Consider the following 230,686-nt stretch of genomic DNA (forward strand, 5'->3'; position numbering starts at 1 on the left):
ATTCTATATCGCTATTCTTTCGTTTAGCGGGTGCAAAAGTAAGCATTTCTTTTTACCAAACAAGCTTTTTTGAAAATATTTTTTAAAATTATTTTTAATAATCTCCTGTCAGTAAAAATATCAATGAACTCCCTATTGCGGGGTGCAAATATAAAAACTATTTATCCCCTAATCCAAATATTTTTTAACCTTTTTTTTGCCTTTTTCTTAAGTGGTTGATTATATGTTTTTTGAAAATGAAAATGGAAGCTATAAAGTATCCAAAAGATATAAAAAATCAATTTCATTGACAAAAACACGAATTGTCCTAGTCAAATCTAATTGATTTTGAAGGTGAAATTTTAGTAATAAGATAAGCAGGAATTAATAAAACAAGTACTATTATAGTAATTGTACTCATGTTTAATAAAAAAATATGCCATAAATTTATATCAATAGGAACATTTTTTACATAATAACTTTCTGGATTCAATTGTACAATACCAAAATACTTTTGAATTAATAAGAATAAAAAAGCAATTACATTTCCATAAAACAATCCTTTTAAAATTAAATAAAAAGCATTGTAAAGAAAAATTTTTCTTATTGACCAGTTATTTGCTCCTAACGATTTCAATATTCCTATCATTTGGGTTCTCTCTAAAATCAGTATTAAAAGAGCAACAACCATATTAATGATTGAAACAACAATCATAACAACAAGTATAACAATGATATTAAAATCAAAAAGCTTAAGCCATTCAAAAATATAATAATACTTCTCAACTATAGTTATAGAGTCTAAAGTGGACGAGGTTTCATCATAAACCTCTTGTCCTTTTTCATCTATTTTAGAAAAATCATCAACAAAAATCTCAAAAGAACCTATTTCATTGGGTTTCCATTTATTTATTCTTTGAATATGGCGAATATCACCAATGACAAAACTCGAATCAAACTCTTGAAATCCTGAATTATAAATTCCAACAATCTTAAAATTTCTCAAATTATAACCTTGACTATCTTCTTTCATAAAGTAGGTTATAAACTTATCACCTAATTTTAATCCTAATCTATCAGTTAAATATTGAGAAATTATTATTTCTTCATTTAAATTAGATTTTAAATTTGGCAATCTTCCTTCAACTAAATATTCTTTTAAATTATCAAACTGATAATCTTTACCAATTCCTTTAAAAATAATTCCTTCAACTGCAGTTTCGCTTCTTATCATTCCAGCTTTGCTTGCAACGGCTTGAACATGATTAATACCCTCAACATTTTTAAAACTTGGATAAAAATCTTGATGTATTGATATAGGCTTCGTACTTACATCAGATTGGTTATCATTATAACTGGAAATTAATATGTGTCCATTGAAAGCAGAAATTTTTTGGCGTATTTTTTGTTGTAATCCAATACCTGTAGACACTGAAACAATCATCATAATCATTCCTAATGCTACTGCAGTTATTGCGATTTTTATTATTGGTGCAGAAATACTACTTTTATACTCTTTAGTAGTAATCAATCGTTTTGCTATAAAATATTCTAATTTCAAATGTATGAATTCAAATTTGGTGCTCAAAAATACAGTTTTATTCTCGATTTTACTAATGCTTTCTTGCGGTGCTTCTCAAAAACCAGAAGTGAGAAACTTGGCGCAAAAAGCCAAAAACCAAAATCAAAATAACACTAAGCAAAATCTAGAAATAAAAACTGGAGCTGACAATTTAGGCAAATATCTTCCACTACTAAAAGATAAAAAAGTTGGAATCGTTACTAATCAAACTGGAATACTTTCAGACAAATCACATTTAGTTGATTTTCTTTTGGAGAAAAAAATAAACATCCAAAAAATCTACGCTCCTGAACATGGTTTTCGTGGTACAGCTGATGCAGGCGAATTAATTAAAGATGGCAAAGACACTAAAACTAACCTCCCAATTATTTCTTTATATGGAAATAATAAAAAACCAAAACCAGAACAATTAGCAGGAATTGAAATCATGGTTTTTGATCTACAAGATGTTGGCGCACGATTTTATACCTACATTTCATCTTTACATTATATTATGGAAGCTTGTGCTGAAAATAATATTCCATTAATTGTTTTAGATAGACCAAATCCAAATGGGAGTATAGTTGACGGACCAATTTTAGAAAAAGAACATTCTAGTTTTGTTGGAATGCATCAAATTCCACTATTGCACGGAATGACGATTGGTGAATATGCCAAAATGATAAATGGTGAAAAATGGCTGAAAGACCAAATACAATGCCAACTAACTATTATTCCTTGCCTCAATTACAATCGTGAAATGGAATACAGTTTGCCTGTTAAACCTTCACCCAATTTACCAAATGATCAATCAATAAATCTGTATGCTAGTTTGTGCTTATTTGAAGGCACCAATGTTAGCGTTGGTCGCGGAACTGAAATGCAATTCCAAATTTACGGCTCACCTTTTTTACCTAAAAGCAATTTTAGCTTTACACCAATTCCAAATTTTGGTGCAAAAGACCCAACACATAAAAACCAATTATGCTTTGGTGAAGATTTAACAAAAATTCAAAAAGTAAAACAATTGGAACTAAAATGGCTCATCAAAGCGTATAACACAACTTCAGATAAAAGTAAATTTTTTAATGATTTTTTTACCAAATTAGCTGGAACAAAAAAACTTCAACAACAAATTGAAGTTGGAATTTCTGAAGCACAAATTAGAAATTCATGGAAAAATGGACTGAATGAATTTAAAAGTTTGAGAAAAAAGTATTTAATCTACTAATTGTTCACTATTAGAAATACTTTTGAAAACTCTAAAAAGAAAATACAAAGCAGAAAAAGAAATGAAAAGAAATCCAAAAACAAGAAGAGACATCATAAAAACTTCGAACATTTCATAGACAAAAGCATTTTTACTTTCCTCGGCATCTACAATGTAACCCAAAAAAGAAATACTCAAAGAAATAATGTAAATAACCAGCAAATAAAAATGGAGCTTTTTCATAATATCATGTTTTCTAATATAACGAAAAAGTTTGTTTTTTATTATGTGACAACTTCAATATTTGGATTAATTTTTAAAAGTTCTTGTATAAATTCCTCTCTTTCTCTTGGAGAAATTAAAACTTCATCATACGTATTATAGACTACTGCAATTCTATCCAAAGACAATGCAGGTGAACTCAACGGATTATTTGTTCTGTAAATTTTTCTAATTGAATGAATGCTTATTTTAGTATTCCATATAATTAGATTTTCGCTGTCTATTTTGTATCGAATGGTTTTCGACAAAAAATAAAACACGACCAAAATCAATCCAAAAACTAATGATAAAACATATTCTTTACTAAGAATTCCATCAATAATTGGATATCCAAAAATAACCAAAACTAACACAACCAACCACCAATCTATCTTTGATTTAAAAACTTTCATCTTATAAAGGTATTTTTTTCTTCATTTCTTCAACAATATTATACGCTGCTGGACAAATAGCAACATTCTTCAAAGTCAAATCTGAAATTTGTTGGAACTTTTTTCTGTCTGTATGTGGAAATTCACGACATGCTTTAGGGCGAACATCATAAATCATGCAATAATTTTCAGTATCCAAAAAAGTACAAGGAACACTTTTCAAAACATAATCTTTATCTTCATCAATCTGCAAATAAGTATCGATAAATTGCTGTGGTTTTTGGCGAAAATGCTTTGCTATCCTTTCTATATCTGCCAAAGTAAAAAGTGGTCCAGTGGTTTTGCAACAATTAGCACAGTCTAAACAATTTGTTTTTTTAAATTCTTTTTCGTGTAATTCTTGCATAACATAATCCAAATTTTTTGGTGTTTTCTTTTTTAGCTTATCAAAATACTTTTTATTTTCGATATGCGTATCTTTGGCTAACTTTTGAATATTGTTTAAAATTTGTTTCACGTTTCTGGTTTCACTTTTGATACTACAAAGTTAACAACTTTAAAACTTGAAACCTTAAACCACAAACTTAAATTAATGAAAGACCTTTTTGGAAAAGCCATACTCGATTTTCAAACCAATAATTCACCCGAAAATTTAATCACAGAAACTACTATTTCTGAAGCCGATGAAATGGAAGTTGCTTATCTTTTTCGTTCTTTTGACCAAATGCCAAAACTTGAAAAGAAAGCACTTCTACTTTCAAGAGGAAAAATTCTAGATGTAGGATGTGGCGCAGGAAGTCATAGTTTGTATCTTCAAGAAAATGGTTTTGATGTTACTGCTATAGACATTTCTAAAAATGCAATTGAAGCGTGCCAACTTCGTGGTTTGAAAAATGCAAAAGTTCTAAATGTTTTAGATCTTGCTTCCGATTTACAACAAAATGAAAAGTTTGATACCATTATTTTATTGATGAATGGCACTGGAATTTTTGGAACACTTGCTGCGACATCTAAATATCTTCAAAAAATAAAAGCATTACTCCAACCAAACGGGCAAGTTCTCATAGATAGTTCGGATATTATCTATATGTTTGACCAAGAAGACGATGGAAGTTATTTGGTTCCGACCAATCAATATTATGGTGAATTGACTTTTACTATTTCGTATAAAAATGAAACCGAAATTGCTTTTCCTTGGTTGTATTTGGATTATAATACACTACAAAATGTTGCCCATGCTAATGGCTTTGACTGCGAATTGGTTTTAGAAGGTAAGCATTTTGACTATTTAGCAAAACTGACTATTTTATAAAATAAAAAATCCCAAACATAACGCTTGAGATTTTTTTATTTTTTTTATGATTGAGAATTATTGCTGAACGTATTTCATCATCATTCCTTGCAAACCTTGTCCCCATTCTTGACCAGCAGCTTGAGATTTTTCTAGCATAACTCCTGCTTTTTCATTGATTTTTTTCCCTACTGGACTTTCATAAAAAGCCAACATCGCTTTGATGTCTTCTTTTGTATATTCTTCCATATAAATAGTTGCCAGTTTATCATACAATGCTGGTAATGTAGCATCAAATTCTAAAATGAATGCAGCTTGTTTATCTTTTGGAACCATCTGTAAAATTTGATCCTTCGCTGATTTCATTTGATTAGCTGAACCACTTAATTCAATTACTTTCAGAACTTCTTTTTTGAATGCATCATCTTGAGCAAAACCTACTTGTGAAACGAATGCAAATGCTACTGCGATTAAAATTTTTTTCATTTTGTTTTTTGTTTATTTATTTTATAAAAATAGTATTTTTTTGTAAAAAGACGAAATAATGTTTTTAATTACAATAATTTTTACTACGTTTTGATTTTAATTGGTAAGCTATACTGGCATCTTACTGGAATATTATTTTGAGACGCTGGTATCCATTTTGGACATATTTTCAAAACTCTAATAGCTTCTTTACCTGTTCCATAACCCAAATCTTTTATGACCTTTATATCGATTAAACTACCATCAACATCTACTGTAAATGTAACTAAAACTTCCCCTTTCAATCCTTCCTCGTCTGGAGTTTTGTAATTTTGAGCAATGAATTTATAAAAACCTACCAAACCGCCACCAAACTCAGGTATCTTTTGTACGTCATTAATTCCATATACTTTTTTTTCTATCTCAGTTTGATTATTAGGATTACTTTTATCTTCTAAATTTTTTATATCGTTAGTTTTTTCTCTAAAAACCATTGGATATTTTATCTCAACACTAATTGGTTTGCCTCCTTTTTTTGCTGGCATCCATTTAGGACATTTTTTTAAAACCCTAATAATTTCTGTTGCCGATTCCATATCAAGAATTTCAACAATTTTTATATTCTTTACACTTCCTTGTTCATCAATTGTAAAAGCAAAAACCATTTTTCCAGGCTTGGTAACTTTACTATAATCAAATTCGGAATTAATAAATTCACCAAATTTCACCATAGTATCATCACCTCTGAATGTTGCTTCTATTCTATCTCCACCAAGATAAACTTCGTCTTCGCCACCAATTTGTGCAACACAAAGTAATGGTGAAAATAATAACATAAAATATAAAATGAAAGCTTTCATCTTTAAGGTATGTTTAAATATTTATGTGTTTGCAAAGAAACTCTCCATTTTGGATTATTCATAACATAGTCTACAATTAAAGGAGTCATTTCTTCTTTTTTACTCCATTCAGGTTGTAAAAAAAGTATCGCTTTTGAATTTACTTTTGCGGCTTGTTCTTCGGCAAATTGAAAGTCATGTTTATTATAAATAATAACTTTTAGTTCATCAGCAATTTCATAAGCAGAATTAACTGGTAGTTTATTTTTTTTAGGAGAAAGACAAAACCAATCCCATGTTCCTGAAACGGGATAAGCACCGGAAGTTTCAATATGAACTCTTAAATTTTTACTTTTTAATTTTTGAGTAAGTAGTGTCATATCCCAAGTTAATGGTTCGCCACCAGTTACTACAACAGTATCCGCATATTTGGCTGCATTTTCTACTATCAAATCTGTAGCTGTTGGTGGATGTAAATCGGCATTCCAACTTTCTTTAACGTCACACCAATGACAACCCACATCACAACCTCCAATTCTAATAAAATAAGCTGCTGTTCCTGTGTGAAAACCTTCTCCTTGTATAGTGTAAAACTCTTCCATCAACGGTAGCATTTCGCCTTTATCAACCGCTAATTGTATTTCTTTTGCAATCATTTTTTATAAACTTGTCGGCAAAGATACTCAATTTGAATAGTAGTAAATTTGAAAATTAAAAAATGCTTCTGATTATTTTACTCAAAGTTCAACTAAATAAAAAAACCGTCCAATAAATTGAACGGTTTATATATTTAAACTTTAAACTGTTATTTCAAAAGCTTTAATGATTCAATAGCATAGTTATTTGCAGGATCAATAGTTAATGTTTTTGCAAGTAATTCTTTTGCTTTTGCTTTATCAGAGTTAGCATAGTGTGATGCCATATTGTTATACGACTCAATAATTTTAGCTTTATTTTTTCCAATATCATCTGGAGATTTAACAAGCACTAAATCAAGAAATTTTTGATAATTAGTAGCCATCAACTCATCTTTACCAAGCGAATTATTTAAACGAGCGTTATATAAATAAGCTTCTTGATATTCTGGACTTCTAACAACTAAGTTATCCAAAGCTTTTGAAGCGTTTTCTAAACTAACTGTATCTAGCGCAGCACCTTCTTTTCCTCTATTATCAGTATATACACAAATTGCGTAATACATACTATCATCTAAAACTGTTTTAGATTCTGGGTTTGAAAGTGCAATTTCAAAATATTTCGATGCAATTCCATACTGTTTTTGAGAAAAATATCCTTTACCAACATCACTAAAATCAGCAGCTAATAATGGTTCAATTTCAATTGCTTTTTTGATATCAGCGAAACCTTCATTCAATAAAGTTGCATCGCTAACAACACCATCAACTCCAATTGCTTTTTTAATTTTTGCCATTCCAAGGTATTGATAATCTCTACCAATAACTTTGTTAGCAGGATTATTAATGAATTGGTTCATTGCCGTTAAAGCTGCATCTGCATTACCATTTTCGTAGGCTGAATATCCTAAGTATCTCATAATTCTTGGATTTACTCCATCCAATTCTTTCATTTTATTTGCTTCAGCTTCCAAAGCTTTATAGTCTTTGTTCTTAACCAAAAAGTCTGCATAACGCATACGTGACGTCATCGAATAATCTGTTAACGACATGTATTTTGTATAATTTTCAAGTGCTATCTTTTGATATTCAACGCTTTTTGAAGGTTTGAAAGCTGCCCATTTGTTATATGTTTCTGCCAATTCTCTATAAACTGGACCATAATTTGGGTCTATTCCTTTTACTTCATTAAAAGCCTTGATTGATTCTTCAAAACTACTTGAACCTTTCAACAAAACTCCTAGTTGCATTTTTGCTCTTATTAATGATGGATCAGTTTGATACGCATTTCTGTAAGCAACATACGATTCGCTTTGTTTTTTATCACCATATAAAGCATCTCCAAGCGCCAATTGCACTTGCGAGTCAGTTGGATTTACTGCTTTTGCCTTGTTTAATAACTCAATAGCTTTTTTGAAATCAGGCTTTTCAGCATTCATGTAGGCTCTTGCTATAAAAACATATTCTTCAATATCTTTCTTTTTAAGATCTTTGATTACCAAATCAAATTTTGCTTGAGCAGCAGCATTATCATTTGCATCCAAATCCATTTGTGCCAAACCAATATTGTTTATTTTTCCGCCATCACCTGTTAATCCTTTTTGAAAGTAGATTTTAGCAGAATCAGCTATGTTTTGTTTTAAATATACGTTTCCTAATAAAAACGAAGCTTTACCACTAGTTGGTTTAGATTGTATAATCGTTTTTAATAATCCTTTTGCTTTTTCGAATTGTTCTGCATCGATAGCTTTTTTTGCTGGCTCTAAATCTTGTGCTTGAGCAACAAAAGTTGAAGCTATAATTGCAAAACCTAAAATTTTACTCTTTTTCATCTTTCTTTATTTAATTTTTATCTTTTGTAATTGTGTTTCTTACCTTAATTTTTCTGCTAGGATAACGAACTGGAACTAATCCTGATTTCAAAACTATTCGCTGTCCGCGTTCACCGCCTAGAAAGGAAGCAAATCCCATTCCTAGTCCAGAATATCCTTGACAATTGATAATATACAAATCACGTGCCAAAGGATAATTTCCTTGTGCAAGATTATCTTGACTTGGAAAAACATATTCATTTTTATTTGGAGCTTTCACACTCAAAATTGTTGTTTTATCAACAACAGCTTGCATTTCTAATGGTGGTTGAAAAAGCCAATCAATTCCAACAACGCCAATCATTCCATTATTTTCAGCCACATATTTAATTACTTCTGCATTGGTCTTAAAAGAATAAATATTCTTTTGCGTTGGAATTTTAACTCCTGAAACTTCTGAAAGTAATCGAACTGTACTTGAATTTGGATTATCAAAAACCAATCCTTTTATTCCTTCAACAGTATTTCCGTTCATAAAACTGATAACATCTTGCATAGCAATTAAGGTATCGTTTGATGATTTGTTTCTGATAAAAACAACAGCATCTTTTGCGAATGGAGTTATTTTAGGATTAATTTTTTTTGAGTTAAATGCTTTCAACTCTGGATTGCTTAACTTTCTTGGTAAAACTGCAATCTTAACTGTGTCATTAAGCAAACCATTTATGATTTCAGCCTCAGATTTGGTAATCAGCTTTAACTTTGCGTCATATTCCGTTTCAAAAACCGCTTGTTGATCTTCAACAATTGGGAAAATAGACTCGTCAACATATAGGGTTGCTTTTCCCTTAATGATTGTTTCTTCATTATCATTCTTTTTTTGACATGCAAAAACAAACAACAATGTTAAAAGCAAAAATCCGACTATTGTTTTAACTAATTTATTCATCATCTATAGTATTCAATCTCTTTATCTGAGTTATAAAACGTAAAAAACCGAATAAAAGTATCAGACAACCTGCAATTATTTGCAAATTGTTAGGCAAATTTAAATTTAACTTGTCCCAAAACAATAATAATAAGCCCAAGCAAGTAAAGGCAATGAAATTCAATAAGCTAATAACGAGAAGAAATCGCTCTTTTAGCGATTTCTTCTTGAAATTTTCTATAAATTTTGTCACCATTTAGTCAGCTGATTGGATAGTAATTGGTAAAGAATATTGAACTCTCACTCTTTTTCCATTTTGCTCACCAGGATTCCATTTTGGACAAGATTTCAAAACTCTAATAGCTTCTTTTCCTGTTCCATATCCGATATCTCTAATAACTTTAATATCAGTTAAAGAACCATCTTTTTCAACTACAAAAGTTACAAATACTTTTCCTTTCAAACCTTCTTCATCTGGTGGTGTAAAGTTTTTACCAATAAATTTGTAAAACTTATCCATTCCGCCTGGGAATTCAGGTTGTACTTGAATACCAGCAGTATTATAAATACTGTTGTCTTCTTCAACTACTTCGCTAGGACCATTTCCAACTGGTTCAACTGTTAATGGTGCATCTGGATCTCCTTTAATAGTTTCATCACCCAGCTTTTTATCTTTTATTTCCTCAACCTTTGGCGGTTCTTCAACAATTTCTTCTGTTTTCGCAACCACTGGCTTAACAAATTTCACCTGATCTACTTTTGGTGGTGGCGGTGGCGGTGGCGGAAGATCTTTTGGTTGTTCTTCTTTTGGTGGTAATTTAATCGTTACAATTTTTTTATCCAAATTAGCATCTTCATCAGAGCTATCTGGAATTAAAGATATAATCAATGGAGAAGCAACAGCAAAACCAAAAATTAAAGCTCCTATTATAAATGCACGAACATTAGTTTTCGAATTTTCTTGACGAAGTTCATAAGCACCATATGCTTTGTTACGCCCTTCAAAAACGATGTCTATCCACTGTCTTTTAAACAAGTCTAATTTCATTTTTCTAGTATTTAAAGATTAGCACAAGACATTACTTGTTCATTTCGTCAATTAGTTTTTGTTCCTCAGGAGTGATGTCGTTTACAATTGCATAAGTAGGTACATCACATATTGCCATTTCATCCAAAACATCAACTAAATTTCTGTAAGTTGATTTTTTTGAAGGTTTAATAATGACAATCATCCCTTTGTCTTTGTCTCCTGTAACTTGTGGAATAGAAACAACTCTTTTTAGAATTTCTTTTCTTAGCCCATTTTTGCCATACACAGCATCAGTTGGTGCGCCACCTGGTTCTGGAGCTTCTAATAAACCATGAAACCATTTAATTTTGTTGTCTTTCCCCATAAGTATAGTCATGGTTCTTCTTTGATCAACTTTTATATCTTTCTCTGGTTCTTTTTTATCTTCTTTATCTGGCAAACCTAAATCCATCGATTGAGGTTTTGATAACGATGTGGTTAACATAAAAAATGTAATCAATAAGAATGCCAAATCCACCATAGCAGTTAAATCTACCTTTGAATTGGATTTTTTACTTCTTACTTTTTTACTGCCTTTTTTGCCACCGCCATCGCCGGTATTTAATTCAGCCATTATATTTTATTATTAAAATTAATAATCTTTTCCTCTTAGACCAGTAACTAAATTAAAGCTATTGATTTTTTGATCTTGAAGAATATCCATCACTTTTTTAATTTGAGGATAAAATTCTTTAGCATCACCTTTAATTGCAAAATCTAGTTCCTTAGTTCCTCCATTTTCAATATTGGCTTTTCTTGCCGCTTGTATCCAATCTTGTAATTGGTTATTGATTGAGTCACAAGGAACACCTGATTGTACTCCTTTTTTAACTCTTTCAGAAGATTTCATGCTCAATAATTGTTTTAAACCTTCAATTGGTACTCCAAATTCGTCCACTAATGCAAATTCAGCTTTCTCTTTATCAGTAAATTCAATTTTATATTTTTGAGCCATATAGTCTAGAGCACCCGAACGGATAGCTCTGTCTTTCATACCATAAAATACCTGCTCTTTACCATCGCTTTTTCCAACTGTTAACATCACCAATCCTGTTTCAGGTAATTTGGTTTGTGTTGTAGATGAAGGTGTGTCAACAGGCAATGCTTCTGGAGCTTTTGCTGTTGCTGTTAAGATAAAGAAGGTAAGTAAAAGGAAAGCCACATCACACATCGCTGTCATATCGATGGAAGTTGCTTTTTTAGACATTTTTACTTTAGCCATTTATTTATTTTATTAAAATAATTAGAATTCTAATTATTAATTATGATTTTAAACTTCCTCTGAATTTTCTGTACGTGTTCACAATTGTAGAACCAGCTTCATCAATAGAGTAAGTTAATGTGTCAATTTTAGAAGTAAAGAAATTGTAAGTTACAATCGCTAATGCTGATGTAGCAATACCTGTAGCGGTATTGATAAGTGCTTCAGAAATACCATTTGCTAATGCAGCTTGGTCTGGTGATCCAGCAGTTGCCAATGCACCAAACGCTTTAATCATACCCGTTACAGTTCCTAATAATCCTGCAAGAGTTCCAAGAGCTACAAGTGTTGATAATATAGTCATGTTTTTCTCTAACATTGGCATCTCTAATGATGTAGCTTCTTCTATTTCTTTATGAATAGTTTCAGACGCTTCTTCACTTGTAAATCCTTCTTTTTTAACTTCTTGATATTTGATTAATGCCGATTTAATTGCATTAGCTACAGAACCTTGTTGTTTGTCACAAGCGCTGATTGCATCATCAATATTTCCACCTTTAATACTAGTTTGTACATTTTTCATAAATGTATCAAGGTTTCCTTTTCCTCCAGCTTTAGAGATAACGAAGAAACGCTCGAAAGAAAACACAATTACCATTAAAAACAATCCCATCAAAACTGGTACAATTGGACCACCTTTATAAACCATTGCTAAATAATTTCCTGGTAGCGGATGACCTGTATTAACTCCACCTTCAAAATTTGAACCTGCACCCATTATAAATTGCCATATCAACCATCCAACAAAAACACATGCTACAATGATGATTCCTGACATCATACCTAAACCATTTGAACTAGATTCTTTTTTACCGTTTGCCATTTTTTTAAAATTTTAATAGTTTTTAATAAATTATAAGTTTTAGTTGTTTTATAAACTTGATTGGGAACAAATTTAATTTTTTACTTCTAATAAAAAAACTTTTTTTGTTTTATGTAACATTAACTTTCAATATTTTTAAACTTCACTAAAACGATTTCTTATTTTTTATTCGAAAAAAACCAAAAACTAGTTTTATTTTAAACGTTTTAAAAGAAACTATTTATTATAACGTAAAAAGGACTGAGAATATTATAATTTACTACAAAAAGTTTTAGAATTATAAAGTTATACCATATTTTTAACACTTGGTTATCAATTAACTTTTTCTTTGGTCAATTTATATTAAATTGCGATATAGAAAACAATAATAAACTCTACATTACATATACATTATGTCAAAACAAAATGATTTTAGCGAACATATCCGCAACGGTTATACTACAAAAGGTGAATCTATAATTCTTGGCGGAGCAATTCTTGACGGAGATGCTATTCCAGATACGCATATAAAGATTCCACTAAAAACTTTAAATCGCCACGGATTAATTGCTGGAGCAACTGGAACGGGAAAAACAAAAACCATTCAAGTTTTATCAGAGCAATTATCTTCCTTTGGAATTCCCGTTTTGATGATGGATATAAAAGGAGATTTTTCGGGAATTGCTGCTGTTGGCGAAGAAAAACCATTTATTACAGAACGCCATGCTAAAATCACATTACCATTTGAACCTCAAAGTTTTCCTGTCGAATTAATGACACTATCAGCTCAAGATGGTGTTCGAATGAGAGCAACGGTTTCAGAATTTGGACCAGTTTTATTTTCCAGAATATTAGATTTGAACGATACGCAAGCTGGAGTTGTATCGATAATTTTCAAATATTGTGACGACAAAAAGATGCCTTTATTAGATTTAAAAGATATCAAGAAAGTCCTTAATTATATAACTGAAGAAGGAAAAGACGAAATTTCGCAAGAATATGGAAAAATTTCTACCGCAACAACTGGAACAATTCTGAGAAAAATAATCGAATTGGAACAACAAGGTGGCGATATTTTCTTTGGTGAAAAATCATTTGAAATTGATGATTTGATGCGAATTGACGAAAACGGAAAAGGATATGTCAATATATTACGCCTAACAGATATTCAGGATAAACCAAAATTATTCTCTACGTTTATGTTGAGTTTAATGGCAGAAATTTATCAGCAAATGCCCGAAAAAGGCGATGCAGATCAACCTGAATTGGTTGTTTTTATTGATGAAGCACATCTTATATTTGACCAAGCAAGCAAAGCATTGTTAGATCAAATTGAGACGATTATCAAACTTATTCGCTCCAAAGGTATTGGAATTTACTTTGTAACCCAAAATCCAATGGATGTTCCAGCGAGTGTTTTGGCACAATTGGGTTTAAAAATTCAACATGCGTTACGAGCGTTTACTGCAAAAGACAGACAAGCGATTAAACAAACGGCTGATAATTATCCAACATCAGATTATTATAAAACCGATGAAGTTTTAACATCACTTGGAATTGGAGAAGCTTTTGTTACAGCATTAAACGAAAAAGGAATTCCTACGCCATTGGCAGCAACAATGATGCGCGCTCCAATGAGTAGAATGGATGTTTTGACCGAAAGCGAAATTTCGGAAATCAATACAAAATCAAAATTGGTAAAAAAATATGCTGAAGAAATTGACCGCGAAAGTGCTTATGAAATTTTGAATAAAAAAATAGAAGAAGCCAACCAAGCTGCTGAGGAGGTTGAACCTGTTGAAGAAAAAAGAAAGTCGAACGAACCTTCAACCGCTGAAGTAATTGGAAAATCCGTAACCAAAGTAGTAACGAGCGCGAGTTTTATTCGAGGCGTTTTTGGGATTTTGACTAAATTGTTTAAGAAATAGTTGGAAGACTGAAGATGGAAGATGGAAGTTCTCTCAAAAAACTTTTAAACTTATAAACTCATAAACTTTTAAACTAATAAATGAAAGGATTTATAACCATCGGACTTTTGATATTATCCAATGTTTTTATGACATTGGCTTGGTACGGACATTTAAAATTTAAAGAACTGAAATGGTTTGAAAATGCTGGATTGATTACCATAGTTTTAATAAGTTGGGGTTTGGCATTATTCGAATATTGTTTTCAAGTTCCTGCAAATAAAATTGGTTTTCAAGGAAATGGCGGACCATTTTCGCTAATGCAGTTAAAAGTCATTCAAGAAGTCATCACCTTAGTCATCTTTGTGATTTTCTCTTTATTGTTTTTTAAAAATGAAACTTTTAGATGGAATCACGCTGTTGGTTTTTGCTTTTTAATTTTGGCGGTTTACTTTATATTTAAGAAATAGCACTTCGACTGCGCTCAGTGTGACAAAAATAGTAATTAAATGAAAAAATATTTTATCCAAAAAACACCATTTGTAGTTCCGACTACTGATGGGAAAATAATTGAAGAACATCACGGAAAAGTGGCAACAGCTAATGAAGAAATTTCGATTGCACACATGATTGCACCACCAAAATGGAGCGAACCGTTTCAAACACCAGAATTTGAAGAATACACTTATATCATTTCGGGTAAAAAGCAATTTATTATAGAAGATGAAACAGTAATTCTTGAAGCTGGACAATCCATCAAAATTGAGAAAAACACTCGAGTTCAATATTCCAATCCGTTTGATGAACCTTGTGAGTATATCGCTATTTGCAAACCATCATTTGATTTTACAAAAGTACATCGGGAAGAGAATTAGTATTCAGTCGCAGTTTTCAGTGGTCAGTTTTTAATTTTGTAAAAATAAAATTTTCAACTTCTTCTGAATTCCATTTTTCATGAATGTTATCCATTTGCATCACTTCCTCCATAATTTTATTTTGAAAGTCGCCAATGGCTAATGCTTCTGAATAAGGTTGCAAACTAAAAGTTACTCGACTGTATAGCGGCATCCATTTTTCAGGATATTTGTCTGAAAACCATTTTTCAATTTTCTTTTGAAGAAGGAATTTTTCATCAGCGGTTTTCGAACTCATTTCCATAAAATTTCGATAGGAAAGTTCGGCAATAGCATCTGCATTTGGTTTTCTCGAGTTTTCATAGTCGTTTAGCAAATTCGCCCAATCATCGCCATATTGTTCAATCATTTGATTTAAAACGGTAATGTCTTCAAATCCAGCGTTCATTCCATGACCATAAAATGGAACTATTGCATGGCAAGCATCGCCAATAAGTGCTACTTTATTACTGTATGTCCATGGAAAACATTTCATTGTGACCAAATAACTTGTAGGATTTTTAAAGAAATCTTCCACAAGATTTGGAATTACTTCTTTTGTGTCTGGAAAATGTTTCGCGAAAAAAGCAACCAGTTGTTCTGTTGTTTTTAATTCTTCAAAAGAATTTTCGCCATCATGTGGCATAAACAAGGTACAGGTGAAACTCCCATTTGGATTAGCTAACGCCATGAGCATGAAATTTCCTCTTGGCCAAATGTGTAAGGCGTTTTTATTTAGTTTGTGCGTTCCATCTGGATTTGCAGGAATATTTAATTCTTTATACCCAATATTTAAAAATTCTTGCGAATAATTAAACATACTTTGACGTTGCATTCTGTGTCTAATTCTGGAGAAAGCGCCATCAGCACCAAATGTCAAGTCGTAGTCTTTTGTAGTCCATTCGCCTCTTTCGGTTTCACCGATTGATATTGTTGCTGTTGTTAAATCGACATCCCAAACTTTTTGTTCAAAGAAAAACTCAACTCCAGCTTGTTCGGCTAAATCGACCATTTTTTTATTCAACAAACCTCTAGAAAGCGAGTAAATTACTTCGCCATCTTTGCCATAAAATTGCTCGTTTACAGTATCAATACCCGTGTGGATTGCTCTTTTTTCAACAGGAATTCCAATACCAAGAACTTCGTCTTCTAATCCAACATCTTTGAGTGCTTTTATTCCTCTGTCAGACAATACAAGATTGATGGAACGACCTGAGAAATTAATTTTTCTAATATCAGGACTTCTATCGTAAACGTGAACCGTGTGACCTAATTTTTTAAGATATATTGCCAATAAAGTTCCAACTAATCCAGAACCTACAACGGCTATTTTTTTGGGAGTTTGCATTATAATTGTATAAGCGGTTTTGCAAATTTATTGTTTTTTCTCCGTTTTGTCATTCTGACGAAGGAAGAATCTCAATTATCTTTTTTTAGTAAAAATCAATTTAGTCGAAGTTTCTAAAATCTCTTTCCTATTCATTTTCATTTTCCTGAACTGACCTTTATTGTACATTTCGGTTTGGTCGCTGTAGTGTTTACTCATAGGATTACCAGAATTTCCAGTTGGCAAAATGGATACTGAATTTTCAACATCAGAGAAATCAATAATTCTTCGGGTTGATGGTCCAGCTTTTACGATATGCTCTTGATTATCTGTATAGGTAAATGCTAGATTATTAATGACTTCATTGCTTCCTGCGATGTCAAATTTTCCCACATTGAAAAAGGAACGAAATAATTTTACTTGACCAATTGGGTGAACATGTTCAAGTTTATGAACTTTGTCCCAAGTCCATGAATTTATGTCTTTACCTAATTGATTTTCAAGTGAAAAAATTGCTTCTTCTAATGATTTTGTCAAGATAGTTGAACGATTTTCTTTTTTGTCTTTTGTAGCAATATTATCCCACCAAATGGAATTCTCGTTAGCCATTTGCGGTTCAATAATTTGTTTCACAATATGTGTAGCGAGCAAAGCTTCGAAGTCTTTTTTACCTAATTCATCTTCAAAAGTGTTTTTCAAATAATGATAAATGAATTTATTATAAATGGTTGGTGCAATATCATTTTCGTTGTTTGAACCATTCCAATTGGATAAAATCGAAAAAGCAATTTGAGTGTTTTTACTTTTATTTTTTAAATTTATTTGCGGAAGAACAGTCGAAACGACAAACGAACTTCGGGAAGAAGTATTGTCAACAATCATTTTTTCGACATCCGTTTTTGTCCAATTATTTTTTGGCGCAAGTAAATTGTCAATTCGTTCGGCTCTGTCTTTTGGCAAATAATAACCTGGATACAAATAACCATCAATTACTTCTGTTTGATTGTTTGCCGAATACAAATAATTCCAGCTTGGGTTCAAAGCCGAAGGATTTTTAGCAAAAGGCAAAAACTCTTTTTGATCGTCAATTCCATTCGAACCATTTAGTATGAAATTGGGATTGATGGATTTGTTTAATTTATATAATTTCCCCGAAGCTGTCCATGAAATATTGTTTTTTGCATCTCCATACATAATATTCAAACCTGGCGCATGAACGAGTTTGATACTTTTTCTAAAATCGTCAACATTTTTGGAATGCGAAAGATGATACACAGCATCTAAAATTTCATTTTTTTCTTGTGTATAAATCCAAGACATCGCAATTGGTTTTTCGGAAGAAATGGTGTTCATCACATCATTCATAATTGGTCCGTGAATGCTTTCTTTAACTTTCAAAATAATGTCTGAACTGTCTTTAACTTTTATTGTTTTTTTACGAACTGTATAATTTTTATACTCGTTTTTATACTTATACTGATTTGGGTTTTTTGGGTTATTTTCTTCCTGAAATAAGTCAATATCATCGTTTTCAAACATGGTTAAACCATAAGCATAATCGCGGTTATGACCTAAAAGCGGAAATGGTGTTCCAGCAAGATAATAACCATAGATTTCGTAGTTTGGTGTGGCAATATGCGCTTCAAACCAAGTACAAGGTTGGGCAAAACTAATATGTGGATCATTTGCAAAAATCACTTTGCCGTTTTTGGTTTTTTGAGAACCAATAATCCAACTATTACTCCCAATGAATGGCTGAACGGTTGCATTATCAAGTAAGGCATTGACTGTTCGTGAAATTTCGGCATAATCGCTGGGTTTTCCATCATAACTTTTTAATTGAACTGTTCCAAAAGAACCATCTAATCCAAAATCTTTCAGATATTCTGAACCAAGATTATTGCGAATATCAGTCATTAACGGATCGGTTTTTTGCGCCATTGCGAAACTAAAAGACATAAACCCGAAAATATTGTAAACATCTTTGAGTGTAAATGGTTTTTTCTCTAATCCTAATAAAGTGAATTCAACGGGTGTTTTCCCGTTTTCTAAATACTGATTAATACCGTCGAGATAAGCCAATGTCAGTTTGTAGGTTTCGGAGTTTTTATCAATTTGTGTGATAGTTTTTTCGGAGTTTTCATCGATGCCAAGTCCAGCAAAAAACATATCGGTTTTGGAAACTTTATTGCCAAAAAGTTCGGCTAATCTTCCCGGAGCAATTCGACGGAGCAATTCCATTTGCCATAATCTGTCTTGCGCATGAACATAACCTAAAACGGTCATCGCATCTTTTTCGGAATTAGCATAAATATGCGGAATACCATAATCGTCAAAATAGACTTCGGTTGTAGTGGAAATATTTTTGATGGCAACTTCACCTTCGTATTGTGGCTTGGTTGAAAGAAGATAAAAGTAAATGCCTAAAGCTATAATTAGTAATAATGAAAATAAGACGAGGAGTATTTTTTTGATTTTTTTCATGGGAAATAGGTATGAAAATCAAATGTAGAAAATAAACCATTAAGAAATTAAGAAAAGTTAAGAGTAAAACTTAATGAAACTTAATTTCTTAATGGTTTTAAAAATCATTTTCTAGGAAATTCAATTCTTTTTCCAGTATTCAAGCCGTTGTTTTTTGCTAAAACGCCACACATGTGGAACAACATTCGAGCACCAACATTTCCGTCCCAATCGTCGGTTTCGCCTGGCGCAACTTCAACCAAGTCAAATCCGATGATTTCTTTGCCACTTTCGGCTAATTTGTTGAATAAATAGGTGGCTTGTTCAAAGGAAAATCCACCTGGAACTGGCGTTCCGGTATTTGGACAATACCATGGATACATTCCGTCGATGTCGAAAGAAATACATACTTTTTGTGGCAATGAAGCAATAATTACATCGCATTGTTCTGCCCAAGTTTTACCTTCAAAAGTTTCTTTTTTTAAATCAGCATCGGTGTTTAGTAAAACTCTTCCGTTTTGAGATTTTACAACATCTACTTCTTGTTCACAGAAATCACGAATTCCAACCTGAACTAGTTTTGAAATTTGTGGAAGTTGCAGCGCATTATACATTATCGAAGCGTGAGAATAGGTAAAACCTTCGTAGGCAATGCGCAAATCCATGTGAGCATCGAGATGTAAAATCCCAAAATTATCGTGAATGCTTGCCAAAGCTTCGTAGTAACCCAACGGCGTTGAATGATCACCACCAAGAAGCACAACTTTTTTGCCTTGTTTCATCCAATGCAACACTTTTTCTTTTACTTCGGTGTGCAATTCGCGGCATACTTTGTTGATTTTGTCCAAATCGGCTTGCAATGCAGGATAGGTTTCAATGGCTTCGCCACTTTCGAGCATTTCGATAATTGGTTGTGCCAATTCTTTGTATTTATCAGAATTGGTTTTCCAATGTGATGGTGCTTCGTCGAGATAAATTCCCAATTTCCATAGTTCTGGAAAATCTTGATGATTTAAATCGACTTGAAATGATGCGTCTAAAATGGCATTTGGACCTTCTGAAGCTCCAGCTCCATAACTTACGGTAACTTCCCATGGCACAGGAATTACAATAATTTCACTTTGTTCGGCTGAAAAGGGTAATCCGAAAACGGTTGCATCGGCTAATCCTGGTTGTGAAGGATCGAAATTGGCAATAATTTGTTCTTTTGTCATGTCATTGCGAGGAACGAAGCAATCGCATCGTTCTTTGGTTTAATTATTTATGTAATGATTGTATTCCTTGTTTTAATCTTTGTCCAAATTCATACATGTCTTCATAGGAAGTATATAATGGAACTGGTGCAAGACGTATTACGTTTGGTTCGCGCCAATCGGTAATTACGCCGTTGCTCATTAAATAGTCAAACAAACTTCTGCCTTCGCCATGAAGAAATACTGATAATTGACAAGCTCTTTCATCTTGGTTTGAAGGTGTGATTATTTCAAAAGTGCTATCAACTTCTTTGTCTATTTCGTGAAGAATGAATTCCAGATAAGCTGTGATTTGATTTCTTTTAGCGATAAGTTTTTCCATTCCAACTTCGGCAAACATCTCTACTGATGCGAGATATGGCGCAAGTGATAAAACTGGTAAATTGGAAACTTGCCAACCATCAGCGCTTTCGATTGGATCAAAAATAGGTTCCATTTTGAAACGCTTTTCTTTTTTTTGCGACCACCAACCGGCAAATCTTGGCAGATTGGATTGATGGTGTTTTTCGTGAACGAAACAGCCTGAAGCATTTCCTGGTCCAGAATTCATATATTTATATGAACACCAAGCGGCGAAATCTACGTTCCAATCGTGGAGTTCTAGTTCTATATTTCCTGTTGCGTGAGCCAAATCAAAACCTACGTTTGCTCCAACTTTGTGTCCAGCTTCGGTAATGGTTTTCATGTCGAAAACTTGTCCAGTATAGTAGTTTACTCCGCCAAAAAGTACTAATGCTAACTCATCGCCAACTTCTTCAATTTTGGCTAAAATGTCTTCTAAGCGAATGTTATGTTCGCCTTTGCGTCTTTTAATTTCGACAATGGCATCTTCAGGATTAAATCCGTGATGATTGACTTGCGATTGAAACATATATTGGTCTGATGGAAATGCTTTTTCTTCGCAAATGATTTTGTAGCGTGTTTTAGTAGGTCGATAAAAAGAGACCATCAATAGGTGAAGATTTACCGTTAAGGTGTTCATCACGGTAATTTCGGATGGTTTTGCACCAACGATTTTACTAAGTGGTTCGGCAAAACGCTCGTGATAATCCCACCAAGGTTTTTCGGCATAGAAATGTCCTTCGACTGCTAGATTTGCCCAATCGTTCATTACTTCATCGACATATTTTTTTGCTGATTTTGGTTGTAAGCCAAGAGAGTTTCCTGTGAAATAAATTACGTTTTTGCCTTGATGTTGTGGAAAAATGAATTCGTTTCTATAGTTTTTCAGTTCGTCTTGAGAGTCTAATTGTTGAGCGAATTCGCGGGTATTTTGAAATTTCATTATTGTTCGTTGTTTGGATGGTAAAAATAGAGAAAAGTGAAAAGAGAAAAGAAAAAAGTGTAAAGAAATTTAAATGGTTTGTTTTTTAGCCCTGATAGTAGTGGAAATCCTTTTTTGAATTGTTTTTTCAATTCAAAAAAGATTGTAACGAATAGCAGGAAAATGGTTTATAAAGTGCCTAGTGTTTGGCTTCAAAAAAAAAAATCTCACCATTGCTGATGAGATTTAATATTTTAAAAAAGGAATGTCGATTATAAAATCAACATTGCGTCGCCATAAGAATAAAACTTATATTTTTCTTTGATGGCTTCTTCGTATGCTTTTTTCATTAAATCATGTCCACAAAATGCGGAAACCATCATTAATAATGTAGATTTTGGTGTATGGAAATTGGTTACCATAGCATCTGCAATACTAAAATCATAAGGTGGAAAAATGAATTTATTTGTCCAACCATCAAATGGGTTTAGTGTTCTTTGTGACGATACTGAACTTTCAATAGCTCTCATGGATGTTGTTCCGATGCAGCAGATTTTTTTCTTTTTTGCTTTGGCATCGTTAACGATATCACATGCTTCTTGAGTGATTTTTAGTTCTTCTGAGTCCATTTTGTGTTTTGACAAATCTTCAACTTCTACTGGATTGAATGTTCCAAGTCCAACGTGAAGTGTTACTTCGGCAAAGTCTATTCCTTTAATTTCTAAACGTTTTAATAAGTGTTTAGAGAAGTGCAAACCAGCAGTTGGTGCCGCAACTGCGCCTTCTTCTTTTGCATAAATAGTTTGATAACGTTCCGCATCTTCATCAGTTACTTCACGATTGATGTATTTTGGAATTGGTGTTTCTCCTAATTCTAATAATTTTATTCTGAAATCTTCATAGGAACCGTCGTAAAGGAAACGTAATGTTCTTCCGCGAGAAGTTGTATTATCAATTACTTCTGCTACTAATGAATCGTCATCGCCAAAATATAATTTATTTCCTATACGGATTTTACGCGCTGGATCAACTAAAACATCCCAAAGACGTTGCTCTGCATTTAATTCTCTTAATAAGAAAACTTCAATTCTTGCTCCGGTTTTTTCTTTGTTTCCATACATACGCGCAGGAAAAACTTTGGTATTGTTTAAAATCATTACATCTCCATCATCAAAATAGTCGATGATGTCTTTGAATAATTTGTGTTCTATTTGTCCTGTTTTTCTGTGTACAACCATTAAACGTGATTCGTCACGATTTTCTGCTGGATATTCGGCAAGTAATTCCGTTGGGAGATTAAAATTAAAATGAGATAATTTCATATAAAGTTATTAGTGAATAGTAATTAGTGAATAGATTTCACTACTTCTAATTTTCTGGTTGCAAATATACTATTGTCAAAGAGCCTTTGTCAAGTGTTTTGATGTTTATTTTGAAAAGATTATCAGATTGTTGGATTATAAGTGAGATGCAATAGTAAATCCTACACTTTTTAAATCATCCCAAAACGTTGGATAGGATTTTGAAACTACTTCGGCTTCATCAATAATAATTGGAACTTTTAATACCAATGGTGCAAAAGCCATCGCCATTCGATGGTCTTGATAGGTTTTGATGCTGATGCTTTCGTTGATTATTTCTGATGGTTCTAAAGTCAAGCTGTCATTGGTAACAGAAATGGTTGCTCCAAGTTTTGTTAGTTCGTTTTTCAACGCTTCCAATCTATCGGTTTCTTTGATTTTCAAGGTATGTAATCCTGTTAGATGACAGCCAATTCCTAATCCGAAACAGGTTACAGCAATGGTTTGAGCGATGTCGGGTGATGATTGAAGATTGAAGAGTAACGATTTTTGATTTTTGAAATTGATTTTTGAAATTGAAATTGAATTATCATTATTGAAAACAGTTTCAACGCCAAAGTTTTTATAGATTTCAACCAAAGCTGCATCGCCTTGCAAACTATTTTGTTTGTAGCTTGACAGTGTAATTTGGGTTCCAATTTCGGATAAAGCAACGATGGAAAACCAATAAGAAGCGGAAGACCAATCCGATTCAATTGTGAGTTGTGAATTGTGAATTGTGAATTGTGGTTTGACTATAATTTTATCTTCAATAAATGAAGTTTCTATTCCAATTTCATTGAGCAAAGCCAAGGTCATCTTGATGTATGGAATTGATGTAATTTCGCCTTCGAGGGTTAGTTCTAAGCCATTTTCTAGCTTTGGTGCAATTAATAAAAGTGCTGAAATATATTGACTGCTTACGTTTGCTGGAAGTGAAACTTTGTTATTTGTCAATTTTTTTCCTATGATTTTTATTGGTGGAAATCCTTCTTTTTCTTCATAAGTAATTTCGGCTCCGAGTTGCTGCAAGGCTTCAACCAAAATTTTTATTGGTCGTTCTTTCATTCGTGGTGAACCAGTTAAAACAAAGTCTTTCCCTTCCTGAATGGCAAAATAGGCCGTAAGAAAACGCATGGCAGTTCCAGCGTGGTGAACATCTATTAATTGTAAATGGTCAGTGGTGAATTGTGAATTTAATGCTTTCAACATTACGTCGCTATCATCAGAATTGGAAGTGTTTTCTAAAGTAATATTTGGATATAAGGCTTGTAGCAATAGTAATCGGTTGGTTTCTGACTTGCTTCCAGTGATTTTGACGATTGACTTTTGACTTTTGACTTTTGACTTTTGAAGATGTATATTCATTATTTTGAAACGACTTTTAGTCCGATGATTGAGATTATTAATGTGCTTATGAAGAAAACACGCCAAAATGTAGCTGGTTCTTTAAATACCAATATGCCGACAAGTACACTTCCCACGGCGCCAATTCCTGTCCAAACGGCATAGGCAGTTCCGATGGGTAATTCTTTAGTTACTTTTACTAATAGCACCATACTAATAGTTAGGCAGATTAGAAAACCAGCATACCAAAGCCACATGGTTGTTCCAGTCGTTTCTTTGGCTTTGCCTAAGCAAGTTGCAAAAGCGACTTCGAATAATCCTGCTATTATTAATAGTATCCAGTTCATTTTTTTAATTGTGATTTGTGAATTATGAATGGTGAATTATAGAATTTACAATTCACCATTATTTCAGCTTCTCGTTATTATGATGTCTGTCGTGGTCGCGGTTGGTTTTTAAATCCATTTTTTTGTCGAAAGCCGCTTGAAGGTCAATACCGGTTTGATTGGCGAGACACAACACTACAAAAACTACATCGGCAAGTTCTTCGCCAAGGTCTTTGTTTTTATCGCTTTCTTTTTCGGATTGTTCTCCATAACGACGTGCAATGATGCGAGCCACTTCGCCAACTTCTTCCGTGAGTTGTGCCATGTTGGTCAATTCATTAAAATAGCGAACACCGTGGTTTTTTATCCAGTTATCTACTTCGAGTTGGGAGTTTTTTATATCCATAATTTTGAATTGTGAATGGTGAGTTGTGAATTGTGATTTTACTATTTACTCCTTTAAAAACCCATATTCATATACTTTGGGTTTTATTTTATCTGCTAAAACTGCCAGTTTGTTTCTTAACTCAGCAATTAGTTGTGTATAAGTTGCATCATCACTTTTTGAATTCATTCTGCCTTTATCGTTTCTTCCTTGAAAATATTCTCTGATGTCATATAGAGAAGCGTTCACATTTACGTCTTTTTGTGCGTGGTAGTATTTCCATAGTTCGCGACCAGCATCAAAAACGGCTGTGGCTTCTTCTGAAAATTGCAATGGTTGATTAACTTTATGTGATTGCTTCGCCAGTTCGCTATCGCTCGTGTCCTCCTGCGTCGGAATGACAAAAAGGTCGTTAGTTGTAATTTCTTGCTTTATCTTGCCTTTTATAAAATCGGTCATGAAATTACTTTCAAACTTGGCTTGGGCATTGACTTCATATTCTGTAAATGGTATCCAATGGTTGGTGCCTTCAGAACTTGTAATTCTATTTTGACCGTGAAAAAGCGTGTAAGCTAAACAATCGTTTTGAAATTCAATATCATTTTGCCAACCGTCATTTGGAAATAAATATTGGTCTCTATCATTAATCCAAATTGCATCTATACAATTTCGAATTGAAAAGTAGATTGAACCTACAATTAAATTATTCTTATTGAAATTGAAAAAATTAAAATGCTCAATGCCTTTATTAATAGACAAATACAATTGACTATCATGTTGAAAATCAGGTGATGGATTTCCCATAAATGAGATGCCATTTTGTGTTTTCTCATCAAAAAGTTTTATCCATTTGTTAATATTGTTTGGTAATTCTCCGTAAAAATTTTTAGTAGAATTATAATTTCCTTTTCTGTCGAAAACATCGGTAGAAATAGTATTTATTTTAGATTTATTGGCTGTATTCCAGATGGTAAACCCAATAGGAAATTTGCCTTTTACATTATCAAAAGTATCGCCGGGAACAATAAACCCACTTACATAGTCTGCTAAAAAGTAATCTTTAAATTTCTTGAAATTTGAACCATTTATGAATTTCATTTTTGAAAATTGACCTAAAATACATCCTGGTATTTTTTCATAAATATTCGCCATGAATAATGCAAAAATCTCATTAGAAGCGTTACCTATTTTGGGTTTTAAAATTTCATTTATTTTAAAGTTTGTAGTTACTCCACTTTTATTTTCTCCTGTTCCTGACACGGTTTTTGAAGAAGTTGCTTCCGCATAAGGCGGATTAATATAAATTACCAACTTTTTTCGCTTTTCTTCATTATTAATAATGTCTTGCAAACTTTGTGGTAGCTTGGAAAAATCATCATTTAAAAAATCAAATTGAAACACATTGTTTTTAAGCAAGTTGGCACCGTGGTCGATGCGCTCGTGCATTACGTTTACATCGGCTTGGTCTAGTGTGCTGGCGTAAATGTTGTATTTGTTGGTTAGACCAGCTAAAAGGTTTCCTGTACCAGCGGCACAATCCCATATATAATAATCGTCTTGCCAGTTTTCACCCAAATAATCAGTCAAATATTTTTGTGATAATTCTACCCAAATACGTGGTGTAAAAAATGCTCCTTTGCGCTCTCTGATGTCTTGCGGCACTAGTAAATCTCGGCGTTCTATTATGTAATCTTGAAATTCTTTAAGCGGTGGTCGTTTGTAGCGTTTCCAAAAATGCAAATAGGTGTCTTTGTTTTTTAGCGTAATGGTGGCGTCAAACATTTGCTTGATGTTTTCTTTGGCTATTTTATACCCTTCATTTTGAAACATTACAAACAAATTTTCACGAATAGATAAATCGTCTCCAATAGTTTGGGTGTCTTTGTCATCTACAAATAAATCGGCAAGATAAAAATCGCTGTCTAGTATATTGGCTTTTTTTAAATCGTCCCAATTGACACCAATGATGGGTTTTATTATTTCTAACCATCTTAAATAAATAGGGATAAAGTTGTTTTTATCAATCTTTAATTTGCTAGCTGTTGTGGCTTTGGCAACATTATTTTTTATAAACGCTTGGAGTTCTTTTTCGTCTTTTTCATAATCATAAACATACGTATCTCGTTTTAGAGTTGCCTCAACACGTTGTTTAATCAACTGAAATTCTTTAGTTTCGTGATTACTTGGTGTAACGTTCCAATTGAAATCGTTTAGGTAAAAAATATCTTGTATATTGATGTAGGGAACAAACGCTATTTTTTTGAAATCAAATGCTCCCAAAAAAGCAGGTGGCATGGTTTTATCAAACGTTCGTGCTTTGCCAATGGTTAAAATTAACTGCACAAACATAGTAGCTACATCAAAATTACCCGTTTTGGCTTCTGCCCAAAGCAACGGTGTGCGTCCAAATAAATTATCTTGTTGTGGAAAAACAGTAAAATCGATGTTGCCAAGAATTTCGGTAGTATCAAATTGCTTGAACCAATCGGCTCCTACTTTATTCTTTAGTTCTTCTTCGCGAATGTTTTTATATTTCATTTTGAAATTTTAGTTCCTAAAAACAAATATAACTAGAAATATGGATTGAAAATAGTGGATTGAAAATGATTTTATGCAAAAAACGTCAACGATGGCGTTGTTTACGTCAAGTTTGACGTCCGCGATGTCAAATTTGGCGTCCGTGACGTCAACGATGGCGTCCGTGACGTCAAATTTGACGTCATGTAACGTATAATTTGACGTTGTTGATGTCAAAAATGGCGTCGGCGACGTCAAATTTGGCGTCCGTGACGTCAAATTTGACGTTTTTGAGTGTTTTTCTAAAATAAAAACCCCTTTCAGATAATCTGAAAGGGGAAGTTATCATTTTGTCTTCTTGACAAAGGAAACATCTGATATAGTATTGACGTTTTATTTTCTTGTGTGATTCTTCGTGCCTCAGAATGACAAAACAGAAAATCTAGGTTGCAGGTGGAACATCCGTTGTAGTTGGTGTGGTTCCTGTTCTGTTGAAAAACTGTGCCATTTCGTTTATCTTGGTTTCAAAACCTGCGGCTTTTGTTCCTGCTTTGTATTGGCTATAACCATAATCGGTTAATGCCGCTTGATAGTTGTCATAATCATGAAGGATTTTGTTGTTGTTTAATCCATCAATTAAGTTTTGCAACCTCGAAATGGCTGCATTGATAAACATACGCGAGTCGTAGTCGTTTTGAAATTCGTCCCAATCTACATCGTTGCTGCTCAAGCTTGGCTGACTGGTACGGTAATCATGCGCTTTGTTTACAATGAGTTTGTTTTGCTCGTTGATGCTTCCATACTTTTTTCGTTCTTCTGCCGAAAGGTTCTTGAACTTAGCGGATAATGTTTCCTCTAGTGCTGAAATGGTTTCAAATACTGAGGCTTTTTCCTCAGTAGAATAATGGTTGTTGTTTAAATTTTCAAATGGCATACTGTAATTTTTTAAGTTAATATTATTTGAATTCATCAAACTTAACTATCAGTATGGATTTGTTTTGTACATTATCATATAATGATATGTAAAACTATTTCTACATTATTCTTTATTTTTACTATCAATAATAATTGTAACTGGACCATCGTTTAAGAGTGCAACTTTCATGTCGGCACCAAATTGACCGGTTTGTACTTTTTTGCCTAATTCGGTTTCCATTTTAGAAATGAATGTTTCATATAATGGAATGGCAATTTCGGGTTTAGCGGCTTTTATATACGACGGACGATTTCCTTTTTTAGTCAATGCGTGAAGGGTAAATTGGCTAACGATAATCATTTCGCCATCTATGTCTTTTAGTGATAAATTCATCACCTGATTTTCATCGCCAAAAATTCTGAGGTTAACAATTTTGGAGGTTAACCAATCAATATCTTCTTGATTATCGGCTTCTTCAATTCCGAGTAAAACCAATAATCCGCTGTTGATTTCGGCAACGATTTTGTTGTTAATGGTTACGGATGCTTTCGATACACGTTGTAGAACTACTTTCATTTGGATTAACGATTGAAGATTAACCGTTTTTGATTTATAAATTTTTAAATCTGAATACTAAAAACTGAATACTGAACATTATTTCCTCGTTTCATCGCTCGCAATTCTATCATCGTTGTAAACATCTTGTCGGTAATGTTCGTCATCGCCTTCGAGGATTTTTAAATAGCTGTTATATCTAGACCATGCTATTTTATTGTTTTCTAAAGCGTCTTTCACGGCGCAATGTGGTTCATCTTTGTGAAGACAATTATTGAATTTGCATTGTTCTTTTAGTTTAAAAAACTCTGGAAAATAATCGCTGATTTCTGCTGATTCCATATCAACAATTCCAAATCCTTTAATACCTGGCGTGTCAATAATTTTGGCATCAAAGGACAAATCATACATTTCGGCAAAAGTTGTGGTATGTTGACCTTGCTTACTTTGTTCGGAAATGTGTTTGGTTTTAAGGTTCAAATTGGGTTCCAATGCGTTAACCAAAGTTGATTTCCCAACACCTGAATGTCCTGAAAACATACTGGTTTTTCCAATCATCATTTCTTTGAGTTGGTCTAGTCCTTTTTTCTCTGTCGAGGATATCTTTAAACATTTATAACCAATTTGAGAATAGACATATTGAAGGTATAACTGTTCATCAATCATCGCCTCATCATGAGTGTCTATTTTATTAAAAATCAAAACGGCTTCAATGCCATAAGCTTCAGCAGTGACAAGAAATCTATCAATAAAACTGGTTGTTGTTGGTGGATTATTGATGGTAATCAACAAAAAAACTACGTCAATATTCGACGCAATGATGTGAGTTTGCTTAGAAAGATTAACTGATTTTCTAACAATGTAATTCTTTCTCGGGTGAATGTTATGAATTTGCCCAACGGTTTCATCGGTAGTTTCATCAAGTTCAAAATCTACCACATCGCCAACCGCAATTGGGTTGGTACTTTTGATGCCTTTCATACGGAATTTTCCTTTGATACGGCATTCAAAGAACTCGTTATCATCTGTTTTTACGGTATAAAAACTTCCGGTAGATTTATAAACTGTTCCTGTCATTCTTTAATTATGTGTTGTGAATTGTGAATTGTGAACTTCGCAAAGGTAAAAAAATGTATTTGGTTATGGTTTAAAGTTATGGCAAATAAAAAAGGTTGCCAATTTTGACAACCTTTTTTATTTATAATTCTAAACTTGAATTAGTATTTGTAAGCAACACCTGTTTTGATTGCTTGTGAACCACCAAGTGCGTTAGAGTTTGCTCCAACAGTAGTTTTATCAGCAGTCAACAAAACGAAAGGACAACCTTGTTTTGCAGCATCCATTTTCAATTTCTTTTGTGCTTTTTTATCTCCAGTGTTTCCTGTTTGAAAATTAATCAAACCTGTTTTTCCACGAACTTCACCTACTTTTTTCAAACCTGCGATGTATGACTTATCTTCAAGGATTACTACTTTTTCCCAATCATCTTCACCATTGATAACGATTTTTTCTGTTACTTGTTCAACTCTTTTTGTTTTACCATATACAATTTTTTCAACAGCATATTTTCCAATTGTATTTTCTGCATCTTCACCATCATACTTAAAAACAACTGTGTATTCGTCTAGTCTAATAACTTTCCCTTCCACTGTTTCTCCACTGTGTTTTGTGATTACATCAACTTGAGCATTTGCTATTCCAAAGCCAAATACTAAGGCAAGAACTAAAATAATTTTTTTCATTTGGTATAAAATTTTGTGTTAATACTATTATTTCGCAATGATACAAAAAATAATGTAAATATTTAATACGTAAAATGACGTATTTATTTTTGATTAAAAATTTTCTCTTGGTGCGTAATACTCTCTTGGTGAATAGCTTTGAAAAACTGAATGATAAATTCTTCACTCAATCCTTTTTGGCTACCATCGTTAACCATTTTATCTAGAATTTCGTTCCAACGCTTGTTTTGTAAAACGGCTACATTCTTCTCTTTTTTCAGAGCTCCAATATCTTCTGCTACTTTCATTCTTTTGCCAATAACATCCAATAATTTAGCATCAAATTCATCTATTTTACTTCTCAGTTTTGCTAACTTGATTTGATATTCATCGGCATCATCGGTTTCTTTTCTGATGGTTAAATCAAAAATGATTTGTTTCAATCGCTCAGGAGTTACTTGTTGTGCAGCATCACTCCAAGCGTTGTCAGGATCGATATGGGTTTCGATAATCATTCCGTCATAATTCAAATCCAATGCTTCTTGCGTTACTTGAAAAATCATGTCGCGATTTCCTGTAATGTGCGACGGATCAATAATTAATGGAATATCTGGGAATCGATTTTGAAAATCAATTGCAATTTGCCATTCAGGATTGTTACGGTATTTTGTTTTTTCATAAGTCGAAAACCCTCTGTGAATCACTCCAAGATTTTTGATATTGGCATTATACAAACGTTCCACACCACCAATCCACAAAGCCAAATCTGGATTTACGGGATTTTTTACTAACACAATTTTTTCTGTATTTTGCAAAGCATCAGCAATTTCTTGAACTGCAAACGGATTTACAGTTGTTCGTGCTCCAATCCACAAAATATCAATATCGTGTTCTAAAGCTAATTTCACGTGAGCTGCTGTTGCCACTTCAATTGCCATTTTCAAACCTGTTTCGGCTTTGGCTTTTTGTAACCATTTCAACCCTATTTCACCGACACCTTCAAATCCGCCTGGACGTGTTCTTGGTTTCCAAATTCCTGCTCTAAAAATCGATACTTTTGAATCTTTCAATTCACGAGCAATTTTCAATACTTGTTCTTCTGTTTCTGCACTACAAGGTCCAGCGATTACTAGCGGATGTGGTAAATTAAAATTGTTTAACCACGTTCTCATTTCTTTGTTGTTTTCCATTTTTTTTAATTTGAGAGAAAAGAAGCAAGAATAAAGAGAAAAGACTAAACAATTAATCTTGCATCTTTCTTCTTGTCTCTATTATCTATTTCAATATTTCTTTAATTCTATTCGTATTCTGCATTTCATTATAAACTTCGTCATAATTATCTTCTTCTAATAATTTCTTGAAGTTTGATAAATTCTGAATGTATTCTTCAAGTGATTTTACAACTTGCTTTTTATTTTGTTTAAAAATCGGTGTCCACATAGCTGGTGAACTCTTGGCTAAACGAACTGTGCTTTCAAATCCAGAACCTGCCATGTCAAAAATATCCTGTTCGTCTTTTTCCTTTTCTATCACTGTTTTTCCAAGCATAAACGAACTTATATGCGACAAATGTGATACATAAGCAATGTGTTTGTCATGCGATTTTGGATCCATATATCGAATGCGCATGCCCAGTTTTTTAAATAAATCCATCGCTGTTTCCTGCAACTTAAAAGTCGTTTTTTCGACTTCGCAAATGATGTTTGTCTTGTCTTCATACAATCCTTTGATGGCTGCTTTTGGACCTGAAAATTCGGTTCCAGCAATAGGATGGCAAGCTAAAAAATTTCTCCTTCTTGGATGATTTTGTATGGCTTCACATATTGGATTTTTAGTTGAACCAACATCAAAAACTAAGGTTTGCTCTCCAATTTTATTTAAAATCTCGGGCAAAATTACTAAAGCAACATCAACTGGAACAGCAACAATTACTAAATCTGCGTTAATTAAATCATTTTCGGTTGCTTTTTGGTCGATGATTCCGAGTCTTATTGCTTCTTCAAGATGGTTTTCGTTGGCATCTATCCCGAATATCTTTGCCTCATCATAAATTGATTTTATGTCTAATGCCATTGAACCGCCGATTAATCCTGTTCCTATTATAAATACTTTCATAACTTAAATCTTTTTATTGCTTCCAAAATGTTTTCTTCTTTCACACATAATGAAAAACGAATATAACCTTCACCATTGCTACCAAAAATGGTTCCTGGAGTTAGGAAAATATGTTTTTCATATAACAAATCATCTATGAATTCTTCAGATTGAATTCCGGTTGGTAATTTTGCCCAAACGAACATTCCGACAGCGTTTTTATCGAAGGTACAGTTCATTTTTTCTGCTAATTCAAATATCAAATTTCTTCTTTTGGTATAAATTTCATTCTGACTTTTGAACCAATCTTTTCCTAATTTTAAAGCGGCAATTGCTCCTTTTTGAATTCCGTAGAACATTCCCGAATCCATGTTGCTTTTTACTTTTAAAATCGCATCGATTAAAGTGGCATTTCCCGAAACCATTCCGACGCGCCAACCTGCCATATTGAATGTTTTACTTAGTGAATTTAATTCTAACGCTATTTCTTTTGAACCTTCTATCTGAAAAATAGACAACGGATTTTCGTTTAAAACAAAACTATACGGATTGTCATTCACAATTAAAATGTTGTGCTTTTTTCCAAAATCGATTAGTTTTTGATACAATTCTAAAGTGGCATTGGCACCAGTTGGCATGTGTGGATAAGAAACCCACATCAATTTCACTTTTGATATATCTTGTTGTTCTATTTTTTCAAAGTCAGGTTGCCAATTATTATTTTCTTTTAAATCATAATAAACCGCTTTCGCTTGAACCAATTCGGTTACAGAAGCATACGTTGGATAACCTGGATTTGGAATTAAAACTTCGTCGCCTTTATTTAAAAAAGCCAATGAAATATGCATAATTCCTTCTTTCGAACCCATTAATGGCAAAATTTCATTTGTCGAATTTAATTCAACCTTGAAATTAGTAGCATAGAAGTCGGCGAAACCTTGACGTAATTCTGGCAAACCCTGATAACTTTGATATTCGTGGGCTTTTTCATCAAACATTGCCTTTTGAATGGCTTCAATTACAGACGATTGTGGAGCCAAATCTGGACTTCCAATTCCCATATTAATGATAGGTTTTCCATCGGACATGAGTTGTCTTACTTCTTTTAATTTTCTGGAGAAGTAGTATTCTTGAACGGTTTCTAGTCTTTTTGCTGTTTTTATCATTTTATTTTGCCACAGATTTAACGGATTATACTGATTTTTAAAGTTGTTATTGCTATTGCTTTTTGCTTTTGTATTCTCCCAAAACCTTGAAATGATTGGTCATTATTTCTAAAATCTTGACGGCTTTTTCATAATGTTTGTATTTCTCAAAAACCACATCAACAAAAAAAGAATATTGAAAAGGAGTTTCAATTATAGGCATCGATTGGATTTTGGTTAGATTTAATTTGCAATTCGTCATTACGTTTAATACTGTTGCCAAACTTCCTGGCGTGTCTTCTAATTCAAATTTTATAGATGCTTTGTTGATTTCTTCTTTATTTATCTGATTGGTTTCTTTACTTATGATAAAAAAACGTGTCATGTTGTTATTTACCGTTTGGATTTCTGGAGCGATTATGTTTAAATCATATAATTCTGCCGCGACTTTACTTCCAATGGCTGCAATTCCTTTAATTTGATTTTGATGAATACGTCGCGCAGTTTCGGCAGTATCCTTATCTTCAACTAATTTAATATTTGGATGTTTTTTCAAGAAATCCATACATTGCAATAACGCCATTGGATGGGAATGAACTTCCTGAATTTCATCTAGTTTCTGCCCATTTAGAACCATCAAATTTTGAATGATATCCAAATAATATTCACCGATAATGTGGAAATTATTTTTATCAATTAAGGCGTAATTTGGAATAATCGAACCAGCGATAGAATTTTCAATTGCCATTACAGCCAGTTGCGCTTGATTTTTCAGCAAACTATCAGCAAGTGCTTCAAATGATAAACACTCATCAACCTGAACATTTTCTTGAAAATATTCTAGAGCAACTTGATGATGGAATGATCCTCTTATTCCTTGTATGGCTATTTTTTCTTTCATTTTAGTCAAAAAAAAATCCCGATTTTCATCGGGATTGTACTTTATATTTGTTTCAAATTTACTTTTTAACATATAGTAATACTAATCCCTTTTTCTGTCCAAAGAAGAAATAAAAGAAATAGTTATAATATGTTGTGAAATTTGTATTCATTTTGTTTTTATGTTTTGCTAATGTAGGAAAAAAAGTTGTACGATAATCAAAAAAATAAAAAAAGTTACGTAAACGTTTTCGTAGTTATCATAAAATCGGGAATTTTTCGTTATACTTTTATTAATTACTACATTTGCGTTAAATAGTCTTATTATGTCAATAGAAGTTCAAAATATTTCAAAAAGTTATGGTGCTCAAAAAGCACTAGACAATGTTTCATTTTCTGTAAAAAAAGGTGAAATTGTTGGTTTCCTTGGTCCGAATGGTGCTGGAAAATCTACGTTGATGAAAATTTTGACTACTTATATTAATTCGGATGAAGGAAAAGCTTCCGTAAATGGTAATGATGTAACCGATAATCAGAAAGCGGTGCAACAATCGGTTGGCTATTTACCAGAACACAATCCGTTGTATTTGGATTTGTATGTTCGTGAGTATTTAGAATTCAATGCTGATGTATATAAAGTAGCTAAATCGAGAATTGAAGAAGTAATTCAATTAACTGGTTTAACGGCTGAAAGTCATAAAAAAATTGGTCAATTATCTAAAGGTTATCGTCAGCGTGTTGGATTAGCAACGGCTTTATTACACAATCCTGATGTTTTGATTTTGGACGAACCAACAACAGGACTTGACCCAAATCAATTGGTTGAAATTAGAAATGTGATTAAAAACGTTGGTAAAAACAAGACGGTTTTTCTTTCTACACATATTATGCAAGAGGTTGAAGCTATTTGCGACCGAGTTATCATTATCAATAACGGAAAAATAGTTACGGATAAAAAGTTAGACAAATTGGTTTCGGATATTGTGGAACAAGTGATTGAAGTTGAGTTTGATAGAGCGATAGACGAAGCTTTATTTTCAAAATTATCTGATTTAAAAACGTTCAAGAATACTCATGATAATGTTTGGGAATTGATTTTTGAAACGGAAGAAGACAAACGTCCTTCTGTATTTGATTTTGCTCAAGAAAATGGTTTGCGTGCACTGCAATTGTCTTTGAAAAATAAAAACTTGGAGCAGATTTTTAGAGAGAAAACGAGTAAAAAAAGTTAGAAGTACAATTTACGAAGTACGAGATTTAGCCCTGATAGTAGTGGAAAGCTTTTTGAAACGGGAAGCTATTTTTGTTGCTAGAAAAAAGCGACCAAAGGAAGCTCTTTTTTTAGCGTACAAAAATAGCTTAACGTGAAAAAACTTGAAACGGATAGCAGGATTAGCTTCTAATTATACAGCACATTTCCTTGATATAACTCTTGAACCTCAACTATTGGTGGAATATTTTTTAGAATAATATTTCCTGTGCTGTTCATTATTCCTGTGATTTTTTCGATTGGATGAACAATCATATCGTTGGAACCGCGGTGATAGACTTTAATTTCTTTGGCTAAAAAATCCTCAGCTTCTATGCGTCCGTCACCAAAATAGAAGTTGAATTCGGCTATTTCGGTTTGTCCAGTAAGATAAAATCGAGACACATTATTGTTGGCAATAGTCAAAGCGGTATTGTCGATGTTTAGGATAAAATCGCCTGTTCCTGCGCCGCTTTCGCCATCGGCATCTTTGTCTAACGAGAGAAAATATAGATTTGGAAAAGTCAATACGCCATTGGAACTGATTTTTCTATCGGTTTTTGAATAGACTTCTTCAAGTGTTGGCGTGGTAACTAAAATTTTGGTTTGACCATAATCACGAACCCAATTGCAACTCGTATTGTCTTTGAAAATAAGTTGGTCACCATTTTGTTTTACTTCAATATTATCGATAAAATTTTTGCCAGCAACTATTTGAACTTTGTATTCTGTTCCTTGCGTAATAATCACTTCGATGCCACGATATACTTTTATCCTTTTAAAGTTAGTAACTTGAATTTCTTTGGTTATGATGGTTCCAGAACTTTCGATACAATCGCTTGGTTTTTCACAGGAGTTGAAAATAAAGAATACAAATAGTACTAAAGATAACTTTTTCATGAGTATAGTTTTAAAGTCTGTAACCAATGCCAAATTCTAAAGCTTCTGCTAAAAAAAGGTGTGTTTTGATTGTAAATCCACCAAAAATTTTATTGGTAAAATAATATTTTATACCAACTCTATCATAAACTGGAATGTCTTTTTTGAAAGGTTGATAGACGTAAAAACCAAGCTGTGCTTCGAGTGAAATTCGGTTAATTAATAACTCGTGACCAACAAAAACGCCGACTCTTTTATAGTCTGTGTTGGCGTCAATATTTTGGTCTGGATAAGCAACCGAATAATATTTTATGTATTCTTTAATGGATTCTGTCAAAAACAATTCGGCTCCAAATTGTAGTGCGGTTTTTCTATTCAATCTTTTGTCAGCATAAAAACCGATATGGTAAAACGGAAATTGTCCGCTATTGACAATAGGATTTTCATTGACACCTGTTCTAAAAATAAAGTTATACTTTATTGGTTCTTTATATGATTTTTTGACTTGAGTTGTATCTGCAATTCGGTTAAAATCTTTCGAAAAATTATAATTTACACCTACATTTAATAGATAAGTGTTTATTCCGCTATTTGGCGATTTTACTCTTCCGTTAGAATAATGTGTGAATAAAATTCCGGCGTGAAATCCAATATTTTTGAAAAGTGTTTGATTATCATAGGTAAATCCGAAATTAGTATTTCCCATTAATTTACTTCCAAATGCTTTGTTTTTGCTGTTATCCACTTTGTCATAAGGATTGGTTGTCATTGCAATTCCCTGAGAAAGTTTGAATTGAAGTTGTCTTTTCCAAAAATAAAAATTATAAAAAGCACCTACAGCATAATTTTGTCCCAAAGGCTGACTTTTAAAGTCTTGATATAAAAAATAACCTCCATATTCAGGATAATTATACGCCTGATGCCATTCTTTTGAACCGTCTGTTTTTTTGCCAAAATTGATCATTATTCCATCCGGATGACCATTTACTAAATGATACATATCTTCAGTATGCGGCAAAGCATTTCCTCTCAACAGCGATACATCCAGCGTGAATGGACTCTTATTTTGCCCAAAAATAGAAAAAGAAGAAAACAAAAAAAGAAGGTAAAACTTCCTCATCCTAAAAATTTAAGTCACAAATATAACAGATTATATTAAGAATTGATATCTAAAAAACCTGTAAAGCAATAACTTTGAGATTTACTTGTTTTCGATTTTGTAATAGTGTATAATCGAAATTACTGATAGAAAATGAGTCCATTTAAACGAATTATAAGGATTATTTTTATATAAAAATTAATCCTTACTTAACTTTTTTTTTGATTTAATTAATCGTTTTAGTAACATTTTTTAAGTTTTTCAATTATTCTTTTATTACTTTCTTAAACACATTTGAACCATCTTCTTTAAGAATTTTAACTATATAAACGCCGTTAGGATAATTTGAAAAGTTGATTTTTTCAACATTAGCATGAGTTGCTATAGCTTTACCTTGTATGTTTAATATCGTAGTTTTTGTTGCAACAAACCCAAGGTTAAGAAACTCTTTGGTTGGGTTAGGATAAACAGTAATAGTTTTTTCTTCAAAATCATCAACAGTCAAAACGCTAAAATTTATATACTTGAACAAGGTTGAACCCACTAAAACTGATAATTTTCCATCGTTTTGAACATGCAAAGCTCTTGCCCAATCAAATGCTACAATATCATTAAGATAAACCCCGTTTGTCATAAAAGTATTGTCCCTAGTAGCATCAGCATTTAATCGAACAATACTATAATTATAAAGATTACCCGTTCTTACTGTCGCTAAGATTATATATTTGCCATCTGGCAATTTGTCAATATGTTTGGCACCAATTCCTGGATAACTTGCAGCACCAACAGATTCGTGGTTCGGAACGGTTATTACGCTTATATTTTTTCCGTCGGTGCTAAACGTGGTATCTAAAATTCCATTTTCGGTTAATTTGGCAAAAGCTACACCCGATGATAATCGCTGTCCGGTAAGCATCATTGAGTTATCAGATTCAAAAAAAATCTTCATTGCCGAGGTATTTCCTCCAAAATCGACTGTTGCACTTCCGTTTGTACCAAATGATGTATCTAAAACACCATTGCTGTCTATTTTTGTAACCAGCAATTGAGAATTTGATGGACTTGTTGACCCAAAAAGTAATAATGAATTATTTGTTGATTGATATACACTCGAAAAAAGATCAACACCAGTTACAGACAGTTGAAAAATTCCGTTGTTGGCAAAAGTTGTATCTAATGTTCCATTTTCTAAAAATCTAATTGCCGTGGCTGCACCATCATATAAATTTACACCAATGTCCCAATATATATAACCAACAGCTATTACTCTATTTTGACTATCAATAATTACGTCAAACAACCTTTCATCGTTAGTATCGGCACTATTTTCATAATAAAGGTTGCTAATAAAAAATCCATTGTTGGCAAAAGTGTTATCTTTTGTACCATTGGCATTAAGTCGGCACACAAAAACTTCATAATCACGGCTAAAAACACCGATAGTATATTTTCTACCAACTAATATTATTCTGCCATTGGCATCAGTGTTTACTCCATAAACTTCAAATCTGTCTCTGTAAAAATTACTTTGAATTAGTGCTGTACCGTCTGTACCAAAAGTACTGTCCAAAGTGCCATTTTCTAAATATTTTCTTATGCCAATTGTAGGTGCTAAATTTACAGATTGTGTGCTATAATACGGATTTAATGTATAAGGCACCAATATTGAGTTGTCTGCCATAAAAAATGGCGAATTAGAAATTCCTAATCCACCACCAGTGTAGGTATTGTAACTTTGTAATCCTGTATTATTTATTCCTTCATTCGCATATGTCGTATCTAAACTTAATTGAGGATGGACACAAAAAGGCAATAGCACACATAAACAACATAAAAAAAATCTCATAACTTATTGATTTATAATTTAAAACGTATTTTTTGGTACAAATAAAAGGAAAAAAATGAACAAAACTATAATAGTCACACAAATTAGATTATTAAAATACTTCTTTAGCAATCGCTTTGATATTCTCCGCTTTTCCCATAGAATAATAATGTAAAACCGGAATTCCAGCTGCAACTAATTCTTTACTTTGAGCAATACACCATTCAATTCCTATTTGTTTTACAGCGTCGTTATCTTTTGCTTTTACAACTTCCATAATTAAATCGTCTGGAATTTCAAGTGAAAAACGATGAGGAATTAAATTCAGTTGTTTCTTAGTAGCTAGAGGTTTCAAACCTGGAATAATTGGAACTGTAATTCCTGCTGCACGGCATTTGGCAACGTAATCAAAATATTTTTTATTGTCAAAAAACATCTGTGTAATAATATAATCGGCACCATTTTTTATTTTTTGTTTCAAGAAATGAATGTCACTGTCTAAACTTGGTGCTTCCATGTGTTTTTCTGGATAACCTGCAACTCCAATACAAAAATTGGTTTCAGCTGAGTTTTTCAAGTCTTCGTCTAAATAAATTCCTTTATTCAAATTATTGATTTGCAAAACTAAATCGGTCGCATATTCATTTCCTTCTTTCTCAGGCTTAAAATAGGTTTCATTTTTCAATGCATCACCACGAAGTGCTACAACATTATCAATTCCTAAGAAATCCAAATCAATTAATAAATTCTCGGTATCTTCTTTTGTAAATCCACCACAAAGAATGTGAGGAATAGCATCTACTTCGTATTTATTTTGAATTCCGGCGCAAATACCAACCGTTCCTGGACGTTTTTTTACAATTTTCTTTTGCAACAAACCGCTTGGCAATTCCTTAAATTCGTATTCCTCACGATGATACGTCACGTCAATAAATGGCGGATTGAATTCCATCAACGGATCAATACTGTCAAAAATTGACTGAATGTTTTGTCCTTTCAATGGCGGAAGAATTTCAAAAGAAAATAATGGTTTTCCGTCGGCGTTTTCTATGTGCTGTGTTACTTTCATAATTTTTAGTTGTCTGTTGTCCGTTATCTGTTATCTGTTTCCAAAAGAACTGAAAACTGAGAACTGAGAACTGACAACTGTTTTTAATCTGCTATATTCGGCGAAAGCCATTTGGTTGCCATTTCAGTAGAAATTCCTCTACGCTTGGCGTAATCTATTACCTGATCTTCTTTAATTTTCCCGAGTCCAAAATACTTGCTTTGTGGATTGGCAAAATAATATCCCGAAACGGAACTTGCTGGCCACATTGCCATGCTTTCGGTAAGCTTCACTCCTATTTCTTGTTCTACATTTAGTAATTTCCAAATAGTTGGTTTTTCTAAATGGTCTGGACAAGCCGGATAACCTGGCGCAGGACGAATTCCAATATATTCCTCAGAGATTAAATCCTGATTAGTTAAATTTTCATCTGAAGCGTAACCCCAAATTTCTTTACGAACTTTTAAATGCAAATATTCAGCAAAGGCTTCCGCAAATCGATCTCCGAGTGCTTTAATTAAAATCGAATTATAATCGTCTAATTGTTTTTCGAATTCGGCTGCTTTTTCATCTACACCAAAACCTGTTGTTACACAAAAACATCCTATGTAATCTTGTTTACCGCTATCTTTTGGAGCAATAAAATCGGCTAATGCTATATTTGGTGCGCCAGCTGTCTTTTGGGATTGTTGTCTTAAAGTTAAAAAAGTTATTGGTTGTCGGTTATCGGTTATCAGTTCGATATCATCATCATTGATGGCATTTGCTGGAAAAATTCCGAGAATTCCTTTGGCAGTTAACCATTTTTCTGAAACAATTTTTTGCAACATTTCTTGCGCGTCGGCAAATAAGTTGGTGGCTTGTTCGCCTACAATTTCATCGGTTAATATTGCAGGATATTTTCCGTACAATTCCCATGAGTTAAAAAATGGTGTCCAATCGATAAAATCGACCAATTCAGAAAGTTCAACTTCAACGGTTTTTGTTCCTATGAAATTTGGTTTTACTGGTGTGGAATTATCCCAATCTAATTTTAATTTGTTCTTTCTAGCTTCTTCAATCGAATGGAAATTTTTATCACGACTTCTGTTCAAATAACCATCACGCAACTTGTCGTATTCTTCACGAATGGCTTTTACGTAACCTTCTTTGGTTTCGGATTGCAATAAATTACTTGCTACCGTTACGGCACGCGAAGCATCGTTTACGTGAACTACAGTTTCTTTATATTCTGGTGCAATTTTCACGGCTGTGTGTGCACGAGAAGTTGTTGCGCCTCCAATCATAATTGGAATTTTGATGTTTAATTTGTCTAATTCTTTTGCCAAATAAACCATTTCGTCTAATGATGGAGTGATTAATCCGCTTAGTCCTATAATATCTACGTTATGCTCAATTGCTGCTTGAATAATTTTTTCTGGCGGAACCATAACTCCCAAATCGATGATTTCGAAATTATTACAACCCAAAACTACAGCTACAATATTTTTACCAATATCATGAACATCGCCTTTTACGGTTGCCATCAATACTTTCCCTGCCGATGATGATTTTCCTTGTTTTTGAGCTTCGATAAATGGTAAAAGATACGCCACTGCTTTTTTCATGACACGAGCTGACTTCACCACTTGTGGCAAAAACATTTTTCCGCTTCCGAATAAATCGCCAACGACATTCATTCCTGCCATTAAGTTTACTTCTATAACTTCTATGGCTTTCGCCGAATTTACTCTCGCTTCTTCGACATCAATTTCGATAAATTCGTCAATTCCTTTTACTAATGAATGTGTCAATCGTTCTTGAACCGAACCGTTTCGCCATTCGGCAATTGCTTTTTCGTTTACTTTATAATCGCCTTTGAAGGTTTCTGCTAAATCCAAAAGTCGTTCGGTTGCATCTTCTCTCCTATTTAAAAGTACATCTTCAACGTGTTCTAAAAGTGTTTTGTCAATTTCATCATAAATCTCAAGCATTTCAGGATTTACAATTCCCATAGTCATTCCGTTTTGAATGGCATGGTATAAAAACGCCGAATGCATCGCTTCACGAACGGTATCATTTCCTCGAAACGAAAACGAAACGTTACTTACACCACCAGAAATATTGGCATAAGGAAGATTTTCACGTATCCATTTTGTGGCTCTAAAAAAATCTAAAGCGTTTAATTTGTGTTCGTCCATTCCGGTTGCTACTGGAAAGATATTTGGATCAAAAATGATATCTTGAGCTGGAAAACCCACTTCGTTTACAAGAATATCATAACTTCTTTTGCAAATTTCAATTCGTCTTTCATAGGTATCGGCTTGACCATCTTCATCGAATGCCATCACGATTACTGCAGCGCCATATCGTTTAATTAATTTGGCATGATGGATAAAAGCATCTTTTCCTTCTTTTAGTGAAATGGAATTGACAACGGCTTTTCCTTGCACAACTTTCAACCCAGCTTCGATGATTTCCCATTTGGAACTATCAATCATTACTGGAACTCGAGCAATATCGGGTTCGGCAGCAATTAGGTTTAGGAATTTGGTCATGGCATACACACCGTCGAGCATTCCTTCGTCCATATTGACGTCTATTATTTGTGCGCCGCCTTCGACTTGATTTCTAGCGATTTCAAGTGCTTCTTCGTATTTCTCTTCTTTAATTAATCGAAGAAATTTACGCGAACCAGTAACATTGGTACGTTCGCCAACATTCACGAAAATAGATTGTTCGGTGATGAAAAGTGGTTCTAGACCTGAAAGTTGTAAATTTATTTTGTTTGTTCTTGACATTATTTTATGCTGACTTAATTCAGTATCATTTATTTTTTTAACCGCTAATTTCACAAATTTTCACAAATTTTAAATTGCTGCTGATTCTGATTTTCTTGGTTTGAATTGTGCTGCGACTTCTGCAATTGCTTTGATGTGTTCTGGTGTTGTGCCACAACAACCACCAATTATATTGATTAAATTATCTCGCAAATACTCTTTTATTAAAACTTGCATTTCTGCTGGCGTTTGGTCGTATTGACCGAATGCATTTGGCAATCCTGCATTTGGATGCGCCGAAATATTTAGTTGTGTATTGTGTGCTAATCTTTTTAAATAGGGTTTTAATTGGTCAGCTCCAAGTGCACAATTAAATCCAATACTTAATAATGGAATGTGTTGAATTGAAATTAAAAACGCTTCTACCGTTTGTCCAGAAAGTGTTCTTCCTGAAGCATCCGTAATTGTTCCAGAAACCATCACAGGAATATCTAAATTTCGTTCTTCTTTTACTTCTTCGATAGCGAAAAGTGCTGCTTTGGCATTTAAAGTATCAAATATTGTTTCTACTAAAAGCACATCGCAACCTCCATCAATTAAGGCTTCGACTTGTTGTCTGTAGGCAATTCGTAATTCGTCAAACGTTACTGCGCGGAAACCTGGATCGTTTACATCTGGTGACATTGACGCTGTTCGGTTTGTTGGTCCAATTGAACCAGCAACAAAACGTGGTTTGTCTGTGAATTCGTCGGCAACTTCTCGAGCGATTTTGGCTGATTCGTAGTTGAGTTCATAAACCAAATCTTCAAGATGATAATCTGCCATTCCGATGGTTGTTCCAGAAAAGGTATTGGTTTCTACAATATCGGCTCCAGCTTGAAAATACAAACGGTGAACTTGTTTTACGGCTTCGGGTTGTGTGATGGAAAGCAAATCGTTGTTTCCTTTTAATGGATGTGGAAAATCTTTGAAACGCTCGCCACGGAAATCTTCTTCGGAGAAATTATTGCGTTGCAGCATTGTTCCCATTGCTCCATCTAGAACTAATATACGATTTTGAATTGCTTCTTGAATAATCGACATAATTTTTGTAAATTTTTAAATTATGTTATCAAGAAAATAGAAAAATTTCTCTTGGTTATCTGTTCTTTATTAATCTGCTTTAACAGATGCTGAAAAAAATTCAGCATAAAGATAGAATGTAGCACCTTTTCTAGTTGATAGGTTGCTAAGCTTTCGTTGAGTCTAATCTCTCCAGCTTTCGTGATAACAATCAATATGTTTATGAACAGTGCAAAGTAATGGTATAGAAATTTATTTTGCAAGTGTTTGTGAAAAATAAAAACCTACAACGATATAGTGTTGCAGGTTTTTGTGGTTGGAGTTGGTCATGAAATTATTGAAATACAGTTTCTTTTATTTTTATTTTGTCAGTAATTTTTAGAATATCGGTCAGCACGCCTCGAGCAGTTACTTCTTTTCCTGCACCTGCACCTTGAACAACAATTGGGATTTCACCATAGGATTTTGTATAGATTTCGATTAAATTATCGGCTCCTTTTAGCTGACCTAAAGCGGTTGATTTTGGCACAGAAACGAGTTTGACTTCAAGTTTTTGGGTTATTACATCGAGTTCTCCAACATAGCGAAGAACGTGATTTTCGGCTTGTGTGATTTTGGCAATATTAAATGGTTTATCGAACAGCGTTTTGTTGATTGCGTATTGTGCTTTGGAATGTTTTTCATTTAATTCTAGCAGCAAAAGTGTGGCGATTTTGATGTCGGAAAACTCGAATTTTTGTTCGATTTCTCGTGCTAGAATTAATAATTTTCGAGCTACATCGTTTCCTGATAAGTCTTCGCGCGAGTCGGGTTCGGTGTATCCATTTTTTTCGGCATCGATTAAAATTTTTGAAAAAGGCGTTTGCTCGGAAGAAAATCTGTTAAAGATATAACTTAATGAACCTGAGAAAACACCACGAATTTTGGTGATTTTTTCTCCTGAAAAATGCAAATCTTTAATGGTTTGAACTACTGGCAAACCTGCTCCAACATTGGTTTCGTATAGAAATGTTTTGTCGAAGTTTTTTAGATTTCTTCTTAATTCGTTGTAAAAATCGAGGTGTAATGTGTTGGCTTTTTTGTTGGCAGCAACAATATTAAATCCGTTTTGAATTAACGGAATGTAGCTTTTTATTATTTCGGAACTTGCTGTAGCATCCACAGCGATTAGGTTTTCGAGATTTTGCTCTTGCACATAATCAATAATATCTTCTATTCTGAACGGAATTGCCGATTGGGCAAAGTTGGCTTCCCATTGATTTTTTACGCCTTCTTTTTCGAAGAAAGCTAGTGTTGAATTAGTAATTATTGGGAAACGCAAATCGATATTTCTTTTTTCTAGGAAGAATTTTTGGCTTTCTATGACTTGGTTTATTAAAGTGCTTCCGACATTTCCGATGCCGAAAAGGATGACATTTATTCTAAGCGTTGACATAATTTTGTTGTTTTTGTTTGTTAAAAATAGGTTCTAAAATTTGGGCTAATTGATTGAATTCAATTAAAAATGCATCGTGACCATGAATGGAATTTATTTCGCTGTAAAAAACATTTTCCTTGACTGATTTTAAATTTTGATAGGTTTCTCGGTTTTCGTCAGCAGTGAAAAAATAATCGGTATTGACCGAAACGATTTGAATATTGGTTGGAATTTCCTTGATTATAGACAAAAAATCTTTTCTGCCGCGAGTAATGTCATTGGTTTTTAGCAAATGGTTCATCAGTTTGTAAGCCGATAATCTAAAACGATTTTTGAGTTTGATGCCGTGATTGATTAACCAATTTTCTATGTGAAAAATCTCGTTTGTTTTTTTTCTTTGAAATCGCAGATTGATGGATTTTGGCGTTCGATATAACAGCATTGCGTGTAATCGTGCATCGGCAATAGGATCATCGGAATTATTTAGAATTTGATCTTGAATTAAGACATTGGCAATAACCCAATCGGTGGCTTTCCAATCGGTGGCAATTGGAATTAGATTTTGAATTTTGTTTGGTTCTAAAATCGTCATTTCCCAAGCAATTGCACCGCCAAGACTTCCGCCGATTACGGCAAAGACATTTGAAATTTGAAGAAAATCTAAACCTTTCCAGAAGATTTTGGCCATATCACGAAGGGTGAAATAACGATAATCTGAAATTAGATTTCCAAAGTTTTCATCATATCCGTTTCCTGGAATGTTGAAAGCAAGAATGGTAAAATGATTGGTGTCGATGATTTTATTTTCGCCAATCAAATCGTTCCACCAACCGTTTTCTCCCGTAACATTAGAATTTCCTGTCAAAGCATGATTTACAACCACAACTGGAGCAGTTCCAATAGGTTGACCGAAAGTTTGATAGAACAACGGAAGGTAAGGTTTCTGTTTTCCGATTTCTAAATCAAAATTAAAGAGGTCGATTTTTTCTAACTTTTTCATTTTTTTTATTTTTAAGCAATTCTTCCCTTTTTTTTAAAAGATTGCCTTCAACCAGATGATTGAAGACAATCTTAAACAAACAAACAAAACCTAAATCAATAACTTTTATACGATAACCTGAGGTGATTTTACTTTTGAAAATGCCGCTTTCAAATCGGTTTTCAAATCGTCGATGTCTTCTAAACCAACTGAAAGACGGATTAAATCTTTGGAAACTCCTGTTGTTTCTTGTTCTACATCTGATAATTGTTGGTGTGTGGTACTTGCTGGATGAATTATCAATGATTTTGTATCACCAATATTGGCTAAAAGCGAGAATAATTTGGTTTCATCAGCTACTTTTTTCGCCGCATCAAAACCGCCTTTTAATCCAAAAGTTACAATGCCGCTTTTTCCTTGTGGCAAATATTTATCAGCTAAATCTTTGTATTTCGAAGTTGCTAAACCGGGATAATTTACCCAAGCCACTTCTTCTTGAGATTGCAACCATTGCGCTAAAGCCAAAGCATTTTCGGAATGTTTTTTAATTCTGATTTCTAAAGTTTCCAATCCTTGAATAGTTTGAAAAGCGTTAAACGGACTTAAAGCTGCACCAAAATCGCGCAAACCTTCAATTCTTACTTTGGCAATAAATGATGCTGCGCCAAGTGCTTCGTAGTATTTCAAGCCATGATATCCAGCTGAAGGTTCTGTGAATTCTGGGAATTTTCCATTGCTCCAGTCGAAGTTTCCAGCGTCGATGATAACGCCACCAAGTGATGTTCCGTTTCCTGTGATGTACTTGGTAAGTGAGTGAATAACGATGTCTGCACCATAATTAATTGGGTTTAACAAATAAGGCGTTGCCACAGTATTGTCTACAATAAAAGGTACTTTAAACGCTTTTGCTTCTTTAGAAATGGCTTCTAAATCGAGTACGTCAAGTTTTGGATTTCCTAGACTTTCTACAAAATACGCTCTTGTATTTTCTTGCGATGCTTTTGTGAAATTTTCAGGATTTAAAGGATCAACAAATGTTGTTGTGATGCCTAATCGTGGTAAAGTTACTTTTAGTAAATTGTATGTTCCGCCATACAAACTGTTAGATGCAACGATGTGATCGCCAGCTTTTAATAAAGTTAAAAATGTGGTTGCAATGGCAGCTGTTCCTGATGCGGTAACGACTGCGCCAATTCCACCTTCTAACTTTGCTAGACGTTGTTCTAGAATGTCGTTGGTTGGATTGTTTAATCTTGTGTAGATAAATCCAGCTTCGGCAAGTCCAAAAAGATTGGCTGCGTGGTCTGAATTGTTAAAAACATACGATGATGTTTGATAAATTGGGACAGCTCTAGTTCCTGCGTTTTTAGTAACATCGTGTCCTGCGTGAAGTGCGTTTGTTGAAAATTTTTGTGTACTCATTTTTTTAGAATTTTAGATTATTATTATTTTTTTAATAAACACTTCGACTTTAGTTTATATTGAGCTTAGTCGAAATACCAGTGTGACAAACATTATTGAATAAAAAAAGTCCTTTTGGATGGCTACCAAAAGGACTTTTAAAATATAGATATAACTACGATTAAGTCTTATGCTTTTGGCAACAGGGAATATAAATGCAACACATCATCATGCGCATCATTTTGTTCATCATCATATTTTTCCCTACTGTTATCATTTTTATATTTTTAAAGTAAAGTATGTTTTTACTAGTATTTAATTTTTTGAGCTTTATCTAAAATTTGGAATAAAAAAACCTCTGCGTTTTGCAGAGGTTTCATTTGGATATATTTTAAAAATTTAAAATTATGCAATAGAAGTTCTCTGCGGAAGTTTCCACATCATACAACACATATTGCAAATCGTTAAAATCATTTTTTCTTTGTTTTTGATGAAGCAAACTTCTGAACTATTTTTGAATTAACCAAATCGAAAATGAAAATTTAACATTTAAAAATTTTGATTATATATTTAAATACTACGTATTTAGATTTTTGAAAATAGCGTTAAAAAAATAAAAAAAGTAAAATTGATTTTTCTATTCGAAATAGTCTTTATACATTTGCACCCGAAATAAGAGGAAAAATTTGAACTGATTGCAACCTCGTTAAAAAATGCTAAAGCAGAAATTCTTCTTTAGTATTTTCTTTCGATTTTCGTTTTCCTCCCAAAATTTAATTTTAAAAATAAATTATAACTATGGCTTATTTATTTACATCAGAGTCTGTGAGTGAAGGACATCCTGATAAAGTAGCAGATCAAATTTCAGACGCGTTAATTGATAATTTTTTAGCATTTGATGCAGAATCAAAAGTTGCTTGCGAAACTTTAGTTACAACCGGTCAAGTAATTTTGGCTGGTGAAGTAAAATCAAACACCTATCTTGATGTTCAATCAATTGCTAGAGAAGTAATTAGAAAAATTGGTTACACAAAAAGCGAATACATGTTTGAAGCTAACTCATGTGGTGTTTTATCTGCTATTCACGAACAATCTGCTGATATTAATCAAGGTGTTGATAGAGCAAGCAAAGAAGAACAAGGTGCTGGAGATCAAGGAATGATGTTTGGTTATGCAACAAATGAAACTGAAAATTATATGCCTTTGGCATTGGATTTATCTCATGCTTTGTTAATTGAATTAGCAAACTTAAGAAGAGAGAATTCTGAAATTACTTATTTACGTCCAGATGCAAAATCGCAAGTAACTTTAGAGTATTCTGACGATAACAAACCTCAACGAATTGATGCCATTGTAATTTCTACTCAACATGATGATTTTGCTCCAGAAGCAGAAATGTTGGCTAAAATCAAATCGGATTTGGTTGGAATTTTAATTCCTAGAATTAAAGCAAAATATCCACAATACGCTCATTTATTTAATGACCAAATTACATATCACATTAACCCGACAGGGAAGTTTGTAATTGGTGGACCACACGGAGATACTGGTTTAACTGGTAGAAAAATTATTGTGGATACTTATGGTGGAAAAGGCGCTCATGGTGGTGGTGCATTTTCTGGAAAAGATCCAAGTAAAGTGGATCGTTCAGCAGCATATGCAACACGCCATATTGCTAAAAACTTAGTTGCAGCAGGTTTATGTGATGAAATTTTAGTTCAGGTTTCGTATGCTATTGGAGTTGCAAAACCAACTTCAATTAATGTTGTTACTTATGGAACTTCAAAAGTAAACTTAACTGACGGAGAAATCAGCAAAAAAGTAGAAGCTATCTTCGATATGCGTCCTTATTTTATAGAACAACGTTTAAAATTGAGAAATCCAATTTACAGCGAAACTGCTGCCTATGGACATATGGGAAGAAAGCCAGAAACGGTTACAAAAACTTTCAATTCACCAAATGGAGAAAATAAAACAGTAACTGTTGAATTATTTACTTGGGAAAAATTAGATTATGTTGACCAAGTAAAAGCAGCATTTGGAATTTAAATTTATACTTTTTTCAAAAAAGCATCTACAAAAAACCACTCTTAGAAGTGGTTTTTTTTATTACTTTAGTTTAAAATTTGACAAATGACATTTATAAAAAAACTTGAAGAAAGTTTAAAATTAAATCAAAACTATTTGTTTTTACTCGCAATTTTTAATGGTACCATTGTGATGAATTTTCACAAATTGATTTATAAAAACCCATTAATCATGTTGGGTTTGTTGACTTTTTTAATCATTACTATTATTGATTATAAAAAATGGTGGTCAGTCATTTTTAATTCTTTTATCGCCATTTCATCACTTGTCCTTGTGTTTCCTAGAATAGGCAATCATTCTACATTTTTATTGGTAATTTCTATTTTATTAGTCAGTTGGATTTTTTTAAAATGGATTAAATTCAAAGTAAAAATTGAAGCCAATTTTATTTCTTATTTATTCCGAATTGCAACCTTTAGTATTTATTTCTATTCAGGATTTCATAAACTCAATACCGATTTTTTTAACCCTTGTGTTAGTTGTGTTAATGAAATTAATGAATATACGATTTCAAATATTTTAAACTCTGACTTTAAAATTAGTAGTTCACTTTCTCGAACTTTTCAGTTTATTGCCATTATTTTAGAAATGATTGTTCCGTTTGGACTTCTTTCTGTCAAGACAAGAAAATATACTGTTCTAGCACTTTTACTATTTCATGGCTATTTATCGCTTTCCGTTTTTGCAGATTTTAGTGCTTTGGCTTTATTTTTATTGATAGGTTGTATTCATGATTTTGAGGGAAAAGAAATTCCAAAACAAGTGATTAACTATTTAAAATTCTATTTGACATTTCTAATTTTAGCTGTGCTTTGTCTTGGTTTATTGAAATATTCAGCTATCATCGTTTACAAACATCGTTTTATTCAAGGAGTCATTTTTGCAATTGGTTACCTTACGTTTGGATTGATTTATTTAAAAAACAATAAACCCAAAGAATTTTTGTTCAAAAAAAACTATACAATTCCGTTAATCATTACTTTTTTACTACTCAGTTTTTGGACATTGAAAACCTACATTGGATTAGGAAATGCTGGAAACCTGACTATGTTCAGTAATTTAGTGACGGAAAAAGAACTCAACAATCACTACTTAATTGACACCAAAAAAACCAAGCTTTTTGATTTTGAAGAAGACTACGTTTATATCATCTCTATGAATAATCCATTCGTTAGAGAAAAATATGATGGTTATAAAATTCCAGTAGCTGAATTTCGTTTTCTAGTGAATTATTGGGCAAAAAAATTTGACAAACCTATTGCTTGTAAGCTTATTTATAAAGGTAAACAATATAATTTTGACGACCTTAGAACTTCAGAATTTAAGAATTCAAAAAAATACTATAAGTATTTAAATTTTAGAAAAATACAAACAAAATCACCCAACGAATGTAGATGGTAATCAAACAAAAAGCCAGTTCAATTGAACTGGCTTTTTTTATTATAAATTATATTTCAAACTAAAAATAATATACCTCGGCTGAACTCTATATTGCGAATTCCTAGTGGAAAATTGCGAAAAGCTATCATCATTAAGCGATGTAGTGTTGAGCAAGTTAGTTGCGGCAATTTTATATTCCCAATGACTTGCTTTTGTTTTTTGATACGTCAAACTTGCTGATAAAAAGTCATATTCTTGGTCAACGGTTTTTGCTTTGTTATAGTAATGAAAAAATTCATATTCTGCTAGGAATGAAAAACTTTTCAAAAAGAAATAATCCAGTTTTACCGATGGACTATCGGTATAAAAATTATCGTTCGGATATTGATTTACACTATAGGAATATCCCAACTCAATGTTTGGCATATTTTTAAAATTTGTGGAAGCACTTAAGCGATAATTCTGTGAAAAACTTTCGGTATCGACAACATCTTCGGCAGCATTTAATGGATTTACTTGAATGTTATAAAACTTACTCCAATTGACATTTGCACTAAAATTAGCTTTGTAATACTTCAAAAAAGAACGACCATATCTTCCACTTGCTGAAAAATTCTCGTCACCAAATGGCGAATTAATTGGCGAACCAATTTGATTTACTCCTTCAAATAATGCTCTAGTTTTAATAGCATCAACTGTTTTCGTATAACTGATATTGGCACCAAAGTTCTCGAAATTGAACATATTAAACTTTTGATAATTCAAAGAATGACTTTGTATCACTGAATTATTCAAATCTCTATTTCCAGAAAACAAACTGCTATAACTATTAAAAATTGTTCCTACAGCATAGTTGTTAATATTGGTAAAATTATTGGTCAATCCGAAATTATAATTTAGCGTTTCCGATTTTTTAATTTGATAAATCATCTGAAAATCGGGTAATAAACGATACATTTCTTGATTTACATCTGTTCCCAATTGCGTATTAGTTAAATTAAATCGATGCAACGTAATTCCTGGTGTGAAAGTAAATTTACCCGTTAACCATTTGAAATGAAATCCAAAATAAGTGTCATTAAAGCGATAACTAACATCATTATTGTTTTCAGTAGCATTCAAATTGTTGACAGTTCCATTATCCAATCGCTGAAAAATAGACGAGTTTAAACTTTGATATACATAAGAGTTTGCCAAGGTAAAATTCAAGTTTGTTTTTGGTGTCAACACATAATAATAATCCAATCTACTGTCCAATTTATTGGTTTTAATGAAACGACTTTGCGTAATATCATTTCTATTTTGCGTTTGGTTATATCCCAAAAAATCAAAGGGTTGAAACTCTAAATTAGCATTATACAACGGATCTTCATTTTGGTATAAATGCTGACTTTCGAAAGCAAAAATATGTTTATCTGTTGGCGTGTAATAAAAACTCAAATTCTGATTGATGTTGATTGGATCTTGTTTTTTAGAAGTCAAAATACTTTCATCCGTATTTATTCCAGAAACATAATTAAACACTTGACGGTAAAGTTCGTTGTTTTCTCTTTGTGCCGAAATTCGGGTTAAGATATCATAATCCAATTGAAATTTAGCCGATGGTTTATACGTTGTACTCAACTTAAATAATCCTAAATTATTTTTTTGACTTCCGGCATCGTCTCTAACTTCAGTTGAAGATACATCGGTTGTATTAGGTTGTAAAATATTAACTGTTGATGCCGTTTCTGTATCTACCAAGGTAGAAGTTGCTATAGCAAATCCGCTCAAACTCCAGCTTTTTGATGGATTGTATGAAAAATTGGTTGCACCAAAATGCGATTCGATTTCCTTAACTCTATTGTCTTGAAAAAAGCTAATTCCAAGTGAATTGCTACCTACATTAATACTTCCGCCACCTTTTCCCATGATATTTCTGAAACCGCCGCTAAACCTGAAATAGTCTTGAATAGTAAACGCTTGTTGACCTACATTATTACTATTTCCCATAATATTAAGACTGTATTTTGGACTATAGTAAAACGCTTTTGGCGCTACAACATAACGTGTATCGTCGTGTCCAACACCAATTCCTGCTGTCATATCACCAAACCAAAAGTTCTTCTTTCCTTCTTTAAGTTTGATGTTCATTGCTAAATTGTCTTGGTTGTTTTCAACGCCTTTCATGATGGAATTTTCGTTGTAATTACGAAGCACTTGAACTTTATCAATTGCATCGGCAGGAATATTTTTCACGCCCAATTTGGTATCGCCATCAAAAAAATCTTTGCCTTCTACCATTAACTTCGTTACTGCTTTTCCTTCCACTTTTACTTGACCATCGGCATCAACTTCAACTCCTGGAAGTTTTTTTAGAACATCTTCTAATTTTCTTTCCGTTCCCGTTGTAAACGAATCGGAATTATAAACAATCGTATCGCCTTTTATCGAAACTGGCATTTCACGAACAATTTCAACACCTTGAAGTTCAATTCCACCACTTTCCATAGTGATGTTTTGAGTAATATTTTCTCCTTGTGTTGTAATGGTGATTTCTTTGTTTTGCATTCCCAAATAACTCAACTTAATAGTATAAGTCGAATTGGATTTTAGATTTAGTAAAAACTTTCCTTTTTCATTGGTAATGGCATACGCATCCATGGCTTTTGTCGTTTGATTCATTGCCATCACGTTTGCCATTTCTAGCGGTGCTTTGCTATCGTCTTGAATAATACCCTCAAAACGAACCGTTTGAGAAAAAGAAATTGTTGAAATTAATAGAAATAAAAATAGGATTGATTTTTTCATGTTTTTGGCTTAGAAAATAATTTGATTAATGTTCGAAAATAATAACACCATCTTCATTTGCCATGCTTGCCGTTTTTTTCTTTAGGATTTCATCAAACTTCTTTTGAGTTGTTTTTTCTCCGTTATTTGGTGCTTTGATTTTGGCTTTTTCTTTGTTACTCAAAACTACTTTCGAACAAAGAAGCATATTTTCACCATCATTTACTTCTAAAATCAATCCTGGCAAACCCCAATAATTATCAGGACCAAAACTAACTGGGATTTCTGGAGAATACCAAGCGGTAACTACTTTATCTTCTGGCTTTTCCATCTTGAAAAGCGCAGGCTTTTTTTCTTCTTTTTTCAAGAACTCTTCATAATCTTTTTTTTGCTTTTCACTCACTGGAATAAGCAATTCAGCTTTAAAACAATTGTAATCGCCAATTTTTTTTGTTTCATCAATAAGTTTCCATTCTGGTTGTACTATTGGCTCAACGACTAAAAACTCTTTTCCAAAAATGTTGTCTTCCACAATACTATTTTTGTCTTTTACATTAAGATACTTTTTTCCTGCACTTGAAAAACTAATAGATATAGACATTCCATCATTTGCTTCAGGTTTGTCTAATTTTTGTTGTTCTTCATAAAGGCATTCTGTTTTGTTAAAAGTAAGAACGAATTGTTTCTCGGAAGCTCTTTTCATTGCTTCCTCAACCGCTTTTTGAAGTTCAGGATCGAGAGGCTCATCTTTTTGAGCTACAATTTTCTCCGCATTTTTCTTCATAATTCTTTTCGAAAAATACTCGGCTTTTCCTTGAAACTCTTGTGCTTTTGCCAAAAAACCCATTAGCAAAAACGATGAAATAAGTACAACTTTTGTCATGATATAATTGATTGATGAATATTAAATTTACCTTGTACTTCTCATTTGAAAACCACCGCGTCCACCCATTTCGCTCATTTCTTCCATTTTCTTGGTTACAGTTTCGTCATACTCTTTTTGAGAAACTTCTTTCCCTGTAGTTGGTGCTTTGATGTCGGCTTTATCTTTTGGATTTAAAACTACTTTAGAACAAAGTATGGTCGTTTTTCCATCGTTCACTTCAAGAATTAAACCTGGCAAACCCCAATAACCTTCTGGACCTTGACTTACTGGAATTTCTGGCGTGTACCAAGCCGTAATAGTGATTTCTTTTGGCAAATCTATCTCGTCAAAAAAACTGGTTTTTTTAGCTTCTTCTTTAGGCTTTTCGTCTTTTTTATCGTCATTTCGCTTTGGACGGAAATTTCTAAAATCAGTTTTACTAGCTGGAATTACGGCTGTTGCTTTAAAACAATTATAACCGCCAATTACTCTAGTTTCACCACTCATCTGCCAATTATAAGTTGTTAAAGAATCTTTTACCAAAAATTCTTTTCCCATAAATTCTTTATCAACTTTATACATTTTTTCCTTTACATTTTTATAATGCGTTCCGCCGCCACCCATAAACGACGACATCATTCGCATTCCACCTTGTCCTTGTCCAGGAGCATCAAGTCGTTCTTCTTCCTTGTATATAGAAGCTGATTTATCGAAATTCAAAATGAATGTTTTTTCAAACATTTTCTTCATTCGTTCTTCAATCATTTTTTGCATATCTGGAGTGATTTCTTTGTTTCCTTCAAATCGAGATTTGAAATCTGCAGTACTTGTTTTGGATTCGTAAACCGCCATTCCTTGAAAATCTTTTTGAGCAAATGAAACTGTTGTAGCTAAAACAGTTACTAGGAAGAAGAACTTTTTCATTTTAGATTGTTTATTATTTTATCGATAACAAATATGACGAATGTTTGTATAAAGTGTTACCAAAGTTTTGTTAAAAATTATTAGACCACTTCAAATTGATTTAGTTTAATTAAATTAGCACAATGATGAAAAACATAATTTATTTTATTTTACTATCCGTTTCTATAAGCGATCATTGCCAATCGCAACGATTAAAAACAGCTTTAGAGTCTGAAAAAGCAATCGACTGTGATTATTTTATTGGTTTTGATAACTTTAGAAATCTGTATTACCAAAAAAATAATGTTTTTGTCAAGCAATCCGAAAATCAAACTTGGGAATACAAAAATGTGACACTTGGTAAAATAACTTCGGTTGACATCATCAATCCGTTACAAATTGTATTATTCTACGAACAATTCAATTCGGTTATTATTCTTGATAATCAACTCAATGAAATTCAAAGAATAAATTTTTCAGACATCGACACTTCATTAATTGTATCCAAAATGGGACTTTCAGGTCAAAATCAATTTTGGCTCTATAATTCCATTTCTCAAAAGTTATTGCTTTATGATTATATAAAAAACAACATAAAAGAATTGCCTATTCCTATTGAACATAAATTAAAATTTTCACAAACAAATTTTAATACTTTCTATTGGATAGACGAAAACAATGATTTCTTTTCGTGTGATATTTTTGGAAAGAAAACTCTTTTATCCAGTTTGCCCTCTTTTGAGTTCATTCAAATTATTGATGCAGAGAAAATACTTTTTTCAAAAGGAGAACAATTATTTTTATTAAATAGTACAACCAAGTCCATCATTGAAATTGAAATTGTTGAGAAATCGTTTCAAAATTTTTATTACAAAGACCAAATTTTAGCTATTTTTACCAACCAACAAATTAAGAATTTTAAAATAAAACTACCATAATGCACATAGCAGTAGCAGGAAACATAGGCGCAGGAAAAACTACTTTGACACGATCTTTAGCTAAACATTTTAAATGGGAACCACATTTTGAAGATGTAGTTGACAATCCATATTTGGATGATTTTTATCATCAAATGGAACGTTGGAGTTTCAATTTGCAGATTTATTTCCTTAACAGTAGATTTCGTCAAGTTTTACAAATTCGCGAAAGCGGAAAAAACATTATTCAAGACCGAACCATCTATGAAGACGCGCATATTTTCGCTCCAAATTTACACGCTATGGGATTGATGACGAATCGCGATTTTCAAAACTATACTTCGCTTTTTGAATTAATGGAAGGTTTGGTTGGTTCTCCCGATTTATTAATTTATTTGAGAAGTTCTATCCCTAATTTAGTTGGCCAAATTCATAAACGTGGTCGTGATTATGAAAACACCATTTCAATTGATTATTTAAGTCGTTTGAACGAGCGATATGAAGCTTGGATTACAACTTACGATAAAGGAAAATTATTAATCATTGATGTAGATGATATCGATTTTGTAAACAATCCTGAGGATTTAGGAATGATCATCAATCGAATTGATGCGGAATTGAATGGGTTGTTTTAGATTATCTTCTAACTATTGATTTTTCTTTAGAAGCGAATCACTTGCGCTGTCATTGCGAGCTTGCGTGGCAATCCCTTCCTTTTTCCCGCTGTTCGTTGCAATGTCTGCGAGGATTTCCACTTCCATCGTGGCTAATTGATAAACTAGTTGAATTCTTGGTATCATTTTATTTAAATTTTAAAGCCCAAAAATAAAAAGGATGAGTACGATACTCATCCTTTTAAAATATTTTTTATTAAACAAATACTGATTATCAACATCTAATAATTGTAAAAAACAAAAACCACACGATTGATACATTAACAATTTGATACATTACCCATTTAAAATTTTACCACCATGGTAGTTGCTTGCTCACATTTTCAAGCATTATTTTTGCGCTCTCAATCTCTTTCATATTCTCCGTGATGATTTCTTTTCTATAATTATAACAATCTTCGAATCTTGCCAATAACGTATAATCTTTATCAAGTATTAAGGTTTCCTTTCTTGAATCATATCCTCGTTCATCATATAGAACTTCATAAACATTCTTGTGTTTTTTGAAATCTATTTTACCTTTATTACACAAATAAAAGTTTTGAATATTCCTATCGACATGTAAACAGGTGTCTTTTAAACTTGGAGAAAAGTATAGATACTTATCTCTATTATTTTTTATGTTGGAAAAAATATAAACATCTTTACCTTTTTTAAAAAATGTTTGTTTTGAATTATTCATTTTTTTTCCTTCTAAATTAATTGATAAACTTTTCTCAATCATTGTATCATTGCTGAAAACATATTTCCTTAAAGAAAATCCAATTAAACTATCCTTTTGGGAATATATTTTATAGTAAACTTGTTTTTCGACATTTGTCGCTTTATGGTTGTTACAACAAATATAAACTTGTGCCAACATAATAACCATACTTAATATTAATCCAAACTTCTTCATGTTTATCGTTTTTTAGGAGTGTCTTGTACACCGACCGAATAACTTTTTTTAATGTCTTTATTTACAACTTTTTGCACTTCAATAGGATTAAGGACTGTTTTTAATTGTGAAATATAAGTAAAATATCTTTTTGCCCTACCTTGAACATCATCTTTTAAAGCAAGGTGGTCTTTGTAACCACTTGGATTTGAATGAAAATCTTTTAAATCGTAGTCCATTGCTGCACCTGCACCTCCTTTTTTAAAGGCTGAAATTATACCATCAAGAGTTTGCATTTGATGTAAAAATGCTTCGTGACCCAACGTTTCTGCCACATTAACTTGAGGACTTTCGATGTCTTTGTTTAAGTTAATTCCAAAAGTTATTTTATCCTTTCTAATCACTGGTGAATTTGTTCTTCCTTCATAACCTGTTTCACCCTCAACTTGATTTAATTGTAAATCGTGATTAGAATATTTTCCGTCTTTATCAAAACTTAAACTTCCTATTTTATCTCCTTTATTTGCGAAACTTGATAAAAATTCATAGCCTGCTTTAGTTTTTCCGAAATCTTCTATTCCCTTCTGAATATTTTTATCCAGTTGGTTAAACTTCACTTGTTCCCATTCTCCGCTTTTCTGATTAACTCGCCAAAATAAAATATCTTTCCCTGTGGGGTCTATAAAAGAAATAGGGTTATTTACAAATGCACCATAGTTAGAAATTGAGAAATATGTATCACTATGAGGGTCAATATTCATCCATCTACCAATTGCTGGGTCGTAATTTCTCGCTCCGTAGTCATACATATTCAGCCCCAGCTCGTCTTGGTACTCTTTTCCATTGTACTTATACTTATAACTACAATTCACACATCCTCTTAAATCTATCTCACCGTCATATTTATCATACTCTTTCTTTGTTACATTATAATTCTCATGCTTCAATCCAAATGGATAGTAATTATTTTCTTCAAGAACAGTAAGAACATTTTCACTATTTAATCCATAACTTAGTCTAACATTACCCAAATGGTCAGTATAATTAAACGCATATTTATAAACATTAGCACTACCAACAACAGTATTTTTCACATAACCTTCCGCATGTGGAAAAAAATCTAATTTAACAACAGCTGAAGCTACTTTAGCATATTGAAATCCATCTAAATAGTCTGTAACAGTAGGTAAAAAAACTCCACTTTTAAAAAAACTCTTTTTTACTTTACTACCAAATGCATTGTAAAGATACTCAACCCTTCCGCTTGTTCCAAATGTTATTTTAGTAGGTAAGTTTAAATGATTATATGTAATAGCGGTTATACCTTTGTTATTATCTATTGTCATATTGCCATTAGCATCATAACTATAATCATCTTTATCGTTTGCAACATCTTTAAAACCATTAGGGTTAATACTCTCATCAACTACTTTCATCAACTGGTTATGCTTTGTTGGATGATAGGTATATTCCAATTGGTCTATTTGAAAAGCATAATTCACATCATCATACTCTCCGTTGCGTTGTAATGCCTTTATATTTCCATTCTTATCATAACTTAAACTTTCATTATAGCTATCTCGTAATGGTGAAGCATCTTCTGGTCGTTGATAAACCGCATTTTTTAATCTACTCAACTCATCATAATTATAACTGTACTTTCGTTTCACATCATCATTATTTGTTCGCCAATACGTTTCACTGATATTTCCATTATAAAGTTTAGTACCTGCATAGACACTCTCGTTTTCAACATTGTTATAGTTTAGTTTAAATGCAAACAAATCCGTTGGGTTGCCACTTTGAGCCAGAGCATTTATATTATTGATGCTTTTCAACCAACCTCGAATGTTATAACTATAATCTACTTTTTGCAATCCAATAAAAGTAGTCGTATCCGTTCCTCCAACTTGTTTGCTGATTAATTGACCTAATTCGTCATACTCATTCTTTGCCAACAGTTGCGGTGTTCCACTAGTTCCTATTTGGTGCGTATGGGTTAACAATCGTTCTTGATCGGTATAGGTAAAAACATCTTTCACAAAAATCTCAGCATCAGCTGTTACTCGTTTATGGCGTGTCTCGGTAAAATCTACTCTACCTGTTATAAGCTGTAGCTTTTTATCCGTTTGGGTATAACCACCAAGATAATTGTTCTTATAGGTTCTAATCTCTCTTCCTTTAGTGTCATAGAGTGTGTAGCTTTTTTCATGTTTGTATAAAGTACTCGTTTCAGGTACACGTACCCAACTCACCGTTGGCAATCCAATAGGTTTACTAGTTGTATTATTGTGTAAGGTTTGTCCATGAATAACGCTATACGATATAGTTGGTGAAAACAATAGACCACTATCATAGTTGTCATAGTAATTTACAGTCAATACATGATAATCACTTGTTGGTAATGATAGGTTAGTATACATAAAGCCTACATAGTTTACAGTTGTATTTGAAGTTGTCTTACTTTCGTTCAATAACGTAGCCGATGTGCGATTGTCTTGATTGGTTTTTCTAGTTGTACTTGTTACCGTTCCTGGCATCCATGCCGTTAGTATTGGTCGGCTAAAAACGTCATATTTAGTTATCATCCAACCATTTCCTGTTAGATCCGTAAAGGGAGACAAAGCGGGTCCAGTCATCACTACTCTATCCAATTTATCATAAACAATAAATTCCCATTGTTTTCCCGGTAGTTTCTTTTCCACCAGTCGGTTGCGGTAATCATATTGATATTGATAACACAAATCATTTAAAACATCATTCGTTATTACCAAACTAGTATTTACCAATGGAGGAATGACATAGGTTAAATTTCCAAAAATATCGTAAACATAATACGTATCATGCCATGCAGCCGTTTCAGCATTATTAATTATAGAACTACCATAAGTACGCTTCAAAACCACGCGTCCTTCTTTGTCTTTAAACTCTACTGTGGTGTTTTTATCGCCATCAGCGGTTTTCCAATTCTCATTTTTAGTGATTGTTTTATACAATTGATTCGGTTCATAATAAACACTTCCCGTTTCGTTAACCAATGCTATTTCATACAATCCTTTGGCTGGAACCCATGTAGCAGTAGCTTTATATAGTTTTACTTCGTTCGCAACATTGGTTTGATAATCAAAACGAATAGTATGCTTTTCAGCATTGTTCATTGCCCAATCATTGCCTGGTGCTGCTTGCTCTAAAACACGGTTTAGTGGTGAATTCTCCAATCGCTTTTCGCTATACGGATTAACATCACCATACCATGTTTGATACTGAGTAGCTTGCTCTTGTTTCAGCGTGTTACTATCCATAAACAGCATCGTGTTTTGCTGTGAGGCAAATGGTAAATATTCCATCGTTTGTCTACCGAAACCATCATATTCAATATGCGTGATGATATCTTTTGCTGTTGCTGATTGCGCTTTGGCTATTTGTTGTATAGGTCTTCCTAAACCATCAAAATAAGTGATACTTTGTGTTTTTTGAGCATCCGTTGGATTAGGTGTTACAGTCGTTGGTACTTTATAAGTAGTGTTCTTTATATAATTCTGGTCTGAGCTCGGCAATTGCCCATAAGCAAAGAAAGAAAATAATGTGGCGGTGATAAATAATAACTTTTTCATCTTGCTTTAGTTTTGAGTTCTGTAATGGTATTCGTTCTCCGAAAGTATATTGCCTTGATGGTCTTTTACCTGTTTTAATCGCCCAAAAGTATCATACTCATAAGTTGTTTTTTGTCCTTTCGGATCGGTTATCGTGCTTACGCCAATTAATGGTTTATAGGTCAGTGTAGTAATCATACTATTAGGAAATGAAGTTCTCAATGCGTTGAGTGATGTGAGTAGATTAGCTTCGTTATTATTTAAGTCGGACTTACTCTGAATATCAGCAATGGTAGCAGCAGGTATTGAAGCATAAGCGATGTTTTCTAGTTTTGCAACGGGTTGCGTTTTATTGTAACCCCAAATATAACTGATCTTCATTCCGTCTTTTTTCTCAACTTCTAGTGGGTTGCCGTTAGTTGTGTCAATCAGATTATATTTTACTCGATCTTCTAGGGCACCATTACCTTTGCTTGTTTTGATTAGTTCGGGTAGTAAAAAAATACCACTAGTCGTGTCCCAATCTTTATAAACAGTTTTCTGTTCATATATTTTAACATCATTTCTGTATGTTTCTATTTTTAGCGGTTTTGATATTATGTTTTTAAGAACTAAATTTTGAATATTTGGCTCATTACTCATTTCATTATCAACTGGATAATAATAATTAGTTATGATAGTATCATTGGTGGAACTTAACACTCTTTTACTTGATAGATTATTATTCCTATAATCATAATATTCGTTAGTTTCAAAATCACCGTTACTTTCATAAAATATTGTTTTAACAGACTTTATAGCATCAAAACCTGTATAATTTTTAAAGTAAGGCGTTTTAAAACCAGCTCCTGCGGCGGTCCAATGGCCAGATGCCAGCATTACTGGATTATCATCGGGTTGATATAAATTAAGGCCGTTTCCAGATATCACATTTCCATCTATTACTGGAATAAAATTAGATGCTCTATCAAAAACGAGAGCATTATCTGGATCAAATTCATTTTGATTAAAATAATCAGTAATAATATCTTCTACAAACCCCTTGTCATATTCTAAGTCTAAACCGTAATAATCATAAATTGTCCTTTTTTTAATCGCATCGTTAATATAATCAGTTGTTGTCAAAAGTTTACCGCTTTGCCAAGGTTTAGGTTCATAAATCTTTAAGTGAGTCCTTAAATAATGATCTGAAAATAAAGGGCTTGCAAAAGAATAAGTGTAATCCGTTTTCATATAATCATTATTATCATTCAAATTCATGATTTTTTTTGTAACTTTTTGATATCCAATATGAGAACCATGTGTTTTAATCATAGGAAGATTTGGCTCGGAAGATTTTTTTATTATGATTCTATTTATATGATTATTTGGATTTTGATTGGTTGGGAGAAAATCATTGTAGGACACTAAATTAATAAAAGTAGGTATTGAAGTCATTCTACCGCTGGATTTACCATTATCATTCAAATAACTATATGTAGTTTTATAAGCATTTTGAGGAGTATTTGATGTAACTTCTTTGATCCTTAATCCACCAACAATAATTTCAGTTTTATTTTTCCTCCTTAACCTTAAGCTTATTGATGTTGAATGATATTGTTGTAATTCTTGTGAGTTTAAATAGGATGATCCATTGCTATTAAAATATCCTTGGTATAGCTCTATTTTAAATCTGTATGTTCCATGTGGTAAATTTAAATTATCAACATAACTACCTGAGTTTCCATTACTGTTTTCATTTACTGAAATGGTTTTACTGAAATAGGGTTGAAAACTAGTACCATTAAATTTCTCAATATCACATTTGACATAATTATTACTCGGAAGAAAAGTCTGGTAAAATGGAATTTTAAAAGGTAAGTTGCTATTTATAAATAGATTGTTAGTCATACTTGGTGATATACTTTGATCTATAACAAATGGTTCACTGTATAAAAATTTTCTCCTTGCAGGATAATATGTATCGGGTATTGGTTCTGGATAATAATTATTTAATGCATAGCCTGAGATATATAAATCCCGGAATTCATTTTGATATAATTCATCCGTTATTTTATCTATTAAATCTTGAGGAACATCACCTAAGGATATATTTGCAATATTATTTTCATACTCAAACTCCGTATAACCACCTTCTGGATAAATAATTTTTTTTAAGGAAAAAGTTTTCGAATATAAAGGACTTATCCTATCATAACAATTAGTAACACACTCTACATCAAAAATTTTTGGCATTATATTAGCACTATTGTCCCCATTGAAGTAACCCCAATAATCTCTAGAAAAAGAGTCTTTTGTAGGCACTTTATCGAAAACATTATATTCCAGTGAATATTTTTCAACAACAGATCCATCGTTCCCTTTAAATTCTATGCTATCAAGCTTTAATCTTTTTGTTCTAGATATAACATTATTTATGGGTACGACTGGTTGGTTTGAAACAAAATAACTATGATTCAAATTTACTTCTTTAATTAATTGATTATTTTCAAAAACTTTAATTCCAACTAGCCTTTTTGAACCACTCAATAAATCATCTCTATTTCCATAAATAAATTCAATCATTCCATTAGGGAAATGTATTTTACTTATTAGACTTTCTCTATTTTTATAATCATAAGAATTACCAAATGAAATAGGGTTACTTGCAAGACCAGGGCTTACACCTCCTTCAAAACCTGTCCAGGTTGACCTTGTACTAGTTGTATACTCACTTTGAATGTATTCGTAATTTATTTCAAGATTATTTTTGGTAATAATTTTTTTAATTTGCCATGAGTTATCAAAATATAATCCTCCATTTTTTCTAACACTTCTTCTCCCATCTTCCCCAAAAAATACTTTATTTCCATCAGGAAGATTAGCAATTAGATTATAAAATACCGTATTATAACCTTGGATGTATTGGGTCATAAAGTCAAATTTTATATTATTCAAAGGATAATTAATAAAATTACTCGTTTGCTGATTGTACATAAAAGAACCAGAATTTCCCAAGAAATTATAGAAAAACTCATCAGGTCTAGTGTCTCGAGTTAATTGATAGGAAACATAAGGATTACTATGAAGAATTGCATCTCGATAAAGATGAACCTTAGCCCAATATAAACCTGCATAAATGTCACCACCCGAAGGCGGAATAAAATCGGGAATTGTTGTTTTATTATAACCTATACCATTTACGCTATTGTAATTAGTTGATATAAAACTCCTTTCGTCTGGAGCCCCATTATTTTTTCTTGATATTTCTCCTCCAATATTTAGATACCAACCTAGCCCAACTATACTAGCTTCCTCTTCTACTTTTATACCTCCAGTATTATATGAGATAGAAATTGGAATTTCTATATCTTTATCAATAATAGTATAAATTGGAATATCAATATTTGTAGTTCCTGTATAATTTGATATGTCGTAATTAAATCTTTTTTTAAATGCAAAGCTTTCAGGAGTCATAGGAATAAAATCAACTATCTCGGTAGTAGCCTGTCCAAAACAACCAATCCAAAAAACCAAACCAACCATTACAACTATATATTTTCTCATATCTAAAATTTCTATATTCTTTATTCTATTCTCTATTTTCTATTCTCTCTCAACTGCCAACTGACCACTGACCACTGAACACTACCTCTTCCTTCCCTTTATCACCTTCACACCATCGCTTTGTTTCTCTGTTTTGATGTTAACAATATAAATCCCTTCCGGATAACCTTGTAAATCGATAGGCACCGTTCGCTCCTTGATTTCAAAAGTCTGCAACACATGTCCTGCGAGGTCAACCACTGTAGCCGTGCCTTTTTCAAACTCATAACCCACAATCACATTGGTAAAATCTACCGCAGGGTTTGGTATCGCTTGAATTGGTTCTTTTTTCTCTTTTGGTTTTTGCTTGTCTTTGAGTTTCACCACCCAAAAATCATTGCCTCCTTTACTGGTGTTTCTATCATTAGAGATTTTACCCTTACTCGTTCCCGCCATCAAATAACCGCCATCTCTAGTTTCAATCACTTTCTTCAAAATATCTTCTCCATCACTACCTACGTCTTTTCGCCATTTCTCTTCTCCTTTTTCATTAAGCTTTATCGCTACATAATCAGCTGTTCCTTTCACCAACTTGTCATTCCCGCGAATGCGTGAGGTCTTGTTATTCCCGCGAATGCGGGAACCTTGCGCATAACCACCCAACAAGATACTCCTATCATCATTCTCAACCAATGACGTTAAAATATCAACCTTACTAATATTATAGGTTTCTTGCCAAAGAATATCTTTGTTCTCTTGGTCAAGTTTAATCACCCAAAAGTCCGTTCCACTTTCGTTGCTACTTCTTTTGTCATCTCCCGTTTCAGAGTTAGAATTACCACCCAAAAGATAATTTCCGTCTTGCGCTGTATGCACAACATACAGTTGGTCATCTCCTTTACCACCAATGGTTTTCTGCCATTGCTCGTTGCCATCCTTATCCAATTTGATAATCCAATAATCACTAGCACCATAACTCTTTTGCGTCTTTGTTCCAACATCAGACGAATTAGAACTTCCACCCAATAAATAACCACCGTCTTGGGTTATAGCAATACTGCGTAATTCATCATTGTAATCACCACCAAAAGTTTGCTGCCAAACAATTTTTCCGTCTTTATCCAGTTTCAGCACCCAATAATCCAAGCCACCAAAATTACCCACACTTTTATCTCCCGATTTTTCCGAACTACTCGAACCTCCAATTACAAACCCACCATCTTTAGTTCTAACTACAGCCGTCAAATCATCTTGTCCACTTCCGCCAATTGTTTTTTGCCATTCTTCACCACCTTGCGCATTGAGTTTAATAATCCAAAAATCCGACTGTCCTTTAGTGCTTTCTTTTTTATCCAATCCTTCTGCTGATTGTGACGAACCCGCCAACAAAAAACCGCCTTCATTGGTCAACAAAACACAACGCAATATGTCTTGTCCCGTTCCACCAAAACTCTTTTGCCAATCCAATTCGCCTTTCTCATCCATCTTCCAAACCCAATAATCCAAATCACCACGATTGTCTTCCGTCTTGTTTCCTGTCTTTTTAGACAACGAACTTCCGGCTAGAATAAAACCATAGTCTGGTGTAGGAATTACATCGAATAAATACTCGGCATGTTTACCACCATAACTTTTTTCCCAAAGAATGTCTTGGGATTGTGCAGTGCTGATTGTAAGAAGGAATAATGCTAAAAAGCGAGACTTTTTAAGGGTATAAAATAAAATCATAAAAGAAAGTGTTAATTGATTGGTGTTAAATGTAAGAATTTATTTTGTTAGTATTTTATCTAAGCAATGTATTTTTTTGTTATTCTTTCATAAAGATTTTGTAAGGCAAACATATTTCATTCATTCCACTTTTCACTTTCGTAAAACCCTAATTCGAATTAGGAAAAACCCTAATCAACAAATAGGGAAAACCCTAATTTGAATTAGGGTTTTCCCTATTTTTGGCTAATATAGAAATCAGCATTAAAATAAAACTAAGTAGAAATACGGATTTTTAATGGAAATCAAGAAAACTTTGCGTCTTAGCGAGAAAAAAATATTGAAACGATATGCAAGTGAAACAACTGCTAAAACTTTAACAAAAATTTAAATCTTTACTTACAAACTCTGGCAAGCATTTTGATAATTGCTTTGTGTGAAATAGTTCACAAACAATTAATAAATCAAAAAAATATGAACTCAAATTCAGAAGTAAGTTACGGAGCAAGAATCGGTAACGCAGAAAAACTAGTCGCAGCACTACAAAATTTCAACAACTACACACCAATTAAACCCGAGTACAGCATCAACGCCTACAACGATTTAATAACGTCCATCAAATCCCAAAACAACGATGTAGCCAGCAAAAAACAAAGCTATTCCTTAGCCGTAGAAAAAAGAAAACAAGTGTACGACTTAAAAATAAACGCAATAAAAAAACTACTTTCTCCAATAAACGCTGCCGTAAAAGTATCCTTTGGAAGAACTGCCAAAGAAGCAACCGATGTAGCCAGCATCATTGCAAAAATTAGAGGAGCAAACATAAAAAGCAAGAAAACTGCCAATCCAGACGAAGCAACCGTAAGCCAATCGTACCAATCCTTCAACTCGAAAGCCCAATTCTTTGCCGACTTAATTGCCAATCTATCAAATTTTGGGACAGATTATACTCCAGCAAATTCAGAAATAACCATCACCGAATTAAACAATCGATACAACGATGCCATAACGGCAAATAATGACGTAATGAACAATTTTACCCAATTTGTACAAAACAACAAAGTCCGTATCGAAAGCTACAACACCTTGTCCCAAATAGGCATTAGAATTAAAGACAGCATAAAAGCACAATATGGCAACAACTCAACAGAATACAATCTCATAAAAGGATTAAAAATATAACCACACCCAACAAAACTAAAAACCTGATAGCGAGTAAAAACTATCAGGTTTTTTTATCCAAAAAAATCAACACTATAAACCCCAATCCTTCCAATAGAACTATCAAGATTATACTTTGTTAAAGCTACCTCATTTATTGTTGAACCTATATTACCTATTGTTGAAGCTATATTATCAATTGTTTTGTCAACCTTAGCACAGTCGAAGGGCATCTTGCTTATTGTTGAAGCTATCTTGTCGATTGTTGAACCTATCTTGTTAATACTTAAACCTACATTAACTCTTGTTCAGCCTACATAATCGATTGTCGAACCCACATAATCAATTGTTGAACCTACATTAACTCTTGTTGAACCTAAATAACCGCTTATTGAAGCTACACTATTAATACTTGAACCTAAATCATCAATTTCTTAACGAAAGCCATAAAAAAATGCCTCCCAAAACTGAAAGGCATTTTTGATGAATTATATTATAGAATACTATTTTAGAGAATCTAACTTAGCTTTAACTTCTTCTTCTGTTCCTTCAAAAGTTTGTGTAGTAGATTTTCCATCAACAGTTTTAGTATAAGTACCAAGTACTTTACCATTGATGTTTTTAATTTCAACATTTACACTTTCTTTCGAAACTTCTTTACTAGCATTCATGTGTTCACAAGTTGTGCTTTTACAACCTTTTGCTTCACATTCTTCTTTTGACATTGAAGTACATTCAGCTGACATTTCTGTACAACAAGATGCTTTTCCAGTTGTTGCAGCACCAGCTTCGTGACCACCTAAAATTGGAGCAATTACCAATCCAATTAAACAAGTCAATTTGATTAAAATGTTCATCGATGGACCAGACGTATCTTTAAATGGATCACCAACAGTATCTCCAGTTACAGCAGCTTTGTGAGCATCAGAACCTTTGTATGTCATTTCTCCGTTGATTTCAACACCAGCTTCAAATGATTTTTTAGCATTATCCCAAGCACCACCAGCATTGTTTTGGAACACAGCCCAAAGTACACCAGAAACAGTAACTCCAGCCATATAACCACCTAACATTTCAGCGATTAATTTATTATCATATCCAATTAACATTGGTAAAACTGCAATTAAAATTGGGAAACCAATAGTTAAAATACCTGGCAACATCATTTCGCGTAATGCTGCTTTCGTAGAAATCTCTACACATTTACCATATTCAGGTTTTCCAGTTCCTTCCATAATACCTGGAATTTCTTTAAACTGACGACGTACTTCATATACCATATCCATGGCAGCTTTACCTACAGAGTTCATTGCTAAAGCAGAGAAAACTACTGGTATCATTCCACCAACGAATAGCATTGCTAATACCGGAGCTTTGAAGATATTAATACCATCAATTCCTGTAAAAGTTACATAAGCTGCAAATAAAGCTAACGAAGTTAACGCAGCAGAAGCAATTGCAAAACCTTTTCCAGTTGCAGCAGTTGTGTTACCAACTGAATCCAAGATGTCTGTACGAGTACGAACTTCTTTAGGCAATTCACTCATTTCAGCAATTCCACCAGCGTTATCAGAAATTGGTCCGAATGCATCAATGGCTAATTGCATAGCTGTTGTAGCCATCATTGCAGAAGCAGCAAGAGCCACACCATAGAAACCTGCAAAAGCATAAGAAGCCCAAATAGCACCAGCAAATAATAATACTGTTGGGAAAGTAGAAATCATTCCTGTCGCTAAACCAGCGATAACGTTAGTTCCTGCACCAGTTGACGATTTCTGTACAATTGCCAAAACTGGTTTTGTACCCAAACCTGTGTAATATTCAGTAACTGAAGAAATAACTCCACCTACTACTAGACCAACGATTGTTGCATAGAAAACTCTCATCGAAGAAATTTCTTTTAATCCTTCTCCGTAGAATTCCATTTGCATTACTTCTGGCAACATATATTTAACCAAACCAAAACATGCGATTGCAGTTAGAACAATAGAAACCCAGTTTCCAATGTTTAATGCACCTTGAACTTGTTTTTCTTTAGCGTCATCACTTGATATTTTTACTAACATCGTTCCGATGATAGAGAATAAAATTCCGAAACCAGCAATTGCCATTGGTAATAAGATTGGTCCAATTCCGCCAAAAGCGTCTTCAATTTTTCCACCCATATCCTTGATAACATAATTACCAAGTACCATCGCAGCAAGAACTGTTGCAACATAAGAACCAAATAAATCGGCACCCATTCCGGCAACGTCACCAACGTTGTCACCAACGTTATCTGCAATTGTAGCAGGATTTCTTGGATCATCTTCAGGGATTCCAGCTTCAACTTTACCCACTAAGTCAGCACCAACATCGGCAGCTTTTGTATAAATTCCACCACCAACACGTGCAAACAAAGCAATAGATTCAGCTCCAAGAGAGAAACCAGCTAATGTTTCAAGAACGATGGTCATTTGTTCTGTTGAAGTCCAAACACCGCCCATAAAATAATGGAAGAAGAAAATAAAGAATGCTGTTAAACCAAGAACTGCAAGACCTGCAACTCCTAATCCCATAACCGTTCCACCACCAAAAGAAACTTTTAATGCTTGTGGCAAACTAGTACGAGCAGCTTGTGTTGTTCTAACGTTTGTTTTAGTTGCAATCTTCATTCCCATATTTCCTGCCAATGCAGAAAAGAAAGCTCCAAAAATAAAGGCAACTACTATTAATATATGTGTTGTTGGAACTACAAATGAAATTCCAGCCAAAACGATACTCGCCAATAATACGAATATTGCTAATAATCTGTATTCTGCTTTTAAGAAAGCCAAAGCACCTTCATAGATGTAGTCTGAAATCTCTTTCATCTTTCCATCACCTGCATCTTGTTTTAAAACCCAGCTTCTTTTGATTGCCATAAAAAGCAATCCAATTAACGCCATAACTATTGGCAAATAAATCATCATTGATTCCATAAATTTAATTTTTGTTATAAATTTTATCGGGTGCAAAAGTAACAAAACTTTAACAAATAAAAAGAATATTTTTTTATTCGTTTATTATCAAATAATTAACTGTTTTAAACTATTGGTTTCCTGTTTCTTTTTTCTAAATAATGATGCCAAAGAAAAAAGGTAGCCATGCTTCGATAGGGTTTCCAATTTTCTGAAAGTGCAGCAATTTCTTCAGGAGTTTTTGAACCAAATAATTCTTTTATTGTGTTGATTACAGCTATATCACCAAGAGGAATTATATCTTCGGATTGCAAAGAAAACAATAAGTAAACATCTATTGTCCAATTACCAATTCCTTTGATTTTAATGAGCTCTTTTCTAACTTCGTCGTCAGATTTTTGAGAAAGGGTTTCTAAAATTAGTGATTCATTGAGAATAGCGTCCGACAAAGCTTTTAAATAAACTGCTTTTTGTCGGCTAACAGAACAATTCCGGAGTTCTTCAATAGAAATTATCGAAATAGTTGTTGGAGTTACTTCCTCTAAAAAATGTTCAAGTTTTTGATAACAAGCTCGTGCAGATTCAATCGAAACCTGCTGCTCTAAGATAAGTTTGCACAACGTTTGAAAACCTTCTGGCCGTGAAGGAATAAACGGATTTCCATATTGTTCATACAACTTTTTGAAGACTTGGTCTTTTTCGACTAAAAAAGAAATCGCTTCTTTCATAATTTTAATCTAAACTACATTCAGATTAAAAATAAAACCCAAACGAGCCTTTGATTGTAAAGTTATTTGTATCTGGAACATCGCGATAATTTCCGCGCCACGCAAAATCAATTCGCAACACTTTAAAAATATTTCCAATTCCAGCGTTGTATTCCCAATAAGGTTTTTCAGGTGATTGATATAGTAATCCAGAAGCATTAATTGCTCTATTTTCATCTGAAACGGTTCCATAAACACCTTTGATACCTATAATTTCTCTTAGGTTTAACTTTCTCAAACCAGGAATTCTAGCAAATATTTTTCCATTGAAATTATGTTGCCAATTGATGGTTGCATATTCATCGGCTACAAACTCATAAAAATTAAGATTATTAAATGTATTTTCTATGATAAAATACGTTTGATTACCGGGAACAACGCTCATTAATCCGAGAGGAATTTGACCAAATGTTTTACCTAACTCCATTGTTACATTTGAACGACCAATAGCACCAATTATTATTGGTTGTTTATAGTATAATTGAACTTTTTGATAATCGAAATCACTACTTATAAATCCTTTCAATCCTTGACTATAATTAATGAAGAAACGACTATATGGACTATCAACTTCTCTTCTTTCTACACCATATCCAATTGTTTTTCGTTTTGGAGTATATTCGACTTGAAGATTGATTTCAGACTGTTTTACTTCGCTATTTGTAGTTGTAAAAGTGTCATCATTAAAGTAGTTTAGACTAAAAGTGTTAGACGCCGATTCTAAAGTTCGATAGGAAAAACCAAGTTGCATGGTTAGGTTTTTGACTGGTTCAATCTCTGCGGCTATGGTACTCAAATTAATATTCGTCAATTTTCCGTTTGCTCCAGTTGTAAAAAGTCCTGACGAAGCATAACTTCGTCCTAAAACATCATTGGTTGTTGTTAAACTTGCACCTATCTGTTCAACATCACGACGATTTCCTCCTGAAAGAATAAGTCTATTTTTCTTATCAACCATCCATTTTCCTGAGATTCCATATTTAAACTTATGATCATCAAATCCATAAGCAGTATATCCTTGCAATCGCCAAGTATCGTTTGGTCCAAAATACGTTCTTCCTCCAACACGAACTCGAACACCTTCCACTTCATTATAACCAAAAGTGGAAAAAATTGGTCCATAATCAAAGTTGTTTAACTCAACATAACCACTACCTAGAATTGAAACCAGATTATACATTCGTTGGAATTTCTTTACCGTCTTAAGTGTATCAAGCATTTTATAAATCCCAAGTTCGTCTTTGTTTAATTTTTCAAAACGATTTTCTTGCCAAAATTCATCTGTTTTATTGTAAACCGAATTGTCTATAAAATTGATTTCTTCTTTATAAAATTTCTCTGGTTTCTTTTCGTCAAATTTAAAATTTTGATACAATGTTGTTCGTTTTCCATAAATTCCTTTTGATTCTTCTTTTTTGCGCAAAGCAAAATCAGACATCATATAATCTCTAGTTGGCAAGAAAATAGAATCGTTAAGCACTTCAAATTCTTGCTCTAAATAAATGTCTTTCACCCAGTTTATATTAGCACTTTTGGTAATAGCCATGTTGATTTTTTTTATGGCAAACGTAGAATCGTTAACCCAAAAATCTCCTTTAAAAGTCAACTCATTTTTCCTCCTTGGATAAAAAACAATATTGTAACACCATTTATTGTCTATAAAAGCGGTATCGGCCAAAACATAATTATAAACATCTATTCCTGTTCTTGAAAGCGGACTTGTGAAACTCTTATCAAAAAAATACAAGTAATTATCATAAATATCGAAGTCATTGTATAAGTCTTTAATAAAAGTATTTACGCCATCACCATTTCCTAAACCAGAGTTTTTATTTGCTTTTAGAATTTCTTTTGTTTTCTTTGTTTGATTGTCACCATAAACTTCTGAAATTGACTCGTTGATGAAGATTGGTAAATAGGTCTTTCCTGTTACACTTGATGTATCAACGTTTTTGAAGACAAACTCCATTCCTTTGAAAAGTTTACTCTTCATCATGGCACTATCGATAGTGTTCATATCAAACTCTACTTTTTCGTATTTGTCATACTGATATTGTTTGAACATTTTCAGTCCATTTTTTCGTCGCCTTTCCCAAATTTTTCGAAGAATATCTAATGCCGGATTATTCTTCTTAGACGTTTTTCCAGCAAAAATCACAACTTCTTTTAAATTTCTTCCCTCGCCTTCACTAAGAACAACTTTAAAATCATAATTCACTAATTTGGTTAGCTTCACTTCTTTGGTTGGAAAACCAACAAAAGAAACTAATAATACGTCATAATTATCAGGTGCTTCAATATAAAAACGTCCATCTTCATTAGAAACAACTCCAATTTTTGAACCCTTAAAAACAACGTTAGCAAAAGGAATTGGTTGATTGGTATTATCAACTATAGTTCCACTAACTTTGGTTTGGGCAGAAAGAAAATTTACCGAAACAAAAAACAAAATAAAAGATAGAATAAAATTTTTCATAGGCATAAAAAAACCACGCAAAGCGTGGTTCAAATATAGTAAGTTTATTATTATCTATACATAACTTTTTTAACTGCTTTTACAACATCTTGAGAATTTGGCAACCATTCTTTCAATAATGTTGGAGAATAAGGCGCAGGAGTATCAGCTGTAGTAATTCTTTGAATTGGCGCATCAAGATAATCAAACGCTCTTTCTTGAACCATATAAGTTATTTCTGAAGCTACTGAAGCAAATGGCCAAGCTTCTTCAAGAACAACTAAACGGTTTGTTTTTTTTACCGAATTGATAATTGCATCATAATCCATAGGACGAACGGTTCTTAAGTCGATAATTTCACATGAAATACCTTCTTTTGCTAACTCTTCAGCAGCAATGATGGCTTCTTTGATGATTTTACCAAAAGAAACAATTGTCACATCAGTTCCTTCTCTTTTAATATCTGCAACACCAAGAGGAATAGTGTAATCTCCTTCTGGAACTTCTCCTTTGTCACCATACATTTGTTCTGACTCCATGAAAATAACTGGATCATTATCACGAATAGCAGCTTTCAACAAACCTTTTGCATCATAAACTGTAGATGGAACTACTACTTTTAAACCTGGTGTATTTGCAAACCAGTTTTCAAAAGCTTGCGAGTGCGTTGCTCCCAATTGTCCAGCAGAAGCTGTTGGACCACGAAAAACCATCGGCATTGGAAATTGTCCTGCCGACATTTGACGCATTTTAGCAGCATTATTGATAATTTGGTCAATTCCAACTAATGAAAAGTTAAACGTCATGTATTCAACAATTGGACGACAACCATTCATAGCAGAACCAACTGCAATTCCAGCAAAACCTAATTCAGCAATCGGAGTGTCAATAACTCTTTTTGGACCAAACTCATCAAGCATTCCTTTTGAAGCTTTGTAAGCACCGTTGTATTCGGCAACTTCTTCTCCCATTAAATATACTGATTCATCGCGACGCATTTCTTCACTCATCGCTTCGGCAATTGCTTCTCTAAATTGTATCGTTCTCATATAATGATTGTATTACTGTCTGTAAATTTTGAAACGCAAAAATAAAAATTAAAAGTGATAAAAAAACAAATTAAACTATAATTAATGTATCGCTTTTCAAGAGTTTAATTTGAATTTAACCGAAACGAAATTCACAACAGCTACGAAATCGATTGAAAATTGAAAAAATAGTATGCAAGCATACAAAAATTAGAAATATATTTTATACTTTTACGGGCAGAAAATTTTTAATCAAAATATAATGAAAATATTAGTTTGCATCAGTCATGTACCTGATACTACTTCAAAAATCAACTTCGTCAACGGCGATTCAGAATTTGACAACAATGGGGTTCAGTATGTAATCAATCCTAATGACGAATTCGGATTAACAAGAGCCATTTGGTTTCAAGAGCAACAAGGCGCAAACGTAACTGTTGTAAACGTTGGCGGTGCTGATACAGAACCAACACTCAGAAAAGCTCTAGCCATTGGTGCTAACGAAGCTATACGTGTAAACGCAGCAGCAACAGATGGTTTTTTTGTAGCAAAACAATTAGCCGAAGTAGTAAAATCTGGAAATTATGACTTAGTAATCTGTGGAAAAGAATCCTTAGATTATAATGGTGGAATGGTTCCAGGAATGCTTGCAGGGTTGTTAAACTACAATTTTGTAAATTCGTGTACTGATCTTAAAGTCGATGGAACTTCTGCAAAAGCATCTAGAGAAATCGATGGCGGAAAAGAAGTAATAGCTGCTTCACTTCCTTTAGTTATTGGAGGACAAAAAGGTCTTGTTGAAGAAAAAGATTTACGTATTCCAAACATGAGAGGAATCATGACAGCAAGAACAAAAGCATTAACAGTTCTTGAACCAGTTTCAGCTTCAGTTGAAACAAAAGCAGTGAAATTTGAAAAACCAGCTCCAAAATCAGCAGTGAAATTATTTTCTGCAGACGATTTAGACGGATTAGTTAATGCATTACACAACGAAGCAAAAGTAATCTAGTAAAACGATTAATTTTTAATGATTAAATATTAATCAATAAAAATCAAATTCAAAAAATTAATCATTTATAATTAACATTTAAAAATTAAAAAAATGTCATTATTAATATATGCAGAATCAGCCGACGGAAAATTCAAAAAAGTAGCTTTTGAATTAGCATCGTATGCAAAAAAAGTAGCTGAATCATTAGGAACAACAGTTACAGCTGTAACAGTAAACGCTTCAGATGTTTCTGAATTATCAAACTATGGTGTAAACAAAGTTTTGAAAGTAACTAATAGCAAATTAGACAACTTCAATGCCAAAGCCTATGCCGATGTTGTAAAACAAGCAGCACAAAAAGAAGGCGCAAAAGTAATCGTACTTTCTTCAACAACTGACAGCTTATATCTTGCGCCATTAGTAGCTGTAGGATTAGAAGCAGGATTTGCATCCAATGTGGTTGAATTACCTGTTTCAACATCACCATTTCAAGTAAAAAGAACCGCTTTTTCTAATAAAGCTTTCAATATTACCGAAATCTCAACAGATGTAAAAGTAATTTCTATTGGAAAAAATTCATTCGGATTAGTAGAAAGCTCATCTTCACTAACTGAAGAAGATTTCACACCAACATTAAACGATGCAGATTTCAACGTAAAAGTAGAATCAGTAGAAAAATCAACAGGAAAAGTTACCATTGCCGATGCAGACGTTGTAGTTTCTGGCGGTCGTGGACTAAAAGGTCCAGAAAATTGGGGAATATTAGAAGAATTAGCATCCGTTCTTGGTGCAGCAACCGCTTGTTCAAAACCAGTTTCCGACTTAGGTTGGCGACCACATAGCGAACACGTTGGACAAACAGGAAAACCAGTAGCAACCAATTTATACATTGCCGTAGGAATTTCTGGAGCAATCCAACACATTGCTGGAATCAACTCATCAAAAGTAAAAGTAGTCATCAATTCCGATGCTGAAGCACCTTTCTTTAAAGTGGCTGATTATGGAATTGTAGGTGATGCATTTGATATTCTTCCAAAATTAACCCAAAAGTTAAAAGAATTCAAAGCAAGCAACAGCTAAAGATAAAACTAACTCTAACCCGAAAAACTATCTGAAAAACATTTTTTTAGGTAGTTTTTTTTATTTTAAGAAGCGAAACTTTTTTGTTACTTTGCAGTCCATTTTCCTGCTATCCGTTGCAATCTTTCTTTTTCGATAAAAAAGAAAGGATTTTCACTGCTATCAGGGCTAAAAGACGAACTGTATTGAATAGAAATCAGTTTTTCAAAAGAAATTTATATAAACTAAGTTAATTGAGGATGAGATTGCTTCGTGCCTCGCAATGACAAAATAATGAGTTTAGTAAAACTAACCATAAAAGGAATATCATACAGTCAAACGCAAAATGGCGCGTATGCTTTAATATTAAACGAAGTTGACGGCGAAAGAAAACTGCCAATCGTCATTGGCGCATTCGAAGCACAATCAATCGCTATAGCACTTGAAAAAGAAATCAAACCGCCAAGACCACTAACACACGATTTATTCAAAAGTTTTGCCGACCGTTTTGACATCGTAGTAAAACAAGTGATTATTCACAAATTGGTTGACGGCGTTTTCTACTCAAGCATAATTTGCGAAAGAGACAAAATAGAAGAAATCATTGATGCCCGAACTTCCGATGCTATCGCTTTAGCATTGCGATTCAACGCACCAATTTTTACCTACAAAAACATTTTAGACAAAGCTGGAATTTATTTAAACAACCCAACAGAACTAGAAAATTCCAATGAAGATGATGATGGCGTGCTTTCTACTCCAGAAACATTTGGATTAGACAGCGAAGGAAAAGAACCAAGCGGAGGTTATTCAAAATTAAGTCTGTCCGAATTGCATGCACAACTAGAATCAGCAGTTCAAGACGAGGATTATGAAAAAGCAGCACGCATAAGAGATGAAATTTCTAAACGTGAATCATAACTTTTAAACTCATCAACTTTTAACCTTTCAAACCTTTTTCAAAGTGAAACAATACCACGATTTAGTAAAGCACGTTTTAGAAAACGGAACCCAAAAAGGCGACCGAACTGGAACAGGAACCAAAAGTGTTTTTGGCTATCAAATGCGTTTTGACTTAGCTGAAGGTTTCCCGATGGTTACTACCAAAAAACTACATTTAAAATCAATCATTTATGAACTATTATGGTTTCTAAATGGCGATACTAACATCAATTATTTAAAAGAAAATGGTGTTAAAATTTGGGATGAATGGGCTGATGAAAACGGCGATTTAGGTCCAGTTTATGGTCATCAATGGCGCAATTGGAACAGCGAAGAAATTGACCAAATCACGGAATTAATTGATACTCTAAAAAACAATCCAAATAGCCGCAGAATGCTAGTTTCCGCATGGAATCCATCTGTTCTTCCTGACACTTCAAAATCATTTTCAGAAAATGTTGCCAATGGAAAAGCAGCTTTGCCACCATGTCACGCTTTCTTTCAATTTTATGTAGCCGACGGAAAATTATCGTGTCAGTTATACCAACGAAGTGCTGATATTTTTCTTGGCGTTCCTTTCAATATTGCTTCATATGCTTTGTTTACTATGATGATTGCACAGGTTTGTAATTTACAAGTTGGCGAATTCATTCACACTTTTGGCGATGCCCATATTTACAATAATCATTTTGAACAAGTAGAATTACAATTGTCTCGCGAACCAAGACCTTTGCCAAAAATGATTTTAAATCCTGAAGTAAAAAACATTTTCGACTTCAAATTTGAAGATTTCACCTTAGTTGATTACAATCCACATCCACATATAAAAGGTGAAGTAGCCATTTAATCATGAAAAAGATACTATTATTGGTTGTTGGGTTGTCACTTATTTTAGGACTAACTTGTAATTCAAGTGTAAAAAAACCAATAGAGAAAAGTCCGAATAACGCAGCTGAGAAAATGCAAAATTTCGTTATTAAAATTTCAAAATTTGCAAAAAAAAATAATCCCAACTTTATTATCATTCCTCAAAATGGAGAAGAATTGGCATTTACAAAAGCCGATGTCAGCAAGAAAATAAATGAAAATTATCTCAAAGCAATAGATGGATTTGGAATAGAAGAATTATTTTATAATGAAACCTATAAACCCAATGAGTATCGAATTGAAAATCTTCGGAAGCTCAAAAATCAAAAGCCAGTTTTTGTTTCGGAATATGTAACTGATGACAAATTAATTCCTGAAACTATTGAAAAAAATTCGACAGAAGGATTCATTAGTTTTGCAAGAAATAAAGACAATTATCATTATTCAATTATTCCATCAAAAGTCAATAATGAAAATCAAGATAATATTGAAAAGCTAAATCAAGCAAAAAACTTTCTATATCTTATTAATAACAGTAATTATAGTTCAAAAAAGGAATTTTTGACAGCTATTGCAAACACAAATTACGATGTGGTTTTTATTGATTTGTTTTTCAACAAAGCTCCATTTTCTAGCGAAGAGATTAAAAGTATTCAAACAAAAGCCAATGGTTCAAAACGTTTGATTATTGCTTACATGAATATTGGAGCTGCAGAAAAATATCGTTATTATTGGCGTAAACATTGGACAATTAATGATCCATCATGGTTAAAAAAGAAATATGATGGCTATGAAAATGAAGTTTGGGTTGAATATTGGAATGAAGAATGGCAAGACATTATTTATGGAAATGACGACTCATATACAAGAAAAATTATTGATGCTGGTTTTGATGGTGTTTATTTAGACAATGTTGAAGCCTATTACTTCTTAACAAACGATTAATTATTAAAAGTAAAAAATCCGTTATAATTAATTTATAACGGATTTTTCAAACTAAAAACCAATAAAACTAAACAGTTACCACACTGTTTTCTGCTCCAGCAAAATCGTTATAAACATAACCATCTGCTTCTGGATCGTTGATATATGAACCATCAATTACATACTTAAATTCATAAGTAGCATCTTTTGGAACTTCAAAAAGACCTTTAAATGTACCGTTTTTTAATTTAGACAATTCACCTTCAGTTGGATTCCAATTATTGAAATCTCCAATTACTGCAGCTGTATTTGCTTCTTTAGCCTCGATTGAAAATGTAACTTTACAAACAGGCTTTGTTTTTATAAATTGTTTTTTAATGGGCATAACTAATTCATTTATAGATTAATGACGCAAAGTAAAGCAATAGTTTAATATCTTTTACAACTAAAGACATTTTTAGGATTTTGACAAAAAGCAACCCTAATTTTCATAAGATTGTCAATTTTACTGCTTAATTATTTAGCATACTTAATTAAGAAAACGTTTTCTTACTACATTATCTCAAAATCTAATTTCGTTATTTTGAAAATAAATTTTACCTTTAAACCTCAATTTTAGTCATATGGAAAGAGATCAACACGAAATTTATGAATATGCAAGAAATAGAATTAAACAAAAGAAACGTTTATACTTTCATTTTATAACATTCATTCTAGGCAGTTTATTCTTTTACATTGCCAACATTTGGTTATCCCTTTATCCCGAAATAAAATGGTGGATTTGGGCAGCTACTATTTGGGCTTTTCTTTTTATACTTCACTTTATAAAAGTATTTATAACCGATAGTTTTATGAATAAAAACTGGGAAAGAGAGCAAATTGACAAATTAATGTTAAAGCAAAACAAAAAAATTGAGCAACTAAAAAACAATATAGATAACGCCAAACCCACAATTTAATGATAATTCTAATTGCTGCCATTAGCAAAAACAACGAAATTGGAAAAAACAACCAACTATTATGGCATTTACCAGACGATTTTAAAAGATTTAAAACCTTAACAACTGGTCATTACATAATTATGGGAAGAAAAACTTTTGAAAGTTTCCCAAAACCATTACCAAATAGAACACACATTATAATTTCACGTCAAAAAAACTATGAAGTAGAAAATTGCATCGTTGTTTCTAGCTTGGAAGAAGCGATAAAAGTATGTCCAAAAAACGAGGATATTTATATTATTGGAGGTGGCGAAATCTACAAACAATCGATTGATTTTGCTGATAAATTAGAAATTACAGTTGTCGACCACAATTTTGAAGCTGATACTTTTTTCCCAGAAATTGATGAAAATAAGTGGAAAATTGACTTTGAAGAATTTCATCCAAAAGACGAAAGACATCTTTATGATTTTACGTTTCTCACCTATATACTAAGGAAATAATGAATTATATTTGTCAAAAAAAATAGAATGTCTAAAACGGTTTTACCATACAAAAATTCTTCGCTAGGAAAAAAAGAACAAGTCACCCAAATGTTTGATAACATCTCTGGTAGCTATGATGACCTCAACCGAGTTATTTCTCTAGGAATTGATGTCAAATGGCGTAAAAAAGTAATTGAAATTGTTGCAAAAAACAACCCTGAAACCATCTTGGATATTGCAACAGGAACAGGCGATTTGGCTATCATGATGACGAAAACATCCGCAAAAAAAATTGTTGGTTTAGACCTTTCAGCAGGAATGCTTGACATTGGTAAACAAAAAATCGCCGCAAAAAATTTATCTGATAAAATAGAAATGATTCAAGCAGATAGTGAAAACATTCCTTATCCAGACAATCATTTTGATGCCATAACCGTTTCTTTTGGTATTCGAAATTTTGAAACTCTTGAAAAAGGTTTAGCAGAAATCTATCGTGTTTTAAAACCAAATGGAACTTTTGTAATATTGGAAACATCGGTTCCAACCAAATTTCCTTTCAAACAAGGTTATGCATTTTATACTAAATTAATCCTTCCTTTGATTGGAAAAATGTTTTCTAAAGATAAGAATGCTTATGGTTATCTTTCAACTTCGGCGGCCAATTTTCCATTTGGCGAAACGTTAAACAATATTTTACGTAAAATTTCGTTTATAGATTGTGTAGCATTGCCTCAAACATTTGGAGTGGCAACAATTTACACCGCTACAAAAAAATAATTGAAGTTTTGTTGACATGAGAAAAGTCTTTTTTTTAGTTTTTTTATCTCTTAGTTCCCAATTGAATGCTCAATTTGGTAAAAGTCTTTTTTCTAAAGATCCAATTGTGAATCTTGAAAATTTTGACAGACAGCGTGTGCATTGGGGTTATTTTTTAGGATTCAACAGTTATGATTTCAAAATGGATTATAAAGATCCAGATAAAAGCATCGACGTTCTAGGACAAACAGGATTTAATGTTGGTTTGGTTGGAAATCTTCGTTTGCATGAATATATCGATTTGCGTTTTGAGCCTGGTTTATATTATGCAGGACGAACATTGACGTATTCTGGTTTTTCAAATGATAGAGATGGAATTAGAGAAGTAAAAGCTACTTATATTCATTTTCCTTTGTTGCTTAAGTTTTCTTCTTTACGCACTGGAAATGTTCGACCTTATCTTGTTGGTGGTGTTTCTACCACTTTAAATCTTTCTAGTAATTCCAAATCTAAAGATGATAACTCGGAACAAAAATTTAGAGTAAAGCCGTGGTCTCAAAACTATGAACTTGGTTTCGGAATTGATTTATACTTTGAATATTTCAAATTTTCACCTTCAATCCGAGGTGTATTTGGTTTTAACGACGAATTGATTAGAGATGATGACCCGAATAGTCCATGGACAGGAAACATTCAATCAATGAAAACTCGTGCCGTTTTAATCAATTTTACTTTCCACTAGAACTTCTTCTAAATTCGCTTAAAACTATTGCTGTTGCTGTAGCTACGTTTAAACTTTCCGTTTTTTGTAGATTTCCAAAACGCGGAATTGCAATTCGGTTCTTGACTAATTTTTCAATTGATTTTGAAATTCCGTTGGCTTCATTTCCTAAAATTATAATTCCTTCATTGGGTAATTCTTCTTCATAAATGTTTGATCCATCCATAAAAGTTCCAAAAATGGGCAAAGTAGTTTCACTGATAAATTTTTCTAAATCCAAATAATTAAGTTTCACTCGAGCTATTGAACCCATTGTTGCTTGAACTACTTTAGGATTGTATAAATCGACCGTTTCTTTAGAACAAACAATTTGCTCAATTCCAAACCAATCACACAATCGAATTATAGTTCCTAAATTTCCTGGATCGCGAATATCATCAAGCGCAACGAATAATCCAGCATTTATTAGCTGTTCTTGCTTCGGAATTTGAAAAACAGCCAAACAACTACTAGGCGTTGATAAGGCAGTTATTTTTTTCATTTCAACTTCAGAAACTACTGATTTGTTAGTAATTGAAAAAGAATTAAAACTTTCTTCGGTTGCATACAAATGTTCTAGCACAAAATTTGATTGTAGTAATTCTTGAATTACCTTTACACCTTCAGCTAAGAAAAGTTGATTCGCTAATCGATTTTTTTTCAGGTGAAGACCATTTATCAACTTTATTTGGTTTTTACTAACCATAAATAGTGTATTTTTGAATTTATATATGTCGCAATCTTTGAAACCTAATTCTACAAAAATATTATTATTTATTCTATTTGGCTTACTTCTTTTTAGTTGTAATACAACAAAAAGAGTTCCCAATGGAAAAAAGCTACTTTTAGACAATAAAATAGTGGTTGATGGCAGTAAAGAAAAAAGCGAAGAAGTAATTAATCAATTATATCAAAAACAAAACACAGCTATTCTTGGCTATCGTCTTCGATTAAATATTTACAATCTTGCCAAACAAAAAACAGATTCAATCTATAAAGCAAAATTCATCAACAATCCCAAAAAATATGCTCGAAAATCAAAATGGTTATCGCGCAAGCAAGTAAAGCGACTTGGTCAATCTTTTTGGTATTCAGGTATTCATAATTTCCTCAGAAAAACAGGTGAACCACCAGTAATTCTCGATACTGTAAGCACAAAAAAATCTATAAAACGATTGAAGTCTTACTATTTTAACAATGGCTATTTTGATGTAAATGCCACCTTTAAAATAGACTCTGTTGCGGCAAAAAAAGCAAAAATCAATTATTCGATTACCAAAGGAAAACCTTCTATTTTAGACTCAATAAAATCAAAAATAACGAGCAGACCGCTTGATTCTATTTATCAATTGAGAAAAAATAATTCGTTCATAAAACCAGGCGATCAATTCAATACCAAGTCTTTTGATGAAGAAAGAAAGAGAATTACAAACGATTTTAGAGATAACGGTGCTTTTTACTTTCAACAAAATTATGTGAACTTCAATTTAGACACACTTCAAAGAAAGCAAAGTCCAAAAGTTACTTTAAACATTGGTGATCAAACCATTCGAACGGAAGATAGTCTTAAGAAAGTACCTTTTAAACTTTATAAAATTAATAAAGTAAATGTTTATACTGACCATTCTAACAACAGTAATAAAATTACAATAAATGACAGTGTCACTTATAAAGACTTCACTATTTATAGCGAAAACAAATTAAAATACAGACCAAAAGCATTGACAAATGGAATATTTGTAAACAAAGGAAATTATTTTTCGGATACAAAAAACGTTTTGACTTCTAGGTATTTGAGTAATTTGAAGGTTTTCAATTATCCATTAATTCAATATGAAGAAGATAAAAATGATCCAGAAGGTTTGATTGCCAATATATTTTTAACTCCAAAACAGAAATATACTTTTGGTTTTTCTACCGATTTTACACATTCTAACATTCAAGAATTTGGTATTTCTGGAAACACTTTTTTAACTATTCGAAATGTATTTAATGGAGCCGAAACCTTTGATATTGGTTTTAGAGGAAATATTGGTTCATCAAAAGATTTAGCCAATGCAAACGATAGTTTCTTCAACATCTCTGAAGTTGGGGTTGATGCTCGATTGAATTTTCCACGATTATTGCTTCCTTTTAATACGGATAGAATCATTCCAAAAACCATGATTCCTTATACCACTTTTAGTGTTGGTTATGCCAAACAACGAAATGTAGGTTTAGATAAACAAAATTTTACAAGTTCACTTTCCTATAATTGGACACCAAAAAGAAACACAACTTTAAAGCTAGATTTAATCAATATTCAATTTGTAAAAAACCTAAATCCATCAAATTATTTCAATATTTACAAATCATCTTATCGTGCTTTAAATGATATTGCTGAAAATTATCCTGTAAACCCAGAGTATTTAGTAGATACTGACGGCGATTTAATTGGCGATGGTGATTTGATAATTGAGGATGGTGTTTTTGGATTTTATAGAGATGTTTTTGGTGAAAACCCAATTATACCTATCACAGAAAATGATGCAAAATCGCTTCGTAGTATTATTGAACGTCAAGCTCGTTTGACCGAGAACAACCTAATTTTTGCATCAAACATTGCTTTTTCTAAAACATCTAAAAAAGATTTATTAGACAATGATTTCTATATTTTCAAAGCCCGATTTGAATCAGCTGGAAACCTTTTATCACTTCTTGCTCGTGCTTCAAAACAACTGCAAAATCAAGGTGGCGCAAACACGATTTTTGATGTTGAATTTTCACAATACCTAAAAACAGAAGTTGAATTTATCAAACATTGGACTTTGTTCAAAAAAACAGTTTTTGCGATGCGAAGCTTTGCTGGTATTGCTATTCCTTATGGAAACTCTGAAGACATTCCTTTCTCTCGAAGTTATTTTGGTGGTGGATCAAATGATAATAGAGCTTGGCAATCCTACAGTCTTGGTCCTGGAGCAAGTGGCAGTATTTTGGATTTTAATGAAGCCAATATGAAGTTAGCTTATAGTGCCGAATTGCGTTTTAATCTTTTTGGACAGTTGAACAGTGCCGTTTTTGCAGATGTTGGAAACATTTGGAACGTTCTAGATAACACTACTACAGAAACAGCAATTTTTAGAGGATTAAAATCATTAGAAAACACTGCAATCGGAACAGGATTTGGATTTAGATACGATTTCAACTTCTTTGTGGTTAGAACTGATTTTGGTTTTAAAACCTATAATCCAGCTCGACCAGAAAACGAAAAGTGGTTTAAAGAAATGCGCTTTGACAAATCGGTATTAAATATTGGAATAAATTATCCTTTCTAAAATTAGAAATTATTATTTTTGCATTCCGAACAATCGGGATTAACTTTTAAACAAAACAATACAATGGCGCACAATATCAAACCTGGAGTTGCAACTGGCGATGAAGTTCAAGCAATTTTTAACTACGCAAAAGAAAAAGCATTTGCTCTACCAGCAGTAAACGTAATTGGTTCAAGTACTATCAATGGCGTTCTGGAAACCGCAGCAAAACTGAATGCTCCAGTGATAATTCAATTTTCAAATGGAGGCGCAGCATACAACGCTGGGAAAGGTTTGTCTAACGAAGGTCAAAAAGCAGCTATTCTTGGTGGAATTGCTGGAGCAAAACATGTTCATACTTTGGCGGAAGCTTATGGCGCAACTGTAATTCTTCATACTGATCATTGTGCAAAAAATCTTTTACCATGGATTGATGGTTTATTAGATGCTTCTGAAAAACATTTTGCAGAAACAGGAAAACCATTATTTTCTTCGCACATGATTGATTTATCAGAAGAACCATTACATGAAAATATCGAAATCTGTAAAGAATACTTAGCTCGAATGAGCAAAATGGGTATGACTTTAGAAATCGAATTAGGAATAACTGGTGGTGAAGAAGATGGCGTTGACAACTCTGACGTAGATAGTTCAAAATTATACACCCAACCAGAAGAAGTAGCTTATGCTTATGAAGAACTAATGAAAGTTTCTCCTAAATTTAGTATTGCTGCAGCTTTTGGAAATGTTCACGGTGTTTACAAACCAGGAAACGTAAAATTAACTCCAAAAATCTTGAAAAATTCTCAAGATTATGTTCAAAATAAATTCAACACAGGTCACAATCCAGTTGATTTTGTTTTCCATGGTGGTTCAGGTTCTACAATTGAAGAAATTAGAGAAGCTATTGGTTATGGTGTAATCAAAATGAATATTGATACTGACTTACAATTTGCTTTCACAGAAGGTATTCGTGACTATATGACTTCAAAAATTGATTACTTAAAAACTCAAATTGGTAGTCCAGAAGGAGCCGATTCTCCTAACAAAAAACATTACGATCCAAGAAAATGGATACGTGAAGGCGAAATGACTTTCAACAAAAGACTGGAACAAGCATTTGCTGACTTGAATAACGTAAACACATTATAATAATTTAGAATTTAGAATTTAGAATTTAGAACTTTTGTTCCTCTAATTCTGAATTCTGATTTCTGACTTCTAACTTCAAGAATTATGGCTTGGTTTAAAAGAAAAGAAAAAGGTATTACTACTGCAACTGAGGACAAAAAAGATGTTCCAAAAGGTTTGTGGTATAAATCGCCAACAGGGAAAATTATCGATACCGATGAATTAGCACGAAATCTTTGGGTTAGTCCAGAAGATGATTTTCATGTTAGAATTGGCAGTAAGGAATATTTTGAAATCTTGTTTGACAACAATGAATTCAAAGAATTAGATGCAAAAATGACAGCCAAAGATCCTTTAGGATTTGTGGACACTAAAAAATATTCGGATCGATTGAAAGACGCCATCGAAAAAACAGGATTGAAAGATGCTGTTCGAACTGGCGTTGGAAAATCTAAAGGAAAAGATTTAGTGGTTTGTTGTATGGATTTTGCCTTTATTGGTGGTTCGATGGGTGCTGTTGTTGGAGAAAAAATTGCACGTGGAATTGATTATGCTATCAAAAACAAAACACCATTTGTAATGATTTCAAAATCGGGTGGAGCGAGAATGATGGAAGCTGCGTATTCATTAATGCAATTAGCTAAAACCTCTGCAAAATTGGCTCAATTGGCCGAAGCTAAAATTCCTTATATTTCCTTGTGTACCGATCCAACAACGGGTGGAACAACTGCTTCGTATGCGATGTTAGGTGATATTAATATTTCTGAACCTGGTGCATTGATTGGGTTTGCCGGACCAAGAGTTGTTCGTGATACTACAGGAAAAGATTTACCAGAAGGTTTTCAAACGGCTGAATTTGTTTTGGATCATGGTTTTCTAGATTTTATTTCCCACAGAAAAGAATTGAAAGACAAAATAAATCTATATATCGATTTGATTTTAAATCAAGAGGTTCGCTAGTTAGCGTTTTACTTCTACCCTATTATAAATTAACCCATTGCATTAGCTCTGGGTTTTTTTTGTATTTTATTTTTTGCTTTTAGTTTTATATTTCATTGAGTTTGTTCTGAAACGGCGGTTGCAAAGATTGAATTGGCGGACGGAATAATTGAAACGGTGGATGTAAGTTTTAGAATGGCGGATGCAAACTTTGAAACCGCGGACGCAAAATTTGAAACTGCGGACGGAAGTTTTGAAAGGCGGACACAAACATTGAAATTGCGGACGGAAGTTTTAAAATGGTGGACGCAATAATTGAAAAGTTGGATCAGAGTTTTATAAAAAAGGTTGACTACTTTAAAAAAAACTTAAACACTGTGGAACTAAAATGATAGTAATTTTTGAATATATTTGAAATACATTTAATTAAATGCGTAAAGTCTTTAAACTTTAGACAATCGAATTTATTGCACAAAGTCAAGACATTTGAGTAGTGTAGTACTAAAAATAAACTTTAAGGAACTGGAAAACCATCTTCCCAAAGAAGTTTTACCAATATATTTTCAAATGCTATATCACCAATTCCTTCTGCAATTATTCAAGTTACAATAAAACAAATATCATGTTTAAATATAAATCAACACCAGTAATACTATTAATTCTAATATCTCTTTTTTTTACTTTTATTTATTTTGTTAATAAATCAAGTAATGTAGAAGTAAAAAAGAACAAAGAGTTAATGAAAAACAATATTGAATTCTCTGGAATAATAACAAATATAAATATCTCTAATAATCACGCATTTGGTATTATGCAGTTGAAAATTGATAAAACAAATAAAGCAAAATTTAATCCAATTGCGGATGATAAACTATTTCCTTATGCAATTAATGATTCTATAGCAGAAATTTATCATTTTATTCCTTTAGAATTAAAAAAAGGTTATAAAGCAATAATAAAATCTAACTCCAAAATTATATCATTTTATGATAAAGATAAATTTTTGTTTGAATGGGAAATATCTATAATTAGTTCCGAAACTGATAAAAAATTCGTAAAGGAAAATACTATCATAAAATAAGTTAAAGTACCAAAGTGGTAATGTATCAAAGTTAGTTATGAAAGAAACCAAGAAAAAAAATGGAAAATCAATTAGCCACTATGGAAGTGGAAATCCTCGCAGAGATTGGAACGAACAGCGGGAAAAAGGATAGCATGAATGCGCAAGCGATTCGCTCCTAAAATTGATTACATTCCACTACGGATAGCTTCAACAGGATCGAGTTGTGAAGCGGAAATAGCAGGAAGTATTCCAGAAATAAGTCCAATAACCGCAGCAAGACCTGTTCCGAGAATTATATTACCAAGACCTAGAACAAATTCGAAATCTAAAACACTGCTGAGTATCATTGCTATTATCCAAACTAGGAATAACCCAATCATTCCTCCTATTACACAAAGAATTATCGCTTCGAAAAGGAACTGAAAAAGGATAAATTTGTTTTTTGCGCCAAGCGATTTTTGTATCCCAATTAAGTTGGTTCGTTCTTTAACAGACACAAACATAATATTGGCTATTCCAAAACCGCCAACGAGCAATGAAAAACCACTAATCATCCATCCGCCAGCTTCTAACGAACCAATAACTCCATCAATCATATCGGTAAATCCTGAGAGAATGTCTAAAAAGAAATTGTCAATTTCTCCTTGCTTTACGCCACGATAATTGCGGATTTTTTGTGTTATTTCACCTTTTACGGCATCAACATCTGCTTCTTTTTCAGGTTTTATTACAATAACTGGTAGAAAATTTTTACCATTATCTCCAAAAAGTCTTCTTAAAAAGTTCACAGGTAAAAAGACAGAGTCGTCATCACTATCACCTAAACCCATGCTTTGTCCTTTTTTCTTGGTAACACCAATTACTTTTAGATTTTTTCCATAAATTCGAACCGATTTACCCACTGGATCTATATCGCCAAACAAACCTTCTGCAATGGTATATCCTAAAACAATTACACCACTTGCCGCATTTGACTCGGCTTCGTTAAAAAAACGACCGTTGTTGATTTCCATTCTTTGAATATCGGCAAATTCATGAGTTACAGGAACAACATTCAAATCGGACACGGTTTTACCTTCGTATTTTATACTTTCGCGAGAGAACATAAAATACTGATAACAAAGGTTTTCGACATTTTTTAAGTTGTTCTTAAGGTATTGAAACTCTTCATAATTGACTTCTGGAAATTGCTCTCGTTTCCAATATGGAATTTCGGAAGGACCAAAAGGTTGACTCTTCAAATACATAGTATTTTTATCTAAGGAACTTAAATCAGCTTTTATTTTTTTATCCAAAGAGTCAACTGCAGCAAGCACTGCAATGATGGAAAATATACCAATTGTTACTCCGAGTAGTGACAACATTGTGCGCAGTTTGTTGTTTCGCAAGGCATTCATTGCAAATCCAAAACTCTCTTTAAGTAGCCGAAAATATAGAATCATTTGTACTTATTTATGGATTGGTAAATTTCAAAAAAAATAGTTAGAAAATAAGCTTTTTATCGCATTAAATGATTGGTATGTCTTTTATGAGAAATGTTACAAAAGTTCTTTGTCATTTGATGCTAAAAAAACTACTTTTGTGCGCTTAATCACAACTACAAAATGAGTACAACAAAAACTATTAAATCGGCACTAATTTCTGTCTTTTCTAAAGATGGATTAGAACCAATTGTTCGCAAACTACACGAACAAAACGTAACGCTATATTCTACTGGCGGCACAGAAGAATTTATCAAAAACCTAGGAATTCCAGTAGTTCCTGTTGAAGAAGTTACTTCATTTCCAGAAATTCTTGGTGGACGAGTAAAAACATTGCACCCAAAAATTTTTGGTGGTATTTTAAACCGTCAAGATAATGCTTCAGACATAGCTGAAATGAAGGATTTTGAAATTCCTCAAATTGATTTGGTTATTGTTGATTTATATCCTTTTGAAAAAACGGTTGCCTCTGGCGCAAGTGAAGCCGATATTATTGAAAAAATTGATATTGGTGGTATTTCATTAATTCGTGCTACTGCAAAAAACTTTAAAGACACTGTTATTGTTGCATCAGTTAATGAATATGCTTATTTGCTGGAATTAATTTCAACACAAAATGGCGAAACAACCCTAGAACAAAGACGTTTGTTAGCAACGAAAGCATTTAATACTTCATCTCATTACGATTCCGCTATTTTTAATTATTTCAACCAAAATCAGGAAGAAACGGTTTTGAAAATTAGTGAACAAAATGGTCAAGTACTTAGATATGGTGAAAATCCACATCAAAAAGGATTTTTCTTTGGTGATTTTGAAGCGATGTTTACCAAATTGCACGGAAAAGAATTGTCATACAACAATTTATTAGACGTTGATGCAGCAGTAAATTTGATTTTAGAATTCAAAGAAAACGAACCCACTTTTGCTATTTTAAAACACAACAACGCTTGTGGATTGGCTACAAGAAGTACAATGAAAGAAGCTTATTTAACGGCATTAGCTTGCGATCCAACCTCGGCTTTTGGTGGCGTTTTAATTGCGAATGGAACAATTGACGAAGCCACAGCAATTGAAATTAATTCGCTTTTTTGTGAAGTGGTTATCGCACCAAGTTTTGACGAAAAAGCCATTACTATTTTATCTGAAAAGAAAAACAGAATTATTTTGGTTCAAAATGAAGTTGCTTTACCTCAAACTAATGTGAGAACTTGTTTGAATGGTGTTTTAGTTCAAGAAAGAAATAACATTACGGACAATAAATCACACCTAAATTACGTTACTACTATACAGCCAACGGAACAAGAAATAGAAGATTTATTATTTGCCTCAAAAATTTGTAAAAACACTAAATCAAACACGATTGTTTTTGCAAAAAATGGTACATTAGTTGCCTCAGGAACTGGACAAACCTCTCGTGTGGATGCATTGAAACAAGCAATTGAAAAAGCAACAACTTTTGGATTTGACTTAAAAGGTGCTGTGATGGCAAGTGATGCTTTCTTTCCGTTTCCTGATTGTGTAGAAATAGCTCATAATGCTGGAATAACTGCCGTAATTCAACCTGGCGGTTCGATAAAAGACGAATTGAGTATTAATTTTTGCAACGAAAATAAAGTTGCAATGGTATTTACAGGAACACGTCATTTTAAACATTAATTTGTTTAACTTTGTACGTTAAAATTTTATAAACATTTAAACCCTTAAAAGCAGTATGGGATTTTTTGATTTCATGACCGAGGATATAGCGATTGACCTTGGTACAGCCAACACACTGATAATTCACAATGACAAAGTTGTAATTGATAGTCCATCAATTGTAGCACGCGATCGAATATCGGGAAAAATTATAGCTGTTGGTAAAGAAGCCAACATGATGCAAGGTAAAACCCATGAGAATATAAAGACAATTCGACCATTGAAAGATGGCGTAATTGCAGATTTTGATGCGTCTGAAAAAATGATTTCGATGTTTATCAAAAGTATTCCAGCTTTAAAGAAAAAAATGTTTACTCCAGCATTGCGCATGGTAGTTTGTATTCCATCTGGAATTACTGAAGTAGAAATGCGTGCGGTAAAAGAAAGTTGTGAACGCGTAAACGGAAAAGAAGTTTATCTAATCCACGAACCAATGGCTGCTGCTATTGGTATTGGTATTGATATTATGCAACCAAAAGGAAACATGATTGTAGATATTGGTGGTGGAACAACTGAAATTGCCGTTATTGCCTTAGGCGGAATTGTTTGTGACAAATCAGTAAAAATTGCTGGTGACGTTTTTACAAACGATATCGTGTACTACATGAGAACACAACACAATTTATTTGTTGGAGAAAGTACAGCAGAGAAAATTAAAATTACAATTGGTGCTGCTACTGACGATTTAGAAACTCCACCAGATGATATGTCGGTTCAAGGTCGAGATTTATTGACTGGAAAGCCTAAACAAGTTGAAGTTTCTTATCGTGAAATTGCCAAAGCTTTAGATAAATCTATTCAACGTATTGAAGATGCCATCATGGAAACGTTATCACAAACGCCTCCAGAATTAGCTGCCGATATTTATAACACTGGTATTTATCTTGCTGGCGGTGGATCGATGTTGAGAGGTTTGGACAAACGTATTTCTCAAAAAACCGATTTACCCGTTTACATTGCTGAAGATCCATTAAGAGCTGTAGTTCGTGGCACAGGAATGGCACTTAAAAATATTCCTAAGTTTAGAAGTATACTTATAAAATAAATAATTTCAATCTTTAAATTCCAAATTCTAAAATAAATAATTACATTTATTGGGATTTGGAATTTGAGATTTTTATAACTTTTTAAAAATGCAGCAAATATTTAGTTTCCTGATAAAAAACAGTTATCGACTACTGTTTTTGCTGCTATTGGTTTTATCACTAAGTTTAACTATACAATCTCATTCATATCACAAAAGTAAAGTTATTAGCTCTGCTAATTTTTTGACTGGTGGTGTTTATCAAAAGATTAATAATGTTAATGAATATTTTAATCTTAAATCTCAAAATGATGAATTGGCAAATGAGAATGCCCGACTAAAAGCATTACTTTTCAATAAAAAAGACACAACAAAATTGCCTGAACTTGACTCCATCAAAGGAGTTAAGAAAAATGATGTCATCATCTCTAAAGTAATTCATAACTCCTATAGTGTTCTTGAAAATTATTTAACTATTAATACGGGTTCAAAAGCTGGCTTAAAGCAAGACATGGGTGTTATCAATAGTGCAGGAATTATAGGGATTATAGACAACACTTCGCCAAACTACTCTACCGTTATAAGCATTTTAAACGTGCAATCGAAAATCAATGCTAAGATTAAAAAATCCAATCATTTTGGCTCCTTAATTTGGAACGGAAAAAGTACAGGTTTTGTTCAATTGATTGATGTTCCGAGATTAGCAGGTGTTCGCAAAGGCGATACAATTGTAACTGGTGGACAATCGCATATTTTTCCTGAAAACATAGGCATCGGAACTATTGATAAAGTTTATATCGACGATGAAACTAATTATTATACACTTGACATCAAACTATTTAACGATATGACCAACTTAGGTTATGTTTATATCATTAAAAATAAAGATAGAGAAGAAATCATCCAACTAGAAGATAAAACAAAGAAAAATGAATAGTGCTTTATTGACCAATATCGCCCGTTTTATCTTGTTGCTTTTAGCACAGGTTTTGATTTTCAATCGCATTGATTTATTCGGTTTTATCAATCCGTTTCCTTATATTTTGTTCATTATTCTTTATCCAGTTAATGGAAATAAAACAGGATTGCTTGTTGCTAGTTTCTTTTTAGGATTAATCATGGATATGTTCTGGAACTATGGTGGTGTTCATGCAGCATCTTGTTTGGTTCTCGCCTATTTTAGACCATCTATTTTTAAATTTTCTTTTGGATTAAGTTATGAATACCAAACCGTTAAACTAAATGATGTTCTAACACCTGAACGATTTTCATTTATATTAATTGCGGTAGTTATTCATCATTTTACGCTATTTGTGCTAGAGGTTTTCAAGATTAGTTTTCTATGGGATATTTTTCTAAGAACACTTTTGAGTACTCTTTTCACGATTATTACTTGTATTATCATTATCTATATCATAAAGCCAAATAAACGATGAGAAAAGTTTTGTTTCCAACAATGATTATCGTTACAACTATTTTGATTGTTATTCGACTTTTTTACTTGCAAGTTATAGATGATACTCTCAAATTAAAGTCAGATAATAACGCCATCAAAATTAAATATGACTATCCCGAAAGAGGTTATATTTATGATCGTAACGGCAAACTTATGGTTGCCAATCAGCCGTCATACGATATTATGGTTATCCCAAAAGATGTAAAACAAATTGACACTACAGAATTTTGTTCACTCTTGGCTATAACCAAAGAAGATTTTATCAAGAAAATTGAAAAAGCAAAAGTATATAGCCCAAGATTACCTTCTGTTTTCTTAGCTCAATTGAATAAATTGGAATATGCTGCCTTTCAAGAAAAACAACGAAAGTTTGAAGGTTTTTATATTCAAAAACGTTCACTTCGTGATTATCAAGTAAAATGTGGCGCCAATGTTTTTGGATATATTAGACAGGTAACTGAAGGTATTATCAAAAAAAACAAATATTACAACAGCGGAGATTTAATTGGACGACAAGGTGTTGAAGAAAATTACGAAGAAGTTTTACGAGGTATAAAAGGTGTAAAATACATCCAAAAAGATAAGTTCAACAGAGAAATTGGTTCCTATAAAGAAGGTCGATTTGACACCATTGCGGTTCAGGGAAAAGACATCCACCTTTCGATTGATGCTGAACTTCAAGCTTATGGAGAACAATTAATGGTTAACAAACGTGGTGGAATTGTAGCTATTGAACCAAAAACAGGAGAAATTTTAGCATTAGTAACAGCTCCATCCTATGATCCAGCCATTTTAGTGGGAAGACAACGCTCAAAAAACTACACAAAACTTTATAATGATTCCATAGCGAAACCATTATATGACAGAGGTTTATTAGCGGAATACACACCTGGTTCGCCATTTAAAATCTTGACAGGATTAATTGCGCTACAAGAAGGTGTTATTGATGAAGAAACCTCTTTTGTTTGTCATCATGGTTTTAGTTATGCTCGTGGCCGATTTATGAGATGTCACGACTCTGGAGTTTCAAAATTACATAATGGTTTCTATAATTCTTGTAACACCTATTTTGCAAGTGCTTACATGAAAACGATTAACAAATACGTAAAACCATCCGATGGAGTTGATACTTGGAGTAACCATTTAAAAAGTTTTGGATTAGGTCAATTCATGGGATATGATTTGCCAACAGGTAAAAGAGGAAAAGTTCCAACATCAAAAACTTATAAAAAAATGTATCCTGGTTGGAATTGGGATAGCAAAACAATCGTTTCAAACTCTATTGGACAAGGAGAAGTGTTAATGACACCAATTCAGTTGGCCAATATGATTGCTACTGTTGCAAACAAAGGATATTATTACACACCTCATATTATCAAATCGATAAAAGGGGAACAAATTGATAAAAAATTTAGAACAAAACACGTTACATCTATCGATAAAAAATATTTTGATCCTGTAATTAGTGGATTATATGATGTTTACAATCTCGGAACTGCAAGAGGTCTAGGAGTTGAAGGTATCGAAATTTGTGGTAAAACCGGAACCGCTGAAAATTATTCAAAGATTAATGGTAAAAGAGTGAAGCTGCAAGACCATTCACTTTTTGTTGCTTTTGCACCAAAAGACAATCCTAAAATAGCCATAGCTGTATTTGTTGAAAATGGTTATTGGGGAGCAAGATGGGCAGGACCAATTACAAGCTTAATGATTGAAAAATATATCAAAAGAAAAATCACTCGTAAAGATTTAGAAAAAAGAATGTTAGAAGGAAGTCTATTGCCAGAATACAACAAATATCTACCAAAGGCAGTAAACGATACATTGACCGTTCCAAAACCAATCATCGTTCCAAAAGCTGAAATGAAAAAAGAAGACGAAATAATTCTAACTGAAAATAAAGTAGACTAACTTTTATCAAATGAAAAATCAGAGTGTAACTAACAATATAGACTGGATAAGTGTTGTCATCTATATCATTCTCGTGATACTAGGTTGGCTAAACATTTATTCCTCTTCGTTGTCATCCATAGAAGGTGAAACGTCTATTTTTGATGTTACACAGATATATGGAAAACAATTTTTATTTATCCTTTTTTCCGTTCCACTTGTTTTTAGTGTTTTAGCAATTGACGCCAAGTTTTTTGAAAAGTATGCTATTATCATTTTTGCTATTTCATTACTATCCTTGGCAGGTTTATTTCTCTTCGGAAAAACAATTGCCGGTCAACGGTGTTGGTATGCTATTGGTAGTTTTACATTACAACCATCAGAATTTGCAAAGGCAGCAACGGCTTTAGCTATTGCAAAATATCTAAGTGATGTTCAGGTAAACTTAAAAGATTTCAACCGTCAAGTACAAGCATTAATCATAATATTTTTACCAATACTTCTCATTTTACCTCAACCCGATCCAGGAAGTGCATTGATATTCTCTATTTTCATCATTGTTCTGTATCGTGAAGGTTTACCTGCTTGGTATGTTTGGACAGGTTTTATTGCTATACTCCTTTTTATGTTAGCACTACTACTTGAACCGATAGTTATAATAATCATTGCACTTGCTGTTATACTTTTTATTTATTACAGAAGTAGATTAATTGACAGAAACTGGATATTAAGCACTATAATTTTTGTGTTGGTTTCTGGATTTGTTTTCTCTGTAGATTATGTTTTTGATAATGTATTTAAACAACATCATCGCGATCGTTTCAATATTTTATTAGGAAAAGAAGTTGATTTAAAAGATGTAGGATACAATACAAATCAATCTGAAATAGCCATAGGTTCTGGCGGTTGGTTTGGGAAAGGATATTTAGAAGGAACACAAACAAAAGGTGGTTTTGTACCTGAACAACACACCGATTATATTTTCACAACCGTTGGTGAAGAATGGGGTTTTCTAGGTTCAATAGTAGTAATCGGATTGTTTATCAGTTTGATTATTAGAATTATATATTTGGCCGAAAGGCAAAAAACGAAGTTCAGTCGAGTCTATGGTTACTGTGTAGCAGGGATTTTATTTATTCACTTTTTTGTAAATATTGCAATGGTTGTTGGTATTTTTCCAACAATTGGTGTACCACTACCATTCTTTTCTTATGGTGGATCGGGTCTTTGGGGATTCACTATTTTACTTTTTATATTCTTAAAAATGGATGCAAATAAAGTAAATGAGTGGTAAGGAATGAAGTACGAGGTTCGAAGTACGAGTTATGATGTTGAAAGTTCAAATAATTAGTTAGTTAAAACTCCAATCTTTATAATCATCGCTTGCTTCTAATTTGTTTTCTAGCTTATCATCTAATTTTGGAAAGAAATCAATTTTTGTCATTTTTTCAATTTCATCAACAGAAGTAACAAAATTGTATAATCCAACATCACTATCTTGATGTGGAATTAAAAACCCTATCATTTTAATTTTCCCATTAGTATTCGTTGCAACAATTTTATAGAAATACTCAGGAACTGCCACTTCTTCTCTACCTATTGTTTTTAAATCATCATTTAAAACTCCGCCAGTAATTACATAAACTTTACCGTATTTAGAAGCCCAAAATCTGATTTTTTGTTCCAATCTATTCCAAACACCATCGTTAAAATCGTGTTTTTGAGGAGAAATATTTGACGTTAAAAAAGTTTCATCAAAGGCTTTTTTAGAAAATTTCATATCCCCAGCTGGACAAAGATGTCCTTTGTCATAACCCGATTTTTTATAATTCCTCCAATCCGACGAACCAGTTTTTACTTTTGAATCTTGTATAAAAAAAGGTCTGTCGAAATTATTTCCTTTTAAGTTTTCCCGCTTTAAAGTGTAGGCAACCCATTCGGCTTGTTCATATTCTTCATTATAAGAAAGTGTATAATATTGATGAATGACTACTTGATTTGTATTGGATTTTGGTAAATAATCGAATTTAGCCTCGACAAAAAGCTCTTTCTTTTGCTCATTAACCATATTATTATCAGGTGTTTTTTCTGCTTCTGTTCTACAAGAAAAATGTAAACTAACATAAAATATAAAAATTATGTGAAGAATTAGATTTTTTTTCATAACTTTAATTTAAGAAAATTCGTCTTTTGGAACGGTTATTGTTCTATCAAAGATATTGTTTAAAATAATTAAAAATAAAAAAAATGAAACTAAAATTAGTACTGTCAGTTATCTTGATAGCATGTTTTCAAAACATCAATGCACAAGAGGTTCAACCACAAAAAATAGTAGACTCAGTTGCAGTAGATTCTGTTCAAATAAAAATGGCCGAAGTTGAAAAACAAAAAGCTTATGAAAAATCACAATTGGAAAAGCAATTGAAAGAAGACAAGCAAGCCTTAAAAGAAAAACAACAACAAGAAAAAGCCCTAAAGCAGCAAGAGAAAGAACAAAAGAAACTTGAAAAGGAGCAAAAAAGGTTAGAAAAGGAACAAAAGAGATTTGAAAAAGAACAGAAAAAAATTGCTTCAACAGAAAAAACTTTAATAAAAATTAAAGGGAAAAGAGAAAAAGCAATCAAAGACTTAGACAAAATGGAAGTCAAGTTTGCAAAAAATAGAGCTAAAGGAAAACTTTCTCCAGTTGAAATTGAAAAAGAAAATGTAAAAATAAGCAAACAACAATTGAAGATTAAAGAACTTGAAGAAGATATAAGTAAAGAAGAAAAAAAATTAAACAAGTTAAGATAACAAAAAAACCACTCAAATTTGAGTGGTTTTTTTATGACTGTAAAAATAAATTTATGATTTAACTACTTTTTCTTTGGTAACAACTTTATCCGATAAGTCTTTTTGTTTACCAAATTTCATATCATTTAGAATATGTAATGCTTCTTCTATATACAAATCTTTAGATAAACTTTCGTGCCATCTATCACGTTTTTCCTTTAGCACTGGATCATCTTTTACTTTTTCGTTTTCATAAGGTAATGATGAAAACAAAAGTGAATTTTTGTAATCTGTTATTGGTTTATACTTTTTGTTTTTTTCATCTAACGCTTTCTGTTCCGCTTTAAATTTATCAATTTGGAGACTATAAACATTTTCATTATTTCGTTGATCCAACCATTTTGCATTGTCTTCAATTAACTGCATCTGTTTGTTGTTCTCCAGTCTAGCTTTACTTTGAGCAATTGCCAGATCAAAATTACTTTGTTTGTTCCAAATCTTATAGTCGGCAGGATCAATTTTATCCCAAGCCATAGCATTTTCAACATCTTTTTCACCCATTTTTAAATAGGCATATTTATCTGGCATAACAATATCACTCTTCACTCCTTCACGCTGTGTTGAACCACCATTTATTCTATAAAACTTTTGGGTTGTTGTTTTCAATGCGCCTAAATCTCCATAAGTACTTCCGCGTACGAACTGATTTAAATCTATCACATTTTGTACAGTTCCTTTACCATATGATTGCTTACTTCCAACTACAACACCTCTTTTATAATCTTGAATTGCCGCAGCTAAAATCTCTGATGCCGAAGCCGAAAATTCATTAATCATGACCACTAATGGTCCATCCCATTGTACTTTTGCATCTCTATCATATAGAACTTCTTTTTTTCCAGCAGCTGATTTAATTTGTACAATTGGTCCTTGTTCAATAAACAACCCAGCAATATCAACTACTGTTTTTAATGAACCTCCACCATTATCTCTAACATCCATTACAATTCCTTGAACGCCTTCTGCTTTTAATCTTTCTACTTCTTGTGCCACATCTTTTCCAGCATCTCGAGCATCTTTATTTTCAAAATCGATATAGAATTTTGGTAAATAAATAACGCCGTATTTATTTCCATCAATATTTACTACACTAGATTTTACATAAGTTTCTTCAATCTCAACTTCATCTCTAGTTATGGTAATTACTTTTATTGTACCATCAGGTTTTTTTACTGTAAGTTTTACTAACGTTCCTTTTGGTCCTTTAATTTTCTTTACTACATCATCCAAACGCATTCCAACTACATCAACCGCTTCACCTTCTGCTTGAGCAACTTTTAAAATTAAATCACCAGCTTCAAGCTGTTTTCCTCTCCATGCTGGACCACCAGAAATCAATTCCGAAATTTTAGTAAAATCATTTTCCTTTTGAAGTCTAGCACCAATTCCTTCTAACTTTCCACTCATGCTAACATCAAATTTCTCTTTTTCATTTGGAGCAAAATAGGAAGTATGTGGATCAAAACGAGAAGCGATTGCGTTTATGTAAATAGAAAACCAATCTTCTCTTTCTAAATCTTTAATGAAACTAAAATTATCATTTAATGATTTTAAAGCACTTTCGCGAGTTTCTTTTTCAAGTTGTTCGTATGTTTTTGGTGCTTCTTTTTTAGCCAGTTCTTTGTCTTTAACTTTGTCTTCTTCTAGTTTTTGTTTTTCAACCAAAGAAGATAATGTAGAAAGCTTCACTTGCAAACGCCATCTTTCTTTTAATTCATTTTTGGATTTAGCATAAGGCAATTTTTCATAATCCGTACTTATACTTTCGTCTTTTTTATAATCAAAAGGTTTACTTAGTGGTTCTTGATAATAAGCTTTGCTTTCCTCCATTCTTTGAAGTAATCTCGAATAAGTTAAATCAAAAAAAGTCAACTCTTTATTATTGATTAGATCATCAATTTTAGTTTCATATTTCGCAAACTCATCTATGTCAGATTGCAAAAAGAAACGCTTTGACGGGTCTAATGCTTCTAAATAATCTTTATATACTCCTTTAGAAAAAGTATCGTCTATTGCTGACGGACTATAATGACCTTTTTCAATGACAAAAGTCAACAAATCAATTAGTAGTTTATCTTTCTCTGGATCGGACGATTTCTCTTTTGGAATAAAACTCCATAGGGCAACTGACAGTAGAGCAACTACCAAGAGAACTTTATAATTTCTTTTCATAAATTGGAAAATAACATTCATTAATTTTTTGTCTAAATTACATAAAAAACTATGCCAAGATTTTTTGGAACAGCTAATTTTTTGTTAAAGCAGATTACTACTTTCTTCATATTTGTCCAAAGTTAAAAAAAATGTTACTCATTTTAACTTTAAAAATGGTTAAATTTGCCTTAATTGAAAATAGGACAATGAAGAAAAAACCACTGATTCTAGTTACTAATGATGATGGAATTACTGCACCAGGAATTAGAACTTTAATAGCTGTTATGGCTGAAATTGGCGACGTTGTTGTTGTTGCACCTGATAGCCCACAAAGCGGAATGGGACATGCGATAACTGTAAACAACACTTTATATCTAAATAAAGTTTCCAAAGAAAATGCAACAATCACCGAATATAATTGTTCTGGAACACCTGTTGATTGTGTAAAACTTGCCGTTCACGAAATTCTAAAACAAAAACCAGACTTGTGTGTTTCTGGAATTAATCATGGCTCTAATTCTTCAATTAATGTTATTTATTCAGGTACAATGAGTGCTGCTGTTGAAGCTGGAATTGAAGGAATTCCGGCAATTGGATTTTCGTTAGCTGATTTTAATTGGAACGCTGATTTTGAAGCTACAAAACCTTTTGTAAAGAAAATTGCCGAACAAGTTTTAGCCAATAAATTGCCTGACGGAACAGTTTTAAATGTTAATTTCCCTAAACTCAAACAAGAAGAGATTAAAGGAATTAAAATTTGTCGTCAAGCAAAAGCGCTTTGGATGGAAAAATTTGACAAGCGCAAAACACCTTATGGAAAAGATTATTTCTGGCTGTCTGGTGAATTTGTCAATCAAGACAAAGGTGAAGATACAGATGAATTTGCTTTAGCTAACGGTTATATTTCGGTTGTTCCAGTTCAGTTTGATATGACAGCACATCATGCCATTCAACAGTTAAATACGTGGGATTTTTGATTTTAAATAAATAAAAATGAAGTATTATATCATTGCTGGCGAAGCTTCTGGTGATTTACACGGTTCTAATTTAATGCGTGCTTTATATCAAGAAGATCCAAAAGCAGACATTCGATTTTGGGGTGGCGATTTAATGCAAGAAGTTGGCGGAACTTTAGTAAAACACTATAGAACACTAGCGTTCATGGGTTTTGCTGAAGTAATAATGAATTTGAAAACTATTTTAAACAATATCTCTTTTTGTAAAAAAGACATCGAAAAATTCAATCCAGATGTAATTATTTTTATAGATTATCCTGGTTTTAATATGCGAATTGCAAAATGGGCAAAACAAAGAGGAATAAAAACCCATTACTACATTGCGCCGCAAATTTGGGCGTGGAAAGAGAATCGAATTAAAGCGGTCAAACGAGACTTTGACAAGTTATTTGTTATTCTTCCTTTTGAAAAAGATTTTTTTGAAGTCAAGCACAATTTTCCTGTTGATTTTGTTGGTCATCCATTGATTGATGCCATTCACCATCGAAAGAAAACCGATGAAATTCAATTTAGAAGAGAAAATAATCTTGATGAAAAACCAATAATAGCATTACTTCCTGGAAGCAGAAAACAAGAGATTTCAAAAATGCTTTCTGTTATGTTAAGCGTTGTCAGTGATTTTGCCGAATATCAATTTGTCATTGCTGGTGCGCCAAGTCAGGAATTTGAATTTTACAAACAATTTTTAACTACACAAAATGTAAAATTTGTTTCCAATAAAACGTATGATTTATTGAGCATTTCAACCGCAGCATTAGTTACATCTGGCACAGCAACATTAGAAACTGCCTTATTTAAAGTTCCAGAGGTTGTTTGTTATAAAGGCGGATGGATTTCATATCAAATTGCCAAAAGAATAATCACCTTAAAATATATTTCGCTAGTAAATCTAATTATGGACTCCGAAGTTGTGACTGAATTAATTCAAGAGGAATGCAACCAAAAACGGATCAAAGAAGAGCTTTCAAAACTTCTTGAAACCAACCATCGAAATAAGTTGTTAACCAATTATGACATCTTGGAAACCAAACTTGGTGGATTGGGCGCAAGCCAAAAAACAGCCCAATTAATTGTTAAAGAATTGGTATAGTTTTTTGGGTTCTAGATTTTATGCTTAAATTTGCATTTTAACTAATTCATTTGAGAAAAAGCATATTTATACTCGTTTCTTTTCTTTTTTTGGCTTTGACTAACTTTGGTTATTCTCAGTCAAAAACAATAATTACATCAAAAGAATTAGCGGTAAAAAAAGGCGTTTATTCATTGCCAAACAATGAAAAATCTATAGTTTCTGCTACTCCAAAAAAAAATAGTGAAGAACCAAAAAGAGCTAAGAAAAAAGAAACCAGAAAAAAAGATCCTGAGTCAATTATCAATACAAAAAATGCTGATGACATTATAATTGAAACCGATGAAACAAACTATTTTGCGGAACAATTAATACACAATGCTTCAGAAAATCTAGGAACTAGATACAGAAGTGGCGGAACTTCCACAGAAGGTTTTGATTGTTCTGGATTGATGTTTACTACTTTTAAGAAATTTGATATTATATTGCCGCGTTCTTCTCACGAAATGGCACGAATTGGCAAAGAAATTGATGCTAAAGAAGCAAAAAAAGGCGATTTGATTTTCTTCAAAACCTTTGGCGGAAGCCGAATTTCTCACGTAGGAATGATAACGGAAGTTAATGGAGATGAAATTAAATTCATACATTCTTCGACAAGCTTAGGTGTTATTGTCTCCTCTACTACCGAATCGTATTACAAAAGAACTTTTGCACAAATAAATAGAATTTTAGAATAATTTTTTTTTGTAAGATTAATTTTTCTTGTAATTTAGTTGCATGAAAATCTTACAATTCCCATTAGCTAAAATTTCTTTTGGATTCATTTTAGGCATTTTACTTTTTCCGATGCTGAAAATAGAGCCAAAAAATAGTTTTATAATTCTATTTATTGGATTATTTGTTTTACTTGGTCTGCAGTTAATCAAGAAATATACTGCTGCATTCAAAACCTTGTTTGGTGTTTTTACATTTATGACGTCAATTAGTTTAGGAGTAACAACAGCTACAATTCACAAACAAACTTTCAATCCGAAACATTATATTCATCAATCTTCTGACGAAAATCAAAACTTAAATTACATAGTTTTACTTGATGAAAAACTCAAGAATACTAAAAAGAACTACCGATACATTGTCAAAATAAAAACAATTCAAAACCAAGAAAGTTTTGGAAAACTGATTGTTAACTTTCCAATTGAAAGCAATTTCAAACCAATGAAAATTGGAGATATTCTATCACTAAATGGTTCGTTTTACGGCAATAAATCTCCGTTTAACCCAAATCAATTTGACTACGGGAAATACTTAGAAAATCAAGAAATCTATGGTCAAATTTATGCCAAAAATGAATCGGTAGAACTAGTAGGTTATGAAAATTCCATTTGGATATTTTTCTCCAATTATCGAGAAAAAATCATTGATGTTTTTCAGAAATCGAACTTGGGCAAAGAAGAATTAACCGTTTTTATTGCCTTACTCCTTGGACAACAACAAGATATTTCTCCTGAAATTTTGAAAGATTATCAGTTTGCTGGTGCCGTTCATATTTTATCGGTATCCGGTTTACATGTTGGATTAATTTTAGGATTCATAAATTTTATTTTACGTTACATTCCAAATTCTATAAAAGGAAAAACAACAAAACTATTAATTATCATTCTTTCGTTATGGTCGTTTGCAATTATAGCGGGATTATCACCATCTGTTGTTCGTTCTGTAACCATGTTTTCGTTTTTAGCTATTGGAACAAATTTGCGAAGAACAGTTAACATCTACCATACTTTACTGGTTTCGATGTTTTTAATTTTATTGATAAAACCATCGTTCCTCTTTGATGTAGGTTTTCAATTAAGCTATCTTGCTTTGTTTTTTATCGTTTGGGTTGATCCGCTTTATGACAAAATTTGGATGCCAAAAAACAGTCTTGTTAACTACTTTTGGAAAATCATTTGCATGTCGACATCAGCGCAGATTGGCGCAATGCCGTTGAGTATTTTCTATTTTCATCAGTTTCCAGGATTGTTTTTCTTGACGAATATTTTAATCATTCCATTATTAAGCGTTGTAATGGCAATTGGTGTTTTTTCATTGCTATTTGCTTGTTTTGGATTTGTCCCAATGCTAATTATAAAACCGTTAGAATGGTCAATTTGGTTGCTAAATGCAATAATTCATTGGGTTGCCTCATTTGAAAGTTTTGTGATTAAGAACATTTCGTTTTCTGAACCAATGCTTTGGATTTCGTATTTTGTTATACTTTCATGGATTTTATGGTTTAAGAAATCAACTTTCACAAGATTATTATTTGGTCTTTTGAGTATAGTTCTATTACAGTTTGCTTTTATTTATCAAAAAAAGGAAACACAAATAGCAAATGAAGCTATTGTTTTTAACTCCAAAAAAAATACTATCCTAACTGAAAGAATTGGCGAGAATGTGACTATTTATTCGAATGATAGCATTCTTGAAAGTGTGACAAAAAATAGTGCTATCCAATCCTATTTAGTTGGTAATTTTTGTAAAATAAAAGAAAAGAAAACGATAGAAAATCTTCTTTACATTAATAATAAAAAGGTTTTACTTCTTGATAGTTCTTCGATTTATACTCCAAATATTAAACCAGACATCTTGGTTATTACGCAATCACCAAAAATTAATTTAAACCGATTATTACAAACTCACAAACCTAAAGTTATAGTAGCTGATGGATCAAATTTTAAAAGTTACAGTAAACTTTGGGAAGCAACTTGTAGAAAAGAAAAAATCCTTTTTCACAACACGCATGAAAAAGGATTTTATAAATTTTAGTTTTCAAAGCTTTTCCTCCAGAAAAAAACTCAAACTGAAGAATTGAATTAAGACTTTTTGTTAGCTAATATTTTATCAGCGCCAGCTAACCAAGCACTTGGACCACCTGCAACATATCCTGTACTTCCAAGTTGTTCAAAATTTAATTTTCCATCTTTTTTAGTTACATTGGCAAACCAAACGGTTGGATAACCACGAACCGCAAAAAGCTGTTGCAACTCCATATTTTGTTTTTTAATCTCTGGAGTTTGCGCTGTTCTTCTTGGAAAATCGAGCTCAACAAGAACAACATTTTCTTTAGCCCATTTAGCAAATTCAGGTGTTTTTAAAACTTCTTTTTGAAGACGAATACACCATCCACACCAATCACTGCCTGTAAAAAACATCAGCATTGGTTTTTTAGATTTTTTAGAAACTTCCATCGCTTTGTTAACATCGGTTTCCCATGTCAACTCTTGTGCTTGTATTGTAAACGAACCTAAAACTAAGAATAACGTTAAGAATATTTTTTTCATTGTGAATAATTTTTTTTCAAATATAACAAAAAGAATGCCAAAATAATTGTCGGTTATCTTACATCTTGCATCAATTTTTTAACTAATGGCGAAATTATAATTAGTACAACACCCGCAATTAAAGCATAAATAGCCAATTGTTGATATCCATCAGCATAGGTATTTAATTTTTCTAAATTAGTAGCATTTTCAGAAGCTTCGGCAATATTTGCACCTAGCAATCCAGCGAAATATTGACCATAAGCACTCGCTAAAAACCACATTCCCATGATAACGGCTTGTGTTTTTTGTGGTGAAAGTTTTGTCATCGCTGACATCCCAATTGGCGACAGACAAAGCTCTCCAAATGTGATAATAAACCATCCGAAAGTAAATAAATCAAGGGAAGTTTTACCATCTGCACCAGCAAAAAATTTGGTGTAATAAAACACCCAAAAACCACCCGCTAAAAATAAGAAACCTAATCCAAATTTCACTACAGTATTGGGTTCGATTTTTCTTTTTGCCATCCAAATCCAAACCATTCCAACTAAAGCGGCAAAAGCCACAACAAAAACAGAATTTGCTGAGTTGTTAACTCCATTAGGATCCAGTTGTAACCCTAAAACTTCTTTATTTAGATTTTCCGCAGCGAAATCACTTAACGAACCGCCACTTTGCTCAAAAAATGCCCAAAAGATAATTGAGAAAAGCATAAAAATTACAGCTGCAATTAATTTTTTATTTTCAGAATAAGAAAAGTTTTTCATCTCATAAGCCAAATACAACAAAGAAACTGGCCCAATTATGTACATAAAATAATCAGTATACCTTGTATTTGAAACCATTACAATTATTAATGGAATTATCAATAAAGAACCCAAATAGATCAATGTTTCATATAAAACTCTTTTCTTTTTATCAATATTTAAAAGTGGCGACAATCCAATTTCTCCTAAACTCTTTTGAGTTTGAGTGAAAGTCAACAAACTAATAACCATTACAATTGAAGCCAAACCAAAAGCTACATTCCATTCAAGTCCTTCTGCAATTTGAGATGCAAATAGTTCTCTTTTTCCTATTGCTATACAAAAATAACCTCCTAAAATCGCCCCAAGATTAACACCTGCATAAAACAATGAAAAACCAGCATCAGTTCTTTGGTCACCATCTTTATACAACATACCTACCATAGAAGAAATGTTAGGCTTAAAAAAACCAGTTCCAACAATAGTAAAACTAACACCTAAAAAAAAGTACTCTTTAGGATCAATTGCTAAAATTATACTACCAACTATCATTAATAATCCACCCCAGAATAAAGATTTTCTAAAACCAAATATTTTATCAGCAAATAATCCACCTATAAACGTAAATGCATAAACCCATGCTTGAGTTGCTCCAAATTGTAAATTGGCAACTTCTTTATTCATCAATAACTCATTAACCATGAAGAAGTACAACATGCCGCGCATTCCATAAAAACAAAAACGTTCCCACATTTCGGAGAAGAATAAATACCAAAGTTGTTTTGGATATTTTCCTTTAAAATCTTGAATTTGGTTGATAGTTAGATTTTTTTCCATACTTAATTAATTCCGTGGTCTTTCATTACTTTGTTTAGATTTTTCACTAAAGCAAACATTAATAGTGTTGCAAACATTAATAGTCCGAAGTTTACCCAAAAGAAATTAGCTTTGTCATCATATTGATCCCACATACTTGCTAAAACTCCTGATAATTTATTTCCGATGGAAGTTGATAAAAACCATCCGCCCATCATTAAAGCTGTGATGTTTTTTGGTGATAATTTAGAAACAATTGACAATCCCATCGGACTTAAAAATAACTCTCCAATAGTGATAATTCCATAATTGGCAACCAACCACCAAACCGATACTTTCTCGGTTCCATTGTTTCCAATATGAACTGCTGCAACCATCACTAAAACCGATAAAGCGGAAATTAATAATCCGAAAGCAATTTTTGTTGGTGTTGATGGCTCTTTTTTTCTGCTTCGCAAATAAGTGAAAAATGCAACAATTAAAGGTGTCAAAATGATAACCCAACCTGGATTTATTGATTGACTTAAATTGGTTGCCCAAAGTGATACTTTTGAACCTTCATTTGGTTTATTCTCTTCGGCAACATTTCTAAAATATACTGGATAATTTACTTCTTTTTTTACCACTCCGTTTTCTTTTTGCAATCGGAAACTAGAGTCATATAATTCAGTTGAATCTTTTTTGAATTCAACATCTTTGGATAACTTTAAACTACTAAAAACGGTTTGTGTTGTTCCTGTAATTTCTCTATCAGTATATCGATCTGCCCATGTTGTTAACGCTGAACCATTAAGTTTAAAAACTGCCCAAAATAATATTACAACCGCAAAAATAGAAAGTAAAGCTCCTATTTGTCTTTTCTCATCAACTTTAGCTTTGAAATACAAGCTTCCATAAAAATAAATTACCGGAATACAGGCAAATATAAACGCATCAGTACTATCCGAGCCGAAAATAGCGCTATCTAAATTTACATCCGATTGAACACCTTTTATCAACCAACCAATAATTCCAAAAACTACCGATGGAACAAGGATATACAAAACAATTTTATAAAATGGCATATCGCCTTCTTGAATTCCTTTCTTTTCGGTTTTGTCGCCATAGTGTTTTGTTCCTAAAAGGAATACAATTACACCGATAAACATTCCAACTCCAGCTGCCATAAACGCATATTGCCAACCTAAAAGGATTTGCAAAGCTGCACCAAAGAAGTTACAAATGAAAGCTCCAACATTAATTCCCATGTAGAAAATATTGTATCCTTCATCTTTCTTTTCCTTGTATTGCTCATCGTTATAAAAATTTCCTAAAAGCGTAGAAATATTTGGTTTGAAAAATCCGTTACCGACAATTACCAATGTCATGGCAATGTAAAGCATCACGATATCATGAATTCCCATCATAAAATAACCTGCACCCATCATTATTCCACCAAGAACGATTGATTTTTTGTAACCTAAATATCTATCGGCAACTAATCCACCAACGAATGGCGTTAAAAATACCAAAGCGATGAAAGTTCCATACAAATCGGACGCTTCTTTCTCCGTCATCGCGAATCCTGCTTCTACATCTTTTAGATATAACGTAAAAATTCCAATCATTAAGTAGTAACCAAAACGCTCCCACATTTCGGATAAAAATAAATAAGGCAATGCTTTAGGATGACTTTTCCACATAATTTATTGATTTAAAAAAACAAACCTACAAGTGTTTCTTGTAGGTTTGAAAGATATAAAATTATTTTTAAAAATGATTAGCGAACGCCATGCATCATTTTTTTGATAACTGGTGTTAATAAGAATAATATAACCGATGCAATTCCACAAAGCACAACAAACACCATGAAAAATTCATATAAATTAGTAATTTCAAATCCTGCAAATGAAGGATAATGATCGCTGATTTGATTATCCGCTAATAATTTAACTTGCTCTGCAGTTGGCGTAATTGATTTGTCTAAAACGCCTTGTAAGTCAATTCCAAGTTCATTAGCTTTTTTAAATTTGTCACCTGTTGCAGGTAATATTGAACCTAAAGTTCCAGACAAAGCATATCCTGCTGCACTCGAAATAAAGAAAACACCATAAGCCAATGATGCGAAACGTTTAGGAGCTAATTTACCAACTAATGATAATCCGATTGGTGATAAACATAACTCAGCAAATGTTTGAATTAAATATAATAAAATCAACCATTTAATAGCTAACAAACCTGAGTTGCCTAAATCTTTTACGTTATTAGCAATGATAAAATAACTTACTGCAATTAACAATAAACCGATTGATTGTTTTACTGTAGAAAGTGGTTCTCTATTTTTAGCTCTTAATTTATCCCAAAGAACACTGAAAGGAAATGCAAAAATCACCACAAACAATCCGTTAAAAATTTGAACCATCGATGGTGGCATATTCCAACCAAACATATTTCTGTCAGTTTGATTATCAGCAATAAAAGTTAAAGACGAACCTGCTTGTTCAAAAGCTGCCCAAAAGAAAATAATGAAAAATGACATGATGTAAATTACCCAAATGCGTTGCGTTTCTACTTTTGTCAAAGTGCTATCTAATAATATTAGTGTTGCAAGAGAAACTCCACTTGCATAAATAAATGGGTAAATATATATTTTAACCACATTTTCGCCTTCTGTAAAATAATTAAAAATAAAGAATACAACCGCAAATACTGCAAGCGCAGTGATGATAGATTTCATAGAAAACTCTGCTTTTTGCGATTCACCTTCTTCATAATCGCCAGCATCATTTCCTGATGGAACGCCACCAATTGCTTTACCTTCCGGTGTCACAACATATTTATTTTTTAAGAAAAAGAAAATAGCCGTTCCAATAATCATTGCGATTGACGCTGCCAAAAATCCCCATTTGAAAGCATGAATATCTCTAATTCCACCTGGATCTTTTACATCTCCAATAAGTGGACAGATAAACTGACCTAAAAATGCTCCAATATTAATTCCCATGTAGAAAATTGTAAAAGCGGTATCCAATTTAGATTTCTCTTGTTTTGGATATAAACTTCCAACCATTGATGAAATATTTGGTTTAAAAAATCCATTACCAAAAACAATGATTCCTAATGCTGTCCACATTAATGTATTAGCTAAACCAAGATTAGTACTAAAAACACTTGCGCTAAAAAACAACATCAATTGTCCAATTGCCATCATTGCTCCACCAAGCATGATACAATTTCTATTTCCAAAGAAACGGTCAGAAATAAATCCTCCAAGCATTGGCGTTAAATAACAAAGACCAAGAAATCCACCATAAATTATTGATGCTTCTTCTTCTTTCATCATCAACGAATTCACCATAAACAAGGTTAAGATTGCTCGCATTCCGTAGAAATTGAACCTTTCCCACATTTCGGTTCCGAATAGTACCCAAAGTCCTTTTGGATGTCCTGTCTTTACTGTAGTTTCACTCATAATATTGGTTTTTGGTTTAGTTGATTATAATTTTTCTTTAATATAATTTGTCATCTTATTGTATAACTGAATTCGGGTGTAACCGCCATAAATCCCGTGGTTTTTATCAGGATAAATTGCCCAATCAAATTGCTTATTGGCTTGAACTAATGCTTCAATCATTTGCATTGAATTTTGAACATGCACATTATCATCGGCTGTTCCATGAATTAATAAAAAGTTTCCTTTTAATTTACTCACATGATTGATAGGCGAATTATCATCATATCCACTAGCATTCTCTTGTGGCGTTGTCATGTATCTTTCGGTATAAATGCTATCATAAAATCTCCAATTAGTTACTGGAGCAACAGCAATTGCCATTTTGAAAACATCAGCACCTTTGAACAAACAGTTGCTCGACATAAATCCACCATACGACCAGCCAAATATACCAATTCTAGTTTTATCAACATACGAATAATTACCAATAACTTTTGCAGCATCAATTTGGTCTTCTACTTCATATTTGCCTAGCTCTTTTTGAGTACATTTTTTGAAAGCTGCACCTTTATAACCTGTTCCACGTCCATCAACACATACAATTATATAACCTTGCTGCGACAACATCATAAACCACATATCATTAGTATCTAACCAATTGTTAGCCACTTCTTGCGAACCTGGTCCAGAATATTGATACATAAAAACTGGATATTTTTTAGTGGCATCAAAATCTTTTGGTTTAATCATCCAAGCGTTTAGTTTGTGTCCTTTTTCTGTTGTTAGTTCAAAAAACTCTTTGGTTGGTAAATTATATTTTTTTAATTTATCAGCCAAAGCGTTATTATTCACAATTTCTTGAACCTGTTTTCCATCTTTAGCGTTGTTTAAAGTATATGTCGTTGGAACACTTACGCTAGAATACGAATTGATAAACAATGAAAAATCTGGACTAAATGTTGCAACATTTGTTCCTGTTTGCGACGACAATCTAACTTTCTTTTTCCCGTCTAAACTAATTTTGTACACATCTCGTACTGTAGAACCATTTTCAACCGATTGATAGAAAACTGTTTTTGTTTTTTCATCAAAACCATAATAAGAAGTCACTTCCCAATTTCCTTTGGTTACTTGATTTTTTAATTTTCCGTTTTTGTCATACAAATAAATATGATTGAAACCGTCTTTTTCAGAAGTCCAAATAAAACTATTGTCTTTTAAAAAAGTTAAATTATCAGTAACATCAACATATGCTTTATCTTTTTCATTCAAAACAACTTTAGCAATAGCAGTAGTAGCATCAACAAAAATCAAATCTAAATTGTCTTGATGACGGTTTAAAACTTGAGCAGAAACAATGTTAGCATCATTTGTCCATTTCAATCTGGCAATGTAAAAATCATTGTAATTGCTAAGATTTACTGTTTTGGCAACTTTTGACGTTACATCAAATAGATGCAAAGAAACTACTGCATTTTTCTCACCAGCTTTTGGATATTTAAATGTTTGCGATGTTGGATACAACTCTTTTTGATACATATCCATAGAAAACTGTGGCACTTCGGTTTCATCAAAACGAATGTAAGCTAACTTTTTACTATCTGAACTCCAATCAAAAGCGCGAACAAAAGCGAATTCTTCTTCATAAACCCAATCCGTAATTCCGTTGATGATGGCGTTTTTCTTTCCATCAGTTGTTATTGGTGTAGTGTTTTTTGTAGCTATATCATAAACAAAAAGATTGTTTTCTTTGGCGAAAGCAATCTTTGTTCCATCTGGAGAAAATGTTGGTTCTTGTACGTTTTCTAAAACCTTAGTCAGATTTTTAGAATTCAAATTGTATAGATAATAATTTGCAGTGAAGGAATGACGAAAAATTGGGTTGGAATTATTAGCAATTAAAATTTGCTTTTCATCATTGCTAAAAGTATAACTATCAATTCCATCGGCTAAATCAGTATGCGATTTAGTATCTAATAATGTAGCAACTTTTTTTAGCGTAGCAAAATCATACAAGTCAATTTGCTGACTTCTCGAAGTTCTATCAGAGTTTAGAACTGTATATTGATTTGTGTTTTTCATGGACTGTAAAGCATCCATTCCTTTGGCTCGAAACTCACCTCTATAAATTTCTTCTACCGTAATTTTTTGTTGTGCTGTTGCCGAGAAAAGAGTTGCAACAAAGAGAACCATCAGTTGTATTGACTTCATGTATTTTGTGTATTTTAAAAAACCGTCAATTTTAGTGAAATTTTTATAAATATGAGCACTATTTTATGTTAAAAACGCTTTTACAAAATTAACATGTCTCAAGTAATAGTATAATTAAATGCCTTTAGAACTGTTTTATCATATTTACAATTCATTTTGTCCTAATTCCTAAAGTAGTATTCCTATTTTCAATTGATTTAATGCATACAACAGTAGTAATTAAACCATTTTCAATTGATTTTGCCCTCCTTCCTAAAGGATTATTCCTATTTTCAATTGATTTAGTTCATACAACAGTAGTAATTACCCCATTTTTAATTCATTTTGTCATCATTACTAAAGCATTATTTATATTTTCAATTGATTTAGTACATACAACAGTAGTAATTAACCCATTTTCAATTCGTTTTGTCTCTAATACAATTGTTATATTCCTATTTTCAATTGATTTAGTACATACAACTAAAGTATATATCTCTTTTTCAATCCGTTTTACACCTATAACATCAAGATGAAAAGCTTTATTGATTGATTTTACTCCTACTTAAGTCGATTTTTTCTAAACTGTTTAATATCAAACATCTAATTTCAGTGACTTGCCTATTAACAAAATAAATTAAAGCTACTATTTTACTGGTGTTTTCAAAAAAAATAATATTAGAAAGCTTGTTTTCAATGCTTTACATTAGTTAAAATTTTCATAACAAAATCGTTTTTTAATGTTTTGTTAACGTTTTAACAAATGACTAGTATTACTTTTATAATGTTAAACAAAAAATTAAACAACTATGAAAAAAATTACTAATCTATGTAAATTGTTAATCCTATTTGGAATTACATTTACTTACGCACAAACCGCACGAGTGCAAGTCATTCACAACTCACCCGACTTAGCGGCACAAGAAGTTGATGTGTACATTAATGGTACAATCGCATTGGATAATTTTGCTTTTAGAACGGCTACTCCATTTATCGATTTGCCTGCTCACGCACCAATTACTATTGATGTTGCACCAGCTAGTAGTACATCAGTTTTAGAAACACTATCTACAACTACTACTACATTAACTGCAGGTGAAACCTACATCATTGTTGCAAATGGTATTGTTAGTCCAACTGGGTATTCGGTTGCACCTAACTTTGCATTAAGTGTTTACAGCGGTGGTCGTGAAGGAACGCCTGTTTTAACCGAAACTGATGTTTTAGTAGCACATGGTTCACCAGACGCTCCAACGGTTGATGTTGTTGAAACAGGTGTTGGCGCTGGAACAATAGTTAACAATTTATCTTATGGTTCTTTTTCTAATTATTTAGAGTTAACAACAGCCAATTATATATTAGATGTTAGAGATGAAACAGGTACAGTAACTGTAGCAAGATATTCAGCTCCTTTAAGTGATTTATTTTTACAATCCGATGCCATAACAGTTGTAGCGAGTGGTTTTTTAAATCCTGATAATAATAGCGATGGACCAGCATTTGGTTTATGGGTAGCTAAAGCAACTGGTGGCGCACTAATTCCATTGCCTTTGTACAATCCAACTGCCAAAGTACAAGTAATCCATAATTCTCCTGATGCTATCGCAGCCGAAGTGGATGTGTATATCAATGGAGATTTAGCTCTGGATAATTTTGCCTTTAGAACTGCAACACCATTTATAGATTTACCAGCAGAAACTTCGATAAGCATTGATATCGCACCTTCTACTAGTTCTTCTTCAAGTGAAAGCATATATAATTTAACAACTTCTTTAGCTGCTAATGAAACCTATATAATAGTTGCTAACGGAATTGTATCACCAACAGGATACAGTGTAGCTCCAAACTTTGCTTTAAATGTATTTTCACAAGGAAGAGAGTTTGCAGATGATTCAAATTTAGTGGATGTATTAGTAAATCATGGTTCGCCAGATGCGCCAACTGTAGATGTAGTTGAAACAGCAGTTCCAGCAGGAACAGTAGTAGATAACATTTCTTATCCTCAATTTGCTGGTTATTTATCATTACCAGAAGCAGATTTTGTTCTTGATGTAAGAGACGAAACAGGTGCAACAACAGTAGCATCATATCAAGCACCATTTAACACTTTTAACTATGCTGGAAGTGCAATAACTGTGTTAGCAAGTGGTTTTTTAAATCCTGCTGCTAATAGTGACGGTCCAGCTTTTGGTCTTTGGGTAGCTTTTTCAAATGGTGGACCATTGTTTGAATTACCATTAGTTGAAGTTCCTCAAACAGCTCGTTTACAAGTAATTCACAACTCACCTGATGCAATAGCAGCAGAAGTAGATGTTTATGTAAATGGAACTTTAACTCTAGATAACTTTGCATTCAGAACTGCAACACCTTTCATTGATGTTCCTGCTGGTGTAGCTTTAAGCATTGATGTTGCTCCAGGAAATAGTACTTCTGCAACTGAATCAGTATATAATTTAACTACTACTCTTGCTGATGGTGAAACGTATATCGCTATTGCAAATGGAATTGTTTCTCCAACAGGTTATAGTGTTGCTCCTAACTTTGCTTTAAGCGTATTTGCTCAAGGTCGTGAAGTTGCTTCTGATCCTGCTGAAACAGATGTTTTAGTAAATCATGGTTCACCAGATGCGCCAACAGTAGATGTTGTTGAAACTGGCGTTGGTGCTGGAACTATTGTTAATGATATATCTTACCCACAATTTGCAGGATATTTAGAATTGCCTAACCTAGATTTTGTATTAGATGTTCGTGATGCAACTGGAACAACTACAGTAGCTAGATATTCAGCTCCATTGCAAACGCTAAACCTTGATGGTGCAGCATTGACTGTAGTTGCTAGCGGGTTTTTAAATCCTGCTGCAAATAGCGATGGTCCTGCTTTTGGACTTTGGGTTGCTACTGCTGCTGGTGGAAATTTAATTCAACTTCCTCCATTTGTTGAGCCAACTGCTCGTTTACAAGTAATACACAACTCACCTGATGCAATAGCAGCAGAAGTAGATGTTTATGTAAATGGAACTTTAACTCTAGATAATTTTGCATTCAGAACTGCAACGCCTTTCATTGATGTTCCGGCTGGTGTAGCTCTGAGCATTGATGTTGCTCCAGGAAATAGTACTTCTGCAACAGAATCAATATATAATTTAACCACTACTCTTGCTGATGGTGAAACGTATATCGCTATTGCAAATGGAATTGTATCACCAACAGGTTATAGTGTTGCTCCTAACTTTGCTTTAAGCGTATTTGCTCAAGGTCGTGAAGCTGCTTCTGATCCTGCTGAAACAGATGTTTTAGTAAATCATGGTTCACCAGATGCGCCAACAGTAGATGTTGTTGAAACTGGCGTTGGTGCAGGAACTATTGTTAATGATATATCTTACCCACAATTTGCAGGTTATTTAGAATTACCTAACCTAGATTTTGTATTAGATGTTCGTGATGCAACTGGAACAACTACAGTAGCTTCTTATTTAGCTCCATTGCAAACGCTAAACCTTGATGGTGCAGCAATTACAGTTATCGCTAGCGGGTTTTTAAATCCTGCTGCAAATAGCGATGGTCCTGCTTTTGGACTTTGGGTTGCTACTGCTGCTGGTGGAAATTTAATTCAACTTCCTCCATTTGTTGAGCCAACTGCTCGTTTACAAGTAATACACAACTCACCTGATGCAATAGCAGCAGAAGTAGATGTTTATGTAAATGGAACTTTAACTCTAGATAATTTTGCATTCAGAACTGCAACGCCTTTCATTGATGTTCCGGCTGGTGTAGCTTTAAGCATTGATGTTGCTCCAGGAAATAGTACTTCTGCAACTGAATCAGTATATAATTTAACTACTACTCTTGCTGATGGTGAAACGTATATCGCTATTGCAAATGGAATTGTTTCTCCAACAGGATATAGTGTTGCTCCAAACTTTGCTTTAAGCGTATTTGCTCAAGGTCGTGAAGCTGCTTCTGACCCAGCTGAAACAGATGTTTTAGTAAATCATGGTTCACCAGATGCGCCAACAGTAGATGTTGTTGAAACTGGTGTCGGTGCAGGAACTATTGTTAATGATATATCTTATCCACAATTTGCAGGATATTTAGAATTGCCTAACCTAGATTTTGTATTAGATGTTCGTGATGCAACTGGAACAACTACAGTAGCTTCATATTTAGCTCCATTGCAAACGCTAAACCTTGATGGTGCAGCAATTACAGTTATCGCTAGCGGGTTTTTAAATCCTGCTGTTAATAGTGATGGTCCTGCTTTTGGACTTTGGGTTGCTACTGCTGCTGGTGGAAATTTAATTCCATTGCCAACTGCTCCATTGAGTGTAAATGAAAATGACTTAGAAAGCATTAGAATTTATCCAAACCCAGCAAATTCCATCATTAATATTGACATACCTTTTTCATATGACAATAGCAAAGTAAGATTATTTGATGTAAATGGTAGATCAATTAAAGAAGTTACGTCAGTAAATTCAATAGATGTAACAGGCTTAGGTAGTGGTATCTATATGTTATCATTAGAAATTGACAACACTGTTATTAATAAAAAAATTGTGATTACTAATTAAGTTTAAAGTTAAGTTGATTAAAAGGTCGTTTTATTATAAGCGACCTTTTTTTATTTACTGTAAAATGTATCTTTGTAAACACTTTAAGCATTACTAATGAGCCAAGCCGTTTCTGGATTTTCAAAATTATCCAAAGAAGAAAAAATCAATTGGATAGCAACCACTTATTTCGCTAATCCAAGTGAAGCCGTTGCTACAATAAAACAATATTGGAACAGCGATGAAAAACTGCAACAACTCCATGATGAATTCATAGAAAACACAATTTCAAATTTCTATTTACCAATGGGAATTGCACCTAATTTTTTAATCAACGGAAAATACAAAACCGTTCCGATGGTAATTGAAGAAAGTTCGGTTGTTGCTGCTGCGGCAAAATCGGCTAAATATTGGTCAACACGTGGTGGATTTAAAGCAACTGTTTTAAACTCCGAAAAAATTGGTCAAGTACATTTCCTTTATAAAGGCGATGTTCAAAAACTAGAGCAATTTTTCATCCAAACCAAGCCAAAATTCTTTAAAGAAACCGAAAGCATAACCAAAAACATGCAAAAACGCGGTGGTGGAATTCTAGATATTGAACTACGAAATAAAACCGCCGAACTCGAAAACTACTTTCAACTTCATGCTACATTTGAAACCAAAGACAGCATGGGTGCAAATTTTATCAACTCGTGTTTGGAACAATTTGCACAAACGCTGAAAACCGAAGCACAACAATTTGAACTTTTTTCCGAAGAAGAAAAAAACATTCAAGTTGTGATGAGCATTTTGTCCAATTATGTTCCCAATTGTATCGTTCGTGCCGAAGTTTCCTGTAAAGTTGAAGATTTAGCCGAAAAAAATATTCAAAACCCAATCGAGTTTGCAGAAAAATTTGTGCAAGCCGTTCGCATTGCCGAAATCGAACCTTTTCGCGCTGTTACGCACAACAAAGGGATAATGAACGGAATTGACGCAGTCGTTCTAGCCACAGGCAACGATTTTCGCGCCGTTGAAGCCGGAATTCATGCTTATGCTTCAAAAAACGGCAACTATTCCAGCTTATCTCATGCCAAAATAGAAAATGGAATATTCACTTTTTGGATGGAAATTCCACTCGCACTTGGAACCGTTGGCGGATTGACATCGCTACATCCATTAGTAAAAATTGCCTTGGAAATCCTAGGAAAACCAACAGCTCACGAACTAATGGAAATCGTAGCCGTAACCGGTTTAGCCCAAAATTTTGCCGCTTTGCGTTCGTTAACCACAACTGGAATTCAAGAAGGACATATGAAAATGCACATCAACAACATCTTAAATCAATTTCATGCCACAAAAGAAGAACGAATTACCATCGCCAAACACTTTGAAAACAATACTATTTCTCATGCTTCGGTAGTGGAATTAATCGAAAGTTTAAGGAAATAAATTTGAATCGAATCGCTTGCGCATTTGAACAAACCATATTCCCGCTTTTCGTTCCAATCTTTTTTGTTTTATCACACCGAGCGCAGTCGAGGTACAATTGCTAAAAAAACAAAAAAGGATTTCCACTACAATCGGGGATAAAAAAGAAACCATAGCACTAAATCAGCTTCATGAAAAAAACCTTCTACAGCAACGGAAAATTACTCATCACCAGCGAATATGTTGTTCTCGATGGAGCAATTGCTTTGGCTTTGCCCACAAAATTTGGACAAACACTACAAGTAGAACAAGGAGAAAACAACATCATTACTTGGACAAGTTTTGACAGCGATGGGAGCATTTGGTTCGAAGACAACATTCCATTTTCATCTATCGTCAGAAAAGAACGCCTTGACGATATCAAAAGTGTAAAAAACACACTAATTGACATTTTACACGAAGCGTACCTTCAGAATTCAAATTTCATTACTCAATCCAATGGTTATAAAATCACTACCGAATTGAGTTTTCCAAAAAATTGGGGTTTAGGAACATCATCAACATTAATAAATAATATTGCACAATGGTTAGAAATCGATGCGTTTCAATTACTACGAAATAGTTTTGGAGGAAGTGGTTATGACATTGCTTGCGCACAAAATAATTCGGCAATTTTATATCAATTGATTAACGAATTACCCAAAGTAACAACGGTAGATTTTAAACCCAGTTTTAGTCAAAACATCTACTTTGTTTACTTAAATAAAAAACAAAACAGTCGCGAAGCCATTGCCGCTTATTATAACAAACAAGGTGATATTCATAAAATCATTCCATCGTTTAACGAAATAACCCAGACGATTATTTCTACAGATGATGCTAAAAAATTTGCTCACCAAATTCAAAAACACGAAATCGAAATGAGCAAAGTATTAGAACTTTCCACTATTAAAGAAGCCGTTTTTGAAGATTTTAATGGTGTTTTAAAAAGTCTCGGTGCTTGGGGCGGAGATTTTATTTTGGCTTTTTCAAAAGAAAATCCAACCAATTATTTCAAACAAAAAGGCTTTGAAACAGTCATTTCTTATGATGAAATGATATTAACTTAATTGTATCGCTAATTTCATGAAAGTCCTTTTGTAAAGAAATTCAAAACATAATAAAACAAAAAATGCCTCAATAAATTGAGGCATTTTTTGTATGATATAAATTTCTACTAGTAGAAGTTTGCTCTGTTATCTTGGATATCAGCTTCGTTTTTCAACGCAGGTAAAACTCTACCAGCATAATTAGCAACTTGTGGTTTTAGTTTGTTCACATATTCGTCATGTTTTTTCAAAACTGGTGCTTTAACAACCGATTTTGTAACAATAACATACACACCAGAATTTCCATCAATTGGTTTAGAAACCTGACCAACTTTTGAAGTAAATGCAGAACCAACCACTTTTGGTTCAAATCCAGCTCCAGGAAGTGCAGCGTTTTCAACAGTTAAATCAACTGCATTTAAAACCGTTACTTTATTAGCAGCAGCAATTGTAGCTAAAGACGAACCTGATAATTTTGCTTTAATTTTTTCAGCTTTCTTTCTGTTTTTAAGAATTGGTTCAACCATTGGTCTAGCATCTTCAACAGCCATTAGTCCTTTTTCAGTAACTTTTTTCAATTTTGCAATAACGTGTCCAACGTTTACAATTTCAAAACGTTTTACATCACCGATATTAGTATCCGAATTAAATGCCCATTTTACGATTTGTCTTTGGTTGTTAATTGTTCCAAAACTTTCGTCAATCGCTTTAACTCTAACTGATGGCGTAACTGTTAATTTCATTTGTTTCGCTAAAGCTGTAAAATCCTTGCTTGCAGCTTCCATTTCAAATTTAGTAGCATCAGCATAAACTTTATCATTTGTTGCTTCAGAAGGAGCAATTTTTTGTGCAATAGTGGCTAGTTTAACAGCATCTTGCTTATCGGTAACATTAATTACATGGTAACCAAATTCAGTTTCAACCAAACCAACTTTTCCAATAGGATTGTTAAAAACGAAATCATTAAATGGTTTTACCATTTGACCTGGACCAAAATAACCTAAATCACCACCTTGTTGCGAAGAAGAGTCATCAGAATTAGTCATGGCCAACATCATAAACATTCCAGGATTTGCTTGAGCTTGTGCTAACAAACTTTCTGCTTTAGCTTTTGCTTCTTCTTTAGTTCTTTTTTCTTTTTTGTTAGGCACTTGAGTTCCTTCCCAACTGATTAAGATATGACTTGCTTTTGCTTTTGCACCTGCTTTTCTTCCTAATCCTTTTGAAATACAATAGTAATTATTGTAGATATATGGTCCATAAATTTCACCTACAGGTAATGCAAATAGTTTTTCTGCATGTTCTGCTGGTAAATCTTGTTTAGCGATATAAGTTGAATCAAAAGGTCTGTCTGAATTAGCATTTACAAACTCTGCAATATTAGTTGCTGATCTAAATCCAGAAATCGTATCGTTTTTTCCTGTTTCTTTATTGTAACGAACGCTTGGCAATAGCAATCCATCAACTTTCGCTTTGATTTCAGATTCGTCTTGTTTTGAAGGCTTTTCTTCAATTAGAACGTAATCTAACTCACGAGTTTCTTCAGATTTGAATTTTTTCTCTTTTGTTTTCATATAAGCAACGATTTCTTCATCTGTTACTTTAACGTCGCTATCTTTTATTGAAGAAAATGGAACACTAACAAAATCAAAACTAACTTTGTTAGCTTCCATTTCGTATTTGAATTTTCCTTCAGCTTCTGTTGTGTATAATGCACCTTTTACTAAAGCATTGTAAATTTGGTATTTTGCATTCAACTCAGCGTCTTTTTCTCTTTCTTTCAAATATTGAATTCCTTCTGGATTTGCTTTGAAATAATCTTTAAATTTTGCTAAGTCAAATTTACCTAATGCATTTAAAAAAGCTGGATTTTGAGCAATATTTTGGTCTGCTTTAAACACTTCAACAATGTGTTTCTCACCAACTCTAATTCCTAATTTCTCGAACTCAGAAGTTAATAACGCAATACTTACTTCTTGATTCCAAATTTGGTTAGATGCTTGAAGAGCTGACATTCCTTGTCCACTTTTTTCAGCATTACTTACTTTTAAATTAAATTCATCAAAAGAAATATCTTCTCCATTTATGCTTCCAACTTCTCTTGAGGTTTGACTAAAACTTCCGCTTTGGATTAAATCTCCAATTACAAATGCAAATAATGCAAATGCAATCATACCAATCAATAATCCTGAACGTTGTCTAATTTTTGATAAAACTGCCATCGTATTTTTATGTTAATTTTTAATTCAGTTTGCGAAAATACAATTATCTATGAAATAATAACAATCAGATGCTTATATTTTTATGTAATTCTCGATTTTTTTTGAACCAGAATATTTTACTCCTTTTTATTCTGTTGGTCAAAACGTTTCGCATATTTTCTGCGGAAGAAAAACATGAATATTCCAATCACTGCAAAAACAGCACTAAGAATATAATTATCATCATTAGACTGCCATTTAGTAAATGCATCGTAAGCAAAGATTGCTCCTGCGATTAAGTAAGCGTATTGGGTAAATTTTAAGTAATTCATTTTTATAATTTTTAATCTGATTCGTCTATTTCTCCAGAAATTTTCTGAGAGTTTACTTTTTTGAAATCCTTGCTAAAATCTATTCCTTCACCATAAGAAACTCCTTTTGGAGAAGTGAATTTAAATTTTTCTTGAGTAAAAAACCATTCATTTTTTTGGTCAAAATACAACTGTTCTGTCTCTAATGTTTCGCCTGTTTCGTTGGTGATTTTTACTTTTCCTTGTAAATCAATAATATTTGTTCCCTTGTGAGAAATGGCGTAATTGGATTTTACAAAAGTCTTTTTCCCTTTTGCATCAAAAAGCGTTAAGTCAATTCCCTTTGGAAATTCTGTAAAAGGAAACTCTACCATTCCATATTCGAGCATTTTTGGACTTATTAAAACAGCTTTTATTCTTCCTGAATCGGTATACTTTAAGTTTATAGTATCCGCTTCACCACTTGGACTAAATTCGGATAATCCCATTTTTTGCACTTCTTTAAAATTACTTTCACAAGAAACAATGGCAATGCTACAGAGTAGAACTGTTAGAAAAAAAGATATTTTTTTCGTGAATTGCATTATTTCTTATCAGGAAAAGTGAAAGTTTCATTAATGTCACAGCCAGTGATAGTGTATTTTTTTCCGAACAATTTCGCTTTTGCGATTTCATCCATTGTAAGTGCTTTTTTTGAAAAACCAGTAGTTAAACTTTCAATATTAGTTCGCATTTTTGGATCGATAGCCAATACTTTATTCGCCGTATAAATTGCTAAATTGTGTATTGCTTTTTTCTCAAATGGTGTTTTGCCACATTTCTCAGCATTATTAGAATATAATTGTGCTAAAAATATGTAGGCTTTTACAAATTTCGGATCTGCTTTTAGTGCTTTCTCTAACTGTTTTTTAGAATTTATCAAATCCGAACTATATAATCCAACTGCAGTATTATAGTAGATTTTAGCTTTTTCAGATGGATTTGTTTCTAGTTCAGCTGCTTGCTCATAATATTTTTTTGCATCTTCAAAATTTCTGTTTTTTAATGATGCAAGAGCTATAAATCCTGCCGATTCTGCTGTTACTTCATTCAAATACAATTTACTAGCCAAAGTCATGAATATAGGTTGGCTACTGCATTTTGTAATAAGTACATTTAACGAAGTTGCTAACCATGATGGATTTTCGCTATTTTCAGGAAGTCTTTTTTCTAAGTATGCAGTTAGATTTTCACAAGTAGCCACTGCTCTTCCTTCAATTTTCACTCTTCTCAAAGCAGCTTGATACTCTTCTTTTTTGTCTGGATTTGAAATCTCAAGTTTGGACAACAATGTGTTGGTCTGAAAATATTTTTCCAAAACACCATCGATTGTAAACGTTTTATCTTCTGTTTTTAATTTAGCTACATTCAATTTAAAATAAGAAAATATAGCATTAGCATCAGTTATTTTATCAGAAGCATTTTTAAATCCATTATTTAATAACGATAGAATTTCATCTTCTGAACCAACATTGCTATTTAATAATAAAATAGCTTTTTTAATTTCAAAATCTTGCGATGCTAATGGAAAATTTTTATTGAATTGATCGTAAACTTTAATTGCCTGACGAACTAATTTTTCTTTTTCCTCAGGAGATTGAGCATTATCAATTTTGAATTGGAGAATTTTTTGTCCATCGGTGTAGAGTTCTTCACTTTGTTTGGGGCAATTTTTCTGAACGGTTTCCCATGAAGAAAGTGCTTGTTCAAAATCAAGTGCGATAATAAAATCCTGATATTCTTTAGTTTTTAAAGAACAATCTACTTTTTGAGCATTGCTTATGAAAGATAAAAGCAATACAGTTAAGGAAAAAAATGTTCTCATAAAATTAAAATTTAATCGTATTTACGTTTAACAAACCATCTGTCGCTTAGCGATAAACCAATACTTAGGTTAATATAATTTTCTTCAACTAAATTATTGTAAACAGTTCCTCGTTTTCCAATTTCTAATCCTACGTTGATTTTTGAAAAAGTTCCACCAAGAGGCAAACCTAAACCAGCAGTTACTGCAAAATCTTCAATCGATTTGTTTCTTAATATCATTCCTGTGTTTTCATATCGCACACCAGCACGATAGGTAACTCTTTTTAAATAACTCGAGTATGAATTATAATTTGGGATAAAATAACCCCCAAAACTATATCGTGTAGAATTTTCAAAAGTAACACCAACTATGTCATCAAAACGATTTTTTAAATCACTTGTACTTTGCATTGTTACTTCGGCACCGATAAGCCATTTTTTTACTATACCAAAACCAGAGCCAATTGCAAATTTTGAAGGTGACTTAAAGGTTGAATTTTGAACTGGTTGTTCATCCACATCACCACTTACTGTAATTGTACGTTGATTTTTAATTGTTAAATCAGTCTCTGGAGAATAAACCAAACTTCCAAAATAAGTGTATTTTGATTTTACTTTTTGCTGAATAGTCAAACCTGTTGTAAAACTAAATCCTTGAATTTCAGAAATATTTTCTTCATTTGTTCCATATTGAACATCATTACGAGTTCTAAAACTTGTTGTCTCAATTGAACCAAAATTATATTGTGCCTCAGCTCCAATATTTATATTTTTTGTGATTTTGTAGGCGGTTCCGAAGAAAACTTTATTCATTCCTCCAATACCTTTATAATCGGTTTCGGTTGCGTTTGGACCAGTTGTTGTTTGATTAATTTTATATCCAACAGCAGTGTAAGGAATCAAACCAAAGCCAAAGGCAAGTTTTCCGGCAGGAATTCCAACTGCAAGATAATCTAGCGTAGTTCTTCTTGCTTTTTCTTCTTGTGTTTCTGTTCTAAATTTAGTAGTTAAATAACTTCCACCAATTGCAAAAGATGTCAATTTTAAGCTGGCAAATTGTGCTGGATTTTGCAAATTTACGTGAATACTATCTGCAAAAACAGAAACTCCACCCATAGAACGATTTTCAACAGTTCCTTTAAATTTAACATCTCCTAATCCATAAAAAGAGTAAGGGGATGAAGTTCCTTCTTGAGCAAAAGAAACCAAAGTAAAAAGTAAACAAAGGCTTACTATAAATTTTTTAATCATTTTGATTGTATTGAAATGTTTGATTCAAACTTTCTAGTAGAAAATTTGAATTGGCAAATATGGTATTTTTTAATCGCATAGCCAAAAATTCAGCATCGCCACCAGTTAAAATTATGATAAAATTAGCGTTTAATGATTTATAGTAATCAATAAATCCGTCTATTTCGTTTGTCAAACCATTTACAACGCCCGAATGTATTGATTCGTTAGTAGAATTCCCGATGCAACTTTTTGGATTTGTTTTAGTTAATAGTGGCAATTTCGCTGTAAATTGATGAAGCGATTCATAGCGCAAACGAATTCCAGGGGAAATTGCACCGCCAAGATAATTATCATTTTCATCAATAAAATCGTAAGTGATACATGTTCCAGCATCGATAACTAATCTATTTTGCATAGGAAATTGAAGCACCGCTCCAGTTGCTAAAACCATTCTATCAATTCCTAAAGTATTTGGCGTTTCATATAAATTAGTAAACGGAAATTTGACTTCATTGTTTATGAATAGTATTTTAGCTTTGTTTTCGAATGCTAAAAAATCATTTTTATCCAAATTACCAACTGATGCAACTACAATAGAAGAGATTTTTGGATACTGATTTAAAATAAAACTCACTTTTTCATTAAATTCTTTTTTGGTAAAAACAGAATAGTCCACAAACGTATTCTGCTCAAATACAGCTGTTTTAATTCGAGTATTGCCAACATCAATTGCTAAAAGCATAACCAAGTATTTTATTTGGCTAAGTTACGATAGATTTTTTTTAGTATTTGTTTTGGATAAATTAAAAATCGTTCTATATTTGCACCCGCAACAAAGCAAGGTATCTTAGCTCAGTTGGTAGAGCAATGGACTGAAAATCCATGTGTCCCTGGTTCGATTCCTGGAGATACCACGAAAAACCCGAAACAAATGTTTCGGGTTTTTTTATTTTTACAAAATGAAACACTTTCTATATATTATGTTTTCTTTTTCTACTAATAAGTATTAAGTTGTTGAAAATCATAACGTTCAAGAAAGAATACTAAAACATAACAACCATGTGTATTCAAATTCCTATTCTAAAATTGCTGAAGATTGGGAACTAGTTTTATCGTTTGAATGTGATCAAAAGAATGATGCTTTATATCTTGAAAAATTTATTAAAAAAATGAAAAGCAAAACTTTTATTAAAAAAGTAATTTCCAATCCTGAAATTCTTATTGATATTTTATCAAAAAAACAATAAAAACACATGTGCCACTGGTTCTCCTGAAGCTTCGGGACTGGAGATACCACAAAAACCTGAAGCAAATGTTTCGGGTTTTTTTTATTTATTTTCTGTAGTTTGTTGATTTTGTAATGGTGTTGGCACTTCACCATTGTATTCGGTTTCTTCTAAGTCTTCGGTTTGTTTACCCAATTTCACTTTTGGATTATCTTGTGTTCCTGTTATTTTTAATGGAATACCGATTATACCTAATGGCGGTAAACCTAGTCTCATTTTGATATTCAATTTGCCGTCGAAACTAGTTGTTCCCTCAATTCTTGGTCTAAAACCAGCTACTTTGAATTTGAAACGCTCAATGGTAATGATATTGTTTTTAATTTTAGTATTGATTTTAACTTCGCTTAAATCAGGATTTGCGATAGCATCTTTTCCGGTTTTTTTACTAACCGTTCCAAACATTTTAAACCCTTTCATTTTTACTTTTTTAACCGAAAGTGTTCCGCCACCAGTTAAAGAAGGATAGATTGGCTCCATATTATTATTCAAAATTCCAGCAACTTTATAATCAAGAGACACAATTCCTTCGGCGCTTTCGGCTGCTGAAGCCATTTCACGAAACATTTTAATTTCGTTATAAGCACGTTTTATATCAAAATCTTTAGCATTGACTTTAAAGTCAAAAAATGCTTTTTCGGATGATTGATTTCCATAAACAACATCCATTTTTACATTGGAACCAATTAAATCGAAAGCTGAATTTTTTAATGCCAATTGACCTTTATTGATATTCATTTTGCCTTTAAGATTTTCTAATTTCAAATCTTCGAAATTTACTTTGTTGGCAGTTGCATTAAATTCTAAATCAAAATTTGGTGGAATAATAACAACTCCAGAAGCCGGATTAATCGCTAAAGAATCAACAGCAGTTTTATTATTTTCAGTTACTGTCATAAATTCATCTACATTGATAAAATCGGAATGCAAGGTGAAGTTTCCTTTCAAAACAGCATTGTTAGTCAATACAAAATCGATTACATTTTGCATAAATCCATTCATTTTAAAATCAGACTCACCATATGTTGCTTTGAATTCATTGAAGTTCATTTTATCTTGATTGAAAACGAAATTTCCTTCTCTGATAATAAATGGTTTAGGAAGATATTCTGTACGTGTTTTAATATCGCGCAATACCAACGTTCCTTTGTTTTGAAGTTTGGCATAATTGCCGTTAATAGCATCATTTTGAGTTCCTTTAAATGAAACATCGGCTTTAACAAAACCATCTAAATCAAGACCTTTTTTAGAGAAAACTTTATAGATTTTACCCAAATTCAATTCTCCTTTTGCCTTGATATCATATTTAATATTTTGGAAATCTTCTAGAATTGCGTTGACATAAATTGGCTTCCCTTCAAATTCTAAAGAAGCTGGTGTGATGTGAATTTTCAAATCGTCTAGTGAACCTTTTTCATCAATTATAGTAGCAATTACGTTGATATTTTTGATAGGATTGGGATAATAATCTGTCTTGACAAAACCATTTTTTAATTCAATCTTACCTTTTGTAACTGGAATTTTGTTGTTCTTTTTATCATAAATTCCAAGTGCTTGAATGTTGGTGTTTAACGTTCCACGCAAATCCATATTTTGAAGTCCGAAAGCTCTGTTTAGCGTTGCCAAATTTACTTTAGTTTCAATTTTTGCATCTATTTTTGGATTTGATAGTCCTTTCGTTTTAATAATTGCTTTTACATAATCATTGTCAAGATTAAAGAAAATAGAATCAAGATTTACTGTTAATTGCTCAGTATCAAGCGAAGGCAATTTTGTATCAAAATTCAGAAAAATATTGGATGCTGAAATCGGAGAATCATCATAATTCACAAAACCATCCCTTATTTTCATATTGAAAGCAAGATTTGGCTTTTGATTTTTAGAAGCAATATATTTCCCTTTCAAAGACATTGACAAATCCGTACTTCCTTTTACTTTAGATTTATCAAGCCAAGTAACATATTGAGGTGGTAAAGCTGAGAAAAATTCACTCAAATTACTATCTTCTGATTGTACGGTAAAATCCATGTCGTAACCGTTACTCAAAAAATCAAACTTTCCTTTGAATTCAACTGGAAGTTTATTTATTTTCAAATTATTTTGTTCAAAAACAAAGGCTAAGGAATTGGTATTAATCTTCGTAATCAAATCCGCATTTACTTTTTTATTTTTTAAATATTGTTCACCATCATAAGTAAAATCAAATGAATCGATTTTTGCTTCCGTATATAAGTCAAAAATTGATTTATCTAAGTCACCATTTCCAACATAATTAAAACCCTTTGCATCAATAAGAATTTTGGCTGATTTATCATTATATATTAAATGAGTGTTTTCTATTGCAATTTTTTCTAATCGAAGTGCAGTTTCGGAAGGGTTATTTGAGGCAGTTTCTTTTTCAGAAATATAAACATTGTAATTAGCTTCACCTTTTTCGTTAACCAAAACATTTATTAATGCATCTGAAACATATATTTTATCAATATTTACTTTTTTATCGAACAATAATGATCTTATGTTAATTCCAAAAGCAACTTCTTCAGCAGAGAGTAATGTTTCATTTTTATAAGGTGCTGAACCTTTTAATGACAAATCAGTGAGTGTTAATGTCAATGATGGAAAGTGATTGAAAAAAGAAAGGTTTGCTTCTTTAAAATTAAGTTCTCCTTCAAGTTTTTTATTGGCAAATGCTTTTACTTCTTCGGCAATTTTTCCTGGAAAAAGTATTGGCAATAAAAATAATAAGGCAATTAATGACGAAACAGATATTCCAATCCATTTTAAAATTCTAATTACGACTGGCTTAGCGGGCTTTTTCATATTGCAAAACTACATCAATTATTATTATCTCAAAATATTTATGATTGGATTTAAAACAAGAAAGCCACACTTTTCAGTGTGGCTTAGAAATAACTAAACTAACTCTAACCAAATTATTGTTTAATTAATTTCATTGTTTTTGATCTATTTTGATTATCAAGAACTTTAACTAAATACACGCCAGGGTTAATATCAGATATGTCATATTGATATTCGCTAGAGTTTGCTGTAAATGATTTTACCAATTGTCCAGTTATTGAATAGATTTCGGCTTTAGAAATTTCTCCATTTAATGTAAAGGAATTTTTAGCAGGATTTGGATAAATAGAAATACTATTTTGTTGAACAGCATTAGTATTTAATGTACTTTGTTGATTTCCAAAAACTCTATAACCACCTGGTTCTATTGAAACACTTTGGTTTTGACTTGAAACATTTACTACCGAGTTATCCATTAAATTGACCCAGTTTCCTGTGAATGGAAAACCACCTGGAGCATTATAAGTATTGTCTGAAAAATTTGTTAAAACAAATACATAACTCAGTGAAGATGTTTGAGCGGTATTAGTCCAAACGTCTAATCTTGGTCTTCCTGTTTGACTAAAATTCCAAGCGAATTGACCATTTTCAAATACATCTTCATTAATTCTTAAATCAATTTGTCTTGCCCATTGATTATATACATTGGCTCTTGCCTCATTTTCTAACCAATTTTCACTCCATTGCGGCTGTGGTTTTGTGTCCAGTTTACAATCAGGATTTGAGAATGAAACATTTCCATTGCTACATGTCCAAAGCGATTTATCCCAACCTAGTTCACCAAAATGCCACATCATTTTTGGACCTGGAACTAAAAATAATACGGAACCCATTGCTGGTAATCTTTGCAAAACTTTAGATAAATTACCTTGAGTTTGTCCTGCTTCATTTAAAGCTTTATATACTACTCTTTCTTCGTCATGACTTTCAGCATAACCTATCATTCTATCGGATGGATCAGTAACAGCGGCTAAGTTTGTTGCATTTCCTTTTAACAAATTAGCATAAGGATCAGTCATTTTTCGCCATTGCATGATTCCACCTTGGTTTCCTGTCCTATTATAATTTGCCCATTCAACTTCTTCTTGTGCTGAACCACCAGTTCCCAAATGTTCAAAAATAACAAGTGAAAGTGGATCTGCTGCCCATTGATTAGTAGCATACCATTCCATTTTTGATTTACGATCTGAACGATATCCATTTGTACATGGCTCTTGACCACCAGAAACGTTTGGAGGACATTGATTGGTGAATCCTTTTGTTAAATCCCAACGATAACCGTCAATTTTAAATTCGTTTATCCAATATTGAATGGTTCTAATGGCATAGGTATTGGTTAAATTTCCGCCAGGACCAGTTTCTCTGAAATGATTTAAATCGCTACCAACATTGTATGAATGTTGTGCTTCAACATTAACATAAGGGTTTTCAAATGTTGTTCTTGGTCCTGTTCCATTTGCCCAACCATCGTTATCAGAGTCTAACATCCACATTCTTTCAAGTGGTGAACGACCAAAAACATGGTTTAAAGCTATATCTAATATAACTGCAATGCCATTCTGATGACATAAATCAATAAATTCTTTTAGTTTTGCTGGTGGTCCATAACGTTTGTCTAAAGCCATATGATAAACTGTGTTATATCCCCAACTCATGTTTCCTTCGAATTCCATTACAGGCATTAACTTAATAGCATTGATTTTCAAATTTTTGAAATAATCAATTTTGTTTATCAAATCTTGGTATGTTCTATTGGCATCAAAATCTCTCACTAATAGCTCGTAGAAAACTAAATCTTTCTTTTTTGGTTTTACAAAATTTGTAGTTGAGCTACTCCAATTATATGAAAACAAATTGTTTGGACCTGTTTGCAAAACACTCACCTCTCTATCTTGTCCTGGCGCAATTGTAGAGTATGCAGGAAGATTAGGAAATACCCCAAGAGAAATAATTTCTGGATCATCAAATGGAGATAAAACTAAAGTTGAAAATGGATCTGCTGTTTTTACAATAGATGGTGAACCTGCAGGAAGATTAACTACATCACATACCCAATATTGATAGGCATAAATTTGTCCAGGAGTTAATCCTGTTAATTCTAACCAATATTTTGTGGAACCAGAAGCTGTGTCTCTTTTCATTGCAAAAGCACTTGTTGGCTGCCAGTTATTAAAACTTCCAGCCACATAGATGAAACTTTTAAATGGGGCGTTTAACACTAAGGTAGCTTTTGTGGGATCAGAAGTATTATAATTTATACCATCAACTAACCCTGAAGGCATTGCTCCTGTTAAATTTCCAGGATTAATAATAACTGAAAATCTAGCTGTAAATGTTGTATTACCTTGAGTTATTCTTAAAACATAATTTTTATTTACAGTTACGTTGTTATCAACAAAAGAATAATTTGAAGTATTCTGATTATTAATTGGTGTGTTTGAGCCATTGACAAATAATTGATAATTTGCAGGACCATTTGTATTATTCGCTGTAACAGTTACATTTGATCCACTAGATATTATATTATTACTATTTAATGCAGGAGCTGTTAGATTATATTGAAATGCTCCTACAGGTATAAAAATATCTGGTCTAGATTGCAAACTTGCATCAGCAGATCTAAAGACAACACAAATCTCGGTTATTGAACTATTAGTTGGTACACCAAAATAAGTGTATAAGTCTGGTGATATTGTTAATGTATAGTTTGATGAAGTCCCAACTTGAGTCATTTGTGGATGTAAAGGACTAGTAAAATCTGGACTACCTTTAATGTTTTGAAATCGAACACCATTTACAGTGACACCAATGTAAGCATAAATTATTCCCGTATATGGAGCTAATTCTGTTCCTGTTTTGTTAAATGTAATTGTTACAGGTTGTTCTGCAAGAACAGTTGTTGGTGAAGTTGTAACTTGTGCATTGGCATTTGTAAATAAAATAAATGCCAGAAAAAAATATAATAGCTTTTTCATAGTTATTTTTTGATAAAAAAAGGGCTGAAAAAATAATTATTTCAGCCCTTCAAAAATATTATTTAATTAGTCAACTGAAATAACTTTTGTGTTTGTATTAACAGTGAATTTTCTAACAGCGTTTGGCCCAATATATTTAAAATTAGAATCTCCGTCATTAGCATTAGTAAGTTCACTATCAATTGTATACCCATCATTTACGAAAGAAGGAAAATTTCTGTTTGGAGAACCCCAACTATCACCACCATCGTTTGCTAACCAAATTCTGAAATTAGCATCACCATCAGGACTAAAACGAACAATTGCTTCATAAACGCCTGGTGCTACTAATCCTAATTCCGACTCATTATTACCTGCCCAAGACCAACCTCCTGGTGTAGCCTGTCCTACAAGCCAATATGAATTCGCAGAAGTTGAACCTTGAAAAGCTGTAATTGTTTTTTGATTTTCATCAATTTTTAAACGGTGAACACCTGGAGTGCCAATAAATCTAAAGTTTGAGTCTCCATCATTTGCATTTTCAAAATTTGAACTAATTTTGTATCCAAGGTCTGTATAATAAGGGAAATTTCTACCAGAAGACCATACTGTTTCCTCAGTAAAAAATCTAAAAGTATCATTTGCGAAAGTTACAGTTGATGTTAGTACATTATCATCACATATTAAAATAAGTGGTGAGTCCCAATTCCAACCAGCAGAAGGAATTCCTGCTCCAACAGCAAATTGTCCTAAACATCCATAGGTTGTTACCGTATATGTTAAAGTACTTGAGTATGTTGCATCAGATGAACTTCCAATAGTTGCTTTTATCCTAATATCAACAGGACTGGCAATAAATGGAGTAGCACCAGCTGTCAAACATGCTAAGTTAAATTGAGCTGTTTGAATTGTAGCAAACGTATTAGTTGTTGTTGCTAAAGTTTGCGGTGTTGCAAATTCAGTTCCACTAGCAGCCAATTCAACTGTGTAAGTAATTTCAGTAGGTGTTCCAAAATCCATTGCAGTCCATGCTAAAGAAATTCCTGGATTTGTTGGTGTTATATCACTTAAAATTACTGACTCACTTGATGTAGGTGTTAAAATTGAAAAAGTTCCCTCTGGGGACAAGAATTTTAAATCTTGTTCATCTTCACAAGATAAAAAACCTAAAAATGCTATCGAAGCAATTAAATATTTGAAATTATTTTTCATTTTTTTTAATTTAATTAATTATTAATAACCTGTATTTTGTGTTAAATTAGTGTTTGAGGATAATGTTAGCGGATGTAATGGAAAGACTTTAAAGTGCGAAGGAAGTGCAATACCATTTAATCCATTACCTTTCCAAGCCCAATTATAATTTCCACCTGTAAATTTGTCAAAACGTATTAAATCTTGTCTTCTATGAGCTTCCCAATGTAATTCCCTTGTTCTTTCATCTAAAATAAAATCTAATGTTACTTGTGAACTGGTAACATTAGCAAAGTTACCATCATTAGCTCTTTCTCTCAAAGCATTAATATATCCTAATGATGTTGAAGATACATTAGTAGTTGAACTTCCATTTGTTGCACCATCATTTCTCATTTGAGCTTCTGCATACATCAAATAAACATCAGCTAGCCTGAAAAGAGGAAAGTCAGTATCAACAAATACACTATTGGAACCACTAATACCAGTAGAAGTTACATTTGAAAATTTTTGTAAAATATAACCTTGATTTCTATTTGTAACGTTAGTTATTTCAAGTGAACGATCTCCACCTCCAGAAATTGTTTTTCTTGCATCAAAGTCAAATTCAAATCCATTGAATTTTTCAACAAATTGTTTTCTTAAACGAATAGCTCCACCCCAACCTCCGGCACCAACACCAAAAGAAGCACCATTCTGTTCTGATGGTAATGAACCTATACTACCATTTACCATTACTGTTGTTGGTCCATAATTTTGTGTTAAAATACCATCTGATTGTAGTGCAAAAATAATTTCAGTTGAAGTATCATTGTCAGCCTTAAAATTATCTAGATAATTTGGTTCTAAGGAATAACCTCCATTAATAATTTGAGTACATTGTTCAATACAATCTGCATATCTATTCTCTCCTATATAAACTTCTGCATTCAAATAAATTTTAGCTAAAATCATTCTTGCCATTCCTTGATCTAATCTACCTTGTTGATTTGTTCTTGGTGCTTTAAGGTTTGGAATGACTTCCAATAATTCACTTTCGATAAAATCAAACAATTGTTGACGATTATATTGCTGTCCCTTAACTCCTACTGATTGATTTTCATCATTAAATGCAGCTTTACCAAATAAATCCATCATATTGTAATAAGCAAAAGCTCTTAATACTCTTGACTCATTCCTAAACTCTTGAATTTTTGTTTGCTCCTGATCCGAAATGCCTCTTGAGGACAATTTACTAGGGGTTGATTGTCTTAAAAATTCATTTGCTAATGCAACTTGCAACATCGCTCTACTAAACATACCTCTAAAAAAAGGATTTTCAGCATCCCAAATATTTCTTTGAAGTTCTCTAACTCCAAGATCATTACCGCCTTCATACGACCAAATAGCTTCATCAGTAGTCAAAGTATTTAAATACCATAAAACCCTGCCGTATTGACTAAATCCAGCATCGATACCGCCTAAATTCGAATCTCCCGCACCAGTGGTACTAGTTATTGATAGATTAGCGTAAACCCCAGCTATCGCTCTAGTGTAGGCATCTGGTTTTGAATAAAAAGCATCAGAGTCTTCACGCAATGGATCATTCGGCTTAACTTCTAGGTCATCTGAACAACTATAAACTATAGCTAGCAGTGTTAGAAGCATTAATAATTTAGTTATTTTTTTCATATTTCAATTTTTTAAAATTTCACATTAACACCAAATAATATTTGTCGTTGTCTTGGGTAAATAGTTTGATCATTACCGCCAGAAAATTCGGGATCTAAACCTGAGTACTCAGTTATAATAAATGGATTTTGAACACCTGTAAACAGTCTAAGAGTAGCTTTACCATCCAACCAATCTTGAAAAGTATATCCAAATGTAGCATAATCCATTCTTAAAAAAGAACCATTTTCTACAAATAAATCTGATAAAATCTGCCCAGTTCCAGGAGTGTTAAAATTATAATCTAAAACAGAAGATGGTAAGTTTTGTAATTCTCCATTTAATATTCTATCATAATATGAGGAGCGAGATTTAACAACATTCAAAATTCTATTACCTAAACTTGCTCTCAAATTAAAACCTAAATCAAAATTACTAAAAGTTACACTTGTTGAGAAACCTAATACCAAATCAGGATCAGTATTCTTGTAAATATAACGATCACTTGTATTAACGATTCCATCTCCATTTAAATCAGCAAAAGCTCCCTCAATTGGACTACCGTTTGGATTATATAACTGTTTGTATACAAAAAAAGAATTTGGGGTAAATCCTTGAGCCATTATTTGAGAGTCAGTACCAATTCCTATGTTACCAACAGGAATTGAAACACCACCAGCAATTTCATCAATTCTTCTCTCAAACTTAGATGCATTAAAGTTTACGTCCCAATTAAGATCTTTTCCTCTTATAACATCATAATTTACATTTAATTCAAAACCTTTAACACTCATAGTTCCTATATTCTGAGGTCCTTGGTTTGTGAAATTACTACCATCAGCAAAAGGAGCTAATTGAAACAAATCCTCGGATTTTTTGTAGAAAAAATCTAAACTACCGTTTAATCTATTATCATTAAAACCATAATCTAGGCCGACATTATAAGTTGTAGTTTCCTCCCATTTAAGATTTGGATTAAAACCTCCTGGCTGAGCAATTGGAAAATAGTTATTATCAATTGAGTATTGTGTATTCTGATTCCCTAAAAAATACTGAGGTAAGTAAAAAGTCCCTACACCTATATCCTGTTGCCCAGTAACACCCCAACCTGCTTTTAACTTTAACTCGCTTAAAGAATTACTTTTTGAGAAAAATTCTTCTTTTAGTTTCCACGCAAAAGTAGCAGCTGGAAAATTGCCCCATCGGTTTAACTCTCCAAAACGCGATGTTCCGTCTCTACGATAACTTAATGTTAAATAATACTTGTTTTTATAAGAAAGGTTTGTTCTACCAATATATCCGACATAAACGATGTCATCACTTTCAAATTTCTGAGTAAAAGCGTCTGGATCATTAGAATTACCTCTACTTTTACCATAAGACTCAAAAATTTGATAAGAATAACCTGCGGTAAAATCTATACTAAAATCATTTAAGTTTTTAGAATAAACAAAATAGGTGTCTAATAATTTGTTTGTTCCAACACCATCATTGTAGCTATTATTGCCAATAAATTGATTCAATCTTATTGGCGAAGTTCTTGCTGTAGATGGAGTAATATTTCTGCTAAAACCAGAATCTCTATCATAACCAAGATTGGTGACCCATCTTAAATCTGGAAAAAAGTGAAATTTATAATCTACTTCAAAATTTCCAAATAACTTGTTGTTTTCACTTGTATTGTTTGTTTGAAGTAATTGCGCGACTGGATTGGGTACAGCAATAGGCGCAAAAGAATTTAGTGTATTTCCTGATCTGAATTCAAAAAAACCATCAAATGGAGACTCAGGATCGTAAACTGGCTGTGTTGGATCCATCAATATTGCAGAGCCTTCTACACCTGGAGCATTCCTTCTTTTTGAATTAGTAAAGTTTACAGATAATCTCGTTTTTAAATGATTGTCAAAAAAACTTGGACTCATATTTAAAGAAACACTATTTCTATTTAATTTATCTGTTAGTCTCAAACCTTCTTGATAGGTATTTCCAATAGTTAATCTTGTTGGTATTCTTTTAAATAAGTTACCTTTCAAAGAAAGATTATTATCTATATAATCTGTTCTTCTATAAATTTCCTCTTGCCAATCTGTATTAGCTGTCCCAACTTTGTCTCTAATTGATTGATTAAAAGCATCGTTTGGACTTGAACCAGTTACAGGATAAACAAAATTTACTGCTTCTCTAAATTGATCTGCAGAAAGAACGTCTATTTTATTAAATTTATTACCACTACCATACTGAAAATTATACTCAACTTGAAGATTTTTTCCACCTTTTTTTGTGGTAATAATAATCACACCATTTGATGCTCTAGAACCATATATGGCAGTTGCAGAAGCATCTTTCAAAACAGTAAAACTCTCAACATCATTAGGATTCAATGTGGCTAAAACTCTTGAGTCCATTGGCAAACCATCCAATACTATAAGAGGGTCATTATTTGCTAATAAAGAAGATCCACCTCTAATTCTTATTGTAGGAACTGAACCAGGAGAACCACCATTTGTATTTATCGCAACACCAGCTACTTTTCCTGTAAGAAGATTATCAACTGTTACGTTAGCACCTTTATTAAAATCTTTAGCAGAAATTACTGTAACTGAACCTGTAGCATCTTTTTTCTTAACACTACCATAACCAATTTGAACTACTACTTCTTGCAATTGTGTTGAGTCCTCGTTCAAACTCACACTTACTTGCTTTTGTCCAGAATAATTGATAGTTTCAGACTGATAACCAACATAAGAAACAACGATTTTATCGCCGTTTTTTAGTCCATTTAACAGAAATTTACCATCAAAATCTGTTGTTGTGCTATTGCTAGCACCTTGAACGATTACATTTACTCCCGGCAAAGGCTGACTCGTCTTTGCATCTAAAACAACACCACTAATTGAGCTTTGTGCTAAAACACTCAATGGCATTAGAAGGAATAAAAATAACAACTTTTTGTAAATTGTTTTCATACTTTTTGTTTAGGTTAAAATTTTTGTTTTGTGCTTATACTTTTAGCTTCGAATTGTTAAATTTATGTAAAAAAAAGGGTTTAAAAAATGAACGTCTGTTAATTGTGTTTCGAAAACGTTTTCGTGTTGAAAACTTTTTAGTTATGTCACATTTTTGACAATAAAATTGACGTTTCTGAAAAAAAAATATATCTTTATTGACAAATCATTAGTAAACAAAAAAATGAAGAGGAAAGTAACACTAAAACAAATTGCAAAAGAATTGGATGTTTCAATCTCTACTGTTTCAAAATCATTAAGAAACAGTTTGGAAATAAGCGAAGACACGAGACAAAAAGTACAAGCCTTTGCAAAATTGTATAACTACAAGCCAAACAATATTGCATTAAGCCTAAAAAACAAAAAAACAAAAACCATTTGCATCATTATTCCCGAAATTATTCATCACTTTTTTGCTACCGTAATCAGTGGCGTTGAACATGTTGCTAATGAAAACGGATACAATGTTTTAGTTTGCTTATCAGACGAATCATTTGACAAAGAAGTTATCAATATGGAAATGCTCGCTAGCGGAAGTATCGATGGTTTTATCATGTCTTTATCCAAAGAAACACAGCAAAAAAAAGATTTTCATCACATTACAGAAGTCATCAACCAAGGAATGCCAGTAGTCATGTTTGACCGAGTTACGAATGAAATTTTATGCGACAAAATTATTATCGACGACGTTCATGCCGCTCATAACGCAACACAATTTTTAATCGATAAAGGCCTGAAAAAAATAGCCCTAATCACTACTGTAGACTACGTTAGCGTTGGAAAGCTAAGGACCGATGGCTATAAAAAAGCTCTAAAAAGCAATGATATTGACATTAACGAAAATCTTATTCTAAAAATCGAAGACACCGAAGATTTTGACCATTATATAGAAGAACTTCTACAAAACAATGATATTGAAGCTATTTTTGCGGTTAACGAACTTTTTGCTGTTACTGCATTAAAAATTGCCAACAAACTAGGAAAAAATATTCCCGAAGACATTTCAATAATAGGTTTCACTGATGGAATTATCTCCAAATATTCCACTCCAAGCATTACAACGGTTAGTCAAAACGGAATAAAAATGGGCGGAAAAGCTGCCAAAATGTTAATCGACCGATTAGAATCGGAAGACGAAGAGGAAGAACAATACAAAACCGAAGTTATCGAAACTGAATTAGTAGAAAGAGAATCAACAAAAAATTGATTTATCAACAAAAAACGTTTTCGTAAATATCCATTTCTTAATTTTTTTAATTAGCCTAGCCAAATTTAAAATCTTTAGTATATTTACAACTTATTATCAAGCTTATACTTTACTTCGAAACTAAAAAAGCTTGATAAGCAATAGCTTATCGTATTATAAATCATTAAATTACGATAATGGAAAAGCGTAAATTAGGTTTCTGGGAAATTTGGAACATGAGTTTCGGTTTCTTAGGAATTCAAATGGGTTTTGCCCTACAAAATGCTAACGCTAGTAGAATTCTCCAGATTTTTGGTGCCGATGTTCATGAATTATCATGGTTTTGGATAATTGCTCCGCTAATGGGATTAATTGTTCAACCCATAATTGGACATTACAGTGACAATACTTGGGGAAGATTTGGCAGAAGAAAACCTTATTTCCTAGCTGGAGCTTTATTAGCTTCTATTGGATTAATTCTAATGCCTCAAGCCGAAATTTTCATTGCTTTTATGCCTGCCTTATGGGTTGGCGCGGGAATGTTAATGATAATGGACGCATCTTTCAATGTTGCAATGGAACCATTTAGAGCATTAGTTGGAGATAATCTTCGTGCCGACCAACATACACTTGGTTTTAGCGTTCAAACCGCTTTGATTGGTATTGGTGCTGTGGTTGGTTCTTGGTTACCTTATGTTTTAAACAAATGGTTCGGAATTAGTAACTTAGCAACTGAAACTTCAGCAATTCCACAAAATCTAATTTATTCCTTTATAATTGGTGCATTGATTCTTGTTGGTTCGATATTGATTACCATTTTCACAACAAAAGAATATTCGCCAGAAGAACTTTCAAAATTCAATGATGAAAAACAACACAAAGAAGCTGTAGGCGAAAAGGAAAAAGAAGCAAAATTATCCGATATTTTTACGGATTTTGCCAAAATGCCGGAAACCATGCGCCAACTTAGTTGGGTGCAATTCTTTTCTTGGTTTGGACTTTTTGGAATGTGGGTTTTTTCAACTCCAGCAATTGCACAACACATTTACGGCCTAAGTATTAACGATACTAAAAGTGCCGAATTTCAATCAGCTGGAGATTGGGTTGGAATTATCTTTGGAGTTTACAATCTTGTTTCAGCTATCGTCGCTTTTGCATTGCCATACATCGCAAAACAAATTGGGCGACGAAAAACACATGCTCTTTCTTTAGTTTTAGGTGGAATTGGTTTAATTTCTATGTATTTCATGCCAAACAAAGAAGCATTAATTTTCTCCATGATTTTAGTAGGATTTGCTTGGGCGAGTATTTTAGCAATGCCTTATGCCATTTTAGCTGGTTCAATCCATCCAAAGAAAATGGGAGTTTACATGGGAATTTTTAATTTCTTCATCGTAATTCCACAAATAGTAAATGCCTTAATTGGTGGACCGCTTGTAAAATATGTTTATGGCGACCATGCCATTTATGCTATAGTGATGAGTGGAATTAGTTTCCTTATCGCAGCATTTTTAGTAATTAAAGTTAAAGATAACGTAGACACAAAATAATGTCAAAAAAAGCATTCATATTCGACCTCGACGGCGTAATTGTTGACACCGCTAAATATCATTTTTTAGCATGGCAAAAATTAGCACAGGAACTTGGTATCGAATTTACCCCAGAACACAACGAAGAATTAAAAGGAGTTAGCCGCGTTCGATCGCTTGATATCATCCTAGAACTTGGAGGAATTCAAGCTTCTCAAGAAGATAAAAACAAATGGCTTATCCAAAAAAATGAAGATTATCTATCCTATTTGGTAGATATTGATGAAAGTGAAATTTTACCAGGAGTTTTACCTGTTTTACACTATTTAAAAGACAAAAATCAATTAATTGCTTTAGGTTCAGCTAGCAAAAATGCGAGACCAATTCTCGAAAAAACAGGAATTATCAACCTTTTTGACGCCATAGTTGACGGAAACGATGTTACTAATGCAAAACCCGATCCAGAAGTTTTCTTGCAAGCCGCAAAAAAACTTAATGTTACCAACGAAAATTCAATCGTTTTTGAAGATTCAGTAGCAGGAATCCAAGCCGCAAATATTGCCAACATGACAAGTATCGGAATTGGTGAAGCAACAACATTACACGAAGCAAAATACATATTTGAAGATTTCACGTTTATTGATGTATCATTTATAGAGTCTTTAATAAATTAAAACAACAGAAAAATAAAAATTAGTGATTTAGGAAAACAATTATTTGAAGCAAAAGTCTTTAAATCTTTACATCCAAAAATCTTTAAATCAAAATAAAAATGAACCAAGATTATATCAAACCAGATAACTGGTCGATTATTGAAGAAGGATTTGATGCCGAAAGAGTAAAATCATCAGAAAGTCTATTCAGTATCGGAAACGGTGCAATGGGACAACGAGCCAATTTTGAAGAATATTATTCTGGAAAAACATTTCAAGGAAGTTATATTGCCGGAATTTATTATCCTGATAAAACTAAAGTAGGTTGGTGGAAAAACGGTTATCCCGAATATTTTGCCAAAGTTTTGAACGCTCCAAACTGGATTGGCATTAATATCGAAATCAATGGCGAAAATTTGGATTTAGCCAAATGTGTTTCGGTTTCAAATTTTAAAAGAGAATTGAACATGAAAGAAGGTATTTACTATCGTTCTTTCAATGCCAAAATGCAAAACGGATTGGAAATTGCAGTTAAAGTAACTCGTTTTCTATCATTAGATTTAGATGAAGTTGGTGTCATCAATTATGAAATAACTATTTTAAATTCTGATGCTAAAATTGTTTTTAAACCTTATGTTGATGCAGGCGTTCACAACGAAGATGCCAACTGGGAGGAAAAATTTTGGGAACCAATAAGTGTAGAAAACTTATCACATGAAGCTTTTGTTACGGCAAGAACGTTCAAAACTCATTTTACCGCTACAACTTTTATGCAAAATACCATTTTAGTAAATGGTTCTGCTCAAAATATAAATCCTGTTATTTCTGAAAAAACAGCCGACAAAATTGCTTTCAGCTATGAAGTTTCAGTAGGCAAAGGACAAACTGCTTCGATACAAAAACTTGGCGGATATACTATATCCATGAATCATGAAAATACTGTAGAAGCAGCCAAAAAAGCTATTGAAAAAGCAAAACATATTGGTTACAATCAATTGCTTGAAGACCAAAAAACAGCTTGGGCAAAAATTTGGGAAATGAGCGATATTACTATTGATGGCGATGTAAAAGCACAACAAGGAATTCGTTTCAATATTTTCCAATTAAATCAAACTTATCTTGGAAAAGACAGCCGATTAAACATTGGTCCAAAAGGTTTTACCGGCGAAAAATATGGAGGTTCAACTTATTGGGATACTGAAGCCTATTGTATTCCGTTTTACATGGCTACAAAAGACCAACAAGTTGCTAGAAATCTTTTAGCGTATCGCTACAATCAATTGGATAAAGCCATCGAAAACGCCGGAAAATTAGGCTTTACAAATGGTGCCGCTTTATATCCAATGGTAACCATGAATGGAGAAGAATGTCACAACGAATGGGAAATCACTTTTGAAGAAATTCATAGAAATGGCGCCATCGCTTTTGCTATTTTCAATTATCATCGATTTACTGGCGATTACAGTTATATTCCAGAAAAAGGGTTGGAAGTTCTAATTGGAATTGCCCGTTTTTGGCACCAACGAGCAACGTATTCAACTTATAGAAACCAATATGTAATTCTTGGCGTAACCGGTCCAAATGAATACGAAAACAACGTTAACAATAATTTCTACACTAATTATTTAGCGAAATGGTGTATCGATTATACAATTGAACAAATCAATAAAGTTCAAAACGAATACTCAGGCGATTATTCTCGAATAATGAGTAAAGTCAATTTAGATGATGTCGAAATTTCTCACTGGAAAGCAGTTGCAGATAATATGTATTTCCCTTATTCGGAAGAACATGATGTTTACCTTCAACAAGATGGGTTTTTAGATAAAGAACTAGTAAAAGTTCATGATTTAGATAAAAGTCAACGACCAATAAACCAAAAATGGTCTTGGGACAGAATATTACGTTCGCCATATATTAAACAAGCCGATACGTTGCAAGGTTTCTATTTCTTTGAAGATCATTTCAGTAAAGAACAATTAGAAAAACATTTTGATTTCTACGAACCATTTACGGTTCACGAAAGTTCGCTTTCGCCATGTGTTCACTCTATTCAAGCAGCAACATTAGGAAGAATGGAACAAGCATATACATTCTATTTACGAACTTCTCGTTTGGATTTAGATGATTATAACAAAGAAGTAGAAGAAGGATTGCATATCACTTCTATGGCTGGAACTTGGATGAGTATTGTAGAAGGTTTTGGTGGAATGCGTGTAAAAAATAACGCATTACATTTTGAACCAAGAATTCCAAAAGAATGGGATGGTTATTCATTTAAAATCAATTTCAGAAACCAAATTTTAAAAGTGGCTGTTCAACAAAATGAAACCAATTTTTCTTTAGAAGGTGAAACTGCAATTCCAGTTTTTGTCAACGGAAAAGAAGTTTTAGTTGAACCGAATAGTTTGGTAACGGTTTAAATTAACCTAACAATAACCCTGTCAGCGTTTAAAACTCTGACAGGGTTTTTTAATTATTTATAAAATGAAAAAAGCACTTCTATTACTTCTGTTTTCAATAGCAACTTACGCACAAATTGATAAAGTTGAACCTCCATTTTGGTGGAGCGATATGAATCTTTCCGATGTTCAAATTATGTTCTACGGAAATAATATCGCTCAAAATGAAGTTACTGTTTCTAATGGCATCATCATCAAAGGAATTCAAAAAACCGAAAACCCAAACTACGTTTTTGTTACTATTGATACTAAAAATGTAAGTCCTCAAAACATCGTTTTCACTTTCAAAAACGGCAAAAAATCATTTACCAAAAACTACGAACTCAAACAACGCAAAGAAAACTCACGCTTCCGCGAAAGTTACAACAGCTCTGACGTAATGTATCTTTTAATGCCAGACAGATTTGCTAATGGAAACCCAAACAACGACAGTCATCCATCAGTAACCGAAAAAAACAATCGCGATTTGCCTGGCGGAAGACATGGCGGCGATATTGAAGGAATAATCAAAAACATCAATTATATTCATGAACTTGGCGCAACAGCCATTTGGTCAACACCACTTTGCGAAGACAATGACGAACGATATTCCTATCACACCTATGGACAATCTGATGTGTATAAAATCGATCCAAGATATGGAACTAACGAAGATTATCTTCGAATGAGCCAAGAATTACACAAAAAAGGCATGAAAAACATTATGGATTATGTGACCAATCATTGGGGTTGGAAACATTGGATGATAAACGATTTGCCAACACGCGATTGGATTCACCAATTTCCAGAATTTACCAATTCCAACTACAGAATGACAACCCAATTTGATATAAATGCTTCAAAACGCGATGCAGAACATTGTATGGATGGTTGGTTTGTAAAATCAATGCCCGATTTAAATCAATCCAATCCATTGGTTTTAAATTATCTTACTCAAAACGCCATTTGGTGGATTGAATATGCCGATTTAGATGGTTTCCGAGTAGATACTTATTCGTATAATGACAAAGAAGGAATTTCCAATTGGACAAAAGCAATCACTGACGAATATCCGCATTTTAACATTGTTGGCGAAGTTTGGATGAACGACCAAGCGCAAATGGCTTATTGGCAAAAAGACAGTAAAATTGGCGCCATTCAAAACTTTAATTCCTATTTGCCTTCGGTAATGGATTTCACGTTGCACGAAGCGATTAGTTCCACTTTCAATGAAGACCAAGCTACTTGGGACAAAGGAATTATCAAAGTATATCAAAATTTCACTAACGATTTCTTGTATCCAAACATTGACAATATTTTGACTTTTATTGAAAATCACGATACACAACGTTTCAACCATTTGTATCCCGATTTCAAAAAATACCAATTGGCTATGACTTTGTTAGCAACGGTTCGTGGAATTCCTCAGATTTATTATGGTTCCGAAATTGGTATGGCAGGAAACAAAGACAAAGGCGATGCTGATATTCGACAAGATTTTCCTGGCGGATGGAATGGTGATAAAAACAACGCTTTCACAGCTTCAGGAAGAACCGATTTTCAGAAAAAATACTTCGATTTTACCGCTAAATTATTAAATTGGAGAAAAAATAAATCGGTTATTCATTCTGGAAAAACAACTCATTATATTCCAGAAAATAACGTTTATATTTATTTCCGTTATGATGAGAAGGAAACTGTAATGGTTATCATCAACAACAATCCCGAAAAACAAACAATCAAAACCAATCGTTTCCTAGAAAATATCAAAAACTATACATCAGGAAAAGACATTCTAGGAAATGCTTCTTTTGATTTAAAGAATGACATTTCTATTGAAGGAAAATCAGCATTGGTTTTAGAATTAAAATAAATCCAAACTTGTCATTTCGACGAAGGAGAAATCACATCAACATTTTCAAGTTGTGCAATTTCTGTTTCGTTGAAATGAAAAATGAGTTCATATGAAAAAACTACTTTTTACATTATTAATTTCATCAATTGCTATAGCTCAAAGCAAAATAGAAAGCCATCAAATAGTTGACAAAGAAAAATTTGCTGGAATTATCCATCGAATAGATAGCTTTCCCACAAAATTTATTGCGTCAAGAACAGTCGATGTTTGGTTACCATCTAATTATTCAAAGGATAAAAAATACAGCGTTTTGTATATGCATGATGGACAAATGCTTTTCGACGCATCGTCAACATGGAACAAGCAAGAATGGATGGTTGATGAAGTAGTTTCCAAATTAAATGCTGAAAATAAAATTGAAGATATTATTGTGGTTGCCATTTGGAATATTCCAAACATTCGTCATGCCGATTTATTCCCAAAAAAACCGTTGCTACAACTTTCAAAAGATAAAATAGAATATATTTATGTTGAAGCTCAAAAATTAAATTATAATTTAAAAATTGAAGATATTAATTCAGACAATTATCTAAAGTTTATCGTCAAAGAATTAAAACCATACATTGACAAAAAGTATTCGGTTTATACCGATGCAAAACATACCGCAATAATGGGTTCAAGTATGGGCGGATTGATTTCGATGTATGCCATTTGCGAATACCCAAAGGTTTTTGGAAAAGCCGCATGTTTATCAACCCATTGGGTAGGATTTCGTGATTTTGAAAACAACACAATTCCCGAAAGTTTTTTTGCTTATATGGAGAAAAATTTGCCCAATCCAAAAGACCACAAAATCTATTTTGATTATGGAACAGAAACACTTGACGCAAGTTATTTGAAATACGAATATCGTGTGGATGAAGTGCTACAATCCAAAGGATACACAACAGAAAATTATAAAAATCTTAAATTTGAAGGAGAAAACCATTCGGAAGCTTCTTGGCAAAAACGAATTAACATTCCTATCGAATTTATGTTTGGAAAATAACCCTTATGAAGAAACTACTTTTTATCTTTTTAATTACATCAACTGCTTTTGCCCAAAACGCAAATAGAAAATTTATTTCCATCACTACTGACAAAAACTTTTGTAAAATAAAAGTAAGCGACGGTTCGTATCAAATTCGTTTTCTTTCGGATAAAATCATTGAAACAACTTTTATTCCCAATGGCGAAAAGTACAACCCAACATCAGACCTTGTCGTATTGAACGAAAATAAAAGTCCAAATTGGAAAATTTCGAAAGATGCCAATAGCAACTCTTTCGCTTTTAACGACTTGGCTGTAGAAGTGATTAAAAATCCGTTTCAAATTATATACAAACACAAAGGTGCAACAATCCTCTCGGAAAAATCAGGATATACAAAACGTAAACACATTCCATTGGAAAACGTAAAAGGAAACATTGTTTACGACTCTACCGAAGTGTTACAGTTTAATATTGCTCCTGATGAAGTACTTTATGGTGGCGGTTCGCGTGCTTTGGGCATGAATAGACGCGGCAACCGTTTAGCACTTTATAACCGAGCACAATATGGTTATGAAACCCGTGCCGAACTCATGAATTTCTGTATTCCTGTAGTGTTATCTTCAAAATTATATGCCGTTCATTTTGATAATGCTGCTATTGGTTATCTCGATTTGGATAGTAAAAAGAACAACACTTTAGAGTATGAAACTATCTCTGGTAGAAAGACTTATCAAGTAGTAGTAGGCAATTCTTGGGAAAATTTAGTCCAAAACTACACTAACTTAACCGGAAAACAACCGCTTCCACCACGTTGGGCTTTTGGTAATTTCTCTTCTCGATTTGGATATCATACGCAGGAAGAAGTAAAGAAAACCATTAAAAAATTTCAAGACAGTAACATTCCAGTCGATGCTATAATTCTCGATTTATATTGGTTTGGGAAAACTGTTCAAGGCACAATGGGAAATCTCGATTGGGACAAAGATAATTTCCCTAATCCTGAAAAAATGATTGCTGATTTGAATGCCAAAGGTGTCAAAACCGTTTTAATTACAGAACCATTCATTCTTACTACATCGTCTAAATGGCAGGAAACGGTAGACAAAAAGGTACTTGCAACGCTCAAAAACGGAAAGCCCGCAACATGGGATTTCTATTTTGGGAATACTGGAATTGTTGATGTATTCAAGCCGGAAGGTTCAGCATGGTTTTGGAATGTTTATAAACGACTAATTAATCAAGGTGTTGCCGGTGTTTGGGGCGATTTAGGCGAACCTGAAGTGTTTCCTAGCTTTGCAAATACCGCAAAAGGAACCGCAGATGAAGTACACAATATCTATGGACACAATTGGGCAAAACTCATTGCCGATGGTTATAAAAAAGAATTCGCAACCCAACGTCCATTCATCTTAATGCGTTCTGGATATTCGGGTTCACAACGTTTTGGAATGATACCTTGGTCTGGAGATGTTTCAAGAAGTTGGGGTGGTTTACAATCCCAAATGGAAATTGCCCTTCAAATGGGTATGCAAGGTTTAGCCTATATGCATTCAGATTTGGGAGGATTTGCTGGCGATTACTTTGATAATGAATTGTATCTAAGATGGTTGCAGTATGGTGTTTTCAACCCAGTTTTCCGTCCACATGCGCAGGAAGACGTCGCTTCTGAAGTTGCTTACAAAGATGTTGACACCAAGGAAGTAGCCAAGAAAGCTGTCGAACTTCGTTATCAATTGCTGCCTTATAACTACAATTTGGCTTTCGAAAATACTACAAAAGGAACACCATTAATGCGTCCATTATTTTTTGAAGAACCACAGAATACTGCTTTATTAGGCAAATCGGATGGCTATTTTTGGGGTAATGACTTCTTGATTTACCCAATAACGCAACGTGGTCAAACCCAAAAAGAAGTCTATTTCCCTAAATCGAGTAATTGGTATGACTTTTACTCTGGTAAAAAACACGAAGCGGGAACAACGCAAACCGTAGTAACCAACAAAGAGAATATTCCAACTTTTGTTCGTGGTGGAAGCTTCATCCCGATGAGCAAAATTGTGCAAAACACTACCCAATACAACCTCAACAGCTTTGATGTACATTATTTCTTTGATGAGAAAGCTACAACATCGAAGTTAAATCTATACAACGATGATGGTCTCACTGCGAACAGCTTTGAAAATCAAAAATTCGAGAAATTCGACTTTAGAAGTAAGTTCAAAAACAACACGCTAAACATCAAAGTCGAATATGACCAAGCCTATGCTAATGCTACCAGCAAAAAAGTAACCTTGATTGTGCATGGTTTTACTCAAAAACCCACCAACATCAACCTGAATGATAAAAAATTAAATCCATCGGAATATACCTTCGATAGCAACTTGTTGAAAATTACTTTGGATTGTCCACTTGACATTATGAATGACCTTGAAATCAAATTATAATATGAAAAAGATAACTGCCTTACTCCTACTTTCAATCGCTTTTGGTTGTAATTCCACCAAAGAGACTGTTTCAAAAAACACTACCAAAACCCCTTTCGTTTGGGAAAGTGCCAATGTCTATTTTTTACTACTTGACCGCTTCCAGAATGGCAATCCATCGAATGATAACATCATCAAACGCGATAAACCTACTGGTCCATTGCGCGGTTTTGAAGGTGGCGACCTTCGTGGTATCATTCAAAAACTGGACGATGGTTACTTTACCAACTTGGGCATCAATGCCATTTGGATGACACCAGTGGTAGAACAAATTCATGGCAATGTAGATGAAGGAACTGGAAACACTTACGGTTTTCATGGCTATTGGACGAAAGATTGGACGGCTATTGACCCAAGTTATGGCACGCGCGCCGACCTAAAAGAACTAGTGGACAAAGCGCATGCTCGTGGTATTAGAATTATGCTCGATGCGGTAATCAATCATACAGGTCCAGTTACAGAATTAGATCCTGCTTATCCTAGTGATTGGGTTAGGACTTCGCCAAAATGTACCTACAACTCCTATGATACGTATATAAATTGTACATTGGTGGAAAACCTTCCCGATGTATTGACGGAAAGTAACCAAAACGTAGCCTTGCCGCCAATGTTAGTTGAAAAATGGAAAAAAGAAGGACGCTATGAACAAGAAGTAGCCGAACTCGATGCTTTTTTTAAGAAGACAGGTTATCCTCGTGCGCCAAAATACTACATTATGAAATGGTTGGCCGATTACATTGCCGATTTTGGAATTGATGGCTATCGTGCTGACACCGTAAAACATACACAAGAAGATATTTGGAAAGATTTTCAAGCCGTATGCCAATCTACTTTTGATGAATACAAGAAAAACAATCCATCAAAAGTGTTAGACAACAACAAATTCTTTACTGTGGGCGAAGTATATGGTTATAATATCGGTGCCAAAAGGCTTTATGATTTCGGAGATAAGAAAGTTGATTATTATGCTAATGGGTTTACGAGTTTAATCAATTTTGATTTTAGAAACGAAGCCAAACTTCCTTATGAAGAGCTTTTCGGAAAATACAATTCGATACTACAAAATGATTTAAAAGGTTATTCTGTGATGAATTATACAACTTCTCATGACGATGGTTGGCCTTTTGACAAAAAAAGAGAACGCACCTTTGAAGCAGGAACCAAACTATTGCTTGCGCCAGGAATTGCTCAAGTATATTATGGCGATGAAAGTGCCAGAAACCTAGACATTGCTGGAGCACAAGGCGATGCTACTTTGCGTTCTTTCATGAATTGGGAAGAACTCAAAACGGATACTTCTAAAAAAGAACTATTGCTACATTATCAAAAGTTAGGCTTGTTTAGATCCAATCATCCAGCTGTTGGAGCCGGTAATCACCAAAAAATTTCGGCTGCGCCTTATGTGTTTTCTCGTTCATTTGCCAAAGAAAATTATACAGATGCAGTAGTAGTTGGTTTGGATTTACCCGTTGGACCAAAAGAAATTACAGTAGGCACTATTTTCTCAAATGGAACTAAGGTAAAAGATGCCTATTCTGGCAAAGTTTCTATCGTTTCTAATGGAAAAGTAGCGGTTGACAGTCCGTTTAGCATTGTTTTATTGGAGAAAAACTAAGCACTTTTCCCTCCTTTATTTAGCAAAAAACACCTTTCTACTTTTGTGTACTTGTTAGCTAGTTTAAACAATATATCACAAAATTAGAAAGGTGTATTTTTTTGTATTTTTCAAACCATATACCTATTTTTTATTTCGTAACTATATGTTTTTCAGCAGTATGAAGTAGATAAATATTTCAAAAGAAACTATTCAGCACACAATTTTTTAGTAGAAGATGTTAAATAAAAAATAATACTTAATTAAATTTGTATCTTTAATTGTAATATTGGTTTACTACAACTTTATTATAATAACATAGTTTATGGGTTTTAATTATTTAGAAATAGAAAGGGTAGAAAAGCTCACCAAAAAAGAGTTTATAAACAATTACTACAAGAAGCAAAAGCCTGTTGTAATCACAAATCAAATAGAAGATTGGCCTGCTTTTGCAAAATGGAATTTTGACTATATCAGAGAGATGGCTGGTAATCAAAAAGTACCATTATATGATAGTCGAAAGACGGATTATACTAAAAAGGTAAACGAACCTGACTTTACCATGACCATGTCGGAGTATATCGACATATTAGAAAAAGGTCCAACAGATTTACGCATCTTTTTATACAATTTATTAAAAGATGTACCCGCGTTAAAAGCCGATATGAAATGGCCTAACTTAGGACTACGATTGATTAAAAGCCTACCATTAGTTTTTTTTGGTGGTGAAAACGCAAAAGTGTTTATGCATTATGATATTGACTTTCCTAATCTATTTCATATTCATTTTGCAGGAAAAAAACAATGCGTATTGGTAGATCCAAAGGAAACCAAATACATGTACAGACTGCCCTATTCGTGGATATGTAATGAAGATATTGATTTTGACAATCCTGACTTTGAGAAGTTTCCAGCGCTAAAAAAAGTGACACCCTACATCACTACTTTAGAGCATGGCGAAATGTTATATATGCCCGAAGGTTGGTGGCATTATATGAAATACCAAACTCCTGGGTTTTCATTAAGCTTACGTTCATTAGCTGGCAGACCAAGTAACCTATTAAAAGGGTTTGCCAATGTGTTTTTTATTCGTCATTATGACAACTGGATGCGGAAGCGTAAAGGACAAGCATGGTTAGACTATAAAGACCAAGAAGCCATACGTCGAACAAATGAATTAGTAAAATAATGATTACCATTGCCCATCGTGGTGCAAATGAACACAACCTAGAAAACACTATTGCTTCCTTTAAAAAAGCAGTCGAAATGAAGGTGGACATGATTGAACTTGATGTTCGTCTTAGTCAAGATGCTATTCCTGTGGTAATCCATGATGCTACTGTTGATAGAACAACATCAACTAATGGAAACGTTGCTGATTTTTCTGCAAAAGAACTCCAGCAACTGGGAGTTCCAACGCTAGCCGATGTTTTTACATTAGTAAAAAATCAATGTAGCATTAATATTGAAATAAAAGAATATGAGGCTACACAACCCGTTTTAGATATGTTGCAATCAGCAGCATTTGATGTAGAAAAAATCATTATTTCTAGTTTTGATTGGTATGTGCTAAAAGATATACGCTTTCAAAACGGTACTATTAAACTTGGGGTTTTAACTGAAACCTATTTAGACTTAGCCATTGACTTTGCTACTTTTATCAAAGCCTTTGCTATTCATCCGTATTATCATTTGCTCACCATACAAAACGTTGAAAAAATCAAAGAAAAAGGATTGAAACTTTACACTTGGACGGTAAATGAGCCAGAAGATATTACCTTTGTCAAACAATTGGGTGTTGATGGCATTATCACGGATTATCCTGAAAGAGTTTAGATGCTTTTTTGTCATTTCGAGGCACGAGAAATCGCATAACGCTGACATACTAGTGTGATTTCTCCTTTGTCGAAATGACAAGAGTGATAAAATAAAAAATATAAACAGTACAAAAAAGTAAATTATTTCTCTTTTTGTCATTTCGAGGCACGAGAAATCGCATCATGTGATAAACGTTATATGATTTCTCCTTCGTCGAAATGACAAGAGTGATAAAATAAAAAATATAAACAGTACAAAAAAGTAAATTATTTCTCTTTTTGTCATTTCGAGGCACGAGAAATCGCATCATGAGATAAACGTTATGTGATTTCTCCTTCGTCGAAATGACAAAGCGTACATTTTATAAAATATAATTATAGGCAAATAGTAACATGATTTCAAAATACGATATTATCCTTGTTGGCGGTGGTGCGGCAGGTTTTTTTACCGCTATTAATATAGCGGAAAGAAACCCTAAGCTTAAAATTGCAATTCTTGAACGAGGTAAAACCGTGTTGGAGAAAGTTCGTATTTCGGGAGGCGGACGATGCAATGTTACTCATGCTGAATTTGTTCCAAAAGAATTAGCCAAAAATTATCCTCGTGGTGAAAAGGAACTCATTGGACCGTTTCATCAATTCTGTAGTGGCGATACGATTGAATGGTTTGCCAATCATGGTGTTGAACTTAAAATCGAAGACGATGGACGCATGTTTCCTACTACTGATAGTTCGCAAACCATAATTGATTGTTTCTTGCAAGCCGTTCAGCGGTTAAAAATTGATGTATTGACAGGGCAAAGCGTTCAATCCATCTTTCAAGGCACCGATTATTGGAAGGTAGAAACCAATCACGAAACGTATTCGTGCCAAAAACTAATTATGACTACCGGAAGCAACCCAAAAGTGTGGGAAATGCTACAAAACATTGGTCACAATATTGTTCCACCTGTTCCATCATTATTTACATTTAATATAAAAGATGCGCGCATCAAGGATTTAATGGGCATATCGGCAGTAGCAACCGTAAAAGTAAAAGGCACCAAATTAGAAGCTTCGGGTCCAACATTGATTACCCATTGGGGAATGTCGGGTCCAGGCATATTGCGTTTGTCGGCTTGGGGTGCAAACCTTTTAGCAGAAAAGAATTATCAATTTACCATTCAAGTCAACTGGTTAAATGATGCCACATTGGAAGAAACTGTTGAAATACTGAAAGAGCTGAAAGCCATCCATTCAAAAAAAATAATTTCTAAGAAATCGCCGTTTGATTTCCCTAATCGTTTGTGGGAAAGTTTGGTGCAAGCGGCAGGTATTGGTACTTTTTCTACTTCAAGTGATAGTCAAGACGTAAAATGGGCTGATGTTTCAAACAAACAACTACTAGCGTTGGCAACCCAATTGACTAATGGCGAGTTTCAAGTGAATGGTAAAAGTACATTTAAGGAAGAATTTGTTACTGCAGGCGGCATTGCTTTAAAAGAAATCAATTTTAAAACTATGGAAAGTAAGTTGCTACCTAACTTATACTTTGCGGGCGAAATTGTAAACATTGATGCCATCACGGGAGGTTTCAATTTTCAAAATGCATGGACTAGTGGTTTTATTCTTGCCTCTGAAATTTCTAAATAATAGCCTACTCCTATGGTATTATACTTTAAAATTATTATTTTACAATAACTTACTACGTCATTAGGTCTAAAAACAAGTAAATGCAAGTCTATTCCTTTAGTACTATTTACATAATCGTTTTTTTTAAGCTAGTTTACTATAGTAATATTCCCTAAAATTTTTATTTCTGTATATCTTACAGCAGTAACCTACACGTAAATTTATTTTTATGCCCTTATTACTGTTGTTTTTTATATCTATTGATTTGTTTATCTTCATTTTCAAAAGGTAATAATAATAAAAATTTTCTTAATTTTTAACAAATTTTTAACATTTAACAAAATACAACATATAAAAATATTTATAAGATTTGTAATACTAAATTTTACTTGTTTTTGTATAAGTATATAGTATCAAAAGTCTAACCAAAAAAATATTTTATTATGAGTAACACCAATCTACCCTTAGAAGAAACTTTAAAAATTAACAAAAAAAGCAATGTTCCTACGTCTGATATTGATTTAGGAAAAGTAGTAACCGATGTAAGTGCTACTTGGCTAACTAAACCCGAATTAACCTTGTTGTGGACTAATCAAATTGCATTTAATGATACTGCAGTTGATTATAACAAAGACTTAACCGAACGATTAGCGCTAGGTGGCGATAGACCACAAATTACTCAAACCATAAAAGATTTAGATGTAACTATTAATGAACATTTATCGTATGTAAAAGATATGATAACCAAAAAGTATAAGAAAAAAAATGCTACCAGTTATTATCCCGCATTTGGCATAGTATATAGAAATAAAAGATATGCAATTCCTTCAGACCAAAATACACGTTTGGCATCATTAAAATTAATGTTAAGTGGTCTAGTTGCACATGGATTTGAAGCCGATGAATTTGGCACTGCCTTTTGGCAACCTATTCATGACCAGTATGAACTATTTGTAAATAATGCAAGCACTACCGATGGCAATGTTTCTGCCAAAGTAAGTAGCAAAAACACGTATAAGAAAGAATTGAATAAAACGCTACGCGCACTGATAAATCTAATCAAAGCCAACTATCCCGATACCTACAAGGCAGAGTTGAGAACTTGGGGTTTTCAAAAGGAAAAATATTAATAGCAAATGCCCTAAATTATTTAGGGCATTTTGCATTACATTAATTTATATATTTGAAAATCAAACCAATCAACCTTTTATGAAAAAACAATTACTATTATTTGTTCTGTTATGTTTAAGTTTTGTTAGTCATGCGCAGTTTTTTGAAGGATTTGAAAATACAATAGGTCCAAATGCCCTACCATCAACCATTTGGCCACTTAATAGTGGAGACTGGACTGTTTTTAATACTCCTACTGATAATCCACAAAGATGGTCTATAACAACTATAAATGAATCGCCTGATTATGTTTATGGAGGAGAAAATGCTGCCTTTTGCAATCGTTCTAATTTTGCTGCAAATGAAATTATTGAAAATTATTTAGTTACACCGGTAATTACTGTTCCAAATGATCCTATTCTTAGTTTCTATACTCGTACTTTTCAATTAGGAAATCAGGGAACAAAGTTTCAAATAAAAGTAGCCCCAGCAACAGCAAATCCAACAGACCCAAACTCATATGTTTTACTACAGGAATGGGATGAAACGACATTATCTGATGAATATTTTAGCAATTATGTACCGAAAAATGTTACCTTAGATGAGGTTGTAGGCCTAGATATATACATTGCATTTGTGATGAAACGAGATCCCGTAGCTGGAAATTTTATGAGTGATCGATGGTTAATTGATAATGTAGGTATTAATTCAAATGCTGCTATTTATCACCCGAACAATTGTGACGAAAAATTTATTTTAAAAGCATTTTTAGATACTAATGGTAATTCTATAAAAGATGATGGGGAACCAAAATTTATTTATGGAACATACATTTACCAAATAAATAATTCAACAACAAGCCTATTTGGTTATACAACTACAGACGACTTCATTATCTGTAATTCTAATTCTTTAAATACATTTGATATTAGTTATCAAGTTTTTGATAATTTAAATACACTATATTCTTGCAATGTAAATTATAGTGACGTATCAATTCAAAATGATGACGGTATAGCTACCTTATACTTTCCTGTAAATGTAATAAATGCTCAAAATAATGTTAGCATTAACTTATATACAAATCAAAATCCGAGAGCAGCATCTAATTATACAATTAATTTAACTTATAAAAATAAATCTAATACTACTGCTAGTGGAAAAATTACATTTACAAAAGACAATCTAGTAACTATTAACTCAATATCACAAACAGGAACATTGAACAGTACTGATGGTTTTACTTTTGATTATATAAATTTAGAACCATTTGAAACTAGACACATTAGTGTTATTTTAAGTGTTCCAAATATACCTACTGTTGAACTTGGGGATTATTTAACTCATTCAGCTACTATTACAGTAGACAATGATGTCGACTTAAATGACAATTCCTCTTCTATAACTAATATGGTTGTTGCTGCCTATGACCCAAATGATAAAATGGAATCGCATGGAGAAAAAATTGTTTTTGATACTTTTACTGATGACTACCTTATTTATACCATTCGATTTGAAAATACAGGTAATGCTAATGCGGAATTTATACGAATAGAAGATACTTTAAATACTCAATTGGATGAAAACACATTTGAATTTATATCTTCAAGCCATGAAGTTAATGTGTTAAAAAATGCTTCAAAACTTACTTTCTATTTTAGTGATGTCAATTTGCCGCCAAGCATTCCTGATACTGATATTGGAAAAGGTTATTTGCAATTTAAGATAAAACCAAAACCTGGTTTTGCCGTTGGCGATATTATTCCAAATACTGCTGAAATATATTTTGATTATAATCCAGCAATTATAACTAATACATTTAATACTGTGTTTGTTGAAACTTTAAATTCGAACTCTTTTTCAAAACAAAATATTTTGATTTATCCAAATCCAGCAACTAGTAACGTAAACATCGAACTTAATAGTTCTGATGAAAACATCCATTCGATACAAGTAGTTGATATGTTGGGTAAAATAGTTTTAAATCAACAAAATATCACAAGTAACAATATTACAATTAATACTTCACTGTTATCAAAAGGTATTTATTTGATAAAAATAAATTCTGAAAACAATAATTATTTAGTAGAAAAACTAATTATTAAATAACATTATTTTAGATGTATGAAGCTCTAAAATGACGAAGCCATCATGTCACATTAATTTATATATTTGGAAATCAAATCAATCAACCTTTTATGAAAAAACAATTACTATTCTTTGTTCTGTTATGTTTAAGTTTTGTTAGTCATGCACAATTTCAAACACCAACACCTCTTGTAGTGTGTGATGATAATAATGATCAATTTTCTACATTTGATTTAACTACTAAAATCCCTGAAATATTAGGGAATGAAAATCCGAATGATTATAATGTCAATTTTTATTCTTCTTTTTCGGACGCCCTTAATGACGCTAATGTAATCTCAAATCCAAATAATTATGTAAATGTTTTTTCAGCAGTACAAACATTAGGAGTTAGAATTACTAACATTATAACTAATTCATTTGATATAGTAACTCTTGATGTTAGAGTATTACCATCTCCAGTATTTGGTGCTCCAATACTAAATGCTTGTGCAGATAATGGTGTTTATGTATTTGATTTAAGTAGTGTAGAAGAGCAAATTTTGTCTCCAACCAATATTGACCCTGGTGATTTAACATTAGCTTTCTATATGACGGAAATTGATGCTCAAACTAATAGTAATCCTTTACCCTATTATTATACTACGCAGGAACCTCTTAGTGTAATTTATCTAAAAGCTACAATAATAAATTTTGAATGTGACTCTGTTTATGCTTTAACACTGGTTGGAGAAGATTGTGGCGGTGGACCTTGTGAAACGCCTACAAATATATTTATTGAACAAACTACGAGTAATTCATTTAATTTAGATTGGTCAGCTGTTGCTGGTGCTACATATGAAGTATATGTAACTGCTTATGATGGTCCTGATCCAACTCCAAATACGGTTGGTACTAGTACTGGTAGTGTTAGTAACTATGCCATAACAAACTTAGATTGTAATTCAGTATTCAAATGTTTTGTTCGTGCTATTTGTTCAAATGGTGGAACTTCTGAATGGTCTAGTGCTATTCTTTTTGAAACGGTGGACTGTACTGGTGGACCATGTGAAACGCCTAATAATTTAGTCGTAACTAATGTTACTTCAACATCAGCAATTATTAGTTGGGATGGTAACTTGAATACTAGTTGGGAAATTTATTTGAGTGATGCTAATAGTGAAGCACCAACTGCAAACACGGTTGGAATTGCGGTTAATGTTAATCCATATGAAGTTACTGGCTTAGTATGTGGCACTGCTTATAAATACTATGTTCGTTCGCTATGTGATAATGAAGTGTCAGCTTGGAGTGGAGGATTTACTTTTCAAACTTATGGCTGTAATTCTTTCATTCCTATTACTGTAAATAATAATGCTACACCTGCTGAATTAGTGATTAATGTTTTATTGAGCAATACATGTGCGGTTGCTACTAACATAGTAACGCAAGGCAGCTGTGGTGTTGGCTATTTTACTAACAATGGTGGTCAATTTCCATTTGCAGAAGGAGTTGTTATCCGTTCGGGTTATGTACCTAATTCTGGAGGCGCTTATACAGCTGTTAATGAAAGTAGTAGTTGTTCTCAAACGGGTGATGTTGATTTAACAGGCATTGTAGCATCTTTAGGACAGTCAGGTACAGTAACTGATGCTACTTCAGTTAAATTTAATTTTACTGCTATTTCAAATTTATTGTCATTTAATTTCCTTTTTGCATCTAATGAATATGGAAGTTATCAATGTAACTTCTCTGATGTATTTGGGTTTATCTTAACTGATATCGAAACAGGTGTAAAACAAAACATTGCTTTAGTTCCTGGGACTAATACACCAATTTCTACTACTACTATTAGAAATAATACTCATAACGGAAGTTGTGTTTCGGTTAATCCGCAATTCTTTGATGTTTATAATGTAAATAATCCCGCTAGTACGACTAACTTTAAAGGACAAACGGTTCCAATGACGGCATTTGCTGCTTTAACACCTGGCCGTCAGTATTCTTTGAAATTGGCAGTTGGTGATTATAATGACACTATGTTTGATTCGGCAGTGTTTATAGAAGGTGGCAGTTTTGCTTTTGGTAATCAATGCCAAGATAATATACAATTAGTAGCTTTTGTTGATAGTAATAATAACGGAACAAAAGATAATGGTGAAGTACCATTTTCGCAAGGAACATTTAATTATGTAGTTAATAATGATGGGAATGAAATTATAAACCAATCGTCTAATGGAGCGTTCTATATCTTCCCAGAAGATGTCACTAATAGTTATGACATTACGTTTTCGGTTTATCCAGAGTTGGCAACATATTTTAACACCTCAACTTCGTTTATCGATGTAGTTCATGTAACTGGTGGAGCTAATATTTATTATTTCCCGATAGCTAATCCAGTAGCTTATAGTGATGTTGAAGTGGCGGTAACGTCTTTTCAATCACCAAACCCAGGATTTACTTATTATAACACAATCATTTATAAAAACAATGGTATTACTCCAGCTACAGGAACGCTAGAGTTTATACACGACAGTGTGTTAACGCTTGCAGGTGTGTCTGAAATAAGCATTACCCCTATTACAAATGGATTTACATTTGAATATGCTGATTTATTACCTGGAGAAACACGTACGATATATGTGTATTTTACTGTTCCTACTATTCCAACGGTTAGTTTAGGGCAAATGGTTACAAATACATTAACATCAACAAACACTGGTGATATTGCTCCTGCTAACAATAGCTTTGAATTTACTCAAGAAATAGTTGGTTCTTATGATCCAAATGATAAACAAGAAGCACATGGTGGTACTATCGGAATTGATGAGTTTACTGCAAACGATTATTTATATTATACGATACGTTTCCAAAATACGGGAACGGCTAATGCACAGTTTGTTCGTTTAGTAGATGATTTAGATACTAGATTTGATGCGACAAGTATTAGAATGGTTGCTGCCAGTCATAATTATACTTTTACAAGAACCGACATGAACTTAGTTTGGAAATTTGACCAAATCAATCTACCGCCACAGATGGTAAATGAAGAAAAAAGTAATGGTTTTGTACAGTTTAAAATCAAATTAAAACCAGGTTTTGAAGTGGGTGATATAGTTCCTAATACAGCTGAGATTTATTTTGACTATAATCCTGCTATTGTTACCAATACTTTCAATACGGAATTTGTAGAAACATTAGGCAATGATGAATTTACAACTGCAACAATAGCGGTGTATCCTAATCCTGCTAGAGATGTTGTTACTATTAGCAACATGGGCACAGAAGGAATTAGTCAAATTACTATTTATGAAGTAAGCGGTAAGAAAGTGTTTAGCCAAACGAAATCTTTTGATGCTCTAACGACTATCAATGTTTCTGATTTTGCCAAAGGAATATACTTGGTAGAAATAGTATCTGAAAATAAAGTAAAATTGACTAAGAAGTTAGTTATTAAATAGATATAAATAATGAAAAAAATAGTAAACCTAGTTATTATCCTTTTGATAGGAATTTTCAATGCTTCTTACGCTCAACAATGTAATTCTGTTTTTACCGATAATGGAGGAGCAATTGCAAATTATTCTAATGATGCCAACATTACAACAACCATTTGCCCTAATAATGCAGGTGATTTTGTTACCGTTACCTTTACTTCATTTAACACAGAAAGTACTTGGGATGGATTGTATGTTTATGATGGTAACACTATCACTGCTCCGCAAATAGCAAGCACTAATGGAGTAGGAAATGGTCCATTAACGATGCCTGGCGCCTTTTGGGGAACTGCTATGCCTGGTCCTTTTACATCAACTAGCCCAGATGGTTGTTTAACCTTTCGTTTTTTAAGCGATGGTGCATTTAATGAAGCAGGATGGTTTGCTAATGTAACTTGCACACCATTTCCAGTTTGTGCAAAACCAAACAGTTTGAATGTTTCAAATATTACTGCAACATCTGCTTTGTTGAATTGGAATCAATTACCAAATCCTGATGCTAGTGTTGCTACTAATTGGGAATATTTGGTTTTGCCTTGTGGTGTTCCACAACCAATGGATACTACTATTGGAGTTAGCACTAGTAGTAATCCTTTATTAATTTCTGATTTAGAACCTAATACTTGTTATGATGTCTATGTTAGAGCGGTTTGTAATGCTAATGAAAAAAGCGAATGGTCAGCTAAGATTAGTTTGCGAACACTATGTTTACCATTAACTTTTCCATATATAGAAACATTTAACAGTAACTCAGCAACCGAAAATTGTTGGACAGTTGTAAATCTAAATAATGATAATGATGCTTGGGATTTAAACTATACACAAAACCCATTTGACGGTAATCAATCTGCAATGATGTATACTGATGGTAATGGTGGTGATAACAATGATTGGCTGATTTCTCCTCAAGTAGCACTTACAGGAAACCAAAGATTACGATTTAGATATAGAGTCCAATCAGTTGCAGAACCTAATGAATTTAGAGTTATGTTATCTACTACTGGTAGTAATCCTGCTGATTTTACAGAAACTTTAATTCCATTAAATTCCTATAATAATATCCAATACTTAGAAAGAACTATTAATTTAAGTAACTATACAGGAATTGCTAATATTGCATTTCATGTTCGAACAGGAGTATTAGATGGCTGGAGATTATATATTGATAGAATTATCATTGAAAATATTCCAACTTGTTTTGAAAGTGCTAATATAGCTATGACAAGTAATTCGACAACTTCTGCTGAATTTAGTTGGACAGATAACAATAATACACCTCCACAGCAGTGGGAGTTATTAGCATTACCTTTTGGTTCTGACGAACCTAATTATTATTTGCCTGTAGGGACAGGAAGTTTAGTTACAACCAATCCTGCAACAATTTCAAACCTTATACCAACAACACAATATACATTGTTTATTAGAGCTATTTGTTCTGACACAGATAGAAGTGCTTGGACTTTAGGTTATAATTTTAGTACAGAACCTCCTAATGATGATTGTGCTAATGCTATCATTGTACCTGTAAACAATAGTTCAAGCTGTGCTCAGATAACATCAGGAACTATAAATGGTTCATCCGCATCAACAAATGCTTTACCCCAAGTTTGTGTTGGTACTGCAGATGATGATGTATGGTTTCGATTTATTGCAACAGATAATACTCATGCTATTGCATTACAAAGTGTTGTTGGTACAACAACAAATTTAAATCATGCTGTATATACGGGAGAATGTACGAATTTAACACCTATGTATTGTAGTGCTGCTAATCAATTTTCAAGTCTAGCAACTAATTTAACTGTTGGACAAACTTATTTTATTAGAATATATTCTAACTCAAATGTTGTGCAAACTGTTAACTTCGATATTTGCATCTCTACACCTTCAACCTGTGCTACTGCAAAGAGTGTTTGTGGTGTTAATGTTTTTGCTAATACCACTGGAGTTGGAAGTTTAGGTACTATAGGTTGTTTAAACACTTCTCCTAATGCAACTTTCTTTAATTTGAAAGTATCAGAGAATGGTCCAATAAATTTCTTGCTTACCCAATCTACCTCACTAAATGGAAATCCAAATTTAGATGTTGACTACGTAGCTTGGGGTCCATTTACATCACAGGAAATTGCTTGTAATGCTATAAGTAATGGTGCATTACCCTTAACTGGATTAACAACTGGTTGTAGTTATTCTCCTAATAATATAGAAACTTTTACTATTGCCAATGCACTAGCTGGAGAACATTATATATTATTAGTTACTAATTATAGTGATGAGCCTGGTTTTATAACTATCTCTCAAACGAATGTAAATGAGGTTGGCGCTGGTTCTATTGACTGTGATGGTATCCGATTAAATGCTTTTATTGATACTAATAATAATGGAACGCAAGAAACTGGTGAAGTTAACTTTCCATTAGGTCAGTTTCATTATGAAGTAAATAATGATGGTGTTGTACATAATATCATATCACCAACAGGACGTTATACTATTTTTGATACTGATGCAACAAATAACTACAGTATAGATTATTCTATCAATGCGGATTATACTGCTATGTATAGTGTTAGTACAAGTTATTCTAATGTGAATATTGCTACTGGTGGATTAACCACCTATAATTTTCCTGTTACAATAATCCAAAACTATGATGATATTGCTGTTTCGATAGCGCCTGTAAATGCACCAAGAGCTGGTTCTACTTATCAAAATAAAATCACAATTACTAATAACGGTAATCAAGCTATTGCATCAGGAATACTATCTTTTACTAATGATAATAATCTTACGATTAATAATATAACTCCAGCAGGAAGTTCAACTAACACAAATGGCTTTACTTATCCATTTAGCAATTTACTTCCTTTTGAAAGTATATCACTTATTGTTACGTTACAAGTACCAACTATTCCAAATATATCGATAGGACAATTATTAACCAATTCCGCAAATATATCATTTGATGACACTGTTGATGAAAATAATAGTTCCTCTTTAACGCAGGCAGTTATTGCGGCTTATGATCCAAATGACAAAACGGAAAGTCATGGTGAAAAAATTCTATTTTCATCATTTAACGAAGGAGATTACTTGGATTACACCATTCGATTTGAAAACACTGGAAATATTGCTGCATTGGAAGTTGTAGTTACTGATTTATTGGATGAAAAATTAGATGAGAGTTCATTAATAATGTTGTCATCAAGTCATAATTATACACTAGATAGGGTTGAAAAATTACTTACTTGGACTTTTAAAGACATTCAACTACCTGTATCTGTGCCAAATTCAACTATTGGAAAAGGTTATATTAATTTTAAGATAAAACTTAAACCAGGTTTTGCTGTAGGTGATATTATTCCAAACACAGCAAATATCTATTTTGATACCAATCCAGCAATAGTAACAAATACTTATGAAACTGAATTTGTAGAAACATTAAGTACTGTAGAATTTAACGCTACAACTATAACGCTATATCCTAACCCAGCCAAAGATAATTTCATTATTAGTAATACAGGTGCAGAAAGCATTACTCAAATTACTATTTATGAGGTTAGTGGTAAGAAAGTGTTTGGTCAAACGAAATCTTTTGAAACTCTAACAACAATCAATGTTTCTGATTTTGCCAAAGGAATATACTTAGTAGAACTAATCTCAGAAAACAAAACAAAATTAATAAAGAAGTTAGTTATACGATAAACAAAAAAAGTCCCGATTAATCGGGACTTTTTTTTATCGGTTTAAATACCAAACACTAAAGGTTAAAACAGTTGCAAAACTTACCCAAGCTAAATAAGGAAGTAAAAGGTAAGCTGCAATTTTATCAATATTTTTGAACTGTTTATACGTTTCATATATCATTAACCAAAGTAAAATAATTTCAATTGATGCTAAAAAAGGGTTTTGTAATCCAAAAAACAAAAAGGACCACAAGGCATTTAACGCTAATTGAATTAAAAAAAACAAAAAAGCTTTTTTAACGTTTATTTCATCAACTTCTAATTTGTTCCAAACTCTTCCTGCGGCATAACCCATTAAAATATATAACGCTGTCCAAACAGGTGCAAAAACCCAATTAGGTGGATTGAAACTCGGTTTATTTAAATCAGCATACCAAGTAGGTATATTTTCTCGAGTAACAATACTAGAAAAATATCCAACCGCTAAACAAGTCATTATTACAGTTGCTATTCTTAGAATTTTTTGCATGATAAAAAAGATTTAGCCAAATATACTATAGATTTATAAACTATTTTTAAAAAAAGTATCTTTGCCAAAAAATTAGTTATGGTTTCTGAAAAGGATTTTATTTCAACCGAAGTTGCAACAATTGAAAAAGGTGGTTTTCAATGGAGTGCGCCAAGCAATATCGCTTTAGTGAAATATTGGGGCAAAAAAGAAAATCAGATACCTGCTAATCCATCCATAAGTTTTACTCTGAATAATTGTAAAACGATTACCAAATTAGATTTCTCAAAAAAAGAAACAAACGATACATTTTCATTCGAATTATTATTTGAAGGAAAACCGAAAGAAGATTTCAAACCAAAAATTCAAAAATTCTTTGAACGTATTGAAAAATATTGTCCTTATTTAAAACAATATCATTTCATCATTGATACAGAAAATACTTTTCCACATAGTTCTGGAATTGCCTCATCCGCTTCAGGAATGGCAGCTTTATCGATGAATATTATGAGTTTAGAAAAAGCAATATCCCGAAACTTCGGGACAGAAATGACGGATGAATTCTTCTACCAAAAAGCATCTTTTTTAGCACGATTGGGTTCGGGAAGTGCGTGTAGAAGTGTAAAAGGAAATGTAGTTGTTTGGGGCGAACACAAAGAAATTTCAACTAGTTCTGATTTATTTGGAGTAGCATTTCCGTCGCAACTTCATGAAAATTTCCACAATTATCAAGATACAATTTTATTAGTAGATAAAGGCGAAAAACAAGTTTCGAGCACAGTTGGTCACGATTTAATGCACAATCATCCTTATGCTGAAAAACGTTTTGAACAAGCGCACACCAATTTATCGGCATTAAAAAAAGTATTAGAAAACGGAAATTTAAATGAATTCATCAAAATTGTAGAAAGCGAAGCACTGACTTTACACGCTATGATGATGACTTCAATGCCTTATTTTATTCTGATGAAACCGAACACATTAGAAATCATCAACAAAATTTGGAAGTTCAGAAACGAAACGAATATTCCTATATGTTTTACGCTCGATGCAGGAGCAAATGTACATGTTTTATATCCCGAAAACGTTAGCGAAACCGTTTTACAATTTATTAAGGGCGAATTAGTTGGCTATTGTCAAAATGGTAACTATATTTGTGATGCAATTGGAAACGGAAGTCAATTGATGTAACTATGAAAGGACCACTTTTTTATTCAAAAATTCTTCTCTTCGGAGAATATGGAATTATTAGAGATTCTAAAGGTTTATCTATCCCTTATAACTTTTATAACGGCGCTTTGAAAGTGGACGAAAATCCATCAACCGAAGCTATAAAATCAAACGAAAGTTTAAAACGATATGTTGGTTATTTGGAACAATTACAAAAAGACCAACCTGAACTAGTAACTTTCAATTTAGAATTACTAAAAACGGATATTGAACGTGGCATGTATTTCGACTCAAGCATTCCACAGGGTTATGGCGTTGGAAGTAGTGGCGCTTTAGTTGCTGCTATTTATGACAAATATGCCAACAATAAAATAACCGTTTTAGAAAACCTAACTCGTGAAAAGTTATTGCAGTTAAAGACTATTTTTTCTCAAATGGAATCGTTTTTCCATGGAAAAAGTTCTGGATTAGATCCTTTAAATAGTTATTTGAGCATTCCAATTTTGATTAATTCAAAAGACAATATTGAAGCTACTGGAATTCCATCTCAAAGTGCAACTGGAAAAGGTGCTGTCTTTTTGTTAGACTCTGGAATTGTTGGTGAAACTGCTCCAATGGTCAATATTTTTATGGAAAACTTAAAAGAAGAAGGTTTCCGAAAAATGCTTAAAAATCAATTCGTAAAATATACTGACGCTTGTGTGGAAAATTTCCTTGGTGGCGATATGAAATCGTTATTCAAAAACACCAAGCAATTATCAAAAGTAGTTTTAAACAATTTCAAACCAATGATTCCTGAACAATTTCATGGCGTTTGGCAAAAAGGAATTGACACCAATGACTATTATTTGAAACTTTGCGGTTCTGGTGGCGGTGGCTATATTTTAGGTTTTACTGAAGATTTAGAAAAAGCAAAAAAATCCTTGAGTGACTATAAACTTGAAGTGGTTTACCAGTTCTAAAACTCATTACATGCTAACCCGAAAAACCAAACATTTACTGCTGAAAATAATCAGTATGTTTTCTGTGGTTAGAGGTTACAATATTCCAATAATTGCTTTAGCACAATATTTATCAGCAATATTTATACTTGCTCCCGAAAAACACGCGCTAGATATTCTTTTAGATTTCAATCTTTTTATAATTGTTCTAGCGTCAAGTTTAACCATTGCCTCTGGCTATATCATCAACAATTTTTACGACAGCAAAAAAGACCTAATCAACCGACCAAACAAATCAATGTTAGACCGATTAGTTAGTCAAAAAACCAAACTTCAAGTCTATTTTTCAATAAATTTTATTGTTTTCCTTTTAGCCTTTTTTGTCTCCATTCGAGCTGTGTTGTTCTTTTCTACTTATATTTTTCTGATTTGGTTTTATTCCCATAAACTCAAAAAAATTGTAGTTGTTGGCAATTTGACCGCTTCACTCCTTGCGGTTTTACCATTTTTCGCCATACTTCTTTATTACAAAAATTTTTACGAAGTCATTTTTGCCCATGCAACATTCTTATTTTTATTACTGTTAATCAGAGAAATGATAAAAGATTTAGAAAACATAAAAGGCGATATTGCTAATGACTACAAAACAATTCCTGTACTTTTTGGCGAGAATAGCTCAAAAAAAATAATCACGATACTAACTATTTTTACAATCATTCCAATCTATTTTCTAATTGAAATTTATGATGTTGGCTACATGGATAGCTACTTCTACATTAGTTTAATTGTCTTGATTTTTTTCTTGCAAATGCTCTGGAAGTCAAACGAAAAAGCAGACTATTTAAAACTGCACAATGTCCTAAAATTTCTAGTCGTTTCAGGTGTTTTTTGCATTGTTTTGATAAATCCTGAAACGCTCATTTACGGAAAAAAAATAATCCAAACTATTGCCAATTAGAAGCGAATCTGTCGGGCAATTGCTAAACCATTTTCCCGCTTTCCGTTTCAATCTCTTCGAGGATTTACACTTCAATCGGGGCTAAAATTTAAACCATAGCACTTAATTATACAATATAAGCATCTGAAATACGTATCTTTGCAGAAATAATAAAATTTATGAATAAGAAGGAAGGCAATAATAAGAAAACTAGTTCACGACCAAATAGTTCGCGACCAAGCTCTAACAAGCCAAAACCTGCAATGGCAAAACGCGCCCAAGGTCCAAAAAAAGTAAAACCAACAACAACTGATGCTTCAGCTCCAAAAAGAGCTCCAAAACCAGCTAGTAATAATACACCAAAACCATTAAAATCGGATGACATTCGTTTGAATAAATACATTTCAAACTCTGGAGTTTGTTCTCGTCGTGATGCTGATATTTATATTCAATCAGGCAATGTAAAAGTGAATGGACAAGTAATTACCGAAATGGGTTATAAAGTAAAACCTGGTGATGAAGTAAATTTTGACGGTTCTGTTTTAACTCCAGAAAGAAAAGAATATATTTTACTCAACAAACCAAAAAACTTCACCACTTCTAACGAAGATAACGATGATTATAGAAACGTTTTAGAATTAGTTCGTGCTGCAACCAAAGCTAAAATTCAACCCATCGGACGAATGGATAAAAACACCACTGGCCTTTTGGTTTTCACTAATGATACAGACATGATTAGAAAATTCAGTTTGCCTAATCAAAAATCGCCGAAAATATATCAAGTTTCTTTAGATAAGAATTTAAAATTTGAAGATTTAGAAAAAATATCAAATGGAGTAACACTTGATGGTCACAAACTATATGTTGACGAAATCAGCTATATCGAAAGCGAACCAAAAACCGAAATTGGATTAAAACTTAGAACACCTAACGTAAAAGTTGTACGCGCCATTTTTGAAAGTTTCAAATACGATGTTATAAAAATTGATCGTGTTGCTTTTGCTGGTTTAACCAAAAAGAATTTACCTCGTGGCAATTGGCGTTTTCTTACTGAACAAGAAATTATCAATTTGAAAAACGTTTAAAAAATACTACATTTACCCAATTAAAATCCTCTAGTTAGATAAAACAAGAGGATTTTTTACATAACTAAACTATGTCAACAGAAAAAAATTTATCCATTGCACATCTTTGGTTTGAAGCGTTTAATGCTCACAATCTAGAAAAACTTTTATCACTTTATGATGATGAAGCACAACATTTCAGCCCAAAATTAAAAATTCGCCATCCAGAAACCAATGGTTTAGTTATTGGAAAAGAAGCATTGCGAACTTGGTGGAAAGATGCATTTAATAGATTACCAAGTTTACACTATAAAGTAACTTCGCTAACTTCAAATTCAGATCGGGTTTTTATGGAATATACACGAACAGTCGATAACGAACCCGAAATGCTCGTGGCTGAAGTTCTAGAAATTAAAGAAGGAAAAATTATATTCTCTAGAGTTTATCACGGATAATTTATCATTCTATTAACTTGTGATTTCATTAAAAAACTATAGTTTTACTTTAACTAAACCAATATAATATGAAAAACTTACATTCGTTTCTAGCACTGATTTTAATTTCATTGCTTTTTGTAAACTGTAAATCGGAAGAAAAAGTTCAAGATTTTAAAACAATAACGGCAACTTACTTCAAAGAAAAAAACGAACTAAATCCTTTGGATGCTACTTTCAATGGTCAAAACGAACAAAACGACAAATTAGTTTTTGAAATGACGGATTCGTATCGCTCAAAAAAGAAAGCTTTTTTTGAAAAATACTTAACTGAATTAAAAAATATTGATTTCGAAAATCTTTCAGATGAAGAAAAGAATAGTTACGACATTATCAAATGGGAAGCTGAAGTTGGTATTTCCCTACTAGAAAAAAACGGAAATTTAATGCCAATAAACCAATTTGAAGGAACGCATTTAACACTAGGGCAACTTGCTAGTGCGGAAAGTGCGCAACCATTCAAAACCGTTGACGATTATGAAAAGTTTCATAAACGCATGGATTTATATACTGTTTGGATTGATTCTGCTATTGTTTATATGAAAAAAGGAATAAACCAAAATGTGGTTTTACCAAAAGCTTTAGCAATAAAAATTGTTCCTCAGTTTCAATCGTTAATTACTCCAAAAGTTGAGGATAATCTTTTTTATTCCAGCTGTAAAAAATTTCCAACTGAATTTACTCAAGAACAAAAGGATAATTTATCAAAAAAATACGCTTCAACAATTACTGAAAAATTAGTTCCTCAGTTTCAAAAAATAGTTCAATTTTTGAATGAAGAATACATTCCAAAATGTAGAGAAACAAGTGGAATTGGCAGTTTGAATGGTGGAAAAGAATTGTATCAATCTCTGGTAAAACAATGGACAACTACGACTAAAACACCTGAAGAAATTCATGAATTAGGCTTAAAAGAAGTAGCAAGATTGCGCTCTGAAATGGAAAAAGTGAAAACCCAAGTTGGTTTCAAAGGAACAATTACTGAGTTTTTTAATCATGTTAGAAATAAACCCGAACTAAAACCGTTCAAAAATCCAGAAGAAGTAATTGCTAATTTTGAAAAATACCACAAAATCATCAAACCGAATGTGGATAAACTTTTTTCATTACAACCAAAAACGCCTTTCCAAATTAAAAGAACAGAAGCTTTTAGAGAAAATACAGCAAGTGCAGAATATATGCAAGGTGCTGCCGATGGTTCACGTCCAGGAACTTTTTATGTTCCAATTCCAGATGTAAAAAATTACAACTACTATGCCGATGAAGATTTGTTTTTGCACGAAGCCATTCCAGGTCATCATTTCCAAATTTCACTACAACAAGAAAATCCCGATTTACCTGATTTTAGAAAATTCAATTGGTTTGGTGCTTATGGCGAAGGTTGGGCTTTATATACCGAAAGTCTTGGCAAAGAATTAGGTTTATATAACGATCCATATCAATATTTTGGGATGTTAGGTAGCGAAATGCATCGTGCTATCCGATTGGTTGTAGATACAGGTTTGCATAATAAAGGTTGGACACGCGAACAAGCCATCAAATATTCATTAGAAAACGAAGCCGAAAGCGAAGCCAGCATTATTGCTGAAATTGAACGTTATATGGCAATTCCTGGACAAGCTTTGTCCTATAAAATTGGACAGTTGAAAATTATTGAACTTCGCAAAAAAGCGGAAACAGAAATGAAAGACAAGTTCGATATTAAAGTTTTCCATCAAAATGTATTAGAATCTGGAGTAATGCCGTTAGCATTATTAGAAAAGAAAATCAATAACTGGATTAGTTCAAAAAAATAATTCAACAAAAAGTCCCGAAAATTTTCGGGACTTTTTTTATTTTATAATACTCTTTTCTAATGTGGAAAAATCTAACTCTTTTCCACTAACATCATAATAGGTGTTAATATATTTTAGCTTTCCATCATACTCTTCAATCTTTACATCTTGCTGATAAAAACCACCTTTCCACTCCACTACTATATTAAAAGAATATTCAGCAACACCAAAACTACTTGGCAATGTAGTTGCATAAATAAGTCGTCTTGATTTCAAATTTAAAGTATTGATTTCAAAATTTTCATAGGTTCCAATTTCTTGGCTTTTCAAATCAGGACCAGCATCATCATGGTGTCCAATTGTTCTACTTTTTCTACTAATATCTTTTGGATCATTATAAATATCTTTAATAGACACAATTACATCTTTTAGAGAATTGTTACCAATATTAAAAATATAAAATCGTAGTTGATGTGTGTATTTTGCTCCTTTTCCTTTTGATGTTTCTTCATCAGATAAATTCATATCTGTAATTTCAATCAAAGGAATATTATGACCAATCATGCTACTAAAAGAACTAGCCTTATTACCGTTTGAGGCTACATCCTTCAATGCAATTCCTTTATCATTTGGCGATAAACTGAGTTTTTCAATTTTTTTGTTAGCTTCTTCTAATTGCTTTTTTGTTTCTATTATTTCACTTTGGGCATTTGAGTTGCTTTGATACAAGAAAAAAATAGATAGCACAATTAGTAAGCATCCAAAAAATGCTAGTAATAGAGTTATCATAAGCGTTCGTTTGTTCATTATCCTATTATTGATAATTATTAATTAGCAAAAGTATTTTAACTTTAATTCATTATAAATTTTTAACGATTAATAGCTGATTTTTAAGACAAAATACATTTTAACATCATCAATGGTAATACATCGATTTTATTTACAGAAGTTAATCATAAGATTATTGTACAAAAAAAGCCCAAACTTTCGTTTGAGCTTTTGTGCGGATAATAGGACTCGAACCTACACGCCTTGCGGCACCAGATCCTAAGTCTGGCATGTCTACCAATTTCACCATATCCGCGAAATTATCTCACTAGATTAAAAATTCTCATTTGTGTTCGATGAATCTTCGATTTTGTGAGTGCAAATATATAAATAATTATCAATTTCAAATTATGTATTATCAATTTTTTTAAAACTCTTTTTTTAAGTAAATTTGACCTTATTCAATTTACAAACTATAATGGACAACATAAAACAATACGTTCAAGAAAATAAAGAGCGTTTTCTATCTGAATTAATCGAATTATTAAAAATACCTTCCGTAAGCGCAGACAGTGCTTATTCGCAAGATGTAATCAATACTGCCGAAGCTGTAAAAACCAGTTTAGTAAAAGCGGGTTGTAACTTTGTTGAAATATGTGAAACACCAGGTTATCCAATTGTTTTTGGCGAACATATCATCGACACCAATTTACCAACTGTTTTGGTTTATGGGCATTATGATGTTCAACCGCCAGATCCAATGGAACTTTGGACTTCTCCACCATTTGAACCTGTAATAAAAACCACCGAAATTCATCCTGACGGAGCCATTTTTGCTCGTGGTGCATGCGATGACAAAGGTCAGATGTACATGCATGTAAAAGCATTTGAATACATGATTGCCAATAATTGTTTGCCTTGTAATGTAAAATTCATGATTGAAGGCGAAGAAGAAGTGGGTTCAAAATCGTTAAGTTGGTTTGTAGAAAATAATCAACAAAAACTAAGCTGCGATGTAATTTTAATTTCCGACACAGGAATGATTTCAAATCAGCAACCGTCAATCACAACTGGCTTACGTGGTTTAAGCTATGTAGAAGTTGAAGTTACAGGACCAAATCGCGATTTACATTCTGGACTTTATGGCGGCGCAGTTGCCAATCCAATAAATGTGTTGACCAAAATGATTGCATCACTTCACGACGAAAACAATCATATTACTATTCCTGGATTTTATGATAAAGTAGAAGAACTTTCTGCTGAAGAAAGAGCTGAAATGGCAAAACGTCCGTACAGTGAAGACGACTATAAAAAAGCATTAGACATTGCTGATGTTTATGGTGAAACAGGTTATTCAACCAATGAAAGAAATTCGATTCGTCCAACACTTGATGTAAACGGAATTTGGGGTGGTTATACTGGCGAAGGTGCAAAAACCGTAATCGCAAGTAAAGCTTATGCAAAAATATCCATGCGCTTAGTTCCAAATCAAGATTGGGAAGAAATCACCGAATTGTTCAAAAACCATTTCGAAAGTATCGCACCAAAATCGGTGAAAGTAAAAGTAAAACCTCATCATGGCGGACAAGGTTATGTAACACCTATTGCCAGCATTGGTTATCAAGCTGCTAATAAAGCTTATACCGAAACCTTTGGAGTTCAAGCTATTCCTGTTCGTTCTGGTGGAAGTATTCCAATTGTAGCTTTATTTGAAAAAGAGTTGAAATCGAAAACTATTTTGATGGGCTTTGGTCTCGACAGCGACGCAATTCACTCGCCAAACGAGCATTTTGGAATATTTAATTACTTAAAAGGAATTGAAACTATTCCTTTGTTTTATAAATATTTTGTGGAACTAAGTAAATAAGTTTTACCACGAAGACACTAAGAAAGCACAAAGTTCACAAGAAAAAAATCTGCAAAATCAAAAATGATTTAGCAGATTTTTTATTTCCCATAAACTTGTCATTTCGAGGAACGAGAAATCTCAAAATCATTGCTTATATTGATGTGATTTCTCCTTCGTCGAAATGACAAAAAAGGAAAGAAATGTTAAATTTACACTCTACACTTGTAGAGTTGAATTTTTATTCTACATTTGTAGAGTTAATTCTAAAAACATAGAGCAATGCAATTATCCAATTCTGAAGAACAACTAATGGAACATTTGTGGAAACTTGAAAAAGCTTTCATGAAAGATTTGCTAGAAGCTTATCCTGAACCTAAACCTGCAACAACAACCGTTGCCACGCTTTTGAAACGAATGATTGACAAAAAGTTTGTGGCTTACAACGAGTTTGGTAATTCACGTGAATATTATCCATTAGTCAAAAAATCGGATTATTTTTCTAAACATGTGAACGGATTGATTAAAAATTTCTTTGACAATTCAGCATCACAGTTTGCTTCTTTTTTTACAACCGAAACTAATCTTTCGGAAAAAGAACTGGAAGAACTTAAAAAAATTATTGATGTTCAACTTCAAAAAAAGAAAAAATGATAGACTTTATTATATCATCATCGATTTGTTTGAGTATTTTTCTAGCTGCGTATCATTTGCTTTTAGAAAAAGAGAAAATGCATAACTTCAATAGATTTTACCTTCTGAGTTCGATGGTAATTTCATTGCTAATTCCATTTTTAAACTTCGAAATCATAAAAGAAATTCCTGTAGAAGTTTCAGAAACCGTTGTGATTGAAGGAATAATTCCAAGTCAAGTGGTTTTTATTGAAGAAGAACCTTCGATTATACCTTTAATCATTTGGAGTTTATATGGTTTAATAACTTTTGGTCTATTCATTCGTTTTGGAAAAAACATTTTAGAACTTGTATCAAAAGCCAAGTCAAATCCAACGGTAAAATATCAAAACGCCAATTTGGTTTTATTGGATGAAAAAGTACTTCCACACACGTTTTGGAATTCCATTTTTATCAATTTTGACGATTATAATCGCAGAAATATTGAAGATGAATTATACACACACGAATTGGTTCATGTAAATCAAAAACATACGTTTGATATACTTTTTGTGGAAACGTTGAAAACCATTTTTTGGTTCAATCCGTTATTTTATTTCTACAAAAAAGCTATACAACTCAACCATGAATTCCTTGCTGATGAAGAAGTAGTTAAATCGTGTGATAATGTTCCGTTTTACCAAACCTTATTGCTACAAAAAACCAGTATCAATCAAGTATTTCTAACCAGTAATCTCAACTATTTAGTAACCAAAAAACGACTAATCATGATGACCAAAAACACTTCAAAAACATTGGCTTTACTTAAAAAAATCGCAATTCTACCAATACTAGCAGCACTGATTTACTTTTTTTGTGTAGAAATTGTAGCGCAAGAAAAAAAAGTTTCTGATGAAAATTACAAAACAAAAAATCATACTGTTGCTTATGCTACATCAGAAACAAATAAAAAAACAAACAAAAACAATTTAGAAGAGTATTTTAAAGATGTTCGAATCAAATATTATGACAAGTTAATCTTAGTTGAAGAAGAAACAAAAGCTCCAAATACTGTTGGTGCAAAATATCCAAAATTAATTTTTGATAAAAAATATCAAGAACTTTCAAAAGAAGAGAAAGAAGATATTGAAATTTCTTTAATTCTTAGTATGCAAAAACCACTTGAAAAAAAATCACCATCTCAACAAGAACTGAAAGAATTCCAAAATTCTAAAAAATTTGCAATATGGATTGATGGGAAAAATGTAGCAAACAGTGAGTTAAACAAATACAAAGCTAAAGATTTTGCTTATTATTCTGTAAGTGTTATTCTCAAAAACGCGCGAACAAAAAAACATCCTCAACCCTTTCAATATTGGTTTTATACACAACCTTATTTTGAAAAACAAAATATAGGAAAAAATAAGGATAAATATCCTGGCGATGAAATTGTGATTTTTAAAGAAGGAAGAAATCAAATTATTACACCAACTGAAAAATCAGCAGTAAAAACAGAAGTTATTTCTTCTGTGGAAGAAGTTGTTTCCGTTGCCAAAAATGAAAAGCCAAAAACGGTTGTCGTTGGAAAATATGATGAAACACCAACTTATATTGAAAAAAATAAAACTGAAAAATTAGAAGTAGTTGCAATCGGGAAAGAAACAGATTTAGAAATACCAACCTTTCCTGGTGGAATTTCGGAATTTTATAAATTCGTAGCCAAAAATTTTAAAATGCCTAAAAATTTCAACAATAAAGAAAAATTGATTGTTTCCTTTATTGTTGAAAAAGATGGAAGTTTGTCAACTTTTGACGTAAAAAAAGACTTAGGTTCAGGCACAAAAAAAGAAGCGATTAGAGTTTTGAAAAATTCTCCAAAATGGATTCCAGCGAAAGTAAAAAATGAAACTGTTCGTTATCAATATGTTCTTCCAATTCAAATGACCAAAGAATAAATGAAATTCCTTCTGATTTTTCTAACTGCGTTTATTACAATTGGTTTTTCAAGTTGTAAAACCAATAAAACCATAAACCATCATCGGGAAGGAAAATGGGTTTTTAAAGATACTGTAAATGGAGTTTTATACAAATCTAAAGGAAAATACAAACAAAGTCAAGAAATCAAAATGTGGAAATATTTTGAAGATTGCAAACTAGTTAAAACTGAAAAATACGAAGACAATATTTGCCATATTAAAACTTTTGATGAAAAAGGCAGAACCACTTCCATTGGAAAATCGATGATTGTGGAAGAAAATAACGAAACACATTGGTATTTAACTGGCGATTGGATTTTCTTTGATAAAAAAGGAAAAATTATCGGCATAAAAAAATATGAAAAAGGCGAATTAATCTCAGAAATTGAAATGTAAAAAATCCGCAGCTGTTGCGGATTTTTTGTTTAAATATCAATCACTTACAATAAAAAATATTTTTTGGCGTTATATTTGTATAATCATCATTAATCAAAAAATAATCAATCATGTTAAAACGTTTTTTCCTTCTTTGTTCTGGTGTCGATACTGACATTGTGAACGGTTGTTCCAACGGCGAGCAAAACAAATATGCCGGAATTGGAGCTACAGTTTTCTTCACAGCCGTTATGGCTTTTATTGCTGCTTCTTATGCTTTATTTACCGTTTTTGATAACGTATTTATTGCAGTTACTTTTGGATTAGTTTGGGGATTTTTAATCTTCAATCTCGACCGATTTATCGTATCGACTATCAAAAAAAGAGATAATTTTCTAGACGAATTTATTCAAGCTTCGCCACGTATTGTTTTAGCAATTATCATTGCAGTTGTAATTTCAAAACCATTGGAAATCAAAATTTTTGAAAAAGAAATCAATACGGTTTTATTAAAAGAAAAAAACGAAATGGCTTTGGCAAATAAAAAACAAGTTGCTAATTATTTTCAATCGGATTTGGACAAAAACAAAGCGCAAATCGATAGTTTGAAAAGCGATATTACCAAAAAAGAAAAAGAAGTAAACGATTTATATTCGACTTATATCACTGAAGCTGAAGGAACTGCTGGAACCAAAAAACTAGGGAAAGGTCCAGTTTATAAAGAAAAACGTGAAAAACACGATGTGGCTTTGCAAGATTTGGCAGCTTTAAAAACAGCTAATCAAACCAAAATTGCCGATTTGGAAACCAAAGCCAAAACGCTACAAGCTGATTTAGACAAAAAAGTAACCGAAACCCAACCTATTATTGATGGTTTCGACGGATTGATGGCGCGAATTAACGCTTTGAACAAATTGCCTTGGTTGCCTTCATTTTTTATTATGTTGTTGTTTTTAGCCATAGAAACTTCGCCAATTATTGCCAAATTATTATCGCCAAAAGGTGAATATGACTTCAAACAAGAAGATGGCGAAATGGGAATTAAAAACGTAATCGCTCAAAATCGTTATCAAAGTGAATTGCAACGAAAAACCGATGCCGAAATCTATGATAAGGTTTATGCTGACATCAAAGATGACAAGGAATTGTACAATTACAAGAAAAAAGGCGCAACCGAATTACTGAAACTGCAAGCTGATGGTTTTGTAGAAAAGCAGAAGAAATCAATGTAGTTTTACCGCATAAGTACAAAGAAAAAACCCTGTCAGAGTTTGGAACTCTGACAGGGTTAATTTTTATAAAAAAATACTTTTACATATATTTTATAATCTCAGCTTTCAACTTATCATATTCGCCTTGAAGAATTAATCCGTTGTCTAACAGTTTTTTATAGTTCTGAAGTTTTTCAAATAATTCGTCTTGAGATAAATCGGCTAAGCCTTTTTCAATTTCTACTTTTTCATCTGGAAATTGCTTTTCATCTCGATAACCTGAAACAGAAATAATTTCAGCAAAATTGGTTACCTCTTCTGGTTGAAATTCTTCTACGACTTCTGCTTCTTCAATTATTTCTAGTGGAGTTTCTACAACTTTTGGTTCGTCAATAATCTGTGAATTCACAACTGGATTTTTTAACAAATCCAATTGCTCTTTGGCAAAAGTGTATAATTTTCGGGCTTGATTTTTTGGCAAATAATCTACCGTATGCGTTAAATCGGATTTGGTAGAAAACGTAAATTCTGCACCCAAAATTCCTTCTTTTACAAAACTTGCTGCAATATCATCCCAATCATAATCAACAAACTCCATCGATAATCCGAGATTTTTTGGTTTGCAAAGAATGATTCGCTTATTGGTTACCACAATACTATCAGGTAAAATAGTTACGGCAGGTTTTTTTTGCACTGCAATATATCCAATTTCTTCATTGGACATCAATAGATTATCCAACTTTGAAGTGATTTTTTCAATTGCTTTTGGATCTTGATCTTCGTTTAATATTTTCTTTAAATTATCTAACATAGTTTTATTTTATTTCTAAAATTCATTACAAAAGTAATGCCTAATTCTCATTTTTAAATTCTTCTCGTTGTTTTTTTGGTAAACCTGCCACAATCAATTCGTAGGAGTGATTGATGAAATGTATGATTTTTTTATCATCAATTTCTTTGTTCACAAAAACAGTGTTCCAATGCTTTTTATTGGAATGATATCCTGGCGTGACGCTTTCATATTTTTCCCTTAATTCAATAGCGTAGTCTGGATCACATTTTAAATTCACCGTTGGATTTCCATTTTCCCAATCTTTTAGTGAAGCTAAGCAAAACATTTTTCCGGCTACTTTAAACACTAAAGTATCTTCATCAAAGGGAAAATGTTCGGTTACTCCTTTTTTGGAAAGACAAAACTCATATAGTTGTTGGATGTCCATTTTAGTCTATTTTATACAAAATCGGTTTACTCGGCGATGCATCATTTTCAAACGAAGCTATTTGAATATTTAGAATATAAGTTCCATCTGGAATTTCATTGGGAACAAAAATCATTTCGGTAATCGTACAATCCAATCGTGCATCATCGTTCAAATTAGTAACATCTTTTACATTCCAAAATGCTTTATGTGCCAATAATTTACCTTCATCTTCTTCTCTATCAACACTTGGCAAATCAATCAAAAGATGTTTTATTCCTTTTTCTCTGATGAAAATTGCAGCTTCTTCTGAAAGATATGGCGGATTGGTATGTGAATAATTTTTATGTTTTTTTTCTTCAAGATTTGGTAGCGTTCTGATGATAATTGCTTCTGAATTAATCCAATTATTATGTGATTTCTCTTTCGTCGAAATGACAAAATACTGCTGAATTTGCTCTTTAGTAATTACTAAATCATCATTTATATTTTCTGGTGTAATCGAAATTAATTCCGCCGTAAAGAAAAACTGTTTCAAACATTGATTTATCGAATAAAACTCTTTTGTGATGTGTCCGAGACATTCGGTATGTGTTCCGTGTCCATGTGGGTTAAAGAAAATATTGTTAAAATTGGTCGAACTTCCTTCGGAAACTTTTCCAATCCATTCCGAACCGTCGGAACCAAATTTTACGGGTTCAATTTCAGGTTTTTCGATATACCACGCAATTGGATTTTTATCGGAATTGGTTATTGGAATAGAAATATCAATTGGTTTTGATAGGTCGATTTGGAAATTATTTATTATTGCTTTCATTTTTTTAACCACGAAGGTCACAAGGTTTTCACTAAGCTCACAAAGCGTGTGTTTCTTTATGTCTTCTTCGTGTTCTTAGTGGTTAATAATCATTCCAAATTTAACAAAAACAAGTCACTTGCTATTCCATCAGAGAGAAATTTTCCTTTTTTAGTAGTTCGCAAGATATTTTCATTGATAAATAGCAGATCATCTGCAATAAATTTTTCGGATTGTTTTAAAAGGTAGTCTATATAATCCGTTCCGAATTCAATTTCAATTTTATCCAAAGAAATTCCCCAAATGGTTCGTAAACCCGTCATAACATATTCGTTATAGCTATCTTTTTTGGATAAAATTTCCGTTTCTGATGGTAATTTATTTTCAGCTATTGATTTCAGATAAATTGAATTATTCGAAATATTCCAACTTCTTGAAATTCCGTTAAAACTGTGTGCCGAAGGTCCAATTCCAATGTATTTTTTGCCTAACCAATACGCCGAATTGTTTTTTGAAAAATAATTTTCTTTTCCAAAATTCGATAATTCGTAATGAATAAATCCGTTTTCAGATAGTTTATCGACTAAAATTTGAAAATGTTCTTGGGCAACTTCATCTTTTGGTTCGTCGATTTTTCCAATTTCTATCAATTTCTTCAAAGCTGTTTTGGGTTCAACCGTCAAAGCATAACTGGAAATGTGTGGAATATCGAAAGACAAAGCGGTTTCGATGTTTTGTAACCACTTTTCGTTGCTCATGTTCGGCATTCCATAAATCAAATCGATAGAAATATTATCGAAATATTGCGTTGCAAATTCTAGACATTCTCTAGCTTCCGACGAATTATGTGCGCGATTCATCAGTTTTAAATCATCTTCAAAAAAAGATTGAATTCCAATAGAAAGACGATTTACTCCAATTGTCTTGAGTTCCTCAAAAAGAATCCTACGGAATGACAAATTTGGAGACAAATCATCTGGATTGGCTTCAATAGTGATTTCAGGATTTTCAACCACATTGTAATTGTAATAAATTGCATCAATCAACAATTTTATTTCTGAAATTTCTAAAATGCTTGGTGTTCCGCCGCCAAAATAAATGGTTTCAACTACTTCATAACATTCTTTTTTTCGCAATTCAATTTCTTTTGCCAATGCCAAAACCATTTCATCTTTTTTCTTCATTGAAGTTGAAAAATGAAAGTCGCAGTAATGACAAGCTTGCTTGCAGAATGGTATGTGAATGTATATTCCTGACAATTTAATTTAGTATTTTATTAAGTTTATTATCTAACTCATTTTCTTTTAAATACCAATGCAAAAGTTGTCTTAAATTTTCATCTTCTGTTGATTTGTTAGTTCTTTCAATTCCTTTTTCAAATAAAGGTTGGTTATCCAAATAACTTGTATCAAATTCAATAACTTTATTCAAAATAAACTCTATTGAAATTCTTTTTTTAATTTCTAAATATTCTTCTTTATTAATACTCCCAAAAAAAGAAGAATTATAATAAGGAACAAAATTTCTAACTAATTTTCTAACATCTTCAATACTCTTTATATCTTTATTAAGTATTGAAATCAAAAACTCTGAATCTTCTTTCTCAGATAAATGGTAAAAAATAGATTTATTAGGTAAATTAAAAGGATCTTTATAGAATAAAGGATTATCTTCGACATATATTTTTACCTTTTTAACATAAATATCAATTAAACCAAATTCAACTTTACGGCTTTGATAAAATGCTCTAATAAAAGCTGTTAATTCTTCTAGTTCAGCCATATTAGCTAATTCAACTGATATATCTTTATTTGGATTGTTAGGAATTCCATTTTCAGGAATATTTTCTATATCTATATCATCATTTAAAATTTTACCAATTAATTGAGTTATCTCAATCCTAAACTCTTTGTTGTTAGTATCAGGAATTAATTTTATGTTTTTAAAAAGATATTTACAAAAGAAATCTCTTTGCTTTTTATCTTTAATTCCTTGAATAATCCCTACTATTTTGTAAACTATTTTATCCTCATTAATGGTTTCAGAGTTAGTAAACAATTCCTCAATAATATTTGTTATACCTGTTTCATTTTCTTCAACTATGCTTTTTTCAATCTCTTTTACACTTCTATTTCCTATTTTTCTCTCCATGTGGTAAGAGAAATATTTGTCATAATGTTCATGTGAATTCACACTTAAGGATTTATCAACAATGGTAATCTCTTGAATATTATTATATATATTTTCATTATTTTTTGGAAATAGTCTTTCTAGTATTTTTTTAACATTATTGAATTCAGAAAATTTATTCTCTCTAAATTCATATGGATCATCCGCAAAATTTTCTTGAAAATCCACCATTGAATTTGGATTTTTAAAAATATTATTATCAACATAGCTTTTAAGAAACGAATAGCATTTTTCATTTCTCACTTTAATAAATTCTAACCAAAACAAATCCTTTAAATTTATTTCTTCACCAATAGAAAATGCACTTATAAAAAAACTATTCAAAATTTTCACAATCTCTCTCGGTGAATTGAATTGATTTTTCGAAATTTCAGAACTCAAATCCATTAAAAATTGAGATTTTTTTTCGTCATCTAAAAAGGATAAATTGTCTAAAATAGTTTTAAGTTTTACTTTAAAAAAATAATTTAAATCATCATTCTCAATTCTTGGCAAATGGATAGGTATATTGATAATTTTTTCTAAAAAAAGATAACCGTCTTCAATTTCGTCCCCATATCTATCTTTTATTGCTTTCGCTACATGCTCACTATCAAGTGCAATTATAAAAATGAAATGATCAAAATTTGCATTTAATTTAATTAGCTTTAAAATTGTATAAATCTCATTTTTATCTAATCTATCTACATCATCAATGAAAATTACTACTTTAAAATTTACCTTTTTTATTGCATCGTTAACCTTATTCTTTAAAATTTCAAGAGTTAATTTTTCTCCTTTCATATCTTCTCCCAAAGCTTTAAAAACTTCATCGGGACTAAACTCAACTGTTTTATTCAAAAATTTAGGAATACCAACTGTTGAAGAAATTTTTACAGCTTTTAAATATTTACTATATTTTAAAATCCACTTACCAACTTCTTGAATATCATTATCTTTTTCAACATAAAATCTCTTTGACAATGAATCGAAAAAGTCAAACAACATTTCTTCTTCTACTGAATATCTCCAAGGATTAAAATTAAACTTCAAATACTCCTTCCCATTTTGATCTTTTTCAAAATGTTCTATTCTGTTTTGTATTAAATTTAAAAAAGAAGTTTTTCCTTCACCCCATTTTCCATATATTCCTATTGTTAATGGATTAGGATTACTTGAATTTAACTGTATTAATGTTTTAATTTTATCAGCATAATGTCTAAAATTGAAAAAATCTTCATCTAGAAAAGAGATAGCATTATCGCCCAGAAAATGAGTTTTATTTGACATAAACTATTTTTTAATTCGTTCTTCATTTTGTTTTACAAAAGCATCCCAACCTGAATAACTTTTTTCGCCAATTACTTTCCCTGTGTTGAAAAAATGACAGACTGCTGCAGCTAAACCATCGGTACTATCAAGGTTTTTAGGCAATTCTTTTAACCCAAGAAGTTGTTGTAGCATTTTGGCAACTTGCTCTTTGCTGGCATTTCCGTTTCCGGTGATTGCCATTTTTATTTTTTTTGGTTCGTATTCTGTTATAGGAATTTGACGAGACAAACCTGCCGCCATAGCAACGCCTTGTGCTCGACCCAATTTTAACATTGATTGAACATTTTTACCAAAAAATGGTGCTTCAATAGCAATTTCATCTGGATGATGCGTTTCAATCAATTCAATTGTTCGTTCAAAAATTATTTTTAACTTGGTATAATGATCATCATATTTGGACAAAATCAATTCGTTCAACTGAATGAACTCCATTTTTTTATTTATAACTTTTATCAACCCAAAACCCATGATGGTTGTTCCGGGATCAATTCCTAATATGATTTGTTCGTTTGCCAATTTGATTTAATTTTAAGTAAAAATAAAAAAAGGTCGTTATAAAAACGACCTTTTGAAACGCTAATTTTATTTAATTATTCAATTACTATTTTCTTAGTTAACTGTTTGCTTCCGTTTTGAACTTTAACTAAATAAACTCCTGATTGAATGTTATCCACTTGCATGTTTTCATTAAACAAACCATTGTTCTGGTATTGTTTGTTAAAAACACTTCTACCTTGAATGTCGAAAACTCCAACAGTAACTTTTTCTGAATTATTAGAAGTAAAACTTATAGTGAAACTTCCTGTATTCGGATTTGGATATAACGCAAAATTTTGAAGTGAATTATCATTTACACCTAAAGGAACGGCAGTTATGTTACATATATTTAAAGACCAACCTGTTATTGCGCCTCCATCACCTTGAATAGAGTCTAAAACTCTTAGTGTCCAGTTACCACTCATTTGTTGTCCGTTAAATGCTGATAAAGTTTGCGTTGGAATAACATTTCCTGAAATTACTGGACTAACAGATCCACAAACTAAAGCTGTTCCAGTATCATTAAATGTAGCATTAATATTGGCTAATGGTTGTTCAGTGCAAGGTCTTGCTAAAAGCTGTACTTGTGTTCCAGATGGACTGATAAGTGTAACTGTTATATCATTCACATAGGTATGATTAATTGTAACAGATGCATTTACATCAGATATAACACCTGTTGTTGGAATATTTAAAGTTGAATTTACAGTAACATTTGGTGCAGAAGATATTGTGATAGGTATATTTACAGAAGTAAAATCTGTACACGTTATTTGTCCTGTTTTAAACAAATTTGGCGCACTAAAAACCCCTGAACATGCTGGATTAGCTGGAGAAATCCTCCAATAATATGCCGTTGCTTGTGCTAATCCTGCTACATTAAAACTTGTTGTTGAAGATGTTCCTGATGTTACGATGTTAGTAAAATTTTCATCTGTTGCAACTTGTACTTGATATTGCGTTGCATTTAAATCTGTTTGCCAAGTTAAATTCAAATTTACATTTTGTCCAATAGCATTGTTCGCTGGTGATACCAGAACAGAAGTTGCAAAATTTGAATTTAACAAATCGGCATAAAAAGGTACTGTTTTAATAGTAGCACCAGAAATTGCAGTAACCACCATTGAGTAAAAATTAGGTGTTGAATTAGTTAAGTTACTAATTGTCATTGTCACTGTTCCGTTTCCTGAGATAGAACTTGGAGAAAAAGTAACCGTTGAACCAGCTGGTTCTCCACTTACTGCAAAAGTTGTATTTCCGCTAAAACCTGCATAGGTTGCATAATCTATTACATAACTAACTGATGAACCTGTACAAACATCTTTATTTTGTTCTCCTGGCAATCTATTAAAAGATACACCAAAATCACTAGTTGGAGCAGTAATTGTGAAATTCGTATTAGACATATCATAAAAAATATGTTTGTATCCTTGTATCATAACTCTGTTAGCTGTTCCAACATTATTTGGAACTGTAACAACTTCAGAACCATCATTCGGTACTTTACTAGCTAACAAAATTGGAAAAGTATTGCCTCCGTTTGTTGAAAGATAAATGTCAACAAATTCTGCATTCACGCCATTTGCGGTTGTTCCTGCCACATTCCAAGTAACATTTTGATTTGAACCAACAATCCATGAAACGGCAGTGTTTGGACTGCTTACTGTAAACGGACCAGCTGTTCCATTAACTGTAACAGTCATTGCATCAGAATTAGTTTGTCCTGCGCCAGCAAAATTATCTCTTACGGTAAACACAAAATTTAACGTTCTAGCAACTGAACTAAGTGCTTCAGTTATAATTTCTAATCCTAAAGTAGTTGAACTATTAGCAATAACTCTACTTAATTGTGGAAAATATCTTGAAGGTGAAGTTGTAGGCGTAAATGACCGCCAATTTGGACCGCCAACTTTAGTTGATGAAGCAGCACTTTGTGCTCCAATTTCCGTTGTTGCTGAATCGTTTTGTTCCCAGCAATAAGTAAGTGCATCTCCATCAGCATCGGTTGCCTGACCAGTTAATATGAAAGGTGTGCTTTTTGGAATGGTATAATCTAAACCTGCATTGGCTGTTGGTGTATTGTTTGATAAATTAACTCTAACTGGACATGTTTTTCCAATCATATTATCCTGAATTTGCTTAATACTCGCATAAACGAAATAGGCATTAGAATTGGCTTGAACATCTCTTGAAGTTATACCTGCATAACCCATAATTGTTGAACCTGAACCTGGTTCAACATTTACCCCTGAACCTTCAACAATATGTGAATAGGTGTGATTTGCACCTAATTGATGTCCCATTTCGTGAATAACAAAATCTATATCAAATGTGTCTCCAGCTGGAACTCCATTGCTTGGGGCTGTTTTTCCACTTCCTTTAATTCCATCATCACAAACACAACCTATACAACCAGCACTTCCTCCACCACCATTTGAACCAAACATATGACCAATATCATAATTTGCTTCACCAATTACATTCGTTAAAGTACTTTGTAATTGTGCATTCCAATTTCCAATAGTTGTGTAAGGATCATTTGCAGGATTTGTATAAACAAGAACATTATTATTCGGAATTAAATCCATATGTATAGCTAAATCTTTTTCAAAAACACCATTTACTCTTGTTAAGGTTGCATTCATAGCCGCTAAAGCTTGGGCTACCGTTCCTCCGAAAAACTGAGTATATTCACCATTACATGATAATGCTAATCTGAATGTCAATAATTCACCTGAACTTGATCTCTGCAAAGTTTGTGATTGTCTATTTAATTCATTTGAAATAGCTTTATCTTCTGTAGAACAAACAAAAGGCAATTCACCTTTATTTCTGCTAGACTCATAAACCGCATAGATGGTTCTATCAATTGAATAAGGTTCAAAAAATTCATTTGTTTTGTCTGCTCTAAAAATCATTCCTTGCATTCCACTTGGATCAGAACTCATTCTAATTTTTGCATGTTTATCATCAAGACCAATTCCAACGTAAGAACGAATTTCCGGAAACTGAGCTTGCAATTGAGGATCGAAATTTGAAAATTCAAACATTTGAAATCGCTCCATTTGTCCGCTGATATTTGGAATGGATATAATAACATTTGATATTTTTGTAATCAATCTATTTGGTGATTGTTTCAGTTTTTGTTGAATATCATTTACTGGAACTTGGTACAAAGAAAACTCACTTGCGAAATTATCTCTCGCAGCAGTCTTATTTGGTGTTATCTCTCTTGAATTTATACTTTTCCAAGATAAATTATCTTGGGCAAAAGCAATTAAATTGAAGAAAAACAAAATAATAAGTAATTTTTTTCTCATGATTTTGAGTTATTATTAATAAATGTGGTTAATATTTCCCAAAAATAGAAATAAAATGGCAAAAGTATTGATAGAGAGATGTTAATTTAACCTGTAAAGAGTTTTAAAAAGAATTATAATTATAACTTACTTTTGCACGATGCGTGCGTTTCTCAAAAATAAATATTTCGTCTTTCTTTTTAAACTTCTAATTATAGTAGCTGCATTCTATTTTATATATGATCGATTAGCAAGAAATGAACAACTCGATTGGGAAAAATTTAGCCAATTGGTCGATAGGAAAAAATCATTTTTTGGTATTTTATTTATTTTACTATTTAGTGTAGCTAATCGCTTTTTGGAAATTTTGAAATGGCAAAACTTAGTTTCCTTTATAAAACCTAATACTATTGGCGAAGCTACAAAACAAGTTCTTGGCGCATTAACTGCGGGAATTTTTACCCCAAACGGATTGGGAGAATATGCCGGAAAAGCGATGTATTTCAACAAAAAACAGACCAAGAAAATTATTTTTTTAAATCTGATTTGCAATGGGATTCAAATGATTTTAACTATTCTTTTTGGAATACTCGGATTAGCAATTATTGGATATTGGAAATGGTCTATTGTAACTCTAACTGTTGCTTTTTTACTTTATATTCTATTCTTTTTTTCAAAAAAAATCACAATAAAAGGTTATTCTATTGAAAAACTTTTAAACAAAATCAAAGAAATTCCTAAGCATATTCATCAAAAAAATATGGTTTATGGCCTGTTTCGCTACCTAGTCTTTTCTCATCAATATTATTTTTTATTCTTAGCTTTTGATGTTGATTTACCTTATTTATCGTTAATTTCAACCATAGCAGTTGTCTATTTCTTGGCTTCATCTTTACCTAGTTTTCAATTTTTAGATTTCGCTGTAAAAGGAAGTGTTGCTTTGTTTTTCTTTGGAAAAATTGGCGTAAATGAATGGATTGTAATTTTTATTTCGACCTTGATGTGGTTTTTAAACGTAGTTTTACCAGTGATTATCGGAAGTTATTATGTACTAAAATTTAAACCAAAATGGAACTGATTTATATAATTTCACTTATTGTTTTATTGATTTATATCTATTCGATTGCTCGATTATTCTTTGGATTTAGCAATGTCAAAGTTTATGAAAATAAAAATTTGGTACCAAAAACAAGATTCTCACTAATTGTTCCTTTCAGAAATGAAGAAAAAAATCTCTCAAAACTTTTAGAATCATTTTCTGAATTAAATTATCCTCACGATTTAATTGAAATAATTATGATTGATGATTTTTCTAAAGACCAGTCAGAAAGAGTTTATATTCAATGGCGAATGAAGAATGACACATTTGATACTACGCTTTTAGAGAATCTTCGTTTGTCTAATTCTCCCAAAAAAGACGCTATCGCAAGAGCAATTCCAATTGTGAAAAATGAATGGATTATTACTACTGATGCTGATTGTGTCGTAAATAAAAATTGGCTACTTACAATCGATAATTATATTCAAGAAAACAATGTTGAAATGATAGCAAGTTCCGTTATTTATAAAACGAAAAATAATTGGTTTCATCATTTTCAACAAATGGATTTATTGAGTTTGCAAGGAACAACTATTGGAAGTTTTGGACTTGGAAAACCATTTATGTGTAACGGTGCTAATTTTACCTACAAAAAACAACTTTTTATCGACCTCGATGGTTTTAATGGAAATAATAAAATTGCAAGTGGAGATGATGTTTTTTTACTTCAAAAAGCGACACAAAAATCTCCGGAAAAAGTTCATTTCCTTAAATCTAAAGACACAATAGTCGTAACAAAACCAGAAAATGATTTGTTTAAACTTTTTATGCAACGCGTTCGTTGGGCTAGCAAAACGAGTTCTTACTCTAGTTTATATGCAAAGTTTTTAGCCATAACTGTAATGCTTATGAACTTAAGTTTAATTCTTAGTTTGTGGTTTGTTCTAATTCAAAAAATGGATTGGAAAATTTTACTTGGAACCTTTTTAATAAAATACTTTATCGATTATATTCTATTATTTAAAACAAATAAATTTCTTTTGAATGGTAGATTTATTTTACCATTAGCAAGTAGTTTGATTTACCCATTTTTTGCATCTACTGTTGCAATTTATTCTTTGTTTGGAAACTATTCTTGGAAAGGAAGAAGATTTAAAAAATAATTATTCCATCTTCAAAATTACAGGAAGAACAAACTGCGTTTTTACTGGAATTCCACGTTTTATAGCAGGATTAATTTTGGGAAAATCAACTAATTTACTTTTGAGAATACTATCAATTTTTATAGTATCATAAGCAACACTATCTCGAGGAAACTGTGGTTCAAAAGTAACTTCCGCATTAGGAAAAACAGTAACTTTCACTTCGATGGTATCGAGCTGTGGATACATCGTTCTTAGCGTATCGTTATCTAATTTTTGTTGTATTGTTGAAGTCAAAAAATCAAAAAAACATTGTTTTCGTTCTTCTTCATTGGTGATTTTTTCACAATCAACTATTGATGGATATTCATCTACTTCTTTCCAGTTGATTTCATTGATTTGTTTTTCTAACAACTCTTTTTCATTTGGCACTTTCTTATCAAAAAGTTGACAAGAAGTGAAAAAGAACACCGATAGAGGAAGAAATAGAATAATTTTTCTCATATTCGTTATCGAAAGAAAATCAAAATTTAAATTTTTCAAATGTACTAAAATTTACTTTCTATGGATGTTTTACTTTTAATAGTTGGCTTTGTTTTAATGATTTTGGGTTTAATTGGAAGTTTTTTACCTGTTTTACCTGGTGTTCCATTAAGTTGGCTTGGGTTATTACTTCTTTATTTTACTGAAAAAATCCAAAGTAACTATTGGGTTTTAGGAATTACATTAATCATTACAATTATTGTAACAATATTAGATTATGTGATTCCAGCAAAAGGAACTAAAAAATTTGGAGGTACAAAATATGGTATTTGGGGAACAAACATTGGGTTAATTCTTGGTTTGTTTTTTCCACCAATTGGATTTATTGTTGGTACATTTGTTGGGGCTTTTGTTGGCGAAATACTAAATAACTCTAGCGATACAAATGGTGCTTTAAAAGCGGCAACAGGTTCATTTATTGGTTTTTTGGTATCAACTTTTATGAAGTTTATGGTTTGTCTTTCCTTTTTGTTACTCTATCTTTTTATTGCTGTTAAAAATTTTATTTGATAAATTTTACAACCTTATCCTTTAATTTAATAATGTAAATACCTTTCGATAGTGCTTCACTTATCAAATTAAGCCCATTGCTTACCGTTTGAGAAGCTATCTTTTGTCCTGTCAATGAATAAATATCAACAGAAGTATCTTGATATAAACCTGAACAAAAAAATTTATTTTGTCCTGCTTGATATAGTTGAAAAGCTGCATCATCAAATGTATTTATTGCTAAATTTTCTCCAGCAAAAAGCCATTGATAACAAGCTGAAAATTCTCCTTTCCAATAGCTTTCGGTGTGAGTTCCATAAGAATCAAACTTTGTAAAAAGGTTACCATTTAAAACTCCTTTAGATAGAAAAGTATTTTTAATTGTATTCACATTTGATACCATAGATGAAGACTCATTTTGACCACAAACAAAATATATCTTTAGATTATCAACATCATTTGTCGTAGTAGAAATGTGATTGTTTAAATCGTTTAGTGCAAACCAATACGCTGGACTAAAACTTCCAATTTTATTAAAAAACTCAGGATATTCTACAGCTCCAAATGTGGAAATCAAAGCACCCATAGAACTTCCAATTAATGCATTAAACTGCGGTTGGGTTTTCGTTCTGAAATTAGTATCAATGTATGGTTTTAGTGTTTCAGAAATGAACTGTATGTATTCTTCACCTTCTCCGCCTCCATAATTAGGATTATTCCATGGAGAATATTCGTTTAATCTGTTTGAGCCATCGTTTTCAATTCCTACTACAATTGCACCAAAATCACCTTGAGAATGAAGAGAATTTAATGTTTCGTCGATTTGCCATTCACCAGAAAAAGAAGTAGCATTGTCAAATAAATTTTGACCATCTTGCATATACAAAACAGGATATGTTTTAGTGGAAGTAAAATAATCTGGTGGAAGATAGAGCCAAATTTTTCTATTTCTATTAAGTTGAGGGATAAAAAAATTAGAATCCAAAATTTGAACATTAGAAGCTGCCGTGCTATTGCTACCCGAGCCTGAAATATCTTCCCAAGATTGAATAGTTACATTGATAGTTTGAGGAGAACCAGTAAACGTAAAACTTCTATTTGGTAAAAATCCTCCATTAGCATTTCCTTCTACTGAAGTCCAACTACCACGAGTAAATTTATAGCTTACTTGCCCATTACCCTCAGGAATTGTTATTTGAAGAACACCAAGACCATCAGGTTGCATTATGAATTGAGGATTAGCTTCGTTCCAATTATTTACACTTCCTGCAAGATAGATTGTGGAATTATTTGGTGTATTGGCAGGAAGTGAAGTTATTCTGAGTGTTACCTGAGCATTTGTTGTTAGAATAAACAAGAAGCACAAAAATTGTATCGTTTTCATAATAGTTTTAAAAATACTAATGTAGAAAAAATTGATGAAAAAATCAATAGCTAAAATTAGCTTATCGATAGACGGAAAGATGAAGTATTTTAAGATTACAACAAAGATTTAAAAATCTTAAAGTATAGTATCATAAAAACAAAAAAGCCATCCACAATAAAGTGGAAAGCTTTTCATTGGTCTAACTACTAAACCGTGATACGAGTTACAAATTCGTATCGAAACAACACAACTAATCTTAAATACTTTTTTGGGCAAAAAAGGTTTTCGTTTCCGAAAACCTTTTCCCAATTTTAGCGGTCTGGACGGGACTCGAACCCGCGACCCCATGCGTGACAGGCATGTATTCTAACCAACTGAACTACCAAACCTTGCTTAATTGCGGTTGCAAATATACGATGGATTTTGACATCTGCAACTTTTTTGATAAAAAAAATCAATTTGTTTTTAAATTTTTAACCAAATAATTGCTTTTCAACTAAATAGGTTGTCAAAATTTTCTCGAAACTTTCTTCTGCAGCTACAGAAACATACTTAATTCCGTTTTGTGCACATGTCATTGCTATTTCTTTAAAATATTGGCTGACTTTTTCTTCGTATGCTTCTTTTATGTTTTCGGAAAAAATATTTATTTGTTCTCCTGATTCTACGTCAATAAATTTTCTTGGAGCATTGTCAAACTCAAAATTGATTTCGGTTTTTTTATCATAAACGTGAAAGACAACAACTTTGTGTTTGTTATGTTTTAAATGCTGTAGTGCATTGAATAACTTTTCTTTATCATTATTTTGAAACATATCGGTAAACAAAATAATCATCGAACGGCGATGCATTTTTTCGGCAATTTGATGTAAAAAAGTTATTGTATCGGTAGTTTTTGTTTCTTTTGGATTTTCTAAAAGATTTTCTAATGTGTTCAAAATCATTCGATGATGGCGATCACTTCCTTTTTCAGGTGCATAATATTCGTATTTGTCGGAATAGATACTTAGTCCAATGGCATCTCGTTGTTTTTTTAATAAATTCATTAAAACGGCTGATGCTAATACGGAAAATCCAATTTTATTGTGATAGAAAAGTTCGTTCGGCTTTAGTTTTGGATAATGCATTGAAGACGAATTATCAATTATCAAATGACAACGAAGATTGGTTTCTTCTTCATATTTTTTTGTGTATAATCGATCTGTTTTGGCAAAAAGTTTCCAGTCTATGTTTTTTGTGCTTTCGCCAACATTATAGATTTTGTGTTCGGCAAATTCTGCTGAAAATCCGTGAAATGGTGATTTGTGCATTCCGGAAATAAATCCTTCAACGACTTGATTAGCTAGTAATTCAAGGTGTTTAAAGCCTGAGATTATTTCTTTTTGTTCTTCTATTTTCATAACTTCAAAGATATTGAAAGGTTTACAAACTATCTTCTAAAAGTTTATTAAAATGCTATGGTTGTTTTTTTAGCCCCGATTGTAGTGGAAATCCTTTTTTACTTTTTTTGTCTTTAGACATCCCGAAATTTCGGGACAGGATGACAAAAAAATTAAAAAAGATTGAAACGGAAAGCGGGAACATGGTTTATTTTATTGACTTAGAATCGCTTCAAATTAAAAAAGCCTGACGATAAACATCAGGCTTTTAAACTCTTTTTCATTTTATATTACAATAATGCATCGATTGCATCTGTGTATGTCTTTTTAGGTGCAACGCCTACTTGACGACCTACTACTTCACCGTTTTGGAAAACTAATACGGTTGGAATGTTTCTTACGCCATATTTTGCTGCAAATTCTTGGTTTGCGTCTACGTCAACTTTTCCAACTGTTGCTTTTCCTTCGTATTCTGTTGCGATTTCGTCGATAACTGGTCCAACCATTCTACATGGTCCGCACCAAGCTGCCCAAAAATCTACTACTACTGGTTTATCTGATTTTAATACTACTTCGTCAAAAGTAGCATCTGTTATTGCTAATGCCATATTTTTTAATTTTAAAAATTGTTTAACTTTTATAAGTGCAAATTTAATTATTAAAAACTTAATTTATTGTTAATTGAAAATTAGTTTTGACTATTTGAGAATTGTTAGAATTGATACTTAATTGAGTTTGAAGTCGACTTGCATTTTCTGTAATTCTGCCAATAATTCATTTGAAATTTTTACTTTCATTTTTCTGCTTGGCATTGAAAGTCGGGTTACAATGTGATTTTCATCGATTGATTCTTCTAAATCTAATTCTGTTTCATCCACGATTGTTGTGTCTAAATCATCTTCTACAGATTCGTTATTTATATTTGTTATGATTGGTTTTAGTTCGACTTGTTTTCTTATTTTTTCAATTTCTACTACTTCAAAAGCTACTTGATGTTCTCCTTTGTTTTGGATAAACAATTGACTCAATTCTTCGATAAACTTTTGTTGTAATTCTTTTATGTTCAGCAGAACAATAATTTTTTTAGCGTAGATTTCCAAAACGTCTGCAAGCATTTTGGCTTCCATAAACTGCAGTCTTGGCTCCGATTTTTTTCCTGTTTCGCGGTTTACCCAACCATCTTTTACCAAAACTTTAAAATAGACAAATTGATTTTGAACTAAGAAATGACGAAACTTTAAATAATCTTCATCAAAAATTCGAAACTCAAAACTCTCATCATATCCTTCTAACAAAAATGTTGCCCAACCTTTTCCATTCTTAGCTGTGCGATGTTGAACATTGGTGATAATTCCGCCAAAAGTGAGTGTTTTACCTACTACGTTTTCAAGACTTTTTAATTGCTCTAATTTAGTATTGCAAAAATATTGCATTTGAAATTTATAATCATCAAGCGGATGTCCGGAAATATAAATGCCTACTACTTCTTTTTCTCTTGATAATTTTTCCATTGTGCTCCATTCGTCACATGGTGGAACAATTGGTTCTGCGATTTGAATTTCACTTGCTTCGCCAAACAAACTTACTTGGGATGAATTTTCGTTTTCTTGAAACTTACTTCCATAACGAATTGCTTTTTCTAAAAACGTAATTCCTTCGCCTTCTATGTGAAAATATTGCGCTCGGTGCGTTTCTGAAAAACCATCAAATCCACCAGCCAAGGCTAAACTTTCGAATGCTTTTTTATTAGCAGCTCGAAGGTCAATTTTTTTGGCTAAATCAAATATTGATTTATAAGGTGAATCTTTTCTGTTTTGAACAATTGTGTCAACAGCTGGCGCGCCAACACCTTTGATTGCTCCCATTCCAAATCGAACTGCATAATTATCGTTTACTGTGAACTTATAAAACGACTCATTTACATCTGGACCAAGAACAGTCAATCCCATGCGTTTACATTCTTCCATAAAGAAGGAAACTTGTTTGATGTCGTTCATGTTATTAGATAAAACGGCAGCCATATATTCTGCAGGATAATTGGCTTTTAAATAGGCGGTTTGATAAGCAATCCAAGCATAACACGTTGAATGCGATTTGTTAAACGCATATTCAGCAAAAGCTTCCCAGTCTTTCCAGATTTTTTCTAGTTTTTCGGCAGAATGACCTTTGGCTTCAGCTTGAGAAATAAATTTTGGTTTCATTTTATCCAAAACATCACGCTGTTTTTTCCCCATTGCTTTACGCAAAACGTCGGCATCACCTTTAGAAAAATCGGCTAATTTTTGTGACAAAAGCATTACTTGCTCTTGATAAACCGTAATTCCGTAAGTATCTTTTAGTAATTCTTCGCAGGCATCAAGATCGTAAACAATTTCTTCTTCACCGTTTTTACGTTTGATAAAACTCGGAATGTAAGCAATTGGACCTGGACGATATAATGCATTCATGGCAATCAAATCGGGAAAAACCGTCGGCTTTAATTCCTTCATGTATTTTTGCATTCCAGGACTTTCATATTGAAAAATACCAACGGTTTCTCCACGTTGAAAAAGTTCGTATGTCTTGACGTCATCAATTGGAAATTCATCAGGATTGAGTTCAATTCCCGAACGATATTTAACTAATTTAACCGTGTCTTTTATTAATGTTAGGGTTTTTAAACCCAAGAAATCCATCTTTAATAATCCCGCACTTTCAACGACTGAGTTATCAAATTGCGTAACATACAAATCAGAATCTTTGGCCGTTGCCACTGGAACGAAATTAGTTATATCGTCTGGCGTGATGATTACACCACAAGCATGAATTCCAGTATTTCTTAAATTTCCTTCTAATATTTGAGCTTGCTGAATGGTTTCTCCACCCAAATCAGAAGATTTTCCTAAGGAGATTAGTTCTTTTACTTTTTCAAAATCTTCGGGACGCAAAGCTGCTTTTAGCTTTGCTTCTTCCATGGAAAATATCTTTGCTAAATTCAGCGTAGTTGGAATCAGCTTCGCAATTTTATCGGCTTCAAACAAGGGTAAGTCTAGAACTCTCGCTGTATCACGAACCGATGATTTCGCAGCCATCGTTCCATAAGTGATAATTTGTGCTACTTGTTTGGAGCCGTATTTATTGATTACATAATCCATTACTTTACTTCGCCCTTCATCATCAAAGTCGATATCAATATCGGGAAGCGAAACCCTATCTGGATTCAGAAAACGCTCAAAAAGCAAATTGTACATTAATGGATCAATGTTGGTAATTCCAAGACAATAAGCTACCACAGAACCTGCTGCAGAACCACGACCTGGACCAACGGAAACTCCCATTTTTCTTGCCTCGGCAATGAAATCTTGTACAATCAAAAAATAACCTGGATAACCTGAGTTTTCAATAGTTTTTAGCTCAAAATCGATTCGCTCCCGTATTTCTGGAGTAATTTCGGTATATCTTCTTTCAGCACCTTTATAAGTTAAATAATTTAAAAATTTATTTTCGCCTCGTTTTCCGCTATCGGCTTTATCTTCTTCGACAAGAAATTCGGTTGGAATGTCAAATTTGGGTAGTAAAACTTCTCGAGCCAAATCAAAAATTTCAATTTTAGCTACAATTTCACCAACATTAGAAATAGCTTCTGGAAAATCATGGAATAATTGTTTCATTTCTTCTCCAGATTTGAAATAATATTCTTGATTTGGCAAACCATATCGGTAACCTCTTCCCCTTCCTATTGGTGTAGATTGTTTTTCACCGTCACGAACACAAAGAAGAATATCGTGTGCGTTTGCATCTTCTTTGTTGACATAGAAAACATTATTGGTAGCCACTGTTTTTATGTTATGCTTTTTGGCTAAATCGATAAGCGAATTATTAACTCTATTTTCATCTTCTTGATTATGTCGCATCAATTCGATGTAAAAATCGTCTTCAAAATTTTCTTTCCACCAAAGCAGCGATTCCTCCGCTTGATTTTCACCAATATTTAAAAGTTTACTTGAAATTTCTCCATATAAACTTCCTGACAATACAATAATATCTTCTTTGTATTGTTGAATAACCTGTTTGTCAATTCTTGGCACATAATAAAATCCTTCAGTAAATGCTATTGAAGACATTTTTGCTAGATTATGATAGCCTTTTTTATTTTTTGCCAGCAAGACAATTTGATATCCGTTGTCTTTTCTAGACTTATCTTTGTGATTATCACAAACGAAAAACTCGCAACCAACAATAGGTTTTATAATGGTTTCGGTTGGTGTTTCACCAGATTCGATGGCAGCTTTGTTTTTTGCTTCTGCTGATTTATTGTGGTATAAAATATCTCTAACAAAATGAAAAGCACCCATCATGTTTCCAATGTCGGTAATGGCTACGGCAGGCATTTTGTTTTGAACGGCAGCTTTTACTAAATCTTTGACGCTAATGGTAGATTGCAGTACAGAAAACTGCGTATGATTATGCAAATGAACAAAATCAACATCTACTAGAACTTGTTGATTTTGTTTGGCTTCTTCTTTAGAAATTACTGGTGTTTCTTTGGGTTGAAATTGTTTTCTAATTTCATCCGAAGCTGCTTTTAGATTAATATGTTTTAATCCAATCAGCGGAATTTCTTTTGGATTTTGTTGATTAAATTCTTTAAAATAATCAGCAGGAACATCTAGTTCTTCTTTTGTGAAAACCTCTCTTCTTATTAACTCTAAAAAACATCTTGTGGTTGCTTCAACGTCAGCAGTTGCATTGTGAGCCTCGTCAAAAGGCTTGTTGAAGAGATATTGATGTAATTCTGTTAGTGTTGGTAATTTAAATCTTCCTCCTTTTCCTCCAGGAAGTTTTAAAATTGATGCGGTAACTTCTGTACAAGTATCTAAAACTGGCATTGCCGCCATTGGTGAATCGATTCCCATTCGATAAAATTCGCAACCCATAATGTTGACATCAAAACCAACGTTTTGTCCAACAATAAATTTAGCTTTTGCAAGTGCAGTATTGAATTTTTCTAAAACTTCTACTAACGGAATGCCATTTTGTTGTGCTAACTCTGTTGAAATTCCGTGTATTCTTTCTGCATCATAAGGAATATTAAATCCGTCTGGATTTACTAAATAATCTTGATGCTCGATTAGATTTCCCATGGAGTCGTGCAACTGCCATGCTATTTGGATGCATCTTGGCCAGTTATCTGTATCAGTAATTGGAGCTGACCATTTTCTTGGCAAACCAGTGGTTTCGGTATCAAAGATTAAATACATTAAGATTTTAGATTTATGCCTTTAGATTTATGATTTATGAGGTTTATCGTAAATTGAAATCAAAGCTTTTTTAGTAAAATCAAAAGTACATTTAAAGGAAGTAATTGTCAATTTTAGTTATTAACAAAAACAAAAAACCATCCGCAAAAAGGGATGGTTTTCGTTTATTCTATGATGCTATTATTTAGTATCTTCCTCTGTTGCTATTTCCTCCGCCGCTGTAGTTTCCACCACCACGAGAGTTTCCACCACCATTATAACCACTTCCGCCTGAACGGTTGTTGTTGAAAGATCTTCTTTCTCCTTCTGGTTTTGGTTCAGATTTGTTCACTACAATTGTACGACCGTCAACAGTTGCACCATTTAATTCTTCAATTGCTTTCAATGCTTCTTCATCGTTAGGCATTTCAACAAAACCAAATCCTTTACTTCTTCCAGTAAATTTATCAGTTACAACTTTAACAGTATCAACTGCTCCATAAGCCTCAAAAGACTCTCTTAAATCTGCTTCCTCAATACTCCAAGGAAGGCTTCCAACAAAAATGTTCATATTAAATCTTTAAAAATTTTCTCAAAGGTAGGCTAAAAAAACATAACTAATTGATTATTTTGATTATATTAATTTAAAAAAACAAAAAAGCCATCAAAAACGATGGCTTTTCTATTTTATTGTATAATAAGTATTTACAATGAAGGATAAATAGGAACGTTATAAAATTCTCCTTGTTGATAATTCATGATTTCGCCACCAAGAGGATTATTATTGGTGTTTACTGCATTGAATTTGAATTTTCCTGACACAGTCATTTTCACATTATCGAATTTTGTTATTTCAATTTCTCCATTGCTGTTCTGAACATTCAATATTCTAAATCTACAATTTAAATTTCCACCAGTCACTGTTATAAGGTCACCAGCCATGTAAGCATTTCCTCTTGAAGAAAGCGCAATATTTGTTACAACTCCCGAAGCATTTGTAGTTAGATTAACGCTCAATCCGCTTCCGCTTCCTCCAGTAGTAGCTACAGAAGAAGCATCTTCATAACCTGTTCCTCCAGAGACTAAAGTAATCGCTGAAACTGGTCCAGGTGATGGGATTGTTGCATATTCTAATTCAAATCCATCTAAACTAGATGAATAAGTTGCAAAATTATCTGGATTAATAGTTCCTAACGAAAATTTGTTTAGATTAGTGTTGCTTGTTCCAAGTGTAACTGTTTCGTACTCAGTGTAAGCTTCGATGGTAAGCTTACCATCAGTTAGATATGCTCTTGCATCGTTAGCTCTCCAAAAAACATCATTCTGCAATGCTTGAAATCCTGGATCGCTAAACTTTACGTTCTCTTCACAAGAAGAAAAAGCAACTAAAATGATAAATAGGGACAATAATTTTTTCATTTTCTAATATTTTTATCCACAAAAATAACTTTTTAATATAAAAATGCTAACATATTCAGAAAAAATAAATGTTAAAAATTCTGTCAAGCTGAGGAAACACAAATAAAAAATAAATTCTAATTGGTTGTTAATTAAAAAAAACTATCTTTGCACCCTTAAAATAATCGAGGTCGAGAACCTCAAATTAATCAAAAGATTATGTCAGTAAAAATTAGATTACAAAGACACGGTAAAAAACAAAAGCCTTTTTACTGGATCGTAGCAGCTGATGCTCGCTCAAAAAGAGATGGTAGATACCTTGAAAAATTAGGAACTTACAATCCAAACACCAATCCTGCAACTATTGATTTAAACCTTGACCAAGCGGTTCAATGGTTACACAATGGTGCTCAACCAACTGATACTGCTAGAGCTATCCTTTCTTACAAAGGTGCTTTATTAAAACATCACCTAGATGGTGGAGTTCGTAAAGGAGCTTTGACACAAGATCAAGCTGATGCAAAATTGGCTACTTGGTTAGAAGAAAAATCAGGTAAAGTAAATGCTAAAAAAGAAGGTTTATCTAAAGCTCAACAAGCTGAAAAAGCGAAAGCATTGAAAGCCGAAAAAGAAGCTAATGACAAACGTGCTGCTGCTGCCGCAGAAGCTGCAAAAGTAGAAGAAGAAGCTGCGGTTGAAGAAGTTGTAGCAGAAGAAACTACTGCTGAAGTAGCTGTTGAGGAAACTCCAGCTGTTGCAGAAGTTGCTACAGAAGAAGCACCTGCTGCTGAAGAAGCAAGTGAAGAAACAGAAGCTTAATAATTTGCGATAATGCGTAAAGAGGATTGTTTCTATCTTGGCAAAATCGCTAAAAAATTTAGTTTCAAGGGAGAAGTTCTTGTCTATTTAGATACAGACGAACCCGAATTATATGAAGATATGGAATCAGTTTTTGTTGAATTCAACAATAATCTGGTTCCATTTTTTATTGAAAATAGTTCACTACATAAAAATGATTTCCTACGTGTTCGATTTGAAGATGTCGACTCTGAAGAAGAAGCCGATAAAATAATTGGGCTAGAGGTATACTTACCATTATCAATGTTGCCTAAACTTTCGGGCAATAAATTTTATTTTCACGAAGTTATTGGTTTTGAAATTGAAGACAAACGATTGGGTGTTTTTGGTAAAATTGTTTCTATAAACGATTCTTCAGCCCAACCATTATTCGAAGTTGTTAATGGTTCTGTGGAAATTCTTGTTCCGATGATTGATAAATTTCTTGTCAAGATTGATAGAGAAAATAAAAAAGTCATCATGGATTTGCCAGAAGGACTTGTAGAAATGTACCTTTAGTTAGATTTTTAGATTGTTGGATTTTTAGACTATATAGATTTATAAAATGGCAACTTTCAATTTCAAACAATTTTCTGTTCAACAAGACAAATGTGCCATGAAAATAGGCACCGATAGTGTATTGCTTGGTTCTTGGTGTCCAATTGAGAACAATCCTTTTTCGGTTTTGGATATTGGTGCAGGAACTGGAGTTTTGTCTTTGATGTTGGCACAGCGAAGTCATGCCGAACAAATCGATGCTATTGAAATTGATGAAGATGCTTATGAACAATGTGTAGAAAACTTTGAATCTTCGCCTTGGAGCGATAGATTGTTTTGTTTTCATGCTAGTTTGGACGAATTTTTGGAAGAACCCGAAGATGAATATGACATCATCATTTCCAATCCGCCGTTTTATTCTGAAGATTATAAAACCGATAATTCCCAGAGAGATTTAGCGCGTTTTCAAGATGCTATGCCGTTTGAAGAATTAGTGGAAGCAGCTGATTTACTTCTATCGGAGAATGGTATTTTTGCTGTAATCATTCCGTTTAAAGAGGAAGAACGTTTTGTTGATTTGTGTGCTGAAGTGGAACTATTTCCTGTAAAAGTTACGCGAGTGAAAGGTTCTCACACTACACCAATCGTTCGAAGTTTATTGGCTTTTAAACGTTATGAACTTTCGGTTTTAACAGCTGATGAATTGGTAATTGAGATCAATAGACATGAATATACTGATGATTATATCAACCTGACTAAAGATTTCTATTTGAAAATGTAAAAGGAATCACAATTAACAATCCTTTATCATTTAGCATTCCTTAAATCAGATACATTTAGGTCGGTATAACCTAAAACTGATTTCACTTGAAACTAAAACTCCTTTTATCCTTTTTACTTTTCACTTTCTTTTACTGTTTTGCTCAGGCACAGAAAACCATCAATGGCAAAGTTATTTGTAACGAAATGGCTTTGGAGAAAATCGATGTGGTCAACCTCAACTCCAAAAAAAGTAGCACAACTGATAGTCAAGGTAACTTTAGTATTGAAGCGAAAGTTAACGATGTACTTTTAGTATTATCCAAAGACTATTACGATATCAAGGTTACAATTACAGCTGCTGATTTTTCAAAAGACCGATTGCGTATTGCCTTGAGTAAAAAACCTATTGAACTTGATGAAGTTACTATAAACAAAGTTGAAAAAGTTAATGTTATTGTTTCGCCAGAAGAGATAGCGATGTCTAAAATTGCTAAGTTTGAAAGTGCGCCAAAAACAGTTGGTGTTTACACTGGTGAAATGCCTTATGGAATGGATTTCGTTGGGCTTTTCAAAAAAATATTCAAGTCAAACAAAAAGAAGGATAAGAACGAAACGTCACGATTTGTTAGCTTTAAAGAATATGCGGTTTCGAAGTTTGATGCGGATGAATTTTTCTATAAAAAACTGAAAATAAAACCCGACGAACTCGATTTATTTATTGCTTTTTGTGAAAGTGATGCTCACTATAAAACCATTATGGAACGTGAAGATACTTTGGAAACGATGGAGTTTTTAATGGCAAGAAATGAAGCTTTTCAGAAACTGGAGCGATAATTCAACACGGAGTTTTAGCCCAGATGGAAGCGGCATCCTTTTTATCTCGTTTTGAAAACGAGATAAAAAGATATAGCGGACAGCTGGAATCAGCTCCAAAAAATAACAATTGTTAAAGTGAATCTCAAATATGTTTTATTACCTTTGCAAACGTTTTCGTGAAACACAAAATTGATACAAATGAAACCAGATTTATTTCAAGCTCCTGATTATTACTTGTTAGACGATTTGCTAACAGACGAACATAAATTAGTGCGCGACTCGGCTCGTGCATGGGTAAAACGTGAAGTTTCACCTATTATTGAAGACTATGCACAACGTGCTGAATTTCCAAAGCAAATTATTAAAGGTTTGGGAGAAATTGGCGGTTTTGGACCTTACATTCCTGAGGAATATGGCGGTGCAGGTTTGGACCAAATTGCCTATGGATTGATTATGCAAGAAATTGAAAGAGGTGATTCTGGTGTTCGTTCTACGTCGTCGGTTCAATCGTCTTTAGTGATGTACCCTATTTGGAAATTTGGAACTGAAGAACAAAGACAAAAATATTTACCAAAATTAGCAACTGGAGAATTCATGGGTTGTTTCGGATTGACTGAACCAGATCACGGTTCGAATCCAAGTGGAATGACAACAAACTTTAAAGACATGGGCGATCATTATTTATTGAATGGTGCCAAAATGTGGATTTCAAATGCGCCTTTCGCAGATGTTGCGGTAGTTTGGGCAAAAAATGAAGAAGGAAGAATTCACGGATTAATTGTTGAACGCGGAATGGAAGGTTTTACAACTCCAGAAACTCACAACAAATGGTCACTTCGTGCTTCTGCAACTGGAGAATTAATTTTTGATAACGTAAAAGTTCCTAAAGAAAATCTATTGCCAGGAAAATCTGGACTTGGTGCGCCAATGATGTGTTTAGATTCTGCTCGTTACGGAATTGCTTGGGGTGCAATTGGTGCTGCAATGGATTGTTATGATACGGCTTTGCGTTATGCAAAAGAAAGAATTCAGTTTGACAAACCAATCGCTGGAACACAATTACAACAAAAGAAATTGGCTGAAATGATTACTGAAATTACGAAGGCGCAATTGTTAACATGGCGATTGGGCGTTTTGAGAAATGAAGGAAAAGCAACTACGGCACAAATCTCAATGGCGAAACGAAACAACGTGGACATGGCGATTAACATCGCTCGTGAAGCACGTCAAATTCTTGGCGGAATGGGAATTACAGGTGAATATTCTATCATGCGTCACAGTATGAATTTAGAATCGGTAATCACTTATGAAGGAACGCACGATATTCACTTGTTGATTACTGGTGCAGATATTACTGGTATACCTGCTTTTAAGTAACATTAAACAATAAATAAAATTGATATAAAATGCTTCTCAGTTCAGGGAAGCATTTTTACTTTTGTAATGAGATGTAATCCAAAATGGATGATACTTCGTATTTAATAATAAAAAGCTATGACAATTCTAGAAATCAACACCAAAATCCAACCACAGAAACAACAATTGTTACAACATCCACTATATGAAAAAGTAAAAACCATAGACGATTTACATCAGTTTTTAGAAAGTCATGTTTATGCAGTTTGGGATTTTATGTCGCTGTTAAAAGCATTACAACGCCAATTGACTTGTACTTCAACACCATGGTTTGCCTCGGCTAATCCAGAAACAAGATATTTGATTAATGAGATTGTTTTGGCGGAAGAAAGCGATTTGACTTTGGACGGAAAAAGATTAAGTCACTTTGAAATGTATGTTGACGCAATGAAAGATTGTGGTGCAAATACTATTGAATTGAATGCTTTCCTGCAAAATATAGTTGACACAAAAAATGTTTTTATTGCAATAAAGCAAAGTAATTTGCACCAAAACATCAAAAACTTTCTTGACTTTACTTTTCGAGTAATTGAAGAAGGAAAATCACATAAAATTGCAGCAGCATTTACTTTTGGAAGAGAAGATTTAATTCCAAATATGTTTACAGAAATTTTAAAAAGTTTTCAGCAAAATTTCCCAGAAACCGATTTATCGAAACTGATTTACTACTTCGAAAGACATATTGAACTTGACGCTGACGAACACGGTCCAATGGCGATGCAAATGATAAACGAACTTTGTGGCAATGATTCTCAAAAATGGCGTGATGTTGAAGAAGTTTCAATAATGGCGTTAGAAAAACGAATTGGGCTTTGGGATGCTATTGAAGAGCAGATAGAAAATGCAGTAGAATTAGCTTAAGTATGAAAAAGTTTTTAAAATCTTTACTTTTCTTCTTTATTATTGGACAGTTACTTTTTAGTTGTAGTGCTGAAAGTACAGTTGCAGAAGAGAATAATAACGTTTTAAAAACATTTAATTATTTAGCACTCGGCGACAGTTATACTATTGGTCAAAATGTTTGTGAAACTTGCCGATTTCCAATTCAACTACAAGATAGTATTAAAAAATACACTGCTTCAAATGATGTAATTACCACAAAAATAATTGCAACAACGGGTTGGACAACTACCAATTTAAAAAATGCCATTGCATCACAAAATCCAGCAAATAACTATGATTTGGTTACGTTGCTAATTGGCGTAAACAATCAATATCAGAATCAACCTTTTAGCCTATATGAGCAAGAATTTCCAGAATTGGTAAACATAGCCATCACAAAAGCTAAAGGAATAAAAGCTAATGTAATTGTAATATCCATTCCCGATTATGCTTACACACCTTTTGGAAATGGAAACGCCACTATTTCTACTCAAGTAGACACTTATAATGCTTTTGCAGAAAATTATTGCATTCAGAACAATATCACTTTTATAAACATTACCGATATTACTAGACAAGGATTATCGCAACCTAATTTTGTTGCCAATGATGGTTTGCATCCATCTGAAATTGCTTATACTAAATTTGTAGAAAGAATTTTACCGAAAGCGAAAGAAATTCTGGGATTGTAAATATTATTGTTTTTTTGATTTCCAAATAAATCCATCCAATAAATAATGGGTAAACTGCGGAACGGTTAACAAAGGAACGAGTATAAACTGCCAATTTGAAAAATCAAAAGTTGTCATTGAAAATTGCTCATTCCAAACAAAAATCTCCCATAAAAACTCTTCTGAAAAAGCTATAATCAAAAGGATTACTATAAAAATAAGTACTCCTTTGTATTGCTTTAGCATGCTTAAAAATCCTAAATCTTCTTTAGTTTTTTTCTCGATTTCGTTCAAATAAATCAAAGCCATATAAGGAATTCCATGAGAAACTACATTTAGTAAAGTGAAAACCAAATCGTTATTAAAGTAAACTATTCCAAAATACCAAGAAAGTATAGTTCCAACAATAATAGCGTTCTTTGGGATATTAAAAAAATTCGACTTTATGGAAATATAAATTGTTCTAAAAATATAAAATACAACTATTACAAAATAAATCCATGTAAGAACTTCGAGCAATCTTGGATTTTCATACTTCAAAAATTCGTTCTCTACAAACCAATTGAACTTTCGTTTTGGCGATAAAAACCAATACAGCATAGGATAAATAGTAGCCGAATAAATTATCAAATTATCAATCCATGCATACATTTTATCTTCATTTCTAGAGTACAATCGCATAAAACCATATTGCTGACGAATGAAATGAAAAACCGCTACATAAGCCAAAACCGACCAAAATATTTGGCTGCCAAATAGAAATAAAATGAACCCAATTAAGAAGCAAAAAATGGGTAATCCAATGTACAATTGTTTTCTTCTTTGAAATTCTGAAGCAACAAAATAGGTTTTAAATAATGTAGAATAAACATGAGCAACATCAATAAAAACAATTAAAAACAACCAAGTATAAAACGAATAACTTTCTTCGATTTCGGTTAACCAATTTTGAAATAACAAAACAATTGCCAACACAATAAAAGATGGCGCAAGTATAAAAACTCCGTCGGTTTTGGCTTTATGTATCCAAGGTTGCACCATTTAGATTATTTTATTTACAACATTAATTCCTTGATGAAATGCTTCTTCAAAAATAGATATTCCCGATAAATCCGAATGTGCAAAAAAGATTTTATCATCAATAGATTGAGCTGCTTTTTGTTTGCTTTCGCCAAATAGAAATTCTGGTTTTGGGCTAATCATTCCGTGTCCTAACAAATGAATATCGATACTTTCTGTTACTTCTTCTATATTAGGATGCGAAATTTTTAAATCTTCCAACACTAAACTTTTCCAATATTCCTTTGGCTTTTTATAGCTATCTCTCCTGCTTTTTCCACAATCTGATGATGAAAAACTAAAATAATACGTAATCACTTTTTTATCCTGAATTTGTTGCAACGACTGGTGTTGATCGAAAATATAACCCAATCCTTTCGAGCCATGAGCCACATTATCCCAGCACAATGGAAAACTAAAATTATCGGTTAAATCAGAAACTACTAATGTTGCCAAAAGCCAAGGCGCATAATGAAAATCTTTGGTTAATTCTTTTCTGTCTTTAAACAAATATTGATTTACAAATTGCGGTGTTGCCATAATAATTTTATCGGCAATAATCTCAATAGAAGTTTTTGTTTTATCATCAAAAACCAAGGCTACTGCTTTACCATTTTCGGTTTTCACTTCGTAAACCAAATGATTTTGCAGTGTTTTTCCTTTGGAATATTTTTTTAAATGATGCGTAAGTCTTGCATTACCTTCAGGCCAAGTTAAAACGTTATCATTTTTATCTTGCGTACTGTTTTGTTTTCTCGCAGCAAAATAATGAATTCCGGCATAAGCAGAAACGAATTCAATTCCTAAACCAAAATCATCTCTGCAACAATAATCTACATAAACCAAAAGCGGATTTGATTTAAAATTTTGTTGCTTCAGCCATTCTTTCATGGTTAGTTTGTCCAAACTTTTAACGGCATCATTTTGAGAAGATAAAGCCATCGGAATATTGAACCAATACAAACCAAAGTCATCTTTTTTGGTTCTAAAATCATCCATCATCGAAAAAAATCGAAGTAATTCTGCGTCTTCCTCTGCTGAATTTCCAACTTTTGGAACAATTCCTTCTTGCCAATTGTTTTTGTAAAATAATCGTTCGTCTGGTGAAAACGTTAGTTGCGTTTCATCAAATTTTGGAAAACCTTTTTCATCATAACCTAAAATAATTTTTTCTTCTTCTAGAAATTGCAGTAACTCTTTATCTTCCTGGTTTGGCAAAGGCAAATAATGTGCGCCAAGAGGAAATTTCGAATACTGATTTTCACCATTGGAAGAATTTCCACCCAAATTATTTTCTAATTCGACCAACAAAAATTCGGAAATTCCTTTTTTAGAAAGCTGTCTTGCAGCAGACAAACCTGTTATTCCGCCACCAATAATTAAATATGGAATAGAAATTTGCTTAGATGGTTTTGGAAAATTCTTAACTCGAAGTTTATGTCCTAAAATATGATTGGTTCCTGATAGCCGAATTAAAAGCGAAATTACTTTTTCTTTACAAGCATCGAGAAGCGGAACAATCAGTAAAGTTGCTCCTAAAAACTTAAAGAAATTCCTTCTCGAACTACTATAATTTTCCCCATTCTTCATCGAAATAGCGTACTAAAACTTGGTTATCTAATCGATTAATTTTAATGTCTTTTGAAATCATATCATTGGAAAAATAATTGAATTTTTCAAACTGATAATTGTAAAAACGCAATCCGTCAACAGTTCTATTGACTTTGTTAAAATTGGTTCCAAAACCACTTATTGCAATAGTAAAACCCCATTCGCCAAACGATGGAACATAAGCATGATAAGCATCAATTTGAGGAAAAACTTGCATCACAGTCTTGTTGATACACCAAAATGATTTTGGAGCAAAATATGGCGAAGTCGTTTGAATTACCACAACAGCATCAGGCGAAAGTAGTTGTTGCATTGTGCTGTAAAAATTCAACGAATACAATTTACCCAAACTATAATTGGAAGGATCAGGAAAATCAATAATTACGACATCAAATTTCTCTTTCGTTTCTTTTGCCCAAATGTAAGCGTCTTTGTTATACACTGTAACTTTAGAGTTATTCAAAGCATTTTTATTGAAATCGACCAATACCTGATTGGTTTTGAACAACTTGGTCATTCCTTCATCCAAATCGACCAAAGTGACTTTTTTTACATCTTTGTATTTTAGAATTTCTCGAACCGCCAAACCATCTCCACCACCTAGAACTAGTACATTATCAACTTTTTTAGCCATTGACATTGCTGGATGAACCAAAGCTTCGTGATAACGATACTCGTCGGCAGAACTGAATTGGAGATTGTTGTTTAAGTATAATCGGTAATCGCTTTTATTGTGGGTTAAAACGATACGTTGGTATTGAGTTGAATTGGTATAAATGATGTTCTCTCCATACAATTTACCTTCAGAATAGGACAGGATATTTTCGGAGAAAAAGAAAGTAACCAATAAAACTAGAAAAGAAAAAATGGCTTTTGCTCGAAGTAATTTTACCTTTTTTAATTCTGATTTTAATAAATAACAAAGTACAATAGCAATAGAAATATTAATCATTCCGAAGAATAAAGATGTTCCTATAATTCCGAGTTTTGGAACTAAAATTAACGGAAAAAGAATGGATGCTAATAAAGCGCCAATATAGTCAAAAGTAAAAACATTGGAAACCAAATCTTTGAATTCTACTTTATCTTTAAGAATGTTCATCAGTAACGGAATTTCCAATCCGACAAGACATCCTGTGATGAAAACTAACAAATAAAGAATAAATTGAAAGGCAAAAGCGGTTTCAAATAATAGAAAAAGAATAACCGAACTCAATCCACCAATTAATCCGACTAGAATTTCTATTTCCACAAAAGTATTGAGTAGATTTTTGGTAATAAATTTTGAAAAATACGACCCAATTCCCATCGAAAAGAGATACACTCCAATGATGAAAGAAAATTGTTTTACCGAATCGCCCAATAAATAACTCGCCAAGGTACCTGCGACTAATTCATAAACTAATCCGCAAGTGGCGATGGTAAAAACAGCAAAAAGTAATAAATATTCAAACTTTAAGAATTTATTACCCATGAATTGCTGCACTAATAATCATTGAGATTCCAATAATTAAGGCTGCAAAAACGATGGCAACAGCAACATTATTTTCTTGAGTTATTTTTTTCCAAGTGTTTTCGGGAGTTATTTTTTCAATTATGAAATAAGCAATAAAAAGTATTGCAATTCCAACAGCAGAAAACACTAATGAGTTGATAACAAGATGTGATATATTCATGATATTTTATTTTTAGTTATTTATGATAAAAACGATTAACCGTACTTCGTCCTGAATTGGTTGGTTTATATTTTTCAGTTGATTCACAATCGCAAAGTCTATTACCTTGTGTTGTGTAATAAACAAATATTCCATAGAAACACAAACCAATTAAAAGGGCTAAATAATTTTCTTTGATAAAATTTGATACTTTTTCCATTTTCAATTTTTAATATTCACCCCATCTTTTATTTTCAAAATATTTAGACCAATAGTACATTCCAACAGCAACAATTGCCATAAAAATAAATACCATATAAATATTTCTATTGGACGGTGCATTCCAATTGGCTTTAACCGAAATTAAACTGTTTGAGAAATCCTCTGGTGCTTTTGATGGTGTTACCGTTAAATGATATTTTCCTGCTCCAACGCCACAAATATTAAAATTTTCGGAAGTACTTCCTTCTGTCCAATTTTCGCCATCGGTGTAGCCGTGATAATATTCAACATCTTTTGAAGCATAAATTTCTTCGTTGGTGTTTTCGTTTACCAGAGCTATTTGAACATTTGCCCATGAATTATTTACATTAGACGAAACCGAAATTTGCAATGGCGCTGAACTTCCTTTTAACTCAAAGGATGGACTAACAAAATCTTTTGAAGTATAGTTTTCAAATGGAATCGAAGCATTTAAAACCTCTTGTTCTACTCTATCTTGATTTAAATACCAATGCGTAAAAATGATTAAAAAACCAACTGCACAAAATGTCAAGACCAAATTTCTAACATTAACAAAAAAAGGTTCTACCATTCCAATCTCTGATTTTGATGGTATTACAGATGTATTGAATGCTTTTTTTACAGCACTTCTTGAAATATGTTTACCGTAAAACGCAGTTTGTTCTTGTCCAAATTTTTCAAATGATAGAATAAATGGTGGATTTATATATTCAATTAATTCTATTTTGTTCAAAACATTAAAATCAAAAAAACCAGCCGCATAATCAAGTTTTGGATAGGAATAATCAAATCTATCATAGGTATTATCCAAATAGTCAATCGTTAATGGGTGATTGCCTACTTTTTTTTCAAACTCTGTTTGTTCTAATAGTATAAAGTTTCCCGATGATTCTGAAAGGTATAAAAATTCAGCTTTATCATTTTGCAATACATATTCAATCCATCGAATATTATAATCACCACTTTTAACCAAAAAACCAATGATTGTAAATACATTTCCATAGAATTCTGCTTTTTGACCAACAGAAAAGGCGTTGTTGTAATCAACTTTTTTGTGTCTTTCTTTGAAAACAAAATCGTTAGAAACGTTTCTACTATAAATAGTTGCACAATTTGGGCAGGAAAAATAAGTAACCTCAATTTTTATATCGAGTTTGGTAACCGTATTACAATGATAGCAAGAAAAATCCATACTCAATTTATCTATTAATTTCAAAATCTTTTAAAACAATTGCCTTAAAAAAGGTTACAAACTCATTGGTAATACTTTTTACTTTTTGAGTATTATCTTGTAAATAATTACACAAGTAAACATCTAACGTAAGCTGTTTAAATTCAGGCCAAGTATGAATACAAATATGAGATTCTTTTAAACAAATAGCAATCGTGAAACTATTATTTCCAAAATTGTGGGTAATTATTCCAACTTTTTCAAGTTCAAAATCTTGAATAATTTTTTCTGAAAAATCAATGAAAATATTACTGTTGGTTAGCAAATCTACCTCATCTACTTGAAGTGTGACTAATTTATGTAATCCCGGAGAATAGGTGTTTTGATCCATTAAAAGTAAAATCCCAATTGATTTGATGAGATATTCTTTTATACGTAAGTGTTAAAATTTTGTTACAAAAAAAGCGAGAATTTCATCTCGCTTCTATTATTGTTCAGGTGCAATTTCCAGTTCCAAACCATCAATTTCATCCGTAATTCGTATTTGGCAACCTAATCGTGAATTGTCTTTAACATGATACGCTTCCCAAAGCATTGCCTCTTCATCGGGATTTCGTTCTAACGAAATGACATCGTTTAAAACATAACATTGACAGGAAGCGCACATTGCCATTCCACCACAAACGCCAACGGTTCCTTCTTCAGCTAATTCATACATTCGAATAACTTCCATGACGTTTAAGTTCATGTCGGTTGGTGCTTGAATTTCGTGAGTTTGTCCGTTTCGGTCGGTTATTTTTAGGGTTATATCTTGTGGCATTTACGTCTATTTTTTACAGTAATGATTGGAATTATCTACTGGATATTTTTTTTCTAAATCTATATTATTAAATCCTTTGTTGTTTCCCCATGAGAATAATTTTTCAAAAAATGGAAGCAACTTATTACCTTTTATTTTTTCTAAGAAATAAATTTCGTGTTCTTTCTCTTTCATTCCCATTTCATACAAAATGGAGTCATATTTTGAAATCCCTAAAGAATTAAAAAAATGTCTCATTCTAAAATATTCGCAAACATTACCACTTTCTAGTCTTCCTGCAAAATAAAATGGCATAAACCACCCAATAATATAACAACTTCCTGAGATAATTTTCCCTATAATATAAAACTTTAACTCATACCATCTTGAAATTGGAATCTCAAAATCGTTCATGATTTTTAAAACTTCATCTCTATGACTCCATTCGTCTAATTCTATTTGATGGATTTCCTTTTTTTGATTTTTATCTTTCACAGAACCAGCATGACCTTGATAAGCAAAACTTGCCGCTTTCTCAGCAGAATACGCTTTTTGCAACAAATCAATTAATTCTGGATGATTTAATTTCATTTATTCAATCGATTTAACAACTGCTTTTTCTGCTTCTTTTCGTGTTCCGTCAAAACCATCAACTCCGGAAACGGTTGTATATTTTAACACGTACTTTTTTCCAGGATTTAATCTATTGTAAACACTTTGACACATTAATGTTGCTTCATGAAAACCGCAAAGAATTAACTTCAATTTTCCAGGATATGTATTCACATCACCAATGGCGTAAATTCCGTCGATGTTGGTTTGGTAATCTAAAGCATTGTTTACTTTGATGGCGTTTTTTTCTATTTCTAATCCCCAATTGGCGATTGCTCCAAGTTTAGGCGTCAATCCAAAAAGCGGAATAAAATAATCCGTTTCAACGTTCATTCTTGCTCCATTGATTTCAATATCTACTGATTCAATTCTTTCTGAACCTTTGAAGCCAACAACTTCTGCTGGTGTAATTAATTTTATTTTTTCTTCTTGCTTTAACTCTTGTACTTTATCAACTGAATCTAAAGCACCGCGGAATTCGTTTCTTCTATGCACTAAAGTTACTGACGATGCTACATTGGACAAAAAGATTGACCAATCTAATGCTGAATCGCCACCACCAGAAATCACTACTTTTTTTCCTCTATATTTTTCTGGATCTTTCACAAAGTAATCAACACCTCGATCTTCTTTTTCGTAGAATTCTAAATCTTTTAGAATTGGTTTTCTAGGTTCAAAAGTTCCTAAACCACCAGCAATGGCAATTGCTTTTGCATGATGTTTTGTCCCTTCATTGGTTGTTACTACAAAACTTCCATCTTCTAATTTTTCGATAGTTTCAGCGGTTTCTCCTAGAGTAAAACCAGGTTGAAACTGCTTTATTTGTTCCATTAAATTGGTAACCAAATCGCCCGCAAGAACTTCGGGATAACCTGGAATATCAAATATTGGTTTTTTGGGATATAATTCTGCTAATTGTCCGCCAGGTTGTGGCAAAGCATCAATAATATGACATTTTAATTTTAATAATCCGGCTTCAAAAACGGCAAAAAGTCCTGTTGGACCTGCGCCAATGATGAGTATATCTGTTGTAATCATTTTTAGAGTTTAGAAGTTTATGAGTTTATGCGTTTAGAAGTTTACAGTGCGAAAATCTAAAACATAAATTTTTAAACATATGATATTTGTCAGTTTACAGTTTGCGTTAGGGATAGAAGCGGCATCCTTTTGTGGAGTTTACGGAACAAAAGATACAGCGAATAGCCCGACCAGTCATTGCGAGGCACGAAGCAAACTGGTAACGCCAAAATAAAATTAAGCTACGTTTTCTACGGTTTCGATTTGCGGTGCGTATTTTTTTATGGTAGTTTCAACGCCAGCTTTCATAGTGCTTATGCTTAAACTACATGACGTACACGCGCCTTGAAGACGAACTTTTACGTGCTTCTCATCTTCAACAGAAACCAAACTAATATCGCCACCATCCGAATTCAAAAATGGCCTGATTTCGTTCAGTGCTTTTTCGATGTTTAAAATTAATTCTTCGTTTGTCATTTTTTAGATTTTTAGATTTTTAGACTACTTAGATGTTAGATTTTTGTGATGTCTAACTTTCTAAGATGTCTAAGACAGTCTATTTTTTCACAGCAGAACATCCTGCCATTGTTGTTATTTTTATTGCTTCGGTTGGAGCAAGTGTTTCGTTTCTTTTTACTGTTTCTTCCACTACATTTCTTGTAATTTCTTCAAAAACTGTTTCTATGACAGAACCTGTTTGTAACGCTGCTGGTCGACCATAATCTCCAGCTTCGCGAATGCTCTGAACAATTGGAACTTCGCCAAGAAATGGAACTTGAAGGTCAAGCGCAAGATTTTTTGCACCTTCTTGTCCGAAGATGTAGTATTTATTATTTGGTAGTTCTGCAGGAGTAAAATAGGCCATGTTTTCAATAATTCCTAGGACAGGAACATTGATAGCTTCTGATAAAAACATGGAAACTCCTTTTTTAGCATCGGCTAGAGCTACGGCTTGTGGCGTACTAACGACAACTGCACCTGTTATTGGCAATGACTGCATGATTGATAAATGTATATCGCCTGTTCCTGGCGGTAAATCGATTAACATAAAATCCAATTCGCCCCAAGCAGCATCAAAAATCATTTGGTTTAGCGCTTTGGATGCCATTGGTCCACGCCAAATAACGGCTTGACTTGGCGCAGTGAAAAATCCGATAGAAAGAATTTTAATTTCATAACTTTCCACTGGTTTCATTTTTGATTTTCCATCGATTTCAACCGAAATTGGTTTTTCGTTTTCCACGTCAAACATGATTGGCATGCTTGGACCATAAATATCGGCATCGAGAACACCAACTTTGAAACCCATTTTAGCTAAAGTTACTGCTAAATTTGCTGTTACTGTAGATTTTCCAACACCACCTTTACCTGAAGCTACGGCAATAATATTTGAAATTCCAGGAATGGCTTTACCTTTAATCTCGTTTGTTTTTTCGGGAGTTTCTACCTTGATATTGACTTTAACCTCAGCATCGGGAGAGAATTTTTCGTGGATGAGTTTTTTGATGTCGTCTTCTGCACGTTTTTTGATGTGCATTGCCGGTGTATTTATAACCAATTCAACAATGACTTCGTTACCAAAAGTTAGCACGTTTCTAACAGCTCCACTTTCAACCATATTTTTTCCTTCGCCAGCAATAGTAATGGTTTCTAATGCTGAAAGGATTTCCTTTTTATCTAGTTTCATCTTCTTGTTTAAAAATTTACGAGTTTACCCTTTTCCCGATACTTCGGGATTACTCAGGATTACAGTTCAATTAAAAGCTGATAGACTTTTTATTTAAACTGAATATGAATTGCAAAGATACTACGAAATGTTTGGAAACAATAGTTAATGAATTGAAAATGTTTATGAAGTAATTGTCAAAAACTTTACAGCGATTTTCCTTGAATTAAATGAATTTTTACATCGGTAAATTGCCTTTGTAATTGATTTTTTAGTAAGTCGTACTCAGTAGAAAGCAACTGATTTTTAACGGCCGAAAAGACAACAGCATCAATTACGCCAGAAGTAAATTTAGACTGTGAAGTTCGAAAAGAAGCGTCAGCAAAGGTTTTCATTTGAGCCAATTTTGTTTCTAATTCACCTAAGTTTATTTTGTTTTGGGTTTCAATATCAATTTGATTTTTGATTTTCAACTTTTCTTGTTCGATAATAAATTTTGATTTTTCGGCTTCAATTTTTGCAGCTGAAACTCTTCGGTTATTTCTAAAACCATTAAAAACTGGTACGTTCAACTGAATTCCGAGTTGTTGGTTTTTATTATCAGAAATTTGTTTGTTGAAATTATCCACTGTAACATCGGGTTGATTTAATGGTTTATAATAAAAAGTGGAAAATCCATAAAAGGTTGTTAACGTTGGTAAATTGTTGGCTCGTTCCAATTTTGTATCTTTCAAACTACTTTGATAACCCAATTCGGCGGCGCGAATTTTTGGATTATCATCGATGGAACTTTCAGAAGGTTTTTTTTCTATAAAATATTCTAAAACCACATTATTTATTGAAGAGTTTTCAACGTTCATCAATTGGAAAAGTTGTTTTTTTTGTATTAAAAATAATTGTTCGGTTTCAAGAATTTTGATTTCTTCTTGTGCAAAACTCAATTGCATATCATATAAATCGCTTTTGGGTTTGCTACCAATTTCGACTTCTTTCTGAATTCGAGATAGATTAAACTCGGAATTTTTGAATTGGGCTGTCTGAATTTTGAGTAATTCTTGCGTGAAAAGTGCTTGATAATAACTTTCCACTATTTGAAGTTGGTATTCGTTTTCAATAACGGCTAAATCAGCTTTGTCTTTTTCGATGTCAATTTTTGTTTTTTGCGCCATGGCAAAATTTTTAAAATCAATCAAATTCATTTGTGCATTCAAAAAGAAATTATCGTTTTGAATGTTAGAACTAACTCTTCCATTGGTAGATGGATCAATGGTTGAACCAAAATTATAGCTTTGATTTCCTGTAAAAGAAATTGCTGGTAACATTTGATTTGCTATAGAATTGTGCAATTTTTGTGATTTTTTTACTTGAAGTTGACTGATTTTTATGTCAATCGAATTCTTCATCGCTTCGTAAATGCATTTCTGCAAAGGCCAGGAATTTTCTTGACCAAATACAGAAAAACAAAGTGTATAAATGAAAACTAGTAAAAAAGCTTTTTTATTCATGTCATTATTTTTTGCCACGGCTTCACTGAATTTGAAATTGATAAGATTTTAAACTAGATAAAAACATAGTTTTACATATCTTAGAAAGTCGTTTCACTCATTTTGAGAAAAACATAGTTGCATCAAATTATTTTTGCCACAGATTTCACGGATTAAAAGGATTTTATTTTTTGATTTTTGAAATTGATTTTTGAAGTTGAATTTTACTCGTATTTCAAATATTTTAAAACATCCAATCTTGTAGCTTGATAAGCTCGCGAAAGCACTACAATTAGAGTTAAAATCAACAAAACAACAAATCCAACGACAAATGGAACGAAACTAATCTCAATTCGGGAAGCGAAATTTTCAAGCCACTTTTCGAGTAAATAATACACTGGAAAAACAGCGATTAAAAATCCAATAATACAGAAAAACACATATTGCTTTGATAATTCTTTTAGTAAAACATTGGTTTCAGCACCGAGCGTTTTTCTAATGGCGATTTCTTTCATTCTTCGTTGGATGGAATATGACGCTAGGGCAAATAATCCAAAAATGGCTATCAAGATTACAATCACGTTTAATAATGAAAATAGATTTCTTTGTTTGACATAAGCTTCATAGGTTCTAGCATAAGCTTTATCCACAAAGTCATATTCAAATGGATATTCAGAATCGACATTTTTTGTCCAAAATTTTTCAATATCGGCAATAGTTTGTTCCATGTTTTTTCCATCCACTTTAACATGAATTCTACTAGCATTTTGAAGCATCCAATCGATGGTTTTGAAGTGAAAAAAAACCATTGGCGGTACTTCAGCCTGTGGACTGTACAAATTAAAATCTTTCACAACTCCAACAATTTTAAGTTTATTTCCATTCCACTCAACTTCTTTTCCTAATGGATTTTTTTCCTTCATTAGCTTCATCGAAGTTTCATTAATCAACATCTTGTTGATAGTATCCGAAGCCAGTTTTTCGGTAAGATATCTTCCTTCTTTTAACCCGATTTTCATCATTTCGAGCATTCCAAAATCAATTCCCATGTTCTGACCTTGAACTGTTATCCCATTATAATCAAAACTAGAAGACGAACCCGAACCATTTCCAAAATCAAACGCTCCAGTGGAAACTTGTTCTACGCCTTTTATTTTTGAAACCTGATCTTTAATCATATAATATCGACTGAAAAGTTTTTGCTTATAATCTTTTTGTTTCCAATCGTATATATTTCTGTAGCGAATAGAAAGCACTTGTTCGCCTTTGAAACCTAAATCTTTAGTATTTAAAAATTGTACTTGTTGGTAAACAATATAAGAACCGATGATGAAAAATGTTGCAATGGCAAATTGCATAACCAGCATTCCGTTTCGCAACCAAATTCCGCTTTTACTTCTACCGAAATTACCTTTCAGCACTTTTAACGTTTCGAAATTTGACACATAAATCGCAGGAAAAATCCCTGCTACGGCTATAGTGAAAAAGAAAATTAAAATTAATTGCAGGTAAAACTGTTCGCCATGAATGATTAATTTTTTATTCAAAAATTCATTGTAATATGGTAACGAAAGTTCAACAATTACCAAAGAAAGTAAGATAGAAAGCAAAGTAATTAGTGTTGTTTCAAAAATAAATTGCTTGATAATATTCATTTTTGATGCACCAATAATTTTTCGCACACCAACTTCTTTTGCCCTTTTTATAGCATTGGCTGTAGCCAAATTGATGTAATTCACGATAGATAAAATCAAAATTAAGATGGATAATCCGAGCATAATCATCAAGAATTGATAATTTCCTTTTCCTTCTGCAAAACCATCAGTTACGGAATGTAAACGTGATTTTGACAATGGTTCCAAGGTAAACATTGTACTTTGCTGTCCGTTCTTTTTCAGCCATTCATCAACCGATATTCCTTCTTCTTTTGCCCATCGTACTACTCGATTTTCGAACATGATTTTCTCCATTCGGGCAACAACTTTTGGAGCGTCACCTGGATTTTTAAGTTTTAACAATAAACCGTGATTAAAATTACCCCAATGATTGATGTTTTCCTGTATTTTTGGTTCAATCAAATTTGTAACTGCTTCTGGCATTAACGATGATTTACCAGTGATTTCATAAACACCTCTGATTACAAAAGTTCTTCCTGAATAACGCACTTCTTTGCCTATCGGATCTTCATTGCCAAAAAGTCTTTCAGCAGCTTTTGTTGAAATTGCCATACTGGCATTGTCTTTCAAAGCTGTTTTTGGAGAACCTTTAACAAACGGAAACGGGAAAAATTCAAAAAATTTATTTTGAGAATCGGTTATTTTTAGAATTTCTTTTTTGCTTTTATATTGAACTAATTCCTCGTAGTACCAATTTTCGAGATAACAATAAGCTTCTAATTCGGGGAAATCTTTTTCGAAATACGTTTTTAATGCCGCAACATTGCTTGCCCAATACATGTCTGGAGCTACTTGACTAATGGATTGAAAAACTTTGTCTTTGTTTGGATTCCAAGCGTTGTAACTTTGCTCATCGTTCCAGTAAAGAATCGCAAAAATTAAACCTGCGATTCCAATACTTAAACCCAAAACATTCAAAGCTGTAAACAGTTTGTTGTTTTTGATTTGATATAAAAATAAGTGTAGCCAGTTTTTTAGCATGATTTATTCGTTTTTTAATGATGATTTTGATGATGATTGCTTTTGATAATTATCTCCTATTCACCGAACCGGATGAACTTTTATCAGCATTCACTTGCGAAGGATTTCCATAATAATTAACATCAGCACTCGATGACGCTGCAGCTTCTAACGATTTTGTAACGGTTAGTGTAACATCGGCAGAACTGCTGGCTTTTACTGTTGCGTTTTCCACTGATAAACCTCTCAAATTACAATCGCCCGAACTACTGGCTTTTACTTCAAGCGAAGTAGCTTTTCCGTCTAAAGAAACATCGCCCGAACTACTTGCTTCTACATATATCGTTTTGGCATTGATATTTCCTTTGACATCGCCACTTGAAGAAACATCGGCTTTAAAATCAGTACAATCAAAACTTCCTGAAACACTTCCAGATGAACTTGCTGCAACTTCTAATCTTTCCGTTGTATTCAAATTTTGAATTTTGATACTTGCCGAAGAACTGGCTTTGATTTCAGATAATGATTTTCCGGTTACATATACTTTTATAACATTAAAACTAACGCCATCAATGGTTCTGTTGTTCCATTTTTTTGATTTAGGTTTTTTGCCATTTTCAGTATCAACAAAAATTTTCAAGGTTTGGCCTTCAACTTCGGTTTTAATCATTTGCAATCTTTCGTTGTCATCCGTTTCAACTTTTAAACTATTTGAATTGGAAACCGTATAAAAAACTTCAATTCCTTGTGAAGCTTTCAATTTTGAAAAATCGCTTACATTTCTGTTTTCAGATACTTGTGCTGTTGCCACTAAACTTACTATAAATGAGGCAATTGTTACAATTAATTTGGTCATGATTTTATGTTTTTAAATTATTTTTTAAGATACAAAAACATCTACGTTTCTGCTATTAGTTTTTTCTGAAAGAACCATTCCGTCTTTCATTATAATCGTTCTTTGCGAAAAAGACGCATCATAATCGGAATGCGTTACCATTAAAATAGTGGAACCATTAGCATGTAAATCCGTCAATAATTCCATGACTTCGTTTCCGTTTTTACTATCTAAATTTCCTGTTGGTTCATCGGCTAAAATGATTTTTGGATCGTTAATCAACGCTCTAGCCACAGCAACTCTTTGCTGTTGTCCGCCCGAAAGTTGTTGCGGATAATGCTTCAATCGATGCGAAATCCCTAATCTTTCGGCAATTGCTTCAACTTTTTTCTTTCGTTCCGATGATGAAACATTGTTATAAATCAATGGCAATTCGATATTATCAAAAACTGAAAGTTCGTCTATCAGGTTAAAATTTTGGAAGATGAAACCAATATTTTGTTTTCTAATTTTTGATTTTTCCTGTTCTTTCATGCCAATCATTTCTTGATTTAATAATTGGTAACTTCCACTTGTTGCACCATCTAAAAGTCCAACGATGTTTAGAAGTGTCGATTTCCCACTTCCTGATGCGCCCATTATGGTGACAAATTCCCCTTGATTGATTGTGATTGAAACTTCGCTAAGTGCTTTTGTCTCTACTTCTTCGGTTCTGAAGACTTTTGAAATTTTTTCGATTTTTATCATGACTGTTCGTTTTTTGATTGACTTTTATTTTTTTCTTATTTTCCAAGTAACTTCATAATTTCCATTGGCATTTGCTCCTGTAAAAAGCAGTTTGTATTTTTTACCTTTTTCAAGGATAACGTCTTTCAACAATTCACATTCTTTTGTTGCACTACAATAAAAATACTGATTTTCTTTTTCATCGATTAATTTGAATTCAAGTCTTCCAGCTTTTATTTCAGAAAAAGCGTGAAAACTAACTTCAACCGTTTCATCAACTTCCAACAAAGCATAACACGAACCTGTATAGGATTTGAATTTGGCGTTAGTAAAATTTTCTCCATTGGCGTTTGCCCAACTTTTGTCTTTAATTCCATCAACAAAATGAGTTCCACTTGATTTGATGGTTTGTGCATTTAAACTAATTACACATAATAATAAAAATACGATACTTTTCATTTTATTCTAAATTTAATATTTCTGCTTCTTGATAATCTTTATAACTTGATGTTACCACTTGTTCGCTAGGTTTTAATCCGCTGATGATTTCGAAATATAGCGGATTTTCTCTACCTATTTCAATGTTTCTTCTTTCTGCTTTGTTTCCGTTTACCACAAAAATCCATTTTCCCGAAGTATCTTGATTAAAACTTCCTTTGGAAAGCACAACCGATTTTGTTTTTTCAGATAAAGTCAAACGAACGGCAAAACTCAATCCTTGTTGTAAATCTAAATTTTCATTGGACACAAAATTCAATTCCACTTGAAATCGTCCACTTTTAATCTCAGGAATGACTTTGGCAATGAGTAATTCTACTTGTTTTCCGTTGAAGTCAACTGCTCCTTTTTGACCTTGTTTTACTTTTGACAAATAAAATTCATCCACATCTGCCAATAATTTATAACCTTTCATCACATCAATTTTTCCTAACGTTTGTCCTTGTTGGTAGCTTTGTCCCAAAACTGGTTCAAACGATGACAATCTTCCTGAAAGTGGTGCAACAATTAGGAAATTCTTTTTGTTGGTTCTCAAAATCCCTAAGCTTTTCTCCATAATTCCGATGGATTGATTCAGTTGCCCGATTTGAATTTGATTGGCTTGTTTTTCTTTGGTTACACTTTGTTTGATAATATTCATTCGCTCTTTTTGAAAACGAAAATTCTCTTGTGTTTTTTCCCATTCGTTTTTAGCCAAAATTTCCTGATCGAAAAGTTTTTTGTTCAAATCATATAAATTTTTAGCATCCAAAAAATCGTGTTCGATTGAAACCAAATCTTTTGCCAAATTCAACTCTTGATTTCTTAAATCCAATTTGGCTTTATTCAGATTATTAATTTGTTCAATAATGGCGGTTTCTTGTTGCATGTAATTCAATTCCGTATTTGGATTGTATAATCGTGCCAACGGTTGACCTTGCACAACCATATCGCCATTGCTAACAAAAATTTCTTGAACTGATCCACCTTCAACAATATTCACTAACATCGAATTCATTGGCTCAACTCGTGCTTGAAATACCATAAAATCTTCAAAATAGTCTTCTTCCACCGATTTAATTGTAATCTCGGATTTTTTCACATTGAAAGTTCTCTTTTTGGTAATCATTGAAAAAGCGCCATATCCCAAAACTATAATGGCGAAAATTGCTATTGCCAGATATTTTTTTTTGTTACTTTTACGATTGATGACTGTGTCCATTTTAAATTCTTTGGTATGCATAAATACAATTTTGTGCCAAAGTTTTAAAAAACACAATAATTTGATTTTAAACAAATTACAAGCCGATTAATTTTCAATAGTGTTCATTATCGAACACCATTTGTGCGAAACCGAACACTTTGAAAAAACAGTAATTATAAAAAAATATAAACCATTAAGAAATTAAGGTTCATTTAGAGAATTACAAAGCTTAATTTTCTTAACATCTTAATGGTTTAAACATAAAATAGATGAAAAAAACCAATGCCAACATTTTAGTTATTGACGATCAAGAAGATATTCTTTTTGCCGCAAAAATGCTTTTGAAGAAACATTTCGAAACCATTTTTACGCTCAATAATCCAAAGAATGTTATCCAATTATTAGCCGAAAATGATATTGATGTTGTGCTTTTGGACATGAACTATCGCATTGGTTTTGAAGATGGACGCGAAGGTTTGTATTTTTTGAAAGAAATAAAAACGCTTTCGCCAAAAACGATTGTGATATTAATGACAGCTTTTGGAAAAGTTGAAACTGCCGTTGAAGGTTTGAAAAATGGCGCTTTCGATTATGTATTGAAGCCTTGGGAAAACGAAAAACTACTTGAAACAGTAAAACAAGCCGTTGACGAAAGTAGAAAAGCCAGCAAAAAAGCCGAAAAAGAAACTCCAGCAGAAAATTATTTTATAGGCGAATCAAAAACGATACAAAAAGCCTACTCTTTGGGAGAAAAAGTAGCCAAAACCGATGCTAATGTATTGATTTTAGGCGAAAACGGTACTGGGAAATTTGTTATGGCACATTATATTCATCAGAATTCCGACCGAAAAAATAATGCTTTTGTTCATGTTGATTTGGGTTCGTTGAATGATAACATTTTTGAAAGCGAACTTTTTGGTTATGCCAAAGGTGCTTTTACCGATGCCAAAACAGATACCGCTGGACGATTTGAAAACGCACAAAACGGCACTATTTTTTTAGACGAAATTGGAAACGTTCCGTTGCATTTACAATCCAAATTATTACAAGTTATTCAAAACAAAACCGTTACACGCTTAGGCGAATCAAAAGCGCGACCATTGGACGTTAGAATCATTACGGCAACCAATTTGAATTTGAAAGAAGAAGTCAACCAAAAGTATTTCCGTGAAGATTTGTATTATCGCATCAACACTATGGAAATCACATTACCTTCGTTGAAAGAACGTAAAGAAGATAAAATTCCGATGGCACAATTTTTATTAGAAAAAATGATTTCAAAATATGATCGAAGCGAAATTATTTTCAGCGAAAAAGCTTTGGAACAAATAGAAAAACATGCTTGGAATGGGAACATCCGAGAAATGGAAAACCGTATTGAGCGAGCTGTAATTTTATGTGAAAACAACACTATTTCGGCTTCCGATTTGGATTTAGAACAAATTACTACTTTTGAAAACCGTGATGATATTCCGCTTTCGGATAGAGAAAAAATGACGATTGAAAAAGTATTGGCTAAACACGATTACAACATCAGTAAATCAGCAGAAGAACTCGGTTTGTCTCGCGCGGCTTTATATCGAAGAATGGAAAAATACAACATTAGTAATTCGTAAAGTGTTCAAAAATCAACAACTATATCATCAACTTTTTTTTCGGTTGATACTGGTTTTAATCAGTATTGGTTTGAGTATGTTTTTGTTTTCAAAAGACTTGCTTTATACAGGATTTTTTGTGGTGTTTGTTTCTTTTTTACTGCTAACTGAAATCTATTTTTTTATCAAAAATGCTTTTTTGATGTATGACCGAACGATTGCTTCGATTTTGCAAAATGATTTTTCTGCCGATTTTTCCAAACATAAATCCTATGAAAATTATAGCAGCTTATTCCAATTGTATGAAAGGCTAAAAAACAAACAACACGAAGAACTTTCAAAAGACATTATTTATCGTTCGATTTTAAACAATATTGAAACCGGAATTATCATCTTGCAAAAGGAAAATGACGATTGGAATATTTTTTTGATGAATGATTATTTTTCCAAGCATTTTACTGTTCCAAAAGTATCCAAATGGCATTATCTAAAAAATCAATTGCCATCACTTTGCAACATTATTGAAGAGCAACATTTTCAGGAAATGAAAACATCGTTGCAAATTAGAGTGAACAAACAAGATACGCAAACCTTTGTTATTCAAACCTCAGCAACTCGAACATTCAATCAGGAATACTACATTATTTTACTCGATAGCATTCAAAAAGTGGTTGAGAAAAAAGAAAAAGAAGCTTGGATTAATTTGATGAAAGTGATTTCGCATGAGCTTTTAAATTCGCTTACACCAATTCGTTCGCTGTCGCAAAATTTAAGTGAATTGGTCCAACAAGAAACACTTTCAACTGAAGATTTGGAAGACATCAAACAAAGTGTTGCTACGATGCACAACCGAAGTAATCATTTGCAGGAATTTGTAGAAAGCTACCGAAAACTAGCGATGTTACCTTCGCCAAAAAAAGAAAAAACAGAACTTTCGGAACTGCTGGAAAGTTGTTTGAAGATCATGCAACCGTTATTCAAAAAAGAACAAATAACCGTTGAGAATTTGGTTGATTTTAATCGTTGGGTTTTGGTCGATAAAAACCAAATGGAACAGGTTATCATTAATTTGCTAACGAATAGTATGTTTGCTTTAGCCGAGAAAGAAGTCAAAGAAATCACGATCTCTGCCGAAGTGAAAGAAAAACGAATTTACTTAATCATTACCGATACAGGAACTGGAATTGACAGTGAAATTGAAGATAAAATTTTCCTTCCTTTTTTTACCACGAGAAAAGATGGTGCTGGAATTGGACTTACGTTATCGAAAAATATTATCGAAGCTCACGGTGGATATTTGGCATTTGAAAATGGAGAAAATCAAACGAAGTTTACGGTTTGTTTGTTGGAATAATTATTCTTCCAGCACAGGCAACCAAAAATGCTTTTCAAAATCTACAATTTGATTGTCAACTATTTCAATTCCTTCATTTTCCAACAATTGTTGCATTAAATTGGTTCCTTCAAAATGATGTTTTCCAGAAAGTAATCCTTTTCTATTGACGACACGATGCGCTGGAACATCTTCTATATTATGACTTGCATTCATTGCCCAACCAACCATTCTTGCCGAACGAGCAGTTCCTAAAGCTTTTGCAATTGCACCGTATGACGTAACTTTTCCTTCAGGAATTTGACGGACAATTTCATAAACGCGTTCAAAAAAATTATCATTTGATAGTGTCTTTTTTTGAGCCATACTATTGATAATAATAATTCAGAATATTAATTAATGTCAAAATCGCCACCAAACCTGTAATTATTCCGATGATAGTATTCATGTTTCGAACAAAATAATCGGTTTTGGCTTTAAGTTTTTCAAAGAAAACAACGTAGCAATAAAAACATGAAAAAGAACCTATTACAACTCCAAAAACAAAACTATAAATGGACATTGATTGAAAAACAAAAAGTTGATACGATGCTAATGTAATAGTAACCAAAACATAATATGGTATGGGGAAAAAATTGATGGCAGAAATCAACATTCCCATAAAAAAACGACTTCGTTTGCTTTTTAATTGAATATTTTTTTTGTCTAGTTGAGGCTTAGTTTTCTTGGCAAAAAACAAAAAATAAATAGAAATTATGGTGAAAATAGCCAAGCCAATTTCGCGAAGTAACACTACAACATCTTCATTTTTATTGATATACTGAGCAAATATTACAGAAATATATGTTTGAATTAAAATGACTAATAAAGCGCCAAGTACAAACACCAAAGCTCTTCTTCTTCCATCAGTTACGCTGACTTTTGCTGCTGTCATATTGATTAATCCTGGCGGAAAAATGCCAATAATCGCAGCTACAAATCCCGATAAGAATGGAAGTATAACACTCATTGTATAATGTAAAATGTATATTGTACATTGAAAAACCGAATAATTACATTATACAATTTTACAGTTTACATTATACAGATAAAAACTATTTAATCTTAAAACGAATATACGTAATTGCTTTGTTAATTTCCAAATATTGATTTTCGTAAAACGTTTGAATTTCAGTTACTTCTTTTGGCGAACCTTCATTTTTATACACATTATGATTGGCATATAATACTTCATGTCCTTCACCGTGAAGTAAACCAAGTGTGTAACCGTGCATAAACTCGCTATCGGTTTTTAGATTGACAACACCAGATGGTTTTAGAATTTTTTTATACAATTGTAAAAATTCCGAATTAGTCATTCTGTGCTTAGTTCTTTTGTACTTTATTTGTGGATCGGGAAAAGTTATCCAAATTTCGTCGACTTCGTTTTGAGCAAAAATATGTTCAATTAGTTCAATTTGCGTTCTAACAAAAGCTACATTATTCATTCCCGTTTCGG

188 protein-coding genes, 3 tRNA genes, 1 pseudogene and 1 riboswitch (1 of these 193 cut by a window edge) are annotated in these 230,686 nt (G+C 32.6%); of the genes and pseudogenes, 80 read left to right on the forward strand and 112 right to left on the reverse strand.

Going from position 1 to position 230,686, the window contains the following annotated elements; all coding sequences use genetic code 11:
* Window positions 1-307: 307 nt before the first annotated feature.
* Window positions 308-1,540, reverse strand: coding sequence for an ABC transporter permease (locus tag BC748_RS08535; protein ID WP_133533391.1), 1,233 nt, complete (start codon window positions 1,538-1,540; stop codon window positions 308-310).
* A gap of 4 nt (window positions 1,541-1,544) precedes the next feature.
* On the opposite strand from BC748_RS08535, the gene BC748_RS08540 reads away from it, so the two are divergent.
* On the forward strand, window positions 1,545-2,771 hold the full coding sequence (locus BC748_RS08540) for an exo-beta-N-acetylmuramidase NamZ family protein (RefSeq protein ID WP_133533073.1): 1,227 nt from the start codon (window positions 1,545-1,547) through the stop codon (window positions 2,769-2,771).
* On the opposite strand, the gene BC748_RS08545 is transcribed toward BC748_RS08540, so the two are convergent.
* Genes BC748_RS08545 through BC748_RS08555 form a run of 3 tightly spaced genes read right to left on the reverse strand, consistent with a single transcriptional unit; the run spans window position 2,760 to window position 3,920 of the window.
* A complete protein-coding gene (locus tag BC748_RS08545; protein ID WP_133533074.1) occupies window positions 2,760-2,993 on the reverse strand; it encodes a hypothetical protein in 234 nt (77 codons plus the stop codon). The genes BC748_RS08540 and BC748_RS08545 overlap by 12 nt on opposite strands.
* A 41-nt stretch (window positions 2,994-3,034) precedes the next feature.
* A complete protein-coding gene (locus tag BC748_RS08550) occupies window positions 3,035-3,424 on the reverse strand; it encodes a PH domain-containing protein (protein ID WP_133533075.1) in 390 nt (129 codons plus the stop codon).
* Between the two features lies 1 nt (window position 3,425).
* Entirely contained in the window at window positions 3,426-3,920 is a 495-nt protein-coding gene (locus BC748_RS08555; RefSeq protein ID WP_133533076.1) for a YkgJ family cysteine cluster protein, read from the reverse strand.
* Window positions 3,921-3,995: 75 nt separating this feature from the next.
* Here BC748_RS08555 and BC748_RS08560 point away from each other — a divergent pair, with 75 nt between their 5' ends.
* Entirely contained in the window at window positions 3,996-4,715 is a 720-nt protein-coding gene (locus BC748_RS08560; RefSeq protein WP_133533077.1) for a class I SAM-dependent methyltransferase, read from the forward strand.
* A 57-nt stretch (window positions 4,716-4,772) separates the two neighbouring features.
* Here BC748_RS08560 and BC748_RS08565 read toward each other — a convergent pair whose 3' ends face one another.
* The 9 genes from BC748_RS08565 to BC748_RS08605 form a co-directional block, all read right to left on the reverse strand.
* A complete protein-coding gene (locus BC748_RS08565; RefSeq protein ID WP_133533078.1) occupies window positions 4,773-5,180 on the reverse strand; it encodes a DUF2059 domain-containing protein in 408 nt (135 codons plus the stop codon).
* Window positions 5,181-5,263: 83 nt separating this feature from the next.
* Window positions 5,264-6,019, reverse strand: coding sequence for an energy transducer TonB (locus BC748_RS08570; RefSeq protein WP_246014026.1), 756 nt, complete (start codon window positions 6,017-6,019; stop codon window positions 5,264-5,266).
* Window positions 6,020-6,021: 2 nt separating this feature from the next.
* Window positions 6,022-6,654, reverse strand: coding sequence for a 7-carboxy-7-deazaguanine synthase QueE (locus tag BC748_RS08575; protein ID WP_133533079.1), 633 nt, complete (start codon window positions 6,652-6,654; stop codon window positions 6,022-6,024).
* A gap of 149 nt (window positions 6,655-6,803) precedes the next feature.
* On the reverse strand, window positions 6,804-8,465 hold the full coding sequence (locus BC748_RS08580; RefSeq protein ID WP_133533080.1) for a tetratricopeptide repeat protein: 1,662 nt from the start codon (window positions 8,463-8,465) through the stop codon (window positions 6,804-6,806).
* A 10-nt stretch (window positions 8,466-8,475) separates the two neighbouring features.
* Window positions 8,476-9,396, reverse strand: a complete 921-nt coding sequence (locus BC748_RS08585; protein ID WP_342772713.1) for a PstS family phosphate ABC transporter substrate-binding protein — start codon at window positions 9,394-9,396, stop codon at window positions 8,476-8,478.
* A gap of 232 nt (window positions 9,397-9,628) precedes the next feature.
* A complete protein-coding gene (locus tag BC748_RS08590) occupies window positions 9,629-10,420 on the reverse strand; it encodes an energy transducer TonB (RefSeq protein ID WP_133533081.1) in 792 nt (263 codons plus the stop codon).
* Window positions 10,421-10,451: 31 nt separating this feature from the next.
* Window positions 10,452-11,015 carry an ExbD/TolR family protein gene (locus BC748_RS08595; RefSeq protein ID WP_133533082.1) on the reverse strand — a complete coding sequence of 188 codons (564 nt, stop codon included), beginning with the start codon at window positions 11,013-11,015 and terminating at the stop codon, window positions 10,452-10,454.
* Window positions 11,016-11,033: 18 nt separating this feature from the next.
* Window positions 11,034-11,663: an ExbD/TolR family protein gene (locus tag BC748_RS08600; protein WP_133533083.1), complete on the reverse strand. Its 630-nt coding sequence runs from the start codon at window positions 11,661-11,663 to the stop codon at window positions 11,034-11,036.
* Between the two features lie 40 nt (window positions 11,664-11,703).
* A complete protein-coding gene (locus tag BC748_RS08605; protein WP_133533084.1) occupies window positions 11,704-12,525 on the reverse strand; it encodes a MotA/TolQ/ExbB proton channel family protein in 822 nt (273 codons plus the stop codon).
* A 392-nt stretch (window positions 12,526-12,917) separates the two neighbouring features.
* Between BC748_RS08605 and BC748_RS08610 the strand changes: the two genes are divergently transcribed.
* The 3 genes from BC748_RS08610 (at window position 12,918) to BC748_RS08620 (ending at window position 15,286) form a co-directional block, all read left to right on the forward strand.
* Window positions 12,918-14,432 (forward strand): helicase HerA-like domain-containing protein, encoded by a 1,515-nt coding sequence (locus BC748_RS08610; RefSeq protein ID WP_133533085.1) that lies wholly within the window; start codon window positions 12,918-12,920, stop codon window positions 14,430-14,432.
* An 80-nt stretch (window positions 14,433-14,512) separates the two neighbouring features.
* Window positions 14,513-14,881, forward strand: a complete 369-nt coding sequence (locus BC748_RS08615; protein WP_133533086.1) for a DMT family protein — start codon at window positions 14,513-14,515, stop codon at window positions 14,879-14,881.
* A 39-nt stretch (window positions 14,882-14,920) separates the two neighbouring features.
* Window positions 14,921-15,286, forward strand: a complete 366-nt coding sequence (locus BC748_RS08620; protein WP_133533087.1) for a cupin domain-containing protein — start codon at window positions 14,921-14,923, stop codon at window positions 15,284-15,286.
* A gap of 16 nt (window positions 15,287-15,302) precedes the next feature.
* Here BC748_RS08620 and BC748_RS08625 read toward each other — a convergent pair whose 3' ends face one another.
* The 17 genes from BC748_RS08625 to BC748_RS08705 form a co-directional block, all read right to left on the reverse strand.
* Window positions 15,303-16,652: an FAD-dependent oxidoreductase gene (locus tag BC748_RS08625; RefSeq protein ID WP_133533088.1), complete on the reverse strand. Its 1,350-nt coding sequence runs from the start codon at window positions 16,650-16,652 to the stop codon at window positions 15,303-15,305.
* Between the two features lie 75 nt (window positions 16,653-16,727).
* On the reverse strand, window positions 16,728-19,115 hold the full coding sequence (locus BC748_RS08630) for a penicillin acylase family protein (protein ID WP_133533089.1): 2,388 nt from the start codon (window positions 19,113-19,115) through the stop codon (window positions 16,728-16,730).
* 104 nt (window positions 19,116-19,219) lie between these two features.
* Complete coding sequence (locus tag BC748_RS08635; RefSeq protein WP_133533090.1) at window positions 19,220-20,308, reverse strand: agmatinase family protein; 1,089 nt, start codon at window positions 20,306-20,308, stop codon at window positions 19,220-19,222.
* A gap of 43 nt (window positions 20,309-20,351) precedes the next feature.
* Entirely contained in the window at window positions 20,352-21,632 is a 1,281-nt protein-coding gene (gene kynU, locus BC748_RS08640) for a kynureninase (protein ID WP_133533091.1), read from the reverse strand.
* Between the two features lie 251 nt (window positions 21,633-21,883).
* Window positions 21,884-22,933: a tRNA preQ1(34) S-adenosylmethionine ribosyltransferase-isomerase QueA gene (gene queA, locus BC748_RS08645; protein ID WP_133533092.1), complete on the reverse strand. Its 1,050-nt coding sequence runs from the start codon at window positions 22,931-22,933 to the stop codon at window positions 21,884-21,886.
* Between the two features lie 135 nt (window positions 22,934-23,068).
* Window positions 23,069-24,319, reverse strand: coding sequence for a 3-phosphoshikimate 1-carboxyvinyltransferase (gene aroA / locus BC748_RS08650; protein ID WP_133533093.1), 1,251 nt, complete (start codon window positions 24,317-24,319; stop codon window positions 23,069-23,071).
* Complete coding sequence (locus tag BC748_RS08655) at window positions 24,319-24,645, reverse strand: DMT family transporter (protein ID WP_133533094.1); 327 nt, start codon at window positions 24,643-24,645, stop codon at window positions 24,319-24,321. Before BC748_RS08655 ends, aroA begins: the two co-directional genes overlap by 1 nt.
* Window positions 24,646-24,703: 58 nt before the next feature.
* A complete protein-coding gene (locus BC748_RS08660) occupies window positions 24,704-25,030 on the reverse strand; it encodes a nucleotide pyrophosphohydrolase (protein WP_133533095.1) in 327 nt (108 codons plus the stop codon).
* A gap of 45 nt (window positions 25,031-25,075) precedes the next feature.
* Window positions 25,076-27,547 carry a hypothetical protein gene (locus tag BC748_RS08665; protein ID WP_133533096.1) on the reverse strand — a complete coding sequence of 824 codons (2,472 nt, stop codon included), beginning with the start codon at window positions 27,545-27,547 and terminating at the stop codon, window positions 25,076-25,078.
* Window positions 27,548-27,968: 421 nt separating this feature from the next.
* Entirely contained in the window at window positions 27,969-28,460 is a 492-nt protein-coding gene (locus BC748_RS08670) for a hypothetical protein (RefSeq protein WP_133533097.1), read from the reverse strand.
* 105 nt (window positions 28,461-28,565) lie between these two features.
* Window positions 28,566-29,018: a D-aminoacyl-tRNA deacylase gene (gene dtd / locus BC748_RS08675; protein ID WP_133533098.1), complete on the reverse strand. Its 453-nt coding sequence runs from the start codon at window positions 29,016-29,018 to the stop codon at window positions 28,566-28,568.
* A gap of 78 nt (window positions 29,019-29,096) precedes the next feature.
* Window positions 29,097-30,074: a ribosome small subunit-dependent GTPase A gene (gene rsgA, locus BC748_RS08680; RefSeq protein ID WP_133533099.1), complete on the reverse strand. Its 978-nt coding sequence runs from the start codon at window positions 30,072-30,074 to the stop codon at window positions 29,097-29,099.
* Between the two features lie 140 nt (window positions 30,075-30,214).
* Entirely contained in the window at window positions 30,215-30,739 is a 525-nt protein-coding gene (locus BC748_RS08685; protein WP_133533100.1) for a hypothetical protein, read from the reverse strand.
* Window positions 30,740-30,822: 83 nt separating this feature from the next.
* Window positions 30,823-31,908: a bifunctional 3-deoxy-7-phosphoheptulonate synthase/chorismate mutase type II gene (locus tag BC748_RS08690; RefSeq protein WP_133533101.1), complete on the reverse strand. Its 1,086-nt coding sequence runs from the start codon at window positions 31,906-31,908 to the stop codon at window positions 30,823-30,825.
* Between the two features lie 85 nt (window positions 31,909-31,993).
* Complete coding sequence (locus BC748_RS08695) at window positions 31,994-32,833, reverse strand: prephenate dehydrogenase (RefSeq protein ID WP_133533102.1); 840 nt, start codon at window positions 32,831-32,833, stop codon at window positions 31,994-31,996.
* A complete protein-coding gene (locus BC748_RS08700) occupies window positions 32,830-33,978 on the reverse strand; it encodes a pyridoxal phosphate-dependent aminotransferase (protein ID WP_133533103.1) in 1,149 nt (382 codons plus the stop codon). Before BC748_RS08700 ends, BC748_RS08695 begins: the two co-directional genes overlap by 4 nt.
* A gap of 52 nt (window positions 33,979-34,030) precedes the next feature.
* Window positions 34,031-34,858: a prephenate dehydratase gene (locus tag BC748_RS08705; RefSeq protein WP_133533104.1), complete on the reverse strand. Its 828-nt coding sequence runs from the start codon at window positions 34,856-34,858 to the stop codon at window positions 34,031-34,033.
* 304 nt (window positions 34,859-35,162) lie between these two features.
* Here BC748_RS08705 and gldA point away from each other — a divergent pair, with 304 nt between their 5' ends.
* The gene (gene gldA / locus BC748_RS08710; RefSeq protein WP_133533105.1) at window positions 35,163-36,068 is read left to right on the forward strand and encodes a gliding motility-associated ABC transporter ATP-binding subunit GldA; all 906 of its coding nucleotides are present in this window, start codon (window positions 35,163-35,165) and stop codon (window positions 36,066-36,068) included.
* A 167-nt stretch (window positions 36,069-36,235) separates the two neighbouring features.
* Here gldA and BC748_RS08715 read toward each other — a convergent pair whose 3' ends face one another.
* The 9 genes from BC748_RS08715 to BC748_RS08750 form a co-directional block, all read right to left on the reverse strand.
* Window positions 36,236-36,985 carry a head GIN domain-containing protein gene (locus BC748_RS08715; RefSeq protein WP_133533106.1) on the reverse strand — a complete coding sequence of 250 codons (750 nt, stop codon included), beginning with the start codon at window positions 36,983-36,985 and terminating at the stop codon, window positions 36,236-36,238.
* A gap of 10 nt (window positions 36,986-36,995) precedes the next feature.
* Window positions 36,996-38,084, reverse strand: coding sequence for an acyloxyacyl hydrolase (locus BC748_RS08720; protein ID WP_133533107.1), 1,089 nt, complete (start codon window positions 38,082-38,084; stop codon window positions 36,996-36,998).
* A 244-nt stretch (window positions 38,085-38,328) separates the two neighbouring features.
* Entirely contained in the window at window positions 38,329-39,909 is a 1,581-nt protein-coding gene (locus BC748_RS08725) for a T9SS type A sorting domain-containing protein (RefSeq protein WP_133533108.1), read from the reverse strand.
* 91 nt (window positions 39,910-40,000) lie between these two features.
* The gene (gene metF / locus BC748_RS08730; RefSeq protein ID WP_133533109.1) at window positions 40,001-40,957 is read right to left on the reverse strand and encodes a methylenetetrahydrofolate reductase [NAD(P)H]; all 957 of its coding nucleotides are present in this window, start codon (window positions 40,955-40,957) and stop codon (window positions 40,001-40,003) included.
* An 83-nt stretch (window positions 40,958-41,040) separates the two neighbouring features.
* Window positions 41,041-43,716: a methionine synthase gene (metH, locus tag BC748_RS08735; protein ID WP_246014027.1), complete on the reverse strand. Its 2,676-nt coding sequence runs from the start codon at window positions 43,714-43,716 to the stop codon at window positions 41,041-41,043.
* 69 nt (window positions 43,717-43,785) lie between these two features.
* Window positions 43,786-44,778, reverse strand: coding sequence for a homocysteine S-methyltransferase family protein (locus BC748_RS14310; protein ID WP_246014028.1), 993 nt, complete (start codon window positions 44,776-44,778; stop codon window positions 43,786-43,788).
* A gap of 66 nt (window positions 44,779-44,844) precedes the next feature.
* A riboswitch (SAM riboswitch) is annotated at window positions 44,845-44,968 on the reverse strand.
* A 123-nt stretch (window positions 44,969-45,091) separates the two neighbouring features.
* Window positions 45,092-46,192, reverse strand: a complete 1,101-nt coding sequence (locus BC748_RS08740) for a homoserine dehydrogenase family protein (protein WP_133533110.1) — start codon at window positions 46,190-46,192, stop codon at window positions 45,092-45,094.
* A complete protein-coding gene (locus BC748_RS08745; RefSeq protein ID WP_133533111.1) occupies window positions 46,179-47,174 on the reverse strand; it encodes an alpha/beta fold hydrolase in 996 nt (331 codons plus the stop codon). Before BC748_RS08745 ends, BC748_RS08740 begins: the two co-directional genes overlap by 14 nt.
* 105 nt (window positions 47,175-47,279) lie before the next feature.
* Window positions 47,280-48,575, reverse strand: coding sequence for an O-acetylhomoserine aminocarboxypropyltransferase/cysteine synthase family protein (locus BC748_RS08750; RefSeq protein WP_133533112.1), 1,296 nt, complete (start codon window positions 48,573-48,575; stop codon window positions 47,280-47,282).
* Between the two features lie 777 nt (window positions 48,576-49,352).
* On the opposite strand from BC748_RS08750, the gene metK reads away from it, so the two are divergent.
* Window positions 49,353-50,603, forward strand: coding sequence for a methionine adenosyltransferase (gene metK / locus BC748_RS08755; protein WP_133533113.1), 1,251 nt, complete (start codon window positions 49,353-49,355; stop codon window positions 50,601-50,603).
* An 84-nt stretch (window positions 50,604-50,687) separates the two neighbouring features.
* Entirely contained in the window at window positions 50,688-52,043 is a 1,356-nt protein-coding gene (locus tag BC748_RS08760) for a hypothetical protein (protein ID WP_133533114.1), read from the forward strand.
* A gap of 39 nt (window positions 52,044-52,082) precedes the next feature.
* On the opposite strand, the gene BC748_RS08765 is transcribed toward BC748_RS08760, so the two are convergent.
* Genes BC748_RS08765 through BC748_RS08775 form a run of 3 tightly spaced genes read right to left on the reverse strand, consistent with a single transcriptional unit; the run spans window position 52,083 to window position 56,580 of the window.
* Entirely contained in the window at window positions 52,083-54,812 is a 2,730-nt protein-coding gene (locus BC748_RS08765; protein ID WP_133533115.1) for a carboxypeptidase-like regulatory domain-containing protein, read from the reverse strand.
* A 25-nt stretch (window positions 54,813-54,837) separates the two neighbouring features.
* Window positions 54,838-55,674: a GLPGLI family protein gene (locus BC748_RS08770; protein WP_133533116.1), complete on the reverse strand. Its 837-nt coding sequence runs from the start codon at window positions 55,672-55,674 to the stop codon at window positions 54,838-54,840.
* A 27-nt stretch (window positions 55,675-55,701) separates the two neighbouring features.
* Window positions 55,702-56,580, reverse strand: coding sequence for a GLPGLI family protein (locus tag BC748_RS08775; protein ID WP_133533117.1), 879 nt, complete (start codon window positions 56,578-56,580; stop codon window positions 55,702-55,704).
* 125 nt (window positions 56,581-56,705) lie between these two features.
* Between BC748_RS08775 and BC748_RS08780 the strand changes: the two genes are divergently transcribed.
* Window positions 56,706-57,497, forward strand: a complete 792-nt coding sequence (locus tag BC748_RS08780; RefSeq protein WP_133533118.1) for a hypothetical protein — start codon at window positions 56,706-56,708, stop codon at window positions 57,495-57,497.
* Complete coding sequence (locus BC748_RS08785; RefSeq protein ID WP_133533119.1) at window positions 57,497-58,111, forward strand: deoxynucleoside kinase; 615 nt, start codon at window positions 57,497-57,499, stop codon at window positions 58,109-58,111. Before BC748_RS08780 ends, BC748_RS08785 begins: the two co-directional genes overlap by 1 nt.
* Window positions 58,112-58,123: 12 nt before the next feature.
* Here BC748_RS08785 and BC748_RS14180 read toward each other — a convergent pair whose 3' ends face one another.
* The 5 genes from BC748_RS14180 to BC748_RS08805 form a co-directional block, all read right to left on the reverse strand.
* Entirely contained in the window at window positions 58,124-58,276 is a 153-nt protein-coding gene (locus tag BC748_RS14180) for a hypothetical protein (protein WP_162846436.1), read from the reverse strand.
* Window positions 58,277-58,442: 166 nt separating this feature from the next.
* Entirely contained in the window at window positions 58,443-59,048 is a 606-nt protein-coding gene (locus BC748_RS08790; protein WP_133533120.1) for a hypothetical protein, read from the reverse strand.
* A 2-nt stretch (window positions 59,049-59,050) separates the two neighbouring features.
* Window positions 59,051-62,641 carry a DUF6443 domain-containing protein gene (locus BC748_RS08795; RefSeq protein WP_133533121.1) on the reverse strand — a complete coding sequence of 1,197 codons (3,591 nt, stop codon included), beginning with the start codon at window positions 62,639-62,641 and terminating at the stop codon, window positions 59,051-59,053.
* A 6-nt stretch (window positions 62,642-62,647) separates the two neighbouring features.
* Window positions 62,648-66,076 carry an RHS repeat domain-containing protein gene (locus tag BC748_RS08800; RefSeq protein ID WP_162846437.1) on the reverse strand — a complete coding sequence of 1,143 codons (3,429 nt, stop codon included), beginning with the start codon at window positions 66,074-66,076 and terminating at the stop codon, window positions 62,648-62,650.
* A 171-nt stretch (window positions 66,077-66,247) separates the two neighbouring features.
* A complete protein-coding gene (locus BC748_RS08805; RefSeq protein ID WP_133533123.1) occupies window positions 66,248-67,873 on the reverse strand; it encodes a T9SS type A sorting domain-containing protein in 1,626 nt (541 codons plus the stop codon).
* Window positions 67,874-68,326: 453 nt separating this feature from the next.
* Here BC748_RS08805 and BC748_RS08810 point away from each other — a divergent pair, with 453 nt between their 5' ends.
* Window positions 68,327-69,034: a hypothetical protein gene (locus BC748_RS08810; protein ID WP_133533124.1), complete on the forward strand. Its 708-nt coding sequence runs from the start codon at window positions 68,327-68,329 to the stop codon at window positions 69,032-69,034.
* A 53-nt stretch (window positions 69,035-69,087) separates the two neighbouring features.
* Here BC748_RS08810 and BC748_RS14185 read toward each other — a convergent pair whose 3' ends face one another.
* The 5 genes from BC748_RS14185 to BC748_RS08830 form a co-directional block, all read right to left on the reverse strand.
* On the reverse strand, window positions 69,088-69,246 hold the full coding sequence (locus BC748_RS14185; RefSeq protein ID WP_162846438.1) for a hypothetical protein: 159 nt from the start codon (window positions 69,244-69,246) through the stop codon (window positions 69,088-69,090).
* Between the two features lie 270 nt (window positions 69,247-69,516).
* Entirely contained in the window at window positions 69,517-71,973 is a 2,457-nt protein-coding gene (locus tag BC748_RS08815; RefSeq protein ID WP_133533125.1) for a sodium-translocating pyrophosphatase, read from the reverse strand.
* Between the two features lie 104 nt (window positions 71,974-72,077).
* On the reverse strand, window positions 72,078-72,680 hold the full coding sequence (locus BC748_RS08820) for a DNA-3-methyladenine glycosylase family protein (RefSeq protein WP_133533126.1): 603 nt from the start codon (window positions 72,678-72,680) through the stop codon (window positions 72,078-72,080).
* A gap of 25 nt (window positions 72,681-72,705) precedes the next feature.
* Window positions 72,706-75,195 carry a DUF5686 and carboxypeptidase-like regulatory domain-containing protein gene (locus BC748_RS08825; RefSeq protein WP_133533394.1) on the reverse strand — a complete coding sequence of 830 codons (2,490 nt, stop codon included), beginning with the start codon at window positions 75,193-75,195 and terminating at the stop codon, window positions 72,706-72,708.
* 50 nt (window positions 75,196-75,245) lie between these two features.
* Window positions 75,246-76,223: a pyruvate dehydrogenase complex E1 component subunit beta gene (locus tag BC748_RS08830; RefSeq protein WP_133533127.1), complete on the reverse strand. Its 978-nt coding sequence runs from the start codon at window positions 76,221-76,223 to the stop codon at window positions 75,246-75,248.
* A 241-nt stretch (window positions 76,224-76,464) separates the two neighbouring features.
* Here BC748_RS08830 and BC748_RS08835 point away from each other — a divergent pair, with 241 nt between their 5' ends.
* The 5 genes from BC748_RS08835 to BC748_RS08855 all read left to right on the forward strand — a co-directional run bounded on the left by BC748_RS08835 (window position 76,465) and on the right by BC748_RS08855 (window position 81,006).
* On the forward strand, window positions 76,465-77,211 hold the full coding sequence (locus BC748_RS08835; RefSeq protein ID WP_133533128.1) for an electron transfer flavoprotein subunit beta/FixA family protein: 747 nt from the start codon (window positions 76,465-76,467) through the stop codon (window positions 77,209-77,211).
* Between the two features lie 93 nt (window positions 77,212-77,304).
* Window positions 77,305-78,273: an electron transfer flavoprotein subunit alpha/FixB family protein gene (locus BC748_RS08840; RefSeq protein ID WP_133533129.1), complete on the forward strand. Its 969-nt coding sequence runs from the start codon at window positions 77,305-77,307 to the stop codon at window positions 78,271-78,273.
* Window positions 78,274-78,546: 273 nt separating this feature from the next.
* Window positions 78,547-79,173, forward strand: a complete 627-nt coding sequence (locus tag BC748_RS08845) for a bifunctional nuclease family protein (RefSeq protein WP_133533130.1) — start codon at window positions 78,547-78,549, stop codon at window positions 79,171-79,173.
* A gap of 43 nt (window positions 79,174-79,216) precedes the next feature.
* Window positions 79,217-80,041, forward strand: a complete 825-nt coding sequence (locus BC748_RS08850; protein WP_133533131.1) for a thymidylate synthase — start codon at window positions 79,217-79,219, stop codon at window positions 80,039-80,041.
* A 2-nt stretch (window positions 80,042-80,043) separates the two neighbouring features.
* Window positions 80,044-81,006 (forward strand): endo alpha-1,4 polygalactosaminidase, encoded by a 963-nt coding sequence (locus BC748_RS08855; RefSeq protein WP_133533132.1) that lies wholly within the window; start codon window positions 80,044-80,046, stop codon window positions 81,004-81,006.
* Window positions 81,007-81,073: 67 nt separating this feature from the next.
* On the opposite strand, the gene BC748_RS08860 is transcribed toward BC748_RS08855, so the two are convergent.
* The gene (locus BC748_RS08860) at window positions 81,074-81,370 is read right to left on the reverse strand and encodes an isoamylase early set domain-containing protein (protein ID WP_133533133.1); all 297 of its coding nucleotides are present in this window, start codon (window positions 81,368-81,370) and stop codon (window positions 81,074-81,076) included.
* 238 nt (window positions 81,371-81,608) lie between these two features.
* Between BC748_RS08860 and BC748_RS08865 the strand changes: the two genes are divergently transcribed.
* The 4 genes from BC748_RS08865 to porT are packed head-to-tail and all read left to right on the forward strand — an operon-like array spanning window position 81,609 to window position 83,909.
* Window positions 81,609-81,944 carry a 2TM domain-containing protein gene (locus tag BC748_RS08865; RefSeq protein WP_133533134.1) on the forward strand — a complete coding sequence of 112 codons (336 nt, stop codon included), beginning with the start codon at window positions 81,609-81,611 and terminating at the stop codon, window positions 81,942-81,944.
* Window positions 81,944-82,429 carry a dihydrofolate reductase gene (locus BC748_RS08870; protein ID WP_133533135.1) on the forward strand — a complete coding sequence of 162 codons (486 nt, stop codon included), beginning with the start codon at window positions 81,944-81,946 and terminating at the stop codon, window positions 82,427-82,429. The genes BC748_RS08865 and BC748_RS08870 overlap by 1 nt, the downstream gene beginning before the upstream one ends.
* Window positions 82,430-82,456: 27 nt before the next feature.
* Complete coding sequence (ubiE, locus tag BC748_RS08875; protein WP_133533136.1) at window positions 82,457-83,188, forward strand: bifunctional demethylmenaquinone methyltransferase/2-methoxy-6-polyprenyl-1,4-benzoquinol methylase UbiE; 732 nt, start codon at window positions 82,457-82,459, stop codon at window positions 83,186-83,188.
* Between the two features lie 16 nt (window positions 83,189-83,204).
* A complete protein-coding gene (porT, locus tag BC748_RS08880; RefSeq protein ID WP_133533137.1) occupies window positions 83,205-83,909 on the forward strand; it encodes a type IX secretion/gliding motility protein PorT/SprT in 705 nt (234 codons plus the stop codon).
* Here porT and BC748_RS08885 read toward each other — a convergent pair.
* Window positions 83,896-84,633: an RNA methyltransferase gene (locus BC748_RS08885; protein ID WP_133533138.1), complete on the reverse strand. Its 738-nt coding sequence runs from the start codon at window positions 84,631-84,633 to the stop codon at window positions 83,896-83,898. The genes porT and BC748_RS08885 overlap by 14 nt on opposite strands.
* A 25-nt stretch (window positions 84,634-84,658) precedes the next feature.
* Here BC748_RS08885 and tamL point away from each other — a divergent pair, with 25 nt between their 5' ends.
* From tamL to BC748_RS08905, 5 genes are all read left to right on the forward strand, one after another.
* On the forward strand, window positions 84,659-87,241 hold the full coding sequence (gene tamL / locus BC748_RS08890; RefSeq protein ID WP_162846439.1) for a translocation and assembly module lipoprotein TamL: 2,583 nt from the start codon (window positions 84,659-84,661) through the stop codon (window positions 87,239-87,241).
* A 63-nt stretch (window positions 87,242-87,304) separates the two neighbouring features.
* The gene (gene fbaA, locus BC748_RS08895; protein ID WP_133533139.1) at window positions 87,305-88,372 is read left to right on the forward strand and encodes a class II fructose-bisphosphate aldolase; all 1,068 of its coding nucleotides are present in this window, start codon (window positions 87,305-87,307) and stop codon (window positions 88,370-88,372) included.
* An 84-nt stretch (window positions 88,373-88,456) separates the two neighbouring features.
* A complete protein-coding gene (gene accD, locus BC748_RS08900) occupies window positions 88,457-89,311 on the forward strand; it encodes an acetyl-CoA carboxylase, carboxyltransferase subunit beta (protein ID WP_133533140.1) in 855 nt (284 codons plus the stop codon).
* 132 nt (window positions 89,312-89,443) lie between these two features.
* Window positions 89,444-89,605, forward strand: coding sequence for a hypothetical protein (locus tag BC748_RS14190; protein WP_162846440.1), 162 nt, complete (start codon window positions 89,444-89,446; stop codon window positions 89,603-89,605).
* A gap of 307 nt (window positions 89,606-89,912) precedes the next feature.
* On the forward strand, window positions 89,913-90,371 hold the full coding sequence (locus tag BC748_RS08905) for a hypothetical protein (RefSeq protein ID WP_133533141.1): 459 nt from the start codon (window positions 89,913-89,915) through the stop codon (window positions 90,369-90,371).
* Between the two features lie 167 nt (window positions 90,372-90,538).
* Here the strand turns inward: BC748_RS08905 and BC748_RS08910 are convergent, their stop codons facing one another.
* A complete protein-coding gene (locus tag BC748_RS08910; RefSeq protein ID WP_133533142.1) occupies window positions 90,539-91,795 on the reverse strand; it encodes an ABC transporter permease in 1,257 nt (418 codons plus the stop codon).
* Between the two features lie 162 nt (window positions 91,796-91,957).
* On the opposite strand from BC748_RS08910, the gene purH reads away from it, so the two are divergent.
* From purH to rodA, 6 genes are all read left to right on the forward strand, one after another.
* Window positions 91,958-93,490 carry a bifunctional phosphoribosylaminoimidazolecarboxamide formyltransferase/IMP cyclohydrolase gene (gene purH / locus BC748_RS08915; RefSeq protein ID WP_133533143.1) on the forward strand — a complete coding sequence of 511 codons (1,533 nt, stop codon included), beginning with the start codon at window positions 91,958-91,960 and terminating at the stop codon, window positions 93,488-93,490.
* A 55-nt stretch (window positions 93,491-93,545) separates the two neighbouring features.
* Window positions 93,546-94,574, forward strand: coding sequence for a rod shape-determining protein (locus tag BC748_RS08920; RefSeq protein WP_121312631.1), 1,029 nt, complete (start codon window positions 93,546-93,548; stop codon window positions 94,572-94,574).
* A gap of 88 nt (window positions 94,575-94,662) precedes the next feature.
* On the forward strand, window positions 94,663-95,490 hold the full coding sequence (gene mreC, locus BC748_RS08925) for a rod shape-determining protein MreC (protein ID WP_133533144.1): 828 nt from the start codon (window positions 94,663-94,665) through the stop codon (window positions 95,488-95,490).
* Complete coding sequence (locus BC748_RS08930; RefSeq protein ID WP_133533145.1) at window positions 95,483-95,989, forward strand: rod shape-determining protein MreD; 507 nt, start codon at window positions 95,483-95,485, stop codon at window positions 95,987-95,989. Before mreC ends, BC748_RS08930 begins: the two co-directional genes overlap by 8 nt.
* Window positions 95,986-97,920 carry a penicillin-binding protein 2 gene (mrdA, locus tag BC748_RS08935; protein ID WP_133533146.1) on the forward strand — a complete coding sequence of 645 codons (1,935 nt, stop codon included), beginning with the start codon at window positions 95,986-95,988 and terminating at the stop codon, window positions 97,918-97,920. Before BC748_RS08930 ends, mrdA begins: the two co-directional genes overlap by 4 nt.
* A 10-nt stretch (window positions 97,921-97,930) precedes the next feature.
* Window positions 97,931-99,193, forward strand: a complete 1,263-nt coding sequence (gene rodA / locus BC748_RS08940; RefSeq protein WP_133533147.1) for a rod shape-determining protein RodA — start codon at window positions 97,931-97,933, stop codon at window positions 99,191-99,193.
* Between the two features lie 57 nt (window positions 99,194-99,250).
* Here rodA and BC748_RS08945 read toward each other — a convergent pair whose 3' ends face one another.
* Window positions 99,251-100,063 carry a DNA/RNA non-specific endonuclease gene (locus BC748_RS08945; protein WP_133533148.1) on the reverse strand — a complete coding sequence of 271 codons (813 nt, stop codon included), beginning with the start codon at window positions 100,061-100,063 and terminating at the stop codon, window positions 99,251-99,253.
* 83 nt (window positions 100,064-100,146) lie between these two features.
* Between BC748_RS08945 and BC748_RS08950 the strand changes: the two genes are divergently transcribed.
* Window positions 100,147-100,692: a hypothetical protein gene (locus BC748_RS08950; RefSeq protein ID WP_133533149.1), complete on the forward strand. Its 546-nt coding sequence runs from the start codon at window positions 100,147-100,149 to the stop codon at window positions 100,690-100,692.
* A gap of 51 nt (window positions 100,693-100,743) precedes the next feature.
* Here the strand turns inward: BC748_RS08950 and BC748_RS08955 are convergent, their stop codons facing one another.
* A complete protein-coding gene (locus tag BC748_RS08955) occupies window positions 100,744-102,924 on the reverse strand; it encodes a carboxy terminal-processing peptidase (protein WP_133533150.1) in 2,181 nt (726 codons plus the stop codon).
* A gap of 167 nt (window positions 102,925-103,091) precedes the next feature.
* Between BC748_RS08955 and surE the strand changes: the two genes are divergently transcribed.
* The 4 genes from surE to BC748_RS08975 are packed head-to-tail and all read left to right on the forward strand — an operon-like array spanning window position 103,092 to window position 107,778.
* A complete protein-coding gene (gene surE, locus BC748_RS08960) occupies window positions 103,092-103,862 on the forward strand; it encodes a 5'/3'-nucleotidase SurE (protein WP_133533151.1) in 771 nt (256 codons plus the stop codon).
* A gap of 16 nt (window positions 103,863-103,878) precedes the next feature.
* A complete protein-coding gene (gene lpxB, locus BC748_RS08965; protein WP_133533152.1) occupies window positions 103,879-104,991 on the forward strand; it encodes a lipid-A-disaccharide synthase in 1,113 nt (370 codons plus the stop codon).
* Between the two features lie 50 nt (window positions 104,992-105,041).
* Entirely contained in the window at window positions 105,042-105,707 is a 666-nt protein-coding gene (locus BC748_RS08970) for a C40 family peptidase (RefSeq protein WP_133533153.1), read from the forward strand.
* Window positions 105,708-105,747: 40 nt separating this feature from the next.
* Window positions 105,748-107,778 carry a ComEC/Rec2 family competence protein gene (locus BC748_RS08975; RefSeq protein ID WP_133533154.1) on the forward strand — a complete coding sequence of 677 codons (2,031 nt, stop codon included), beginning with the start codon at window positions 105,748-105,750 and terminating at the stop codon, window positions 107,776-107,778.
* A gap of 47 nt (window positions 107,779-107,825) precedes the next feature.
* On the opposite strand, the gene BC748_RS08980 is transcribed toward BC748_RS08975, so the two are convergent.
* From BC748_RS08980 to BC748_RS09000, 5 genes are all read right to left on the reverse strand, one after another.
* Window positions 107,826-108,293, reverse strand: a complete 468-nt coding sequence (locus BC748_RS08980) for a thioredoxin family protein (RefSeq protein WP_133533155.1) — start codon at window positions 108,291-108,293, stop codon at window positions 107,826-107,828.
* A 53-nt stretch (window positions 108,294-108,346) separates the two neighbouring features.
* Window positions 108,347-109,858: a peptide MFS transporter gene (locus BC748_RS08985; RefSeq protein WP_133533156.1), complete on the reverse strand. Its 1,512-nt coding sequence runs from the start codon at window positions 109,856-109,858 to the stop codon at window positions 108,347-108,349.
* A 2-nt stretch (window positions 109,859-109,860) separates the two neighbouring features.
* Complete coding sequence (locus BC748_RS08990; RefSeq protein WP_133533157.1) at window positions 109,861-111,519, reverse strand: peptide MFS transporter; 1,659 nt, start codon at window positions 111,517-111,519, stop codon at window positions 109,861-109,863.
* Between the two features lie 77 nt (window positions 111,520-111,596).
* Complete coding sequence (locus BC748_RS08995) at window positions 111,597-113,288, reverse strand: peptide MFS transporter (protein WP_133533158.1); 1,692 nt, start codon at window positions 113,286-113,288, stop codon at window positions 111,597-111,599.
* Window positions 113,289-113,312: 24 nt separating this feature from the next.
* The gene (locus BC748_RS09000; RefSeq protein WP_133533159.1) at window positions 113,313-115,481 is read right to left on the reverse strand and encodes a S9 family peptidase; all 2,169 of its coding nucleotides are present in this window, start codon (window positions 115,479-115,481) and stop codon (window positions 113,313-113,315) included.
* A gap of 200 nt (window positions 115,482-115,681) precedes the next feature.
* Between BC748_RS09000 and BC748_RS09005 the strand changes: the two genes are divergently transcribed.
* The 4 genes from BC748_RS09005 to BC748_RS09020 all read left to right on the forward strand — a co-directional run bounded on the left by BC748_RS09005 (window position 115,682) and on the right by BC748_RS09020 (window position 122,532).
* Window positions 115,682-115,996 carry a hypothetical protein gene (locus BC748_RS09005; protein WP_133533160.1) on the forward strand — a complete coding sequence of 105 codons (315 nt, stop codon included), beginning with the start codon at window positions 115,682-115,684 and terminating at the stop codon, window positions 115,994-115,996.
* Between the two features lie 273 nt (window positions 115,997-116,269).
* On the forward strand, window positions 116,270-120,031 hold the full coding sequence (locus BC748_RS09010) for a DUF4397 domain-containing protein (protein ID WP_133533161.1): 3,762 nt from the start codon (window positions 116,270-116,272) through the stop codon (window positions 120,029-120,031).
* A 96-nt stretch (window positions 120,032-120,127) separates the two neighbouring features.
* On the forward strand, window positions 120,128-121,444 hold the full coding sequence (locus BC748_RS09015; RefSeq protein WP_133533162.1) for a hydroxymethylglutaryl-CoA reductase, degradative: 1,317 nt from the start codon (window positions 120,128-120,130) through the stop codon (window positions 121,442-121,444).
* Window positions 121,445-121,614: 170 nt separating this feature from the next.
* The gene (locus BC748_RS09020; RefSeq protein WP_133533163.1) at window positions 121,615-122,532 is read left to right on the forward strand and encodes a GYDIA family GHMP kinase; all 918 of its coding nucleotides are present in this window, start codon (window positions 121,615-121,617) and stop codon (window positions 122,530-122,532) included.
* A gap of 107 nt (window positions 122,533-122,639) precedes the next feature.
* On the opposite strand, the gene BC748_RS09025 is transcribed toward BC748_RS09020, so the two are convergent.
* The 6 genes from BC748_RS09025 to BC748_RS09050 form a co-directional block, all read right to left on the reverse strand.
* Window positions 122,640-124,733 carry a peptidylprolyl isomerase gene (locus BC748_RS09025; protein ID WP_133533164.1) on the reverse strand — a complete coding sequence of 698 codons (2,094 nt, stop codon included), beginning with the start codon at window positions 124,731-124,733 and terminating at the stop codon, window positions 122,640-122,642.
* Between the two features lie 116 nt (window positions 124,734-124,849).
* The gene (locus BC748_RS09030) at window positions 124,850-125,044 is read right to left on the reverse strand and encodes a hypothetical protein (RefSeq protein WP_133533165.1); all 195 of its coding nucleotides are present in this window, start codon (window positions 125,042-125,044) and stop codon (window positions 124,850-124,852) included.
* 11 nt (window positions 125,045-125,055) lie between these two features.
* The gene (gene lptC / locus BC748_RS09035; RefSeq protein WP_133533166.1) at window positions 125,056-125,607 is read right to left on the reverse strand and encodes an LPS export ABC transporter periplasmic protein LptC; all 552 of its coding nucleotides are present in this window, start codon (window positions 125,605-125,607) and stop codon (window positions 125,056-125,058) included.
* Window positions 125,607-126,887, reverse strand: coding sequence for a tetratricopeptide repeat protein (locus BC748_RS09040; protein ID WP_133533167.1), 1,281 nt, complete (start codon window positions 126,885-126,887; stop codon window positions 125,607-125,609). Before BC748_RS09040 ends, lptC begins: the two co-directional genes overlap by 1 nt.
* Window positions 126,888-126,898: 11 nt before the next feature.
* Window positions 126,899-128,119, reverse strand: a complete 1,221-nt coding sequence (gene bamG, locus BC748_RS09045) for a BamG family beta-barrel-assembly machinery protein (protein WP_133533168.1) — start codon at window positions 128,117-128,119, stop codon at window positions 126,899-126,901.
* Window positions 128,112-128,843 carry a type III pantothenate kinase gene (locus BC748_RS09050; protein ID WP_133533169.1) on the reverse strand — a complete coding sequence of 244 codons (732 nt, stop codon included), beginning with the start codon at window positions 128,841-128,843 and terminating at the stop codon, window positions 128,112-128,114. The genes bamG and BC748_RS09050 overlap by 8 nt, the downstream gene beginning before the upstream one ends.
* A gap of 99 nt (window positions 128,844-128,942) precedes the next feature.
* Between BC748_RS09050 and BC748_RS09055 the strand changes: the two genes are divergently transcribed.
* Both BC748_RS09055 and BC748_RS09060 read left to right on the forward strand, forming a co-directional pair.
* Window positions 128,943-129,015 (forward strand) — tRNA-Phe (locus BC748_RS09055).
* A 123-nt stretch (window positions 129,016-129,138) separates the two neighbouring features.
* Window positions 129,139-129,348, forward strand: a pseudogene (locus BC748_RS09060) (GIY-YIG nuclease family protein); the annotation flags it as partial.
* Between the two features lie 81 nt (window positions 129,349-129,429).
* Here BC748_RS09060 and BC748_RS09065 read toward each other — a convergent pair.
* From BC748_RS09065 to BC748_RS09085, 5 genes are all read right to left on the reverse strand, one after another.
* Window positions 129,430-132,204 carry an AsmA family protein gene (locus BC748_RS09065; RefSeq protein ID WP_133533171.1) on the reverse strand — a complete coding sequence of 925 codons (2,775 nt, stop codon included), beginning with the start codon at window positions 132,202-132,204 and terminating at the stop codon, window positions 129,430-129,432.
* Window positions 132,205-132,317: 113 nt separating this feature from the next.
* Window positions 132,318-135,218: a T9SS type A sorting domain-containing protein gene (locus tag BC748_RS09070; RefSeq protein ID WP_133533172.1), complete on the reverse strand. Its 2,901-nt coding sequence runs from the start codon at window positions 135,216-135,218 to the stop codon at window positions 132,318-132,320.
* 66 nt (window positions 135,219-135,284) lie between these two features.
* Entirely contained in the window at window positions 135,285-136,409 is a 1,125-nt protein-coding gene (locus BC748_RS09075) for a SusE domain-containing protein (RefSeq protein ID WP_133533173.1), read from the reverse strand.
* 21 nt (window positions 136,410-136,430) lie between these two features.
* Complete coding sequence (locus BC748_RS09080; RefSeq protein ID WP_133533174.1) at window positions 136,431-138,059, reverse strand: RagB/SusD family nutrient uptake outer membrane protein; 1,629 nt, start codon at window positions 138,057-138,059, stop codon at window positions 136,431-136,433.
* Window positions 138,060-138,070: 11 nt separating this feature from the next.
* Window positions 138,071-141,004, reverse strand: coding sequence for a SusC/RagA family TonB-linked outer membrane protein (locus tag BC748_RS09085; protein WP_133533175.1), 2,934 nt, complete (start codon window positions 141,002-141,004; stop codon window positions 138,071-138,073).
* A 223-nt stretch (window positions 141,005-141,227) separates the two neighbouring features.
* Between BC748_RS09085 and BC748_RS09090 the strand changes: the two genes are divergently transcribed.
* The 15 genes from BC748_RS09090 (at window position 141,228) to BC748_RS09160 (ending at window position 167,618) form a co-directional block, all read left to right on the forward strand.
* Window positions 141,228-142,250: a LacI family DNA-binding transcriptional regulator gene (locus BC748_RS09090; protein ID WP_133533176.1), complete on the forward strand. Its 1,023-nt coding sequence runs from the start codon at window positions 141,228-141,230 to the stop codon at window positions 142,248-142,250.
* A gap of 176 nt (window positions 142,251-142,426) precedes the next feature.
* The gene (locus BC748_RS09095; RefSeq protein ID WP_133533177.1) at window positions 142,427-143,779 is read left to right on the forward strand and encodes an MFS transporter; all 1,353 of its coding nucleotides are present in this window, start codon (window positions 142,427-142,429) and stop codon (window positions 143,777-143,779) included.
* Window positions 143,779-144,432 (forward strand): beta-phosphoglucomutase, encoded by a 654-nt coding sequence (gene pgmB / locus BC748_RS09100; protein ID WP_133533178.1) that lies wholly within the window; start codon window positions 143,779-143,781, stop codon window positions 144,430-144,432. The genes BC748_RS09095 and pgmB overlap by 1 nt, the downstream gene beginning before the upstream one ends.
* Before the next feature lie 98 nt (window positions 144,433-144,530).
* Entirely contained in the window at window positions 144,531-146,834 is a 2,304-nt protein-coding gene (locus BC748_RS09105) for a glycoside hydrolase family 65 protein (RefSeq protein WP_133533179.1), read from the forward strand.
* Between the two features lie 64 nt (window positions 146,835-146,898).
* The gene (locus BC748_RS09110; RefSeq protein WP_133533180.1) at window positions 146,899-148,725 is read left to right on the forward strand and encodes a glycoside hydrolase family 13 protein; all 1,827 of its coding nucleotides are present in this window, start codon (window positions 146,899-146,901) and stop codon (window positions 148,723-148,725) included.
* A 91-nt stretch (window positions 148,726-148,816) separates the two neighbouring features.
* On the forward strand, window positions 148,817-149,755 hold the full coding sequence (locus tag BC748_RS09115) for an alpha/beta hydrolase (RefSeq protein ID WP_133533181.1): 939 nt from the start codon (window positions 148,817-148,819) through the stop codon (window positions 149,753-149,755).
* Between the two features lie 5 nt (window positions 149,756-149,760).
* Complete coding sequence (locus BC748_RS09120; protein ID WP_133533182.1) at window positions 149,761-152,181, forward strand: glycoside hydrolase family 31 protein; 2,421 nt, start codon at window positions 149,761-149,763, stop codon at window positions 152,179-152,181.
* 1 nt (window position 152,182) lies between these two features.
* Window positions 152,183-153,835 (forward strand): alpha-amylase family glycosyl hydrolase, encoded by a 1,653-nt coding sequence (locus BC748_RS09125; protein WP_133533183.1) that lies wholly within the window; start codon window positions 152,183-152,185, stop codon window positions 153,833-153,835.
* A 304-nt stretch (window positions 153,836-154,139) separates the two neighbouring features.
* Window positions 154,140-155,003, forward strand: a complete 864-nt coding sequence (locus BC748_RS09130) for a cupin-like domain-containing protein (RefSeq protein WP_133533184.1) — start codon at window positions 154,140-154,142, stop codon at window positions 155,001-155,003.
* Entirely contained in the window at window positions 155,003-155,650 is a 648-nt protein-coding gene (locus BC748_RS09135; RefSeq protein ID WP_133533185.1) for a glycerophosphodiester phosphodiesterase, read from the forward strand. Before BC748_RS09130 ends, BC748_RS09135 begins: the two co-directional genes overlap by 1 nt.
* A 374-nt stretch (window positions 155,651-156,024) precedes the next feature.
* On the forward strand, window positions 156,025-157,263 hold the full coding sequence (locus BC748_RS09140; RefSeq protein ID WP_133533186.1) for a BaiN/RdsA family NAD(P)/FAD-dependent oxidoreductase: 1,239 nt from the start codon (window positions 156,025-156,027) through the stop codon (window positions 157,261-157,263).
* A gap of 422 nt (window positions 157,264-157,685) precedes the next feature.
* On the forward strand, window positions 157,686-158,372 hold the full coding sequence (locus BC748_RS09145) for a hypothetical protein (RefSeq protein ID WP_133533187.1): 687 nt from the start codon (window positions 157,686-157,688) through the stop codon (window positions 158,370-158,372).
* Window positions 158,373-158,451: 79 nt separating this feature from the next.
* Window positions 158,452-160,461: a T9SS-dependent choice-of-anchor J family protein gene (locus BC748_RS09150; protein WP_133533188.1), complete on the forward strand. Its 2,010-nt coding sequence runs from the start codon at window positions 158,452-158,454 to the stop codon at window positions 160,459-160,461.
* Window positions 160,462-160,550: 89 nt separating this feature from the next.
* Window positions 160,551-163,880, forward strand: a complete 3,330-nt coding sequence (locus tag BC748_RS09155) for a DUF7619 domain-containing protein (RefSeq protein ID WP_133533189.1) — start codon at window positions 160,551-160,553, stop codon at window positions 163,878-163,880.
* A gap of 9 nt (window positions 163,881-163,889) precedes the next feature.
* A complete protein-coding gene (locus tag BC748_RS09160; RefSeq protein WP_133533190.1) occupies window positions 163,890-167,618 on the forward strand; it encodes a T9SS-dependent choice-of-anchor J family protein in 3,729 nt (1,242 codons plus the stop codon).
* A 33-nt stretch (window positions 167,619-167,651) separates the two neighbouring features.
* Here BC748_RS09160 and BC748_RS09165 read toward each other — a convergent pair whose 3' ends face one another.
* Complete coding sequence (locus BC748_RS09165; protein ID WP_133533191.1) at window positions 167,652-168,128, reverse strand: TspO/MBR family protein; 477 nt, start codon at window positions 168,126-168,128, stop codon at window positions 167,652-167,654.
* 78 nt (window positions 168,129-168,206) lie between these two features.
* On the opposite strand from BC748_RS09165, the gene BC748_RS09170 reads away from it, so the two are divergent.
* The 6 genes from BC748_RS09170 to BC748_RS09195 all read left to right on the forward strand — a co-directional run bounded on the left by BC748_RS09170 (window position 168,207) and on the right by BC748_RS09195 (window position 174,509).
* Entirely contained in the window at window positions 168,207-169,298 is a 1,092-nt protein-coding gene (locus BC748_RS09170) for a diphosphomevalonate decarboxylase (RefSeq protein WP_133533192.1), read from the forward strand.
* A gap of 2 nt (window positions 169,299-169,300) precedes the next feature.
* A complete protein-coding gene (locus BC748_RS09175) occupies window positions 169,301-170,239 on the forward strand; it encodes a mevalonate kinase family protein (RefSeq protein WP_133533193.1) in 939 nt (312 codons plus the stop codon).
* A gap of 10 nt (window positions 170,240-170,249) precedes the next feature.
* Window positions 170,250-171,176, forward strand: a complete 927-nt coding sequence (locus tag BC748_RS09180; protein WP_133533194.1) for a geranylgeranylglycerol-phosphate geranylgeranyltransferase — start codon at window positions 170,250-170,252, stop codon at window positions 171,174-171,176.
* Between the two features lie 158 nt (window positions 171,177-171,334).
* Entirely contained in the window at window positions 171,335-172,240 is a 906-nt protein-coding gene (locus BC748_RS09185) for a pseudouridine synthase (protein ID WP_133533195.1), read from the forward strand.
* Between the two features lie 71 nt (window positions 172,241-172,311).
* A complete protein-coding gene (locus tag BC748_RS09190; protein WP_133533196.1) occupies window positions 172,312-172,674 on the forward strand; it encodes a nuclear transport factor 2 family protein in 363 nt (120 codons plus the stop codon).
* A gap of 68 nt (window positions 172,675-172,742) precedes the next feature.
* Window positions 172,743-174,509 carry a DUF885 domain-containing protein gene (locus BC748_RS09195; protein WP_133533197.1) on the forward strand — a complete coding sequence of 589 codons (1,767 nt, stop codon included), beginning with the start codon at window positions 172,743-172,745 and terminating at the stop codon, window positions 174,507-174,509.
* 36 nt (window positions 174,510-174,545) lie between these two features.
* Here the strand turns inward: BC748_RS09195 and BC748_RS09200 are convergent, their stop codons facing one another.
* Together BC748_RS09200 and BC748_RS09205 are read right to left on the reverse strand one after the other, a co-directional pair.
* Window positions 174,546-175,277, reverse strand: a complete 732-nt coding sequence (locus BC748_RS09200; protein WP_133533198.1) for a hypothetical protein — start codon at window positions 175,275-175,277, stop codon at window positions 174,546-174,548.
* 213 nt (window positions 175,278-175,490) lie between these two features.
* Window positions 175,491-175,572 (reverse strand) — tRNA-Leu (locus tag BC748_RS09205).
* Window positions 175,573-175,734: 162 nt separating this feature from the next.
* Here BC748_RS09205 and BC748_RS09210 point away from each other — a divergent pair.
* The 5 genes from BC748_RS09210 (at window position 175,735) to BC748_RS09230 (ending at window position 181,297) form a co-directional block, all read left to right on the forward strand.
* Window positions 175,735-177,123 (forward strand): dipeptidase, encoded by a 1,389-nt coding sequence (locus BC748_RS09210; protein WP_133533199.1) that lies wholly within the window; start codon window positions 175,735-175,737, stop codon window positions 177,121-177,123.
* Between the two features lie 261 nt (window positions 177,124-177,384).
* Window positions 177,385-177,756: a BlaI/MecI/CopY family transcriptional regulator gene (locus tag BC748_RS09215; RefSeq protein WP_133533200.1), complete on the forward strand. Its 372-nt coding sequence runs from the start codon at window positions 177,385-177,387 to the stop codon at window positions 177,754-177,756.
* Window positions 177,753-179,669 (forward strand): M56 family metallopeptidase, encoded by a 1,917-nt coding sequence (locus tag BC748_RS09220; RefSeq protein ID WP_133533201.1) that lies wholly within the window; start codon window positions 177,753-177,755, stop codon window positions 179,667-179,669. The genes BC748_RS09215 and BC748_RS09220 overlap by 4 nt, the downstream gene beginning before the upstream one ends.
* Entirely contained in the window at window positions 179,670-180,086 is a 417-nt protein-coding gene (locus BC748_RS09225; RefSeq protein WP_133533202.1) for a hypothetical protein, read from the forward strand.
* Between the two features lie 110 nt (window positions 180,087-180,196).
* Window positions 180,197-181,297: a DUF4407 domain-containing protein gene (locus tag BC748_RS09230; protein WP_133533203.1), complete on the forward strand. Its 1,101-nt coding sequence runs from the start codon at window positions 180,197-180,199 to the stop codon at window positions 181,295-181,297.
* 79 nt (window positions 181,298-181,376) lie between these two features.
* Here the strand turns inward: BC748_RS09230 and BC748_RS09235 are convergent, their stop codons facing one another.
* From BC748_RS09235 to BC748_RS09265, 7 genes are all read right to left on the reverse strand, one after another.
* Window positions 181,377-182,087 (reverse strand): PH domain-containing protein, encoded by a 711-nt coding sequence (locus BC748_RS09235; protein WP_133533204.1) that lies wholly within the window; start codon window positions 182,085-182,087, stop codon window positions 181,377-181,379.
* Window positions 182,088-182,127: 40 nt separating this feature from the next.
* Window positions 182,128-182,496, reverse strand: a complete 369-nt coding sequence (locus BC748_RS09240; RefSeq protein ID WP_133533205.1) for an MmcQ/YjbR family DNA-binding protein — start codon at window positions 182,494-182,496, stop codon at window positions 182,128-182,130.
* Window position 182,497: 1 nt separating this feature from the next.
* Window positions 182,498-183,292, reverse strand: a complete 795-nt coding sequence (locus BC748_RS09245) for a cyclase family protein (protein WP_133533206.1) — start codon at window positions 183,290-183,292, stop codon at window positions 182,498-182,500.
* 89 nt (window positions 183,293-183,381) lie between these two features.
* Complete coding sequence (gene hemW / locus BC748_RS09250) at window positions 183,382-184,530, reverse strand: radical SAM family heme chaperone HemW (RefSeq protein WP_133533207.1); 1,149 nt, start codon at window positions 184,528-184,530, stop codon at window positions 183,382-183,384.
* Between the two features lies 1 nt (window position 184,531).
* Window positions 184,532-186,730: a KAP family P-loop NTPase fold protein gene (locus tag BC748_RS09255; RefSeq protein ID WP_133533208.1), complete on the reverse strand. Its 2,199-nt coding sequence runs from the start codon at window positions 186,728-186,730 to the stop codon at window positions 184,532-184,534.
* Window positions 186,731-186,733: 3 nt separating this feature from the next.
* Window positions 186,734-187,288: a crossover junction endodeoxyribonuclease RuvC gene (ruvC, locus tag BC748_RS09260; RefSeq protein WP_133533209.1), complete on the reverse strand. Its 555-nt coding sequence runs from the start codon at window positions 187,286-187,288 to the stop codon at window positions 186,734-186,736.
* A 74-nt stretch (window positions 187,289-187,362) separates the two neighbouring features.
* Complete coding sequence (locus BC748_RS09265; RefSeq protein WP_133533210.1) at window positions 187,363-190,629, reverse strand: zinc-dependent metalloprotease; 3,267 nt, start codon at window positions 190,627-190,629, stop codon at window positions 187,363-187,365.
* A 139-nt stretch (window positions 190,630-190,768) separates the two neighbouring features.
* On the opposite strand from BC748_RS09265, the gene BC748_RS09270 reads away from it, so the two are divergent.
* A complete protein-coding gene (locus BC748_RS09270) occupies window positions 190,769-191,686 on the forward strand; it encodes a hypothetical protein (RefSeq protein ID WP_133533211.1) in 918 nt (305 codons plus the stop codon).
* Window positions 191,677-192,810: a glycosyltransferase family 2 protein gene (locus BC748_RS09275; protein ID WP_133533212.1), complete on the forward strand. Its 1,134-nt coding sequence runs from the start codon at window positions 191,677-191,679 to the stop codon at window positions 192,808-192,810. The genes BC748_RS09270 and BC748_RS09275 overlap by 10 nt, the downstream gene beginning before the upstream one ends.
* Here the strand turns inward: BC748_RS09275 and BC748_RS09280 are convergent, their stop codons facing one another.
* Window positions 192,811-193,293, reverse strand: coding sequence for a hypothetical protein (locus BC748_RS09280; protein ID WP_133533213.1), 483 nt, complete (start codon window positions 193,291-193,293; stop codon window positions 192,811-192,813).
* 60 nt (window positions 193,294-193,353) lie between these two features.
* On the opposite strand from BC748_RS09280, the gene BC748_RS09285 reads away from it, so the two are divergent.
* On the forward strand, window positions 193,354-193,842 hold the full coding sequence (locus BC748_RS09285) for a DUF456 domain-containing protein (protein WP_133533214.1): 489 nt from the start codon (window positions 193,354-193,356) through the stop codon (window positions 193,840-193,842).
* Here the strand turns inward: BC748_RS09285 and BC748_RS09290 are convergent.
* The 7 genes from BC748_RS09290 to BC748_RS09320 form a co-directional block, all read right to left on the reverse strand.
* Window positions 193,835-195,205 (reverse strand): alpha/beta hydrolase-fold protein, encoded by a 1,371-nt coding sequence (locus BC748_RS09290; protein ID WP_133533215.1) that lies wholly within the window; start codon window positions 195,203-195,205, stop codon window positions 193,835-193,837. The two genes, BC748_RS09285 and BC748_RS09290, sit on opposite strands and share 8 nt — an antisense overlap.
* Before the next feature lie 297 nt (window positions 195,206-195,502).
* A tRNA-Asp gene (locus BC748_RS09295) sits at window positions 195,503-195,576 on the reverse strand.
* An 84-nt stretch (window positions 195,577-195,660) separates the two neighbouring features.
* A complete protein-coding gene (locus BC748_RS09300; RefSeq protein WP_133533216.1) occupies window positions 195,661-196,587 on the reverse strand; it encodes a DUF58 domain-containing protein in 927 nt (308 codons plus the stop codon).
* 269 nt (window positions 196,588-196,856) lie between these two features.
* Window positions 196,857-197,174 (reverse strand): thioredoxin, encoded by a 318-nt coding sequence (gene trxA / locus BC748_RS09305; RefSeq protein WP_133533217.1) that lies wholly within the window; start codon window positions 197,172-197,174, stop codon window positions 196,857-196,859.
* Between the two features lie 117 nt (window positions 197,175-197,291).
* Window positions 197,292-201,806: a DNA polymerase III subunit alpha gene (gene dnaE / locus BC748_RS09310; RefSeq protein ID WP_133533218.1), complete on the reverse strand. Its 4,515-nt coding sequence runs from the start codon at window positions 201,804-201,806 to the stop codon at window positions 197,292-197,294.
* 184 nt (window positions 201,807-201,990) lie between these two features.
* Window positions 201,991-202,356 carry an RNA recognition motif domain-containing protein gene (locus BC748_RS09315; RefSeq protein ID WP_133533219.1) on the reverse strand — a complete coding sequence of 122 codons (366 nt, stop codon included), beginning with the start codon at window positions 202,354-202,356 and terminating at the stop codon, window positions 201,991-201,993.
* Window positions 202,357-202,490: 134 nt separating this feature from the next.
* Window positions 202,491-203,204 (reverse strand): DUF6252 domain-containing protein, encoded by a 714-nt coding sequence (locus BC748_RS09320; RefSeq protein WP_133533220.1) that lies wholly within the window; start codon window positions 203,202-203,204, stop codon window positions 202,491-202,493.
* 198 nt (window positions 203,205-203,402) lie between these two features.
* Here BC748_RS09320 and BC748_RS09325 point away from each other — a divergent pair, with 198 nt between their 5' ends.
* The 7 genes from BC748_RS09325 (at window position 203,403) to BC748_RS09355 (ending at window position 209,086) form a co-directional block, all read left to right on the forward strand.
* Window positions 203,403-204,002, forward strand: coding sequence for a 30S ribosomal protein S16 (locus tag BC748_RS09325; RefSeq protein WP_133533221.1), 600 nt, complete (start codon window positions 203,403-203,405; stop codon window positions 204,000-204,002).
* Between the two features lie 12 nt (window positions 204,003-204,014).
* The gene (rimM, locus tag BC748_RS09330; protein WP_133533222.1) at window positions 204,015-204,539 is read left to right on the forward strand and encodes a ribosome maturation factor RimM; all 525 of its coding nucleotides are present in this window, start codon (window positions 204,015-204,017) and stop codon (window positions 204,537-204,539) included.
* A 46-nt stretch (window positions 204,540-204,585) separates the two neighbouring features.
* Window positions 204,586-205,299: a tRNA1(Val) (adenine(37)-N6)-methyltransferase gene (locus tag BC748_RS09335; protein WP_246014029.1), complete on the forward strand. Its 714-nt coding sequence runs from the start codon at window positions 204,586-204,588 to the stop codon at window positions 205,297-205,299.
* A gap of 86 nt (window positions 205,300-205,385) precedes the next feature.
* Window positions 205,386-206,114 carry a peptidase associated/transthyretin-like domain-containing protein gene (locus BC748_RS09340; RefSeq protein ID WP_133533223.1) on the forward strand — a complete coding sequence of 243 codons (729 nt, stop codon included), beginning with the start codon at window positions 205,386-205,388 and terminating at the stop codon, window positions 206,112-206,114.
* Between the two features lie 180 nt (window positions 206,115-206,294).
* Window positions 206,295-207,473, forward strand: a complete 1,179-nt coding sequence (locus tag BC748_RS09345) for an acyl-CoA dehydrogenase family protein (protein ID WP_133533224.1) — start codon at window positions 206,295-206,297, stop codon at window positions 207,471-207,473.
* A 117-nt stretch (window positions 207,474-207,590) separates the two neighbouring features.
* Entirely contained in the window at window positions 207,591-208,373 is a 783-nt protein-coding gene (locus tag BC748_RS09350; RefSeq protein ID WP_133533225.1) for a DUF3050 domain-containing protein, read from the forward strand.
* 2 nt (window positions 208,374-208,375) lie between these two features.
* Complete coding sequence (locus BC748_RS09355) at window positions 208,376-209,086, forward strand: SGNH/GDSL hydrolase family protein (protein ID WP_133533226.1); 711 nt, start codon at window positions 208,376-208,378, stop codon at window positions 209,084-209,086.
* A 3-nt stretch (window positions 209,087-209,089) separates the two neighbouring features.
* Here the strand turns inward: BC748_RS09355 and BC748_RS09360 are convergent, their stop codons facing one another.
* The 18 genes from BC748_RS09360 to BC748_RS09445 all read right to left on the reverse strand — a co-directional run bounded on the left by BC748_RS09360 (window position 209,090) and on the right by BC748_RS09445 (window position 226,299).
* Window positions 209,090-210,106: a hypothetical protein gene (locus BC748_RS09360; RefSeq protein ID WP_133533227.1), complete on the reverse strand. Its 1,017-nt coding sequence runs from the start codon at window positions 210,104-210,106 to the stop codon at window positions 209,090-209,092.
* Window positions 210,107-211,714 (reverse strand): FAD-dependent oxidoreductase, encoded by a 1,608-nt coding sequence (locus tag BC748_RS09365; protein WP_211338554.1) that lies wholly within the window; start codon window positions 211,712-211,714, stop codon window positions 210,107-210,109.
* Entirely contained in the window at window positions 211,692-213,209 is a 1,518-nt protein-coding gene (locus tag BC748_RS09370; RefSeq protein ID WP_133533228.1) for a polyamine aminopropyltransferase, read from the reverse strand. The genes BC748_RS09365 and BC748_RS09370 overlap by 23 nt, the downstream gene beginning before the upstream one ends.
* Complete coding sequence (locus BC748_RS09375; protein WP_246014030.1) at window positions 213,202-213,411, reverse strand: DUF350 domain-containing protein; 210 nt, start codon at window positions 213,409-213,411, stop codon at window positions 213,202-213,204. The genes BC748_RS09370 and BC748_RS09375 overlap by 8 nt, the downstream gene beginning before the upstream one ends.
* Window positions 213,412-213,427: 16 nt before the next feature.
* Window positions 213,428-213,610 carry a hypothetical protein gene (locus tag BC748_RS09380; RefSeq protein WP_133533230.1) on the reverse strand — a complete coding sequence of 61 codons (183 nt, stop codon included), beginning with the start codon at window positions 213,608-213,610 and terminating at the stop codon, window positions 213,428-213,430.
* 9 nt (window positions 213,611-213,619) lie between these two features.
* Window positions 213,620-214,849 (reverse strand): DUF4178 domain-containing protein, encoded by a 1,230-nt coding sequence (locus tag BC748_RS09385; RefSeq protein ID WP_133533231.1) that lies wholly within the window; start codon window positions 214,847-214,849, stop codon window positions 213,620-213,622.
* Complete coding sequence (locus tag BC748_RS09390; RefSeq protein ID WP_133533232.1) at window positions 214,833-215,195, reverse strand: S-adenosylmethionine decarboxylase family protein; 363 nt, start codon at window positions 215,193-215,195, stop codon at window positions 214,833-214,835. The genes BC748_RS09385 and BC748_RS09390 overlap by 17 nt, the downstream gene beginning before the upstream one ends.
* Window positions 215,196-215,291: 96 nt before the next feature.
* On the reverse strand, window positions 215,292-215,624 hold the full coding sequence (locus BC748_RS09395) for a 2Fe-2S iron-sulfur cluster-binding family protein (protein ID WP_133533233.1): 333 nt from the start codon (window positions 215,622-215,624) through the stop codon (window positions 215,292-215,294).
* Window positions 215,625-215,630: 6 nt separating this feature from the next.
* On the reverse strand, window positions 215,631-216,194 hold the full coding sequence (locus tag BC748_RS09400; RefSeq protein ID WP_133533234.1) for a ferritin-like domain-containing protein: 564 nt from the start codon (window positions 216,192-216,194) through the stop codon (window positions 215,631-215,633).
* Entirely contained in the window at window positions 216,195-217,253 is a 1,059-nt protein-coding gene (locus tag BC748_RS09405) for an NAD(P)/FAD-dependent oxidoreductase (RefSeq protein ID WP_133533235.1), read from the reverse strand. It abuts the gene before it with no gap.
* 216 nt (window positions 217,254-217,469) lie between these two features.
* Window positions 217,470-217,709 (reverse strand): NifU family protein, encoded by a 240-nt coding sequence (locus BC748_RS09410; protein WP_133533236.1) that lies wholly within the window; start codon window positions 217,707-217,709, stop codon window positions 217,470-217,472.
* 79 nt (window positions 217,710-217,788) lie between these two features.
* Window positions 217,789-218,919, reverse strand: coding sequence for an Mrp/NBP35 family ATP-binding protein (locus BC748_RS09415; RefSeq protein WP_133533237.1), 1,131 nt, complete (start codon window positions 218,917-218,919; stop codon window positions 217,789-217,791).
* 185 nt (window positions 218,920-219,104) lie between these two features.
* The gene (locus BC748_RS09420; RefSeq protein ID WP_133533238.1) at window positions 219,105-220,403 is read right to left on the reverse strand and encodes a TolC family protein; all 1,299 of its coding nucleotides are present in this window, start codon (window positions 220,401-220,403) and stop codon (window positions 219,105-219,107) included.
* Window positions 220,404-220,606: 203 nt separating this feature from the next.
* Window positions 220,607-223,039, reverse strand: coding sequence for an ABC transporter permease (locus tag BC748_RS09425; RefSeq protein WP_133533239.1), 2,433 nt, complete (start codon window positions 223,037-223,039; stop codon window positions 220,607-220,609).
* A gap of 49 nt (window positions 223,040-223,088) precedes the next feature.
* Window positions 223,089-223,874: a head GIN domain-containing protein gene (locus BC748_RS09430; RefSeq protein ID WP_133533240.1), complete on the reverse strand. Its 786-nt coding sequence runs from the start codon at window positions 223,872-223,874 to the stop codon at window positions 223,089-223,091.
* Window positions 223,875-223,898: 24 nt separating this feature from the next.
* Window positions 223,899-224,600 carry an ABC transporter ATP-binding protein gene (locus tag BC748_RS09435; protein ID WP_133533241.1) on the reverse strand — a complete coding sequence of 234 codons (702 nt, stop codon included), beginning with the start codon at window positions 224,598-224,600 and terminating at the stop codon, window positions 223,899-223,901.
* 24 nt (window positions 224,601-224,624) lie between these two features.
* Window positions 224,625-225,038, reverse strand: a complete 414-nt coding sequence (locus tag BC748_RS09440; protein ID WP_133533242.1) for a hypothetical protein — start codon at window positions 225,036-225,038, stop codon at window positions 224,625-224,627.
* Between the two features lies 1 nt (window position 225,039).
* Entirely contained in the window at window positions 225,040-226,299 is a 1,260-nt protein-coding gene (locus BC748_RS09445; protein ID WP_246014031.1) for an efflux RND transporter periplasmic adaptor subunit, read from the reverse strand.
* Between the two features lie 230 nt (window positions 226,300-226,529).
* Between BC748_RS09445 and BC748_RS09450 the strand changes: the two genes are divergently transcribed.
* Window positions 226,530-227,876: a sigma-54-dependent transcriptional regulator gene (locus BC748_RS09450; protein WP_133533243.1), complete on the forward strand. Its 1,347-nt coding sequence runs from the start codon at window positions 226,530-226,532 to the stop codon at window positions 227,874-227,876.
* 181 nt (window positions 227,877-228,057) lie between these two features.
* Window positions 228,058-229,209 (forward strand): sensor histidine kinase, encoded by a 1,152-nt coding sequence (locus BC748_RS09455; protein ID WP_342772715.1) that lies wholly within the window; start codon window positions 228,058-228,060, stop codon window positions 229,207-229,209.
* Here BC748_RS09455 and BC748_RS09460 read toward each other — a convergent pair whose 3' ends face one another.
* The 3 genes from BC748_RS09460 to trmB form a co-directional block, all read right to left on the reverse strand.
* Entirely contained in the window at window positions 229,210-229,554 is a 345-nt protein-coding gene (locus BC748_RS09460) for an MGMT family protein (protein ID WP_133533245.1), read from the reverse strand.
* 1 nt (window position 229,555) lies between these two features.
* Window positions 229,556-230,197 carry a LysE family translocator gene (locus BC748_RS09465; RefSeq protein WP_133533246.1) on the reverse strand — a complete coding sequence of 214 codons (642 nt, stop codon included), beginning with the start codon at window positions 230,195-230,197 and terminating at the stop codon, window positions 229,556-229,558.
* Window positions 230,198-230,282: 85 nt separating this feature from the next.
* Window positions 230,283-230,686, reverse strand: the 3' portion of a protein-coding gene (trmB, locus tag BC748_RS09470) for a tRNA (guanosine(46)-N7)-methyltransferase TrmB (RefSeq protein WP_133533247.1). 271 nt of this gene lie beyond the right edge of the window; only the last 404 of its 675 coding nucleotides appear in the window; its start codon lies off the right edge, out of view — the gene reads right to left on this strand; its stop codon occupies window positions 230,283-230,285.

It is taken from the genome of Flavobacterium dankookense, from assembly GCF_004362665.1.
Taxonomy (GTDB): Bacteria; Bacteroidota; Bacteroidia; order Flavobacteriales; family Flavobacteriaceae; genus Flavobacterium; species Flavobacterium dankookense.

Bases quoted from the DNA above. Each gene is read 5' to 3' on its own strand.
- BC748_RS08540 (WP_133533073.1), top strand. From the start codon at position 1,545: ATGAATTCAAATTTGGTGCTCAAAAATACAGTTTTATTCTCGATTTTA.
- BC748_RS08545 (WP_133533074.1), bottom strand. From the start codon at position 2,993: ATGAAAAAGCTCCATTTTTATTTGCTGGTTATTTACATTATTTCTTTG.
- BC748_RS08550 (WP_133533075.1), bottom strand. From the start codon at position 3,424: ATGAAAGTTTTTAAATCAAAGATAGATTGGTGGTTGGTTGTGTTAGTT.
- BC748_RS08560 (WP_133533077.1), top strand. From the start codon at position 3,996: ATGAAAGACCTTTTTGGAAAAGCCATACTCGATTTTCAAACCAATAAT.
- BC748_RS08565 (WP_133533078.1), bottom strand. From the start codon at position 5,180: ATGAAAAAAATTTTAATCGCAGTAGCATTTGCATTCGTTTCACAAGTA.
- BC748_RS08570 (WP_246014026.1), bottom strand. From the start codon at position 6,019: ATGAAAGCTTTCATTTTATATTTTATGTTATTATTTTCACCATTACTT.
- BC748_RS08575 (WP_133533079.1), bottom strand. From the start codon at position 6,654: ATGATTGCAAAAGAAATACAATTAGCGGTTGATAAAGGCGAAATGCTA.
- BC748_RS08580 (WP_133533080.1), bottom strand. From the start codon at position 8,465: ATGAAAAAGAGTAAAATTTTAGGTTTTGCAATTATAGCTTCAACTTTT.
- BC748_RS08585 (WP_342772713.1), bottom strand. From the start codon at position 9,396: ATGATGAATAAATTAGTTAAAACAATAGTCGGATTTTTGCTTTTAACA.
- BC748_RS08590 (WP_133533081.1), bottom strand. From the start codon at position 10,420: ATGAAATTAGACTTGTTTAAAAGACAGTGGATAGACATCGTTTTTGAA.
- BC748_RS08595 (WP_133533082.1), bottom strand. From the start codon at position 11,015: ATGGCTGAATTAAATACCGGCGATGGCGGTGGCAAAAAAGGCAGTAAA.
- BC748_RS08600 (WP_133533083.1), bottom strand. From the start codon at position 11,663: ATGGCTAAAGTAAAAATGTCTAAAAAAGCAACTTCCATCGATATGACA.
- BC748_RS08605 (WP_133533084.1), bottom strand. From the start codon at position 12,525: ATGGCAAACGGTAAAAAAGAATCTAGTTCAAATGGTTTAGGTATGATG.
- BC748_RS08610 (WP_133533085.1), top strand. From the start codon at position 12,918: ATGTCAAAACAAAATGATTTTAGCGAACATATCCGCAACGGTTATACT.
- BC748_RS08615 (WP_133533086.1), top strand. From the start codon at position 14,513: ATGAAAGGATTTATAACCATCGGACTTTTGATATTATCCAATGTTTTT.
- BC748_RS08620 (WP_133533087.1), top strand. From the start codon at position 14,921: ATGAAAAAATATTTTATCCAAAAAACACCATTTGTAGTTCCGACTACT.
- BC748_RS08625 (WP_133533088.1), bottom strand. From the start codon at position 16,652: ATGCAAACTCCCAAAAAAATAGCCGTTGTAGGTTCTGGATTAGTTGGA.
- BC748_RS08630 (WP_133533089.1), bottom strand. From the start codon at position 19,115: ATGAAAAAAATCAAAAAAATACTCCTCGTCTTATTTTCATTATTACTA.
- BC748_RS08635 (WP_133533090.1), bottom strand. From the start codon at position 20,308: ATGACAAAAGAACAAATTATTGCCAATTTCGATCCTTCACAACCAGGA.
- kynU (WP_133533091.1), bottom strand. From the start codon at position 21,632: ATGAAATTTCAAAATACCCGCGAATTCGCTCAACAATTAGACTCTCAA.
- queA (WP_133533092.1), bottom strand. From the start codon at position 22,933: ATGAAATTATCTCATTTTAATTTTAATCTCCCAACGGAATTACTTGCC.
- aroA (WP_133533093.1), bottom strand. From the start codon at position 24,319: ATGAATATACATCTTCAAAAGTCAAAAGTCAAAAGTCAAAAGTCAATC.
- BC748_RS08655 (WP_133533094.1), bottom strand. From the start codon at position 24,645: ATGAACTGGATACTATTAATAATAGCAGGATTATTCGAAGTCGCTTTT.
- BC748_RS08660 (WP_133533095.1), bottom strand. From the start codon at position 25,030: ATGGATATAAAAAACTCCCAACTCGAAGTAGATAACTGGATAAAAAAC.
- BC748_RS08665 (WP_133533096.1), bottom strand. From the start codon at position 27,547: ATGAAATATAAAAACATTCGCGAAGAAGAACTAAAGAATAAAGTAGGA.
- BC748_RS08670 (WP_133533097.1), bottom strand. From the start codon at position 28,460: ATGCCATTTGAAAATTTAAACAACAACCATTATTCTACTGAGGAAAAA.
- dtd (WP_133533098.1), bottom strand. From the start codon at position 29,018: ATGAAAGTAGTTCTACAACGTGTATCGAAAGCATCCGTAACCATTAAC.
- rsgA (WP_133533099.1), bottom strand. From the start codon at position 30,074: ATGACAGGAACAGTTTATAAATCTACCGGAAGTTTTTATACCGTAAAA.
- BC748_RS08685 (WP_133533100.1), bottom strand. From the start codon at position 30,739: ATGAAAAAAATTATTTTAGTTCTTGCCTTAGTATTTGGCTTTGGAATA.
- BC748_RS08690 (WP_133533101.1), bottom strand. From the start codon at position 31,908: ATGGAAAACAACAAAGAAATGAGAACGTGGTTAAACAATTTTAATTTA.
- BC748_RS08695 (WP_133533102.1), bottom strand. From the start codon at position 32,833: ATGAAAGTATTTATAATAGGAACAGGATTAATCGGCGGTTCAATGGCA.
- BC748_RS08700 (WP_133533103.1), bottom strand. From the start codon at position 33,978: ATGATAAAAACAGCAAAAAGACTAGAAACCGTTCAAGAATACTACTTC.
- BC748_RS08705 (WP_133533104.1), bottom strand. From the start codon at position 34,858: ATGAAAGAAAAAATAGCCATACAAGGAATAAGAGGATCATTCCATCAT.
- gldA (WP_133533105.1), top strand. From the start codon at position 35,163: ATGTCAATAGAAGTTCAAAATATTTCAAAAAGTTATGGTGCTCAAAAA.
- BC748_RS08715 (WP_133533106.1), bottom strand. From the start codon at position 36,985: ATGAAAAAGTTATCTTTAGTACTATTTGTATTCTTTATTTTCAACTCC.
- BC748_RS08720 (WP_133533107.1), bottom strand. From the start codon at position 38,084: ATGAGGAAGTTTTACCTTCTTTTTTTGTTTTCTTCTTTTTCTATTTTT.
- BC748_RS08725 (WP_133533108.1), bottom strand. From the start codon at position 39,909: ATGAGATTTTTTTTATGTTGTTTATGTGTGCTATTGCCTTTTTGTGTC.
- metF (WP_133533109.1), bottom strand. From the start codon at position 40,957: ATGAAAGTAACACAGCACATAGAAAACGCCGACGGAAAACCATTATTT.
- metH (WP_246014027.1), bottom strand. From the start codon at position 43,716: ATGTCAAGAACAAACAAAATAAATTTACAACTTTCAGGTCTAGAACCA.
- BC748_RS14310 (WP_246014028.1), bottom strand. From the start codon at position 44,778: ATGTCGATTATTCAAGAAGCAATTCAAAATCGTATATTAGTTCTAGAT.
- BC748_RS08740 (WP_133533110.1), bottom strand. From the start codon at position 46,192: ATGTCAACGCTTAGAATAAATGTCATCCTTTTCGGCATCGGAAATGTC.
- BC748_RS08745 (WP_133533111.1), bottom strand. From the start codon at position 47,174: ATGAAAAAGTTAGAAAAAATCGACCTCTTTAATTTTGATTTAGAAATC.
- BC748_RS08750 (WP_133533112.1), bottom strand. From the start codon at position 48,575: ATGAGTACACAAAAATTTTCAACAAACGCACTTCACGCAGGACACGAT.
- metK (WP_133533113.1), top strand. From the start codon at position 49,353: ATGGCTTATTTATTTACATCAGAGTCTGTGAGTGAAGGACATCCTGAT.
- BC748_RS08760 (WP_133533114.1), top strand. From the start codon at position 50,688: ATGACATTTATAAAAAAACTTGAAGAAAGTTTAAAATTAAATCAAAAC.
- BC748_RS08765 (WP_133533115.1), bottom strand. From the start codon at position 54,812: ATGAAAAAATCAATCCTATTTTTATTTCTATTAATTTCAACAATTTCT.
- BC748_RS08770 (WP_133533116.1), bottom strand. From the start codon at position 55,674: ATGACAAAAGTTGTACTTATTTCATCGTTTTTGCTAATGGGTTTTTTG.
- BC748_RS08775 (WP_133533117.1), bottom strand. From the start codon at position 56,580: ATGAAAAAGTTCTTCTTCCTAGTAACTGTTTTAGCTACAACAGTTTCA.
- BC748_RS08780 (WP_133533118.1), top strand. From the start codon at position 56,706: ATGAAAAACATAATTTATTTTATTTTACTATCCGTTTCTATAAGCGAT.
- BC748_RS08785 (WP_133533119.1), top strand. From the start codon at position 57,497: ATGCACATAGCAGTAGCAGGAAACATAGGCGCAGGAAAAACTACTTTG.
- BC748_RS14180 (WP_162846436.1), bottom strand. From the start codon at position 58,276: ATGATACCAAGAATTCAACTAGTTTATCAATTAGCCACGATGGAAGTG.
- BC748_RS08790 (WP_133533120.1), bottom strand. From the start codon at position 59,048: ATGAAGAAGTTTGGATTAATATTAAGTATGGTTATTATGTTGGCACAA.
- BC748_RS08795 (WP_133533121.1), bottom strand. From the start codon at position 62,641: ATGAAAAAGTTATTATTTATCACCGCCACATTATTTTCTTTCTTTGCT.
- BC748_RS08800 (WP_162846437.1), bottom strand. From the start codon at position 66,076: ATGACTCCTGAAAGCTTTGCATTTAAAAAAAGATTTAATTACGACATA.
- BC748_RS08805 (WP_133533123.1), bottom strand. From the start codon at position 67,873: ATGATTTTATTTTATACCCTTAAAAAGTCTCGCTTTTTAGCATTATTC.
- BC748_RS08810 (WP_133533124.1), top strand. From the start codon at position 68,327: ATGAACTCAAATTCAGAAGTAAGTTACGGAGCAAGAATCGGTAACGCA.
- BC748_RS14185 (WP_162846438.1), bottom strand. From the start codon at position 69,246: ATGCCCTTCGACTGTGCTAAGGTTGACAAAACAATTGATAATATAGCT.
- BC748_RS08815 (WP_133533125.1), bottom strand. From the start codon at position 71,973: ATGGAATCAATGATGATTTATTTGCCAATAGTTATGGCGTTAATTGGA.
- BC748_RS08820 (WP_133533126.1), bottom strand. From the start codon at position 72,680: ATGAAAGAAGCGATTTCTTTTTTAGTCGAAAAAGACCAAGTCTTCAAA.
- BC748_RS08825 (WP_133533394.1), bottom strand. From the start codon at position 75,195: ATGAAAAATTTTATTCTATCTTTTATTTTGTTTTTTGTTTCGGTAAAT.
- BC748_RS08830 (WP_133533127.1), bottom strand. From the start codon at position 76,223: ATGAGAACGATACAATTTAGAGAAGCAATTGCCGAAGCGATGAGTGAA.
- BC748_RS08835 (WP_133533128.1), top strand. From the start codon at position 76,465: ATGAAAATATTAGTTTGCATCAGTCATGTACCTGATACTACTTCAAAA.
- BC748_RS08840 (WP_133533129.1), top strand. From the start codon at position 77,305: ATGTCATTATTAATATATGCAGAATCAGCCGACGGAAAATTCAAAAAA.
- BC748_RS08845 (WP_133533130.1), top strand. From the start codon at position 78,547: ATGAGTTTAGTAAAACTAACCATAAAAGGAATATCATACAGTCAAACG.
- BC748_RS08855 (WP_133533132.1), top strand. From the start codon at position 80,044: ATGAAAAAGATACTATTATTGGTTGTTGGGTTGTCACTTATTTTAGGA.
- BC748_RS08860 (WP_133533133.1), bottom strand. From the start codon at position 81,370: ATGCCCATTAAAAAACAATTTATAAAAACAAAGCCTGTTTGTAAAGTT.
- BC748_RS08865 (WP_133533134.1), top strand. From the start codon at position 81,609: ATGGAAAGAGATCAACACGAAATTTATGAATATGCAAGAAATAGAATT.
- BC748_RS08870 (WP_133533135.1), top strand. From the start codon at position 81,944: ATGATAATTCTAATTGCTGCCATTAGCAAAAACAACGAAATTGGAAAA.
- ubiE (WP_133533136.1), top strand. From the start codon at position 82,457: ATGTCTAAAACGGTTTTACCATACAAAAATTCTTCGCTAGGAAAAAAA.
- porT (WP_133533137.1), top strand. From the start codon at position 83,205: ATGAGAAAAGTCTTTTTTTTAGTTTTTTTATCTCTTAGTTCCCAATTG.
- BC748_RS08885 (WP_133533138.1), bottom strand. From the start codon at position 84,633: ATGGTTAGTAAAAACCAAATAAAGTTGATAAATGGTCTTCACCTGAAA.
- tamL (WP_162846439.1), top strand. From the start codon at position 84,659: ATGTCGCAATCTTTGAAACCTAATTCTACAAAAATATTATTATTTATT.
- fbaA (WP_133533139.1), top strand. From the start codon at position 87,305: ATGGCGCACAATATCAAACCTGGAGTTGCAACTGGCGATGAAGTTCAA.
- accD (WP_133533140.1), top strand. From the start codon at position 88,457: ATGGCTTGGTTTAAAAGAAAAGAAAAAGGTATTACTACTGCAACTGAG.
- BC748_RS08905 (WP_133533141.1), top strand. From the start codon at position 89,913: ATGTTTAAATATAAATCAACACCAGTAATACTATTAATTCTAATATCT.
- BC748_RS08910 (WP_133533142.1), bottom strand. From the start codon at position 91,795: ATGATTCTATATTTTCGGCTACTTAAAGAGAGTTTTGGATTTGCAATG.
- purH (WP_133533143.1), top strand. From the start codon at position 91,958: ATGAGTACAACAAAAACTATTAAATCGGCACTAATTTCTGTCTTTTCT.
- BC748_RS08920 (WP_121312631.1), top strand. From the start codon at position 93,546: ATGGGATTTTTTGATTTCATGACCGAGGATATAGCGATTGACCTTGGT.
- mreC (WP_133533144.1), top strand. From the start codon at position 94,663: ATGCAGCAAATATTTAGTTTCCTGATAAAAAACAGTTATCGACTACTG.
- BC748_RS08930 (WP_133533145.1), top strand. From the start codon at position 95,483: ATGAATAGTGCTTTATTGACCAATATCGCCCGTTTTATCTTGTTGCTT.
- mrdA (WP_133533146.1), top strand. From the start codon at position 95,986: ATGAGAAAAGTTTTGTTTCCAACAATGATTATCGTTACAACTATTTTG.
- rodA (WP_133533147.1), top strand. From the start codon at position 97,931: ATGAAAAATCAGAGTGTAACTAACAATATAGACTGGATAAGTGTTGTC.
- BC748_RS08945 (WP_133533148.1), bottom strand. From the start codon at position 100,063: ATGAAAAAAAATCTAATTCTTCACATAATTTTTATATTTTATGTTAGT.
- BC748_RS08950 (WP_133533149.1), top strand. From the start codon at position 100,147: ATGAAACTAAAATTAGTACTGTCAGTTATCTTGATAGCATGTTTTCAA.
- BC748_RS08955 (WP_133533150.1), bottom strand. From the start codon at position 102,924: ATGAATGTTATTTTCCAATTTATGAAAAGAAATTATAAAGTTCTCTTG.
- surE (WP_133533151.1), top strand. From the start codon at position 103,092: ATGAAGAAAAAACCACTGATTCTAGTTACTAATGATGATGGAATTACT.
- lpxB (WP_133533152.1), top strand. From the start codon at position 103,879: ATGAAGTATTATATCATTGCTGGCGAAGCTTCTGGTGATTTACACGGT.
- BC748_RS08975 (WP_133533154.1), top strand. From the start codon at position 105,748: ATGAAAATCTTACAATTCCCATTAGCTAAAATTTCTTTTGGATTCATT.
- BC748_RS08980 (WP_133533155.1), bottom strand. From the start codon at position 108,293: ATGAAAAAAATATTCTTAACGTTATTCTTAGTTTTAGGTTCGTTTACA.
- BC748_RS08985 (WP_133533156.1), bottom strand. From the start codon at position 109,858: ATGGAAAAAAATCTAACTATCAACCAAATTCAAGATTTTAAAGGAAAA.
- BC748_RS08990 (WP_133533157.1), bottom strand. From the start codon at position 111,519: ATGTGGAAAAGTCATCCTAAAGCATTGCCTTATTTATTTTTATCCGAA.
- BC748_RS08995 (WP_133533158.1), bottom strand. From the start codon at position 113,288: ATGAGTGAAACTACAGTAAAGACAGGACATCCAAAAGGACTTTGGGTA.
- BC748_RS09000 (WP_133533159.1), bottom strand. From the start codon at position 115,481: ATGAAGTCAATACAACTGATGGTTCTCTTTGTTGCAACTCTTTTCTCG.
- BC748_RS09005 (WP_133533160.1), top strand. From the start codon at position 115,682: ATGCATACAACAGTAGTAATTAAACCATTTTCAATTGATTTTGCCCTC.
- BC748_RS09010 (WP_133533161.1), top strand. From the start codon at position 116,270: ATGAAAAAAATTACTAATCTATGTAAATTGTTAATCCTATTTGGAATT.
- BC748_RS09015 (WP_133533162.1), top strand. From the start codon at position 120,128: ATGAGCCAAGCCGTTTCTGGATTTTCAAAATTATCCAAAGAAGAAAAA.
- BC748_RS09020 (WP_133533163.1), top strand. From the start codon at position 121,615: ATGAAAAAAACCTTCTACAGCAACGGAAAATTACTCATCACCAGCGAA.
- BC748_RS09025 (WP_133533164.1), bottom strand. From the start codon at position 124,733: ATGGCAGTTTTATCAAAAATTAGACAACGTTCAGGATTATTGATTGGT.
- BC748_RS09030 (WP_133533165.1), bottom strand. From the start codon at position 125,044: ATGAATTACTTAAAATTTACCCAATACGCTTACTTAATCGCAGGAGCA.
- lptC (WP_133533166.1), bottom strand. From the start codon at position 125,607: ATGCAATTCACGAAAAAAATATCTTTTTTTCTAACAGTTCTACTCTGT.
- BC748_RS09040 (WP_133533167.1), bottom strand. From the start codon at position 126,887: ATGAGAACATTTTTTTCCTTAACTGTATTGCTTTTATCTTTCATAAGC.
- bamG (WP_133533168.1), bottom strand. From the start codon at position 128,119: ATGATTAAAAAATTTATAGTAAGCCTTTGTTTACTTTTTACTTTGGTT.
- BC748_RS09050 (WP_133533169.1), bottom strand. From the start codon at position 128,843: ATGCTTTTAGCAATTGATGTTGGCAATACTCGAATTAAAACAGCTGTA.
- BC748_RS09065 (WP_133533171.1), bottom strand. From the start codon at position 132,204: ATGAAAAAGCCCGCTAAGCCAGTCGTAATTAGAATTTTAAAATGGATT.
- BC748_RS09070 (WP_133533172.1), bottom strand. From the start codon at position 135,218: ATGAAAAAGCTATTATATTTTTTTCTGGCATTTATTTTATTTACAAAT.
- BC748_RS09075 (WP_133533173.1), bottom strand. From the start codon at position 136,409: ATGAAAAATAATTTCAAATATTTAATTGCTTCGATAGCATTTTTAGGT.
- BC748_RS09080 (WP_133533174.1), bottom strand. From the start codon at position 138,059: ATGAAAAAAATAACTAAATTATTAATGCTTCTAACACTGCTAGCTATA.
- BC748_RS09085 (WP_133533175.1), bottom strand. From the start codon at position 141,004: ATGAAAACAATTTACAAAAAGTTGTTATTTTTATTCCTTCTAATGCCA.
- BC748_RS09090 (WP_133533176.1), top strand. From the start codon at position 141,228: ATGAAGAGGAAAGTAACACTAAAACAAATTGCAAAAGAATTGGATGTT.
- BC748_RS09095 (WP_133533177.1), top strand. From the start codon at position 142,427: ATGGAAAAGCGTAAATTAGGTTTCTGGGAAATTTGGAACATGAGTTTC.
- pgmB (WP_133533178.1), top strand. From the start codon at position 143,779: ATGTCAAAAAAAGCATTCATATTCGACCTCGACGGCGTAATTGTTGAC.
- BC748_RS09105 (WP_133533179.1), top strand. From the start codon at position 144,531: ATGAACCAAGATTATATCAAACCAGATAACTGGTCGATTATTGAAGAA.
- BC748_RS09110 (WP_133533180.1), top strand. From the start codon at position 146,899: ATGAAAAAAGCACTTCTATTACTTCTGTTTTCAATAGCAACTTACGCA.
- BC748_RS09115 (WP_133533181.1), top strand. From the start codon at position 148,817: ATGAAAAAACTACTTTTTACATTATTAATTTCATCAATTGCTATAGCT.
- BC748_RS09120 (WP_133533182.1), top strand. From the start codon at position 149,761: ATGAAGAAACTACTTTTTATCTTTTTAATTACATCAACTGCTTTTGCC.
- BC748_RS09125 (WP_133533183.1), top strand. From the start codon at position 152,183: ATGAAAAAGATAACTGCCTTACTCCTACTTTCAATCGCTTTTGGTTGT.
- BC748_RS09130 (WP_133533184.1), top strand. From the start codon at position 154,140: ATGGGTTTTAATTATTTAGAAATAGAAAGGGTAGAAAAGCTCACCAAA.
- BC748_RS09135 (WP_133533185.1), top strand. From the start codon at position 155,003: ATGATTACCATTGCCCATCGTGGTGCAAATGAACACAACCTAGAAAAC.
- BC748_RS09140 (WP_133533186.1), top strand. From the start codon at position 156,025: ATGATTTCAAAATACGATATTATCCTTGTTGGCGGTGGTGCGGCAGGT.
- BC748_RS09145 (WP_133533187.1), top strand. From the start codon at position 157,686: ATGAGTAACACCAATCTACCCTTAGAAGAAACTTTAAAAATTAACAAA.
- BC748_RS09150 (WP_133533188.1), top strand. From the start codon at position 158,452: ATGAAAAAACAATTACTATTATTTGTTCTGTTATGTTTAAGTTTTGTT.
- BC748_RS09155 (WP_133533189.1), top strand. From the start codon at position 160,551: ATGAAAAAACAATTACTATTCTTTGTTCTGTTATGTTTAAGTTTTGTT.
- BC748_RS09160 (WP_133533190.1), top strand. From the start codon at position 163,890: ATGAAAAAAATAGTAAACCTAGTTATTATCCTTTTGATAGGAATTTTC.
- BC748_RS09165 (WP_133533191.1), bottom strand. From the start codon at position 168,128: ATGCAAAAAATTCTAAGAATAGCAACTGTAATAATGACTTGTTTAGCG.
- BC748_RS09170 (WP_133533192.1), top strand. From the start codon at position 168,207: ATGGTTTCTGAAAAGGATTTTATTTCAACCGAAGTTGCAACAATTGAA.
- BC748_RS09175 (WP_133533193.1), top strand. From the start codon at position 169,301: ATGAAAGGACCACTTTTTTATTCAAAAATTCTTCTCTTCGGAGAATAT.
- BC748_RS09180 (WP_133533194.1), top strand. From the start codon at position 170,250: ATGCTAACCCGAAAAACCAAACATTTACTGCTGAAAATAATCAGTATG.
- BC748_RS09185 (WP_133533195.1), top strand. From the start codon at position 171,335: ATGAATAAGAAGGAAGGCAATAATAAGAAAACTAGTTCACGACCAAAT.
- BC748_RS09190 (WP_133533196.1), top strand. From the start codon at position 172,312: ATGTCAACAGAAAAAAATTTATCCATTGCACATCTTTGGTTTGAAGCG.
- BC748_RS09195 (WP_133533197.1), top strand. From the start codon at position 172,743: ATGAAAAACTTACATTCGTTTCTAGCACTGATTTTAATTTCATTGCTT.
- BC748_RS09200 (WP_133533198.1), bottom strand. From the start codon at position 175,277: ATGATAACTCTATTACTAGCATTTTTTGGATGCTTACTAATTGTGCTA.
- BC748_RS09210 (WP_133533199.1), top strand. From the start codon at position 175,735: ATGGACAACATAAAACAATACGTTCAAGAAAATAAAGAGCGTTTTCTA.
- BC748_RS09215 (WP_133533200.1), top strand. From the start codon at position 177,385: ATGCAATTATCCAATTCTGAAGAACAACTAATGGAACATTTGTGGAAA.
- BC748_RS09220 (WP_133533201.1), top strand. From the start codon at position 177,753: ATGATAGACTTTATTATATCATCATCGATTTGTTTGAGTATTTTTCTA.
- BC748_RS09225 (WP_133533202.1), top strand. From the start codon at position 179,670: ATGAAATTCCTTCTGATTTTTCTAACTGCGTTTATTACAATTGGTTTT.
- BC748_RS09230 (WP_133533203.1), top strand. From the start codon at position 180,197: ATGTTAAAACGTTTTTTCCTTCTTTGTTCTGGTGTCGATACTGACATT.
- BC748_RS09235 (WP_133533204.1), bottom strand. From the start codon at position 182,087: ATGTTAGATAATTTAAAGAAAATATTAAACGAAGATCAAGATCCAAAA.
- BC748_RS09240 (WP_133533205.1), bottom strand. From the start codon at position 182,496: ATGGACATCCAACAACTATATGAGTTTTGTCTTTCCAAAAAAGGAGTA.
- BC748_RS09245 (WP_133533206.1), bottom strand. From the start codon at position 183,292: ATGAAAGCAATAATAAATAATTTCCAAATCGACCTATCAAAACCAATT.
- BC748_RS09255 (WP_133533208.1), bottom strand. From the start codon at position 186,730: ATGTCAAATAAAACTCATTTTCTGGGCGATAATGCTATCTCTTTTCTA.
- BC748_RS09265 (WP_133533210.1), bottom strand. From the start codon at position 190,629: ATGAGAAAAAAATTACTTATTATTTTGTTTTTCTTCAATTTAATTGCT.
- BC748_RS09270 (WP_133533211.1), top strand. From the start codon at position 190,769: ATGCGTGCGTTTCTCAAAAATAAATATTTCGTCTTTCTTTTTAAACTT.
- BC748_RS09275 (WP_133533212.1), top strand. From the start codon at position 191,677: ATGGAACTGATTTATATAATTTCACTTATTGTTTTATTGATTTATATC.
- BC748_RS09280 (WP_133533213.1), bottom strand. From the start codon at position 193,293: ATGAGAAAAATTATTCTATTTCTTCCTCTATCGGTGTTCTTTTTCACT.
- BC748_RS09285 (WP_133533214.1), top strand. From the start codon at position 193,354: ATGGATGTTTTACTTTTAATAGTTGGCTTTGTTTTAATGATTTTGGGT.
- BC748_RS09290 (WP_133533215.1), bottom strand. From the start codon at position 195,205: ATGAAAACGATACAATTTTTGTGCTTCTTGTTTATTCTAACAACAAAT.
- BC748_RS09300 (WP_133533216.1), bottom strand. From the start codon at position 196,587: ATGAAAATAGAAGAACAAAAAGAAATAATCTCAGGCTTTAAACACCTT.
- trxA (WP_133533217.1), bottom strand. From the start codon at position 197,174: ATGGCATTAGCAATAACAGATGCTACTTTTGACGAAGTAGTATTAAAA.
- dnaE (WP_133533218.1), bottom strand. From the start codon at position 201,806: ATGTATTTAATCTTTGATACCGAAACCACTGGTTTGCCAAGAAAATGG.
- BC748_RS09315 (WP_133533219.1), bottom strand. From the start codon at position 202,356: ATGAACATTTTTGTTGGAAGCCTTCCTTGGAGTATTGAGGAAGCAGAT.
- BC748_RS09320 (WP_133533220.1), bottom strand. From the start codon at position 203,204: ATGAAAAAATTATTGTCCCTATTTATCATTTTAGTTGCTTTTTCTTCT.
- BC748_RS09325 (WP_133533221.1), top strand. From the start codon at position 203,403: ATGTCAGTAAAAATTAGATTACAAAGACACGGTAAAAAACAAAAGCCT.
- rimM (WP_133533222.1), top strand. From the start codon at position 204,015: ATGCGTAAAGAGGATTGTTTCTATCTTGGCAAAATCGCTAAAAAATTT.
- BC748_RS09335 (WP_246014029.1), top strand. From the start codon at position 204,586: ATGGCAACTTTCAATTTCAAACAATTTTCTGTTCAACAAGACAAATGT.
- BC748_RS09345 (WP_133533224.1), top strand. From the start codon at position 206,295: ATGAAACCAGATTTATTTCAAGCTCCTGATTATTACTTGTTAGACGAT.
- BC748_RS09350 (WP_133533225.1), top strand. From the start codon at position 207,591: ATGACAATTCTAGAAATCAACACCAAAATCCAACCACAGAAACAACAA.
- BC748_RS09355 (WP_133533226.1), top strand. From the start codon at position 208,376: ATGAAAAAGTTTTTAAAATCTTTACTTTTCTTCTTTATTATTGGACAG.
- BC748_RS09360 (WP_133533227.1), bottom strand. From the start codon at position 210,106: ATGGTGCAACCTTGGATACATAAAGCCAAAACCGACGGAGTTTTTATA.
- BC748_RS09365 (WP_211338554.1), bottom strand. From the start codon at position 211,714: ATGAAGAATGGGGAAAATTATAGTAGTTCGAGAAGGAATTTCTTTAAG.
- BC748_RS09370 (WP_133533228.1), bottom strand. From the start codon at position 213,209: ATGGGTAATAAATTCTTAAAGTTTGAATATTTATTACTTTTTGCTGTT.
- BC748_RS09375 (WP_246014030.1), bottom strand. From the start codon at position 213,411: ATGAATATATCACATCTTGTTATCAACTCATTAGTGTTTTCTGCTGTT.
- BC748_RS09380 (WP_133533230.1), bottom strand. From the start codon at position 213,610: ATGGAAAAAGTATCAAATTTTATCAAAGAAAATTATTTAGCCCTTTTA.
- BC748_RS09390 (WP_133533232.1), bottom strand. From the start codon at position 215,195: ATGGATCAAAACACCTATTCTCCGGGATTACATAAATTAGTCACACTT.
- BC748_RS09395 (WP_133533233.1), bottom strand. From the start codon at position 215,624: ATGCCACAAGATATAACCCTAAAAATAACCGACCGAAACGGACAAACT.
- BC748_RS09400 (WP_133533234.1), bottom strand. From the start codon at position 216,194: ATGAAATTAAATCATCCAGAATTAATTGATTTGTTGCAAAAAGCGTAT.
- BC748_RS09405 (WP_133533235.1), bottom strand. From the start codon at position 217,253: ATGATTACAACAGATATACTCATCATTGGCGCAGGTCCAACAGGACTT.
- BC748_RS09410 (WP_133533236.1), bottom strand. From the start codon at position 217,709: ATGACAAACGAAGAATTAATTTTAAACATCGAAAAAGCACTGAACGAA.
- BC748_RS09415 (WP_133533237.1), bottom strand. From the start codon at position 218,919: ATGAAACTAGATAAAAAGGAAATCCTTTCAGCATTAGAAACCATTACT.
- BC748_RS09420 (WP_133533238.1), bottom strand. From the start codon at position 220,403: ATGAATAAAAAAGCTTTTTTACTAGTTTTCATTTATACACTTTGTTTT.
- BC748_RS09425 (WP_133533239.1), bottom strand. From the start codon at position 223,039: ATGCTAAAAAACTGGCTACACTTATTTTTATATCAAATCAAAAACAAC.
- BC748_RS09430 (WP_133533240.1), bottom strand. From the start codon at position 223,874: ATGACCAAATTAATTGTAACAATTGCCTCATTTATAGTAAGTTTAGTG.
- BC748_RS09435 (WP_133533241.1), bottom strand. From the start codon at position 224,600: ATGATAAAAATCGAAAAAATTTCAAAAGTCTTCAGAACCGAAGAAGTA.
- BC748_RS09440 (WP_133533242.1), bottom strand. From the start codon at position 225,038: ATGAAAAGTATCGTATTTTTATTATTATGTGTAATTAGTTTAAATGCA.
- BC748_RS09445 (WP_246014031.1), bottom strand. From the start codon at position 226,299: ATGCATACCAAAGAATTTAAAATGGACACAGTCATCAATCGTAAAAGT.
- BC748_RS09450 (WP_133533243.1), top strand. From the start codon at position 226,530: ATGAAAAAAACCAATGCCAACATTTTAGTTATTGACGATCAAGAAGAT.
- BC748_RS09455 (WP_342772715.1), top strand. From the start codon at position 228,058: ATGTATGACCGAACGATTGCTTCGATTTTGCAAAATGATTTTTCTGCC.
- BC748_RS09460 (WP_133533245.1), bottom strand. From the start codon at position 229,554: ATGGCTCAAAAAAAGACACTATCAAATGATAATTTTTTTGAACGCGTT.
- BC748_RS09465 (WP_133533246.1), bottom strand. From the start codon at position 230,197: ATGAGTGTTATACTTCCATTCTTATCGGGATTTGTAGCTGCGATTATT.